Here is a 230686-nt window from a genome sequence, read left to right on the forward strand (position 1 = left end):
TGGATGCCGTCGCGGACATCCTGAGGAATTTTCAGCGCGTCGCCCAGCGCGGAGAGATAGCTGCGTTCCATAAAGTGATCGACGTCGATAGCAGTACAGCTCAGGAAGTAAAGCTCCAGCGCCTCTTCCTCATTTTTCACATCGGCGGCCAGCCACTGCGGGTCCAGCGGGCGGTTCATCGCTTTCTGAATCAGCTGTTCTGCATCCTGGCCGTAACCGGACTGATGAATATTCTGCTCAATGGCTGCCCGCTCCTGATCGTCGATGTGCCCGTCACTTTTAGCGGCAAACACCAGCGCCGTGACCAGACGTTCAGCGCGCTGGTCTATGGGCGTCTGAGCCACGCCAAAATCAGGTTCATTCTGGTGCGCTTCGCTGACCCGCTGCTTATATTTGTTCCACAGCACCGCACCAGCGGCCGCGCCACCACCAATAATCAGCGCTTTGCCGCCATATCTGGTCAGCAGTTTGCGTGAAGACTTACTGGAGACCAGCATGGCGGCCAGACCGCCCAGCGCACCCGGTGCCAGCATGTCACTTAAGCCGCCGCCCGATTTGCCTTCACCGCCCTTCTTTGCCAGTACCGACTGAATCTGTTGCAACCAGTTATTCATCATTCACTCCTTTCAGGATGTCAGCCCGCTATCCTGACCAAAAGCATGTCAGGAAACGTCAGAGCGGGAAAAGTACGGCAAAAAGCAGTGTCAGATGGACGAAAGATGAGAACGCAAACGTTTTCGTTTATACTTGCGCGCGAATTTTGACTGCTTAGGTGAATGTATGACGACTCTCGGAACAGCGCTGCGTCCGGCGGCGACGCGTGTAATGCTATTGGGTTCAGGTGAACTGGGTAAAGAGGTGGCGCTGGAGTGTCAGCGTCTGGGTGTGGAAGTGATTGCGGTGGATCGTTACGCCGATGCCCCGGCGATGCATGTCGCCCATCGCAGCCATGTGATCAATATGCTGGATGGAGCAGCGCTGGCTGCGCTGATTGCCGAAGAGAAGCCTGATTTTGTGGTGCCGGAAATTGAAGCCATCGCCACGGATACGCTGGTTGAGCTGGAGCAGCAGGGCCAGCGCGTGGTTCCGACCGCCCGTGCCGCAAAGCTGACCATGAACCGCGAAGGCATTCGCCGCCTGGCGGCTGAAGAGTTGTCACTGCCCACTTCACGCTATCGCTTTGCCGACAGCAAAGCGCGTTTCGATGAAGCCGCGACCGAAATCGGCTTCCCGTGCATTGTAAAGCCGGTGATGAGTTCATCCGGTAAAGGCCAGAGCTTTATCCGCGACGCCAGCCAGCTGGAGAAAGCCTGGGATTATGCCCAACAGGGTGGCCGCGCCGGTGCCGGTCGCGTCATCGTCGAAGGCGTTGTTAACTTCGATTTTGAGATCACTCTGCTGACCATCAGCGCCGTCGATGGCATTCACTTCTGTGCGCCGATTGGTCACCGACAGGAGGATGGCGACTATCGTGAATCCTGGCAGCCGCAGCAGATGAGTGACCTGGCGCTGCAGCGGGCGCAGGATGTTGCCGCGCAGGTGGTGAAGGCGCTGGGCGGTTATGGCCTGTTTGGCGTTGAGCTGTTTGTCTGCGGTGATGAGGTGGTATTCAGTGAAGTGTCGCCACGTCCCCACGACACTGGGATGGTGACGCTGATTTCACAGGATCTGTCAGAGTTTGCGCTGCACGTGCGGGCGTTCCTGGGTCTGCCGATTGGCGGGATTCGTCAGTATGGTCCATCGGCATCTGCCGTTATCCTGCCGCAACTGACCAGCCAGAATGTGCAGTTTGTGAATGTCGAAGCCGCACTGGGGGCCGGTCTGCAACTTCGGCTGTTCGGCAAGCCGGAGATTAGCGGGCAGCGTCGTCTGGGCGTCGCGCTGGCCAGCGGTGAGAGCACCACGCAGGCGATTGCGCGTGCAGTTGCCAGCGCAGCGGCGGTTACGGTTCAGGGGTAAAGGTGTGCGGTGAGCAGACGCTCACCGCCATTACTTACTTCGCGCCTTCGACAGCTTCGCGAGCCAGGCGGGTGATGCGATCCCAGTCGCCCGCTTCCAGCGCATCGTTAGGCACCAGCCAGGAGCCGCCGATGCACAGCACGCTTTTCAGCGCCAGATAGTCACGGTAGTTGGCCGGAGAGATGCCGCCAGTCGGACAGAAACGCACCTGCGGGAAAGGTCCGCCAATCGCCTGCAGCGCTTTCACGCCGCCATTTGCTTCTGCCGGGAAAAACTTAAACTCGCGCAGACCATAGTCCATACCGGTCATTAACTCAGAAACCGTGCTGATACCCGGAATCAACGGAACCGGCCCTTCAACCGCCGCTTTCAGCAGCGATTCCGTGACGCCAGGGCTGATAACAAACTGTGCACCGGCATCGGTCACTTCCTGTAACTGCTGCGGATTAATCACTGTGCCCGCACCGACAATCGCATCCGGCACTTCTTTGATCATCGCACGCAGTGCATCCATCGCTACGGGCGTGCGCAGCGTGACTTCCAGCACTCTGACACCGCCTGCCACCAGCGCTTTCGCCATCGGCACAGCATGTTCCAGTTTATTCACCACGATGACCGGCACGACAGGTCCGGTGGTCAGAATCTGTTCAGCACTCGTTTTCCAGTTTTTCATCAGTTCCCCTTGCTTGATAACACCGGGATTGTGGCCCGGTCATGGAGCATCGGCTCCTGCCCTGTAGATTGCGTCACTACCATACATGATTCGCTTCCTGAGCGTCTATCCTCCTGCGCCCATTTTGAAACAGCAGTTCAGTTTTATTCGTATCCGCTGGCACGATTTCAAGGCGAAAAAAAAGCCCGCGTGGCGGGCTGTAACTGCAGATGAAACCAGGTTTCGTATTTGCCTGGCCGCAATGTCTTAGTTTAAGGCGCAGGGAACACGGGCAGAGGAGGAAAGCGTCCCGCGCCATGGATGGCGCGGGCCGAGCGGCCAGGGATTGGCTCAAGCGCCTTTACGATCTGACCGTGTTCCCTTCGCAGTCACAGTCTTACAACAGACCGGGCTGACATAATCACCAATCTCACCACCGCGTGGCGGGCTTCATCATCACTTCAGTTATTCAAACTCGTTCCACGAGCGACCATCGCGGGTGATCATCGCCACCGAGGCCACCGGGCCCCAGGTGCCAGCCTGATACGGCTTGGAAGAGTCACCATCTGCCGCCCATGCGTTGATAATCGAATCAACATAGGTCCATGCGGCTTCAACTTCATCGCGACGCACAAACAGCGCCTGGATGCCGCGCATGCTCTCCAGCAGCAGACGCTCGTAAGCATCGGCAAGGTGCGACTGGTTGAACGTCTCGGAGTAGCTCAGATCCAGCTTGGTGGTCTGCAACTTGTGCTTGTGATCGAGGCCTGGCACTTTATTCAGGATCTCGATATCCACGCCCTCGTCCGGCTGCAGACGAATGGTCAGCTTGTTCTGCGGCAGCTCTGAGTAGGAATCTTTGAACAGGTTCATCTCGGGGTTTTTAAAGTAGACCACCACTTCGGAACATTTGGTCGGTAAACGCTTACCGGTACGCAGGTAGAACGGCACGCCTGCCCAGCGCCAGTTGTCGATATCGACACGAATTGCGACGAAAGTCTCCGTAGCGCTCGTTTTATTGGCCCCCTCTTCTTCAAGGTAGCCTGGCACTTTTTTACCCTGCACAAAGCCCGCAGTGTACTGACCGCGTACGGTTTTCTCACGCACGTTGGTCTGGTCGATGCGGCGCAGCGAGCGCAGCACTTTAACTTTTTCGTCACGGATGCTGTCGGCACTGAGATCGGACGGCGGCGACATGGCGATCATGGTCAGAATCTGCAACAGGTGGTTCTGAATCATGTCACGCATCTGACCCGCTTTATCGAAGTAACCCCAGCGGCCTTCAATACCCACCTCTTCGGCCACCGTGATCTGCACGTGGTCGATGGTGCGGTTATCCCAGTTATTCACGAAGATAGAGTTCGCAAAGCGCAGCGCCAACAGATTAAGCACGGTCTCTTTGCCGAGATAGTGGTCGATACGGAATACCTGGCTCTCATCGAAGTATTCACCAACGCTGTCGTTGATCTCCTGCGAGGTTTCCAGTGAGGTACCGAGCGGCTTCTCCATCACCACGCGCGCCGGTTTCGCATTCAGCTTCGCGGTGCCCAGTCCCTGACAGATCGCGCCAAAGGTGCTCGGCGGCATTGCAAAGTAGTTAATGGTGGTGCGGTTTTTCTGGTCCAGCATCTTGCCCAGTTTCGGGAAGTGCGTGGTGTCGTTAACATCGAGGTTGCAGAAGTCGAGACGACTGCTGAGTTTGTCCCACAGCGCTTCGTCAATCTTCTCCTTCATGAAGGTTTCCAGCGCTTCACGTACCACTTTGGTGTATTCCGCTTTGTCCCACTCGGCACGGCCGACACCAATAATGCGGGTTTCCTCGTGGATCTGACCCGCTTTCTCTAACTGGTACAGTGAAGGCAACAGTTTACGGCGTGCAAGATCGCCTTTGGCACCGAAAATCACCAGATCGCATGCCTGGGCTGTTTGTGTTACCGCCATTTTCCTCTCCTCGTTGCAGGATAGTCCGGTGGTGATGCATCCTCTGCCACCGGGTCCAGGTTATTATTTTCTTTCAGCACAATGTACTTTTTTCCCCGCGCCAGGTAAACCGACTCGCCGGGTCAACCGCATTAACTCTGTACCGGATGCGCTGCACGCGTGTGATGACACGTGCGGATTGCCGGTTTTTTCTGTGTCTGCTGGTGTCAGGAAATCTGGCACCGGTCAAAGTATCCCAAAAAAAAGCGCCATCGGCTTGTCCGCCGTTGCGCCTGTCGGCCGCTGACGCGATATAGTCTCTGTTAATCGGCGCTGACGACAGTGATAATTGAAATTGATAAAAGCGATAATGGTCATCGGCTTATGAATATGCTGGAAAAAATTGAGGCGCAGTTCGCTGCGCTGAGCAAAGCGGAACAGAAAGTCGCCCGGCAGATTCTCGCTGCCCCCCAGGCGGCGATGCACTCCAGCATTGCGACGCTGGCAGGCGTTGCCGGCGTGAGTGAACCCACCGTAAATCGCTTCTGCCATCGCCTGGGCGCACGCGGCTTTCCCGACTTTAAACTGCAACTGGCACAGAGTCTGGTGAAAAGCAGCAGCTGGGTCAGCCGGGGTGTGGAGGATAACGACAGTGTGGAGGACTACAGCCACAAGATCTTCGACTCGGCGCTGGCTGGCCTGCAGCGGGTGCGCGATCAGCTGAACAGCACGCAACTGCAACAGGCCGTCACCCTGCTTGCGCAGGCCGACAAACTCGCCTTTTTCGGGCTGGGGGCATCGGCGGTCGTGGCGCATGACGCCTTTACCAAATTTCTGCGCTTTAATCTGCCGGTCATCTGGTCGGACGATATTGTGATCCAGCGCATGAGTTGCATAAATAGTCGAGCCGGTGACGTTTTTGTTCTCATTTCACATACTGGACGCACAAAAAATATGGTAGAACTGGCTCGCCTGGCCCGTGTAAACGGTTCCACCGTTATTGCCATCACCTCTCCCGATTCACCCCTTGCCCATGAAGCAGCGATAGCTTTAGTGCTTGATGTACCGGAAGATACGGATGTCTATTTGCCGATGGTGTCGCGCCTGGCGCAGTTAACCGTGATCGATGTGCTGGCAACCGGTTTTACCCTGGAACGGGGTGCCCCCTTCCGGGAAAACCTGAAACGCGTGAAAGAGGCGTTGAAAGCGTCGCGTTATGAAAAGAACACCCTTCGGGAAGAGAGTGATCAGTAAAAAATTAACATCACATTTACAATGTGAGTCGTATCACAACCCGTCGATCATATAGAATAGATAACCATGCTGTGTCCACAGACCCGGACACGCTTAAATGTTTACGGAGTCCCCGATGTCAAGACGTCTCAGAAGAACCAAAATCGTAACAACCCTCGGCCCGGCCACCGATCGTGATAATAACCTCGAAAAAATCATCGCTGCCGGTGCGAACGTTGTACGACTCAACTTCTCTCACGGCACGCCAGAAGACCATCAGCTACGTGCCGACAAAGTGCGTGAGATTGCCGCAAAACTGGGCCGCCACGTGGCTATTCTCGGTGACCTCCAGGGTCCAAAAATTCGTGTTTCGACCTTCAAAGAAGGTAAAGTTTTCCTGAATATCGGCGACCGTTTTCTGCTGGATGCCAGCCTGGGTAAAGGCGAAGGCGATAAAGAGCGCGTGGGTATCGACTACAAAGGTCTGCCTGAAGATGTGGTGCCGGGCGATATCCTGCTGCTGGATGATGGCCGCGTGCAGCTGAAGGTGCTGGAAGTTCAGGACACGAAAGTCTTCACCGAAGTCACTGTCGGCGGCCCGCTGTCGAACAACAAAGGCATTAACAAGCTGGGCGGCGGCCTGTCAGCTGAAGCGCTGACCGAAAAAGACAAGGCAGACATTATCACCGCCGCTAAGATCCGCGTCGATTATCTGGCCGTCTCCTTCCCACGCTGTGGTGAAGATATGAACCTGGCGCGTCGTCTGGCGCGTGAAGCGGGTTGTGACGCTAAGCTGGTCGCTAAAGTGGAACGTGCCGAAGCGGTTGCCAGCCAGGAAGCGATGGATGACATCATTCTGGCATCAGACGTGGTGATGGTTGCGCGTGGCGACCTGGGCGTTGAGATTGGCGATCCGGAACTGGTCGGCATTCAGAAAGCATTAATTCGTCGTGCCCGTCAGCTAAACCGCACCATCATTACCGCGACGCAGATGATGGAGTCGATGATTACTAACCCGATGCCAACCCGCGCAGAAGTCATGGACGTGGCTAACGCCGTGCTGGATGGCACCGATGCCGTGATGCTCTCTGCAGAAACCGCAGCGGGTCAGTATCCGGCAGAAACCGTCTCAGCGATGGCGAAGGTCTGCCTGGGCGCAGAGAAGATCCCAAGCGTCAACGTCTCCAAGCACCGTCTGGATGTTCAGTTCGACAACGTCGAAGAAGCGATCGCCATGTCGTCCATGTACGCCGCAAACCATTTGCAGGGCGTTACTGCGATCATCACCATGACCGAGTCGGGCCGTACTCCGCTGATGACCTCACGTATCACGTCGGGCCTGCCGATCTTTGCGATGTCCCGCCATGAACGCACGCTGAATCTCACTGCACTCTATCGCGGTGTGACGCCAGTGTTCTTCGACAGCAACAACGATGGTGTCGCGGCCGCACACGACGCGGTTAACCTGCTGCGCGATAAAGGTTTCCTGGTTTCAGGCGATCTGGTTATCGTGACCCAGGGTGATGTGATGGGCGCCACCGGCACCACTAACACGACCCGCGTGCTGCGCGTGGATTAATTGCGCCCGCGTTTACATTGTCGGTGTAGAATCAACGACGCGACTGCCTGGCAGTCGCGTTTTTCTTTTCTGACAAGGAGGCAAGATGCCCCGTTTCCAGCCCATCAGCCAGCTTACCGGCCGAATTTTACTTTTTCCTCTGGCGTTAGTGCTGTTCGAGTTTGCTACCTATATCGCTCACGACATGATCCAGCCCGGCATGCTGATCGTCACCAGCGAGTTCTCCGTTGGCCCGGAATGGGTTTCTACGTCGCTAACCGCTTACCTGATTGGTGGCATGGTGCTGCAATGGCTGCTGGGTCCACTCTCTGATAAGTTTGGCCGGCGACCGGTGATGCTCTCCGGCATCCTGTTTTTTGCCGTCGCCTGCATACTAACCAACTGGGTCAGTTCGATTGAAGAGTTTGTTGGCCTGCGTTTTATTCAGGGTATCAGCCTCTGCTTTATTGGTGCGGTTGGCTATGCCGCCATTCAGGAAGCCTTTGATGAGGCGCTGGCGGTGCGCATGATGGCGCTGATGGCTAATGTGGCGCTGCTGGCCCCGCTGGCAGGTCCGCTTGCCGGTGCAGCCTGGCTCACTGTGGGTAGCTGGCGCAGTATGTTCTGGCTGTTTGCCGCCTGCAGCCTCGTTGCGTTTGTGGTGCTGTGGCGTGTGATGCCCGAAACCGCAGGCGACCGCAGCCACTCCATCGCCCTGCCGAATCTGGCGCGCAACTATGCCCGACTGATGAAAGACCGGCTGGTGATGTTCGGGTCTTTTGCTATCGGGCTGGTGTTTATCCCGATCCTCACCTGGGTTGCCCTGTCACCGGTGATCCTGATGCATGACGAAGGTCTGTCTCGCATGCAGTATGCCCTGCTGCAGCTGCCGGTGTTTCTGGCGATGATTGCCGGTAACCTGACGCTGAGTAAGCTGGCCGGACGGGTGCCGATTGAACAGCCGGTGAAGTTCGCCGCCTGGCCGATTCTGATTGGTCTGAGTCTGGCGCTGGTGGCAAGCCTGCTGAACAGCCACGGTTACCTGCTCATCACGGCTGGCCTGAGCCTCTACGCCTTTGGCGCAGGGATGGTGAATGCCGGACTCTATCGACTGACGCTCTATGCCAGCGATGAAGGCAAAGGCAGCGTGGCGGCCATGCTGGGGATGATCAGTATTCTGACGCTGGCGGTGGGGATTGAGCTGGCAAAAAGTGGCTACTTCAGCGGCGGCACGTTGTGGTTCTGTCTGATTAACTTTATCAGCGGCGTGCTTTGGTTTGGTCTCGTGACCCTGTTTATGCGCGAACGTAAACGTCGCAGCAGGCTGGAGGCGTTATAACAGAGCTGCGTAATCGTCTGCGCTGAGCATGCCACGGATGGCGATTTGCGTCTTTGCGCAGGGGGTATGCTTCCTGAGCCAGCTCTTTCATTCACTCATAAAAGGCTGCGAAAGCGGCCTTTTTATTATCACTTAATCGCTGGATCTGGGTGAATCTGAAAGCGGCAAATAAACTTAAAGCGCAGGGAACACGGGCAGAGGAGGAAAGCGTCCCGCGCCACGGATGGCGCGGGCCGAGCGGCCAGGGATGGCTTAAGCGCCTTTCCGATCTGACCGTGTTCCCTAAGCATTTTCGAACTTACCGCTAACCAAACCCGACGTACCAAAAAGGCCGCTTTTGCGGCCTTTCTGCTATTTGCGCGGATAAAGCTCTTTGCGCGAATAGGGTTCGATGTCACCCTCTTTGCGGGTCTTCAGCAGCTTGAGGATCCACGTGTACTGCTCGGGATGCGGGCGGACAAACACTTCTACCTCTTCATTCATCCGGCGAGCCAGCTGGTGATCGTCGGCCTGCAGCAGATCGTCCATCGGCGGACGCACATAAATCTCAAGCTTATGCGTTTCACTGTTATAGACCGGGAACAGTGGCACCACGCGGGCTCGGCACACCTTCATCAGCCGGCCTACCGCAGGCAATGTCGCTTTATAGGTAGCGAAAAAATCGACAAATTCGCTGTGCTCGGCACCGTGATCCTGATCGGGCAGATAGTAGCCCCAGTAACCCTGACGTACTGAACTGATAAACGGCTTAATCCCGTCGTTGCGGGCATGCATCCGGCCGCCATAGCGACGACGGGCCGTGTTCCAGGCGTAGTCCAGCAGCGGGTCGCTCTGATTGTGGAACATGGCCGCCATCTTCTGGCCTTCTGACGCCAGCAGCATGGCAGGAATATCCACCGCCCAGCCGTGTGGCACCAGGAAAATCACATTCTGCTGCTCAGCTTTCATCTGGTCGATGATTTCACGACCATGCCACTCAACGCGCTGCCGGATGCGAGCAGGATCGCGCAGCACCAGCTCGGTCATCATTGTCATCGCCTGCGGCGCTGTCGCAAACATCTCATCGACCAGCGTGGCACGCTGCTCTTCACTGAGTTCCGGCAGGCAATAATAGAGATTAATCAGCGCGCGGCGACGTGCGCCCTTTGCCAGCTTACCGGCAAACCGGCCTAACCGGCCCAGCAGCGGATCGCGCACTTTCGGCGGTAAATACGCCAGACCCGCCAGCGCACCTATTGCCAGCCAGCTGCCCCAGTACTTAGGTTTGAGAAAAGAACGTTCAAAAACGGGAATAAATTCAATGTTATTTTTTTTACGGGTTTCCATGCACTCGCCTCAAGCAATGACCGGCTTATGATAGTGACGACCTGAAAATTTGCAATCATCCTGCGCCAGATAGCAAAAAACCGACGGAGAAGCCGTCGGTTTTTGCGCGATTTGACGAAATTCTCTTACTTCAGACCCAGCTGAGGCAGCCAGGATTTAACCTGTGCCATGTAGTCGCTGCGATCTTTGCCGGTCAGACCTTCCATGCGCGGCAGCTTCGCCGTTAATGGGTTAACCGCCTGGTTATTGATCCAGATTTCGAAATGCAGATGCGGTCCGGTGGAGCGCCCGGTGTTGCCGGACAGTCCAATACGGTCGCCACGTTTCACTTTCTGACCTGGCTTCACCAGCACTTTCTTCATGTGCATATAGCGTGTCATATACTGACGGCCATGACGGATAGCGACGTAGTTACCGGCGGCACCGCCGTTTTTCGCTACCACGATCTCACCATCACCCACTGCGAGCACCGGCGTACCGATTGGCAGCGCAAAGTCGACGCCTTTGTGCGGCGCAATGCGGCCCGTTACCGGGTTAAGACGACGCGGATTAAAGTTGGAAGAGACACGATACTGCTTAACCGTCGGGAAGCGCATAAAGCCGCGTGCCAGACCGGAGCCGCTGCGATCGTAGAACTTGCCATCTTCCGCGCGGAATGCGTAATAATCTTTACCGCCGCTGCGCAGGCGCACGCCCAGCAACTGACTCTGGGCACTCTTGCCATCCAGCATTTCACGTGACATCAGCACGCTGAACTGGTCGCCAGCACGTAGCTTACGGAAGTCCATCTGCCACTGCATCGCTTTAATCACGGCGCTGGCTTCAGCCCCGCTCAACCCCGCCCGCATGGCGCTGGCGGCGAAACTGCCGCGCACTTCGCCCTGCATCACGCTGTTGCGCCATTCGCCCTTCTGCATCTCCGCATCCATCTTAAAGCCACCGGCTGGGGTGCGCTCATAGGTGCGGGTTTCACGACGGGAAATTTCCCAGCTCAGGGTTTTCAGGCCACCATCATCATCCAGCGTCCAGCTCAGCTGCTGACCGACCTGCAGATTACGCAGCTCGCGATCGCTCACCACCAGCGCATTGATATCACTGATGTCGATGCCATACTGATTCAGGGCACTGCTCAGGGTATCGCCGGATGAAACAGTGTAGTCATGCACCCCTGCCGTTTCGGGCACGTCGGTGTCGACATCATCCGCAGGCAGCTCTTCGTCCGGTTCCGGTGTGCTCTGATCGATCGGCTCACTGGCTTCCGGCAACAGCGTGCGGAGCGTGTTCTTATCCAGTTCAATGTTTTTAACGATGGGCGTCACATCATCCGTCGGATGATAAACGTAAGGCCGCCAGACAGCGACGGCCAGAGTGACTACAGTTAACGATCCCAGCATTACGCGGTGGGGGCGCGGCAAATTATTAAATGCGAGGGCGACAGAGCGGGCTATCTGCTGCACTTTTACCTATTCCTCATGCTCCATTCAGGCAGCTTTCATACTGGCTCGACAGTTGTGAGAGGAATTTCACATAGCTGTCTTTGGCTAAGCTGATGTCCGTGCCCAGGGGATCAAGCGTGCCTTTACGCACCTGTGTTCCGCGGGAGACAGCATCGATGACTGCTGGTCTGAATTGTGGCTCAGCAAAGACGCAGACCGCCTTTTGCTCAACCAACTGTGTTCGTATCTGGTGTAAACGCTGAGCGCCCGGTTGAATTTCAGGATTGACGGTAAAATGCCCGGCGGGCGAGAGACCGTAGTGCTTTTCAAAGTACGTGTAAGCGTCGTGAAAAACGAAATATCCTTTATTTCTGACCGGAGCAAGTTGTGCGCTGACGCGTTTGTCCGTGTCCGCCAAAGCTACCTCAAACTGCTGGAGGTTGGCGTCAAGTTTGGCCTTATCTTGCGGCATAAGTTCCAATAATTTTCCATGGATTGCAACCGCGGTTTTGCGCGCAATCTCTGGCGACAACCACAGGTGCATATTAAACTCGCCGTGATGGTGATGATGCGCTTCAGCATCCTGATCTTCGGATTTTTCCGCTGCGTGTTCATCTTCATCTTCACCACCGCTAATCAATAACGGTTTTACCCCGTCGATGTTCACCATCGCGAGGTTTTTTTGAGCCGGAAGTTCAGCCGCAGACTTCGCCATAAAGGCTTCCATTTCTGGCCCGACCCAGACAACTAAGTCCGCGTTTTTTAAGCGTTTTGCATCAGATGGCCGCAGGGCGTAATCATGTTCGGACGCGCCGTCCGGCAGCAGCACCTCAACCGGTGTAACGCCATCGGCAATAGCAGCAGCAATAAAACCTACCGGTTTGAGTGAAGCCACAACATTCGCCTGGGCAGGAAGGGTTAACAAAGCTGAAACAGATAAAGCAGTCAGGGCGAAAATTGAGCCCTTTTTATTATGTAACATATTGCGTCATTCCATCGTGACCATGAGGTGGAATGTGATATTATAACATTCGAAATTCTGTGCAACCTGTAAATACTATGACCTCACTTGTCACACTCGATAACGTTTCGATAAAGTTTAACCAGCGCAATGTGTTATCAGGCGTCAGCCTGGCATTGCAGCATGGTCGCATTCTCACCCTGCTGGGTCCCAACGGTGCCGGAAAATCAACGCTGGTGCGTGTGGTGCTCGGCCTGCTCGCCCCTACAACCGGTTCGGTTCAGCGTGATCCTGCTCTGCGTATCGGCTACGTGCCGCAGAAGCTGCACATCGATCCCACCCTGCCGGTCACGGTTGAGCGCTTTATGCGTCTGACCCGTGGCAGCAAACACGCGGAGATTATGCCAGCACTGAAACGTGTGCAGGCGGGCCATCTGCTCAACTCCCCGCTGCAAAAGCTCTCCGGCGGTGAAACTCAGCGTGTGTTGCTGGCACGCGCCCTGCTGAATCAGCCTCAGTTGCTGGTGCTGGATGAACCAACGCAGGGAGTGGATGTGAACGGTCAGGTTGCGCTGTATGACCTGATCAATCAGTTACGCGTGGAACTGAACTGCGGCGTGCTGATGGTTTCCCACGATCTGCATCTGGTGATGGCGAAAACCGACGAAGTGTTGTGCCTCAATCACCATATCTGCTGTTCCGGCACGCCGGAAGCCGTCTCGCAGCATCCCGAATTTATCGCGATGTTTGGCCCGCGTGGCGCGCAGGAGCTGGCGATCTACCGTCATCATCATAATCACCGTCACGACCTTCAGGGACGTATCGTTTTACGCAAAGGACAGGGTTCATCATGATTGAGTTGTTATTACCGGGCTGGATAGGCGGTGTGATGTTAGCGCTGGCTGCCGGTCCGCTGGGTTCGTTCGTCGTCTGGCGTAAGATGTCCTATTTCGGCGATACCCTGGCGCACGCGTCTCTGCTCGGCGTAGCCTTTGGCCTGCTGCTGAACGTGAACCCCTACTACGCGGTGATTCTGGTGACGGTCTGCCTGGCGCTGGGACTGGTCTGGCTTGAGCGGCGTCCGCATCTGGCTATCGATACCCTGCTGGGCATTATGGCGCATAGCGCGCTGTCGCTGGGCCTGGTCGTCGTCAGCCTGATGAAGAACGTGCGCGTTGATTTAATGGCGTATCTGTTTGGCGACCTGCTGGCCGTAACGCCTGATGACCTCTGGATGATGGGTGGCGGCGTGATAATTGTGCTGCTGGTGATGGCGTGGCAGTGGCGTTCGCTGCTGTCGATGACCATCAGCCCGGAACTGGCGCAGGTGGATGGCGTGAATATCCAGCGAACCCGGCTGATTCTGATGCTGGTTACGGCGCTGACGATTGGCGTGGCGATGAAGTTTGTGGGTGCGCTGATTATCACTTCACTGCTGATTATTCCGGCTGCCACCGCTCGCCGTTTTGTGCGTTCGCCGGAAGGCATGGCGGCCGTCGCGGTGGTCATCGGCGTGATTGCCGTCACCGGCGGTCTCACCTTCTCTGCGTTCTACGACACGCCTGCCGGTCCGTCCGTGGTGCTCTGCGCCGCCATCCTGTTTATCTTCAGCATGGTGCGCAAACCGGCCATGTAGTCACTCTTCGCGCGTAATGCCGAAGTGACGATAAGCATGCTGCGTGGCCAGACGGCCACGCGGTGTGCGCTGAATAAAACCCTGCTGAATCAGGAAGGGTTCAATCACATCTTCGATGGTCTCACGCTCTTCACCAATCGCAGCAGCCAGGTTATCCAGCCCCACCGGCCCACCCATAAACTTGTCGATAATCGCCAGAAGCAGTTTACGGTCCATATAATCGAACCCTTCACTGTCGACGTTAAGCATATCCAGCGCGCTGCAGGAGACTTCTCCGCTCATATCACCATTAGCCCGCACCTCTGCGAAGTCACGCACGCGGCGCAGCAGGCGGTTGGCGATACGCGGTGTGCCGCGTGCACGACGGGCAATCTCTAACGCCCCTTCGTCACTCAGCGCCAGGCCCAGACAGGCGGCACTGCGTCCTACGATGTGCTGCAGATCTTTAACCTGATAGAACTCCAGACGCTGCACAATGCCAAAGCGATCGCGCAACGGCGAGGTCAGCGAGCCTGCACGGGTGGTGGCACCAATCAGGGTAAACGGCGGCAGATCGAGCTTAATCGAACGCGCCGCCGGGCCTTCACCGATCATGATATCCAGCTGATAGTCTTCCATTGCCGGATAGAGCACCTCTTCCACCACCGGTGACAGGCGATGGATCTCATCGATAAACAGCACGTCATGCGGTTCAAGGTTAGTCAGCATCGCAGCCAGATCGCCTGCCTTCTCCAGCACCGGACCCGAGGTGGTACGCAGGTTCACGCCCATCTCGTTGGCCACGATGTTCGCCAGCGTGGTTTTCCCCAGACCTGGCGGACCGAAGATCAGCAGATGATCCAGCGCATCACCACGCAGCTGTGCGGCTTTGATGAAAATCTCCATCTGCTCACGCACCTGTGGCTGGCCGACATACTCGGTGAGCATCTTCGGGCGAATGGCGCGGTCAATTATCTCTTCTTCGTTAATACTGGCAGCGGAGACCAGGCGGTCGGCTTCTATCATGACTTACCTCAAATGGCGGCGCGGAGCGCTTCGCGGATCAGGGTTTCACAATCCGCATCCGGTCGGCCGACTTTACTGATCATACGGCTCGCTTCCTGCGGTTTATAACCCAGTGATACCAGCGCTGCAACCGCTTCAGATTCCGCATCGTTGGTTTCCGGCTCAGCGCTCGGCGTGGTGAGCGTAAAGGCCGAATCGCCGCCAAACAGGTCGCCGTGCATCCCTTTGAAGCGGTCCTTCATCTCAACAACCAGACGCTCAGCGGTCTTTTTACCCACGCCAGGCAGTTTCACCAGTGACGCGATCTCTTCTTTCTCAACAGCGGTCACAAACTGCTGCGCCGACATGCCGGAGAGGATCGCCAGTGCCAGCTTGGGGCCGACGCCATTCACTTTAATCAGTTCGCGAAATAGTGCGCGCTCCTGCTTGCTGTTAAAACCAAACAGCAGCTGAGCATCTTCACGCACCACGAAGTGGGTAAAAATCACCGCTTCGTGCTGAAGTTCAGGCAATTCATAAAAACAGGTCATGGGCATGTAAATTTCATAGCCGACGCCGTGTGCCTCAAGCAGTACCAGTGGCGGCTGCTTTTCCAGAATGTTGCCCCGTAAACGACCTATCACCTGAATGCTTCCTTAACTAACGAATGTGGCGGATTTTATAACATAAAAAAGGCTGGATGAATATCCAGCCTGAGCGTCTGTTCTGTGCGATGCCCTAACCTGAGCGCAACCGTCCGCGCGTCAGCACCAGCTTGCTGTCACTCATGCGCGCGGCGTTCTGCGCCACGTGACAGTGAGTAATGGCTATCGCCAGCGCATCGGCGGCGTCCGCCTGTGGGTTTGCCGGCAGTTTCAGCAGAGTTCGCACCATATGCTGCACCTGACTTTTCTCGGCGCTGCCGATGCCCACCACCGTCTGTTTCACCTGACGGGCGGCATACTCAAACACAGGCAGATCGTGGTTTACCGCAGCAACGATCGCGGCACCCCGCGCCTGGCCGAGCTTCAGCGCAGAGTCAGCATTCTTCGCCATAAACACCTGCTCGATAGCGAAGAAATCGGGTGAAAACTGCGTGATGATTTCGCACACGCCCGCATAAATCAGCTTCAGGCGGGCGGGCAACTCAGTGGTATTGGTGCGGATACAGCCGCTGCCCAGATAGGTGAGCTGGCGGCCGGTCTGACGAATAACACCATAACCGGTGATGCGTGAGCCGGGATCGATACCCAGGATAATCGACATTACGCCTCTCCGGTTAACGCTGTGACGGTAAACGCCATTACAGCGTTTCCGCCACCTCATCGGAGATCTCACCGTTGTGATAGACCTCCTGCACATCGTCGCAATCTTCCAGCATGTCGATCAGACGCAGCAGTTTAGGTGCGGTTTCCGCATCCATTTCCGCTTTGGTGGTCGGGATCATTGCCACTTCTGCGGTATCCGCTTTCAGGCCAGCGGCTTCCAGTGCATCACGCACGGTGCCCATCTCTTCCCATGCGGTAAAGACATCAATCGCACCGTCGTCATAGGTGACGATGTCTTCGCCGCCCGCTTCCAGTGCGGCTTCCATCACCGCGTCTTCATCCTGACCTGGCGCGAAGGAGATGACGCCTTTCTTGTTGAACAGGTAAGCCACGGAGCCGTCGGTGCCAAGGTTGCCGCCGGTTTTAGTGAAGGCGTGACGCACTTCGCCCACGGTACGGTTACGGTTATCACTCAGGCATTCAATCATGATGGCTGAGCCGCCAGGACCGTAACCTTCATAGATGATGGTTTCCATGTTGGCGTTGTCATCGCCGCCCACACCGCGCGCGATAGCGCGATCCATGGTGTCACGGGTCATGTTGTTCGCCAGCGCTTTATCCATCGCTGCACGCAGACGCGGGTTGGAACCCGGATCGCCACCGCCCAGCTTGGCCGCCGTCACCAGTTCACGAATGATTTTGGTGAAGATTTTGCCGCGCTTGGCATCCTGCGCCGCCTTACGGTGTTTGGTGTTTGCCCACTTACTGTGTCCTGCCATGTTAACTTTTCTCCGATCTTTTACAGGGTGCAGGCTCTCCTGGCTGCGAGCTTATTTACCGTCGGTGCTCAGCCAGGCGAGTCACAACCGGACTGCCCTGAGAGGCGAGCGTTGCGTATCGTCCTCACGTAGCGGTGTACGCAGGCGACGTCGCGCTGACGGTGAACAATTTCGTGGCGAGGATGACGCCTGACTGTTCAATAGGTTGGTGTAGTCCTGTTAAAACTCACCAGATTCATAAAATTTAATCTATCCGCCGCCGGAATACCGGGCGAAGGCGAGCATTCAGATAAATTCTTCAATTGCCTGGCGGTTACTCCATGATCGGGTTAATGCTGCAGCGTCAGCGGGTGCCAGCCAGCGAAACGCCAGATGCTCGGTCAGCGTGATATCCCGTTCTTCCGGCAGTTGCAGGCGAAACCAGTGCTCGTGATTATGGGTGACATCCGGTGCATAGCGATGGCGAAAATGGGGAAAGATTTCAAAGTCAATCTGACGCTGACAATCCTCTATTTCCAGCCGCTCAGCCAGCACGTCAATGCCGACCTCTTCATTCACCTCACGACACGCGGTTGCCAGCGGTGACTCTCCCGCTTCCAGGCTGCCGGTCACCGACTGCCAGAATGCGGGATCGTCACGCCGCTGCAGCATCAGCACCCGGCCAGTATCGCGCGCCGAAATGACGACCAGCACTGAAACCGGGTGTTTATAGCCCATTATTTATTCTCAGGCTTTTCTTTTTTAACGACCTGGATGCCAAGCTCCAGCAGAGAAGCCGGGTTCGCTTCGCTTGGCGCTTCGGTCATCATGCAGGCTGCCGCCGTGGTTTTCGGAAACGCGATAACGTCACGAATGTTGTCGGTGCCGGTCAGCAGCATGGTCAGGCGATCCAGACCAAAGGCCAGGCCCGCATGCGGTGGTGTACCGAACTTCAGCGCATCCAGCAGGAAGCCAAACTTCTCGCGCTGCTCATGCTCTTCAATACCCAGAATGCTGAACACGGTCTGCTGCATTTTGCCGTTGTGGATACGCACTGAACCGCCACCCACTTCATAACCGTTGATCACCATGTCGTAGGCGTTTGCCACGGCACGGGTTGGATCCGCAGCCAGCTCGTCTGCGCTCATCTCTTTCGGCGCAGTGAACGGATGGTGCATGGCGGCCAGACCGCCTTCCTCGTCCTCTTCGAACATCGGGAAGTCGATCACCCACAGCGGGGCCCAGGCTTTCTCATCGGTGATGTTCAGTTCGCGGCCCACTTTCAGGCGCAGCGCACCCAGTGCATCAGCGACCACTTTGGCGCGGTCGGCACCAAAGAAGATGATGTCGCCATCCTGCGCGCCGGTGCGGCTCAGAATGCCTTCAACGATTTCTGCATTCAGGAACTTGGCAACCGGGCTCTGCACGCCTTCCAGACCGTCGGCACGGACGTTAACCTTCATCCACGCCAGCCCTTTCGCGCCGTAAATCTCCACGAACTTGCCATATTCATCAATCTGCTTACGGCTCAGCTGCGCACCGGTCGGCACGCGCAGCGCGGCAACACGGCCTTTTTCATCGTTAGCCGGGCCAGAGAAGACCTGGAACTCCACGTTTTTCAGCAGGTCGCCAACGTCCACCAGCTCCATCGGGTTACGCAGATCCGGCTTATCGGAACCGTAACGATGCATCGCTTCCGCGAAGGTCATCTGCGGGAACTCGCCGAGGTCCACGCCCTGCACGTCCTGCCACAGATTGCGGATTAGACGCTCCATGATGTCTCGCACCTGTGGCGCGGTCATAAAGGAGGTTTCGACGTCGATCTGGGTAAATTCTGGCTGGCGATCGGCACGTAAATCTTCATCGCGGAAGCATTTTACGATCTGATAGTAGCGGTCAAAGCCGGACATCATCAGCAGCTGTTTGAACAGCTGTGGTGACTGCGGCAGCGCATAGAATTTGCCTTTGTGAACCCGGCTTGGCACCAGATAGTCGCGCGCGCCTTCTGGCGTCGCCTTGGTCAGCATCGGGGTTTCGATATCCAGGAAACCTTCGTCATCCATAAAGCGACGGACAAAGCTGGTGATTTTTGCGCGGGTTTTCAGACGCGTTACCATCTCAGGGCGACGCAGATCCAGATAGCGGTATTTCAGGCGCGCTTCTTCGCTGTTGGTCTGATTCGAGTCAAGCGGCAGGGGCTCAGAACGGTTGATAATGGTCAGCGCCTGGGCAAACACCTCAACTTCGCCAGTCGCCATGTCGCTGTTTTTATTCTTCTCATCGCGTGCGCGCACGGTACCGGTGATCTGGATGCAGAATTCGTTACGCAGTTCAGAAGCCAGCTTAAATTCGTCCTGACGATCGGGATCAAAAAACACCTGCACGATGCCTTCACGGTCGCGCATGTCGATAAAAATCAAACTGCCCAGATCGCGACGGCGGTTTACCCAGCCGCAAAGCGTGACTTGCTGACCCACATGAGACAGATTGAGCTGTCCGCAATATTCTGTACGCATAACACTATCCTTTTAACTTCGCCGCTGCAGCTGACAGCATCCGGCCGCGTTACCTGATGCGATGCTGTCGCAAAAATGGCGGCCATTATAATGGAAAAAGCCAGACAGGATAAGCAGATCAGCGCCAAAGCGCCGATTTCCTGTGTGCATTTGCCCCTCAGCCCGACCATAGCGGATAATGCAATCTCTTAACCTGCAGCCAGGAGCGCGCGTGACACTTCGTATTGGCCTGCCCCAGTGGCAGCATTCACACTGGAAACGCTGGGGTATCGAAAGCCTGGCGGACTATGCCCGCTACTTCCACTGCATAGAGGGAAATACCACCCTCTACGCGCTGCCGAATGCGGAAACGGTGATGCGCTGGCGCGACATGACCCACGATGCATTTCGCTTCTGCTTTAAATTTCCCAATACAATCAGCCATCAGGCGGCGTTGCAGCACAGCGACGACCTGCTGACCGATTTTCTGCGCCTGATGGAACCGCTGGCCGACCGCATCGGTCAGTACTGGCTGCAGCTGCCCGCCAGCTTCTCCCCGGCACAGCTCAACGACCTGTGGCGTTTTCTGGACAGTCTGCCGCGCCGCTTTCACTACGGCGTCGAAGTGCGTCATCCGGCTTTCTTCGCCAAGGGCGAGGCGGAACGGTCACTCAATCGGGGCCTGCTTGAGCGCGGCATCAATCGTGTAATGCTCGACAGCCGTCCGGTTCACGCCTCCACCTCGCAAAGCCCGGCGGCGCTGGTCGCGCGTTCGCAGAAGCCGAAAGTGCCGCCTCATGCCCTGCGAACCGGCTCCCAGCCGATGGTGCGCTTTATCGGCAGCGACAGCGTGGACGAGAGCGTGCCGCTGTTTCAGATCTGGCGTCCCAAGCTCGTGGAATGGCAGCAACAGGGCGACGCCATGCTGTTTCTGCACACCCCCGATATGGGCCAGGTTTTTCCGCTGGTGCAGGCACTGTGGCCGCAGTTGCAGGAGATCGATCCGGCTATTGGCAATGGACCGGACTGGCCGCAACAGACGTCACTGTTTTGATGGCGTTACAGGACAGCGGGCTGCACGCCCGTTAGAATAGAACCATTATGGACAGTCGCTGGAGTGGCTATGGTTAGCGCGTTATATGTGGTGATAGGGGCATTGCTGGTAATGAAATTCACGCTGGACGTGGTGCGTTACCGCCGGTTCTACCGGGTGGCGTATGGCGATGGCGGCTATCACGACCTGAAAATGGCGATCCGCATTCATGGCAATGCCATTGAAACCATTCCGCTGGCGCTGTTTCTGCTGGTGATGATGGAGATGAACGGCGCCGATATCTGGATGGTGCATCTCACCGGCCTGCTGTTCTTTATCAGCCGCCTGCTGCATGCATGGGGATTGCGCAGCAGCGCCATGGCAGGCCGTAAATATGGCATGCTCCTGACGCTGTTTTCCCTGTGCGGCATGGTGATTTTCAACCTGATCTACATGCCGTGGGAACTGGTCCTGACGCTCCATTAAGCCAGCCTGGGTTAAGGGGTGCAGCCCGCCCCACTTTCTGCGAGAATAGCGCCCTTTCCGTCGTCTCTTCGGATTTTCGATATGTCTGACCGCGATCAACTCTTCTCAGCGCCCATTGCAAAACTGGGCGACTGGACTTTTGACGAGCGTGTAGCTGAAGTCTTTCCTGACATGATTCAGCGCTCGGTGCCGGGCTACTCCAACATCATTTCGATGATTGGCATGCTGGCAGAACGTTTTGTTACCCCGGACAGCAGGGTCTATGACCTGGGCTGCTCGCTGGGCGCGGCCACCCTCTCGGTGCGCCGCAATATTCATGTGCCAGGTTGCCAGATCATCGCGGTGGATAACTCCCCGGCGATGGTGGAGCGCTGCCGCCGACATCTTGATGCGTTTCGCGCTGACACGCCGGTCACGGTGCTGGAAGCGGATATCCGCGACATTGAGATTGAAGACGCCTCGCTGGTGGTGCTCAACTTCACGCTGCAGTTTCTGGAGCCGCCTGCACGCCTGGCGCTGCTGGAAAAGATCTGGCAGGGACTTAAACCGGGCGGCGCGCTGGTGCTGTCGGAGAAGTTCAGCTTTGAAGACGCCGAGGTCGGTGAGCTGTTATTCAACATGCATCACGACTTCAAACGCGCCAACGGCTACAGCGAACTGGAAATCAGCCAGAAACGCAGCATGCTGGAAAATGTGATGCTGACAGACAGCGTCGAAGCGCATAAAGCCCGCCTGAAACAGGCCGGGTTCTCGCACGCCGAACTCTGGTTCCAGTGCTTTAATTTTGGATCTCTGGTGGCGTTGAAATGATCGACTTTGGCCGTTTTTATCAGCAAATTGCAGTGGGCCCGCTGGCGAAGTGGCTGGAAGTATTACCGGCGCAAATCAGCGAATGGCAGCGTGAAAACCTGCATGGTCACTTTCGTGACTGGTATAAGTCGCTGGAGTATCTGCCGCTGCTGGAGCCGCAAAAGCTCGACCTGCTGCACAGCGTCACCGCCGACCGCGATGACATCAGCGACCGCCATCGTCAGGGGATTGAGAAACTACTGCGTAACCTGATGCCGTGGCGCAAAGGGCCCTACTTCCTCTACGGCACCCACATCAACACTGAATGGCGATCTGACTGGAAGTGGGAACGCGTGCTGCCGCACATCTCCCCGCTGGCGGGCCGGACGGTGCTGGATGTGGGCTGTGGCAGCGGTTACCACATGTGGCGGATGATTGGCGCGGGCGCACATCTGGTCGTCGGCATCGATCCAATGCAGCTGTTCCTGGTGCAGTTCGAAGCAGTGCGTAAGCTGCTGAATGACGATCGTCGGGCGCATATGCTGCCGCTGGGCATTGAGCAGCTACCGGCGTTACAGGCGTTTGATACCGTATTTTCGATGGGTGTGCTCTATCACCGTCGTTCCCCGCTGGATCACCTGTTACAGCTGAAAAATCAGCTGGTGAGCGGAGGCGAGCTGGTGCTGGAAACGCTGGTGATTGAAGGCGATGTGAATCAGGTGCTGGTGCCCGGTGAACGCTATGCCCAGATGCGCAACGTCTTCTTCATTCCTTCAGCGGAAGCACTGAAAAGCTGGCTGGAGAAAAGCGGGTTTGTCGATGTGCGGATTGTCGATTTTGCGCTGACCACCACTGAAGAGCAGCGCCGCACCGGCTGGATGACCAGCGAATCCCTCGCTGAGTTCCTCGACCCCGACGATCCCAGCAAAACGGTTGAAGGCTATCCGGCGCCCCTGCGTGCCGTGCTGGTCGCCACTAAACCCTAATGCTCTAGCGGCGAGACAACGCCAGTTTCGCCGCAAATCCAAGAAACACGCAGCCGGTCAGGCGATCCATCCCCTTCAGCACCTTCGGTTTTCGCAGATGTCCGGAGAAATAGTGGCTGCCGCCAATCAGGACCGCATTCCAGATCAGCCCCAGCAGCATGTGTGCCAGTGCCATCAGCGTGCACCAGAGCGCCACCGACGCCCCCGCCGGGATAAACTGCGGCAGAAAAGTGACGTAAAACACGCCAATTTTTGGATTCAGCAGATTTCCCATTAATCCCCGACTGAAGCAGGCCAGATAGCCCTGCTGTTGTGCGGGCTGTTCAGCTGTCTCTACGGATTGCTGACGCGGCTTAAGCAGCAGCTTTATGCCCAGATAGAGCAGCCAGCCGGCACCGATCCACTTCAGCAGGTTATAGGCGATTTCAGAGGCCATCAGCAGCGCGCCCAGTCCCAGCCCAACTGCGATGCCCCAGAGCAGACAACCCAGCGTCACGCCAAGGGCTGTCGCCCAGGCGCGCTGCCAGCCCTGCGCAATGGCGGTTCGCAGCACCAGCGCGGTATCAAATCCAGGTGTGAGTGTCAGAATGGTTATCGCAAACAGAAATGAAAACAGCGTGGCGCTCATGGTGATTCTCCGTTATCTCTCAGCAAAGAGTGTTCAGGCAGCTTAACAGCCCATGGCGCGGTCATGTACGGGATCGCCTGCCACGCTGAGCGAATTGTGCCAGGCTGGATGGGGTCGAACCATTCATATTAAGGAGATGTGATTATGAGTAAATTTATTTTTTCATCACCCCGTAAATATGTGCAGGGCGCCGGTGTGCTGGATGAGCTGGGCACGTACCTGACTGAGCTGGGCGATCAGGCTTTTCTGGTGGCGGATGAGGTCGTCTGGAAACTGATTGGCGAACGCACCCAACAGACGCTGCAGTCCGCCGGGGTGAAATTCAGCTGGCAGCAGTTTAACGGCGAGGCCTCCAGTAATGAGATCACCCGCCTCAGTGCGCTGGCGAAGAGTCAGGGCTGTAACGTGGTGGTCGGGCTGGGCGGCGGCAAAACGCTGGACACGGTTAAGGCGGTGGCGGACGAACTTAAACAGCCGGTAGCTATTGTGCCGACCATTGCCTCCACCGATGCTCCCTGTAGCGCGCTGTCGGTGATCTACTCTGACAGCGGCGTATTTGAGAGCTATCGTTTCTACAGCAAAAATCCCGATCTGGTGCTGGTGGATACCGCAGTCTGCGCCAGTGCCCCTGCACGGCTCTTTGCCTCCGGCATTGCCGATGGCCTGGCCACCTGGGTTGAAGCGCAGGCAGTGGCCCGGTCCCATGCTAAATCCATGGTCAGCGGCGATCCGACTCTTGCCGGACTGGCGATTGCCCGCGCCTGTGAAGAAACATTGCTTAAGTGGGGGTACAGCGCCTATATCGCCGTTACCGAAAAACGGGTCACGCCCGCAGTGGAAGCCGTGGTTGAGGCGAATACGTTGCTCTCGGGGCTGGGTTTTGAAAACGGCGGGCTGGCAGCCGCCCACGCTATTCACAATGGTTTTACCGCCATCGATGGTGATATCCACCATCTGACCCACGGCGAGAAAGTCGCCTATGGCACACTGACGCAGATGGTGCTGGAGCAGCGGTCGGATGAGGAAATTGCACGCTATATCCGTTTCTATCGCAGCATCAATATGCCGACCACGCTGCGTGAAATGCATCTGGAAAATGAAAGCTGGGAAAATCTGGTGAAAGTCGGGGCACTGGCGAACAGCGAGGGTGATACGCTGAAAAACCTTAATCCTCATCTGTCACCTGAGGATATTGCCAACGCCCTGCTGGGGCTGGATGCCTTTAGTCAGACGGTGAAATAAGCCGCCAACAGGCGATCATTCGATCGCCTGTTACTCTTCTGCCGCAGGCTGGTCCCAGTACTCATATTTGTAGGCGGAGCTGAGATGGCGCTCGATGGTGCCACGCGTGAAGATTTCGGTTTCATGCAGATAGCTCAGGGTACAGTTGCCGACCTCATCCCAGGACTGGCACTCATCAACCGAGCGGATGGTGCTCAGCGGTGTGGTCGCCGTGCCGTTGAGCCGCACTTCGCGCCATTGGGGGTCGTAGGTGTATTCGTCAGTTCCCCGGGCGGAAGTGGTGCGCGTCACCAGACCCTTTGGATTCCAGTGGTAGTGAAACTCGCCGTTAGTCAGCGGATCGCTGCCACGTGCCACACTCTTCTCAAGCTGGCGCTTCCGATCGTAGCGATAGGTGGTGTCGGTAAAGCCGGTTTTGCCCATGCTGGTAAACCTGTCGGAGGCGCTGGTAATATTGCCATGCTGGCCTTTCTGCCAGTTAATCGTTCCCTGCCGGTTATCAACAACGACTTCTTTGCCCTCTTTCAGCACTTTGACCAGATATGCATATTCCGCCACCCAGCCGCCCTGTACCCTGGCGATATGTTGCTCCATGCTGAGGATCACGTTGCGTTCACTTTTGTCGTAGCTGACGTCAGCTACAGTGAGATCGCCACAGGCGTCAAACTGACCCAGCACCCGCTTTTGCGAATTTACATCTTTGCCAAATTCACCTGCAATCACCTGCTTCACTGCGCCTTTCGCATTGCCCCCCAGCAAGATCAGGGTGTTGCTGTTGACCACGGCGGCGTTATCAGCGCGGCATGCGCTGGCCGCAGCGTTGCCGCTGCACAGCACGGTCAGTATCAGGCTTAAAGTGAGAATCTGATTGCGTTTCATAGGGTAAATTCCAGGCGACGTTGCTTTCAGTGTAAACGCTGTGGGGATGAACAACGGAAATCCGGGACGATTTAACTCAACCTCTCATGACAGACATCGGCTGTGGCAGCGTAACGGATAGCATGCAGATTGTGTTGCGGCTTTTGATAAAAGTCCTGGATGACAATTAAAAACGCCTGTACGTGAAGGCTGACAGCCGGCAACAGGACGCAGACGCGGCGCATAGCCGGTCATCCGCTGGCGATAAAAAACCCGCCTGAGCGGGTTTATAACGTTTTCCTCCGGCGATCCTCTCGCCAGATCCGGGTTATTTATTCACTCACCACATCCTGCAAAACGGCCTGTCCGCAATCCTGTGTGAATACCTGCCATTTCACCTGACTGGCATTCAGGGTGAAAATGGCCGTTGCCAGCGTATTCTCTTCGTCGGGATCCTGCGGAGAGAGCCGATAGATAGGTAATACCGCATCATGCTGATCAGACAGAATGGCTTTTGCAGCGTCACCATCAAATGCTGGCTCTTCTTCCAGCCATACATCCAGACGCTGCTGGCGTGAAGCAGAGCTGTCGGTGATCACCTGCTCAGTCGCAGTATGTTGCGGATGGATAAGATGGTTAGCATGTGCAAAGAGGCCGGACAGTTGCGTGACAGAACAACCTGTACCGGTAGCTTCAACGCTGAACAGTCGGCTATCGCCCCGCTGCCCCAGCGTATGATGAAAAGCGCCTGCGCGCGGCGAGGTCGTCAGTAGCGCAATCGCCTCATCGAGCGTGGCTGCATTCAGCGTTGCACGCGCCAGAATCTGGCGCGGCAGCCCAGCCGGGCGATGCACGGCACGAATGTTATTCACCGTGTTCACCACCCCACGGTCATTGACGGCAAACGTATGGCCGCAAATCGAACCCGGATAGGCAAAGCTGGTGAACCCAATGCCCTGATCCGGCAGCACACGAACCACTGCACAGTCACCCCGCAGCTGCGGAAAACCATCTTCATTGTGCGCAATGACCAACGCCCCATCGCGGCGTTGCCCGGCCACCGTGGTGCAGCCGTCTGAGGTAGAACGCACCAGATCGCCCCGGCAGTTCCATGCAAATACGTCATCAATGGGTGCCTGCAAACCGCTGGCCAGCCCTTCCAGCTCAAGCCAGATTTCCGGGAAGTCAGCCTGAACCTGCGCGCGCATGCGCTGACTCTGTTCCGTGTGTTTCATGGCCGTGACCGTTTGCCACAGCGCGATGTGCGTCAGTTTCTGATGCCACGCCTCCCGACCAAATTCGCCGAGCTGCTGACCGATTTCAAACGCCGAACCACTGATTGCAATTTTTTTCATTGTGCTGTCATTCACTTCTTTCAGGAGACGTGTTGCAGGAATTCTTTAAGGCGCGGATTCGTGCTGTCGTTAAGCAGCTTATCAGGTGAGCCATCCTCAGCAATGGTCCCGCCATCAATAAAGATGAGTCTTGAGGCGACATCACGGGCAAAACCAATCTCGTGAGTCACAATCACCATTGTCATGCCCTCTTCGGCGAGCGAGCGCATCACTTTCAGCACCTCGTGGCGCAGTTCGGGATCCAGCGCAGAGGTGGGTTCATCAAACAGCATCATTTTGGGTTTTACCGCCAGCGCGCGCGCAATCGCCACACGCTGCTGCTGTCCACCCGAGAGTTCTGCGGGGTAATGACTGGCGCGTTCACGCAGGCCGACCCTGTCCAGCAAGGCCAGCGCCTGTTCGCGGGCCGAGGCTTTGCTCTGCCTGCGCACGCGAACAGGGCCGAACATCACATTTTCCAGCGCGGTCAGGTGAGGAAACAGGTGAAACTGCTGGAACACCATGCCGGCCTCGCGGCGGATATCGCATTCATTCGCATGCGGATCGGTGATGTGCTTGCCCGCCACCAGCAGCGTTCCGGAAGAGATGTCTTCCAGCTTGTTAATACAGCGCAGCAGCGTTGATTTACCCGATCCCGACGGCCCGATGATCACCACCACTTCGCCCGCCTCAATCTTCAGATTAATATCGTGCAGGACCTGCGTCGCGCCGAAGTTTTTCGACACCGCGCTAAATTCAACCATGCTCATAGGATATGGATCCTTTTTTCCAGTTGCTTCAGCAGAAAACTCAGGCAGAGCGTCACCAGCAGATAAATCATCGCGACGGCGGTCCAGACCTCCAGTGCGCGGAAATTACCGGCAATAATCTCCTGTCCCTGACGGGTTAGCTCCGCGACACCGATAACAATAAATAGCGACGTATCTTTAATACTGATGATCCACTGGTTGCCCAGTGCGGGGATCATACGCCGCAGTGCCAGCGGCATAATCACATGCCACAGGGTGCTGCGCTGCGATAATCCCATGGCAAGACTCGCCTCTTTAAATCCTTTATTGATAGAGAGGATCGCACCGCGCGTAATCTCGGCGATATAGGCACCGGAATTAATCACAATGGTCACAATCGCCGCTGTAATCGGATCAATACGAATAGGAATAACCATCGGCAGGGCAAAGTAGATAAACATCACCTGCACCATAATTGGCGTGCCGCGAATTAACTCAACGAAAATCAGCGACAGCGTTTTAGTTAGTCGCCCACCTAATGCGCGACAGGTTCCGGCCAGCAGACCGATCACGAAACCGCCCAGCAAACCCGATAATGAAATAATCAGCGTCAGCTGCAAACCCTGCAATAATAACGGCAGGGATTCCCAGATATATTTACTGTCAAAATTCATAGTTCGATCCATTAAGGCGAAATGAGGTCGGACTGTGCCGACCCGGCTGAATTATTTCGGCTGTTTCGCAAACCACTTCACATAGATTTTGTCGTAGGTGCCATCCGCACGCAGTGCCTGCAATGCAGCGTTAACTTTCGGCGTCAGGCTGCTGTTCTTTTGCATCGCAAAACCGTACTGTTGCGGCAAAATACTGTCTGTCTCACCCGTGGATTTCACTTTGCCATTACCCGCCGTTTTCACGTAATAGAGTACGTTCGGCGAATCATGCACCACCGCGTCAAGATTACCCGCCTGCAAATCGAGATAAGCGTTATCGATGTTAGGAAACTCAACATAGTCGGCTTTATATTTGCTCTTCATAAAGCTGGCCGCCGCAGTGCCCTGTTTCAGGCCCACTTTCTTACCGGCTAAATCGCTGAATTTTTTGATCGCGGTATCACTGCTTTTTACCGCCATCAGTAAATCCGCATTGTAATAGCCGTCACTGAAATCAACGACCTGTTTCCGCGCATCGGTAATCGTAATACCGGCCATCGCAACATCCAGATTACGGGACTGCAGCCCTGGAATTAAGCCACCAAAATCCATCGGGCGTAATTCATAGCTGATGTTCATCTTTTTAGCGATAGCATTCCATAAGTCAATATCGAAGCCCACATACTTATCGCCTTGTTTAAATTCAAAGGGCACAAATGCGGTATCCACACCTACCATCAGTTTATCCTGAGCAGTAGCAATAAAACTGGCTGAGCAGGCAACTAATACCAATGAGACTTTTAATTTAGAGAATAATCCAGACATATCTAACCCCCGGCGTCGGTGAAATAGCGTACAGTGAATATCATCCGGCGAGGTTATCGCCGGAATGACTGAACAGAATTTATTTGAAATGCAGGGCGTGTCAGGCTGCGCCCGGATTAAACGATGACTTATTCAGGAATAATATGATCCTGCGTATCGGGTACCGGCGTCTGTGCGCCGTTCATGATCATTGAGAGAAAACTGTAATAGCCGTTAATGCCCATCAGATCCACCACGCCCTTCTCGCCCCACAAATCGATGGCCTGCTGCCAGGTAGCGTCGCTGACTTTCTGCTGCTGGTGCAGCTGCTGGCAGAAGTGGTAAATCACCCACTCATCGGGTTCCAGGTCTTCCGGCGGACGCTTTTCATTTATCGCCTGCACGGCGGCCGCAGAAATGCCCTTCCCGCGCGCTATCGGCGCATGGATTGCCCATTCTACTGGCTGGGACCAATGACGGGCGGTCATCAGAATGGCCAGCTCTGATAAACGCTGCCCCAGCGCACTGCGATACCGCAGATATTCCCCCATGCGCTGTGCGTGCGCCATCAGCTCAGGGCTGCGCAGCAATGGCTCAAAGGGTGGCAGCAGCGCGCCGCGTGGCCCGTTAATGATCTCTTCTGCGAGCGGACGTTGCTGATCGTCCCATTCGTGATGCGCCAGCGGCGGCAGACGGTTAATCATAAGCTGGCCGCCTCTTCACGAATCACCTGCTCCAGCGTTTCCACCACAAAATCAAGCTGCGCTGTCGTGATGATAAAGGGTGGCGCAATCAGAATGTGATCGCCGTATTGCCCGTCAATCGTTCCGCCCATGGGATAAACCATCAGACCTCGCGCCATACAATTAGCTTTAATTCTGGCGTGCAGTTTCAGCGCCGGATCGAACGGCGTTTTGCTGGCTTTATCACGCACCAGTTCAACCCCGGCAAACAGACCGCGCCCGCGGGTGTCACCGACCTGTGGCAACTCGCCCAGCCGATCGCGCAGCGCACGTTGCAGGTAATCTCCCTGCTGTTTCACGACCGCTAATAAATTGTCGCGTTCTATGACCTGCTGCACCGCCAGAGCGGCCGATGCCGCGGTGGCATGGCAGATATAGGTATGACCATGCTGGAACAGTCCGCTGCCCGCCTGCAGAGCGGAAACAATTTTTTCGCTCGCCAGTACTGCACCGATCGGCTGGTAGCCACCCCCCAGCCCTTTGGCGATGGTCACCAGGTCTGGCACCACCTCATCCTGCTCAAACGCGTAAAGCGTTCCGGTACGTCCCATGCCGCACATCACTTCATCCGCGATATAGAGCAGGCCGTACTTGTCACACAGGGCGCGCACGCCCTTGAAGTAACCCGGTGTAGGCGGCGTTGCGCCGGTGGTCGCGCCCACGACTGTCTCTGCGCAAAAACCGATGATCGTCTCCGGGCCGGCATCAATAATCGCCTGCTCCAGCTCATCCAGCAGGCGCTGCGTATATTGCTGCTGAGTTTCATCATCACGGCGGTCGCGATATTCATTACAGGCAGAAACCCGGATCACGTCGATTAACAGCGGGGCAAACTGGCGACGACGCCATTCGTTGCCCCCCACCGCCAGCGCACCCAGCGTATTACCGTGGTAACTCTGCTGGCGGGCAATGAACCGCGTGCGGGACGGCTGACCGATTTCAACGAAATATTGCCGGGCCAGCTTCAGCGCCGTTTCTACGGCTTCGGAACCACCCGAAACGAAATAGGCATAATTGAGATCGCCAGGCGCATGGCGGGTCAGATGTTCCGCGAGTTGTTCAACCGTGTCGCTGGTAAAAAAACCGGTATGTGCATAGGCGAGCTGGTCGATCTGACGATGCATCGCAGCCAGCACGTCGGGATGCGCGTGACCCAAACAGGAAACCGCAGCGCCTCCGCAGGCATCCAGATACTGTTTTCCCTGTGCATCAAAGATGTACGCTCCCTGGGCGCCGGTTGCCACGGCGGGCGTGCTGCGCAGACTGCGGTGAATGATATGGCTCATGCTGGGTCCTGCTCCTGAATACGCTGCGATAACTCAGCGCATCTTGCCGGATCCATTTGGATCACGTCAACGCAAGAATGATACATATGCATTCTATTTTCTTATGACGGATACAAATGGATCTTCTTTCAGGGTTTGCCAGGCACCACATAGGCACCTGAATCAATCAGGTAGCGTTCGGCATTTTCGATTTTGCTGACCGCCTCGCGGCCATGACGGGCCACCAGCATCGCCAGCAGACATTCCGCCAGCCCCATACCGGAAACCACAGAAGGAAAGAACGAGGGACTCTCTACCGAGAAGAGCAGCGTACAGTCGGCGGCCTGCGCCAGAGGGGAAACCGGCGAATCCGTAATGGCGACGATTTTCGCGCCTGCCTGCCGGGCAGCCTGTAACACCGCCAGCGATTCGCGTGAATAAGGGGCAAAACTGGTCAGCAGAATCGCGTCCTGCGCCGTCAGTTCGCGGGTAAAGACTTCGATATTACTCGCCAGGCCATCAATCAATGAAACCTGGCGGTTAAATAATCGATAGATATAAAACAGCGACCAGGCGATGGGAAAGCTGGCACGAAATCCACAGATATAGACGTTTTCCGCCGCATCCAGCAGGGTAACCGCCTGATCCATCTTCTGATGATTCTCATGTTGCGTCGCCGCAAGGTTAGCCTGATGCGCCTGAAAGACCTCTTCATAAAGCTGAGGTTGTGTCGGTTTTGCGATCAGCTTTTCAGCTTTGGATACGTAGGTATCATCGCGCAGACCCATATCGTCAATAAAAGCGTCTTTAAGTTCACCCCAGCCCTTATAGCCCAGGCGCTGTGCCAGGCGCAGCAGCGTAGCAGGCTTCACGCCAGCTTCTGTGGCAAAAGCACGCATGGATTGCACCACCAGCTGATTCGTATTCTGGAGTGAGAACTCGGCAGCGCGTTGTAACTCAGGCGACAACGCACTGAACTGGCTGACAATATTTTCCCTGGGATTCATGGCGGCACTTCATCGGCTGGCAGATGCAGGCATCTAATCACATTTAGGATCCAGACTCCACTGTCGGAGGTTCACGCCAGGTGACTGGCCGCGCCGCCAGCAGAAGCCGCGTTTATGTCATGAAAGAGATGAGTAGCGTCGGGAGAGATGGCGGATAAAGGGCATCGGTAAACAGCAGGTTTTACACAAAAAGAACCCCAGCAAGCATACTGGGGTTTGGTACTTGCAAACACCACGTCAATGATCGGCGTGCTGCGCGGCAAAATCTGTTGTGGTTCAGGCAACCCGAACGGTGCTCATCTGCATCACGCTTTTCATCGCCTCAACCACATCGCCGTCTACACAGTAACGGCTGAACTCGTCGGTTTCGGCTTCTGAACACATGGAGACACCCGCTTTGCGGTAACGCATCGGTGACGCCATCAGGCGGCTGGCCGAGCTGTGGACTTCATCAATCCCCATGTCGAGAAACTTTTGCAGGTTGCTGAGACGCACGCCCGCACCCGCCATAATAATAGGACCGGTACTGGTCTCATTTAGTTCCCGAAGTAATGCAATTCCGTTTTCAGCGCTCTGCTGCTGACCGGATGTCAGAATGCGCGCCACCCCCAAATCCGTTAACGCTTCCAGTGCGCGCTTAGGGCTGTGACAGAGATCGAAGGCACGATGGAAGGTCACTGCCAGACCGTCACACAGCGCCATAATCTGTCGCATCTGGCCCTGATGAATATGCGCGTCCTCATCCAGCATCCCAATCACCAGACCGGGAAAACCGAGTTCACGGATTAACGCCACATCCGATTTCATCGTCTCGAATTCACGTGCGGTATAACAAAAATCGCCACCCCGTGGCCGGACAATAGGATGAACCGGAATCGAAACCTCGCGCCGGGCGGCATTCAGCATCCCCGCCGACGGCGTCAGGCCGCCTTCACGCGGTGCGGCACAAAGTTCAACCCGATCAGCGCCCGCCTGTTGTGCGGTCACGGCGCAATCCACGCCATAGCAGCAAATTTCCAGTGTGGTCATTCTCTTCTCCTTTACATGACTCTGGTTCAAGGCAGATTCATCAGTTAGTCTGGCTGCTGGAATGAGTTTACCGGGAAAGTTAACTATGGCATTCAATTTCGACCAACGGATAGACCGTCGTCACAGCGATAGCCTTAAATGGAACAAATATGCGGACCAGGACATTCTGCCGTTGTGGGTGGCAGATACGGATTTCCGATCGCCTGACTGCGTCATCGAGGCAATTAAGACCCGCGCCGCGCATGGGATTTTTGGTTATGGCGATACGCCGGTTGAGTTTATTGACAGTGCGGTAGCGTGGCTCGCCTCACGCTATCAGTGGCACGTTAATCCTGAATGGATTGTGGTGTTGCCTGGCGTGGTTTGCGGACTGAATCTCGCCGTGCGTGCGTTTACCGCACCGGACGAGCTGACGATTGCCCCCACGCCAATCTATCCGCCGTTTCGCGGTTCGGCAAAACTGGCAGAACGGGGTCAGCTCAGTCTGCCGCTGACGCTGCAACTGGGGCGCTGGGTAGTGGATATGGATGCGGCTGAAGATCAGCTCACCGGCAAAGAGCGACTGTTAATGCTGTGCAATCCGCAGAATCCGGGCGGCACCGTTTATCGCCGCGACGAACTGCAGGCACAGCTGGAATTTGCGCAGAAGCACGATCTGATTGTCTGTTCCGACGAGATCCACAGCGATCTGCTGCTGGAACCGGGCGCTGAACACATTCCGTTTGCGTCGCTGAGTGAAGATGCCGCCCAGCGCAGCGTCACTCTGATGTCACCCTCCAAGAGCTTTAATATTGCCGGTCTGGGTGCCTCCATCGCCGTGATCCCCAATGCCGAACTGCGTTCGCGCTTTAACCGGATGCGGCGCGGGATTGTGCCGGATGTGGATATTCTGGCGCTCACTGCGGCAGCAGCGGCATGGCGCGAAGGTGAACCCTGGCTGCAGGCGCAGAATACCTACCTGCGCAGTAACCGTGACTGGCTGGTGTCCCAGGTCAATAAAATGACCGGCCTGTCCGTCGCCGTGCCGGAAGCGACCTACCTGGCCTGGATCGACGCCAGTGTGCTGGGTGTGGCCAGCCCTGCACTCTATTTTGAGAAGCACGGACTGGGTTTATCGGCCGGTCGTGAGTTTGGCAATGACCAGTTTGTCCGGCTCAATTTCGGCTGCACTCGTGCGCTGCTGGATGAGGCCGTTGCGCGCCTGAAGCGCGCAGTAGCCGCCCGGATTTAGTTCTGCTCGCTGGCGACAATCTCTTCCAGTCGCCATGGATGAAACTTGATTGTCGTCTGCCCGTCCGTTACCGCCAGGGTCGGATTGGGCAGACGCTCATTCTCGCCCTTTGGTGAGCTGGTTTTAAATGAAATACCCGGCTGCGTCAGCGCGTCATCGGAGAGCAATGCCATCGCGCGCATGCCCAGCGTCTGATGATCGCCGCGCAATACCACCTCAATATGCTCCCAGCCTTCATGGCGGTAACGCTTTTCACCCGGCCATGGCAGCTCAACCACATCAACCTGCCTGCCCGCTACCAGTAACGGATCATGTAGTTTAAACAGGCAAATCTGTCGTCCGTTGATCATCGCCGCCGAAAACTGCGTGCCAATCTGCTGCAGGCCTTGCTGCCAGCGCATCGCCGTCGTGTCCTGATGACAACGCACCGCAATATGGTCCACATCCAGATCGTTAAGGCGCAAACCCAGTCTCTGCGCAAAAATTTGCAACGATTCTTCAAAACGTCCCAAATCTGTCTTTAAATCATCCAATTCTGACGGAAAAGATCGCTCAGCCACCGGGATTCCTCTCTATTTGTTTAGCATTTATAATCAGTCGGGTTTATTGTGCGCCGCGTGTCCGGCGTCACAAAATGGTAAGATTCATCTTATTTGGACCGGAATTTACCGCAAAACCGTATAATAACATCTTTCATTTCGGATTTATCTCCTGTTTAGGACCATGAGTTCCTTGATGAAAGTAGTCTAATTTATTGATTTAAATCAACTTCTTTAATACAATAAGATAACTCCTATTTGGACAGCAAACAATTGCAGCCCACCCCGCCTTCCTATAAATTTGACCTAACACAACCAAAAGGAATGGCTCTATGTCTATGCTCATCGTTGTCGCTGTCCTGATCGCACTGATGGGGTTTGCAATTTCCCGCCATTGGAAGGTGCGCGAAGATAAAAGCGTAAAGAACCCACGCCGTCATCTGCGACGTCGTTAACGCCTCCGGGAAACATCTTCTTCCGCTCTGTTTCCCCGCTTCATCCAACTGCTGACGCCCACCCACATTTCACGTATACTTTTCCCCTCATTTTTTTCCGTTTTGTCTGCCCCCATCCGTTTCTGTCAATTGGTTACGCGATACGCTCAGGCAAGATGATGACAGCCCGGCTTTTTGATCCGGGCGTTGTTCAGCACATGAAGGTAACTCGGTGAATATTCAGGCACTTCTTTCCGCAAAAGTCAGTCAGGCAATGGTTTTAGCCGGCGCACCCGCCGATTGCGAACCACAGGTTCGCCAGTCTGCCCGGGTTCAGTTTGGAGACTATCAGGCCAACGGCATTATGGCCGTGGCGAAAAAGCTGGGACAGGCACCGCGACAATTAGCGGAAGCGGTGATTCAGCACCTCGACCTGAACGGCATCGCCAGCAAAGTTGAAATTGCCGGACCGGGCTTCATCAATATCTTCCTCGACCACAACTGGCTGGCAAAGCATGCTCGCGAAGCACTAAGTCTGCCGCGTCTTGGTGTGCAGCTGGCCGAACCCCAGACCATTGTGGTCGACTACTCTGCGCCCAACGTTGCGAAAGAGATGCACGTAGGTCACATCCGCTCCACCATCATTGGTGATGCGGCGGTGCGCACGCTGGAGTTTCTCGGCCACAAGGTGATCCGGGCGAACCACGTTGGCGACTGGGGTACGCAGTTCGGCATGCTGATTGCGTTTCTGGAAAAACAGCAGAATGAAAATCACGCTGAGATGGCGCTGGCCGATCTCGAAGGCTTCTACCGTGAAGCCAAGCGCACCTACGATGAAGATCCTGAGTTTGCCGAGCGCGCGCGCGGTTACGTGGTGAAATTACAGGGCGGCGATGAGTACTGCCGCCAGATGTGGAAGAAGCTGGTCGACATCACCATGAGTCAGAACCAGAAAATCTATGACCGCATGAACGTTACGCTGACGCGCAATGACGTCATGGGTGAAAGCCTTTATAACGATATGCTGCCTGGCATTGTTGCCGATCTGAAACAGAAAGGTCTGGCTGTTGAAAGCGAAGGCGCAACCGTGGTGTTCCTGGATGAATTCCAGAACAAAGAAGGTGAGCCGATGGGCGTCATCATCCAGAAAAAGGATGGCGGTTACCTCTACACCACGACTGACATTGCCTGTGCGAAATACCGTTACGAAACGCTGAAAGCCGATCGTGTGCTCTATTACATCGACTCCCGTCAGCATCAGCATCTGGTTCAGGCGTGGACTATCGTGCGTAAGGCGGGTTATGTGCCGGAATCGGTACCGCTGGAGCACCATGCGTTTGGCATGATGCTGGGCAAAGATGGCCGTCCGTTTAAAACCCGCAGCGGCGGCACTATCAAGCTCTCCGATCTGCTGGACGAAGCCTGGCAGCGTGCCTACACGCTGGTGCGTGAGAAGAACCCGGAAATGAGCGAAGCGGAAGTCAAAGCGCTGGCGGAAGTGATGGGCATCAGCGCGGTAAAATACGCTGACCTGTCAAAAAGCCGCACCACCGACTACATCTTCGACTGGGACAACATGCTGGCGTTTGAAGGTAACACGGCGCCTTACATGCAGTACGCCTACACCCGCGTGCTCTCCGTATTCCGCAAGGCAGGCATTGATGCCGATTCGCTGGATGCAGAGATCGTGATTAGCGAAGAGCGCGAAGCACAGCTGGCAACCCGTCTGCTTCAGTTCGAAGAAGTTATCACGCAGGTGGCGCGCGACGGTACGCCACACGTGATGTGTGCTTATCTCTACGATCTGGCCGGTCTGTTCTCTGGCTTCTACGAGCACTGCCCGATTCTCAGCGCAGAATCAGACGCGACGCGTCTGAGCCGACTGCAGTTGGCCGCGCTGACCGCGAAGACGCTGAAGCAGGGTCTGGATACGCTGGGTATCGATACCGTCGAGCGCATGTAATCGCCGGAACGGAGAGGGAATTCCCTCTCCGTTGCTGACTTCATAAACGTCCCCTACACTCCCTCACTCTTTCAGCAGCAGGATGGCGCCATGTCTTTAGCCGCGCATCTCATCAGCAGCCACCTTCCCACCATTAAACAGTTGCAGTGCTTTCTGGCGGTCGCGCACGAGCTTAATTTTCGCCGGGCTGCAGAACGCCTTAGCATGACGCAGCCTCCGCTCACCCGTCAGATTCAGAGTCTGGAAGATCTGCTGGGCCAGCCGCTGTTCAGCCGTACGACGCATGAGGTCACCCTGACAGAGTCTGGCCGGGCGCTGGTCACGAAAGCCGAAGCGATCCTTATGGCACTGAATGCCCTAAAAGAGGATGCGCAGCCTGTTGCAGCACAGCTGCGTATCGGGCTGACCCGCACGCTGAATTTCGAACTCATCGCGCCGCTTAATAAGCAGCTCGCCAGTTTTTATGCCAGCGACGAGATGGAGATGCCCAGCCTCACTTCGGCTCAGCTGCTGCAGTGCCTGGCGAAAAATAGCCTGGATTTGATCCTGACCGGGGAAAAAGGAGCGGAAGCGGAAAATGCTGTCCGGTACGCCTGGGTATACCGTGAGCCACTGTGGGTTGCGATGCCGTCAGCACATCCCGCCAGCCTGTCTGAAAACGTTGCGCTGGAGGCGCTGGCTGACCTTCCACTTTTCTGGTTTCCACGCAGCGCCAATCCGCAGTTTTACGATAAATGCGAGCGCTACTTCGCCACGCTCAGCATCGCGCTGAAACGGGTACGAGAGCCTGAAGATTCCCTGCTGATGCTGGCGCACATCGCCAGAGGCAAAGGGTTTGCGCTGATGCCGCAGTCAAAATGCACCTTCAAGCAGACAGGTCTCTGTTATCGGCCACTGACTGATGATGCAGCTCAACAGCTGTCAATTGACGTTTATGCGGCGATTCGCGCCGATGAAACCAGTGCGGCAGTCGTGAATGCGCAGATCGCCCTCTCGCAGCCTGCTGAACCCGAAACTCCCGCCCATCCGCGCGGCTAAGCCGCTGTGCTATCCGTACCCATATTGCCTGAAGCTCGCTGATACCTTTTCTGCATGACGGAAGGAGCAATTCCGTGCTTTGGCGTACGGTGAAACAATCGCGTCTCACTTACGAGGAGAGACAATGAAAAAGCGAACGTTAACTCAGGGTCTGGAGGTCAGCGCTATCGGTTATGGTGCAATGGGGCTCAGCGAATTTTATGGTCAGACCGATGACCGTCATTCCCTGCAACTGCTCAGCCAGCTGCGCGACCTGGATATCACCTTTATCGATACCGCCGACCTTTACGGGCGCGGCCACAACGAGCAGTTGATAGGCCAGTTTCTTGCCGGGCTGAGCAAAGCCGAACGGCTGAAATTTACCGTCGCCACCAAATGTGGCATTGAGCGTCCGGCGGACGAGGCCTATGCCCGCACCATCAATAATCAGCCCGACTACATCACCCGCAGCTGCCATGCCTCCCTGGAACGGCTGGGCGTTGAGCGTATCGATCTCTTTTATCTGCATCGCATCAGTCCGGCGACACCGATTGAGGAGAGTATGCAGTGTCTCAGCCGTCTGGTGCAGGAGGGGAAGATCGCCCGGATTGGGCTGTGTGAAGCCTCTGCTACAACGCTGAGTCGGGCGCACGCGATCCATCCGCTGGCCGCGCTGCAGACAGAATATTCACTCTGGACGCGTGACAGTGAAGCGGAGATTCTGCCGATGGTGAAAAAGCTTGGCATCGGACTGGTGCCCTACTCACCGCTGGGCAGAGGTTTTCTGACCGGTAAATATCGCAACAACAGTGATTTTACCGAAGACGATTTCCGTAAAAATAATGACCGTTTCCAGCAGGACAATATCGACCACAATCTGCAACTTCTTAACGCGGTAACGCCGCTGGCGGAGAAATATCACGCCACCACCGGGCAGATTGCGCTGGCGTGGTTGCTGGCCCAGTATGAGAAAATTGTGCCGATACCGGGCACTAAACAGATTGCTTATCTCACTGAGAATGCGCAGGCCGCGGATATCAGGCTGGAAGAGGACGACGTGCGGTTGCTGAATACGATTCATCAGCAGATTGAGGTCAAAGGCGACCGCTACTCTGAGGAGGGAATGAAGGGAGTTAACGCCTGAAGACATATTATGCACTTGCGCACTGTGCTGCGGTGCGTTAATTTCTTTTCAGCGTGATACAGGGAGGTAATCAGGTGGCGACGTTAAGAAACATCGAAAGCTTCAGGGATGACTGGCTTGAGAATTATTTTTTATATGGCAAATATTCTAAAAGAATACCCTCAACCCTCTCATCCTCATTGGCGCAAAAGCTCGACATCATCAATGCAGCGATTAGTTTTAAAGACCTGAGGTCGCCGCCAGGCAACCGTTATGAGGAGCTGAACCCGCCCTTAAGGGATACGCTTCGATCAGGGTCAATGAGCAATATCGGCTGATCTTTAAGTGGATAGAAGGTAAGGCCGTTGACCTTTATCTGGACGCGCATAGCTATAAAACGCACAAGTGATGAGCTGCATAAAAAACAGTAATACAGCATGCAACATCATCAACCTCTGTCAGTCAATTAAGAGAGCAAGACTATGAACCAGGCAACCCGCAAACCGACCACTGTCGGCGATGTATTACTTTACGAATATCTGGAGCCAACCGGCCTGAAGATTCTCGATTTAGCGGAGATGCTCAAGGTGCACCGCAACACGGTCAGTGCCCTGGTGAACAACAACCGGAAGCTGACGCCGGATATGGCTTTCAGGCTGGCGGCAGCCTTTGACACCAGCGTTGAGTTCTGGCTTAACCTGCAAAACAGTGTCGATATCTGGGAAGTCATGCATGACGCCAGGGCTCAGGAGGAGATCAGCCGCGTAACGCCCTTAAAGGATTTTCTGGCGCAGAAAGAGAATCAGGTGGCGTGAAAGTTTTATCACGCATAGGGTCATGACAGAGCGTCGGACAGGTGCATCATCTGGCAGGCGTGCCAGGTCAACATCGTTTCACAGCCAGCACCATCATGAAAAAGGGAGCCAGACGGTGTTCGTCTGGCTCCCTTTTCATTAACTCAGCAGCAAGACGCTTACTGGTAATTGACCATGACTTCGCTGCTCACCACCCGCAATCCGGGTGGCAGCGCCCCGCTGCCGGCAAAACCAAACACCATATGCAGGGTTTCACCGGCATTGAGATGTGCCAGCCCGCGCGTGGTGCCGCTGGCACCCTCAAGCGTAGTGCAGCGCTGCTCGCCGCACAGCCGCACTTCCAGACCCGACGGCGCAGATCTGCTCAGCTCATAACGCCAGTTAATGATGCTGACCTCCCCGCCGACATCGGCGGGTGGCGTCAGCGGCTGCGCCCGTTGCCAGCTGCCGCGATTCGCCAGCAGCGGGCCGTTGGCCGTGGCGCTCCAGGCACCACCGGCTGCCTGAGCCAGCGTCGGCAGCATGAAAAGCACCATCAGCAGCCCGCGCATTATTTGCCTCCGATGGTAGCAGTCATACGGATCTGGCGATTGTCGCTCAGCTCCAGATTCGAGAGCACCACCAGCTGAGGCAGATTGCGGCGCAGGAATCGCGCCAGCAGCGCACGCAGCGGATGATTGACCAGCAGCACCGGTGGCGCGCCCAACATCTCCTGACGCTGCAATGCCGCCTGTGCCTGACTTAACAGCCGATCGGCCAGTCCCGGCTCCAGGCCGCCACCGCCCTGCAGTGCCTGTAACAGCAGACGCTCAAGCGTAGAATCAAGGCCGATAACCTGCACCTCATCATTGCCCGGGAACCACTGCTGCGTAATCGCGCGGCCCAGCGCCACACGCACTACGCTAGTCAGCTCCTGCGGATCGCTCTGTACCGGCGCATGTTCCGCCAGCGTTTCAATGATGGTGCGCATATCGCGAATCGAGACCCGCTCCACCAGCAGGTTCTGCAGTACCTTATGCAGCGTGGTCAGTGAGATCACCCCCGGCACCAGATCTTCGGTCAGCTTCGGCATCTCCTGCGTCACGCGATCCAGCAGCTGCTGCGCTTCCTGACGGCCAAACAGCTCGCTGGCGAACTGACCAATCAGATGGTTGAGGTGTGTTGCCACCACGGTACTGGCTTCTACTACGGTAAAGCCCTGAATCTGCGCCTGCTCTTTCAGCGCACTGTCGATCCAGACCGCCGCCAGACCAAAGGCCGGATCGACAGTCGCTTCACCCGGCAGACTGCCGGCAGCCGTGCCCGGGTTAATCGCCATCCAGCGGCCAGGATAGGCATCCCCACTGCCAATCTCCACCCCTTTCATCAGGATGCGATAGCGCGCAGGTGGCAACTCCATGTTGTCACGGATATGCACCACCGGCGGCAGGAAACCGACATCCTGCGCAACTTTCTTACGGATACTGCGGATACGGCCCAGCAGCTCGCCATTTTGCTGATGATCGACCATCGGAATCAGGCGATAGCCCACTTCCATGCCCAGCGTATCTTCCAGCTGTACATCGGTCCAGGAGGCTTCGGTGGCGGCTGGCGTGTCCGCCGCCGCTTTGTTGCTGATGCTGCCAGCAACGTCCACTTTCTTCTTCGGCTGCGTTTCGCGTCCGCGCAGCCACCAGGCCAGACCCAGCAAAGCGGCGGTGAACAGCAGGAAGACGAAGTTAGGCATGCCAGGCACCAGACCCAGCAGGCCAATCACCCCGGCGCTGAGCATCAGCACGCGGGGATCCTTAAACAGCTGGGTAACCATTTGCTCACCGACATCCTGATCGGTGGCGACGCGCGTCACGATAACACCGGCTGCAGTAGAGATAACCAGCGCCGGGATCTGAGCAACCAGACCATCACCGATGGTCAGCAGCGTATAGGTCTCTGCGGCGTGCCCGACATCCATACCGTGCTGCACCACACCCACCAGCAGGCCGCCGATGACGTTGATCACCATGATCATGATACCGGCGACGGCATCACCACGAACGAACTTACTGGCACCGTCCATCGAACCGTAGAAGTCCGCTTCCTGGGTCACTTCAGCACGGCGGCGTTTAGCTTCATCTTCACCGATCAGACCGGCGTTGAGGTCGGCATCGATCGCCATCTGCTTACCGGGCATCCCGTCCAGTACAAAGCGCGCGCCTACTTCGGCGATACGACCTGCACCCTTGGTGATAACCATGAAGTTGATGATGACCAGGATGATAAACACCACGATACCGATGGCGAAGTTACCGCCCACCAGGAAGTGACCGAAGGCTTCAACGACCTGTCCTGCCGCGGCGGCACCGGTGTGCCCATCCATCAGGATGATACGGGTTGAAGCCACGTTCAGTGCCAGACGCAGCAAAGTAGAGAACAGCAGAATGGTCGGGAACGCCGCAAACTCCAGGGTCCGCTGGGTGAACATCGACACCAGCAGGATCATGATCGACAGCGCAATGTTAAAGGTGAACAGCAGATCAAGGATGAACGGCGGTAATGGCAGAACCATCATCGACAGGATCATCAGGATCAGCACCGGACCAGCCAGCACCTGCCACTGCATATCTTTAAAGTTGCCCGGTAAACGTAGTTTTGCGGCCAGGTTATTAGCCATCGTTTTTGCTCTCTCCTGCAAAGTCCATCTCTGCCGGAACCGGCAGGTTTTTTGGTTTGGTTGGGATCAGGCCGCCTTCGCGCTTCCAGCGACGCGACTGCCAGACCCACGCCAGTACTTCGGCCACGGCAGCATAGAGCGCGCCGGGGATGTGCTGACCAATTTCGGTATGTCGGTATAGCGCACGCGCCAGCGGCGGTGCTTCCAGAACCGGGATGCGGTGTTCGGCAGCCAGTTCACGAATTCTCAGGGCGATCTCGCCCGCGCCTTTGGCCACAACCTTCGGCGCGCTCATCTTCTTCTCGTTGTACTGCAATGCCACCGAGTAGTGCGTCGGGTTGGTGACGATGACATCGGCTTTTGGCACATCGGCCATCATTCTGCGTCGCGCGGCGGCGCGCATCTGCTGCCGGATACGCCCTTTAACGTGCGGGTCACCTTCCTGCTGCTTATGCTCGTCGCGGATCTCCTGCATCGACATCTTCAGCTTTTTGAAGTGGCTGTAGAGCTGCCAGAAGACGTCATATCCCACCATCGGGATCAGCCCGAGCATCACCAGTGAACAGCAGACCGCGATCATCTCCATGCCGTGAATCAGCGCGGTGACGGGCGCCTCACTGATCAGCCGCAGCATCGCCGGCCAGTGGCTCCAGATGTACCACCAGCCCACTGCGCCCACCAGAATGGTTTTGAGGATGCCTTTAAACAGTTCGGTCCAGGCCTGCGCGGCGAACATCCGTTTGAACCCCGCCATCGGGCTCATCTTCTTCAGGTCGAACTTGATCGATTTACCGCTGAAAACAAGTCCGCCCAGCAGCATGGGCGCGGCAATCGCCACCAGCACCAGACCGCCCATCAGCGGCAGCAGCGCCATCAGTGCCTGGGTAATCAGGCTGCCGATGTGGCTGACGATAATTTTGTCATCCCTGACCATGCCGTGGTCAAAACGGAGTCCGGTGGCGACCATGGCCGCCAGCCGGTGCGCCATCATGTTGCCGCCCATCCACAGGATCATGATGCCGGCCAGCAGCATCAGCAGTGACGTCAGTTCGCGCGAACGCGGAATCTGGCCCTCTTCACGCGCTTTCTCAAGTCGGTGGGCCGTGGGCGATTCTGTTTTGTCTTCGTCGCTATCTTCAGCCACGACAAACCTCGGTTGGCAGGAATTCTGAGCATAGGATGCCAAATCTGGTTTAAGTTAAAGCGGAGATAAGATGGGGAAAACAGGCGTTCTTTCGGGGATGGGTCTGACAATGCGGAACGGGGCCACCCGAAGGTGACCCTGTTTTATGACGCCGGGAGCCGTTTTGTCCGCCCGCAGGCGGACGAAGCTTAGAACCCTAAGCTGTCCAGCAGGTCATCAACCTGATCCTGGTTCGCCACCACGCCCGGTGCATCGGCGTGGATCTGCGGTCCATTCAGCAGGCTGGTGCCTTCCTGACGCTTCTCAGCGCTGACTTCTGGCATGTTCTCCAGCAGCACCATTAACAGCTGACGCTCAATTTCCTGGATCACATCCATCATGCGCTTGATCACCTGACCGGTCAGGTCCTGGAAATCCTGCGCCATCATGATTTCAAGCAGCTGCTTGTTGGTAAAGGCGGTGTGCTCAGGCACGGCGGTGAGGAATTCGCGCGTATCCGTCACCAACTCCCGCGCATCACCCAGTTCAATCGGGTTCTCAAACCACGCATCCCAACGCCCTTTCAGCTGGGTTGCCCCGGCTTCCATCTTATCCTGATGGGGTTGTGCTGCTTCAACACAGTTCAGCGCACGGTCGGCGGCCTGCGCCGTCATCTGCACCACATAATCAAGACGATCGCGGGCATCAGGAATGGCTTCAGCTGCATCGGCAATGGCTTTATCCAGCCCCAGCTCGCGCAGACTGTCGCGCAGCATGCGCGTCAGTGAGCCAATACGTGAAATGATGTCGTGTGCCGCGGCATCCTCAGTTGGTTTCGGAAAGTCGCTCATCACATCCCCTTACATGCCCAGTTTTTCGAAAATTTTACCCAGCTTCTCTTCCAGGGTTGCCGCAGTGAATGGCTTCACGACATATCCGCTGGCTCCCGCCTGGGCGGCGGCGATAATGTTCTCTTTCTTGGCTTCCGCGGTCACCATCAGCACCGGCAGCGAACTCATCGCCGCGTCGGCACGAATAGTCTGCAGCAGCTGCAGGCCATCCATGTTTGGCATGTTCCAGTCGGAAATCACAAAGTCGAAGCCACCCGCTTTCAGTTTGCCGAGGGCATCCACACCATCTTCCGCTTCTTCTACGTTATTGAAGCCCAGCTCTTTCAGCAGGTTACGCACAATACGACGCATCGTATTGAAGTCGTCTACTACCAAAAAGCGCATGTTTTTATCAGCCATATCTACTCCTGAGTTGTCTCGCCCGGCGGGACGGGCCTGTTAAATACGCAATGCCTGTCCGGCGCTAATTTTCGCCAGCATATGCTGGCTGATGTTGCTTAAATCCACGACTTCGCTCACGCCGCCTGTGGCAATAGCCTCACGCGGCATGCCAAATACCACACAGCTGGCTTCGTTCTGGGCGATAGTCCAGGCACCTGCCCGATGCATTTCCAGCATCCCAGCGGCACCGTCGTTGCCCATGCCGGTGAGGATGACCCCCACCGCATTTCGTCCGGCGTTAATCGCCACCGATTTAAACAGCACATCCACAGAGGGTTTGTGCCGGTTAACCGGGGGTCCTTCATTCAGTTTCACCACATAGTTGGCACCGCTTCGGGCCAGCTCCATGTGCATTGCGCCTGGCGCGATATAGGCGTGCCCCGGCAGAATACGCTCACCGTCTTCGGCCTCTTTCACCGTGATCTGACACAGCTTGTTCAGACGCTCGGCAAAAGAGCGGGTAAAGCCTGGCGGCATATGCTGGGTAATCAGCAACGCCGGGCTGGTCGCCGGTAACGGCTGCAGCACGTGGCGAATCGCCTCGGTGCCGCCGGTAGAGGAGCCAATCGCAATCAGCTTCTCACTACTCAGCAGTGGCCCCGCTTTCAGCGTCGCCGGCACCGGCATCGCAGCACGGTTGTGCAGTCGGGCCCGGGCCGCCGCGCGGATTTTGTCGCCAATCATCTGGCTGTAGGCCAGCATGCCTTCGCGGATGCCGAGCTGGGGTTTGGTGACGAAATCCACCGCCCCCAGTTCCAGCGCCCGCAGGGTGATTTCGGAGCCTTTTCCGGTCAGCGATGAAACCATCACCACCGGCATTGGCCGTAACCGCATCAGTTTTTCCAGGAAATCGAGGCCATCCATGCGCGGCATTTCCACATCCAGCGTCAGCACCTGCGGATTGAACTGCTTGATCAAATCGCGGGCGACCAGTGGATCGGGCGCCGTAGCGACCATCTCCATATCCGGATGGCTGTTGATGATCTCGGTCATCAACTGCCGCATCAGCGCAGAGTCATCTACGCACATCACGGTGATTTTGCTCATCATCTTTCCTTCGTCAGTCCATAGACGGTTTGTCCGCGCAGCCAGAACTCTTTACTGATCTGACTGAAGTTTTCTGAGTGCCCGGCGAACAGGATGCCGCCCGGCTTCAGCAGCGGGACAAACCGACGCAGAATCTTCTCCTGCGTCTCTTTATCGAAATAGATCATCACATTGCGACAGAAAATAGCGTCGAACTGACCCGGCAGCGCCCAGTCGTTGGCCAGCAGGTTAAGCTGTGCATAGGTGACGAGGTTGGTCAGCTCGGGACGCGCCCGTACCATTCCGGCGTGTGGACCGGTGCCGCGCAGGAAGAAACGCTGCATTTGCGCCGGTGACAGCGTGCGCAGTTCCTCCTGGCGATAAACACCCGATACCGCTTTTTCCAGCACCTGCGTGTCGATATCGCTGGCATGGACCTGGAATTTACCTGGCCCGGTACCCAGCGTTTCGGCCAGCGTCATGGCGATGGAATAAGGCTCCTCACCGGTTGACGCTGCGGTACTCCAGACGCTGAAGTTGCCCTGGCGCTTACGTGCATGCTCCGCCAGAATCGGGAAGTGATGCGCTTCGCGGAAGAACGCGGTCAGGTTGGTGGTCAGGGCGTTGATAAACGCCTGCCACTCGGCACTGTTCGGATCGGACTCCAGCAGCGCCAGGTAACGACCGAAATCATCGATATTCAGCGTGCGCAGGCGACGAACCAGACGGTTATAAACCATCTCACGCTTGTGATCGGCCAGTACGATACCGGCACGCTGATAGATCAGCTGGCTGATACGGCGAAAATGCGTATCGGAGAGCGGTAAACGCTGCACCATCTGCGACAGCAGCGTTGTCGTCTCATTTTGATCTAAAATCGTCGATTTTTTCATCTCTGCACCTGGCCCGAACTGAATACATTAACTGTCTGCTGCGATGCCCGGCGGCTCAATGGCGGCCGGGCCACGGGCGATTAAAAGGTTTCCCAGTTGTCGTCGCTGCGTACCGCAGACGAACGACCAACGGCTAACGGTGCATCTGACTGGAGCGTTTTTGTCGCCGTTGTCTTGTTAACGGCCTGCGCGACAAATTCTTTACCAATATTGAACACTGATACCGCTTGTTTTAAGTGACTTGCCTGATCTTCGAGCGCTGCAGCTGCTGCCGCTGACTCTTCAACCAGTGAGGCGTTCTGCTGCGTGACGCGATCCATCTCGGTCACGGCAAGGCCCACCTGGTCAATGCCACGGCTCTGTTCGTCTGATGCAGAAGCGATCTCGCCCATGATGTCGGTGACGCGTGTGACGGCGCTGACAATGTTACTCATGGTGTCACCGGCGCTCTCTACCAGCACCGAGCCGGTATTAACGCGGCTAACGGAATCTTCAATCAGACCCTTGATCTCTTTGGCGGCCTGGGCGCTGCGCTGCGCCAGGCTGCGTACTTCACCCGCCACGACGGCAAAGCCGCGCCCCTGCTCACCGGCGCGTGCGGCTTCAACCGCCGCGTTCAGTGCCAGGATGTTGGTCTGGAAGGCAATGCCGTCAATCACACTGGTAATATCGGCAATCTTCTTGGAGCTGCCCGCAATCTCTTTCATGGTGGTGACCACGCCATCCACCACTTTGCCGCCCTGCTGCGCGGTTTCCGAGGCGGTCAGCGCCAGCTTCGACGCCTGACGGGCGTTTTCGGCATTCTGCTTCACGGTCGCGGTGAGCTGCTCCATGCTGGCAGCGGTCTGCTCCAGCGAGGCAGCCTGCTGTTCGGTACGCGAAGAGAGATCGTTATTGCCGATAGAGATTTCGCTGGCACCGGTATAGATGGCATCCGAGCCGTCACGCACGGTGCGGACAGTGCGTGCCAGCTCCTGCTGCATATGCTGCAGTGACGTCAGTAACTCACCAATTTCGTTGCGCACGGTAATCTCAACCGGCTGGGTCAGATCGCCGCGTGCGATGTGCTGGATATGCTCAATACTCTGACGCAGAGGACGGATCAGCACTGAACGCATCACGTTCCACACCAGGATAATCATCAGCAACGTCACGGCCAGCGTGGCGATAACGATAGTGATGGAGCGACTGTAGGCCTGCTGGTTGGCTTCTACGCCCTGCTGTGACAGGGCTTTGTTGTTCTCAAGCCAGGCGCTGTAATCTTTCTGGAACTTGTCCTGGAAACTCTGCGTTGGCTGATCCACAAACCCTTTAAAGTTGCCGGTGGTGAAGAACACCATCAGCTCTGCCAGCGCATCGTGATAAGCCTTATAGTTCGCCTGCAACGCCACGACGTTTTCAGCCGTTTTGCCCTGTTCTGACAGGTTATCGTTGAAAATCTGATAGTTGACTTCAGCCTGTTTCAGCTCCTCGCCCGCCAGTGCGACCAGCTCTTTTACGCTGGCGCCCGATCCCGACATCTGCGCATCCTGCAGAAAACGGATACCGGCGCGGTTAAGGGTGTTACGCGCCTGAACCAGCGAAACCCATGAGGTGCCCATCGCCTGTTGCAACGTATTCAGACGCTGGTTGTAGGCAAAATTCTCTTTATCTGAACTGACAGTTTTGAAAAACATTCCGCCGGAAAACAGCTGCAGCAGCGCAAATAGCGCCAGCACACACAGCAGGCCGGAAACAACGCGTACTCGACTAAACATAAACACCTCATTGGTTGGCGATTCGTGTTTATTTATCGGCGGCGTCGGGGGGAACTTTATGCGTGGCACCGGCTTTAAACCGCCGCCACGCTGAAAGGCAGAAAATCAGGCGCGGGAAATTTTGAAAACCGAGACGGCCTGGGTGAGGACGCTGGCCTGCTGCTCCAGTGCGGCAGCGGCAGCGGCAGACTCCTCGACCAGCGAGGCGTTCTGCTGGGTCACGCGATCCATTTCGGTGACGGCCAGACCGACCTGCTCAATACCGCGGCTCTGCTCGTCTGATGCAGAGGCGATCTCGCCCATGATGTCGGTCACGCGGGTCACGGCACCCACAATCTCATTCATGGTGCTGCCGGCGCTTTCAACCTGCAGTGAACCGCTGTTGACGCGAGACACCGAGTCCTCAATCAGGCCTTTGATCTCTTTGGCGGCCTGAGCACTGCGCTGTGCCAGGCTGCGCACTTCACCGGCCACTACCGCAAAACCGCGACCCTGTTCACCGGCACGCGCCGCTTCAACCGCGGCATTCAGCGCCAGGATGTTGGTCTGGAAGGCGATACCGTCGATCACACTGATGATGTCTGCGATCTTCTTCGAGCTGCCTGCAATCTCTTTCATGGTCGTCACCACGCCATTCACCACTTTGCCGCCCTGCTGCGCGGTTTCAGAGGCGGTCAGCGCCAGCCGCGAGGCCTGAAGGGCGTTGTCAGCATTCTGTTTCACCGTGGCGGTGAGCTGTTCCATGCTGGCTGCAGTCTGCTCCAGCGAGGCGGCCTGCTCTTCGGTGCGGGCTGACAGGTCGTTATTACCGGCGGCAATTTCGCTGGCACCAGTGAAGATGGCGTCAGAGCCGTCACGCACATTACCGACCGTCATCACCAGCGATTGCTGCATCTCCTGGATGCCGGCTGCCAGCTGGCTCATCTCATTACGGCCCTCAACCATAATCGGCTGGGTCAAATCGCCGGAGGCGATAGCGCGAATCTGCGCCAGCAGCTGTTGCAGCGGCTGAATCAGAACCTGACGCAGGCCAAACCAGCAGGCCAGGATCACCACGATTACCGCGACGCCAATGGTGCCCAGCAGCCACATCATCTGAGTAAAGGCTTTATGGTTCTGTGCGATGCCCTGATCGGAAAGCTCGGTCTGACGTGCACGCCACTCACCGTAGCTGCTCTGCATCGCGACCTGTTTCTGTTCAATATTCTGTTTAAACATCCCTTCCAGATCGCGGGCCTGCAGGCTGGCGACCATGCCTTTCAGCCCTTTTTCATATTGCGCGTAATCCGCTTCGAGTTTGTCGCGCAGCGCCACTTCAAGCCCCGGCGTGGCGGGCAGATCGTAATAGATTTTAAAGTGACGGTCGGCCTCTGCCAGCTGGGCGTTGGCTTTGTTCATCAGATCGTCGAGCTGACCGCCATTCATCTGCGATGCCATGCTGGTCTGTAAGCGCAGCATGGCGCGGTTCAGCGTGGTACGGCTGTTGTTCAGGGCGATATAAGCATCTGTCATCGACGTGACGTTGCGATTAGAAATCTGCGACAGCGCAAACGCCTCTTTATCATTATTCAGCGCCGACCAGAAAAGGCTGCCAGAAATCAGCTGAAGCGCGCCAAAGATAACCAGTACGGCGATTAAACTGGTGACCACTTTTATTTTTTTTAACATCTCGTTCCCCTGCAGGTTGATTAAGGTGCAGCGGCTATATCGGCGGGTTCTGGCGATTAATTAACGCTTTTCGGCGCTTTCAGGCGAGAGCGGGCTTTTGTAATTATTTTTATCAAAAGAGAGGGCGGAGTCTGACGCCAGAAGGCGGGATAGCGGAAAGGGCTGCGCATCCCGCAGGATGCGCAGCGTCAGATCAGAAGGTTTCCCAGTTTGTATCACTGACCGGAGCCGTCAGGGCTTTGCGTGGTGCCAGCGCCTTTGTTGCGGTCGAAGCAATTGGCAGATGCTTTGTCAGCGTCGGCCTGGCTTCACGTTTGATTTTAAAGACCGAAACTGACTGGCTTAACCGGCTGGCCTGATCTTCCAGCGAGGCGGCTGCTGCCGCGGACTCTTCCACCAGCGAGGCGTTCTGCTGGGTGACGCGATCCATCTCGGTGACGGCCTGCCCGACCTGGTCGATACCGCGACTCTGCTCATCCGACGCCGAGGCGATTTCGCCCATGATGTCGGTGACGCGCGTGACCGCACTGACGATATCGCTCATGGTTTCCCCGGCGGTGCCGACCAGCTGCGAACCCACGCTGACGCGGTTGACTGAATCATCAATCAGTCCTTTGATCTCTTTGGCGGCCTGGGCGCTACGCTGTGCCAGACTACGCACCTCGCCCGCGACCACGGCAAAACCGCGCCCCTGTTCACCGGCACGCGCCGCTTCAACGGCGGCGTTAAGCGCCAGAATATTGGTCTGGAACGCGATGCCATCAATCACGCTGGTGATATCGGCAATCTTCTTCGAACTGCCTGCGATTTCACTCATGGTTCTCACCACGCCAGCTACGACGCTGCCGCCTTTTTCTGCGGTTTCAGACGCGCTGAGTGCCAGCTGTGACGCCTGGCGGGCGTTCTCGGCGTTCTGTTTCACGGTGGCGGTGAGCTGCTCCATACTGGCCGCCGTCTGCTCCAGTGACGCCGCCTGCTGTTCTGTGCGGGCGGACAGGTCATTGTTTCCGGCAGAGATTTCACTGGCACCGGTAAAGATCGCATCCGATCCTTCACGGACATTAGTCACGGTGCGGACCAGCGACTGCTGCATTTCATGCAGGCTGGCGGCGAGCTGCGTCATCTCGTTACGCCCTTCCACCGCGATCGGCTGGGTTAAATCACCCTGGGCGATATGCTGAATGTGATTAATGCTGCCATTCAGCGGCGTTAACACGATTTTGCGCAGACCAAACCAGCAAAGCACAATCACCGCGACCACGGCAGCCATGATGGCAGAGAGGATCCACATCATTCGGGTATAGGCACTACTGTTCTCTGCCACGCCCAGTGTGGTCAGGCGACTCTGATCGGCGCGCCATTCGCGGTAAAGCGTCAGAAATGCACTCTGGCTCGGTGCCACCGGGGCTTTTGCGGCTGCGGCCATATCATTGACCTGTAGCGCACTCTGCAGGCTGTTCAGCGCGCCCGCATAATCATTGAAGCGCTGGTCAAGCTGATTGTTAAGCTGCTCATCCTGTCCTGGGGTATCTGGCATCTCTTTGAACGTCTTGTAGAAACCCGCTGCTGCCTGCTGGAAACGCTGACTATCCTCAAACAGCGAGGCGATATCGGCCGTTTTACCTTCCAGTTTACTGGTGGCGATACGCAGCTGAATGCGGGTCAGCAGCACACGGCTCTGGTTGAGACTCATATAGGCGTCATTGAGCGCCTGCGTGTTTTGCATCGCAAGCTGCGACACGGCGAAGCTCTGCTTGTCGTGGCTTAATGCGGAGTAGAAAATTGAACCGGAGAAGGCCTGTAACAGCCCGAACACCAGCAACACCAGTAACAGGCTGGTGACCACACGGATTTTCGTTAACATGAGTAACCCTGAAAAATGTAGGTGATTTAAAAGTGACAGTGTGTTTATCGGCAGGTGACAGCAGGAAATTAGGGGGAGCAGCAATTTTAAGTATATGAATAAAAATAAAAATATTACATAATGTAACAATCACGGGCCAGCCAGAGCCAGCCCGTGAAGAGGCTATTACGCGGTACGCAGGTTATCCACCAGCGCCATCTCGTCGCTGCTCAGCAGCTTCTCAATGTCGACCAGAATCAGCATGCGATCGCCCAGCGCACCCAGACCGGTCAGGTACTCGGTAGACATGGTTACCGCGAATTCCGGTGAAGGGCGGATCTGATCCTGGGTCAGTGACAGCACGTCAGAAACGCCATCGACGACGATACCGACCACACGATTTTCCAGATTCAGCACGATGACCACGGTGTTATCATTGTACTCAACGTCAGGCTGCGCAAACTTAACGCGCAGATCGATAATCGGCACGATTACGCCGCGCAGGTTCGTGACGCCGCGGATGAATTCAGGGGTATTCGCAATACGCGTTACCTGATCGTAACCGCGAATTTCCTGAACTTTGAGGATATCGATGCCGTACTCTTCGTCGCCCAGCGTGAAGACCAGAAACTCCTGACCCACAGTTTCGCCAGCGATTTTTGTCACGGTTGCCATTCCATTCATGTTATTTACCCTTTCGTTATCTGTCAGGCGGCAGCGCCGGCCACACGTTTTTCACGGTTAAGTGACTGCAGTGCTGATACATCAACAATCAGCGCTACGCTACCATCGCCAAGAATGGTCGCGGCGGAGATGCCCGGCACTTTGCGATAGTTACTTTCCAGGTTCTTCACCACCACCTGATGCTGACCAATCAGCTGATCAACCAGCAGCGCGTAACGTTTGCCCGCGCTCTGCAGGATCACCACGATGCCCTGCGTGGCCTCGGTTTTGGCACCCTGCACATCAAAGACGTTCCACAACTCGACCAGTGGCAGATATTCACCACGCACTTCCAGCACGCATTCGCCACCCGCCAGCGGTTTCAGCTCTTCGGCACGCGGTTGCAGTGATTCCATTACCGCATTGAGCGGCAGAATAAAGACTTCATCAGCCACACGAACCGACATGCCATCAAGAATGGCCAGCGTCAGCGGCAGCAGGATACGGATGGTGGTGCCTTTGCCCTGCTTCGAGGCGATTTCAACGTGACCGCCCATCTCCTGAATATTTCGTTTCACCACGTCCATTCCGACGCCGCGTCCTGAAACATCCGTCACCTGCTCCGCGGTAGAGAAGCCCGGTGCGAAGATCAGCATGCCGACCTCTTCGTCGCTCATGTTCTCGTGAACCGGCAGGCCCGATGACAGGGCTTTAGCCAGAATACGTTCACGGTTCAGACCGGCACCATCATCTGACACCTCGATACAGATGTTGCCGCCCTGGTGTTCCGCAGAAAGCGTCAGGTTACCGGTTGCCACTTTACCGGCCACCAGACGTTTCTCTGGCGTTTCGATACCGTGGTCAAGACTGTTACGCACCAGGTGCGTTAACGGGTCGATAATGCGTTCGATCAGGCTCTTATCGAGTTCGGTTGAGCTGCCCAGCAGGGTCAGTTCGACCTCTTTGCCGAGTTTGCTTGCCAGGTCACGCACCAGACGCGGGAAGCGGCTGAAGACATATTCCATTGGCATCATACGAATCGACATCACCGATTCCTGCAGGTCGCGGGCGTTACGCTCCAGCTGACCCATGCTGTTCAGCAGGTCGCCGTGCGCCACTGGGTCGAGTTCACCGGAACGCTGGGCGAGCATCGACTGGGTAATCACCAGTTCACCGACCAGGTTGATCAGCTGATCGACCTTCTCGACCGCAACACGGATGCTGGTCGATTCGCTCGACTTGGCCGGTGCCGCGACGCGCTTACTTTCACGTTTCATCGCTGCCACGGGCAATTCGGTAACGCTGGCGGTGTGAACCTCTTCTGCCACTGGTGCGGCTGCAACAGCAGCAGTGACCGACGTGGCAACGGCTTCGTCAGCGGCCGGGAAGCGGATCTGCGCTTCGTCGATCACGAAGCAGAGCACCGCCACGATGTCATCTTTACCGACGCCATCAATGCAGACGTCCAGCGTGGTGCTGCCCTTCTGCACATTAGTCAGGGTGCCGAGATTGCTCATCTCTTCCAGCATCAGGTCGACTTCTTTCTCTTTGAGGTCGATCAGCTGTACACGCAGACCGCTGGTGCTGGCCGGTTCCGCGCTGGCAGTGGTTACCGTAGCCGGAACATCAACCGGCAAACCTTTGGCCTCGAGCGCCAGCTGGCGCAGCGCTTCACAGATATATTTGAAGCTCTCCGCGTTAGGCTCCTGCGCGGTTTTATAAGCATCGAGCTGTTCCTGCATAATATCTTTGGTTTCCAAAAACAGGTTGATGATGTCGGTGCTGAGCTGCATCTCGCCGCGACGAGCACCATCCAGAATGTTTTCCAGGATATGAGTCGTTTCCTGTAATACCGTAAAACCAAAGGTTCCGGCCCCACCCTTAATGGAGTGAGCGGCACGGAAGATGGCGTTAAGCTGTTCCGAATCTGGCTCCTGCGGGTCAAGGCCCAACAGGTGTTGTTCCATATCCGCTAACAGCTCATCGGCTTCATCAAAAAACGTCTGGTAAAAATCGCTGATGTCCATACTCACGGGAATCACCTCGGCTGTGAGGGGGCTGCTGTATTCACCGCGCTGCCTGGTGTTGCAGGTGCGGTAATCTGTTCAATGGCCGCCGGATCGCTGATCTGGACGGCATCACTTTCTGCGTTCTCTTTTTCTATTGCTGCTTCGGTGTCATGGTTCAACACCAGCAGGCTGATGCGGCGGTTAACTGCGTCATTACCGCCACGATTTTTCAGGCGCATGGTGTCGGCCATACCTAACACCCGTAAAACTTTGCCGCTATCCAGGCCGCCCATCACCAGTTCCCGGCGTGAGGCGTTAGCGCGGTCGGTAGAAAGTTCCCAGTTGCTGTAGCCCTTGTCACCGCCGGCATACTGAAAATCATCGGTATGTCCGGCCAGGCTGATGCGGTTCGGAATGTCGTTAAGGATCGGCGCAATGGCACGCAGAATATCGCGCATATACGGCTCCACCTCGGCCCGACCGGTCTTAAACATCGGGCGATTCTGGCTGTCGATGATCTGAATACGCAGCCCCTCTTCCACCATGTTGATGATCAAATGCGGCCGCAGTGCTTTCAGACGCGGATCTGCTTCGATCAGCTGGTCGAGCTTTTCACGCAGCCGGTTAAGGCGAATCTCATCCAGCTTGCGTTTCTGGGCGTCCATATCGACGACTTTGTTTACTTCGCCAATCTTTTTGGTCGGATCGTCGCCGCCACCCGGGATCGGGCTGTCACTGTCACTGCTGCGCGCGCCGCCGGTAATCGCAACTTTCAGCGGCGTTTTGAAGTAGTCTGCAATCTGCACCAGCTCCTGCGGGTTGGCGATCGACAGCAGCCACATCACCATAAAAAAGGCCATCATCGCCGTCATAAAGTCGGCGTAGGCAATCTTCCACGAACCGTGGCTGCCTTCATGGCCTTTATGTTTGCGCTTTTTGATCAGCACAATGGGGCGATTGCCGTGTTTCATGAAGCCTCGTCAGAAGTCTGTTTAGCCGGGTTCTTGGCGTTACGCACATGCTCTTCCAGTTCGCTGAACGATGGACGCTCGGCGGAATAGAGCGTCTTACGACCAAACTCCACCGCAATCTGCGGCGCGTAACCATTGAGGCTCGAGAGCAATGTCACTTTAATGCACTGCATCATCTTGGTGGTTTCCGCGCATTTCTGACGCAGTACTGACGACAGTGGAGAGACAAACCCGTACGCCAGCAGAATGCCCAGGAAAGTTCCCACCATCGCATGCGCGACCAGCGCACCCAGTTCAGCGGCCGGACGATCGGCCGAAGCCAGCGCATGGACGACGCCCATTACCGCGGCCACGATACCAAATGCCGGAAGACCATCACCCACCGCAGCAATACTTTGCGCTGGTACGTCACACTCGTGTTCGTAGGTCTCAATCTCTTCATCCATCAACGCTTCGATTTCAAAGGCGTTCATGTTGCCGCTGACCATCAGGCGCAAATAGTCAGTAATAAAATCGACTAACTGTTTATCGGCAAGGATGCGGGGATAATTAGCAAAAATTTCACTCTGGCTGGGATCTTCAATATCGCGTTCCAGCGATAACATCCCTTGCTGACGCGACTTCGCCATCAGGCGATAAAGCAGCGCCATCAAATCCATGTAAACCGCTTTGTTGTATTTGGAACCGCGAAATAACTTAGGCAGCGCTTTCAGCGTTTTTTTAATCGATTTGCCATTGTTACCGACTAAAAAAGCACCGGCACCGGCACCGCCGATCATTAATAATTCGGCTGGCTGATAAAGTGCGCCCAGATGGCCACCTACCAGCGCATATCCGCCCAACACGGAGCCTAAAACAATCAGGTAACCTATAATTATCAGCACAAAAAAATCCTTACGTCCGTAACGTGTTGGTGGAAGTTAAGCCAGAGAGCCGCAGAGGTTATTCCTGAACCGCAAGCAAAAAAAAAGCAGCGGTATTAACCGCTGCTGGATGGCTTCCACAGTGCGAACAAACTTAAACGGCGTGTTTAACCTGTTCATCCAGCAGTTGTGGAAACATATCGGCAGGTTCTGCAGAAAGTTTACGTCTTTTTACGGCACGTGATGGTGGCTGGCACAGGCTGCATGTAAAGCTGCCAACCGGCTGATGCGCATGATTAATAAAGCTGCCATTGCAGCATTTGCAATCCGCCAGTTCCAGCATGCCACTTTCAACGAATCGGACCAGGGTCCAGGCGCGGGTCAGCGCCAACAGCGGGCCCTCGTCCGATTGCGGACACTGTTCGAGATATAAACGGTAGGCTTTAATTACGGCATCGACACCGCTGCACAAACCGGTTTTCAGTAAAAATTTCCAGGCGTTGCAAAACATAGAAGCATGGATGTTCTGCTCCCACGTCATAAACCAGTCCGTGGAGAACGGCAGCATGCCTTTTGGCGGCGGACTGCCACGTAACTCTTTATAGAGCTTGATCAGACGACCACGGCTCAGCTGAGTTTCACTCTCTAACATCTGTAAGCGCGCACCTAAAGTGATCAGCTCCATCGCGAGCTGAATATCACGTGCTTCCTGAACAATACTTTTCTCACTCATGACATTGCTCTCTTTTTAGCAGACGCTTCATCTTTAGACGCATTACGCAATAAACGGCTCGATAATAAAATGCCGGTGTGGATTTGTTGTAAATCATCCACGCGTGATTCCTGCGTCAGGCGATTAATGGTGCTGCTATCGGTAAAACGGAACTGGCAAACCAGTTGATTGGTTTCCGCCATTTTTACCATCTCAGGCAATGTTAATTCAGATAATGCGTTCGCCATTTTCTCGTCAATGCCGAGGCGAAACATTGCAGAAGCTTTATCCTGGTTAATTAAACGCTGCGCGAGCAGTAAATAAGACAAATTGAGGTCATAAATATGTTTCAGTACTTCAGAGGTGCCCATTATTTTTCCATCCTGAGAGATGCGACGTAACTGTATCGCAGATTAAAACCTGCGGTTCGAGCTGCTGTTTGTTAAATCAAAAGATGGCAAAAAAACTTCACATAATTTCAATGTCACTGTTTTTCGCCTTCTATTTTCGTGGGTTTCAGACCCACTGAAGGTCGAAAATCCATGCCATTCTATTTTCGAGTTCAGGACATCTTCCGTGACGTCTTCTTACGTTTTTTAGGACTATTCCGAAAACAACGCAAATCTATATCGTCTGATTTCGACATACAACGACAGTCAGATGAAATTTTAGATAAAGTGTGATGCAGATCACACTTTTAACGCAAATTTCTTCAGCAACCCTTTACGATTACTTACCGACTGGTCACTTTTTGAACAAAAAAGTGTGTTTTTAAGTCCAATTTGTCCTGAGAAAGGTTTAATAGGGGGTAAAAGCATCGCTATTCGACGCTTTAAGCAGTCCGGAATGATTATCGGGTGTTAATCGTTTTAACACCCTATTTAGAACCATCTAAAAGAGGGTTGTCAGCATATTATGCTAGAAAGGTGGGGCGTTATTTGCTGTTAAATTAGTTACTTAAGGGGAGTATCGCAGGGTGTGAGTAATGAAATCGTTAAGGTTTCTACGGCAGTAAGAGGGGCTTCTGGCAACCTGGCGTTAACAGTGACAGCAGAATGTTCAGGCTCCGACACCCGATGTAACAAGGGGTTACATAAGAAAGGCGAATGAATTAACGGCAGGTTATACGTTGGCACTATCATTATCGGCAGTCTGAAAAAAAACTTTAGCAAAGTAGTTAAAGAAAGCGGCGGGCAGCGGTATGACTGGGTTTTTGAGGTTCTCTGCATATATCGGGCCACTCTGCGCCGCCACTGAGGATATTGGCACAAAATCGCCGCACAGCGTCTTTAACAGATAGCGGGCGAGTTTTCTGTGAGCTGGGCCGAAAAAAAAGCAGCGATACCAGGGTGGTATCGCTGCTTCCATTATTGCGATAAAGGCTCAGGTCAGGCGAGTTTCGGGAAGGTCGCTACCTTGTTCGCGGTGCTGTGGTCAACGCTGCGTGGGTCAATGCGCTCCAGATCCTTCAGGAAGCTCTCACGCCAGGCAGTAATGTCGTTTTTGCGCAATACCGCCATCATGTCGTTGTAGCGTGAAATCCTTTCGGTTCGCGGCATGGTTATCGCCTTATCCAGCGCAGCAGCGACTTCATCACGGTCATACGGATTCACTATCAGCGCTGAGGTCAGTTCGTTAGCGGCACCGGCAAAGCGCGACAGCACCAGTACACCAGGATCGTCCGGGTCCTGCGCAGCGACATACTCTTTCGCGACCAGATTCATGCCATCACGCAGCGGCGTCACCAGACCTACATCGGTCAGGCGGAAGATTTTCATCAGCAGGCGACGGTCGAAATGCTGGTTAAGGTAGTAAAGCGGGGTCCAGCCCAGCGTACCGTACTTACCGTTAATCCGTCCTGCTTCGGTCTCCAGCTGATGCCGGATATCCTGATAGGCCTGCACATCACCACGTGAGGTCGGTGCAATCTGCGAGTAACGGATTTTGCCGCGATGCTGCGGGAAGTTTTCCAGCAGCGCTTCATAGGCAAGAAAGCGCTCCGGCAGCCCTTTGGAATAGTCGAGACGTTCGCAGGCAATAATGTTGCGTGCATCGCCCAGCTCTTTCTTCATGGCAGCCATTTTCGGCGGCAGTGGCCCTTCGGCCATCTCTTTGATACTGTCTGGCTCAATCCCGATCGGATAGACCTCAGTCATAAAGGTGTTGCCAAAAGCGCGATGCTTTTTGTCGCCTTTATTCTGCAGTTGCGTAAGCTGACTGACGCTGTCCAGGAAGGCCACCCGATCCGATTCAGTCTGGAAGCCAAGCAGGTCATATTCACACAGCATTTCCAGCAGCTCTTTGTGCGGAGGCAGTGCATTGAATATTTCTGGCGTCGGGAACGGAATATGCAGGAAGAAGCCGATGCGGTTATTAATCCCGGCCCGACGCAGCGCGGCAGCAAACGGTAAGAAATGATAATCGTGGATCCAGACAATATCATCCGGTTTGATCAGCGGTTTTAAACGCTGCGCCACCGCGTCATTAACCTCGCAATACCCTTCCCACGCTTCACGCTGGAACTGCACCAGATCGAGGCGATAATGGAAGGCGGGCCAGATAACCGTATTCGAGAACTGGCAATAATAGAGATCGTAATCGTTCTGGCTCAGCGGGAAGGAAGCATACTCAATACCTTCATGTTTCTGCACACTGACGTCTTCAACTTCTTCGCCGGTGAACTCGCTGATTTCACCGTTCCAGCCAAACCATAATCCACCGGTGCTTTTCAGTGCATCGAGAATGCCAACGGCCAGGCCGCCAGCGCTGGTTTTAGACCCATCTGGCATGGCGACACGGTTAGATACAACCACTAAACGACTCATAACCTAAACTCCTTACCGACGTTGTCTTGCTCTAATAGTAATAATGTTCTTTCCAGCCAGCCATAAACGGCATCGACATCATTTAGCCGATAACCGGCCTGGCTTGACCCTTCGCCGACTTTAACTGAGACGCCCTGCCGTTCGTTAACGGCCAGGAAGCCCTTCTCATCCGTCAAATCGTCGCCAATAAAGACTGGCGTGCGTCCGGCAAAAGGGGGCTGCTGCATAAAGTCGCTGATTGCGGCACCTTTATCGATGCCTGCCGGTTTAATCTCAACCACGCATTTCCCTGGCTGAAGCGCCAGTCCCGTGAAACGCTTCACTGACTGTTCAGCCAGTCGCAACACATCCTGCTCATGCTGCATCGCCTGACGGTAGTGAAGTGCAAAGGCCATACCTTTCACCTCAAGCTGAGTGCCAGGCCAGCATGCCATCGCATCCTGCAATTCCTTCCTGAGATTTTTTTCGACCTCAACAGGCAGGCTGATGCGCTGCACATGCCCCTCTGCATCACGACGCTCAGCGCCATGCACGCCCGCCGCCGGGCCGTGCCATGGTGCAGCCAGCGCATCCAGTTGTTCGATGGGTCTGCCGGAGACCAGCGCCAGTGCGCCCTGAGAAAGCGCAGAGAGCTGTTGAAGTTGTGCGATGACCTGCTCAGGAATAAATACCGCTTCGGGACGGGACTGTATCGCTGCCAGCGTACCATCGACATCAAAAAAGAAGGCGTACTGCCCGCTACTTAGTGTCGGGTACCTGGCATGGGTGTCTGCCGCTTGGGTCACGTTACTTCTCCTGAAAATCAAATTTAATAAAACATTGAGTTAAAACAAGAATGTCCTGACGCAGTCAGGTCAGCAAGCGGGAAATTCTGATAAAACGATGATTGAGGGGTAAAACGCGATGATTGGATAGGTCACTCTCCTCAAACTTGCAAGCGCATTGCTGACAATACTGGCTAACTGAGAACATCTTCACATTAAGTGTAGTCATTAACAGGGGTTATGCCAGAAAGATGCACTTTTCATGCCAGCCGCTGCGGTTAAGTCAGCATAAAAGCGCCATTCACACCTGTTCTTTTTTTATAATCGTAGCGGTATCGGTCCGCATCACGCTGGCATGATACCCGTTACACACTCCATACAAATGACATTCTTCAAAGCTTAAGCTTCTTAAGGTATTCCTAATATAGAAAGCGCAATCTCGTGACACTTTTATTACTCTGGTTCCTGCTCACATGGCGTTTACCCTGAAGAGGCCGCTGATTAGCCGCCTTAGCTTGCTGATCCTGGCTGCGGTTTATATCGCGGTTTTCCTTAATATTGCCTACTACCGTCAGGTGCTGGCGGTCATGCCGCTGAACAACCTGCATACCACGCTGGTATTTTTAACGATGCCTGTAGTCGCCTTTAGCGTGATTAACATCGTGATTACGCTGGCCTCGTTTGTCTGGCTGGATCGGCTGCTGGCCGCCCTGTTTATTCTGCTCTCTGCGTCGGCACAGTTTTTTATTCAGACTTATAACATCGTGGTCGATCGCTCGATGATCACCAACATGATGGATACCACCGCTTCTGAATCCTTTGCGCTAGTTACGCCGCAGCTGCTTCTTACCCTGCTCACCTCGGGCGTGCTGATGGCGTTGCTGGTGTTCTGGCCGCGCATAAAACGGCAGCAGTGGCGTGGCGTGCTGGCGCGACTGCTCAGCGTGCTGCTTTCCGCCGCGCTGATCGTGCTGGTCGCCCTGCTCTTCTATAAAGATTACGCTTCGCTGTTCCGCAACAACCGCGAGCTGGTTAAAGCGCTCAGCCCGTCGAACAGCATTGCGGCAACGCTCTCCTGGTATAAGCATGAGCAACTGCAGAATGTGCCGCTGGTGCGCATCGGTGAAGATGCCCATCTGCAGCCCAGCCGCAGCAGCGGTAAGCCAAATCTGACGATTCTGGTGCTGGGAGAGACGTCGCGCGCGCAAAACTTCTCGCTGGGCGGTTACGGTCGTCTGACCAATCCTTTACTGGCGAAAGACGATGTGATCTACTTCCCGCACACCACCTCGTGCGGCACGGCGACGGCGGTTTCGGTGCCCTGCATGTTCTCCAACATGCCGCGCGCGCACTATGATGATGTGCTGGCTGCGCATCAGGAGGGACTGCTGGATATTATTCAGCGCGCTGGCATCAGTGTGTTATGGAATGAAAATGATGGTGGCTGCAAAGGTGCCTGTGACCGGGTGCCGCATCAGGACATGACCAGCCTGAACCTGCCCGGCATGTGTATTAATGGTGAGTGTTATGACGACGTGCTGTTCCACGGGCTGGACGACTACATCAGTCAGCTGAAAGGCAACGGGGTCATTGTCCTGCATACCATTGGCAGTCATGGCCCGACCTACAGCCATCGGTATCCGCCACAGTTCCGTCAGTTTGAACCGACCTGTGATACCAATCAGATTCAGGACTGTTCGCAACAACAGCTGATCAACACCTATGACAACACGCTGGTCAATGTGGATCATATTGTCGATAAAGCAATCAATGTCCTGCGCGCGCATCAGGATCGCTTCACCACCAGCCTGGTCTATCTTTCCGATCACGGTGAATCGCTGGGTGAAAATGGCGCTTACCTGCATGGCCTGCCCTATGCTATTGCCCCGGATACGCAGAAACATGTGCCGATGCTGATCTGGCTTTCCGATGATTATCAGAAACGTTATGCGGTTAATCGCGGCTGTCTGAATAAACTGGCGGCGACAGACGATTTTTCACAGGATAATCTGTTTTCAACCATGCTGGGATTAACCGGCACCGCGACCCACGAATATGTGCCTGCGGATGATATTTTGACGTCGTGTCGGAGCCAACCTTAATGAAGATACTGATTGTTGAAGATGATGCGCTGCTACTGCAAGGCCTGATGCTGGCGCTGGAAGGCGAAGGCTATGTCTGCGATGGCGTGACGCGGGTGCGGGATGCTGAAGCGCATTTCGCCAGCGGTCTCTATAGTCTGGTGGTGCTGGATCTGGGTTTACCGGATGAAGATGGACTGCACTTCCTGATACGCCTGCGGCGGCAGAAGAAGATGACGCCGGTACTAATACTTACCGCACGCGACACCATCAGCGAGCGCATTGCCGGGCTCGACGCGGGTGCTGACGACTATCTGATTAAACCGTTTTCGCTGGATGAGTTGCTGGCGCGGATCCGCGCGTTGATTCGCCGTCACGTCAATCAGGGCGACAGTCATGTCAGAGTGGGTGCGCTGGCGCTGGATATGACCCATCGTCAGATCACCCTCAGCGATGTGCTGCTGGATCTGACACCCAAAGAGTTTGCGATTCTGTCACGACTGATGCTGAAGGCCGGCAATCCGGTTCACCGGGAAATTCTCTATCAGGACATCTATAACTGGGAGACCGAGCCTTCTACTAATACGCTGGAAGTGCATATCCATAATCTGCGCGACAAAATTGGCAAAAGCGCCATTCGTACCGTGCGCGGGTTTGGTTATGCGCTGGTGACGCAGGATGGCGTTCGCGAGGCAACATGATAAAACGTTTCGATCACCGCAGTATGCGCTTTCGCCTGATCCTGACCATTGGTCTGATTCTGCTGGTCTTCCAGGTGATCAGCGTGGTCTGGCTGTGGCATGAGAGTAAAGAGCAGATTCAGTTTCTGGTGGAAGCCCAACTGCAGAAGCGCAACATGGACAGTCACGTGAAGCGCGAAGTGCATGAAGCGGTGGCCAGCCTGGCGGTGCCGAGCCTGGTGATGATTACGCTGACGCTGCTGCTTTGCTATCAGGCGGTGAAATGGATCACCCGGCCGCTCTATCAGCTGCAGCGGGAACTCGAAAGCCGAAGCGAAGAGAATCTCGATCCCGTCGCCTGTCACAGTCAGGTTCATGAGATCGATGCGGTGACTCAGGCGATCAATCAGCTGGTCGCCCGCCTCAACAGCAGTCTGGAGCGCGAACGGCTGTTTACCGCCGACGTGGCGCATGAGTTGCGCACACCGCTGGCGGGATTACGGCTGCATCTGGAGTTAATCGAACGCAACAGCGATGTCAAAGTTCAGCCGCTGGTGCAGCGTCTTGATCAGATGACGCACAGCGTGTCGCAGCTGCTGAATCTGGCGCGCGCCGGACAGTCATTCACTTCGGGCACCTATCAAAACGTCGGGCTGATTGAAGATGTGATCCTGCCGATGGAAGCGGAGCTGAGTATTATGCTGGAGGCGCATCAGCAGACGATGGTGCTGGATCTGCCGCAGGAGCAGTTTGTGCGTGGTGATGCGACCCTGCTGAAGATGTTGCTGCGTAATCTGGTTGAGAACGCCCATCGCTATAGCCCGGATAACAGCACCATAAGCGTGCAGCTGTTGTCTGTGCCACAGCCCATGATGGTAGTGGAAGATGAGGGACCGGGCATTGATGAGAGTAAAAGTGGCGAGCTGAGTAAAGCGTTTATCCGGATGGACAGTCGCTATGGCGGTATCGGACTCGGGCTGAGCATTGTCAGCCGCATCGTCCAGTTACACCGTTTTCAGTTTTTCTTAGAGAACCGTCGCGACCGGAGCGGTTGCCGGGCCGTCATTAAGTTTTAAGCGGTAAACCAGGCAGACAGGAACAGAACAACCGTTGCTGCGGCGATCAGCAGTGCCGCATATTCGCTCATCGGACGTGAAGCAGTGACAGACAGGGTAGCAGGCGCAGTTTTCATAGCATTATCCTCCGTTAAAGCAGGCAGTATCGCGACTGCATATTAAGGAAACCTTAAGCTCGTGAGACTGTCGTTAAAAATGTCTGCACTGCCCTGTTTCCCCGTTGACCTTGCCTTTATGGCTGCTGACCTTTCCGCCGCACCCGCAGTGTGCTCTACACTTAATGGCACCCTTCCGTTAAAGGAGCTACGCCATGAGCCAACGCATGCACAAATATGCTTTTCCGGTCAGCAAAGCCCGCAAATACCTTGAGCCGGGACCGGTTCTGCTGCTCAGCTCGCAGTATCAGGATCAGCATGACATCATGACGCTCGGCTGGCACACGGTGCTGGAGTTCTCGCCGTCCCTGGTCGGCTGCATGATTGCCGGTATGAATCACAGCCACGAGCTGATCCGCAACAGCGGTCAGTGCGTGCTGAATATTCCTTCCGCCTCGCTGATTAATGAAGTGGTGGCTGTCGGCAACAGCCACGGTGACAGTATTGATAAGTTTGAAGCGTTTGGCCTGACGCCGGAGCCGGCTCAGGTAGTGGGTGCGCCGATGATTGCCGAATGTTTTGCCAGCTTTGAATGTCAGCTTTATGACGACGCCATGGTCGCCCGCTACAACCTGTTTATTTTTGAGATCGTCAAAGCGCATGTCGCTGAGCAGCCCGAATATCCCCCGACCCTGCACTACACCGGTGAAGGCCGGTTTAGCGTGATGAGCGACAAAATGCTGGATAAGAGCGGAGATTTTAAACCGGAGATGCTCATCTAGTTGAAAGCGCTCTGCTGCGCCCCCATTCACCTCTTTCGACCTGACAGGAGTAAATTATTATGGCAATCGAATACGCAGTTATCGCTGGCGGCTGTTTCTGGTGTACCGAAGCGGTATTTAAGGATGTGATCGGCGTTGAGTCGGTTGAAAGCGGCTATACCGGCGGTGCCCGTCCTAATCCGACCTATGAGCAGGTCTGCAGCGGCGCAACCGGTCATGCAGAAGCGATCCGCATTGGCTTTGATCCGGAGCAGGTAACTTATGGCGATCTGCTGGATATCAGCTTTGTCACGCATGATCCGACACAGCTGAACCGTCAGGGCAATGATATCGGCACCCAGTATCGCTCTGCCATTTTCCCGGCGAATGCCGAGCAGGAAGCAGAAGCGCGCGCCGCCATTAAACGCGCCCAGGCTGATCATGATGTGCCGGTTGTGACCACGATTGAGCCGCTGAAAGAGTGGTATCCCGCTGAAGCCTATCATCAGGATTACTGGGAAGGTGCCGGTCAGCGCAACGGTTACTGCATGGCAGTCATCCCACCGAAACTGCAGAAGCTGCGTAAGAGCTTCGCTAATCGGGTGAAGAGCTGACTTAGCGTCTGACGGAGCGGCGTCTGGCTGGGATACAGGCCCGGACGCCGCTCCGGGTTATTTCAGTCGTCACGCCGTCCTTAACATGACCCGATCGGCTTCTTTATTACTGTGGAATATGGCGCATAAATGCCCGGTTTTAAGCCGCAGTAAATCGATTCGTTCAGAGCTTAAGCGAATAGATCGAAAGAAAAAAATAGTGCTTGACCCTTTTCAGCCGACTCCCTATAGTACCGCCCCGTTGACCCAGCGCGGTCAGCGAAGTAAATGTGGTGAGGTGTCCGAGTGGCTGAAGGAGCACGCCTGGAAAGTGTGTATACGGCAACGTATCGGGGGTTCGAATCCCCCTCTCACCGCCACATTCTGAAGAAGAGCCTGAACAAACGTTCAGGCTTTTTTTTTTGAATATTGCACAGTAAGAGGGGTGAGAAGCCCCGCCGGAGAACGACCGCATGCGCAGCATGCTGGACAGCGGAGCGTGCGACGCTACCCCACAATAAGAAAACCCGGCCGGAGCCGGGTTTGGGCGCTACACTTCTACTCAATCAAACGCTAGCTATATGCGTGCAGGGTGCGCTGACACAGCGCAGAACGCACACAATCCTCTTTGCCAAAGCGCACAATGCCCACCATCTCGTCCTCTTCAAAACGCGCCAGCGCGTCCGCGAGACCGGAAGGCACCCCAGCGGGCAAGTCGCACTGGGTAATATCGCCGTTAACAATGACCGTGACGTTTTCGCCCAGTCGGGTCAGGAACATTTTCATCTGCGCGGCGGTCACGTTCTGCGCCTCGTCCAGAATCACCACAGCATTTTCAAAGGTGCGGCCTCGCATATAGGCGAAGGGCGCAATCTCTACCTTGGCAATTTCCGGACGCAGACAATATTGCATAAATGATGCGCCAAGACGTTTAACCAGAATGTCATAAACCGGGCGGAAATAAGGGGCGAATTTCTCAGAAATATCACCGGGCAGGAATCCCAAATCCTCATCTGCCTGAAGTACCGGGCGCGTAACAATAATCCTGTCGATATCCTTATTGATCAGGGCCTCAGCTGCTTTCGCAGCACTGATCCAGGTTTTACCACATCCGGCCTCACCGGTTGCAAAGATCAGCTGTTTCGTTCCTATGGCATTAAGATAGTGCGCCTGAGCTTCATTACGGGCTTCAATCGGTAGCCGGTCACGCGTATCGCGCGCCATGCCAATCGCATCCAGTCCGCTCATATGCACCAGCGAAGTGACCGACTCTTCTTCACGCTGACGATGACTCCGTGAGTCATTACGAAGCACTCTTCTCGCTTCACGACGCGCTTTGATCACTGCTTTCTGTCTTCCCATAGTGGCACCTTTCAGTTGGTTTCATTTCCTGCGCGAGGCCGGTGGCCCGTTGCGATTACGTGAACGCTTTAGAGGTTTCAGTTGGCTTCCTTTTGAGCCATGACAGGACAGGATAGTGGGTATGCAGCAGCGCAATAGCGTGGCTGAACACCGGATAAAACAGGCTGTGCTAAGACAAAAGAAATGGTTGAAGGAAGGGAGAAATAACGAGGCAGAATTGCCCTCGCGGTCAGGCGCAATTTATTCAGTGGCAGTAACGTTCCATAAAAAACTCGACCCATGCGCGAACTCCAGTGTGATACATCGACACATCCGATTACGCCTGTTGAATAAAGTGCATCATTTCGTTGGACTTTTGCAATAGTAATTTTACCTGCTGGCAAAGGAATTGCTAATCACACGTAACTATTTCTTTTAAGGCGAGATGTAAAATTCATAGATTACAGTGAATTAGCTTATTTGATATATGCCAGAGCATGGCTTAATCTCAGCGAAAACTCAGTAAGCAAAGTGCTGAAACCGAAAAGGCAGGCGGTCAGGGATGAGCCGCCTGCAATGGTTAAAATTTAATCAGGACTCCAGCAACGGCTGCGCTAAATAATGGCTGGCGTCGGGGACACCGGGCAAAGCAAAAAAGTAACCGCCGCCAAAAGGCCGGATATATTCTTCCAGCGCTTCACCGTTCAGACGTTGCTGCACGGTAAGAAATCCACGTTCCAGATCGTGCTGGTAGCAGACGAACAGCAGCCCCATCTCCAGCTGGCCGGAGGCGGAGATACCCGCCGAGTAACTGTAGCCGCGTCGCAGCATCAGGCTGCTGGCCGTCTCAGGTGTGCGAGGGTTAGCAAGGCGAATATGTGCATCCAGTGCAATCACGTCGCCATCCGGGTCACGGGCATAATCCGGCACGTCACGCTCATGCTTCATTCCCAGCGGCGCACCGCTCAGCTTCTCGCGTCCAAAGATGGTCTGCTGCTCACCCAGCGGCGTGCGGTCCCACATTTCCACGTGAAAGCGGATAAGCCGCACCGCCTGATAGCTGCCGTTGCGTGCCCAGACAGGTTCTTCCTGGTCCGCGGTCACCCAAAGCAGTTGATTCATCAGCGCAGAATCACGGGTATCCGGATTCGCCGTGCCATCTTTAAAGCCCAGCAGATTGATCGGCGTCTCCTGCCCCTGACTGCGTGCCGCGTGGTCGGAGATGAAACCTTCGCGCCGCCAGCGTACACCCAGCAGATCGGGCGTATGCTTGATGATGTCACGCAGGGCATGAATCACCGTATCCTGAGTGTTGGCACAGAGCTGTAACAGCAAATCGCCGTGACACTGGCTGGCATCCAGCGAATCATTGGGGAAGCGCGTCATCGGCTGCAATTTTTTCGGCTTATGCGGCGCCAGACCAAAGCGTTCATCAAACAGCGAATGCCCGACCGACACGGTAATCGTCAGATTATCCGGCGCGATAGTCGCCCCAAGGATACCGGAATCCATCGGAGGCAGTTGCGGATTGGTGACCGCAGGTGCCGGACCGCCCGCAGTGAGAAAGGCGATACGCTCGGTCAGCAGCTGAAACAGACGCTTCAGTTCGGCTTTATCGCTGCTGAGCAGATCAAACGCCACCAGCATCATTGATGCCTGCTGGGGCGTCGTGATTCCCGCCTGATGCTGACCATAAAACGGCTGCGTCTGCTGTCGCGCCTGTGGCGTCACCGTACCCGGCGAAAAGCTGTCAGCGGCAGCGGTATGGAACGGACAGCCGCCGCCGATGGCCGCCGCGCCGCCCAGCAGACCCAGTCCTTTCAGTAAACGACGACGCGCAGGCTGCGCGTCATCTTCCTTACGACTCATGATTAATCCAGACCCAGAGTGCCACGAAGTAATGAAAGATCTTCCGCCAGGGCGGTGATCGGCCCTTTCAGCGCGTTACGGTCGGCGCTGGTCAGCTTCTCATAGGATTCGAAACCGGTTTGGGTGCGGTACTTGCTCAGGATCGCATCCACTTTTTTGAAGTTGGCGTCAACTTTGGCCAGCAGCTGCGGATTCGCTTTGCTCACCAGCGGTCGCAGCAGCTCAACGATTTTCTGTGCACCATCAATATTGGCCTGGAAATCCCACAGGTCGGTGCGGCTGTAGCGATCTTCTTCGCCGGAGATTTTGCTGGAAGCCACTTCTTCAATCAGACCGGCTGCGCCGCCGACGACTTTGGCTGGCGGGAAAGCCAGTTCGCTGATGCGCACCTGCAGATCTTTCACATCTTTATTCAGCTTATCCGCGTAGTCCGCCATGTCTTTGGTGCTGTTATCAGCAAACAGAGCTTTTTCCAGACGGTGGAAACCGGTGAACTTCGGATCGGCTGATTTCTTCTCGTAGTCATCTTCACGGGCATCGATACTGCCGTCGAGATCGGAGAACAGCTCAGCAATCGGCTCAATGCGCTCATAGTACTGACGGGTCGGGGCAAACAGCGCTTTGGCTTTTTCCACATCGCCCGCTTTAACCGCGTCCGTGAACGCCTGAGTGCTGCTCACCAGCTGGTTAACCTGCTCCGTTACATAAGCTTTATATTCGGTGATCGGCCCTTCCAGCTGCATACGTGCGGAAGTGCTGTTTGTCGCTGCGCCCTCACCCTTTACAATCAGCTTGCCTTTTGGATTGCTCAGCAGGCCACAGGTCATCTCATATTCGCCCGCTTCCAGATTAGCGGTCAGCTTCTGACTGAAGCCCGGCGCGATGTTTTCACGCTCTTCCACCACCAGCACGCCTTTGAGGATCTCCCACTCCAGCGCTTTCTGGCTGTTGTTTTTAATCAGGAACTGGGTTTTGCCAGCCTTAACCGTCAGGCTCATCGGCTCACACTGCCTGTCATTGACGCTTACGGTAACCTGAGGAACCGCTGCGGTCGCCGATGCGGAGATTGCCAGCAGAGGAAGCAGCAGTGCCTTGCGGCGGAAACGCATTGTCATCTCGATATTCCCTGTTAAGTTGCAGGCGCGACGGGCGCGCCAAAAAAATTTCTGATTACACCGTGGCCGACGCAGCAGGACGCGCAGGCATAAAGAACAGAATCAGCGCCGGGATCAGGTAGACGAAGTAAATCGTCACTTCACTGACGCTTGGCGTCTCCTGATAACCCAGAATGCCTTCCAGCAGCGTGCCGAACAGCGAATGGGTCGATAAGGTATTGCTGAGATCGAAGGCCACATCCTGAAAGCGATTCCATAAGCCCGCTTCGTGGAAGGCGCGAATCGCACCGGCTGCAAGGCCCGCCGCGACAAACAGGATGAAGACGCTGGTCCAGCGGAAGAAATGCGCCATGTTCAGACGGATACCGCCCCAGTAAAGCAGCATGCCCAGCACCACGGCGGTTGCCAGCCCCAGTACCGCGCCAATCGGTGGCGCATAACCGACATCCTGCGTAAACGCCGCCAGCAGGAAGAACACCGATTCCAGCCCTTCACGTGCCACGGCAAGAAACACCATCAGCACCAGCGCCAGACCGCCCCGCCCTGAACGTTGCAGCGCCTGATCCACCGCCTGCTCAAGCTCGACCCTGATGTTGCGGGCGACTTTACGCATCCAGAAAACCATTGAGGTCAGGATTACCACCGCAATCACCGCCACAATGCCCTCAAACAGCTCCTGTTCTTTTTGCGGGAATTCACCGGTAGTGGCATTGATGAACAGGCCAAGGCCCAGACAGAGCGCAGCGGCGATAAACACGCCCGCCCACATCGCCGGAAACCATTGGGTGCGCTGGGTGCGCTTGAGATAGCTGGCTATCAGGCTGACTATCAGCGCGGCTTCGAGCCCTTCGCGCAGCATGATGAGAAAAGGAACAAACATCGCCAACCTCTTGAATGTTAAGCAGCGTCAATGAACAGTAAAATCAGGTAAAGTGTAAACGATACCGATTATCATTATCGCTGCGAAAAAAACAAGTTACTGGCGGAGATAATTTCATCTTTGGGTGATTTATCTTTGTAACAAAAAAAAGCCCGCTCCTTACGGGGCGGGCTTTCATGACTAACGCTTCGCTTATTTGGTCTGGAACTCCGCTTCTGCAGCAGCAAAGCGCTGCTGCGCTTCGGCGGAAGGTTCACGTCCCATCAGGCTGAAGACCACAATCGCGATGCTGGCGAAGATGAAGCCAGGGATGATTTCATACAGTCCCAGCCAGCCATACTGTTTCCATACCAGTACGGTCAGCGCACCAATGATCATCCCCGCCAGCGCACCGTTGCGGTTCATACGCTTCCAGCAGACGCCAAACAGCACTACCGGACCAAACGCTGCACCAAAGCCCGCCCATGCGTAGCTTACCAGGCCCAGCACACGGTTTTCCGGGTTCGACGCCAGCGCAATCGCAATCAGCGCCACCAGCAGCACCATCAGACGCCCTACCCATACCAGCTCTTTCTGGCTGGCATTTTTGCGCAGGAAGCCTTTATAGAGGTCTTCGGTCAGGGCGCTGGAGCAGACCAGCAGCTGACAGCTCAGCGTGGACATTACAGCTGCCAGAATGGCTGACAGCAGAATACCGGCAATCCACGGGTTAAACAGAATGCGCGCCAGCTCGATAAAGACGCGCTCAGCGTTGTCATTGACGCCCGTTGCCAGGGTCGGGTTGTTCTGGAAGTAGGCAATCCCGAAGAAGCCAACTGCCACCGCGCCCGCCAGACAGAGCACCATCCACGCCATACCGATACGGCGTGCGGTGCGGATAGAACGATGCGAATCTGCCGCCATAAAGCGTGCCAGAATATGGGGTTGCCCGAAGTAGCCCAGACCCCAGCCGAGCAGGGAGATGACCGCAACGAAGTTCAGCCCTTTGAGCATGTCGAGGTTTTCAAGGCTTTTCGCCTCAATCACCGTCAGCGAATCGGACCAGCCGCCTACTGCGATAATGACAAACACCGGCGTCAGGATCAGCGCAAAAATCATCAGGCTTGCCTGAACGGTATCGGTCCAGCTCACCGCTAGGAAACCGCCCACCAGCGTATAGAGGATGGTTGCCGCTGCACCCGCCCACAGAGCCGTCTGGTAATCCATACCAAAGGTGCTTTCAAACAGACGCGCACCGGCCACCACGCCCGAGGCGCAGTAGATGGTGAAGAATACCAGAATCACAATAGCGGAGATGACGCGAAGAATTTTACTGTGGTCTTCAAAGCGGCTGGTAAAGAAGTCCGGCAGGGTCAGGGCATTGTTGTGATGCTCGGTCTGAACACGCAGGCGACCCGCCACGATTTTCCAGTTCAGCCAGGCACCGATGGTCAGGCCAATCGCAATCCAGCTCTCAGAGATGCCGGAAATGAAGATGGCACCCGGTAAGCCCATCAGCAGCCAGCCGCTCATATCGGATGCACCGGCAGAGAGTGCCGTGACCACGCTACCCAGACTGCGGCCACCGAGGATGTAATCATCGAAGTTTTTGGTCGAGCGATAAGCCGCAAAACCGATTAATACCATCCCAAGAATATAAACCACAAAGGTCACCAGCATTGGTGTACTTACACTCATCTGTCTCTCCACTTATTATTTGATATCCCAGAGAAATCGCCAGCTACCCGCCTGCCGGAACGGGGCAAAGCGGGTCGATTTTCTTTGTCAGGGCGTCAGTCATTTCCCAGTGGCGCGGTATCCTGCCGGAAAGGCGTTCCGCGCACAATGGATTTAACACAGGCGTTACAGTGATTTCACTAACCGTTTGTGAAAACGTGCTGATAGGTTGCACTCGCTCACAGTTATCCGGTTGTACCTCTGCATAACCGGCCGTAAACCCGCTTTTTATCGGGCCTGCCGACCTGGCGAGGATCTTGCAGCAATATCCGTGCCGCATTGCGGGATTTAACAATTGCCGATGTAAGAAGGGTGTTAACTGGCTCACATTTAACACGGTTGCACAAAGTTGCAACTTAAGTGATAGTGCAGCCAACGCCTTACCGAACCACTATTAAGGAGCTCTGGAGTCATGGCTACAACCACCATGGGTGTGAAACTGGATGACGCAACACGTGAGCGCATCAAACTGGCTGCGCAGCGTATTGATCGCACGCCACACTGGCTGATTAAACAGGCCATCTTTAACTACCTGGGCCAGCTGGATAGCGGCGATGCCGTGCCGGAGATCCCGCTTTCTGCCCAGGTGGCGGCCGAGTCTGAGGATACCCAGCCAGAGGAGACGCACCAGCCGTTCCTTGACTTTGCAGAGCAGATTTTACCTCAGTCGGTGACGCGTTCAGCAGTGACCGCTGCCTGGCGTCGTCCGGAGACCGATGCGGTACCAATGATGCTGGAGCAGGCGCGCTTACCGGCAGCGCTGGCAGAGAAAACCCATCAGCTGGCTTATCAGCTCGCCGACAAGCTGCGGCACCAGAAAGGCGCAACCGGACGCGCCGGTATGGTGCAAAGCCTGCTCCAGGAGTTCTCTCTTTCTTCACATGAAGGCGTGGCGCTGATGTGCCTTGCAGAGGCGCTGCTGCGTATTCCTGACAAGCCAACGCGTGATGCGCTCATCCGCGACAAGATCAGCAACGGCAACTGGCAATCGCATCTGGGCCGCAGCCCGTCGCTGTTTGTCAACGCCGCGACCTGGGGCCTGCTGTTTACCGGCCGTCTGGTCTCGACCCACAACGAGGCGAATCTTTCCAGCTCGCTCAACCGCATCATCGGTAAGGGCGGCGAGCCCCTGATCCGCAAAGGCGTGGATATGGCGATGCGTCTGATGGGTGAGCAGTTCGTCACCGGTGAAACCATTGCTGAAGCGCTGGCGAACGCCCGCAAGCTGGAAGAGAAAGGCTTCCGTTACTCTTACGATATGCTGGGCGAAGCGGCCCTGACCGCAGGCGATGCCAAAGCCTATCTGCTCTCTTATCAGCAGGCGATTCACGCCATCGGTAAAGCGTCGAATGGTCGTGGCATTTATGAAGGCCCGGGCATCTCCATCAAACTCTCAGCTCTGCATCCCCGCTACAGCCGCGCGCAGTATGAGCGGGTGATGGAAGAGCTCTACCCTATTCTGAAATCACTGACGCTACTGGCCCGCTCCTATGACATCGGCATCAACATCGACGCAGAGGAAGCTGACCGGCTGGAACTGTCGCTGGATATGCTGGAGAAACTCTGTTTCGAGCCAGAGCTGGAAGGCTGGAACGGCATCGGCTTCGTGATTCAGGCTTATATGAAACGCTGTCCGTTTGTGATCGATGAGCTGATCGATCTGGCGCAACGCAGCCGCCGTCGTCTGATGATCCGTCTGGTGAAAGGCGCGTACTGGGACAGCGAAATTAAGCGCGCCCAGATGGAAGGTCTGGAAGGCTACCCGGTTTACACCCGTAAGGTTTACACCGATATCTCTTACCTGGCCTGCGCCCGCAAACTGCTTTCTGTTCCCAGCCTGATCTATCCGCAGTTTGCTACACACAATGCCCACACCCTGGCCGCGATTTATCAGCTGGCAGGCAATAACTACTATCCAGGGCGGTATGAGTTCCAATGTCTGCACGGCATGGGTGAACCACTGTATGAGCAGGTGGTTGGCAAAGTCGCTGACGGCAAGCTGAATCGCCCCTGCCGTATCTATGCGCCGGTCGGCACCCATGAAACCCTGCTGGCCTATCTGGTTCGCCGCCTGCTAGAAAACGGAGCCAATACCTCGTTCGTAAACCGCATTGCCGATACCTCACTGCCGATTGATGAGCTGGTAGCCGATCCGGTGACTGCCGTCGAGAAACTGGGTATCAGCGAAGGCGCCATTGGCCTGCCGCATCCTAAGATCCCCCTGCCGCGTGAGCTGTATGGCGAGAACCGCGTGAACTCAGCGGGTCTGGATATGGCTAACGAGCACCGTCTCGCCTCACTCTCCAGCGCCCTGCTGAGCAGCGCTGCACAGCCCTGCCTGGCCGAGCCGATGATCGACGGTGAAGCGGGTGCGGGTGAGTTGCGCGACATTCTGAACCCGGCTGCACCAAACGATCGGGTAGGTCAGGTACGTGAAGCCACAGAGCAGGAAGTCTCTGTGGCGCTGGATGCCGCCGTGAACAGCGGACCGATCTGGTTTGCCACCCCACCACAGGAGCGTGCGGCGATTCTGGAACGCGCCGCACAGATTATGGAAGGCCAGATGCAGCAGCTGCTTGGCATCCTGGTGCGTGAAGCAGGCAAGACCTACAACAACGCCATCGCGGAAGTGCGCGAAGCGGTGGATTTCCTCTATTACTACGCTGGTATGGTGCGTGACGATTTCGACAACGAAACGCATCGTCCGCTGGGTCCAGTGGTCTGTATCAGCCCATGGAACTTCCCGCTGGCGATCTTTACCGGTCAGATTGCGGCTGCACTGGCAGCAGGCAACAGCGTACTGGCTAAACCGGCTGAGCAGACGCCGCTGATTGCCGCACAGGCAGTTCAGATCCTGCTGGACGCGGGTGTACCGCCGGGCGTGCTGCAACTGCTGCCGGGTCAGGGTGAAACCGTGGGTGCGCAGCTGACCGGGGACAATCGGGTCCGTGGCGTGATGTTTACCGGCTCAACCGCAGTCGCGACCCTGCTGCAGCGGAATCTGGCCGGTCGCCTTGATCAACACGGTCGTCCGGTGCCGCTGATTGCGGAAACCGGCGGGATGAACGCGATGATCGTTGACTCCTCCGCGCTGACTGAGCAGGTGGTGATCGATATCGTCGCGTCGGCCTTCGACAGCGCAGGACAGCGCTGCTCTGCCCTGCGTCTGCTCTGCATTCAGGAAGATGTCGCCGACCATACGCTGAAGATGCTGCGCGGCGCGATGGCGGAGTGCCGCATGGGCAATCCGGAACGCTTCTCTACCGACATTGGCCCGGTGATTGATGCTGAGGCAAAAGCCAATATCGATCGCCATATTCAGGCGATGCGCAACAAGGGCTTTACGGTTTACCAGGCGGTACAGGATAACCCTCAGGATAGCAAAGAGTGGACCAGCGGCACCTTTGTCAAACCGACGCTGATTGAGCTGAATCAGGTCAGCGATCTGGATAAAGAGATTTTTGGCCCGGTGCTGCATGTAGTGCGCTTCACCCGCAACAACCTGCCGAAGCTGGTTGAGCAGATCAACGCCTCCGGCTATGGCCTGACGCTGGGTGTGCATACCCGCATCGACGAGACCATCGCACAGGTTACGGCCAACGCTCGTGTCGGTAACCTCTACGTTAACCGCAACATGGTGGGCGCGGTGGTTGGCGTCCAGCCGTTTGGCGGGGAAGGCTTATCCGGAACCGGTCCGAAAGCCGGCGGTCCGCTCTATCTCTACCGCTTGCTGGCCAGTCGTCCGGATGGCGCGCTGCGCCTGACCTTTGATCGTCAGGATGCCGAGCGTCCGGCAGACAGCACGCTGCGTCAGGCTCTGCTGGCACCGCATCAGGCGCTGAGCAACTGGGCTAAAGACAAGCCTGAACTGGCTGAACTCTGCCAGCACTATGGCGAGCTGGCCCAGGCGGGCGTCGTCCGTCTGCTGCCTGGCCCGACCGGCGAGCGTAACACCTTCTCGCTGCTACCGCGCGATCTGGTGCTTTGTCTGGCGGATAATGAGCAGGATGCGTTAATCCAGCTGGCTGCTGTGACCAGCGTCGGCAGTAAAGCGCTGTGGCAGGATGATGAGCTGCATCGCGCGCTGCGGGCCTCGCTGCCTGATGCCGTGAAAGCGCGTATCACGCTGGCACGTGACCCGTTAGCGGCAGAGTTTGATGCGGTGATCTATCACGGCGATGCCGATCAGCTGCGCACCCTGTGTGAGCAGATCGCAGCGCGTGACGGCGCGATTGTCTCGGTGCAGGGCTTTGCCCGTGGCGAGACCAATCTGCTGCTTGAGCGTCTGCTGATTGAGCGCTCGCTGAGTGTGAATACCGCGGCGGCGGGTGGTAATGCGAGTCTGATGACCATTGGGTAAGAAGCGTTCGCCGGAGAGTGTTCGCTGCGCGAACGGGCTGCTGCGGAGCTGAAGCTGGGGTGGTTCGCTGCGCGAACGGGCGCTGAGAGGGGTTTCGTTCGCCTGAGCAGTTGGGCAGTTTCAGACACGCCTCTGCAGGCGACCGACAAGGGGCGCCAGTCGCCGCGCCCCTTGACCCCCGGCTCCGGCCTGCTTCACCGCCGCTTCGCGGTTCCTTCGCTTCTTCAGGATTTCTTACGGACCGGCAGGACGCGCCATCCCTGGCGCGAACCCGCCTCTTCGCGACATCCCTGTCGCTCGTCCTGAAATCCCTCATCCGCTCAGCGGTTCAGATGGCCTCTCCAACCCCCTCGCTGTTATCTCTTCTTCTTGTGTTGGGTACTTTGTCGCTGTGGTTTTTCAGGATTGCCTCTGGCTTCAGGCTCAGCAGTCAGAAAGGCCTTACACTCTATCCGTGGTAATCACGTCTTCTTCGGGCACTGAGATTGTAGCGGTAAGATTCCGTGATTAGCTTTGGCTTTGGCTTTGGCTTTGGCTTTCAGTCCGGCAGACAACACGCCATCCGAAAAAACAAAGAAGGTATTATAGGCGGGGGTTTGAGAGAGGCATCCGGAGCGCTGAGGAACAACCGGAGGCCAGGATGAGCCGACAGGACGTCGGCGAAAGGACGGTTCGCGCCAGGGATGGCGCGTCCGGACGGTCCGCTGGCCGCAGGGCGTGACGAGGGCACCCCGCAAAGCGGGGCGCGCAGGCTGCCGGACGCCGGGATTGTTAAGGGGCGGGCGTCCGCCCCTTGACGCGTCCGCCTGCACGGAGACCCTGAAACTCCCCATCGCCTGGCGGGCGTAACCTTCTCAGAGCCCGCCCGCTGCACAGCGTCCTCTTCCCGCTGCAAGCGCCCCTCACCCGCCGCCAGGCACCCTCTTCATCAGCGTCGGAAACACAAACAGCGACTGCCCCACCCCGCGATTGGTCAGCGACCAGATCGCCACTGAGCAGAGCGAACAGAGCCCCACGATAGCCACCGGATAAAAGCAGGCCCACAGGAACGAAAACCACGCCTGCTCAAACAGATGATGCCGCTGCGCGAACAGAATGGCCGACATCCCAAAGAACTCGATGAAAATACGGTGGATGACGTAAATCTGCAGCGTATTGCGGCCGACCCAGTTGAGATAGCGCATGCTGAAATGCTGATTCAGCCAGCGGCAGGCGGCGATGCTGAACAACACCGCCAGCACACACAGGAACAGGCTCTTATCCAGACCGAATATCACATGAATCCCGGCGACTGCGGCCAGTAGCGCCCAGGGCATCAGGTTCTCCCGCCGCCATTCACTCAGGCGCAGCATCGTCTGGCTCCAGAACGCTCCTAACAGGAAGAACAGGAAATATTGCGCCAGGCTCTGCGGTCCCCAGAACGGGATCACTTTTTCAACCGCCAGATAATTCAACAGAATCGCCACCGCCACCAGGGCCAGCTTATATTGACGGAAAATTTTGGCGCAGAGGAAATAGAGTCCCAACCCATAGAGATACCACGAGGTACTCATGGCCATAAAGGTTAGCTTGAGAAATTCAAACAGCGAACCGGCATAGGCGGCATTCAGATTCTGCGAAATGCGCTGGCCGGTAATTTCAGTGGAGATGCCGATAATCGACCACCACTGAATAAACCCCCACAGAATATAGAGATAAAAGAGATTGGTGATACGACTGGTAAAGACCTGTTTCCAGGGGCGGTTAATAATGCCATTGGTCGCCAGCAATCCCGACACAAAGAAAAAGGCAGGCATACGCAGCGGCGACAGGACCGTATTAAACTGTATCCATATTTCAGCGGGGATCCACCCGGCAGTGAGGTATTTCATCGTCCCTTCAAAACCCGGTAATACCGTGTGATACAGGACCACCAGCAATATGCAGGTGCCCTTCAGGGTATCTACCCATAATATCTGGTCTGACTTAGTCTGGCTCATTCAATGACTCCTGCTATGTAGGTCAGAATGCTGGAAAGTAAAAGCGAGGAAATCAGTATTGCTTTTATGATTATCCAGCGATTATTCGCCATTGAACCGATGATGGATGTAGCGAAACTCTTAAAAGCCGCCGGATGGCCCTGATGCCACAGTTATTTACTCAGCAGAACCTTTCCTTACACTTATTAATCAGAATGCAAAAAGGCTAATTATCAGCGCCACAGCCACGCTAAAGGGTAATAATGTTTCATATTGCAGCAAATATAAATAAGAGAAAGCGGCATCAGGAAAAACCATTAAATATCCGATGAAAGGAAAAGATTTGTCAGATGTGGCAAAAGGTTTAACGGCTGAATAATAGGTTGTGATATTACGGCGCGCATTATGCTGACAGCCGCCCGTTATCGTTTAAAAGTGAGATTATTAAGGCGGTTAAAACTGCCTTCCAGGGAAGGCAGTGAGGTTACTGACTGAGGAACTTATCGAGAAACTGACGGGTACGCGGCTGCTGAGGATTACTGAACAACGCTTTTGCCTCGCCCTGCTCCACAATGCGTCCCTGATCCATAAAAATAGCGCGGTCAGCGACGTCGCGGGCAAAGCTCATCTCATGCGTGACGATGACCATAGTGCGCTTCTCTTCAGCCAGTGCGCGAATGGTGCTGAGCACCTCTCCTACCAGCTCCGGATCCAGCGCCGAGGTCGGTTCATCAAACAGGATCACTTCCGGCCGCATTGCCAGCGCACGCGCGATCGCCACGCGCTGCTGCTGTCCACCCGACAGACGACGCGGATAGCTCTCTTCCTTGCCGTGCAGCCCGACCTTCTCCAGCAGCGTGCGGGCGCGGGCTACCGCATCCGCTTTCGCTTCGCCCTTAACGATAACCGGCCCTTCAATGATGTTCTCCATCACTGAACGATGGGGAAACAGATTAAAGTTCTGGAAAACAAACCCGACCTGCTGACGCAGACGACGCACCTGCTCCTTTTGCTTACTCTGTGCCAGCGCTGCATCCACGGTAATCTCACCGACGCGGATGGTGCCGCTATCCGGTACTTCCAGCAGGTTGATACTGCGCAGCAGCGTGGTTTTACCCGAGCCGCTGGGGCCGATAATCGCTACCACTTCACCAGCGGCCACATCAAGGTCGATATCGTGCAGCACCCTCTGGCCGTTAAAGGATTTCACCAGCTTTCTGACTTCGATGGCGCTCATTTCGACTCCGAATCCTGACGATTAACATGCTGTTCCAGCCGGTTCTGCAACGCAGACAACACCGTTGCCATCACCCAGTAAATCAGCGAGGCCGCCAGATACATGGTGAAGACTTCCAGCGTGCGCGAGGTGATCAGCTGCGCCTGGCGGAACAGTTCCGGCACCTGAATCGTCGCCGCCAGCGAGGTATCTTTCACCAGGCTGATAAAGCTGTTGCCCAGCGGAGGCAGCGCGGTGCGCGCAGCCTGCGGCAGGATCACCCGGCGCAGGGTCTGCCAGCGGGTCATACCGATACTCGCCGCCGCTTCCCACTGTCCACGCTCGATCGATGCAATTGCGCCACGCAGTGACTCAGAGGCATACGCGGCGGTGTTCAGGGAAAGACCTATCATTGCCGACGGAATCGGATCCAGCTCAATGCCAAACTGCGGCAGGCCGTAGTAGATCATAAACAGCTGGGCGATCAGCGGGGTGCCACGGAAAATCGAGACATAAATCCGCGCCAGCCAGCGAACCGGCCAGAAGCGCGACAGACGCATCAGCGCCAGAATAAAGCCCAGCAACAGTCCGAAGAACATGCCGCCGATGCTGAGCTGCAGCGTAAACAGCGCGCCTTTTAATAAAAAAGGTGCTGAATCCAGCACCAGTTGAAGACTTTCCTGCATTATTTTGTCACGTCCGCGCCAAACCATTTCTGAGACAGCTTGCTCAGCGAGCCATCTTTCTGCATATCAGCAATGGCCTGGTCGATCGCTTTCAGCAGATCGTCGTTGCCTTTACGCACCGCAACACCCGATTCCTGACGGGAGAAGGCATCACCCGCAACTGCCATGGTATCGCCGGTTTTCTTGACCAGATCCAGCGCGGCCAGACGGTCAACCAGAATGGCATTCAGACGGCCTGAGCGCAGATCCTGATATTTTGTGGGGTCATCATCATAAGTACGGATGTCCACGCCCTTCACGTTCTCACGCAGCCACTGCTCGTAGTTGGTGCCGAGGCCCACGCCCACTTTCTTGCCCGCCAGATCGGCCGGTTTAGTGATGGTGCCCGCGTTGGCTTTCATCGTCAGCGCCTGAATGCCGGAAACCGTGTATGGCGTGGAGAAGTCATACTTCTTCTTACGCTCATCAGAGATGGTGACCTGGTTGATCACCACATCGATGCGCTTCGCGTCGAGTGAGGCCAGCATGCCGTCCCATTTGGTCGGTTTCAGGCTCGCCTTAACGCCCATGTGCTGCGCCAGCTGTTCCGCGAATTCCACTTCAAAGCCGGTCAGCTTGCCCTTTTCATCCTGGAAGCTGAATGGCGGATAAGTCCCTTCCAGACCCACCAGCAGCGTGCCGCGCTCTTTAATTTTGTTCAGCAGGTTTTCGGCTGCAAAAGTTTTAACGTTGACGCCTGCGATCAGCGCCACAGCCATGACGCCCATCACCATCTGACGACCTGCACGAGAAAAGGACATATTCACCCCATTATTGACAGTATTGTGTGTGTGTTCTTATAAGGGCAGCACCGCGTGTTGCTGCCAGTCCAGAATGATAAAGCACGGAGTATAAACTGTTTTATTCGCTTGTCTCAGACCGAAGGATGATAAGCAAATAACGCCGGTGCGCCGCCCGTATGAATAAACAGCAGCGGGCCTTCACGGCGGAAACGATTCTGGCTGATGCCATCCAGCAATCCCGCCATCGCCTTGCCGGTATACACCGGGTCAAGCAGGATGCCTTCCAGCTGCGCCAGCAGTTTCACCGCCGCTATGCCTTCATCATTGGGTTCACCGTAGCGTGGCGCAAAATAGTCATCCCACAGCGTGATCGGTGCCGTGGCCTGCACTTCCAGCGTCTCCGCCAGCGACTGACGTAAACGCTCTACCAGCGGCAACTGCGCTTCGACCTGACGTGAAACGGTGACGCCGACCAGCTCAGTTTCCGGCAACAGATGCTCCAGGCCTACCGCCAGTCCGGCATGGGTGCCGGCACTGCCCGAGGCGACAACCACGGCGGCGAAATCGACCACGCCTTCGCTCTGATGGGCGATCTCCTGCGCGCACTCTACATAGCCTAGTGCACCCAGCGCATTTGAGCCGCCGACCGGCACAATGTAAGGGCGGAATCCCTGCGCTTCCAGACGCGTGGCCTCTTCTGCCAGCTGTTCAGTAGGGTTGTGCAGTGCATCAACCATAATCACTTCCGCGTTCATCAGGTCCAGCAACAGACGGTTGCCGTTGCTCAGGTAGTTTTCAGCGTGGGTGCCAATCGGGTTTTCCAGCAGCGCCACACACTTCAGGCCAAGCCGGGCCGCGACGGCCGCCGTCTGACGCACATGGTTAGACTGGATTGCGCCCGCGGTCAACAGCACATCGGCGCCTTCGCGCAGCGCATCAGCTGCCAGGAACTCCAGCTTGCGCAGCTTGTTGCCGCCCATCGCTACCGGCGTGAAGTCATCACGTTTGATGAAAATATCGCGACCCAGATAGTCGGAAAGGCGTGGCAGATGTTCTAACGGTGTGGGTGCGCCAAGCAGTTCAAGACGCGGGAATTGATGTAACAGATGTAAAGACAATGCTGCCTCCGGTCGGGCATGAAAATTATCCTTACAGTGTTGCAGAAGATGCGAAAAGGATCACTCTGATTCAGGTGACAGCAGATGCGGTAGTAAAAAGACGAGAAGAAAGAAGCGCCGTGCTCCCCCTTCCCTTAACCCGGCTGGCGGGTAAGGGATAACGTGCCGGAGGCACGCGGGGGAGCAATCGGTGCAGAACAGGCTTACGCCTGCTGCCAGCCTAAGAACTGATCGTACTTGCGCAGCGCGATACGGTAATTATTATTACCGGCATCGGGCAGATCGCTTTCCAGACACTGATGCCAGCTATTTCCTTTAAGCTTTTCGGCCGGGAAATTTTTGGCTTTCAGCATCTCATCCAGTCGACGCAGACGCACCACATATTCACGAATCGTGCTGGGGCTCATCTCTGTCTGTTCAAACAAATATTGTTTAAACGCCATAATGTCGAAGTAATTAGGATGGGTATTACAAAAAATATCACTACAAAAACGACAAAGCGCGGTCAGTTCGGGCTGAAGTTTCAGCCACAGCTGCTCATCAATCATCTGGTCCATCCGAGCGATGGCCTCTTTATTGATGATCTGGCCACGAAAAACGAGCGCCATTCGATCTAATACCTTGCCACAGTGTGAACAGTTGCTCTGGCTGTGTTTATAGTCTTTAAGATAACGACTTAACGGTCTGGCCTTGGTCTTGGCTCCCATTACTGAGTCCCCGGTTTCTTATAATTTTGAATCGCCAGGAACTGATACTGCTAGCGCGCTCCCGCAAGTCGGGCCCGCAGGCGTTTAATCGCCTGACTGTGCAGCTGGCTGACACGGGATTCACCCACATCAAGTACCGCGCCAATCTCTTTCAGGTTCAGTTCTTCCTGGTAGTACAGTGTCAGCACCATCTTTTCACGATCGGGTAACGCTTCGATCGCTTCAATGACGCGCTCACGCAGACTCCCTTCTAACAGCTGGTGGAGCGGATTGGCCTCTTCATGGCCTTCCGTCACCAGCTCCGCGCTGTCGCCGTGCTCTTCCCGATACTCGTCGTAGGAGAAGAGTTGACTGTTGTTGGTGTCCAGCAGGATCTGCCGGTACTCCTCCATGGAAACATTCAGCTGCTGCGCCACTTCCTGCTCGGAAGCAGAACGCCCCAGCGACTGTTCAACTCTGTGCATTGCGCCCGCCACTTCACGTGCGTTACGACGCACGCTGCGTGGTGCCCAGTCCCGACTACGAAGCTCGTCGAGCATTGCGCCACGAATACGCTGCACGGCGTAGGTGGTGAAAGCTGTGCCCTGGAGCGCGTCGTAACGCTCTACGGCATTTAACAGCCCTATTCCACCTGCCTGCAGCAAGTCGTCAAGCTCAACGCTGGCCGGCAGGCGAACCTGCAGACGCAACGCTTCATGGCGCACCAGCGGCACGTAGCGCTGCCAGAGCGAATGCTTGTCCATCACGCCTTCGGCGGTATAGAAATCGTTCACGTTGACTACCCTGCGTTAATGAAGTTATCGGCATGATTATCCAATTCTGTAGCGTTTTCGATTGGCTGAATAGGCGGGGTAAAACGAGGCTATTTGATTTTTGTTAAGTCAGCGTGCAGTTATTTCTGCACGCTTCCTGGAATTAACGACGGGCGCGCAGCCGTTGCCGCGTGGCGGGCGGCACCGCAGCCCACAAACTGCAGACACGACCCTCCAGCTCCTGATACCAGGGCGCAATGTGCTGCCGCGCCTCCTCGCCGTGATGTACCTGAATCGTTCCTGATTCAGCATCAATGCTAATCAGTCGGTTAATAAATAGCCGCTGCAGATCGCTGCGTAAAAACAGGCCATTATCGATGCTGTTGTCTGCCAGGACACCGTCATCGCCCTCCTGCGTGTCGATATGACAGGCTTCCACCCACGGCCAGTTGTGCCTGTCGGTCAGCTCGGTGCCGGTCATCACGCAGGCACCGTAGCGCGCTTTGACACCGGCGCTGAATTCCGCCTGGCTGGCACGCTGCAGCACCCGTGCTTTGACGCGACGTCCGACTTCAGTGCCTGGCATCACCGCTGCAGGGACTTTGTGCTGCGGCGTACTGAGTACCACGATGAACTGAATACGCTGCGACTGCGGAAAACAGGGGTCCGCCTGCGGATTAAAGAGCTGCCAGTAGATGTCTTCATCATCCTGATGCATCAGTACCAGTTTGTAGCCGCGACTGTTTAACAGATTCTGTGCAGTGGCCGATTGTGGATCGATCATCGCGAAGACCTGACTGCTGCCCATCACTTTCCACAGGTTGTCGCGCTTCTCGTTGTCGCTGCGACGAAAATAGAGGAAAGAGAGATTCTGCTTAAGGTAGTGCTCAAACCGGCGCAGATAATTTTTACGTTCGTTGTCATGGGAGATGAACAGCAGATCCTCGAGCGGACTGTTGCTCTCCTCCCGCGCAAATACCGCACGGATTTTCAGCGTGCGCAGGCCGGTTGACGGACTCAGCAAGGCGCGCGCCGTCAGCTCTTTATCATCAGGGTATTGCAGCGCATAACGCCGGGCGATCTCATCGAAGGTCAGCTGCTCGCCCGGTAAAAGATCATAATTGAAGCGCATAGACACTCCACAAAGTTAAAATCAAAAAGGATGTTGTTCTGTGAGGAGTTATCGGCAGGCTGGGGGGGAACTGTAACGGGATGGGGAGTGTCATGCTCTGCCGGCCAGCAGACAGAAACGCGGACACGCAAAAATCGCAGCGATACCCCAGGATATCGCCCCGATCGATGTTAACGTTCTCTAGCGGTCATCCATACCGGCAGTTCTCCCGGCTGGTAGATCCAGCGGCTGTTGACTTCGTGATAGAGGTTTTCACCCAGACTGCGCATTGAAAGTGGATTGCCGATCATTTTGTTAATCACAAATCGCCACTGAGACGTTTTATTTTTAATGCGTTTAATACTCATTATTTCCTGATAGGCAGCATGATCGCTGGCCAGCACCGGATAGCCGCAGGCACCTAACTGCGCAATCACGCGGTGACCTTCTGCCTGATTAAGCAGGGAATCTGAAAGGGGTGCAAGCGCAAAAGTTAAGTGAAGCGACTGCAACATCTCCGCCACTCTGTTTTGCGGCACTTTACGATGATACTCATGGATATAGGGCTTCCATGTATCTGGGCAGGCACCATAAATAATCCAGCAGACATAGCCGCTCATCTCTTTGATAAGCGGGTCAATAAGCTGCCAGTCTTCAGGCTGCAAATCGGTGAGCACAATACCGACTCTGGGCTTTGCGTCATTTTCGGCTGAACGATAATCAGGCTGAACGAGTCCCTGCCAGTCCGTGCCAAGCTTATCCTCCTGAAGGAGCATGTTTTTGTGGCTGAAAAGTTTCAGCGCAGCGGCATTCCTGACCACCAGCACGTCGGCGCCCTGTATAATCGCATCACGATCATGCTGATGACTGTTCGTGCTAAACGACGCCCGGGTTATGTCAACAATGAAACGGGTGTCAGGGAAAAGATGCCGGTTCTGTAACAGCCGCACCTGTCTGTTGACCATCACATCGCTCAGCACAAGACACTCAGGTTTTAGTCTGTAAAGTTCACCGGCAGATAAACGATGAGTGACCAGAGTATGTAAGCCGTTTGCAGAGTGGGTAATCGCCTGATGACGATCTTTGACACGCTGCATTTCCGCGAAGTCTTCGGGATCAGACAAAAATAACGCATCGGGTTTTAAGCCCAGCCGGGCCGCTATCAACGCGCTATTATTCTCCCGTACAAAACGCTCACCACTCCAGGAGAGGTTAGGATTGATAACAGGATCGCGGGCTAACCGGTCAATCCACTGGGCTGTAAAGAGCGCAGTGCCGGGGATAAGTTCTGCGTCTGACATGATTTCATCGCAACATACCCGCGACTGGGGAACGGCTAACATGACAGATTCTTTTACTGACGCCCTTAACAGCAGATCGCTGACTGCCTCATGGACGGTAGTGAACTGTTCATTAAGCCCTCCTGCCTGATGGCAGGCTGCGGTTCTTAACATGATACATTCGCTGCTGAGCAGTAAATAGTGTTGCGGAACTATCTGTTCCGGGCAGTGCGTCCCGTCTGCTGCCTTGAACTGCTCATAGTGGCAGCGTACCGCCCCATCAATAATGCCCGGGGAGTAGAGGTGGTGACGTTTATCAGTTAAAAATGGCGCGCAGGCGAGGAGTTCAGGCCGCCCGCAATGGTTCAGCAATGCGTTCAGCCAGGCTTTATTGTTAAAATAAACCCCACTGGAAAGATAAAGTGTAAAGTCGCCACTTGCCACTGAGAGAGCATAATTCAACGCGCTGACGGCGCTGATTTTTTCATCGACAAAAAAGACTCTGAAGCTATCCTCATTAATAGCTGACAGTGAGGATAGCCACGGTCTGATGCTCTCGTCATCTGACAGGTTATCGATGAAAATGATTTCATAGGCTGTATCTGTAACGGTATCAACAAAGGTCGACAGCATCCGCTTAACCTGATCAATTTCATTTTCGACGATGATAACGACGGTAAGCTTCTTTATTCCCGCAGCATTATAATTTATAGCAAAAGCATTATTCTCTTTTTCAATCGAAGCATGGCTGTACCCTCTGTGGGCCAGGTGTTCTGCCACCAATGCCTGCTCTGAAGATGGGTGATTATTGCCGGTTGATAACAGCCCAAGCACAGGCAGAGGGATATGCTGAATATCCGCAATCAGTCCCGCATTGGCCAGCTGCAATAAAAAATCCACCTCTACCGTCTGGTGTGAAATATCACGCGATTTAACTATTTCGATGCACAATTCACTTCTGAAGAATGCACCCCGGGCAAAGCGTTCCGGCATCGCTAAAAAGTAGTCCGGATCAAAATCAGGCAGGAATAGCGACGCTATATCCTCCTCCCTGTTCAGGATCATTTTGTCCGTATAAAAGGCCAGCGCTGAACTGATCTTTTCTGTGAAAAGAGGGAGACTGGAGAAAATATCCGGGTAAATCCTGTCACCCGAACGCAGGAACAGGACCCACTCATTCGGGTCTTCAGCAAGCAGGTTGCTCAACCATTTTCTGAGGCTTTGCTGTTGTTGAATATCTTCGCCGCGAACCGCTGTGGGATAAATGGCAACATCCAGCCCCAGGGGAGCCAGTGATGAAAGGGTGGTGTCCAGCGCCTGCTGCGAGTGAGTATCATCCAGAACCACAGCCCTGACGGATAAACGGGTATTCGCTTCAGCCAGAGATTTTTCAGGCACAGGATAATGGGCCAGCCAGTTTCCCGTTGAGACAAACTTCTCTTCACTTTTCTTCTCTGCAGCCGCCTGCGTTTTACTGAAAAAGTGCGTTAACTGCTGTGAGAAATTTGCTTCAAATTTTCGCATGTGGTCGCGAACGTTATGAAGCCCGGCACGCGTGCTCTCCAGTTCCGCGGGATCGTCACTAAAGCAGACACCCGCCCCGCCCATATCGCGAATCGAAGCGTCGGAGATGGCGAGTTTTTCATAACCCGGGGCGACCAGAGAAACCACCGGCACCCCACACAGCGCAGCGAGGTTACAGGTTCCGGACCATTCAAAGGTGTACATCACCGTGGCCGACTTTAAAATCTCTGCCAGCTCTGCCAGAGGACGAGGATTTTTAACCGATATAATCGTGATATCGTCGGGTAAAGCAGTAAAGTCGACTTTCTCTTCGGGTACGCGATTCAGATAAAGAAGTTTTGTCGTTTTTACTCTGCCGTCATCCGAGAACATCTCTAAATCCGGGCCTACCATCGTTAAAAAATCAACGTCAGGTTCTTTCACAATCAGTTGTGAGCTATACCAGAAAAAGAGATCCTCTTCGGTTTCATTAAGACGATTGCCATTGAGCAGTGCTTCATGATTTAACATGTAGCGCACGCAGACGTCAGCCTTAATCGGATTACCCGAATAAATTTCAGGATAAACAGCAATGGGGATCAGCTCCGATTTTTTATGCCGATCATAAATTTCAACATCCAGCTTTGGGGTATTCCAGGCAGGATTGGTGATATCGCTATTTACCATCCACGCATTGCCGCCATGCAGATTGATTTGATGACAGAGTTTGTGCAAAGCCTGAATACCACCGGATGACTCCCGATAATCAGGTGAAAATATATAATAAGGATGTTTAAATTCAGACATTGCAACTCCGCCCTGCCAGGTTGATGAACTCACTTAACCGTTTTGTGCTCTGCGCTGTTTCAGGCCATCTGAAATTTTTATTGGATAGCCTGAAAAGTTAACAGCTGCCGAAAGGAATCAGGGCTGCCATGCCTTTGCCCACAGACGCAGGGTCTCACCGGTCAGCATCCAGTTACGTCGAATCTCAGCCTGCAATTCCATCCCCATTTTTGCGCTGGCATCCGGGTCAGCCAGATGCATCCGGATAGCCTCGCGCCAGTCAATGAACCGGTTATTAACACGGGTAACCGTCAGATTATCGTCCCGATAACAGGCAACGTTACTGCAGATAACCGGCACCCCGCAGGCACCGTATTCAAGTAATCTCAGATTACTTTTACAGGCGTTAAAGATATTGTCTTCCACCGGTGCCAGCGCCAGATCGAGATTGAGCGACGCGAGCGCGGCAGGATAAAGCGTGAGATCAACGCCACTGTGTATTTCGTGCACGTAGGGACGGAGTTTATCCGGACACATACCCATAAAGACCCATTCAACATCCTCTGAAAATTCACGAACGATATCGAAGATCATCTCAAGATCGCCACGATGGCTGACTCCACCAGCCCAGCCCACGCGCGGTTTTTTACCCTGCTGACGCAGGGATTCAAGTTTTCCCCAGGCATTCAGAGGAAGCCGGTTTTTGACCACAACAATGTCAGGATGCATATCACGCATTGCGTCAGCCAGTGGCGCAGTGGAGACGACAAAGCGATCAAAATAGCTGAGACTTTTGCGGATTAATTTTGCTGTCTCCTGCTTATACGCACGACGGCCGTGATGCTTCATAGGCAAATTAATAATGTAATCGTCCAACTCAAACACTTTGAAAACGTTATGAAGCTTGTCAATCCGCTCCATCCAGTTATGGAAGGCGGGTGAATAACGGCGCTGAATGATCAGACTATCGGGTCTGAACTGCCCCATCTCACTTAACGTCAGAAGTGTCATGCCGCTTTTTCCCTGAGCAACACCTTCCGCTATCATCGCCTCGAGCGGTTGAGTAATACGGTAATGTCCGCAACCGTAAATATCGGCATTATGCGCAAGGAAAGTGGGCAGATTTTCTGCTCTGACCGGCAGCCAGTTAATATCGTCATTTCGTAGTTCGAAGTGACGACTTCGCATTGAAAGGTTTGGGTTATACGCAGGATCACTGGCCACAACCGGCATCCACTCAGTATAAATTTTGTCTTCTTCCAGCTGCTTTAATTTACTGGACGCCTGCACGGTTTCATCCGGGAACGGGCTGGTGCGCGCGGCGGGACGATGCAGACGGGCATAGGGTGTCCAGACCGTAAGATAACCTTGTTCGCGTGCCTTCAGGCACAGATCAACATCAGCATATAAGCGCTTGTCCTGATCAAATCCACCCAGTTCGTAGAATACCGATTTGCGCATCAGCACCAGATCACCCGACACGGCACTGTAGTTCTGATCGACATTCATGCGTCCCAGATAATTGGGGGCGTTGTCGTCATTCCCCCTGAAGACTTCACCCACTGCACCGTTTACACCCAGGACGTAACCCGCATGCCTGATTTTATTGTCAGACGAGAGATGCTTTCCTCCAACGGCAAAGACTTCGGGCCGCTGACCATGATTGAGAAGATTGTCGACCCATTCACCGTCAGTGACCGCCATTTCACAATGCATGAAAAGCAGATAATCACCTGTGGCCTGTTCAGCGGCGAGATTCGCCATCAAACTGTGGCTGAATGCGCCGTTAAAGCTTGCCGTTTTTATACGGGCAGGATCAATCTTGGCGATATCTGACAACCATTTGTCCCGCTCAGGCGTACCCTGATTATCAGAGATGATAATCATCTCGTACTGGTGCCAGGTGGTTTTTTCAAGCACGGTCGTGACGCAACTAATCAGCGAGGCGAGATCCCAGTTAGCCAGAATGATGATTGAGACAACCGGCTTATCGGGATGGTTGTATCGTAAACGGTAATTGAAGAATTTATCTAATGCCGCCCGTCCATCCGGGTAGCCGCGGTTATGCAAATGTCGCTCAATGATCGCCACATCTTCAAGGATATCTCTGCTTTTCAGATGACCTGTTAACAACGGCTCAGCGAGGTGACCGATACACTCAAACCCCTGAGATTCAATCAGCTTAACAATGAGATCAAACTCTGCTGAAGCAGGATAATTGGCATCTAGTCCTTCCGCCGCTAACAGCAGCTCTCGCCGGAATAACCAGTGTTGCGCCATCGTTTTGGGCGAACTAAGCAGTAAATCAAGATTAAAATCGGGCCTGAAAGCGGCACCGAGTGGTGCATTATCGATATAAAAAAATTCATCCGCATACAATGCTAAATAATGGTTTTGAACGAGCAGCATTTTGCTCAATGCGACCATACCGGAGGCGTGTAGAACAGTGGTTGCCTCAAGAAACATGACCCAATGCTCTTCACGTTCATGGATGATTTGATTGATGACACTGATTCGGCTCTGCTCTGTTGCGGCATAGCATTCGGTGTCCGTGTCAGGCGTTACGTCGAGGGCAACGATAACCGGTTCAAACCGGATGCCCACTGTCGCTGTCTGGCCGATCGTTTTTAAAAGTGTATCCAGACCGGTGACGGTCTCTTCTGTAACCGTAATCACGACCAGCACGCTGACGGGATGCGTGTGCATCGCGGCAAGCTCCACCAACATATTATGCTGCAATGGATTCAGGGTGCGTGAAGCTCTCCACGTCGCAAGCGTGTCTAAGGTAAAGTTCGTCTGCTGCTCTTCAGAAAGATTTTTAAGGCCAAACAGATCAGGTCGATCCCGAGAAGCAACGCGCGCCAGATATGGCGCATGGTCGACATCATTAAACCAGCTTTCGTTACGGATCTTTTCATATAACGCCTCTCGCCCTTCTCTGAAAATATCGTTACTTTCACGCTGATGAGGCTGAAATTCCACATCTGAAGCACGAATGCTACACAACGGCGTGGCAAACCAGAGAAGGTGGCTGTGCCTCAATAAATGGTGAAAAATAACCAGCGCCGGGACCGCCTGCAATGCCGGCTCTACGGTGGTGAGTAGTGAGTCATCGATAAGGCTGCTGGTGAGATCTTCGCGGTAAAACAGCGCGGCGGTCATTTCTCCCGGAAGACTGTACGCTTTCAGTGTCTGATTACGCAGCAAATCCTGGCCGTTAAAAATGCTGTTTACACTGTACAAAGCCGCTGTTGAGATAAGCTCGGGCAGCACTTCACCCTGTGGGCCTACCCGCTCCCGACTGGAGACCGCCACACGACACTCAGGATGTGCAATCAGGCCTGAGATTAATGTGGAGACGCAGACAGGTTTCAGGAGATCGGCATCTGACAGGAATTTAATATATTTTCCGCGCGCTGCGCTGACGGCAGCCTGATAAACCGGTACCGTCCCGTCATCGATGTTTAAATAGCGGAGAAGATGGCCGTATCGGGCAAGATAACCCTGTAGCTTCTTTTGAATAAAAGGCGCGTTACTGTAATCAGCCACAATGATTTCAATATGCGGATAATCCTGGCTGAGCGCGCTATCGAGTGCGTTTGTAAACCAGGCTGACGCGCCTGCGGTAATGATGATGCTGACAAGATCATGTTGATGCATTTTACTCTCTCTCACTGACTCCTCTGAGTCATGACCGACTGAGAGCAGCGCACATTTTGCTTTAGCATAATCTTTGTGCCTGGGTTCAATCGGAGAAGTAAAACAGCAAAGAGGGCCTAATCTGCCAGAACGGCAACGCAGGACTATTTTTCAGGCATAAAAAAACCCCGCCGAGGCGGGGTTTTCACGTTGATTCCGTGGGAATCGATTAGCCCTGCAGCAGAGACAGAACCTGCTGTGGAACCTGGTTAGCTTTCGCCAACACTGAGTTACCAGCCTGCTGTACGATCTGCGCTTTAGACATGTTTGAAACTTCAGTTGCGTAGTCAGCATCCTGGATACGAGACTGTGCAGCTGACAGGTTAGTCGTGGTGTTGCTCAGGTTAGTCACGGCTGAGTTCAGACGGTTCTGAATCGCACCCAGTGAAGAACGGAACTTATCCACGCTTGCAATCGCTTCATCCAGCTTAGCCAGTGGGTTAGCTGATGCCCCTGAGGTCAGGCTGGACAGACTCATGTTAGTCGTGTCCAGTTTGAACGCTGCAGTGCCAGTAGTGGTTGTGGTATCAGCTGACTGCGGGTCAACAGCAACAAAGAAAGTTTTAGCATTTGCAGCGCCGCTGGCGATATCAAAGCCGTTTGCTTTCAGGTTGTTAGTTTCCGCATCGCTGCCTGAAGTCACGGTGACTTTAGCAAACATTTTGCCGTTGTCATCTTTGTAGACAGTACCGGAGTCTACAGCAACACCAGAGGCAGCTACACCCAGACGGGTAGACAGCTCATCAGCAGTTGATTCTGCAACAGTTGCGCCAGTTACGTTGGTAGTAGAACCGTAAGCCGCTTTGAATTCTGTTGCGCCAGCTGCAGTTGGGGTGCCAGCAGGACCGTTCACGTTGAAGCTATCCAGACCCAGGGTCTTAGAGTCGATTTTTTTCAGGTCGATAGTGATGGTTTCGCCATCGTTAGCGCCAACCTGGATGTTCATTTTGCCGTCTTTAGCCAGCACGTTCACGCCGTTGAACTGAGTCTGACCCGATACGCGGTCAATTTCGTCCAGACGTGATTTGATTTCGTCCTGGATTGAAGATTTGTCAGAATCTGAGTTAGTACCGCTTGAAGCCTGTACAGTCAACTCACGGATACGCTGTAAGTTGTTGTTGATTTCTGACAGCGCGCCTTCAGTAGTCTGCGCAGCAGAGATACCGTCATTGGCGTTACGAGCAGCCTGAGTCAGGCCCTTGATGTTAGAGGTGAAACGGTTGGCAATCGCCTGACCAGCAGCGTCATCTTTCGCGCTGTTGATACGTAAACCAGAAGACAGACGCTCCATTGAAGTAGACAGAGCTGACTGGTTCTTGTTGATGTTGTTCTGAGTGATCAGCGAGAGGCTGTTGGTATTAATGACTTGGGCCATGATAAATTTTCCTGTTAATCAAGTCTTTCGGTTAAGGTGTGGGCTTCAACCCGCCGGCTTCAGCGCCGTCAAAGTTGTTATCGTCTGCCGTTTAACAACCTTTAGAATTTTTTTAGTACCAGGCGAATTTTTCTGCTTCAGCCTGTCACGTTTTAAGTTATCGCCACCCCGCCGAACTTCTTTAGACCTGATTCATTAATTTTCTAGTCGCTGAATTACCCTTCTCTATAGTACTTATTTACCTCATTACCCTAAGGCAAATAACGTTAAACTTTCCTTATTCAAGGCCGATAACCCAGGTAACAATTTCCCTGTCGACCTTATAAAGGAATTAACATGGCTAGTATTTCTAACCTTGGTGTGGGTTCCGGCCTGCCACTCAGTACCATGCTTGACAGCCTGACCACCGCTGAAAAAGCGTCACTGACACCGATTTCAAAACAACAGTCAGCTTATACGGCTAAGCTCAGTGCCTATGCCACCCTGAAAAGTTCACTGACGACCTTTCAGACCGCGAACACTACGCTGAACAGTGCGGACCTGTTTACCGCTACAACTGCCAGCAGTAGTTCTACAGCGTTCAGTGCCACCACTTCTGGCAGCAGCACCGTGGCCGGAAAATATGCAATTAATGTGACGCAGCTGGCCCAGGCGCAGGTCCTGACCTCGGCAGTGCAAAGCAGCAACACTGCCGCACTGGGCGACAGTTCGGTGGCCAGCCGTAGCATCGCGATTACCTTAAAAGATGGCACCAGCAAAAGCGTGACGCTCTCGGCCGATCAGACCTCACTGACCGGTATGCGTGACGCTATTAATGGTGCGAATGCCGGTATTACCGCCAGCATCATTAAAGTTTCCGATGGCAGCTTTCGTCTCTCTATGAGTGCCAACAAAACCGGCAGTGACAATGCGGTAGCAACGATTGCCGTCACCGGCGACGACACGCTGCAGGGAATTGTCGGCTTTGACGCATCCGCCAGCAGCAATGTGATGACTGAAAGCGTTAAAGCACAGAATGCTCAGCTGACGGTAAACAACGTTGCGATTGAGAACAGCAGCAACCAGATCAGTGATGCGCTCGAAGGAATTACTTTAAATCTGACTGCACAGACGGTTGGCAGTCAGACGCTGACCATTACCAAGGACACGTCTAAAGCCTCAAGCGCCGTCAGTGCCTGGGTGGATGCCTACAACACCTTGCTGGATCAGTTCAATACCCTCACTAAATTCACCAAAGTCGATACCAATAGTGACGAACAGGACTCCAGTAATGGTGCCCTGCTGGGTGACAGCACGTTACGCACTATTGAGACTCAGCTGAAAAGCATGCTTACCAACGCGCAAAGCTCATCTTCTTATAAATCACTGGGTCAGATTGGTGTAACCACCGATCCCACTACCGGTTCATTAAAACTGGATTCGACCAAGCTGAGCGCCGCCCTGGATAAAGATGCGGCGGGCGTGAAAGAGATGATCGTGGGTGACGGTAAAACCGGCATTACCGCCAAAATCGACAGCAAACTGACTGACTGGCTGGCAACGAAAGGGATTATTCAGGCGGCTACCGATGGTGTCAGCAAGACGCTGAATAATTTGACCACCCTTTACAACACCACCAGCGATCGCATTGATGCGGATATCGCACGCTACAAAACACAGTTTACCCAGCTGGATCTGGCCATCAGTCAACTTAACTCGACCAGTACGTATCTGACACAACAGTTTGATACCTCAAGTTCTTCAAGTAAATCATAGGAGTGACCATGTACAGCGCTACAGGCACCAAAGCCTATGCAAAAATTGGCGTAGAAAGCGCCGTGATGAGCGCCAGCCAGCAGCAGCTGGTCGTGATGCTGTTCGACGGCGCACTGAGCGCGTTAATTCGCGCCCGTCTGTTTATGCAGGATGGCAATATCGAAGGCAAAGGCAGCTCCATCTCCAAAGCCATCAATATTATCGAAGCGGGTCTGAAAGAGGGCCTGGCTGAAAACCGTGGTGATGAGCTGGCAGACAATCTGCTGGATCTTTACAACTACATGACGCGTCGCCTGTTGCAGGCCAACCTGCACAATGATGTTGCCGCGGTCGAGGAGGTCGAAGGCCTGCTGCGCAACATCGCAGACGCGTGGAAAGAAGTGGTTCAACCTAACCTGATTCAGGACGCCGTTTAATGACTACTGCACCGCATCTGATTGCCGTTTACCAACAGTTACTCGATCTCAGCCAGGGAATGCTGCGTCATGCAGTAAAAGGCGAATGGGATGAATTGATCAGCCGGGAGATGGAGTATGTCAGTGCGGTGCAGAACTTAGCCCAGTCGACAGAGGCGGTATCGCCCTCGTCGCAGACGCAGGAGCAGTTACGTCCGGTACTGCGCCGTATCCTCGACAACGAAAGCGAAGTGAAACGCCTGCTACAGGCGCGGATGGATGAGCTGGCCTCACTGGTCGGTCAGAACAGTCGCCAGAAATCAGTGATGTCCGCTTATGCCAGTCAGGGCGGCATTGTAATGGTGCCGCGCGAAACCCTCTCCTGATCCCCTGCTCTGCTACGCCGCCAGATTTATTTTTCTGCGCGGCGTCTCTTTTCTGCCGCTTACTCCATACTTGATTTTCATCATCCCCCAGGAGTGTGGTACATGCAAAACCCAACGTTATTACAGTTTTTCCATTGGTATTACCCGGATGGCAGCAAACTGTGGCCGGAAGTTGCCGCTCGCGCGGCCTGGCTCAGCGAAATTGGTATCACCATGGCGTGGCTGCCACCGAGCTACAAAGGGGATTCGGGGGGCTATTCTGTCGGTTACGACAGCTACGATCTGTTCGATCTCGGGGAATTTGATCAGAAAGGCGGCGTTGCCACTAAATATGGCGACAAAACGCAGTTACTGGCGGCGACAGAAGCTCTGCGCAGCCACAACGTTGGGGTGCTGCTGGATGTGGTGCTGAACCACAAAATGGGCGCTGACGAGAAAGAGGCGATCAGCGTAAACCGCGTCAACCCGGACAACCGTGATGAAATCTATGACGAGGTCGTTGAATGTGAAGCCTGGACAAAATTCACCTTTCCGGCACGAAAAGGTGAATATTCGAAATTTGTCTGGGACCACAAATGCTTTAGCGGCGTAGATCACATCGAAAACCCGGACGAAAACGGCGTCTTCAAAATCATCAACGATTATACCACCGAAGGCTGGAACGATCAGGTCGATAACGAGCTGGGCAACTTCGACTACCTGATGGGTGCCAACATCGATTTCCGCAACAATGCGGTCAGGGAAGAGCTGAAATACTGGGCGCGCTGGGTGATGGAACAGGTGCCCTGCACCGGCTTCCGTCTGGATGCGGTAAAACATATACCGGCCTGGTTCTATAAAGAGTGGATCGATCATATTCAGGAAGTCGCCGAAGAACCGATGTTTATCGTCGCGGAGTACTGGTCGTTTGAAACCGAGAAGCTGCAGGAGTATGTGCATCAGGTGGAAGGCAAAACCATGCTGTTTGATGCGCCACTGCACATGAACTTCCATCAGGCCTCTACCGCAGGCAGCGCCTACGATATGAGCCAGATTTTTGCTAACTCGCTGGTGGTGGCGGATCCGTGGCATGCCGTGACGATCGTGGCCAACCATGACACCCAGCCGCTGCAGTCGCTGGAAGCGCCGGTAGAGGCCTGGTTCAAACCGCTGGCCTATGCGCTGATCCTGCTGCGTGAGCAGGGCGTGCCGACCATTTTCTATCCTGACCTGTTCGGGGCGACTTACGAAGATGAGGGCGGCGACGGCGAGACGCACAAAATTGAGATGCCGGTCATTCCTGAACTCGAAGGATTAATCCGGGCGCGTCAGCAGTATGGCTGGGGCGTACAGACCGACTATTTTGATCATCCCAACTGCGTGGCGTTCAGCCGCAGCGGTACCGAAACGCAGCCTGGCTGTGTGGTGATCATGTCGAACGGCGATGCGGGCGAGAAAAGTGTGCCGATGGGCGAAGGCTTTGCCGGTAAGGTCTGGCGCGATCATCTGGGCAACCGTGAAGAGACCATTATCGCAGACGAGCACGGTACCGCAGTCTTTGTCTGTAACGGTGGCAGCGTCAGCGTCTGGGTAGTAGCAGAATAATTGACTGAGTAAACGTAAAACCGCCCCGGCAGACGCATGCGCTGCCGGGGCGGTTTTTTTATGGGCGGCGGTTACGACTGCGCGTTATGTTCAGTAATCGGCGTGCGCAGCAGCTGCGGTTCAATATTCTGAATCACTGCGGCTTTCGGCTGTTTAGCCACTTCTTCCAGGGCCTGCTGACACTCTATTGTCGGACGCGCCACCTTGCGCAGGGTCAGCCCGTCATAGTTCAGTTCGCTGTTATCGACGACCAGCGGCATCACGCGAATCCTGCGCGTCACGTTGACATAGTCACCGTTCAGACGGGTCAGTTTGCCTGGCTTCGCAATCACACGCATCCACTGACGGCAATCCAGCGTGCTGCCATCCGCATTGATAATCAGACTGGCCATGGCCTGTCCGCTGATCAGGCTGCTCTGCGGGCCGACGGTTTGCCAGTTCCCCTGCAAATCAGCCGGTGCCGGCGTCTGTACCGCATTTTCATAATCGTTGATTTGCGCACAGCCACTCAGTGCAAGCGCGGCAATCAGCATCCACTTTTTCATGTTTAATCCCTAAGATCGCGTCAATGGCGGCTACGTTATAATTTTTCCACCGCGTAGCGCAAGGTATCTGGCTGTTCAGACACCCGCGAGCGACTGTTTACAGCAGAATTTACCCTTGAGCCAGGAGACCGATCAGCTTTTTGATCGGCAGCTGGCAGTGGGAATGGGCTCTGGCACGCCTGACAAGCGGAAGACAACCCGATACACTGACGCGCTGCATCAGACTTTCAGGAATATAAATATGAAAACGCCAGAAGCCTACTATGCCCAGGCACGTGAAATGTTTTTTACCGCGCATCCCGACTTTCAGTCTGCACTGGATGAGTTGACGGAGAGTGATGCCCGTGCCGCTAATCTGTCGCTGCGACAACTTCGTGAATGGCATGCCGAACGCATCTATGCAGCCTTTTTGCGGCAGAAAAATCTGGATGGGATGATTTTTTCTATTCAGCTCGCTGAGCCGGATAAAGCGGTAGCGGCTGAGGCTATCGAGACCTATCTTAAATCTCATGCTGAGTCGCTGGGGATGAGCTGGGAAGAGTTCTGCATCAAAAACGAGCTGTAATTTTCAATGCACAGGACAGGTGTAAATTACACCTTTCAGCCTGCCGTACAGCATCGGATGAAGCAGTAGAGTACAACGCGATACTTTCACGTCATGCCGCAGGTGATGATTGCCCTTACAGGCAGAGCATCTTCACTGCCTCCGGAGAGGTTGCCGGGCTTTCCTCTCCGGAGGCGTATTGATAAATGGCCCTACTCTCGCTCTTCCGTGGCTTTGCCTTTCACTTCTACATAGCTTGCAACCGCAAGCAGACGATTGATGTGCGTCAGCAGCAGATCAACATCCGACTGCAGAAACTCGGTCGACGATTGCGAAGCGGTAATAATGGCATCCTGCACCGTTTCTGTAATGGTCAGCGAGTTGTCCTGTTTCGCCTGTACCAGTAGCGCTGCAACCAGCAGGGACTGCGCTTCAAGCTGCGCCGTCAACTCTTTTGCGTCGACGTCCATCTTTGCCAGCTTTAGCAGAATATCAATGACCAGTTGTCGCATCGCGGACCTCCTGAAAAGTAAGCCGACATTATGTCGCGATGCGTGCGCATTTTGCTAGTCGAAGATTGAGGTTTGAGCGAGATAAAAATTTACGCAAAATCAGGCGCACTGCCTTGCTACTGTTTTTATTTACAGTATTATATATCAGCGATTTTGCCCTGAATGGATTGCCATCATGTTTGTTGAATTGATTTATGACAAGCGCAACGTTGCCGGTTTACCGGGTGCTCGCGAGATGATTCGTGAGGAGCTGGAAAAGCGGGTACATCGGGTGTTTCCTGACATCGAAGTTAAGGTCAAGCCGATGGAACGTAACGCGATTGATACTGATTTGAGTAAGAACGACAAGGCGACAGTTGCGCGTATTGTTGAAGAGATGTTCGACGAAGCGGAAATGTGGCTGGTGGCCGACTAATCCTTTAGCGGCCACCGCATCAGTCAGCGGGAGATGAATTAGCTCTCCTGCTCACTGTGATTAATTTCAATCTCGATGTCCTGAATGGCGGCATCCAGATCTTCCAGCAGTTTCCCCTGCTTATTCAATAACGCATCGATACGATCGGCGTTCGTCTTGTCTTTATACTCACCCGCATCAAACGCTAACCAATGGCTGGACAGGTTTTCGGTGTTGGTCTGCGCATAGTGGCGCATCTCTTTCAGCTGCGAAGTCACATCGCGCAGATAGTCATTTTTGGTTTTGGTTTCTGTTGAATCGCTCATGCTAAATTTCCTTCTGGTCAGTTATCAAAAGTGTTTAGGCTTAGCGGTTCATCAACCGGCCAATCAGCGGACGTCAGTTCAGATACAAAATGTCGTCCGGAGATTTAAAACTAGTCGATAATAGCGAAGCCGCACTAAGAATAATCGGAAGTTACGGTTTCTCCATGGATTTCGCGGATGGCATCTCCTTCTCAATCACGACTTCTTTCACTTTTGTGATCGTTTTGTCGGCGACGCGCTCCGGTATCACATCAAGCTTATGCTGTAATGCTGCAACCTGACTGGTCAGCAAATCCACCCGGTCATCACGCCGTGCCGCGATAACCCGATAATCTGCCCGAATCTCCTCAACCCGCTTATTTGCCGTGTTACTGACGTAAAGAAAAATAATCGTCATCAGGATGCAAATCATCGAACAGCTCAGCAGAATGCAGCCGAGGATAACTTTGCGCTGGTATGACATAGGTGCCTTAAGCCTGTTAATCGTTGACATCGCTGCGATCCTCCAGAGTTGAGATCAGCCGATCAATCTCATTACGAAATTTATCGTTCTGATCGGTTTCGGTCATTGCCAGTAAAATACCTACGGCATTCTTGATTAACCGCAGATCTGTTTCGAGTGTCGCAATACGTCGCAGATTTCTGTCATGACGTTCACGTAACTCATCGTTCTCCTCCCGTATCAACAGGTTGCTCTCTTTCAGCAATACCACCTGCTCTTTGTAGCTGGTAATAATTTCGCCGCCGGCTCGATTACTGGTTACGATTGACGCAATACCCGCCAATAACGGTTTCCAGAACAGTGCAGCCGCCCCCCCACCCAGAACTAATGCACCCATACTGGTAATCAGACTACTTTCCATGCCACACCCCTTTGTCCGGTAAGGTCTCTGGAACACACTGCGTGCAGAACAGCCACGTCCTCCACCCTGAATTTAAGATTGCTTAAATACCAGAGTTAAGTATACTTAAGTCAATCTCAACTAAAAAGTCAAGCTGATGAAAAACGAAACGCTGGGTGACCGCATCCGACTCCGACGTAAATCACTGCAATTAACGCAGAAGCAACTGGCGCAACAGGTAAAAGTTTCCCATGTAGCTATTTCACAATGGGAAAAAGAGGAGACGCTGCCGCGCGGTGAAAACCTGCTTCGGCTTGCCGAAGCGCTGGGCTGCACGCCGGCTTATCTGATAGATGGGGATGGTCCTGTTTTCAGCGAAAATAGCTGGGCTGGCCTGCACCAGATCCCGCTGCTTTCTCAGCGCGATGTCGCACAATGGCTGAACGACGCCAGCTCTGTGCGGCATGAGCTACTGATGCACAACGATATGGCGCTTTCGCAACAGAGTTTCGCCATCCGGGTAGAAGAACAGGCGATGACGCCCGCGATTCTGCGGGGGGATGTGGTGATCATTGATCCCAGCCTGGCACCTCAGCCCGGCGACTGCGTGCTGGCAATGCAGCAACAGAATGCCCTGCTGCGCACCTGGCGTCAGCGAGGCAGTGAAGAGGGTGTTGCGCAGTTTGAACTGGCTCCGGTCAATATCAACTTTCCCGAGCTGCATTCAAGCCGGGACAGCCTGCAACTGATTGGAACACTGGTTGAATTACGCCGCTATCGGCAGCCATAAAAAAACCCGCCGGGTGCGGGTTAGCTTTTCAGCGAACAACAGTCGCCAGAGTCATAGCCGTGCAACTACAGGGCGTCGACCAGTTGATCCACCACTACCTTGCCCTGCAAATCAGTCTGCATAATGCGATAGTTGACTGGCCATGAGCGGCGGGTGCTGAGTTTGTCGAACAGGGTCACGCCGCCTTTTTTGACACCCTGACGGCTCACAATGATCCACTCCGTCACCTCTTCCTGACCACGATTTCTCAGGCTCAGTGTGCGCTGTTCAATCAGCTGGTCTTCTGCTTCAATCTTTAAATAGTCTCGTAACATAATTTCTATCTCCTGGTAACGCAGGTCACTATATGCCTTTTATTAATCTCTTCAATCGAATTTATTTATCGACATTTTTATCGTCGGGAATGTGACCTGCCGCAGGTGATATGACAGATTTGTCCATTTCTGCATCAAACTTTTCCCGTTAGCATGATTGTGCTGCACACACCCGAACATCGAAAAATGACGTGTTCAGTATGAGAGAAACTCCGATTAGCCCGCCTCTGGCGGGCTTTTTTTGCTCTCCTGAGCCCGATGTAATGCGCGATGTCAGGGCTGGTCTAGACTTAAGGCACTGGAACAAAAGGAGTGAGTTATGTTTAAGCACAATACGAATGAAGAACGTAAGAAAGAAGGTGATGTCAGCAAAAGCCTGCCGGAAGCTGCGCCAAACGCGGGCAATGCCTATGAAGAAGATGATCATCCTGCCACTGATGCGCCGAAAGATCATGGTGAAGTGCCGCGTAAAAACGATGACAGCCAGGATGATAAGAAAGATCCCTACAAAGCAGGTTGATGTGCAGATGGCGCGCCCGGCGGGCGCGCTGGCTACCGTTGCTTAAGTAAACCTCAGGGAAGCGGTACGCCGGTATTCCCAGACCAGGAAAGCTTTGTGTAATATCGTTTCTTATCCCTTCGTTACCTTCCTGTTTTACCAAGGCAAAAATCCCCTGACAGACTGTTCACTAAACCCTGAGGGTATTTTCAGGCAGCCAGTTTTTGTTCATTTTCCGTAAGTTGACCATGCCATTCGGCCTCAGTTAACTAAGAATATCGCGGGTATATACTGTGTTCATGAATTGGTGAAGCTGAGTACTGTACTATTGGTTCAGGCTGAGTTATCACAGGTCCGTGACCATGCCTTAAGGGCGCAGATTAACCGGAAAAATAATAATGAGAGAGGATGCCATGAATAGATTAATAATTGCTCTGGGCGTAAGCCTGCTGAGCGGATGCGTGGATATGGGTCGGGTTGGATTGCACCCGGAAACGAAGACCGCCTGGTTCGACGGTCATCCTTATCAGGTTGAATCCTGCCTTAACGAAATGGCACAGAATCAGCGGGCTTATCTGGAGCAGGATGATCCGCTGCCAGATGGCACGAAGCGATATAACCTCGAAAAGAATAATGAAACCGTTGCCTGGATTGAAATTGCCAGGTTCAGCCATCATCAGACCCGTGCGACGTTTTACTACGATCCCAAAGCGCCAGCTATCAGCGCTCTGGTTTCAGCGATGATGACTAACTGCAAAACCATGCGTTAGCGGCATCACCGGGCTGGTTGCTGGTCAGTCTATTTTGCCGGTTCGCAATCATAGAGTCCCCGTATGCGGATCTGACTCTGACTGGTGCGGACGATTTGCGCCCTTAACATTCCTTTGCCCTCAAGATTCGTCAGCTCCATGTCTACCATTCCCGGCGCTTTGCTGTTTTTAACCAGCAACTTTATCGTGGCGTTGTCGTAATCGCCCTTCTCTTTTGAAAACGTGACCTTCTGGGTCTTCGCGCGTTCCCCGTTGACTGAGAACCAGCCACTTTTATCGGTTTGAAGGTTAAACGGCCCGCACTGTGTGGCGGCAAAGGCTGAAGCCGATAAGCTGATTAACGATGCGATAAGGATGAGTTTTTTTAGCATGAGGAGGCGTCCTGCTGATGGGTAGTGAGATGTTGGATTGACTGTGATGGAAAATAAAATCCTTACTTAACTTTTTATAACAAGGAGTATAGCCAAGGCAGCATGCAATAAAGATAAATGAATGTCGCCAGCAAAAAAGTTCCGCCACTTTGATCACTAAACTTGCCATATCGCCACTATCAGGCCTGAAGAAAACTGAATGATCAGGTAAAATATCGGTGCGCAGAGAAGCTGCGGCCTGATAGGACTATCAGGTCTTAATCTGTCAGTGACTTTGAACAAATTAAATTTTTGCTCCAACGAATAAAAAACCCGCCGAAGCGGGTTTGCATTTTGCTCAGGAGTTCTCTAACTCCTCCTGAACCTCAAAAAACCTTTGCCTGAACTTCAAAGGCTCTCTTATGTATCTTATAGGGGCATGTGCAGCGCCTACATCGCTAATGATTAGCGTTCCATAACCTAACATCCGACCAATGATGCCCTGCTTTACTTGCAGACTGGACACTTTTTTTATTGGAATTTCTACTGTGTCTCGTCGAATCAAGCCAGACTTGGCTATTAGTCGCTTGTTTGTAACACCAGCTTCATTTGATCTGATAATCAGATAACCCAGAGGGATTAACAGGAACCCAACAATAGTTGTCACGCCCAGAATTACCCCCCAAATTAACCATGGCAACCATGCCCACAATGTTACCTGGCCACGATACAGGACAGCTTCATTTCCAACCAAATTTGAATCAATATATGACATTCCGTTATCCCCAAAGCAATGAAGTCAAGAATATTAACACTTTCTAATTATTTTGGAATACTTATGGGAAAATTCCCATTGAGATTAATAAATTTAACTTAATTCTGTTGAGCTATCTGAGCTTTTCAGTTGGTTTATGTTGGTCTGCATTGCCTTAACGTTAATATCTGCCCCATAGGGATCAAAGAATGTAAAGGTGATCAGGTTGAATTGGAGAGCCTGTGGCAGGCTAGTTATGCAACTTAAAGGTAATAATGTAATGAGGAAGAGTATCTTCAGAACTTATTTAGCTTTCTTACCAGTGGGGATGACGAGCGACGTGATGAGAAAAAATATCCTCCCGCGTTAATTTAACCAACAGCCGTCTGAATTTTACTAATGAACAGCATTCATCAGGGCAGATATGAACCGGCGCATTAAAACGCGAAAGCCTTCGTCATCGAAAAGCCCGCCGCACATTCTGATGCTGCATAACCCCTGTAGGTGCAAACCCGGGCATCGTCCCTTCGCAAAGGGGTTATCCCATTGCCCAGAAGAGATACCGGGTTTATTGCACCTGAATGTAAGAGCCATACGACCAGCTCTCACTCATCAACACGAAAATGAGCGATCTTGTGCTACATACGTGCTTCATCAAAGTGGCAGTATTATAAACCTTAACAGCTTCAGACAGTTACCCGCCTAAACCTGCATATTCATAATTTCGCTATACGCCGACACCAGCTTGTTCCTGACCTGAATCCCCATCTGCATGGAGATGGATGATTTCTGCAGATCGACCATCACATCATTCAGCGCGATGCCGGGTTTCCCCATTTCAAAATCCTGCGCCTGGGTGCGTGCGGTGGTCTGCGTTTCGCTGATCTTATCCAGCGCCGCTTTCATGGTCGCACCGAAATCGATCTGATTAGTGGCTTCACTGCTGCGGTTACTGGCCTGCAGTGAGGTCGCCTGAAGCTGCTGCAGTACGCCGTCAATTGCCTGAATGGACATGAACGATACCTTATTAAAGAGGATGACATTTTTGATGTGAGGAAAAGTTAGCACGTTGTCAATGAGACAAAGCCGCTAAATGACAGCAAAAAACCTACCTTATCCAGCCATCGAATTTTGCTTATCACCTAATAATGCCTGGCATTGAAGTGGAAATTTTATCTACGCAGGTCAGGGAGTCTGTTTTGCCATCTCAACTTACCCGGTCAATTACGTCAGGCAGGAATCGGTCATGAATGCGAGCACAGCCGCCACAACAGAACAAGAAAAGAAAGGCTTCGGTGACCTGCTCGCTCGCCTGCGCGCAAATCCGCGTATTCCTTTAATCGTCGCGGCGGCTGCCGTGGTGGCGATCGTGATCGCGATGGTGCTGTGGGCGAAGCAGCCCAGCTATAGCGTCCTTTATAACAACCTCACTGATGAAGATGGCGGCGCCATCGTCACCCAGTTGACGCAGATGAACATTCCCTACCGCTTTGCCGAAAATGGCGGCGCACTGATGGTGCCGGAAGCGAACGTGCATGAGCTGCGTCTGCGTCTGGCTCAGCAGGGTCTGCCAAAAGGCGGCTCGGTGGGCTTTGAGCTGCTGGATAAAGAGAAGTTCGGTATCAGCCAGTTCAGCGAGCAGGTTAACTACCAGCGCGCGCTGGAAGGCGAACTGGCCCGCACCATCGAATCACTGGGTCCGGTCAAAAGCGCCCGCGTTCATCTGGCGATGCCAAAACCAACCTTATTTGTGCGTGAGCAGAAAGCGCCATCCGCCTCTGTCACCTTAACCCTGCAGCCTGGCCGTGCGCTGGATGAAGGCCAGATTCAGGCCATCGCCCACATGGTTTCAAGCAGCGTCGCCGGTTTACCGCCGGGCAACGTCACCGTGGTCGATCAGACCGGTCGCCTGCTGACCCGTTCTGATAACGCCGGTCGCGATCTGAATGACGCGCAGCTGAAGTACTCTTCTGAAGTTGAAGCACGCTACCAGCAACGTATCGAAGCGATTCTGAATCCGATTCTCGGCCAGGGCAATGTGCATGCGCAGGTTACCGCGCAGATTAACTTCGACACCAGCGAGCAGACCGACGAGAAATATCAGCCTAACGCTAACCCGTCGAATACGGCGATCCGTTCGCGTCAGACCAGCACCAGCGATCAGTCAGGCAGCCCTTATCCGGGTGGCGTGCCAGGTGCACTCTCTAACCAGCCTGCGCCAGCCAACACCGCGCCGGTCACGACGCCAAACAACAATGCGGCCAACGGTCAGGCCGCGAATGGTCAGAACAATGCGGCCAACGGTCAGGCCGCGAATGGTCAGAACAATGCGGCAAACAACGCCAGCCAGACCACCAGCACAGCAGCAGCGAGCTCAGCACCCACCAACTCGCGTCGTGACGACACGGTGAACTACGAACTGGATCGCTCCATTCGTCATACCAAAGTTAACGTCGGCGACGTACAGCGTCTGTCGGTTGCGGTCGTCGTGAACTTCCGTGCAGATGATAAAGGCAAAGCGGTTGCGCTGAACGAGCAACAGCTGAAGCAGATTGAAGACCTGACCCGCGAAGCGATGGGTTACTCCCAGACGCGTGGCGACAGCGTCAACGTGGTGAACTCGCAGTTCAACACCACTGAAACAGTGACCGCCGATCTGCCCTTCTGGCAACAGCAGTCCTTCTTTGATCAGCTGATGAACGCCGGTAAGTGGCTGTTGATTGCCCTGGTAGCCTTTATTCTCTACCGCAAACTGGTTCGTCCGCACCTGGTTCGTAAGCAGGCCGCCGAGAAAGCCGCTGCAGAAGCCGTTGCTGCCCGCGCCGCTGCACAACAGCCAGAAGAAGAAGCCTTTAATGTTCAGCTCAGCAAAGATGAGCTGGATCAGGAACGTAAGTCTAACAACCGCATGAGCGCAGAAGTGATGAGTCAACGCATCCGCGACATGTCAGAAAACGATCCGCGCGTTGTTGCGCTGGTGATTCGCGAATGGATGAGTAAAGAACTATGAGTCTGACCGGAACCGAAAAAAGCGCCATCCTGATGATGACCATCGGCGAAGAGCGCGCTGCGGAAGTTTTCAAACACCTGAACCAGCGTGAAGTACAGCACCTCAGCGCGGCGATGGCCAACATGCGTCAGGTGTCACACAAGCAGCTGACTGAAATATTGCGTGAGTTCGAAACCGATGCTGAGCAGTTTGCTGCATTGAGCCTGAACTCCAACGAATACCTGCGTTCGGTGCTGACCCGGGCGCTGGGCGAAGAGCGTGCCTCCAGCCTGCTGGAGGACATTCTCGAAACGCGCGAAACCACCAGCGGGATGGAAACGCTCAACTTTATGGAGCCGCAGGCGGCCGCCGACCTTATCCGCGACGAACATCCACAGATCATCGCCACCATCCTGGTCCACCTCAAGCGTGGTCAGGCCGCCGATATTGTGGCGCTGTTCGACGAACGCCTGCGTCACGACGTGATGCTGCGTATCGCCACCTTTGGTGGTGTGCAGCCAGCCGCGCTGGCCGAACTGACCGAGGTGCTGAATGGCCTGCTGGATGGCACCAACCTCAAGCGCGCGAAGATGGGCGGCGTGAGAACCGCAGCCGAGATCATCAACCTGATGAAAACACAGCAGGAAGAGGCCGTTATCGAAGCGGTACGCGACTTCGATGGCGAACTGGCGCAGAAAATTATCGACGAGATGTTCCTGTTCGAAAATCTGGTGGAAGTAGACGACCGCAGCATCCAGCGCCTGTTGCAGGAAGTGGAGTCCGAGCAGCTGCTGGTTGCACTGAAAGGTTCCGAACAGCCTCTGCGCGAGAAGTTCCTCAAGAACATGTCAGCCCGTGCGGCCGATATCCTGCGCGACGATCTGGCCAACCGCGGTCCGGTGCGTATGTCCGCCGTGGAAAACGAACAGAAAGCGATCCTGCTGGTGGTCCGTCGCCTGGCCGAATCGGGCGAGATGGTGATTGGTGGTGGCGAGGAAACCTATGTCTGATGCATTTTCTGCCCGCCCCTGGCAGCTGTGGCAGCCCACTGATTTAGGCCGTTTTGACGAGCCTGAACCGGAGCTGCAGCCAGAAATTTTCGAAGCTGAAGACGGCGTGGATGAGCAGCAACAGCAGCTCGAACGTCTGCAGCAGCAGATGCGCAAAGAGGCACAGGGCCAGGGTTACAACGAAGGCTATCAGCAGGGTATGACCGAAGGTCAGAAAGCGGGCTACGACGCCGGTTTTCAGCAGGGGCTGGCCGATGCCCACCAGCAGCAGGCGCCGCTTCAGGCGCGGATGCAGCAGCTGGTGACGGAGTTCCAGAACACGCTGGAGTCACTGGACAGCGTGATTGCTGCCCGTCTGATGCAGCTGGCGCTGGAAGCGGCTCGCTCGGTGATTGGGCAGGCCACTACGGTAGATGGCACCGCCCTGCTGCGCCAGATTCAGGGTCTACTGCAGCAGGAACCGATGTTCAGCGGCAAACCGCAGCTGCGTGTTCACCCGGACGACTTACAGCGTATTGAGCAGACTTTAGGTCCGACGCTGGACCTGCACGGCTGGCGGCTGATCGCAGACAGCACCCTGCACCCTGGCGGCTGCAAACTCAGCGCTGAAGATGGCGATCTGGATGCCAGCGTCGCAACGCGCTGGCAGGAACTCTGCCGCCTTGCCGCGCCGGGAGAAATCTGATGACCACCCGTCTGAACCGCTGGCTGGGCTCGCTCGACGCCTTTGAAAAACGCATTACCCAGGTGCAGCCAGTGCGCCGTTATGGCCGCCTGACCCGCGCGACCGGCCTGGTGCTGGAAGCGACCGGTTTACAGCTGCCGCTGGGTGCGACCTGCATCATCGAACGCAACGATGGCAAAACCATCAGCGAAATCGAAAGTGAAGTGGTGGGATTCAACGGTCAGAAACTGCTGATGATGCCACTGGAAGAAGTGGACGGCATTTTACCGGGTGCGCGGGTCTATGCGCGTCAGAACGGCGACAACCCGCAGGCGGGCAAACAGCTGATGCTGGGGCCGGAACTGCTGGGTCGCGTGCTCGACGGTAGCGGCCGACCGCTGGACGGCCTGCCGTCGCCGGATACCGGCTATCGCGCACCGCTGATCACCCCGCCGTTTAACCCGCTGCAACGGACGCCGATTACCGACGTGCTGGATACCGGCGTGCGTGCCATTAATGCCCTGCTGACGGTCGGTCGCGGGCAGCGTATGGGTCTGTTTGCCGGTTCAGGCGTGGGGAAAAGCGTGCTGCTCGGCATGATGGCGCGCTACACCAAAGCGGACGTTATCGTGGTCGGTCTGATTGGCGAACGTGGCCGCGAAGTTAAAGATTTTATCGAAAACATTCTGGGTGCTGAAGGCCGCGCCCGTTCGGTGGTCATTGCTGCCCCGGCGGATGTGTCGCCGCTGCTGCGTATGCAGGGTGCCGCTTACGCCACCCGTATCGCTGAAGATTTTCGCGATCGCGGCAAGCATGTGCTGCTGATTATGGATTCACTGACCCGCTACGCCATGGCGCAGCGTGAGATCGCGCTGGCGATTGGTGAGCCTCCGGCGACCAAAGGCTACCCGCCTTCCGTGTTCGCTAAACTGCCTGCGCTGGTTGAGCGTGCCGGTAACGGCATCGACGGCGGCGGTTCGATCACCGCCTTTTATACCGTCCTGACCGAAGGCGACGATCAGCAGGATCCGATCGCGGACTCCGCGCGCGCCATCCTTGACGGTCACATCGTGCTGTCGCGCCGGCTTGGCGAAGCGGGTCACTATCCGGCTATTGATATCGAAGCCTCGATCAGCCGTGCGATGACCTCGCTGATCGATGAGAACCACTATGCGCAGGTGCGCCAGTTTAAGCAGTTGCTCTCCAGCTTCCAGCGTAACCGCGATCTGGTCAGCGTCGGGGCCTACGCCGCCGGCAGCGATCCGATGCTCGATAAAGCCATCAGGCTCTATCCGCAGATGGAAGCCTTCCTGCAACAGGGCATCTTTGAGCGCAGCGATTATGACGACGCCAGCCTGCATCTGCATGCGCTGTTTGGCTCGTCACAGTAATTAACGCGAGGTAACGGCAATGAAAACTGCAAATGCCATTGATACGCTGCGCGACTTAGCGGAGCAGGATCTCGAACGTGCCGCCATCTATTTAGGCGATATGCGCCGCGGCCAGCACGCTGCTAACGAGCAGCTGACGATGCTGCTTGATTATCAGGATGAGTATCGCAACAAACTTAACGATGACATGTCGTCCGGCATCGCCAGCACCCGCTGGACGAACTATCACCAGTTTATTCAGACGCTGGAAAAAGCGATTGAGCAGCACCGCAACCAGCTGAATACCTGGAATCAGCGACTGGAGCAGGCGCTGATCAACTGGCGCGACAAACAGCAGCGGCTGAACGCCTATCAGACCCTGATAACGCGGGCAGCGGAAAATGCATTACGACAGGAAAACCGTCTCGATCAGAAACGGATGGATGAATTTGCCCAACGGGCCGCATCGAGGAGAGGTGAATGATTACGCTGCCACACATTGGCATAAAAGCGGCGGCTAAAACCGACGCGGAACCATCAGGCACGACGGACCTTGCAGCAGGGGCTGATGCCCTGCCAAAGGACTTTCTGACCACGCTGGGAAATCAACTGGCAGGCCTGGCGAAACAGCAGGGAAAAGCGGCACAATCCCCTGATGTAAAAGCAGAAACTGCAGAAGAAGCCCGACCGAAGGCGCCGCTGAATGCGCTGATGGCGGCGCTGGATAATCCTGCTGAACTGACCGCCCTGTTTAAACCGGAAAATACTAAAGCTGGGTCAAAATCAGCCGATGATAAAGACAAGCCGGAGGCCACACTCTTAAGCGCCAGTGACATGCAGAATGTGCAGGCCCTGTTCGCCATGTTACCGGGTGCGGTGACGCCAACAGCGACATCTTCGACGCCGGTCAGCAGTGAAGCAGGTGAGCTGATTGCCCAGACCGACACCGGCCGGAAAAGTCAGACCTCGCTGACGCAACTGTTGAACAGCGAACAGCAGAGCCCTGCGCCGGGTAAAGATGAGAAGCACGACGTTAAAAGTGCCACACAGAACTCACCTGCCGTGAACAGCACTGCCAGTCAGAGTCAGCCCGCCGCGCAAAGTACGACCAGCAGCGGCCTGACGCTTGACAGCAGTTTCCAGCAGGCGCTGAGCAATATGGTGAAGCAGGATGATCAGAGTGCGATTAAAGCCAGCACCAGCGACAACGCGATCAGCGCCACGCCGTTCGCCAGCGCCAGCAGTCTGCCCGCGCCGGTGACCGCCTCCGCGACCAGCAGCACCCCGTCCACCCCGATGCTGAATTCACAGCTGGGCAGCGACGAGTGGCAGCAGGCGCTGAGTCAGCAGATTGTGATGTTCAGCCGCAACGGCCAGCAGAACGCGGAGTTGCGTTTACATCCGGAAGACCTTGGCGCTATCCAGATCAGCCTGAAGCTGGATAACGACCAGGCGCAAATTAGTCTGGTTTCCAGCCATAGCCACGTCAGATCGGCACTGGAAGCCGCGATACCGCAGCTGCGCAGCGCGCTGGCAGAGAGCGGAATCAACCTGGGCGAGAGTCAGGTGAGCAGTGACAGTTCCGCGCAGGGCCAGCAATTCCAGCAACAACAGGAGGCGCGCCGCGACGGACAGCATGGCCGCTTCTCCCTCACCCAGGACAGTGACACCGACATTACGCCGATTGCCGTTCCCGCTGCCCTTCAGGCTCGCGTTAGCGGCAACAGCGCCGTCGACACTTTCGCCTGACAGCGGCAAACGCTGAAGGTAAGCGTAAAACCCGCGTCTTTTCTACCCATTGGTTTGACTTAAGACGCGGATAATCTGTCCCGTGAGCCGAGAGGCTTGCCCATAATTCACAGGAAGTAACTGCACCATGTCTGATAACGCGAAAGCAAAAGGCAGCAAACGTAAAATCTTAATACCAGTGTTGATCATTCTGACGCTGGCCGCTTGCAGCGTGGCAGGCTATGCAGTCTGGCGAATGATGAATAAACACGAGGGCGATAAGCCTGAGGTGGCGAAAGTTGAACCGCCTCCCGCTCCGGTCTTTTTTGCACTTGATACATTTACGGTTAACCTGGTCAATCCCGACAACGATCCTGACCGCGTGCTTTACGTAGGCTTTACCCTGCGTCTGGCCGATGAGGAGTCCCGGAGTCGGATGAATGACTATCTGCCTGAGGTGCGCAGCCGTCTGCTGCTGCTGCTCTCGCGTCAGAGTGCTGCGGCGCTGGCGACAGAGCAAGGAAAACAGGCGCTTGTTGAACAAATCAAACAGGCGCTGACACCTCCGCTGGTAAAAGGTCAACCTCCGCAGGCCGTAAACGACGTGCTGTTTACTGCCTTCATTTTGAGGTGAATCAATGGGCGATAGCATTCTCTCCCAGGCTGAAATTGACGCCCTTTTAAACGGCGACAGTGGCAGCGCGGAAGAAGAAAAGAAACAAAACGGGCCGGAGGGCGATATTCGCCCTTACGACCCGAATACCCAGCGCCGCGTGGTGCGCGAGCGTTTGCAGGCGCTGGAGATTATTAACGAGCGTTTTGCCCGTAGTTTCCGTATGACGCTGTTTAACCTGCTGCGCCGTAGCCCGGACATCAGCGTCGGGGCGATCAAGATTCAGCCGTATCACGAGTTTGCCCGCAATCTGCCGGTGCCAACCAACCTGAATCTGATCCACCTGAAACCGCTGCGCGGCACGGCGCTGGTGGTGTTCTCACCCAGCCTGGTGTTTATCGCCGTCGACAACCTGTTTGGTGGTGACGGACGTTTTCCGACGAAAGTCGAAGGCCGTGAGTTTACCCATACCGAGCAGCGCGTTATCCGCCGCATGCTGAAGCTGGCGCTGGATGGTTACAGCGACGCATGGAAGGCTATTTATCCACTGGACGTCGAGTATGTACGTTCAGAGATGCAGGTGAAGTTCACCAACATCACCACTTCACCGAACGACATCGTGGTTAACACGCCGTTCCAGGTGGAGATTGGTAACCTGGTGGGTGAGTTTAATATCTGCATCCCGTTTTCAATGATTGAACCGCTGCGCGAGCTGCTGGTGAACCCACCGCTCGAAAACTCCCGTCAGGAAGATAACCACTGGCGCGATAACCTGGTCAAACAGGTGCAGCACTCTGAGCTGGAACTGATTGCTCACTTTGCCGAAACGTCACTGCGTCTGTCACGGATTCTGCAGCTGAAACCCGGTGATGTGCTGCCGATTGAGAAGCCGGAACGCATTATCGCCCATGTCGATAGCGTCCCGGTATTAACCAGCCAATATGGCACGATGAATGGGCAATATGCGCTCCGTGTCGAACACCTGATTAACCCGATTCTGAATTCGCTTAACGAGGAACAGCCCCATGACTGACAGTAATAAACCGTCTGACGATATCTCTGCGGACGATCTGTGGGCTGAAGCGATGAACGAGCAGGTCGGCAGCAGCAGCAGTGCGCCGCAGACCGATGACGTCTTTAAGTCATTCGACAGCGGCAACGTTGCGGGATCGCTGCAGGATATCGATCTGATTATGGATATCCCGGTAAAACTTACCGTCGAACTGGGCCGCACCAAGATGACCATCAAAGAGCTGCTGCGCCTGACGCAGGGTTCTGTAGTCGCACTGGATGGCCTGGCAGGTGAGCCGCTGGATATCCTCATCAACGGTTACCTGATTGCACAGGGTGAAGTGGTGGTTGTGAACGACAAATATGGCGTTCGTATCACTGACATCATCACCCCGTCTGAACGTATGCGTCGCCTGAGTCGCTAAGAGTCACATTATGAATAGCCAGAATCAAACGCTGCAACCGGCTGCACCGCACGCACAGGCGATTTCGACCGGTTCAATGCTGGCCCAGGTCAGCAGCGTGTTAGCAGTGATTATTTTATTGATTCTGGCCTGCGCCTGGCTGGCACGCCGTGCCGGCTTTGCGCCGAAAAAGGTCAGCGGTCAGGAGCTGAAACTCACGGCCAGCGTCTCAGTGGGCCAGCGTGAGCGGGTGGTAATTATCGATACTGCTGACGCGCGTCTGGTGCTGGGCGTCACTGCCCAGCAGATTACTCATCTGCATACGCTGCCGCCGGGTGAGCCGGTCGCTGTGACGCCATCTGACCGTGCGCCACAGGATTTTCGTCAGCTGTTACAGAATCTGGTTAAACGTCCCGGAAAACCACAATGATGCGTCGACTGCTTCCTTTATTGCCACTGCTGCTACTGGCACCGGTTGCCCATGCCCAGCTGCCGGGCCTGGTGAGTCACTCGCTGCCTAACGGCGGTCAGAGCTGGTCACTGCCGGTTCAGACACTGGTCTTTATCACTGCGCTGACCTTTATTCCGGCCGTGCTGCTGATGATGACCAGCTTCACCCGTATCATCATTGTGTTTGGCCTGCTGCGAAATGCCCTGGGCACGCCGTCGGCACCGCCTAACCAGGTGCTGCTCGGTCTGTCGCTGTTTCTGACTTTCTTTATTATGGCGCCGACCTTCGACAAAATTTATCAGGATGCCTATCTGCCGTTCAGCCAGGACAAGATCAGCATGGATGTGGCGATTGATAAAGGTGCCCAGCCGCTGCGCGAGTTTATGCTGCGTCAGACCCGTGAAGCGGATTTAGCCCTGTTTGCCCGTCTGGCAAATACCGCGCCAATTGCCGGTCCTGAAGCGGTGCCCATGCGTATTCTGCTGCCCGCCTATGTGACCAGCGAGCTGAAGACCGCGTTCCAGATTGGCTTTACCGTGTTTATCCCGTTCCTGATCATCGACCTGGTGGTCGCCAGCGTGCTGATGGCGCTGGGGATGATGATGGTTCCGCCAGCGTCCATTGCGCTGCCGTTTAAACTGATGCTGTTTGTTCTGGTCGATGGCTGGCAACTGCTGGTCGGTTCACTGGCGCAAAGCTTCTACTCCTGATCCCCCTTTTCTTACCGGAGCACGACATGACACCCGAATCAGTAATGGTAATGGGACAGGAAGCGATGCGCGTCGCCCTGATGCTGGCCGCCCCGCTGCTGCTGGCAGCCCTGGTCAGCGGTCTGCTGATTAGCCTGATCCAGGCCGCGACCCAGGTCAACGAACAGACCTTATCCTTTATTCCTAAGATCCTGGCGGTTGCGACCACCGGTATCATTGCCGGCCCGTGGATGCTGAATCTGCTGCTGGACTATATCCGCACCGTCTTTACCAACCTGCCTTATATCATCGGCTGATGATTACTCTCGATAGCAGCCAGCTGGTTCAGTGGGTCAGCCAGTTCTTCTGGCCACTGGTGCGTATCATGGCGTTGTTCGCCACCGCACCCATCCTCAATGAACGATCCGTCAGCAAACGTGTCAAAATCGGACTGGCCGTGATGATCACCTGGCTGCTGATGCCGCTGTTACCTGCTGTCAATGTGACACTGTTTTCTCCTGCCGGATTCTGGCTGCTGATCCAGCAGATGCTGATTGGTATCGCACTGGGCTTTACCATGCAGTTTGCGTTTGCGGCTGTGCGCCTTGCCGGGGAAGTCATTGGTTTGCAGATGGGCATTTCGTTCGCCACCTTTTTTGACCCTGGCAGCCGTCTTAACATGCCGGTGCTGGCCCGTTTTCTCGACATGCTGGCCATGCTGCTGTTCCTGACCTTTAACGGACATCTTTGGCTGATCTCACTGCTGGCGGACAGTTTTCATACGCTGCCGATTGGCGGTCACCCGCTAAATGCGAACGCATTTATGGCGCTGGTGAAATCCGGCGGATTAATTTTCCTTAATGGCATGATGTTAGCGCTGCCCTTAATCGTTTTGTTACTCATGGTAAATCTGGTACTGGGTTTGTTAAACCGTGTTTCACCACAGTTATCAATCTTCGCAATTGGCTTCCCGATTACCTTATCAGTCGGAATTTTAACCATCAGCCTGCTGATGCCCCTGCTGGCCCCGTTCTGTGAGCATTTGTTCAGTGAAATATTTGATTTACTCGCCCTGTTTCTGACAGAACTATCCCGCCCCTGAACATTAAGTTTCTAACTACCTTCGCTCAGCGACACTTAAGTATCACAAAACCATCCGTGCATTTTCCGAACCATGTTTTCCAGAATGCAACTAAGGAAATTCTGATAAATGTGCTGAGAGTCTGAAAATAATTCTTATTAAACCGGGCTTCGCGTATTTTAGTTGGGTGGTTCACAGAAGCTGTCAGACTGTGAATGTGCAGGCAAAACCGGCAATGCACTGAATTTACAAGAAAAAAAACTTTAAGTGATTTTTCTTGTTAAAAAATGTTTTTTCCGGCATTGTCATCGCACGCTGAGACATCACACTTTCGTAAAACAAATGTTTTTGAGAATTGTCCTATCAGAAAACTTCCTGTTTTCAGGGATAGTGACACAGGTCTCAAAAAATGCGCTTTACTGAATCTCCGGCACTTCACTGGCATTCCCCGCCATTGCCGGAGAATGTGTGACGTCATGGCAGCACAAATTTTTTGCAGAACGGGTCAGGGATGAAGACTTTTACGGGCGTTTGCCTGTTGCCACACTGCACGAGCAGAATAAAAAAGTACCTAAGAAATCTCTCTCGTACCGCAACGCGTATTCATCGTTGATTTAAACGGATAACAAATTGGTGAGGGTCGCTATTATGCCAACTATTATTATGGATTCCTGCAACTACACACGCCTGGGATTATCAGACTACATGTCTTCAAAAGGAGTTAAGAAGAAAAATATCTCTTCTGTCTCCGATATTGAGCAACTACAGCAAAAATGTGAGCAATTAAATCCTGGTGTCGTCTTTATTAATGAAGATTGTTTCATTCATGAGTCCGATTCCAGCGAACGTATCCGCAGTATTATTACGCAGCATCCTGATACGCTGTTCTTTATATTCATGGCGATTAGCAATATCCATTTTGAGGAATATCTCTACGTTCGTAAGAACCTGATTATTACATCAAAATCGATGAAGACATCGACCCTGGATTCCTTACTCAGCACCTATTTGCAGAAGAAGCTTAATCAGTCTGCGCGCATCTCTTCGGGCATGGATGTTCACCCGCTGACGCTGAGCCAGACTGAGTCAAACATGCTGAAGATGTGGATGTCAGGTCATGACACCATTCAGATCTCAGATAAAATGCAAATTAAGGCCAAAACGGTATCGTCACACAAAGGTAATATTAAACGCAAAATCAAAACCCATAATAAACAGGTTATTTATCATGTGGTGCGTTTAACCGATAATGTGACCTCGGGTATTTACGTTAATATTCGCTGATCGTCAGACCTGAAGAACCGGCCTTAATGGCCGGTTTTTTTTTGCGCTGAATTGGGAGCCAGGTCTCACTCTTGCCGCTAAGCCTTTACGCTCTTTTGCCGATGTTAAGCCTTATAACAACAGCCTCAAGAGAGCAAGGATATGAACACTGCATTAGATAATGATGGACAGAAAAGCGCTGGTATCTGGCAGAATCTCCGCCTGGTACCGCTGTTTAGCCTGATCTTTGGCGGCATTTTGCTGCTGTTCGCACTCTGTATTGGTGTCGCCAGTTACTTTCTGATTTCAAGTAACCACTCCCTCGATGATGCCACGAACGAAATTCAGGTTCGTATGGGCCTCGCTAACAGTTCTAACCATCTGCGTACGGCACGCCTGACCATTATTCAGGCCGGTGCCGCCGCGCGTATTGGTGACATGGACGAATTTCGCGCCAACGTGGCGGCGGCTGAAAAACGTATTCAGCAGGCTAAAGACGGCTTTGCTGTCTATCAGGCACGTGAAGTGAAGACCCCCGCTGACATGGAACTGGATACCACGCTGCAGGCACGCTTCAACGATTACATCAATAAAGGCCTGATACCGATGATCAACGCCGGTAAACAGGGCAGCTTTGAGGGCATTATCGCCCAGGAGACGGACGTTACCCGCAAGCTGGATGATGACTATAACGCGGTGTTACTGAAGGCAATCAAAATCCGTACTGACCGCGCCAGTGCGATTACCGCAGAAGCCGATCGTCAGTCGCGCATCGGTTTTATCTCGATGGCTGTGGCGTTTAGTGCCGCACTGGTGCTGGTCCTGATGACCTTCGTCTTCCTGCGCCGTGTAGTGATTAACCCGCTGCGTCAGTCTGTGCTGCGCATTGAACGCATTGCACAGGGTGATCTGACCTCTGCTCCCCTGCCCTTTGGCCGCAGTGAGATTGGTACATTGATCCACAATCTTCAACTGATGCAGCAGGCGCTGGTGACCACCGTCGGAACAGTTCGTGAGGGTGCCGTCGCGATTTATCAGGGCTCCAGCGAAATCTCCGCCGGTAACACCGATCTCTCTTCACGCACCGAGCAGCAGGCGGCAGCACTGGAACAAACCGCTGCCAGCATGGAACAGCTCACCGCCACGGTTAAACAAAACGCCGAGAATGCCCATCACGCCAGCCAGCTGGCCGCGGATGCCTCTGGCAAAGCGCGCAGCGGGGGTGATCTGGTCAATAGCGTGGTGAAAACCATGACCAACATTTCCGGCAGCTCGAAGAAAATCGCTGAGATTACCAACGTCATTAACAGTATCGCGTTCCAGACCAACATCCTGGCGCTGAACGCAGCGGTTGAAGCTGCGCGTGCCGGAGAACAGGGTCGCGGCTTTGCGGTGGTAGCAAGCGAAGTGCGCAATCTGGCCCAGCGCAGTGCGCAGGCGGCTAAAGAGATTGAATCCCTGATTGCTGAGTCGGTTACGCTGATTAATGACGGGTCGCATCAGGTTGGCGCAGCGGGCAGCACTATGGGTGAGATTGTCGAGGCGGTACGTCGCGTCACCGATATCATGTCGGAGATCGCAGCGGCATCGGACGAACAGAGCCGGGGTATTCAGCAGGTGAGCCAGGCGGTCACTGAGATGGACAACGTCACTCAGCAGAACGCCTCACTGGTGGAAGAAGCCTCTGCGGCAGCGGCCTCGCTGGAAGATCAGGCGGGCAAACTGACACAGGCGGTGGCGGCATTCCGTCTGCAGGATTCGCCTGCCACGAAAAGTGTGGCCGCGCGCGTCACTTCACCAGCCAGAACACCCGCTCTGACACCGCGTCCGGCGCTGGCCACCGGTAGTGATAACTGGGAAACCTTCTGACGCCATGCTGGTAAGCATCAGCGACTGTCATCAACGGCAGCGGCGCTGAATGCAAAAAGCCCCGTTACGCTATACGTAACGGGGCTTTTTTATGCACGTCAGGCTCAGGCGTCGTGGTAAGGCTCGACGAAAATGCCATCCGGCTGCTGCGTTTCATTAAAAAACCAGATGCCGAGTGGATAGTCTTCCAGCGCGACCAGAAACATAGTGCCTTCGTTAAAGGGCTCCATAGCCAGAATGGTGCCAACGCGACGCGGGCCGCCATCGGTTTTGACGCTGACGCGGTCATTTACCTTCATTTCGGTTCTCCTGATTATTAACTGCGTACAGTCTAAACGAAGAACCGGCGCGATGCAGCGCGTTAGCGACGGGCAATGACCCAGACGGCATGAACGATGCCAGGGATATAACCACAGATCGTCAGCAGAATATTCAGCCAGAAAGCACCACCAAAACCGACCTGCATGAATACGCCCAGCGGTGGCAGCAGAATTGCGATAATAATTCTCAAGATGTCCATAACCATTCCTTTAGGTATTGAAAAAAATCAGCTTTATCATCAACTATAGCTGAATCTGCTCTGTTCAGGGGCAAAGTCAGGTAAATCTGAGTAAGGACCATTTTTGCAATTTCTTAACATTTCACCGCAAGACTTCTTACGCGCCTGGCCTTTACACTCCCTCTACTGCACCACCCCCATAGGTGCAGCCACAACCTAAAGTAACAAGGATTTTGCCCGCGCAGCGCGGGCTTTTTTTTGCCTGCGATCTGCCCGATCCCCTCTTTCTGCCCGGCGTTCTATACTGATTATTCTGTTTGCTCTCAGGAGTCAGAAAATGACAGACGAAAAGCAGCACACCGATATGCCGGCGTCCGATCTGAAGGTTGATGTTGAGGGTTTACTGGCGGCGATTCAGGCGAAAACGTCAGGAGAGATACGGGAATATATGGAGCAGGGCCAGTTGCCACGGCTTGAAGTTGAAGGCCAGATTTTTCACTCGTATACCGAACTGGCAGAAGCGTTTGAAATCGACATCTGTGACTATCGCGCCTATGAAGCTAACCGTTGAAATCGATTTCAAAAAAATACCCGGCGGGAAGGCCGGGTAAAAATTCAATTCGTTACACCAGGGAATTCTTAACACCTCTGCAGATTACGCGAACGCGTCACCAAAACAAGTATCAGATATGCACGTTTCTGCAACGAACCGGGTCGTTATGGGGCAATAGTTACCGAAAACACCGCGCCTGCCAGTGACTTAGCGCCCGCACACTTCCTGCATCCCTCGCTTTTCCCCCTTTCTTTTTTAAGATTTATCCTGGATTTTCACTCAGCGTGGCAGGAAAAAAAGTGTGAGCCATATTCAACTATAATATTGAAAAATCGCTGCTTTAGCCGCGAACGTGATGAAAGGAGCCTGTTAATGCCCGATCTTCAACAGCCGTTAATGATTATTACCGATCTCGATGGTTCCCTACTCGACCACCATACCTATCGCTGGGATGCGGCCACGGAGTGGCTTACCTCGCTGAAACAGCACAAGGTTCCGCTGGTGATCTGTTCCAGTAAGACAGCCGCCGAAGTCATTCCGCTGCAAAAAAAACTGGGGATCAGTGGTTCACCCTTTATTGCCGAAAACGGTGCCGTGGTCCAGACGCAGGATCAGCAGCGTATCCGTCTGCCTGATAATACGCTGACTTATGACGCACTCTGCCAGCGGCTGGCCGCATTGAAAACAGCCTACCGTTTTACCGGCTTTCATGACTTCTCCGATCCGGAAGTGGCCTCAATGACCGGACTGAGTGAGGCAGATGCCGCGCTTTCACGCCAGCGCGACGCGTCTGAAGTGATTGTCTGGCGCGACAGTGACGAGGCTTTCGATAGCTTTCAGGCGGCACTGGGTGCTGAAGGGCTGGCGCTGACGCAGGGCGGCCGTTTCTGGCATGTGATGCCAGCAGGCTGCGGCAAAGGTGAAGCGCTGCGCTGGCTGCTGGACCATTCTCCCGGTGAAGCGCGCATCACAATTGGCCTCGGTGACGGGCCGAATGATGCGCCGATGCTGGATGCAGTTGATTATGCCGTAGTGATTAAGGGCTACAGTAAAACACCGGTAACACTCAGCCGGACCGATCAGCAGCAGGTCTATCACACCGCTCACCATGGCCCCGAAGGCTGGCGTGAAGGACTGGACTATTTTTTGACTCAACCTCAATAAGCTGCCCACGGGCATTAAAAGGATGATGCGATGAGTGACTTTTATCAGAATGGCGTAATCACCAACTTCCACAACCTTACCCACCGTAGCGTGGAGTCGCTGGAAAAAGAGATGGTTCGCTTTGCCCGCAAACGCAAAATGGGGCTGATCCTGCCATCGCTGTTTTCTGAACTTGAAGGCCCGGCGCTGACGAAAATCGTCGATGAGCTGGCGAAAGTGCCCTATCTGGATGAGATCGTGATTGGTCTGGATCGGGCCGACCGCGACCAGTTCCTGTTTGCCCGCGAGTTCTTCTCCCGCCTGCCGCAACGGCATCGCATTCTGTGGAACGACGGCCCGCGTCTGAAAGCCATTGATGCAGAACTGGATAAAGAGGGTCTGTCGCCCACTAATCCCGGCAAAGGGCGCAACGTCTGGTTCTGCACCGGCTATACGCTGGCGTCGGACCGCACCAGCTGCGTGGCGCTGCATGACTGCGATATCGTGACCTATGAGCGCGGCATGCTGGCGCGTCTGCTCTACCCGCTGGCTAACCCGGCGTTTCAGTATGAGTTCTGTAAGGGCTTCTATGCGCGCGTCGCGGATGGCAAGCTTAACGGCCGCGTCGGACGTCTGCTGGTCGGGCCGCTGCTGCGCTCATTGCAGAAAGTCTATGGTCATTCGGAATACCTGGATTACCTGACAAGCTTCCGCTATCCGCTCTCCGGCGAGTTCGCTATGCGAACGCATGTGCTGAACGGCATCAAAATTCCCGGTGACTGGGGTCTGGAAATTGGCGTGCTGTCGGAGATTTACCGTAACTACACTACCCGCCAGTCGTGCCAGGTTGAGATTGCCGATAACTACGATCACAAGCATCAGCCGCTGGCCGAAGATGATGGCACCGGCGGCCTGAAGCGCATGAGCAGCGATATCGTCCAGTCCCTGCTGCGTAAGCTCGCGACCATGGGTGTGCCGCTGACCAGCGATTCATTCCGGGTGCTGAAGGCAACCTATTACCGTAATGCGCTGGATATGATGGAGACCTATAACCACGAGGCGGCAATGAACGGACTGAAGTTTGATCAGCACGTCGAAGAGGCCGCGGTGGAGATGTTTACTCAGTCGATTCTGGAAGCGGGACAGGCGTTTATTGAACGTCCTAACGATAAGCCGTTTATACCCAGCTGGAGCCGGGTTCAGTCGGCGTTCCCGGATGTATTGCAGCGCATCTATCAGGCGGTTGAAGAGGATAATGACGGTAACGTCTGAAACAGGGCGGCACAGGGAGTGTGCCGGGCCTCAGGCAGTCAGAAACCGGGCCTGTCGGGTCTCTGACCCTCAGGCCTGAGGCTCTCAGCTTGCCAGTTGTTGCGCAGGATTCAGCGCGCAAAGTTCATCACTGCGAAAAGCCTCACTGCGCACGGCATAGCCGTCATACCAGCGGCATTCCACCATGCCACTGGCGTAGCCGGTCACCACCATCGTATGACCTTCTTCCTTGTGCTGCACTTCTTCACTGATTGCGAAAACCATGGGGCGCTCCTCTCATGCGTGTTATTAACCTGAGTGACTATTTTCTTTATAGCAGGCAAAGCCGACCCTTGCCTGTTAAGGCACGCAAAAAACGGGCAAATTCAGAATTAAGCAGCTGGATATGCGGAAAATAAAAAAAGCGGATAAAACTTATCCGCTTTGATGAAGTGTTGACGCTGACGTCAGATTTTACAGCCTTCGCAATCGGCTTCGTCACCGAGATCATCCGGCACTTCGCTGGCTTTTTTCTCTGCTTTCGCTTCAGCCTGCTCAAGCTGTGCGTCGATATCAAATTCAAACATGTCGTCGTTCATCGTCATTCTCCTGACCGTAAATCACAGTGCGCTTTATACCGATTTTCCGCGCACTCTGGCAATAAGGTTGACCACTAACAGCACGATCGACCCAATGATAAAGCCCAGCACCAGGTTTGCGCCGTTGCTAAGCAGCATCGCGATCCAGCCGCTGAATCCGCCGCTGACTTCCTCAATCAGATGATGCAGCGGCGCAATGCCATGCACCACGATACCGCCGCCGACCAGGAACATCGCCAGGGTGCCGACCACCGAGAGAATCTTCATCAGCCAGGGCGCGGCGGCCAGCAGCACGCTGCCAATACCCTGCGCAACGCGCGACGGTTTCTCACGCAGCCAGAAGCCAAGATCATCAATTTTTACGATGCCCGCTACGATGCCGTAGACGCCAATGGTGACCAGAATGGCGATGCCCGCCAGGATGATCACCTGGTTGAGCAGCGGCGCTTCCGAGACAATCCCTAAGGTAATCGCAACAATTTCTGCCGAGAGGATAAAATCAGTGCGCACCGCACCTTTGATTTTTTTCTTCTCATACTCTGCCGCGTTCTGATTCGCCAGCGAATCAAGGCGCTGCTGACGTGCTTCCGGTGATTTGCTCTGCTTGTCGTGCTGCAGACTGTGCATCACCTTTTCCACGCCTTCATAGCAGAGATAGGCACCGCCCAGCATCAGCAATGGCGTGATCAGCCAGGGCGCAAACGCAGAAATAATCAGCGCCAGCGGCACCAGAATAAGTTTGTTGAGAAACGATCCTTTCGCCACGCCCCACACCACGGGCAACTCACGGTTGGCTTTTACGCCGGTAACCTGCTGTGCATTCAGCGACAAATCATCGCCCAGTACGCCAGCGGTCTTTTTTGCCGCCACTTTTCCCATGACGGAAATATCGTCCAGAAGTGTTGCAATATCATCAAGTAAAGTCAGTAAACTGGTGCCCGCCAAAATCTTATCCTTAGTCTGGTTCGTTATGTTGACAACATGGGCAGCGCTCAATTTCCGTTACGGTCATCTCAGCGATGCCCTCACAATCCCACTCCACCCGCACCGCATCACCTTCTGCGCCTTCAGCATGCAGGTATTTGCTGACCGGGCTCTCGGTCATGCCGGTGATCTCCTCCGTAGCGATAAGCCTGTCGCCGCAATAGACCCGTGCAGTGGCTTTAGTGTTCACCATCCGCTCGTCACGAATCTGGTAAAGGCGTTTAACCGTCAGTTTTATGCTGCTCATGTCAGGCTCCTGGCCACGGAGAAAGCGCAGATCTAACCAATTATGGTCCTGATTAGCAATCCGCGTTGTAATGATGAATGCCCTGATGGTCGATCTCGGCACTCTCCGACATCGCCAGCAACCACTCCTCCAGCCGTTCCAGCAGATCCTGATCCGCCAGGCGCAGTTTGCCACGCAGCGCACATTCCCAGATGATCAGCACTTTCCAGCCGCTTTCCTGCAGCTGGCGCACATAACGCCGGTCACGTTCAACATTGCTGTTGATTTTTCCGGTCCAGAATTCCGTGCGCGTCGCCGGCAGCTTAAACAGATAGCAGTGATGACGATGCCAGAAGCAGCCATGAACAAAAATAATCGCCTGCTGTTCGGTCAGGACAAAATCAGGCCGTCCCGGCAGGTTTTTATCCTGCACGCGAAAGCTGAATCCCCGATCTTTCAGTAACAGCGCAATACGTTGCTCAATGGCCGTATCCTGAGCGCGAATGGCACGCATATTTTTGCTGCGTGTTTCGCTGGAGTGAACATCAGCCATAACTTCTCCTTTTTTGCTGGTTCTGTAACTTTAGCCTGCGCCACGAAAAGCGAAAGCCGCTGCCGGGCGACTTCGGAGATTACGCCGCAAAAACAGAAGTTTCCGGCGGTCTGTCACAGGGCACACCCCGGCAATTTCCTCGCAGCCTCTGGAGTGTTAGCATAGGCTGCTTACTGTTAAGGAAAAACGCATGCATCCCGCCGCCCTCGCTGAACCACTCTCTGCTGCACTTTCATCTGCTGATGCGTCTGAACTCTTTGGACAGGTGCTGGACATCTATTCGGTTCGTGATCTCACGGCCCGACTGCAGCAGGCGGGATTTTCCTGCTGGACACCGGCCCTGCTGAACCGGATCCGTCAGGGTAAAAGCGCCCTGCCGCCACTGTGTGAGGCGGAGCTGTCGCTGTTGCAGAGTCTGCTGCCGACCCGGCCCGCCCACTATGATAATCCTGAGTTTCGTTTTATCGATCTCTTTGCCGGTATTGGCGGCATCCGTAAAGGATTCGAGGCAATCGGCGGCAAGTGTGTGTTCACCAGTGAATGGAATAAAGAGGCGGTTCGCACCTATAAAGCTAACCACTATAGCGATCCGCTGGAGCATCACTTCAATACCGATATCCGGCAGGTGACCCAGCCGGAAGGTCTGACCGACGATGAAGCGATTTACCGCGCGATCGATGCGGCGATCCCCGATCATCAGGTGCTGCTGGCCGGTTTTCCCTGCCAGCCCTTTTCGCTGGCGGGCGTTAGCAAGAAAAATGCGCTGGGCCGCGCCCACGGGTTTGAGTGTCAGGTGCAGGGCACGCTGTTTTTCGATGTTGCGCGCATTCTGGCCGCCAAGAAGCCGCCATTTTTTGTGCTGGAGAATGTGAAAAACCTCAAGAGCCACGATAAGGGCCGTACCTTCGCCATTATCATGGAGACGCTGGATGAGCTGGGCTATGACGTGGCCGATGCCGGAGCCGGCAGCCCGGATGCCAAAGTGATCGATGCGCGTCACTTCCTGCCGCAGCATCGCGAACGCATTGTGCTGGTGGGGATTCGCCGTGACCTGAAAAAGCAGGATTTCACGCTACGCGATATCCGTCGTTTCTATCCGGCGCAGGTGCCCAGCCTGCAGAGCCTGTTAGAGAAGGCGCCAGACGACAAATATATTCTGTCGCCGGTGCTGTGGCGCTACCTCTACCAGTATGCGAAAAAGCATAAAGCAAAAGGTAACGGCTTTGGTTTTGGCCTTAACGATCCGCGCAATCCTGACTGCTGCGTGCGGACGCTGTCAGCACGCTACTACAAAGATGGCTCAGAGATTCTGATCGACCGCGGCTGGGACAGCGCGCTGGGTGAAGCGGAGTTTCAGGATGCGGATAACATGGCACGGCGTCCGCGTCGTCTTTCTCCGCGCGAATGCGCACGCCTGATGGGCTTTGATGTGCCGGGCCGCGAGCCGTTCCGCATTCCGGTTTCAGATACCCAGGCTTACAAGCAGTTTGGTAACTCGGTGGTCGTGCCGGTATTCGCAGCGGTCGCCCAGCTGCTGCTGCCGCATATTCGTCAATTGAAGTCGTAATCCCGTCCAGATTAGCTGTGAGATTGCGCCAGCTCAGGGAACAGGGTCAGATCGGAAAGACGCAAAAACTGTCATCCATGACTGCTCGGCCCGCGCCGTCCATGGCGCGGGACGCTTTCCTCTTCTGACCCTGTTCCCTGCGCGTTGAATTATTGCGTTGCGGACAGATTTAACGGATTTAACCCACGAAGGAATTAAAAAACCCGTCTTACGACGGGTTTCTGTTTTATTTCTTTTTCTTGCTCTGCTTCTTCAGCAGCAGGCGAATCTGTTTCAACTCGCTGGCGCTCAGTCCATCGGTTTTCACGTCAGCGGCACCCGTTTCTTCGGCGCCCTCTTCAGTGATGTCCTGATTATCAATGGCCGGATGCGGATGCGTTTCCAGACTGGCCTGCAAACGCTGCACAATTTCCTGGCTCATTGAAATCTGGTTTTCCAGCGCCAGCTGTTTAATCGTTTCTTTCAGCTCGGGATCAATTTTAATCGTTAAATTAACAGTTTCGGTCATCGGGCAGCTCCTTTTTGTTATTGCTCACACGCTACCGGATGACCGTTTCGATTAACATACTGTCATAAAAATTTAATATTCGGTTTTCAATGGTGTGAAATCCCGCAGTACGCCCTCATCCATCCCCACCAGATTGCCCTGAAGCTCGGCATAAAGCTTCGCCATGTAGCGCACCAGGAAATCGGCGTTATGCTCAGCCAGCATGCGGCCGGTTTCGGTATGCATGGTTTCCGGCAGACGCAGCAGCTTCTTCTGGAAATGGTCCAGCGTCCACTTAACATCATTCAGCTCGCGATCTTTACCCAGCGGATCCTGACTGTCGAATAACGGGCGATTCAGTGCACCGGCTGTGTAAAAGACCCGTGCCAGCCCGATTGCGCCCAGCGACTCCAGCCGGTCTGCATCCTGCACGATTCTGGCTTCAAGCGTCTCTGGCGGAATACCAGCGCTGAAACTGTGGGTTTTAACGGCATGCATTACGGCTTCAATCTTTTCTGCCGGGAAATCGAGAAAATCCTGCTGCAGAATGCGCTGCGTTTCCGTCGCTGCATAAGTAGAAGCGAGATGCCGTTCGGGATGATTCTTGGGAAGATTCACTACATCATGAAAATAGCAGGCGGTGAGCACCACCAGCGGGTCCGCCTTCGTGCCGGTCATGATTCGCTGCGCGCTCATCCAGACGCGTCGCAGATGGGCGATATCGTGCGCGCCGTCGTCGTGGATCCAGTTCGCCTGAAACCAGCTTTCATAGCGGGATTGCCAAAGTGTAAGTGACATAATCTATCTCCCTGTAGTGATCGACAGCCGATTCTCTGTCGTGATCAGTGCGCAAACGGCAAGCCATCATAGCGACTGGCTAATGACACTTTTTTTACAGTGCTGTTGAAAAGAGCGGCGCTGCCAGCGATTTCGGGCAGAAAAATGAGATCTGGATCATCTGTATAGCACCTATGTTACATAAATACCGCAATTTCGGCGGTTTTCAGCCTTTCCTCAGTGAATTGCTGCTAAGAAAATTAGTTTAACAGCAGTAATGTTTGATTCATTCTGAACCCGTTAAACCGGCCGTGCTTAGCCTTTTTTTGTCACGCAATTAATTGTAAAAGTGTTGGCAACAGCAGGTGAAAAAGTCTGAAAAGGTTCCTATTTTTATTGTTATAACGTACTGTATCCGGGCTGTTCGTCGCGTTCTGCTGATTGCGTGATAAGCTTTGGTGCGCTTTTTGCATTTTGCTGGTTTTTAACACCCAACGTGACAATTTTAAAGTGACTGTCAGGCGACAAATTATTAAGCAAAATGATTTAAAGCTTTTATGATAACTCTCAGATGTGAAGCAAATGGACGTTTACAGCAGTAACCGGGTTCTACTAATAAAAAGAGGTAATCCATGAAAGAACGGCCGATTCTTTTTTCCGAACAGCGTGTTCGTGCCCTGTTGGTTGGCCAGCAAACACAAACCCGGCGCATTATGAAAACTCAGGCTTTCGGGCCGGGACAGGATCATCACGAAGGCGTTCATGCTTTCGACGTGAGTGCTAACCATCTGCATGGCTACAAGATGATGTCGATGACCGACATCAGCTATCAGTGTCCCTACGGCAAATCGGGCGACATCCTCTGGGTACGTGAAACCTGGCGCGGCCCGATGGTGCCAGAAAGCGATCTGGCCGAATATGAACGTGACCCGACGCCGTTTCGCCTGCCGGAATATTGCCAGTATCGTGCCGACAGTAATGAGCTGGGTCAGCATGCGATGAGCACCCCGGAAGCCGAGGAGTTTGGCTGGCAGACCGCCATCCACATGCCGCGCTGGGCCAGTCGTATCAACCTGGAAATTACCGGCGTACGTGCGGAAAAGATTCAGGATATCAGTGAAGATGACATTATGGCGGAGGGCGTACAGACCGACTCGCACTTCCTTAATAACTTCTTCACCATGAACGTTAATTCTGAGTCACCTAAAGAGGCGTATCGCAAAGCCTGGGAAAAACAGTACGGCGCGACCAGCTGGGAAGTGAATCCCTGGGTCTGGGTCATTGAATTTCAGCGCGTTGAACGCAGGTAATGCCTCAACCCTGCGCTTTGCGGGTTGAATCACAGACAACGGCCGCGCTAACGGGTTGAATAGACAGCCTTCAGCCCTGAAGTCAGACAGAAGATGCCAGCATTCGATGCTGGCATTTTTATGTCTGCCGCGTCAGGATAATGACATAGCCCGGTTCTGTGCAGGAGTTGCGATGTTTAAATGGCCCTGGAAAACGCATAACGACACCATGCTGGCGGCACTGCCGTGGCAACAGGCGCTTTCACAGCCTGTCTTCAGCCCGCTGGATGAGTCTGAACAGCAGGCGCTGGTGGAGCTGGCAAAGCGCTTTCTGCAACAGAAAAAACTGGTGCCTCTCGGGGGCGTTCAACTGGATGAACTGCGCAGCGTGCGGATCGCCCTGCTCTTCTCTCTGCCGGTGCTAAAGCTGGGTCTGGAGTGGCTGGACGGTTTTCATGAGGTGCTGATCTATCCCGAGCCGTTTGAGGTCGACGATCAGTGGCAGGATGAAGATGGACTGGTTCACAGCGCACCTGCCGTTCACGCCGGACAGAGCTGGACCCAGGGGCCGGTCGTCCTCAACTGGCTTGATATTCAGGACTCTTTCGATCTCTCCGGCTTTAATCTGGTGATCCATGAGGTGGCACACAAACTGGATGCGCGCGGCAGCGGTTATACCAGCGGCGTTCCGGTCATGCCGCTGCGTGACGTAGCCCAGTGGGAAAAGGATTTGCGAGCCGCGATGGCAGAGATTGAAAGTGAAGTGGAACTGGCAGGTGAACAGGCTGCGACTATCGATCCCTACGCGGCCAGCGATCCGGCTGAGTGCTTCGCCGTACTCTCTGAATATTTCTTTACGGCTCCGGTTCTGCTGGCCGAACGCTTTCCCGCCATGTATCAGCATCTGCGCCAGTTTTACCAGCAGGATCCCCTGAGCAGGATGGCTTCTGACGCGGCTCAAACTGCTTAAATCCCGATCGCTTTGTGCTAAAGCTAGCCAGTTGAATGATAATGTATTTTTTGCTGTTGACACCTCAGTGCGACGCCGCTAATATTCGCCTCGTTCAAACGATTCCTCTGTAGTTCAGTCGGTAGAACGGCGGACTGTTAATCCGTATGTCACTGGTTCGAGTCCAGTCAGAGGAGCCAGAATTTAGAAAAGCCCGCTCAGGGAAACCTGAGCGGGCTTTTTGCTTTTCAGTATTGCCAATTTTCTCCTCCTTTCTGATTACCATCTGGACCCGCCTGCAGTTACCCGCACATTCCTGATAAGTCCGGCGGCCATAACTGCAAAAAACCAGCCGGGCAATCCCTGCTCTGGCTGGCTTGTCTCCTCGGCTAACGATTACTCGGGAATAGTCAGTACCTGACCCGGCGCAATATTATCCGGGTTGCTAAGGATGTTTTTATTCGCCTCAAAGATTTTCATATATTTTGATGCGTCATTATAAAACTGCTTAGCGATTGCGCTGAGCGTGTCCCCGGATTTGACCGTATAAGTGCGGACACCTGCTGCTGAGGCATCGGTCTTATTCTCAACATTTTTATCAACGCTATGTAACAACTCATCGCCAATATTTTTAATATTATCCAGAATGCTCATAATTACTCCCCTATCGTTTCCGATACGTTTAGTTTAATTAAAAAAACAGGATTGCCAGACAAATACTACGCGGCGTACGATACACCTGCTTTTATTTCGTGGATTAAACCACTGCTAAACGTGCAGTAATTTATATAAAAAGAAGGATGTTAATTGATGGGTATATTGTCATGGGTTGTATTTGGTTTGCTCGCCGGTATTATCGCCAGATGTATTATGCCAGGTAAAGAACATATGGGCATTTTCATGACCATAATTCTGGGTATTATCGGTGCGCTGATTGGCGGTGTGGCCAGTACGGCTCTGGGCTTTGGCAAGGTCAGTGGTTTCAATATTTACAGCATTGCGATTGCAACCCTTGGTTCAATTATTGTGCTTTTTGTCATTCATAAAATCAGAGCATGTAAACAGTCTTAAGCGCTTACTATTCAGGGGAAATATAATGAGTTTACTGGAAACAGTGCTGGCGATGTGCGGCCTGAATACTCAGACCAGTCAGGAAGTGAAAGGTGTGCTGGAGTGGGTGGAGCAGCAAGGCGGTTTACACACTATCGTAAGTCATCTTCAGAGCGGCGAGTACAGTGAAGTGGTTAACTCCTGGCTGAGCGATCAGCAGAACGTTGCCCTGAGCAGCGATCTGGTGCAGAAGATGATTAACTCTGAGGCCATTGAGCAACTGGCTGCACGGATGGGGATCAACACCAGCGATGCACTGAATCTGCTGGTCAAATATCTGCCACAGCTGGTGGATAAGGCATCTTCAGCGGGCGTGATTGATAAAAAAGCCGATCTCACCGGGCTGGTCAGTCAGTTGATGCACTGAATATGATGCAATTGGAAGATAAAAGCCTGCTACTTAAGTATTGGGCTTTTATCTTTTGGGTTAGTCAGGATTAATTAAGTCAATTTTTGGCAAGCTCTTTTCAACGTTGATAGAAATTATTCAGATGACCCTATAGCAAATATCAAGATTCAACTTTAGGATCACCTGCATTTAGCTTGCCAGATATGACCTGCTCCCCGTTGATTAATACACCGTACTGCCCGTGCTCTCTCTGACCACTCCGCCCGCAAGGCCCGCCGCCAGCGTGCTTATCGTCTAGCGTTGCTCCTAACTTAGGTTCTCGCGCTTAACCGCCGGGTTCATCTGCTGCGCGATACACTCGCCCATCGCCGCGTTCAAGGTTGAAGCAGGTATCTTGCGCGGCCTTCGCTTTCCTATTAGTGTCTGACAGTTAGCGCCTGTGTCACTTCAGGCCGCCTAAACAGTTAAGGAGGCCATAAAGAGTAGAGAACTCTTTCGGTAAGAACTTAAGAATAACGTCATGGACCTGACCGATGGACTTAAAAAATTTGTAATCATTCATGATGAAATTGTGGATTTTCACACAGCCACCGCCTCATTCAACCGACCATTTCTGCCTTAACTGATCGGCGTTACGGATTAAATAGGAATCTATACTCATCTCATAAGAGTAACCCTGGATAATCTATCATTCTGATTAAATTGTAGATGTAGCGTATCCCCCTCTTTTTCATACCTTATCCAACGATCAATATAACCCATAAGTGCATCCATTTTTCCACCACCAGAAACTAAGGGGTGGCCTAGCATTTGAACAGCCTCATACTCCGAACTATCAATTGGTAATGGTAAATCCCCTACATACTCAGAAAACCCCTCATCGCTTTTTGCGTAAAATGTAATTTGATCTATAACTTTATCTTCTAACAAAAATAAAATACCAGACTGTATAAATGAATAGTAGCTCCTGTCACCTAAAACACCCTCATCAATCTTAGGCAACTCATTAAAATAGGTTGAGATATTAATAAAATTACCATCAAATTTTGTGCAGCCTAACAACTTAATAAATTCATCCCACATCAACATTATTTTGTCACTACTGTTTGAGAATTTTTTTTTGATTTATTTTATCGCATCATCAACAAGTTTAGGATCATATCATCGGTCCAGCATATTTTCTATGTGCATCTGTATCGCGACATTCTGCACCACAAGATTTATTGCATCGCCAGCGTATGGCAGGCACATTTTTACAAAGAGGGATGCCGGCCTAATAAAGGTAAGTCGAATCCGCTGCCGCAGCTCACCTTTAAATGCCGTTGGCTGGAAGCACTGTGCTTTACGACTGGGCAAAAGATCGAGTTGATCACCGGGCTGGGACAGCTGATCATCCGTCTGTCGGCTGAAGGATAACTAGCTGGCTTATAAAATAAAATCCCGGCACTAGGGCCGGGATTTAGTGTTTATTCTTTTCTAAGATAAAGTAAAAAGCCATTGGATTTTATTGGCTCAGGATAATCCAGCCTTGTGACAACTGTATGAACAACTGAACTATCATCAAGATCAGCAATAATTTCGGTTTCTACTATAGAAGCATTTTCTTCATCATCTTCACTGATGATTCCATCATAAAAAAATTTTAAAGTAATGTTATCACCTTCCAATAGTGCCGATATTGCTCTGATATTATTAGTTATATTTCCAAGTAAAGCCCGCTGAGCAGACAGCTTAAAATAATCATTACTATTCATAAGAATCCTTCATCACTCTTTAGATGGTCTTGCTGGAACAATATGAACACCATTCTTTCCGTAATGGACTATTCCATTACTCGTTGGAGCCGACACTCCTGTCTGTGGATCGATATAATTACCAATATTCTGACCATAATTAATTCTTTCCTTTGAACCTGGACTCCCCACAGGGAGATTGCCAACTTGCTGCCCTGTTCCTAACTTCGGAAGCAATGACTCCGCGGGAACAGAAAGTATACTCTTATTCAACCCTGCTTCAGATGCAATCTTATATTCATTTGTGCCGGGAATATGCTTATTTTGCTGTCCTTTGTTAACGGATATTTTGCCTAACCCGCCACCTCCGGCCTTCAGTGGATTCCCATCTCCATCAAGCACATTCAGTTTCATCGGGTTGATCGGGATGATTTTTACCGGTAGCTTTCCATGTTCCCGTTGCACCTCCTCCTCATCACTTCCCAGCGCATTATTCTCAACCGCATTTTTCCCTGCAACCGCCCCCTGAATGCCACCCTCAACAGAACCGGATGCTAAACCCGCAGACAACTGTGCGGCTAACTGGCCGAGCGCGCTGACAACCTGCTTCTCTTCCTGCGTCAGTTCGCTGGCCTGCTTACCAGGATACATCGAGCTGAGGATAGCTCTGGCCATCAGCTCGCCACCTGCTGCCCCCGCAGCACCCGCTGTTGCGCTGTTTCCTGCCAGCTGAGCCAGCACTGCACCTGCGACCGCGTGCGCCATGGTGTTAGCCAGGACGTTAGTCTGTTCCTGTCCGTTAACAAATGTGCTGGTAGCATGCTTGATTTTATTGGCGATATACGGTGCCATCCCACCTGCTGCGGCTGCGCCCAGGTCACCTGCGCCAAGGCCACCCAGCACGCCGGTCACGGCTGCCGCCGCCATGGAATAGCTGCCGCCTGTGCCCCATTTCTCTGCAACGGCCTTATAGCCGGGATCATTTACGATTAGAGTATTCAATGCCTCGTTTGAATAACCAGCATATTGCGGGTTCGCCTTCAGCAACCGTTCTCTGGTCTCGTTTTCAGCTGCCTGCATTTGATAGCTGCTGACATCGCCTGCCACACGCTGACCCAGCTCCTGCATTCCCTGAGCGAACTCAAGCTTGTTAGCGACCTTATCTTTATCGAATATCTTGTCGATATGACCGTTGGCGTTGTCAGTATCTCTGCTCAAATCTGCGACGTTCTGTGTCTGAGCCTGACCGCTACGTACCGTGATGGTACCGTCCGCCACGGCTGAACGGGTGGTGCCAGAGGCACTGCCATGGGTATTGGCAGAGGTCGGGATCGCGCCGCCTGACATCTTATTATCTTCGTTACCCCCACCCATGCTGATCGATGAGCTGCTGGCTTTGTAAGAAGCATGGTTGTCGATGTCTGACCAGCCCAGCGTACCGGTGGAGAGCGCATTGTTCGCGGACTGCGCCGTTGAGGCGATCACTGCGCCATTCAGCTGGGTGTGGTTGCCAACATAGATGTCATAGCCACCGTTACCTGCAAACAGGCCGCTCTGATCGCCGACGCTGGCGTACTCACTGTTCACCTTACTCTGGCTCAGACTGAGGCCAGCGGAGCCGGTCATGCTGCCGAACGTGAAACTGAAGCCGCCGCTGGCGCTCTGCTGCTTGCTTTGATAATCATCGGTATCCTGCAGGCTGGTCATCGTCAGATCATGACCAACATCAGCAACAATCCGGTTACCCAGTGCCTGCGCGCCAGACAGCACGGTATCGTTGCCGCTGCTCAGGGTGAGGTCATTACTGGCATTCACCCGGCTGTTGACATAGTTAGTGGTTTTGCCGTTCTCCTTGCCACTGGCCATAAAGCCACTGGCCTGTATGCCAATACCTGTTTCTTTACCTATCGCGACATGAACGCCGCCACTCCAGCCAGACGCTTTATTGCTGCTCTTCTGCTCGGTGTTGTTGGTTGCCGCCGTGAGGTTGAGATCGTGCGCCGCAGCCAGCGTGACATTTTTGCCGGTAATGCCGCTGCCAGCGAGCGTGATATCACCGCTGCTGCCGTTGGCACCGGTCGCCACCACGGCAATGTTGCCGCCGCCATTGAGTGAACTCCCTTTTACGGCATTGGCGTTATATTCCGATGAGGATTTACTCTTACTCGCGCCGACGCTGAGCTCAATTTTAATCCCTGCCTGGTTTATATTGCCGTTGGCCAGAGCCTGGCCAGACTGCATGGCTTTTCCGCCAGACATCGCCCAGCCACTTTCCAGTGCTTTTACCGCACCCAGGGCTTTAAGCCGACCGTCGCCCGCCTCGCTGGCAGACTTTGCCTGTTCTCCAAGGCTTAATAAGGCATCGGTAATTGGGCTGGTAAGCTGAAGGGTTAAGCCGCTTTTTTTCTGTTCATACACCTGACGACGACTGACAAGATCATTGCCTGTATCAACATCAACGGAGCCGCCAACCACGCTGATATCTTTTTTAGCGATGACATCTGAGCCGCTGATGTGGGCATTATTACCGGCGATCAGCGTGACGCTACCGCCAGTGCTGCCTACGGCGCTGGCGCTCTGGCTTTGGATAGTGCCGTCGCGATTAAGCTGCTGACGAGTAGAAGCGCTACCGAAGGTCACGCCTATACTCCCGCCGCTCATCATGCCGCTCTTTTTGGTCTCTTTGAGGCTATAGCTATGCTCCTCTTCAGTGGCCACGGTGATTGCAAGATCACGTCCTGCCTTCATCGCAACGTTGTTATCGCCTACTACGCTGGAACCCGTCACAGTCACATCACGTCCGGCGACGATCGCGACATTGTTTCCACTTAACGCCGAAGACTGTTCAGTTGTGGCTGAGTCTTCATGAACTGTGTGTGTGGTTTTTTTAGAGAAGAGCTTTTTCTTAACTTTTGTATCTTCGTCGTAGTGATAATCGCTTTCGGTTACCGTAGTGATAGCCACGTCGCGTCCTGCCTGAACAGCAAGATCGCCTCGCGCATCCACTCTCGCCGCTTCCGCGACCATATCCCGGCCCGCTTTAACCGCAGTACTGCCGCCGCTGGCAATTTCAGTGCCCTGCTGGCGTAACGTCTCATTAATCTCAACCTTCTTACCGGATTTGTAGCTATTGCCGGAATCCGCTTCAGCTGCCAGCAGATTGACGTCACGCCCTGCCTGTAAGGTGACGTCTTTGTCTGCGGCAAGGCCTGCCGCCTGGCTATTAAGATCGCGTCCGGCCTGAAGGGCTAAATCGCCGCCGCTGGTCAGCGTCGTGCGATCCAGACCGGTTGAATGAGTTTCTCGTTTACCCTGCACATCATTCTGGCTGGTCGTCGCACTGTTGAGATTAAGATCGTTACCGGCTGCCAGCGCTGCGTTTTTACCGGCGTTGATGCTGCTGGCGGTCACAGTCAGATCGTGGCCCGCCTGCATCGCCATGTTGCCGCCTGCAACGATCTGGCTGCCGACCGTATTAACGGTCTTGGTGCTGGTCGCATCAATCTTCTGCCAGCGGCTTCCGAAACCGGACTGCGCGCTTCCCGTAACGTTCTGATTGCCGGTGATAGCAATATCATTCCAGGCGTTCAGCAGCAGATCGCCGCCCGCTTTGAGGTTCGCGCCGGTAACCGCAATATCGTTGCCCGCCTTGAGGCTCAGAGAATCCAGTGACGTGATGCTCGCCGTTGGCCCGCTCAGGGTTTCGGTAAAGGATTCTTGTACGCCTTTGCCGTTGCCTGCATCCAGATGCCAGAGCTGCGACGTGGTCAGGTTGTTGATGTCACCGTTAACACTCTCCAGTGCCACCTTTTTACCGCTGATAGTCGCGCTGACGTTGTTGATATCGTTCAACGCGCTAAGTTGCAGGTCACCACCCGCATGGAGCAGTCCGGCGTTGAGGTTACTGAGCGTATTCTGGCTGTCGATGGTCAGATCGTTTTTGGCCATCACGCTACTGCCGGTGTTGGTAACGTTTCCGCCGTTCAGCGTCACGTTGTTCCCGGCAATCACGCTGCCATCGCGCACTTCCACATCTTTTGTCGACAGATAGAGCTTCGGCACCATCACCGTTTCACCGTTGATGGTGGTGGCTTCCCACCAGACCATGCTCTTGTCTAAAGAGGCGAGTTGCTCAGCAGAGAGTGAAACACCAAACTCCAGTCCCAGCGACTGCTGCGCCGCCGCTGCGTTGTCCATCAGATAGCGCATCTGGGCAAGATCGGATCCCAGGCCATTGATGTAGCGATTGCCGGTCTGGTTCAATACCGCATTGCTGACGTAGCGGGTATCAAATGCCGCATCGCCGAGAAAACGATAATCATAATCTGGCTTCAGGTTCAGGCGATCGAGCATGTATGAGGAGCCGAGGAAAGCCTTCTCATCGGTATACTGAGGACGTGTTTCCTGTAATGGCGTGGTAGCAGGCTGTTTGCTGAGTTTTGCGTTCAGCTCGCCGAACAGGCTCTGATCCAGCTGGCCAAGGCCGTTAAGTTTGGGGTTAACGGTAATCAGATAGCGGCTATTGTTGTTCGACGCGACAAAGTAACCGTTCTCACCTGAAGGTAATGGATAGGCGCTGATATCGACCTCAGCGGCCTTATAGTTATGCAGCGATGCAGGACCCTGAGGAGCATTTGTCAGGTTGACGGCTTTACCCAGTGCGGCGTTGTTTTTACCCGCCGGAGAATATTGCGTGAGCTGTGCACTACCCGGTGAAGCACTCTCCAGCGCCCCTGCGCCATTGACCTGCTGCAACGCATTCTGCAGCTGATCGCGCCATTGCGGCGTATTGATTGCGGCTTTATCGGCATTAGCCAACTGCTGGTGAGACTGCGCGCCAGCAGTGCCTATGGCAGTCAGCCCGCGCAGGGCTGGAGCAGAAAGTGTATTACCACTCCAGCCGGCATTCGCTGTAGTGTTGGTATTGCTGATATCACCGCTGAAGTTAGCAGAGACGTTGCCACCGGCTTGGATAACCGACCGGTAAAGCTCTCCCGGTGTGAAACTCGTCCCCTGATCTGAAAGTGTATATGTTATTGATTTTACCCTTGGTTTATTACGATATCCTGTTGTAGCTTTGATGGTTGTATCACCGTCTTCACTGGTGCTTTTATATAGGGATGAATAATCAAACAGTATTCCCTTATAAACGTAATTAAAATAAGTGCTTTGTGTCCCTGCCTGCCAGGATTGATTATTTAATTGATTTCCTGAGAGAGAGATGTCTCTCTGCGCCAGAATATTACTGGCCTGATTTTCAAACGTACCTGCTCTTACATTAATATTACGTCCTGCGGCTATGCGAGCAGCACCACCATTACTGGTAACATTTATTGTCGTGCTTGATGATGAAAAATTCTTAATCGCGGCTTCTTTTGTTGGCACATAGGAATAAAATGTAGAAGTAGTACAGCGCTCTGCACCTTTTCCCGGTGAATCACATTCTTTGTGCTGAGTTACAAATACTCCATATTCCTCTGGTTTAAATTCAGAGATTGAAACTTTCATCAGGTCTGTGCCTAAACCTGTCTGGTTTGAAGTGCTATGCGTTTCAGAAACACTCAACCCATCCCGTGTATTTAGCAAATGTCCCGTATTAATCGTGATATCGCCGTTCTGCGTTTCGATGGTACCGGAGTTATTAATCACCTCGCCGTTGGCATTCCCCGCGGCATCGCCCTGAAGCCACATACTGCCGCCTGCCAGCATATCGGCACGCTGGTTACGAATGCTGTTAGCAAACAGAGAGAGATTACCGCCCGCATAGAGCAGCGCGGTGTTAACGATACTGCCCGGAGCACTGAGGGTCAGATTGCCCAACGTACCCGTAAAACCATCAACAGTGATGTCACTGCGGCTGTTCAGGCTGATATTACCGCCGCCCTGCAGGCTGCCATTTCCGTTCATGGCGATGCGGTTGCCGCTTAAGGCACTGTCACCCGAACCGGTAGTGAGCTGACCATTATTGGTGAGATCGCCGCCTGCACTCAGCGTCAGCGCCCCGCCCTGCATCGTGCCCTGGTTGTCTATCGCACCATTACTGCTGACGGTGAGTCGCCCGCCCGCCGCCAGCACATCGCGACCGGTAAAGCCATTCGCGATTTCCAGCGTGGCGTTATCCAGCGCCACCACCTGACCGTTCTGGTCAAAGCCGTTGCTGTGAACCAGCAGGTCACCGCCGCTAAACAGACGACCACTACCTTGCTGACCGACCTGAGCGGCCATCACACTTAGCCGGTTGTTACCCAGCAGCGTACCGTTGTTATTTACCTGCTGATAATTAATCTCAAGGTTGCCGCCCTGGGCTGTGCCCTGGTTGCTGAAGCCATTGCCGGTCAGCGTGCCCTGACCGTCGGCCAGCAGTGTGCCGTTGTTGCTGACATTGGTCGCATTGAGAATCAGCTGCGACGCCTGTAACCAGCCGTTGTTATTGAGCTGCGGCGTGTTGAGTGTCTGCGCGCCACCCGAGAGCCACCGGCCATCATTTTGCGTTAAACCGGTTATGGTCGCGACACCGTTGCCACTGCCCTGAATCAGGCCATAGTTGAACAATTCGGGCGCGGTCAGCGTCAGGGCGTTTTGCGTGAGCATGGCGCCGTTGCCACCGTTGGTAATGCGTCCACCCGCATTGACCAGCAGGCTGTTGTCACCCTGTAAGCGCCCGTTGTTATCCACCGCGCCCGTGGTGATCTGCAGGTCGCCGCCCTGCACGCGTCCGGCATTACTGAGCGACGATGACTGAAGCGTCAGCCTGCCTGCGCTGAGCAGCGTTTTATCCTGCTGCTGGGTCAGAGCACCGTTAAGGCCCACCGTCAGCGCCTCGACACCGGTCACGGCGCCGTTATTGTTTAACGTGTCACCGCGCAGCGTCAGGTTTCTGGCAATCCATTCGCCCTGATTGGTCAGCGTCAGTGCCTGTAGCGCCGCCGTACCATTGGCCGAAATCTTGCTGCCCGCGCCCGCATCAAGGCGGTCCGCCAGAATCAGTTGCAGCGCATCCGCACTCTGGATCGCGCCATTATTGGTCAGTTGCCGGGCATTCAGCAGGATCTGCTGACCCTGCCAGCTGCCGTTATTCACAACGTCACCGCCGTTGATGTTCAGCGTGCCCTGCGTCAACAGCGATCCACCCTGATTATTGATCAGCTGACGTGCTGGCGCGGCCAGCGCCCTGAGCAGCATTCGCCCGCTCACCTGTGGCATCGCCGCAAACGTTAATGCCTGGAGACCAATCAGGCTGCCCTGATTAATCACGCTGGCGGGGGTAATGGTCAGGGTTTTACCCTGCACCGATCCGCTGTTATTCAGCGCGGCACCGTTGAGCGTCATTGCCCCTTCACTGAGTAGTGAGCCGCTGTTGTTCAGCGTGCCAGCCGCAACCTGGGCTTTGTCCTGACTCAGCAAAGAGCCGGTGTTATGCAGCTCATTGCTGATGCTGACGTTCAGATCTTTGCTGCCCAGCAGCGATCCCTGATGCAGCCAGTTATCCGCAATAACCGTTGCCTGCTCGCCCTGCAGCAGCCCCTGAGTGTTAATCTGGCCTGCATTGAGCGTCAGTGTTCCGCCGCTCAGCGTTTTGCCGCCGGCTGATTGCGTGATGTTATCGGCCTGAGCAGTCAGCGCCGTATTGCCCTGTAACAGACCGTCGTTGTTCAGGCTGTTGGTCTGTAACCCCAGCCGGTTCGCCATGATTTTGCCGCTGTTGCTCAGCGTGCTGGCATTCAGGTCGCTTTCTCCCTGACTGACCAGCGAGCCACTGTTGATCAGATCGCTGGCGATGTCAGCGCGCAAGGCGCTGATGCCATTGATGCTGCCGCGATTGGTAAGCGAATCCAGCGTGACGTCGAGTTGCTGACCCTGCCAGCTGCCATCATTGGTCGCACTGCCACCCCTGACGATCAGCCGATCGCCGCTCAGTAATTGCCCATTGTTGTGATTGAGGGTCTGAGCAAATCCGAGATCCAGCAGTGCGTTGCCCTGTAGCAGCCCGCCGTTTTCCAGCTTATTGCCGCTGGCGCTGAGTTGCTGTGCCGCAATCTGACCGCTGTTACTGAGGGTTTGTGCGTGCAGATCGGCCTGCTGACCGGTCACGATCTGACCCGTCCCGCTGTTCGTCAGCGTATCGCTAATCTTGAGATCAAGGTTGTCACTCAACAGGCGTCCGCTGTTGTTGAGACGGTTGCCGTTGACCGCAAGTTTACCGTTAACCTGCAGCAACCCATCGTTATCCAGTTGATCTAAGGTCAGCGTCAGCGGTCCTCCGGCGATCAACTGCCCGCCATTGAGGTTATGCAGTTGCTGATGATCCAGCGTTAAGGTGCTGTTGCCCTGCAGCAGACCGGCATTGCTGAGCACTGGCGCATGCAGGCTGAAATTATCCGCCGCCAGTGTGCCCTGATTATCAATCTCTGCTGCCTGCAGATTCATCTGCTGCTGGCTGAGCAGACTGCCACTGTTGGTCAGCGCACCGTTAATCAGAGCGGTGAATGCTTTTCCGCTAAGAACGGTACCGTCGTTCTGCAACGTCCCCGCGTTAAATGTCATCTCCCCGGCCTGCATTGCACCGTGGTTATTTAAAGCAACAAAGTCACCGTCCAGCGTGCCGTCACTGAGCAACTGGCCGCCCTGCTGATTGTCCAGCTGGTTGCCCTGCAACGTAATCTGCTGATTTCCCTGGATCAGGCCGCTGTTGATCATGTCACCGCGCAGCGTCAGCGCCTGTGCAATCAGCCAGCCGCTGTTATCGGTGTGGTCAGATTTCAGCGCGATGCCCTGCTGCCCCAGAATTTTGCCACTATTGACCAGGGTATCGCTCTGCAAATCGGCGTCAGTCTCACTCAGGGCATTGCCGCTGTTCTGCCAGTGGTCAGCCTTCACTGTCAGCTGCTTGCCCTGCATCAGTCCGCTGTTGTCCAGCGTCTGCTGTTTCACACCGAGCTGGCCTGCGCTCAGCAGCGTGCCGTTGTTGGTTAACGCGTTGCCCTGCAACGACAATGCCTTGTCGCCCTGGACCGTCCCGCTGTTAGTGATCTGACTGAAATCACTGTTCAGCGTGCCGGCAGCCATCGTTCCCTGATTGATCAGCGCATCGCCCTGCAACCGGAGCTGATCATCTGCCAGCAATTTACCGCCCTGCTGATTATGTAAGTTTTTGAGTGTGGTGCTCAGGCTGGCAGCGTTGATCTCTCCGCTGTTGTTCATCTGGTCGCCTGTGACAGTCAGGGTTTTGCCGCTGGTGATCAATCCGCTGTTATTGAGCTGCGGCAGCGCGAGTGCAAAGTCGTTGTCAGAGCTGATCGTACCCGCAGCCAGGTTATCCAGCTGCCCGGTATGGAAGGAGAGCAGCTTAGTGCCCTGCAGCAGGCCGCTATTAGTGATTTGCCCGGCGGTGAGAGTCAGATTGGGTGCAGTTAATGAACCTGTATTGCGCAGCTGCGCGCTGTTCAGGATGAGGGCGTTCTGACTACTGATGGCGCCCTGATTTTCCAGCCAGCCACGGGCGGTCAGCTGTGCGTCACCCCGGGCCGTGAGAGAGCCGTTTTGTTGCAGCGTATCGCTGTTAATCACGACATCGCCATGACTCACCATCTCGCCGCTGTTAATCAGTGTCGGGGCATCAATTTGCAGACGCTGACTGATCATATTGCCGCTATTGCTGAAGGTGTCAGCGATATTAAGCGCTGCATTCCCCTGCGCGGAGAGCGTGCCGTCCTGATTCAGACGATTAGCGGTGAGCAGGGCATCGCCGCTGCTGATCATTTTTCCGCTGTTGTCGAGCGTGCCGCTGGTTATATCCAGGCTGTTTCCGCTCAGTTCACCGCTGTTACTTAACCGATCGGCGACTTTAAGCTGCAATCTGCCCTGGGATGAGAGCGTTCCATCCTGCTGCAGGATGCCAGAGGTAATATCTGTCTGCTGACTGCCCAGCAGATTCCCGCTGTTAAGCAGCGATCCACTGTGGATATTCAGACTGCTCCCGCTCACTTCACCGCTGTTGTTCAGCGTGCCGGTAACGTTAAGCTGATTAATGTTGCTGGCTGAAAGGGTGCCGCGCTGCTGCACGCTGTCCGCGCTGATCAGCGCATCGCCAGTGCTTAACAGCCTGCCCCCGTTATTGATTGCCCCACTTTGAATGTTCAGGCTGCTGCCGCTGATCTCACCGTCATTGCTGAGCTGTCCGGCAACGACACTGTTATTACCCTGAGCCAGTAACATACCCTGCTGCTGCAGCGTGCTGGTGCGAACCTGCAGGTCACCCTGACTGATCAGGCTGCCACTGTTGATGATCTGTGCGGCCTGAAGATCAAGTTTCTTTCCAGCTGTCATCTGACCGCTATTCTGTAGCTGCGCGTTGGCAGAGAGCTGCATCGCGTCTGCCGCATTGCCGCTGCTGCTGTTATCAATATCCAGAGCGTGGCCGCTGAGACGGGCAGTCTGGCCTGCCGTCAGGCTGCTGCCTTTAAGCGTTATCTGCCCCTGACTGTTCAGGTCGAGCGCCGCGTCGCTACCCAGTTTTGCGCCCGTTAAAGCAATATCCTGCTGCGCTGTCAGCGCAACATTGCCACCCGCTTTATGTTCTCCCTGCAGGGCGATGCTGCTGCCTTTTGCCGTCAGCGTGCCGCTGGTCAGGCTATTGTTAATGCTTAACCGACCCTGCGCATCCAGCACCATATCGCCCTGCCGGGCATTCATATTACCGAGATTAACGCCGACGCCGTTTTCGCTGGAGACCAGATGGATGCGGTTGGCGTACATGCCACCCAGCGCGCCGGTATCGATGGCGACCGATGGCGCAGCACCCTCGCCGGCAATGGGTGTCACGCTGCCATCTGCGCCAACCCGGTTTGCGCCCAGCGTCACATTGAGATCCCTGGCATGAATGCCCGCGTTGATTTCCGTTGCGCGCGCGATGATCGAAACCGCATCGGCCTGGCTGCCATCCAGCCCTTTACCCTCAATGCTGATGGCACCTTTGGTCACTTCCAGCGACTGCAGATTGCCCTGTGCATCAAGCTGAGGTTTACCCGTGGTCAGCGTCACATTTGGCGTATTAATAAAGCCGCAGCCGTTACAGGTGATGCCATAAGGGTTAGCGACCATAACGTTGGCCGCTTTACCCCCCACTTCGGTGTAGCCCTGAAGCTGCGAACGATTGGCCCCAACCACTTCGTTGATGATTGCCCGGGCTTCCTGCCCCGCTTTCAGATTCGGGTTGTTCTGGATGAGTCCACCGAGTTGCGTCTGCGTTAACCGGTCGGTCGCGTTATTCAGGATCAGCCCTTCCTGGCCGACGTTGTAATTCTGATACTGGTTGTGCGACAGACCTGACGCATTTGGCGTCGCGATGTTGATAACCGGCACGCCATTACCGGCAGCATCGACCTGGGTACCCGGTGTAGCAGGCGTAATCGCGGCCGAAAAAGCAGGCAGCAGGGGCTGAAAAGCGATCAGTGAGCAGATGAGATAGCTCAGCAGACGCCGCGGCAGTGAAAGCGTTAATTGATCATCCATAATCGGGGCCTTTATTTAAAAAACGAGTCCAATACGCGCATAAACACTGAGGCGATCAGGCGCAAGGTAATCGGGATAGCTGACAGGAATGCCCAGCGACAGCTGAGTGGAGACGTGCGCATTTCGGGTACCCAGTCCGAGCGAGCTGCCCCACAAGGTGCCAGCGGCGTAGCGATCCTGTTTGTCGCTCTGAAGCCATCCACCATCCAGCGCCAGCGTGGTACTGACCTCGCCAATGGCGGGCAGGGTAAACAGCGTGTAGTTGAGTTCGTTGCGCAGGTAGCCGCCAACATCGCCGGAAAGATATTGTTCTTTGTAACCGCGAACCGAGTTCTCACCACCTATCGTCAGACGTTCGCTGCCATAAAGCCGATCGGGCGACCACTGGGCGTACAGACTACTCAGCCACCACATTTTCTGCGTCACCGGCCGCTGATAGCTGCTGCTGACACTCCATTTGCGGAATTGCGCTTTGGGGAGATCGTCATTTTTACCGCTGTCGCTTTCGGCATCAAACCAGGGCATCCCGCGACTCAGCATCGGGTTAAGCGTGGCCACCCCGCCCGCGACTTTTTGTGTATGGTTAAAGCCGATCTGCAGACTGGTTAGTTTGCGGCTGCTGCTTTGCAACAGCGTCTGGTTCAGCCAGTTATGGCTGACATAATGGTTCAGCCCGAGCTGAACGCCGGTTTTGATTTGCCCGTTGCGGAACAGCACCCATGAGCCGCTCAGGCGGTTAGAGATGTTATCGCCGTTGCTATACCAGTCGAAATTATTGGCGTTAAAGCGGCTGTGATAATTGCTCCAGCTATAACTGTAATCCAGCAGCCCATAGCCATAAGGCACGCTGACGCCCGCCTGGAAATTTTGCGCGTCACGCCAGTCGCTGAACGCACTGCTGCGACCACCGCTGACAAACCAGCGATCGGCAATGCCCAGCAGGTCATTACCCACCAGCGAGGCGGAAAGCTGACCAGTGCCGGTCGTTCGCTGGCCGCTGTTGTCCATATTCAGCCCCAGCGTCAACGGGAATTCAGGTGTGCTGGTCAGATTGACAATGGAATATCCTGGCTTAGTGGATGGAAGGATTTCAATCTGAACCGGCGTGGTACGCAGCCGGTTTATCTGCTCCATACCCTGTTCAATGTCGCGTAAATTTAAAATGCGACCGGCACCGGTCGGGAATGCCATTTTCAACTGACGTGAACGGGCACCCTGCAACCGAATTTCTTCCAGCCTGCCTTCCAGCACCGTAATCGTTAAAATTCCGTGAGACAGGTTCTGTTCTGTCAGGAAGGCCCGGCTGGTGATATAGCCGCGCTGGACGTACCATTCTGATATTTCGCGTACCAGCTGATTAATGCGCGCCAGACTCAGACACTGATTGATATAAGGCGCGACGAGTTTCGCCTGCTTATCTGGCGTAATTAACGTCGCCTGTTGCAGGATAATCTGGCGGATATCGAAACAGGGACCACTGGCTGGAGCTGGCACGGTTTTTTGCAGCTCAACCTGATGCGCCTGGGTTAACGCGTCGCGCTGCTGCTGATCCTGTTGCAGACGCTGCTGCTGCTGATTCTGAATAAGGTCAAGATCACCGGGCGTAACCGGCGCAGCCATGAGATTACTGATAAACAAACTGGCTCCGAAAACCAGCCACTTCCCTGTATGAGGCATTTTCATCGAAGTATTAACGGCACTTATTGTAAGTTTTGTGTAAGGACAGGCGTGCAGACTACCACCTTAACAATCAGAAGTTCCTTATTGACTTGAAAAAAAGATGTAATTTCGGAAAAAGTGAAATTATCCGTAAATAATTAATCCTTAAATCAAATTCACAGCTGTCTTGCAACTTTCGCAGGATGCCGCTCTTTTTGATTGTTAAGGGAATGAAAGTATTGTCCTGCATGCATAAATATTTATACGCGCGGGATTGTTGTTACTTATAGCAGTACGCAGGTATTAACAGGTTTAAAAGCAGTGATGGCGATATCTTCGTGATCAGAGATGAGGTTTCAAATGACACTCTGCCCTGAATGCAAAAAGGCCCGCAAAGTAGCGGGCCTTTAACCGGATAAAACACAACAACCGTTATTTTTCATGGTAGCGATGCACTGCCGGATAATATTCCAGTCCATACAGCTGGCTCAGTGGCAGCAGCAGTTCGACGTTAATATCATGTACACGCTCACTCGCCACAGGGCCGCTCAGCAGCTGTTCAAACCAGGCTATCAGTTTCTGTTTCATCTCAGGTTCTCCGCATCAGTTGATGCCCTGAGTAAAACCGCTTATGCGCCCGATCAGAACCAAAAATTTCTGCGCTGCTTATGCCGAAAATGGCATAACACGCCTTGCCTGGCCCATCATCAGCCGCCGCGAGACACTGGCCGGTTACTGCGTAATCAGTGTCACCCAGTTCGCACCTTTACCGGCTGGCGCTTCAGCGACGCGTTTAAGTTCGCCGCTGGCGGGATCGATGGCGTAGCTGCCAATCACCGCACTCTTCTCTCCGCTGACGATCAGCCATTTACCCTGAGCATCAATCGCGATACTGCGCGGCTGTTTTTCCACCGGCCAGCTGCCGACGAGTGTTAACTCACCCGACTGTTTATCCACCCGGTAACCGCTGACGGTGCTGGAGGTGCGCTCGGTCACATAGATAAATTGCCCATCCGGCGTGATTTTAATGTCTGCCGCCCAGATGCGCGGCGTCGGATCGCTGTAGCCCGCCGGACGTTGCTCGCCATGCTGCAGGTTATATTTCTTCGCCACCGCGTTGGGCCAGGTTTTTAATGGCGTCAGCGTGCCATCGGCCGCACGCCTGAACTGCGTTATAGTGCCGCTCATCTCCGCGAGGTTGTAGAGGAAGCGATTGTCCGGCGAAATCACGGAATGCCGTGCGCCGCTGTTCTTCTCACCCTGCACAAATCCCGTACCCAGCGGCGTGATCGCCCCGTCACTGGCGAAGGCATATTGCAGCACCCGATCCGCGCCAAGGTTGCCAACGTAGAGCGAATGATTACTGACGTCGGTGATCACCGAATGGGCATGCGGCCCGGTTTTCACTTCGCCCGTGATCTGAGTCGTCACAATGCCTTTGTCATCAATCCGGTTACTGGTGACGATATCGCTGTCATAGGAGGCGGCCAGCAGGTAGCGCCCGCGCTTATCGGTAGTGATCCAGGGAAAGCTGGCCGTAACCGGCGTCACCGCCAGTTTCTGCAGATCACCGTGTGGACGGGTGACGCGCCAGCTGATGATTGCGTAAGGCGGCGAGCGCAGCGCACCATAGAGATGTTTACCATCCGGGCTGGCCGCCAGCGGCATAATCTTTTTCCCGGCGGGGGTATTGCCCCGCCATTGCAGGCTGCCATTCGCCTCGCTGAGCTGATAGCGGGATACCGTGCCGGATTCGGCATTCGACACATAAACAAAGGTTGTCGCCCACAGCGGGGGGCTACACAGCAGCGGCAGAAGTGCCAGCGCCGTTTTCAGACGGATCATAGGGTCACCTTGATAAGTAGTGTCTGCGTCAATGCGCAGCAGGAATTACGCTAACCCTGTCTGATAAGACTGGCTTTGTGCAACTGACTGAAATTATACCTGAAAGCCTGGAGATGTGACGGAGATGTTATTTTAAAAGGCGGGGTCTGAGAGGTGACACCTTCCCCCGGTGAAAGGAGAAGGCATATACATGCTGCTACCCGGTTTTCGCGATCATTTTATAGTAGCGGTTAAGCCACTTGCCGCTGTTAAGTCGCCACCAGAAGAAGATGCCACGCACCGTCCAGTCAAGGAACATCCCCAGCCAGACGCCGGTGACGCCCATGCCAAGCTGGATGCCCAGCAGATAACCGACCACCACGCGCGCGCACCACATGCTGAACATCGACACATACATGGTGTAACGCGCATCGCGTGCGCCTTTAAGGCCCGCAGGCAGCACCCATGATGCGGCCCAGAGCGGCATAAACAGCGCATTCAGCCAGAGCAGATGTTTCGTTACGTTGATGACTTCCGGGTCGCTGGTATAGAACCGCGCCAGCAACCCGGCCAGCGGCACCGTCAGCAGCGCTATCGCGCTCAGGCAGGCCGTTGCCAGCCAGAAAACATGCCGCACCTGACGCTCCGCCTGGAAGACCTGATTTTTGCCCAGACGGGTACCGGTAATGATGGTTGATGCGGAACCCAGCGCGTTGCCCGGCAGGTTGATCAGCGACGCGACCGAGAAGGCGATAAAGTTACCCGCAATCTCACTGGTGCCCATGCCTGCCACAAACACCTGCGTCAGCAATTTACCGCCATTGAACAACACCGACTCGATACTGGCAGGCACGCCTATACCTAAAACTTCCATCAGAATGCTGCTGTTCCAGCGCCGGAAATAGCTCGACAGCGTGATCTTCAGCGAGGCGTTAAAGCCGATCATCAGCACGTAAATCACCGCGATCGCCCCGATATAACGGGTGATGGTCAACCCGAGTCCGGCACCGATAAACCCTAAACCGTCCCACGAGAAGCAGCCATAGATCAGCACGCTACTGATGATGATGTTGAGGATGTTCATGCCGCCGTTAATCAGCATCGGGATTTTGGTGTTACCCGCGCCACGCAGCGCCCCGCTGCCGATCAGCGTGATGGCCGCTGCCGGGTAGCTCCAGGCAGAGGTCTGCAGATAGCTCAGTGCCAGCGCTTTAACTTTGGGGTCGGCGGCACCGGCGATGGCATCGACGATGAGATGGCCCCAGAACTCAATGGCGATCACCAGCACAAAGGCAAGTATTGTCATCATCGCCAGTGACTGACGCGTGGCGGCTCGGGCGCGCTTGCCGTTGCGTTTTGCCAGACTGAATGCCACCACCACCGTGGTACCTAGATCGATAGCCGCAAAGAACGAGATGATCACCATGTTGAAGCTGTCGGCCAGGCCAACGCCCGCCATCGCCTCTTTGCCCAGCCAGCTGACCAGGAAGGTGCTCAGTACGCCCATCAACAGCACACAGGCGTTCTCGAAGAAGATAGGCACTGCTAATGGCGATATTTCACGCCAGTAGAGCGTGCGATAAGAGCGGCGTTTCGGGTACCACGCCGTGCGCTTAATCGCCTGCATCACTGCTACGCCGGGATTTTGCAAAGGATTACCAAATCAGAAGAGACTGACGAGATCTAATGATGATAGTGGGCAGAGAAATATGCAAAGTCTTTCCGGGACAAATTGATCATGGTTACAAACTTTTTCGTTCAGATTCGGCAGATTCTGCCCCACCAGGCTGACCGCTGTAGCAAACCTGATTATTTCCGGGACGTTACGATCGCCTGTCATCACGATGCCGCTAGCTGCATTGTCGCTCCCTTGTCATTTGCAGCGCAACAGACACGGCGACACCGCCTGTTTCGATCATAAAGATTTTCTTACCGAATTTTAATGATGTGTGTTCCGGCTCAATGCCGCACTGGTCAGATTACGCGCGTCGTTAGCGCAAAAAAAAGGCGATCACAGATTCTTCACCAATCTCTGCAACAAACCCGCTAAGCTTGGGGCAAATTGCGGAAAAAAATGGAAGGAGAAACCATGCCGACACTACGGAAAAACCTGACCAGCCAGCAGGCGCTGGATGAACTCGAACGCCTTTACGATGGTGCCGTTGATGCGCTGCGTGCGGCAATTAAAGTGTTTACCGAAAACGGAACGCTGCCCGATGCCGCGGAACGGGAAAAGGGACTCTTTGTTTACCCGGAGCTGCGCATCACCTGGCACGGTGAAGGTCCGCAGCAGAACCGCACGCGTGCCTGGGGCCGCTTTACCCATACCGGCAGTTACAGCACCACCGTTACCCGTCCGGCGTTACTGCGCCACTATATTTCGGAACAGCTGGCAATGCTGGAGAAGGAGTATCAGCTGGAGATCGACGTGGTGCCGTCCAGCCAGGAGATCCCCTATCCTTACGTGATCGACGGTTCCGATCTGTCGCTGGATCGCACCATGAGCGCCGGTATTGCGCGCCACTTCCCAACTACCGAGCTGTCACAGATTGGCGATGAGACCACCGACGGTCTGTTCCACGCCGACGCCAAATTTCCGCTGTCGCACTTCGACGCGCTGCGCACCGACTTTTCGCTGGCCCGCCTGCGTCACTACACCGGCACCAGCGTAGAGCACTTCCAGCCGTTTGTGCTGTTCACCAACTACACCCGTTATGTGGATGAGTTCGTGCGCTGGGCGATTGAGCAGGTGCGCGATCCCAACACCCCTTACGACAGCCTGGCCTGTGCGGGTGACGTGGTGCTGACGGCCGACACCGCCAACAGCGAGTCGATGCTTTCTGATCTGGCGTGGAAGAAGCATCAGATGCCTGCCTGGCATCTCACCTCACCTAATCGTCGCGGCATCACGCTGATTAATATCGGTGTCGGCCCATCGAATGCCAAAACCATCTGCGATCATCTAGCGGTGATGCGTCCGCACGCCTGGCTGATGATTGGTCACTGCGGCGGTCTGCGCGAGAGCCAGCGCATCGGCGATTATGTGCTGGCCCACGCCTATCTGCGTGACGATCACGTACTCGACAGCGTGCTTCCGCCAGACATCCCGGTGCCAAGCATTGCCGAAGTGCAGCGCGCACTGTATGACGCCACCAAATCGGTAAGCGGCATGCCAGGCGAAGAGGTGAAACAGCGCCTGCGTACCGGCACCGTGGTGACCACCGACGATCGCAACTGGGAGCTGCGCTACTCCGCGTCGGCCCTGCGCTTTAACCTGAGCCGCGCGGTAGCGGTCGATATGGAGAGCGCCACCATTGCCGCGCAGGGTTATCGTTTCCGTGTGCCGTACGGCACACTGCTGTGCGTCTCCGATAAGCCGCTTCACGGCGAGATAAAGTTGCCCGGTCAGGCAAATCGCTTCTATGAAGGGGCGATTTCAGAGCATCTGCAGATTGGTATCCATGCGGTTGAGCTGTTGCGCGCCGAAGGCGATAAGCTGCATTCGCGTAAGTTGCGGACGTTTAATGAGCCGCCTTTCCGGTAGGTGTATCGCCGCTGGCTCGGGGAGGTTTGTTCGCTGCGCGAACGGGCTGGCAGAAGAGCTGATGCTGGGATGTTCGCTGCGCGAACGGGCTCTGAGAGGGGTTTCGTTCGCCTGAGCAGTTGGGCAGTTTCAGTATCGCCTCTGCAGGCGACCGACAAGGGGCGCCAGTCGCCGCGCCCCTTGCCCCCCGGCTCCGGCCTGCTTTACCGCCGCTTCGCGGTCCCTTCGCTTCTTCCGGATTTCTCCCGGACCGGCAGGACGCGCCATCCCTGGCGTGCTCCCGCCTCTTCGCGACATCCCTGTCGCTCGTCCTGAAATCCCTCATCCGCTCAGCGGTTCAGATGGCCCCCCTGCCCCCTCGCTGTTATCTCTTCTTTCTGTGTTGGCACGTTATCGCTTTACGTTTCCGGGATTGGCTTTGGCTTTGGCTTTGGCTTTGGCTTTGGCTTTGGCTTTGGCTTTGGCTTTGGCTTTGGCTTTTCAGGTCAGCAGACAACGCAGCACCAGAGAAAAAAAAGAAATCACAGGCGGGGTTTGGGAGAGGCATCCGGAGCGCTGAGGAACAACCGGAGGCCAGGATGAGCCGACAGGACGTCGGCGAGAGGACGGTTCGCGCCAGGGATGGCGCGTCCGGACGGTCCGTCGGCCGCAGGGCGTAACGAAGGCACCCCGCACAGCGGGGCGCGCAGGCTGCCGGACGCCGGGATTGTTAAGGGGCGGGCGTCCGCCCCTTGACGCGTCCGCCTGCACGGGCAACCTGAAACTCCCCCTCGCCTGGCGGGCGAAACCTTCTCAGTGCCAGCCCGCTGCAAAGCGAAACGCACCCACCGGCAGGTGTTCACCAGAGGCATCCGAAGCGCTGAGGAACAACCGGAGGCCAGGATGAGCCGACAGGACGTCGGCGAGAGGACGGTTCGCGCCAGGGATGGCGCGTCCGGACGGTCCGTCGGCCGCAGGGCGTGACGAAGGCACCCCGCACAGCGGGGCGCGCAGGCTGCCGGACGCCGGGATTGTTAAGGGGCGGGCGTCCGCCCCTTGACGCGTCCGCCTGCATGGGCAACCTGAAACTCCCCATCGCCTGGCGGGCGAAACCTGCTCAAAGCCAGCCCGCTGCAAAGCGAAGCCCGCTACAAAGCGTAACCTACTCATAGGCAGCCTGCCGAACAGTGTACCTTTCAGGTCTCAATCCGCTTTCAGCGGCTTCCCCCCGGACCCGGGCAAGAGTTCCACCGGCAGGGGTTTTGGAAAGGCATCCGAAGCGCTGAGGAACAACCGGAGGCCAGGATGAGCCGACAGGACGTCGGCGAAAGGACGGTTCGCGCCAGGGATGGCGCGTCCGGACGGTCCGTCGGCCGCAGGGCGTGACTAAGGCACCCCGCACAGCGGGGCGCGCAGGCTGCCGGACGCCGGGATTGTTAAGGGGCGGGCGTCCGCCCCTTGACGCGTCCGCCTGCATGGGCAACCTGAAACTCCCCCTCGCCTGGCGGGCGAAACCTGCTCAAAGCCAGCCCGCTGCAACGCGTACCCCGCTCATACCTGCCCGCCGCAAGGCGAAACTCGCCCCGCCGCCAGGCACCCATCAGGCACTTAACCACCCAAGCTTAATCACAAACAGAATCGACAGAATCACCAGCGCCGCATTCACCTCTTTCGCGCGACCGCTCAGCAGCTTCACCAGCGTCCAGGTAATGAAACCAAACGCGATGCCGTTAGCAATAGAATAGGTCAACGGCATGGTCAGCGCAGTCACGGTAACCGGCGCGGCCGTGGTGATATCTTTCCAGTCGATATCCGCCAGTCCCGATGCCATCAATACCGCCACAAACAGCAGCGCAGGCGCAGTGGCGTAAACCGGCACGCTGGAGGCCAGCGGCGAGAAGAACAGTGCCAGCAGGAACAGCACACCCACCACGATCGCTGTCAGTCCGGTACGGCCACCGGCACTCACGCCCGCCGCCGATTCCACATAACTGGTGGTGGTCGAGGTGCCGAGCAGTGAGCCAAACAGTGCAGCCGCACTGTCGGCAATCAGCGCACGCCCCATCTTGGGCACATTGCCCTGCTCATCCGCCAGACCGGCACGTTTAGTCACGCCCAGCAGCGTGCCGGTGTTATCAAACACATCGACAAACAGGAAGGCAAAGATCACGCTGATCAGGCCGACGTTAAATGCCCCGGCGATATCCAGCTGCAGGAAGGTCGGTGCGATGGATGGCGGCGCAGAGAAGACGCCCGCGAACGGCGACAGACCGATGCCCATCGAGATAAAGGTCACCAGCAGGATGCCGATCAGCACCGCACCGGTCACGCGACGCGCTTCCAGTACCACGATCACCACAAAGCCAAGCATCGCCAGCAGCGGACCCGGTTTGGTCAGATCGCCAATGCCCACCAGCGTCGCCGGGTTATCGACCACAATGCCCGCCCCTTCCAGCGCAATAATCGCCAGGAACAGCCCGATACCTGCACCAATCCCGGCGCGCAGCGGCAACGGGATACTGGCAATAATCCACTCGCGGATTTTAAACAGCGACATCGCGAAGAAAATCACCGCCGAGAGAAACACCGCGCCCAGCGCAACCTGCCACGTGTAGCCCATGTGCAGCACCACGGTATAGGTGAAGAAGGCGTTCAGTCCCATGCCGGGTGCCAGCGCGATCGGGTAGTTAGCGATCAGCCCCATCAGCACGCAGCCAATCGCCGCCGCCAGACAGGTCGCGACAAACACTGCGCCCTTATCCATGCCGGTTGCGCCCAGAATGCTCGGGTTCACAAACAGAATATAGGCCATCGCCAGGAAGGTAGTGATCCCGGCGATAATCTCGGTACGAACCGTGGTGTTATGCGCTTTGAGTTTGAATAGTTTTTCTAACATCATCATCTCTCGATACAGGAGACAGCCGTCTCTCTTGCCAAAGGGGTTTGTATGCTGATTATTCTGTTTCCGGGATATGGATGCTGGCCGCTGCATACTTGCGTGCCAGAACCGCCTGAAATCCCTGCGTTACCCACTGCCCAAAGCAATTGCCATGCCATCTGCCGACGCAATCGATTACCTGGCAGAGCCAGACACGCCTAAGAAGATTCCGAATCAAAACAGGGCGCGATTATGGTGCAATGCACCGATCCCGCGCAATCGTTTTCCTGCGGCAAATCAGCAATCGCCAAAAACTCTGCGCCAGCGCACGCTTCCGTACTCTCACAGGCGAAGCTGGTCACGTTTCAGTACGCTGCCTCAGCAACCTTCTCTGGCCTGTGTAGACTCCAGAATTAACTCTTTCGTAACATTGAGGCCGCGCCATGAAGCCAGCGATTTTGGTGGTGGATGATGATCCTGCTGTCTGCGACGTCCTGCAGGATGCGTTAAGTGAACATCTGTTAACGGTCTACCGCTGTCATCAGGGACGCGAGGCGCTATCGATGCTCAGCGAGCACCCGGAGATATCGCTGGTGATGCTGGATATGATGCTGCCCGATACCAACGGGCTGCTGGTGTTGCAGCAGCTCCAGCGTCAGCGACCCGAAGTGCTGGTGATTATGCTGACCGGTATGGGGTCCGAAGCGGAGATGGTGGTGGGTCTGGAGATGGGCGCAGACGACTACATCGCCAAGCCTTTTAATCCCCGCGTGGTGGTGGCCCGCGCCCGTGCCGCTTTGCGCCGCAGCGGGCGTATTGTACAGGCCGATTCAGAACAGGCGGGCTGGCGGTTCGGCGGCTGGCAACTGGACGATGGCCGCTGCCAGCTGTTTAATCCGCAGCGCGAACTGGTGCCGCTGACCCAGGGAGAATACAGCCTGCTGCGCGCGCTGGTGCGTCACGCCCGTAAGGTGCTGACCCGCGATCAGCTGCTGGAGCTGACCCACAGTGAAAGTCTCGATGTGTTTGACCGCACCATCGACGTGCTGATCATGCGACTGCGCCGCAAAATTGAAACCAACCCGCATCAGCCTGACCTGATCCGCACCATCCGCGGGCTGGGTTACGTCTTTTCCGCTGACGTAATGAAACCGGAAATCGCGCCGCGCGCCAGCCAGATCGCCTGAGTCAATCTGAGCGGCCTGCCAGTGACAGGCGTAATCACCTCAGTCGTCACACGTTCCGCCCCAGGCACGCGGCACCAGATCCCCCTTCGCCTCTCCGCTTTCGACCATTGCCAGAATTTTTTCCGCCACGCGCTCAGGCGCGTGCGCGAATGCGGCGCTCTGCTCAGCCTGCGCAATCGCGGCTTCCTGTCCCGACTTCACCGACTGATAAAATTCTGAGCGGGTCATAAACGGATACACCGTGGAAACCGTAATCCCGGCCTCAGCCAGTTCCAGCCGCGCCACGCCGGAGAGCATATTCAGCCCCGCTTTGGAGCTGGTATAGGCCGCCGACCCTGGATACGTTGCCAGCGTCGCCCCGGAGCTGACGTTGATAATGCGCCCTGCGCCCTGCCGCCGCATTGGTGGGATCACCGCATGCATCATCATCAGCGGGGTAATCAGGTTCAGCTCAAGCAGCGCCCTGAAATCCGCCGCCTCTATTTCCTCAACCGCCGCGTACAGCCCCTGACCAGCATTATTGATGAGCACATCAATATGGCCAAAGCGTGCCAGCCCCTGTCTGACTGCGTTTGCAATCTGGCCAGGCTGAGTCACATCGCAGGCTACTGCCAGCGCTTTGCCTGATCCATCCGCGAGAGCATCCAGTCGGTCTTTGCGTCGTGCCAGTAAGATAACCCGCGCACCCGCCTGCAGCGCCGCACGCGCCGTGGCTTGACCAATCCCCGATGATGCGCCGGTAATCATGATTACTGCTTCTTCAATTTTCATTTCATACCATCCTGCTCAAAGACCAGAGAGCGAGAATAGTCCTCAGCCAGTTGCGCGGCGGCTGCAATCCTGCCTAAAATTTGCCCATTCCTGCTTTTCTCCTGTCAGGCGCTGAATCCGCCGGAGTCACGCAATATGAAAGGCCTTGAAGCGTTAAGAGATGAGGTGCTGGCGTGCGCGGCAGACGACCTCACTGCGACGACGATTCCGCGCGTGGATCTCTATCGCGTCAGCCAGCCGATGGCTCTGCCGCCAGAAATCTATCTACCGTTCGTCAGCCTGATCCTGCAGGGAGAAAAAAGGCTGCAGGTAGGTGCACAATCCATCCGCTATTCCGCAGGTGAGATGTTTACCGCGTCGTTCGATCTGCCCGCCACTGGCGACATCACTGAAGCCAGCGAAGCCTCGCCCTATCTCGCCGTACGTCTGACGCTCGATTTCGCCGCCATCAGCGATCTGCTGCATCAGATGCCTGTGACCGCTCTTCCCGCTACGAACAAAGGCATTTCGGTTAACAGGGTGGATGATGCGCTGGCGGATGCCTGGCTGCGGATGCTGCGCCTGCTGGCAAAACCGGAGGAGATCGCGGTGATGGCGCCGCTGGTGGAGCGCGAGATCCTATATCGGCTGTTGCAGGGTACGCAGGGCGGCGTGCTGCGTCAGGCAGCAGAGGTAAACGGGCATTTTGCGAAGATCAGAAAGGCGCTGGTCTGGCTGCGCACACACTATGCCACCGCGTTTCGCATTGAGACGCTGGCAGCAATGGCGGGCATGAGTCTGTCGGCCTTCCATCGTGGCTTTCGGGCCAGCACCGGGCTTTCGCCGCTGCAGTATCAAAAACATCTCCGGCTCTATGAGGCGCGCAAAGCGCTGGTGCTGCGGCCCGGCAATGTCGCCGCCGTCGCGGCAGATGTGGGCTACGAGAGTCTGACGCAGTTTACCCGGGAATATGCGCGCCTGTTCGGTGAACCGCCCGCACGCAGCATCAGAAAACTCAGGCTGACCGGCACTGAAACATGATAGGTAAGCGAACTTGATGCGCCCTGCCATTCTGCGCTCAGTGGAGGGCAACTCACAGAAAGCCGTTCGCATAGTCATTACACAGCAGCCAGCGCGGCGCTTCATCTTCATTCAGCGGGTTGAAACGGGCCAGCGGCGTCAGAAATACATTGTCATTTTCGTCATCGTTGGGCATCGATACCTCACCCACCAGCACGTCGCCGAAGCCATTTTCACCCCAGAAACTGTGCCAGACGCCCGCCTCCAGCGTCACGCTTTCACCCGGAGAGAGTCGCAGCTGTGTTCCGGCAACATGGATCTGGCGCAGGCCATCCAGCGACACCGCCACTGGCGAGTCTGCCAGCCCGTCGCCGTCGCGGTTATGCAGTTCGACAATCAGGTTGCCGCCGCCGCGATTGATAATGTCTTCCATCTTGCGCGGATGATAGTGCATCGGCGTCAGCTGCCCTTCGCGCACGTGCATGATCTTCTCGGCGTAGGATTTATGCCACGGCTGTCCGCCTGGCGAGCCGTTACGCAGCGTAAACAGCGTCAGACCAGTCTGCATAAAATCTGCCGCGTCAAAGCTGGTGAGATCCCAGCCCAGCCGTAGCGCCAGAATCTCCTGTATCACGTCGCGATCCTGCGCACGCCACTGGCTGACGCTGTAATCGGCCCACGGCGGCAGATGCACATCCTGCTGGCGGAAGAACTCGCGGGTATGCTGCAGGTAGTCATTAACCTCTGAACGTTGCATGGTGGTCTCCTGAGAGCGGCACCCGGAGGTGCCGCATTAAAGCCTATTTCACCGTCCAGCCCTGATAGCTGCCGATATTATTACGATCGATCAGTTTCACCGGGATCAGCACCGGTTTATCCGGCGCGGGTTTGCCCTGCAGAATGTCATAGCCAATCTCGACCGCTTTGGCCGCCATGACCTGCGGATCCTGGGCTGGGGTGGCGACAAACAGCGAGTTTTTACGCTTCAGCGCCTCTTCCCCGTCCGGCGATCCATCGACGCCCACGATGAAGAATTCGCTGCGCTGCGCCTGTTTCGCGGCTAAGTCCGCGCCAATCGCTGTCGGGTCGTTGATGGCAAACACGGCGTCAATTTTAGGGTTAGCCGAGAGCAGACCGGTCATCACTTCCAGTCCGCCTTCACGACTGCCTTTGGCGTTCTGGTTGTAGGAGAGCAGTTTGATGTCCGGATGGGTTTTCAGCTCGTTCATGCAGCCTTCAACACGGTTCTGTACGGCTGAAACCGGCGGTCCGTTGATGATAACCACGTTGCCTTTGTTCTTCAGGCGGTCAGAAATATATTTACAGGCCATTGCGCCCGCCTCGGTGTTATCGGAGGTGATGGTCGCATTGGCGCCATCGGCGGCCACGTCAACCGCCACCACCACGATACCGGCGTCACGCGCCCGCTTCACCGCCGGGGCGATCCCTTTGGAGTCCGCGGCGTTGAGGATAATCATGTCGACTTTGGCCGCAATAAAGTTATCAATCTGGCCGACCTGCTGACCGAGGTCGTAGCCGCTGGAGACCAGCGTGACATTGACCTTATCGCCCGCCAGCTGACGCGCCTTCATCTCTGCGCCTTTAGTGATCTGCACGAAGAAGGGGTTAGCCAGGTCGCCGACCGTGACGCCGATAGATTTGAGTTCTTTTGCCTGAGCCAGGCCGGTGCTGAACAGCGTTGCCGCCAGCAGCCCGGTTACAATCGGATTAAAACGCATAGACCTTCTCCTGCTGTTTTCAAGGTGCCAACCGCTTAATGGCGTTTTTGGGTGGCGGCGGCGACACGGCGCCTCCGCCCTTTTAAGCCTCAGCTCACATGATGACGGGTGCGGTATTTGTCGATCAGGACCGCGATGATGATCACCGCGCCCTTGATCACCAGCTGCCAGAAATAGGAGACGCCCATCAGCGTCATGCCGTTATTCAGCGTGGCGATAATCAGTGCGCCAATCAGGGTGCCGGTGATGGTGCCGATACCGCCGACAAAGCTGGTGCCGCCGAGGATCACCGCCGCAATCGCATCCAGCTCATAGCCGACACCAAGATTGCCATTGGCGCTGTAGAGCCGCGAGGCGCTCATTAAGCCGCCCAGCCCCGACAGCAGGCCGCTCATGCCGTAGACAAACAGCAGCACCACGCCAACCTTGATGCCGGTAAGACGCGCCGCCTGGATGTTGCCGCCGACCGCGTAGATATGAACGCCCAGCGTGGTGCGGCGCAGGATGAACCAGCAGATGGCGATCACCGCAAAGGCAATCACAATCAGCCACGGCACTGGCCCGAGATAGCCGTTACCAATCCACTCAAAGTTAATATCGGAGTTAATCACCGTGGTGCCGTTCGCCAGCAGATAAGCCGCCCCGCGCAGCGCGGTGTAGGTGCCGAGCGTGACGATAAAGGGAGGCAATCCGGCCCAGGCGACCAGGATACCGTTGAACAGCCCCATCACCAGACCCGCGCCCAGCGCCATCGGAATGGTCAGCGAGGCAAGCATCGGATCCAGCGACGCCACCAGCGCGACCACTGCCGTGGTGCCCAGCATTGACCCTACCGACAGGTCGATACCGCCGGTCAGAATGACAAAGGTCATGCCCGCCGCCAGCACGATATTGATCGACGCCTGGCGGGTGATATTCAGCAGGTTCGCTTCGGTAAAGAAGTTCGGCGTAACGAAACCAAACACCGCCACGATCAGGATCAGAATCGGCAGGATACCTACCGTTTGCAGCAGATCACCCATCAGGGCGCGTTTCAGCGTCGGCGCGTTAGTGCGGGCCAGTTGTGACATGGTGGTCTCCTCAGATTTCGCCTGCTGACGTGCTGTGCGCACCGGTTGCCAGCGTCATAATATTTTCCTGACTGATGTGGCTGCCCTCCAGTTCACCGACGATGGTGCCTTCGTGCATCACGTAAACGCGGTCGCTCATGCCGACCACTTCCGGCAGTTCGCTGGAGATCATTAAAATCGCCACGCCCTGCCGCGCCATCTCCTGCATCATGCGGTAAATCTCGCTTTTCGCGCCGACATCGACGCCGCGCGTCGGCTCATCAAGGATCAGAATGCGCGGACCAATCGCCACCCAGCGCGAGATCAGCAGCTTCTGCTGGTTGCCACCTGACAGGCCGCCCGCCCGGACCTGAGCGTGCGGTACACGAATATTGAGGGAGGCGATCGCCTCCGTAGCGATGGTCTGCCCTTTGCGGCGGTTGAGCATCCCGTAACTGGCGTCGCGCTCCAGCGTCGCCATCACGATGTTCTCCTGCGCCGCCATCTCCAGAAACAGCCCCTGCTCTTTGCGGTTCTCGGTGAGGAAACCGATGCCGCGCGCAATCGCATCGCGCGGGGAATGAATGGTGACCTTCTCGCCGTCGATCCAGATCTCACCCTCTTTCGGCTTATGCACGCCGAAGATCAGCTGCGCCAGTTCGCTGCGCCCCGCACCCACCAGCCCGGCCAGGCCGACAATTTCCCCTGCCCGCACAGCCAGACTGCTGGGATGCACTTTGCCGCCGTCGGTCAGATGATTCACCGCCAGCCGGATGTCGCCCAGCGGGATAGCGCGGTTTTTGTTAAACAGGTCGCTGAGCGGCCGCCCGACCATCATCCGCACCAGTTCGCTGGCGTTGAGCTGGTCACGCGTCAGGCTGCCGACATACTCCCCGTCACGCAGCACGCTGACGCGGTCGGACAGCTCATAGACCTCCGCCATGCGGTGACTGATGTAGATGATCGCCATCCCTTCGCTGCGCAGCCGTTTAATCAGCGCGAAGAGCTGTTCAGTTTCACGGTTTGAGAGCGCGGCGGTCGGCTCATCCATCACCAGGATGCGGCTGTTGCGCTGCAGTGCGCGGGCGATCTCGACCTGCTGTTGCTCGGCGATGCTCAGACGACTGACAAGATCCCAGGCGCTGAACTGCGCGCCGAGCCGGTCAATCACCCGCTGCGCCTCTTCGGCCATCTGCCGCCGCTTCACCAGCCCGCCGGGCGCGATTTCACTACCCAGAAAAATGTTCTCCGCCACCGTCAGGTTGGGTGCCAGGTTGATCTCCTGATAAATCAGGGTGATCCCGGCAGCCAGCGCCTCTTTCGGCCCTTTAAGGGCGTACGGCTTGCCTTCAATGAGAATTTCCCCGCTGCTGGCGGTATAGGCACCGGCCAGAATCTTCATCAGTGTGCTTTTACCCGCGCCGTTCTCTCCCATCAGCGCATGAACCTCGCCCGGATAAACCGTGAGATCGACGCCCTTCAGGGCATAAAAATTGCCGAAGCGTCGGGTAATGCCCCGCATTTCCAGTATCGGTGTGGCTGTCATCGCCCTGCTCCTGCGGACTGTGGATAGCCGCCAGTTAAGCAACGCCAGATAAACGGAAAATGTCAGCGGCCATTCATATTTGTCATAAATGCCCGACGCCGCGCTCCTATACTCGGCCCACGGTTGCCGTGAAGAAGAGGTCGTGGGATGCAGCACAGTTATCCGTGGCAGGCCGGGGCGCGTGGCCGCCTGTTGATGTTCAATCTGCTGGTGGTGTTGGTCACGCTGATGGTGAGCGTGGTGGCGATCGTCGGCTTTCGTCATGCCGGGGCGATTCAGGAGCAGGCACAGGCGCAGACGCTGGCAGATATGAACGGCAGCCTGGCGCTGGCACGCGACACCGCTAACGTGGCGACGGCGGCCGTGCGGCTGTCGCAGGTGGTCGGGGCGCTGGAGTATCAGAGCGAATCACAGCGGCTGCAGCAGAATCAGCAGGCGTTACAGCAGTCGCTGAGCCTGCTGGCGAGTGCGCCGCTGGCGGCCCGTCAGCCGGAACGCATCGCCCGGATCCGCGCCCGCAGCCTGATGCTGGAGCAGACAATTAACAGTCTGCTGCTGAACAGCCATCAGCGGCATCTGCAGCGCAACAACATGCTGAGCGATCTGTGGCAGACGCAGATTCTGCTCAGTCATATCGACCAGCGGGTGCAGCGGGAACAGCGGACGCGGCCGGATGCCGCACTGCGCGAGCAGACCGAACGGCTGATCACCATCGCCATCCGTACGCCCTCGCCCATCGCCGTGATTGAGCAGCTTCAGCAGATCATGACGCAGTGGCACACGGTGCCGCTGACGGGTGTCACCGGCGAGCAGGTACAGCGGCTGCTGGCCACTCAGCAGCGCCTGCTGCCGCTGGCGGAGGCGCTGGAGCAGAGTGACCTGGCGATCGCCTACGCCACCTACCGGATTAAAGCGCTGGTGGCGATGCTGAACGACGATATCAATGCGTCGGTGCAGCAGGTTGCGTTGCAGAGCGAGGCGCGCACCCAGGCCACCCACCACGAACTCGACTCTATCATCGGCTTTATCGCCCTGTTTGTGCTGCTGGCGCTGGCGATCACTGGCTATGCCGGGATCTATATTTACCGCAATCTTGGGTCGAGCCTGACGGCGATTGCCGGGGCGATGACGCGGCTGGCGCAGGGCGAGCAGAACGTCAGCGTGCCGGGACTGCAACGGCGCGACGAGCTGGGCGAGCTGGCGCGGGCGTTTAACGTCTTTGCCCGCAATACCGCCTCGCTGGCCCACACTTCGCGGCTGCTGAAAGAGAAAAGCAACCAGCTGGAGTCCACGTTCCTGGCGATGCGCGACGGCTTTGCCCTGTTCGACAATAACGGTCAGCTGGTGGTGTGGAACGCCCAGTATGCCGAGCTGCTCGGCATTGCGCCGCGTGAGCTGCATCGCGGCGTCCACTATCAGCAGTTGCTGGCCCCGCTGGCGGTCGATCTGCACGATCCCGGTGAACCCCAGGAGATCCGGCTGACCGATGGCCGGACGCTGGAGCTGCGCTTCAGCCCAATCCCGCGGCGCGGCATGGTCAATACCGTGCTGGACCGTACCTCGCGTAAAACGCTGGAGGAGGCGCTACAGCACAGTCAGAAGATGAAGGCAGTCGGCCAGCTGACCGGCGGCCTGGCGCACGACTTCAACAATCTGCTGGCGGTGATTATTGGCAGTCTGGCGCTGACCGAAGGTCAGCTGATGCCCGGTCCGCTGGCGACCCGCATTGAGCGGGCGAGGCAGGCCGCCGACCGTGCGGCCCAGCTGACGCAGCGGCTGCTGGCGTTCTCACGTAAGCAGGCGCTCTATCCGCGCGCGGTGTCGGTGGTCACGCTGGTGGATAACCTGCAGGGGCTGCTGCAGCACTCGCTGCTCCCGGGACAGCAGCTGATTATTGATGCGCAGCGTCCCGGCTGGCTGGCCTGGATTGATGCCAGCCAGCTGGAGAATGCGCTGATGAACCTGGTGGTGAACGCGCGCGATGCGATGCATCAGCAAAGCGGTGAAATCCGGCTGCGCATCTGGAATCAGCGCCAGCCGCAAGGGAATGAAAAACGTGACCGGGTCACAATTGAGGTGATTGATCGCGGCTGCGGCATGTCCGCCGACGTTCGCGAGCAGGTTTTCGAGCCCTTCTTCACCACCAAAGCCACCGGCAGCGGCAGCGGACTGGGGCTGTCGATGGTTTACGGCTTTGTGCGGCAGTCAGGTGGGCAGATCGAACTGGACACTGCGCCGGGCCAGGGGACCACGGTGCGGCTGCTGTTGCCGCGCGCAGCGGAAGCCGCTGCTACTGCCATCATCGCCCCGCCACCGCCAAAGCCCGCCGAGGCAGAGGCAGCGAACAACCGGCTGATACTGGTGCTGGATGATGAACCGGCGGTGCGCCAGACGCTGTGTGAGCATCTGCACCAGTTGGGGTATCTGACGCTGGAGTGTGGCGACGGTGAAGCGGCGCTGGCGCTGCTGCGCCAGACGCCCGATATCGACCTGCTGATCAGCGACCTGATGCTGCCCGGCGAGATAAATGGCGCGGAAGTGATCCGCCAGGCGCAGCAGAACTGGCCGCAGCTGGCGACGCTGCTGATCAGCGGTCAGGATCTGCGCCACCAGCCGGTGACGCTGCCGCTGTGTGAGCGACTGGCAAAACCCTGGCAGCAGGCTCAGCTGGTGCAGGCGCTCCAGCGCGCCTGGCAGCGCAGTGAACGGCTTAATCGCGCGCAGCAGGCTGCCACAGCGGCACCGGCTTGCCGCTGATGTAGCGCCTACGCAGGCGGCTGGAGATCACATCCATCACCATGACCACCACCACCAGGATCAGCGTCAGGAACATCACCACGTCCCAGTTCCACAGCCGCATGTTCTCGGCGTAGACCAGGCCGACGCCACCCGCACCGACAAAGCCCAGCACCGCCGCAGAGCGGGTATTGGACTCAATCTGGTAAAGGCTCAGTGCCAGGAACTGCGGGAATGACTGGGTGAAGATGCCGAACCGGTGTTTCTGCAGGCTGTTGGCGCCGACCGCACCCAGCCCGCGACTGGGTGAGCGCTCCACCGCTTCGTGCCCTTCGGCATAAAGCTTACCGAGAAGCCCCACATCCTGCAGGATAATTGCCAGCACCCCGGCCAGCGGCCCCATCCCCACCGCACGCACGAATATCAGTCCCCAGATCGCCATATCGATACCGCGCAGCACATCGAACAGACGCCGCACAAGGAACGCCAGCGGCTTCGCAGCGCGATCGTGCATCACATTGCGCGCCGCCAGAAACGACAGCGGCAGCGCCAGCAGCGAGGCCGTCAGCGTCCCGGCAAAGACAATCCCTAAAGTGATCCCCACCTGTGAAAAATAGTAGCCAAACGGCCAGTTCAGGAAGTCGTGCCAGACAAACATCCGCAGGAAATAGCGCCCCAGTTGCTGGCAGCCCATCAGCAGGCGCGACCACTCCAGGCCAAAGACCGAGAAGAAAAAGAGGTAATAGAGCAGCACCGCCAGCGCCATCAGCCCGATGCGGCGCAGATAGCGCGGCTGCGCGGCGAACAGTTCACGATGCTGCTGCTTCAGCAGTGCGACATCCGGTACGTGGCTTATCATGTCCGATCTCCTGTGATACGGCGGCGAAGCTGGCCGGATAGCGTGTCCAGCAGCGACACCACGATCAGAATCAGCAGCAGCGTAATACTCACCTGATCGTAGCGGTCCAGTTTGATGTTGGTCATCAGCTCCTGGCCGATTCCGCCCGCGCCGACCAGTCCGAGGATGGTGGAGGAGCGAAAGTTAATCTCCAGCCGCATAAAGCTGTAGGAGAGAAAAATCGGTTTCACCTGCGGCCAGAAGGCGAAGCGCATCCGCTGCAGCTTACTGGCACCGCAGGCGGCCAGGCCACGCACCGGCTTATCCGACGCCGACTCAATCGCCTCGTAAAACAGCTTGGTCAGGCTGCCCACGGTGTGCAGCGCCAGCGCCAGAAAGCCGGGGATCGCGCCAATGCCAAACGCCATGACAAACATCACCGCCCACGCCAGTTCCGGCATGGTGCGCAGAAAGGCAACAAAGGCGCGAATCGTCATCCGCACGCTGACCGGCGTCTGGGTATTGTCGGCGGCAAAAAAGGCCAGTACCGCTGCCAGGGCGACGGCCACCAGCGTCGAAGCCAGCGCCAGCTGCAGCGTTTCCCAGATCAGCGGCAGCTGAATCGGCAGACGGTAGCCCCAGTAAGCCAGCGAGCCTTCGGTCTTACCGTCGGCAAACAGCAGCGGCAGATGCAGCACCGGCAGGATTTCGTGCAGATAGTCGAAGAAGTGCGGCAGTGACTGCCAGACGGTGAGCAGATTAAATTCTGCCACTCTCCCGGCCGCCAGATAGAGCGCCACCAGCAGCAGTGACCAGAGCAGCGTGTCACGTTTCTGCTGGCGGCGGATGCGTTGGTAATAGTGTTCGAAGTCGGTCAAAGGGGGGTTCTCCGGCGCTAAAGCAGCGGGACGCAGGCGGGGTTGCCGCGTCCCGCCTTCCCCGTCTGGGCGGGGAAAGTCAGGGCGTCGTCGGCTTAGCCGCGGCTGCCTTTCATCAGGTCACGCTTCATATCGATAATGCTTTTATAGTCAGCAACGGTCGCCTCACCGATATGCTGCTGGCCACCCACCGCTTTCACGAAGCAGGCGTGATCTTCCTTATCCAGCTTTTTAATTGCCGACACCACTTTCGCTTTGAAGTCAGCGGGCAGCTTGTTGCTGACCAGCACCGGCCCGTTGGGGATCAGTGGCGACTGCCAGATGATGCGGATCTGCTTCATCAGGTCCGGGTGATCCATGCGGATCAGGCGGCCAAACGCGCCAGAGGTGTAGCCGCTGTTGTAGTCACCGACCAGTGAAGTCCAGGTGACCGCGCCATCAAACTGGTTGTTCAGCACGCCCAGAATGTCCTGCTCATGGCCGCCGGAGAAGGTCACGCTGGAGAAGGTGTTGTTATATTTGTCATCCACCGAGCCGCCGAACATCTTCTTAAACGCCTGGTTGGGCATCAGGAAGCCGGACGTCGAGTCGGGATCGGCCATCCCGAACGATTTGCCCTTCAGGTCTTCCAGTTTTTTGTACGGGCTGTCGGCTTTAACGATGACGACAGAGTGGTAGCCGCGTGACTGATCTTTGTCATCGACTACGATGCCGACCACATCCACCGCTTTCGGGTCCTGAAGGTAGACCGAGGCAAACGAGGCCGGTGACATGCTCAGCACCATATCGATCTTGCCGCCCAGCAGGCCCTGGATCACGCCCGAATAGTCTGAGGCGTTGCGCATCTGGGTATCCACACCCAGCTCTTTATCAAAGAAGGTCTTCACACACTGATTATCGCCAATCTGCTGGGTGGCATTCTGCCCACCCAGAATCCCCAGATTAAGCTGTTTCGGCGCATCCGCTGCGCTTACACCCAACGCCATGACACTGGTCAGAAGTGCTAAAGAAGTCAGTTTCATTCGGAATTATTCTCTTGCTGTGGACGTTAATGGATTTGGTTAAGTTCATCGCCGTACAGCTGGTGAAGCAGGCTGTCGGTGAGTCGGGAAGGATGTCCGTCAAACAGCACCACGCCGCGCTGAATGCCAATCACCCGGGTGCAGTAGCTTTTCACCAGCTCAATCGAGTGCAGGTTGACCATCACGCTGATCCCCTGCTCGCTGACCTGACGCAACACATCCATGATGCGCTTGGTATTTTTAGGGTCGAGTGACGCCACCGGCTCATCGGCCAGCAGAATTTTCGGGTTCTGCATCAGGGCGCGGCAGATCGCCACGCGCTGCATCTGCCCGCCTGAGAGGTTTTCCGCCCGCTGCAGCGCCTGCGGCAGCATGTTCATCCACTGCAGCAGTTCGATGGCGTGCGCCCGGTCCTCGTCAGAGAAGATTTTAAAGAAGGACTTCAGCGTCCCGGTCTGGCTCAGACGGCCCAGCAGCACGTTGGTCAGCACGTCGAGTCGCGGCACCAGACAGAAATCCTGAAAGATCATGCCGCACTGGCTGCGCCATTCGCGCATCTGGCGGCTGCTGAGCGTGACCACGTTACGATCGGCTTCGCCTTCATGCAGGCTGATAATCGCGCCGGACGTGGCATTAATCGTGCCGTTGAGCATATGCAGCAGGGTTGATTTACCCGCGCCCGAGCGGCCAATCACCGCCACCAGCTCACCGGCGTGCAGGTCGAAACTGACCTGATCCAGCACCTGGGTGTCGCCATAGGCTTTGCTCAGTTTCTGCACCGACAACACTTTTTGTCCGCTGAGGCTGGCCGGTGGTGCATCGTTATCGACCACCGTTTTCAGAAGTGCCTGTGCCATGCTGTTCTCCGTCATCGCTGATTGCGTCTGCCGGTTATTAAGGCGTGACGCGATGAACGCGGGATGACAGCGAGATGATCAAACCGTGACAGGCCAGTGCGCACCGCACAGCAGCGTCTGGCCATCCCGGGCTGGCTGCACACCCTCAGGCAACGGATTTTCTGCTAACCAGTTATCCATCTCATGACTGAGATGGGTCAGCCAGGTCTGACGCGGCTGAAGCAGCGCCGCAATCGCCAGCGCCCGGGTCACATCATTGTGGTTGCCCGCCTCTGCACGCGGCGGGTCGTTGCAGTCAATCACCAGCTGATCCAGCGGCTGGCCGCGCAGGAAATCGGCGGTGTCGGGCGGCAGTCCGCAGGTGTCGCACAGCCAGGCGAGCCGGGTGTCGTGCCAGTCGAACAGATAGCCGTGTGTCAGCTTCGAGTGCTGCAGCAGCAGCGGCGTGACCTGCAGTTCACCAAAGGCGTGCGCCACAAACGGCGTTAAGGCGGGACGGAAATCGAGCAGGCCGGGGTGTTTGTAGAGGTCGTCACAGCCGCGTGGATCGGGCGGCCCCCAGACCGGAATCGGTGTGCCCTTTCCCCAGCGCAGCGCAAACAGGCCCTGCACATGATCTATGTGGTAATGGGTCAGCAGAATGCGCGTCAGCGTGCCGGGCGGAAAGCGCGACGCCAGCAGCGGCAGACCGGCATCCAGCAGGATGCGCTCGTGGCCGAACGCGATCAGCGCGCTGCAGGGCGCACGCGCATGGGTGCTGTTGCGCTGCGCCCGCTGACAGGCGCGGCAGTCGCAGCCCGGCAGTGGCGCGGCCGTCACCCCGCCGGTGCCGAGAAAAGTGAGTTTCATGGATGCGTCTCCGGTTACGGATGTCGCTGCCGGACGGTTTCCGCGGGTGCCAGCTGTCATTGATACGCCTCCAGTATCTGGCGTAGCTGGCAGACAGTTTCCGCCAGCGCACCGTCATTGTTAAGAATCAGGCAGCCATCGGGCTGTGGCTGGGCAGCGCGCGCCAGCCGCCGGGCGATCTCCGCCTCATCTTCGCGCCCGCGCTGACGCAGCCGCGCCGCCAGCACCGCGGGCGTCACCTGCAGACAGACCGGCAGCAGCTGCGATCCAAACCGCGCCTGCGCCTGGGCCAGGTGCAGCCGCGACCCGTTCACCACCACATTCTGCCCGCGCAGCAGCCACTGTTCCGTCTCGCAGCCAATGCCGTAGCGGAAGCCGTGCGCCTCCCAGCTCACCGCGAACAGACCGAGTGCGGCGCGACGGTCAAACTCCGTTTCAGTCAGCGCCACATGATTTTCACCGCCCGCATCGGCGGCGCGGGTGATGTAGCGATGGGCGATCAGCAGCCGGGGCGGCGGTGCCGCCCGCAGCGCATCCAGCAGGCTGTCCTTGCCGGAGCCGGAGGGACCGGTAAGCCAGATCAGCCGTGCCATCAGTACACCTGCCGGCCTTTACTCCAGACGTGCCGCACGTGCGGATAGCCGTGGGCGGTGTGCGCCAGCACCAGGTCGGCGCGGCAGCCCTCGGCGATGACGCCGCGATCGAATAAACCTAATGCGCGGGCCGGGTTACAGGTCACCAGCGCGATGGCCTGCGCCATGCCGAGGCTGTTGCGCTCGTCAGCCGCCAGCCGGAACGCCGCATCCAGCAGGCTGGCCGGGTAATAGTCGGAGGAGAGAATATTCAGCAGGCCGTGTGACGCCAGTTCCCAGGCGGCAACGTTGCCGGAGTGCGAACCGCCGCGCACGATGTTGGGCGCGCCCATCAGCACCTGCATGTTGCGATAGCGCGAGGCACGCGCCGCCTCCAGCGTGGTTGGAAACTCCGCAATGCGGCTGCCTGCCGCGTGAGACTCCTCCACGTGCGCCGCGGTAGCGTCATCGTGGCTGGCGATGGCGATGCCATGCTCCCGGCACAGTCCGGCAATCGCCTGACGATTGGGCTGCGACCACTCCGCCGCCAGAGTGAGCTGGTCATGCTCGAACTGGTCCATCTCGGCGTCGTTGAGCTGATATTTGCCCTGATAATATTCGCGATATTTGATCAGCGAGGCGTACTGACGCTGGCCCGGCGAATGGTCCATCAGCGACACCAGCGCCAGCTCCGGCGTGCCCATCAGCGCTTCAAACAGCGGCGCGGTGGTGGGATGCGGCAGTTCACAGCGCAGATGCAGCAGATGCTCGGCGCGGTTCAGTCCTTTGCGGTTGCTGTCGCGGATGGCGTCGATCATCTTGCTGAGGTTATCCAGCCGGTGCCCACCGTCGCGCACATCACCCACGCCAATCGCGTCCAGCACGGTGGTAATCCCACTTGAGACCATCAGTGCATCGTGGCTGCTCATCGCCGAGTGCGCGGGCCAGTCCACTTTCGGGCGTGGGGTGAAAAACTTGTCGAGGTTATCGGTGTGCAGTTCCACCAGCCCCGGCAGCAGCCAGGCCCCTTCGCCGTCCAGCGCACCGGGCTGCTGGCTGGTGGTTTCGCTGAAGCTGCTGATGCGCTCGTCGCGAAACTCCAGCGATCCGGTCACCACCTCATTTTCCAGCACCAGTCTGACGTTATTGATAATCATGCCTGCACTCCTGTGTCGATCGGATGCATCAGGTGCAGCCGGTCGGCTACCCGCTCGCGTACCGCCCGATCGTGAAAAATACCGACGATGGCGGCACCCCGGGCGCGCGCCTGTTCAATCAAGTCCACGACCGCCGCGCTGTTGACGCTGTCGAGCGAGGCGGTGGGTTCATCCAGCAGCAGCACCGGATAGTCGGCGATAAAGCCGCGTGCGATATTCACCCGCTGCTGTTCACCGCCGGAAAAGGTGGACGGGGCCAGCGACCAGAGACGCTGCGGCACATTCAGCCGGGTCAGCAGTTCGGCGGCCCGCGCTTCGCAGATTTCGCGATCCACGCCGCGCTCCAGCAGCGGCTGCATCACAATTTCCAGCGTCGGCACGCGCGGGATCACCCGCAGAAACTGGCTCACCCAGCCCAGCGTGTCGCGGCGCAGGGCGATAATCTGGCGCGCTGATGCCTGCGCCATATCGATCCACTCGCCCTGATGGGCAACCCGGATGTGGCCGCTGTCGGGCTGATAGTTGCCATAAAGCGCGCGCAGCAGCGTGGATTTGCCGCTGCCGGAGTGACCGTGCAGCACCACGCATTCGCCCTCGCCTACCGTCAGGCTGGCGTTGTGCAGCACCGGCAGCGCCGCGCCGTTCTGGTTGTGCAGCACAAAGGTTTTACACAGATTCTCTACCCGCAGGCGCGGAGTGTGATTCGTCATTTAATTAAGCACCGAAGAGACCAGCAGTTGAGTGTAAGGATGATGAGGATCGTCCAGCACGCGGTCGGTCAGTCCGCTCTCCACCACCCGCCCCTGTTTCATCACCAGCAGGCGATGCGCCAGCAGTCGTGCCACGCCGAGATCGTGGGTGACAATCACCACCGCCAGATTCAGGTCGCGCACCAGCGTTCGCAGCAGATCCAGCAGACGCGCCTGCACCGACACATCCAGCCCGCCGGTCGGCTCATCCATAAACATCAGCTGCGGCTGCGTCACCAGGTTGCGGGCAATCTGCAGACGCTGCTGCATCCCGCCGGAAAAGGTGGTCGGCAGATCGTCGATGCGCCCCGCGTCTATCTCTACCGCCTGTAACCAGCGGCTCGCCTCAGCGCGGATGTCGCCATAGTGGCGCTGCCCGGTTGCCATCAGCCGTTCGCCGATGTTGCCGCCCGCGCTGACCTGCGAACGCAGCCCGTCCATCGGATGCTGATGCACCACGCCCCACTCGGTGCGCAGCAGACGACGGCGGTCGCTTTCACTCATCTGATAAAGGTCGCGATTCTGATAATGAATGCTGCCCTGCTGCGGTGTCAGACGCGCCGACAGGCTCTGCAGCAGCGTGGTTTTACCGGAGCCGGACTCGCCGACAATCCCCAGCACCTCGCCGGGCCAGAGATCAAAACTGACCTGCTCAAACCCTTTGCCCGGCGCATAAAGATGGGTGAGCTGGTTCACCGCAAGCAGCGGCTGTTCACTGTGCATGTTGCTGTTCCTGCTGCTGATGGCAAAAGTCGGTGTCGGAGCAGACAAACATCCGCGTTCCCTGATCGTCCATCACCACCTCATCGAGATAGCTGTGGCGCGAGCCACACAGCGCGCAGGGTTCTTCCCACTGCTGCACGGTGAAGGGGTGATCGTCGAAGTCGAGACTCTCCACGCGGGTGTAAGGCGGCAAGGCGTAGATGCGCTTTTCACGCCCGGCACCAAACAGCTGCAGCGCGGGCATCATGTGCATCTTCGGGTTGTCGAATTTGGGGATGGGCGACGGATCCATCACGTAGCGATCGTTGACCCGCACCGGATAGGCGTAGGTGGTGGCGATATGACCGTAGCGGGCAATGTCTTCATACAGCTTCACCTGCATGATGCCGTACTCCTCCAGCGCATGCATGGTGCGGGTCTCGGTTTCGCGCGGTTCAATAAAACGCAGCGGCTCCGGGATCGGTACCTGGAAAATCAGGATCTGATCCTCTTCCAGCGGCGTTTCAGGAATGCGGTGCCGGGTCTGGATCAGCGTGGCATCGGCGGTGCGTTCGGTGGTCGCCGCACCGCTGACCCGCTTAAAGAACTGGCGGATCGACACCGCATTGGTGGTGTCATCTGCGCCCTGATCGATCACCTTAAGCACATCCTGATCGCCAATGACGCTGGCGGTGATCTGAATGCCGCCGGTGCCCCAGCCGTAAGGCATCGGCATCTCGCGTCCGGCGAACGGCACCTGATAGCCGGGGATCGCCACCGCTTTGAGGATGGCGCGACGGATGGTGCGTTTGGTCTGCTCGTCGAGATAGCCGTTGTTATAGCCCGTGAGTTCAGCCATGGTTGCGCTCCTGATAATCGTGCTGCAGCTGTTTCAGCAACTCCAGCTCGGCCTGAAAATCGACGTAGTGCGGCAGCTTGAGGTGCGAGACAAAGCCTGCGGCTTCGACGTTGTCGGCATGTGACAGCACAAACTCTTCGTCCTGCGCCGGGCTGGTCACGCGCTCATTCTGCTCGCGGCTTTGCAGCGCCCGGTCCACCAGCGCCATCGCCATCGCTTTGCGCTCGGCGCGGCCAAACACCAGCCCGTAGCCACGGGTAAACTGCGGCGCAGCGTCATCGCTGTGGGCGACGCCGTTGACCATTTCACACTCCGTCAGCAGCAGTTCCCCGATCTCCAGCTCAAAACCCAGCTCTTCGGGACAGATGCTGACGCTGAGATATCCGGTGCGGATCTCGCCAGCAAACGGATGGGTACGGCCATAGCCGCGCTGGGTTGAATAGCCCAGCGCCAGCAGAAAACCTTCGTCGCCGCGTACCAGCTGTTGCAGCCGCGCGGCGCGTGAGGCGGGAAAGCTCACTGGCTCACGGGTGATATCAACCGGCTCGCTGCCGTCATCCACCTCGCCAGCGGCCAGCCCTTCCTCGCTCATCATGCTGAACATGTGCGGGCACTGGTCAGGCACCAATCGATCGTCACGCGGCGCAGCGGGCGTTTCACTGTTAGCCAGCAGGGTGAAGTCGAGCAGCCGGTGGCTGTAGTCATAGGTTGGACCCAGCACCTGCCCGCCCGGCAGATCTTTGTAGACTGCCGAGATGCGGCGTTCGATACGCATCGCACCGGTCGCCAGCGGCGTGCTCTCCGCCAGGCGTGGCAATGTGGTGCGATAGGCGCGCAGCAGAAAGATCGCCTCGACCAGATCGCCGCTGGCCTGCTTGATCGCCAGCGCCGCCAGTTCCGGATCGTATATTCCGCCTTCGGTCATCACCCGATCCACCGCCAGTCCCAGCTGCTGCGCCACCTGATCGCAGCCAAGTTCGGCCACTGCCCTGTCGCCGCGTCGCAGATCGGCCTGCAACTGATGGGCATTTGAGATGGCTTTTTTGCCCCCTTTCACCGCGACATACATCAGCACACCTCCACAACGGTGGTGCGCGGCACGGCCATGATCGCTTCGCCACAGGTGAAGATCAGATCCACGCCCTGCGGGAAGGGATGCGGACGGGTGCGCAAATAGTGCAGTACGCTTTCCGGTAGCTGTGGCGCAATGGCGCGGGTTTCCCGCAGGCCGGGACCGGAGAGACGCAGCGTTAATCCGCCATTCAGCGACGGCACTTCGATGATCAGCGTGGTGCTTTTTTCCGGCGACAGGTTGTCACCCGCCGCGAACTGCGTGGGATCCGGCTGCGCCGCCGCATGGCTCAGCGCGAACGGGGCATCCTGCTGCGTGGTGATGGGCGCGCCGGTATGGAAGCGCAGATTGTTGCGCAGCTGTTCGTTGTCGATTTGCGCATCCAGCCAGACCGGGCTTTCCTGGTCGACCAGCGTCAGCAGCAGCGCTGTGGCCGCCGGTGACAGTGCGCCCCAGCCCTGCTGCAGCGGCAGCGAGACCATCACGCCCGGCTCGCTCATCGCTTTCAGAATGCGGCGAAACGCGCGCTGTGCATCCGCGACCGGATGGTTAAAACTTGCCAGTAATGTCATCAGTTATCTCCGCGAACCAGCGTAAAGAAATCCACTTTGCTGCTGGCGATTTCACGGGCGCGCAGCTGTCGCTGCTCATCGCGCCACGCCGCCAGCGGGGTAATAATCTTCTCTTCCAGCAGGGGCCGGGTTTCCGGCTGCTGCAGCAATGCATCCAACAGGGCGCAGCGTTCTGCATGGGCTTTGTCTCGCCCCAGCAGATAGCTGTAACCCAGGGTGCCGTCGCCCAGCTGCACCACCGCGCGCGTCACCGTGGCATCGCCCATCACAAAGCGTTTGCCGGTAGCCCCCATCCGCGCCTGTAACCGCGTCAGCCCGATCTCTGCCGGACGAATCAGGGTGAATTCGGGCTGGAGGTTAAGCGCCTGCCAGTGCTGTTCAAGCAGGGCGGCGCTGCTGTGCGCCAGCACCGAAAGCCAGCGCTGACGATCCGTTTGCTGTTCCATTAGTGCTCCAGAGTCAGTTCGATCATGTCGCCGCGCGTCAGGCTGACGGAGTATTCCGCCAGTGCGCCATCACTGGTTTTGTTCAGGGTCCGCACGCAGAGCAGTGGCGCATGCAGCGCGATATCCAGCTGACGGCACTCTTTGGCCTGCGCCCGGCGGGTGCTGATACGCGTCTGGGTGCGCACCAGCTGCTTGCCGGTGTGCTCGACTAAGAAGTCGTGTAGCGATCCACTGTTAAATTGCTGCAGCTGTGGCCACCAGCTAAGGTCGGCGAGGAAATGGTTGATCAGGCAGAGCGGCACGCCGTTGGCGCGGCGCAGGGTGCGCAGATGAATGACGTTGTCGCCCTCTTTTACGCCTAACGCATTGGCAACGTCGTTGCTGGCCGGACGCAGCACCGCCAGCAGCCGTTCGCTGGTTGGGTGACTGCCCTGCTCCATCAGGTTCTGACTGAAGCGCGCCTGGGCATGCAGCGGATAGTCATACGGGCGCATCAGCACCAGAATGCCAACGCCATGACGGCGCTGCAGCAGCCCTTTGTGCACCAGCTCATCGACAGCCCGACGCAGCGTATGGCGGTTCACCTCATAGTGATCGGCCAGTTGTTGTTCGGAAGGAAGATAGTCGCCGCAGCGGTAGCGCTCTTTCAGCGCCTGCTCCAGTTGTGCGGCGACAGCCTGATAGACAGTGGTCGGATGTCTGGATAACTCCATCACGATGAAATCCTCACGGGTTACAGAGTGGGAACGCAGTGATAAGACGCTGCGGGATGGGGTTAGCCTGAGGGAAGCAGATGACAGAACGGTGACGCGGGGGTGAAGGAGAGGTGAATGTGAGAGTCAGGATAGAGGGACGTTAAGGCTCAGAGGTTTATGAAAATAGTGTTCAGCATGAAGCAATCGGCCCTGCTCTCCCGATAACGTAGTCAGAGTGCAGCACAATGGCTTCACACCTGATGCCGGGATTCAAACCAGGGCGTAATAAGCATATGTGGAATTGCCAGTGCGGCTAGCGCAGTAAAGAGTGACTGAATACCCGCTTTGTCCGTGGGATGCATTAGCACAATGGTGCCCGCCGCCAACAGGATTGCTGCTGTCAGTATCGGCCATGTCGCTTGCAGGTAGCGGATGGTACTGTTGCACCCCAGCCGATCGCGCCGCTGCCGGGTTTGTGGGAGCGCATGCAAAATCAGAAAGCCCATTGAAAAACCGACGAAAGGCGGAAGGAGTAATAACGCCAGTGTACCGGCCAGAAGACGCCTGTCCCGGCGGAGTAAGCCCACAAAAATAAGGCCTGCTGCACAGAGTCCCCCTGTGAGGGCAATACCCATAGCAAAAGAGTGTGGCATCGAAAATCCCAGCCCCGCCTCATGCAGAATTGTGCTGAACGCCTGCAAATGGAGTGTTGCTGGCGTCGCTATCATGCTTATTCCCCGCGCCAGGCGTTCAATGCTGCATCCATGAGGGGCATCCTCAAGTGCAAAGTGTATAGCAGAGGCCAGGAGAAAAACGGGCAGCGCCAGTGCCGGCGCACCGTGCCACCAGAACAGACAAATCACAATGACCAGCCCATAGGCGGCAAGGAACGGGAACTGACGTTCGCGTTTAACGACGTCAAGGTCGCTGGCACCGTGCGCCATGCCGATAAGGCCAATGGCGACGATCGCAAACAGTACCTGCCCGGCAAGAGGGCTGAAAGAGGCAGCCAGCGCTGCCCCCCAGAGTCCTGCCCAGCCGAACCGCCCCTGGCCTGTCATCTCCGTACTGCACCAACAGGCACGGCATGAGAAAGGGCTTTCTTCATGTTAGCCGCGGCGTAAAAGGCATAGAAAACTTTTGCGATAATATCCAGAATCAGGAATGCCCAGACTGATGTCGCATCAGTAATGATTCTGAGTCCTTCCGGACCGACCAGAAAAACGATCGGATAGATAAACCATACGATGGTCAGCAAAGCCACGTTTTTGTTATAGGCACCTGCCAGCGCACTACCTCGCGTAGCGGCTATAGCACGCAGCGGTCCCCAGAGCAGATAAACAACGCCCAGAAATGCCGCGCATGACCAGAGATACCAGACCCATTTAGCGACAGTATTTTCCGCCAGCGAAGAGACCAGACCGGTGACGATCATCATCACATCCAGCACAATAATGGCCGTCAGAAAACCGCCCATTTCACCCGGCTTACCCTGTTCATGGAAAGCCAGCATGACCAGCCCGGCCAGTAAGAGAGGCGTGGTGACAGACCAGTCAGCATAACGTGCCAGATAAACAACTGTGCCACTATCCAGCGTGAGGTTGCCAAACCCAAACGCCATGGCCAGATAGGCCGTGGCCGCAATGAACGGGACGGATGCGTGCACCAGTGTATGGTGACCAAAAGGATATTTTTTGTCGCCCGTCGCGTAGATAATCAGTGATGCGATGGCCATGACCGAAAACCCGATCATGAATGCGGTTTGATCCATTTTTCTCTCTCCTGTGCTAAGACGCCGGTCTCGCGCCAGCAATGCAGCGATAAATTATCGTTAAAAACCATTTATATTCATTCAACGAATATGCTGAAAGTATATGGCGATATTCGTCATCTGCTCATTGCAAAAAACCCACACTTCCTGATTTAAGATTTTTTGTTTAAAATCACGCCTTTTATTAGCTTTCTGAGAGTCAGATAAAAAAAGCAATGTAAAGTTATGTTTCTCAGCGTTTCGCTTTCCTACCAGTTTTTTGACATATGAAAAACACATTAACGTCTAACCCACTGATTTAGCTGTCAACAGTCATCGTGATATTTAGCAACCCCCGCCTTTGCATAAATTGACAAAAGAGCAAAATTTTTATTTTTGAGTGGTAAATTTTAAGGCAGGCGCTATGAGAATGGCGTGGTGAGAGGTTCATTTCATTTAAACGGCACAAATAAAAACCGAATGCTGACTGTCTGTGGATAATCAAAAGAAAATAATAATTCAGTAAGTTTTATACCCAAGCGTCTTTAAAAGAGGAAGCCCTGAACCAGCTGTCTTTTCACAGACAGAATAATGTTTTGAAGAAGGCAATCCTGATCGTTATGCGGAATGTTTTGCCGGCCAATTTTACAATACGTGGGCATTTGTTGCCTCTATCCGGCTCGTTAACGTCTGCCCGGCCCGGTAAAGTCACAAACGCGCAGGATCACTTTCAGACTTCGAGAGAAAAACGGCAGCCATGAGTTAACGTACAGGCTCACGTAAACTGCCGTTTCTGTTTCACTAAAGATCTTTTACTCCAGCCCCGCTATCCCAACCTTATCCCCCCCACTCTCCGTCAGCGACGCTCTCATCTGTGGCAGGCTTTCCGGGTAATTCTGCTGAATAAACTCGATCATTTTTTCACGCACATAACAGCGTAAATCAAAGGCGATCGGCGAGTTCTGGGCAGTCATCAGCATCCTGATGGTCATGGTTTTCTCGGTGGTGTCGGTTACCTGAAGCACTGAGGTTTCCTGATCCCAGAGTTTGGTTTCACTCAACACCTTCTCGAAATGCTTGCGCAGTGGCTCCAGCGGCATCGAGTAATCCACGTAGAGAAACACTGAGCCTAAAATCTGGGCGTTGTTACGCGTCCAGTTCTGAAACGGATTCTCGGTGAAGTAGGTAATCGGCAGCACCAGACGACGCAGATCCCAGATGCGCACCACCACATAGGTCAGGTTGATCTCTTCAATCCAGCCCCACTCCTTTTCCACTACCACCGCATCATCAATCTTGATGGGCTGGGTAAAGGCAATCTGAATACCGGCAAACAGGTTAACCAGCGACTTCTGTAAGGCAAAACCGATAATGATACCGGCGACACCGGCACCGGCCAGAATGGTAGTGCCGAATTTACGCACGCCGGGGAAACTCAGCAGAATCAGCGAAACGCAGAACAGCACCAGGATGACAATAACAACTTTCTTAACATAGATGATCTGGGTACGGATTTTTCGCGCGCGCAGGTTATTGGAAATATTAATGTCATAGCGGATATAAAGCATATCCTGCGCCACGTTGGTCAGCCGGATTAAGACCGAGCAGAATGACATGATAATAAAGACGTTGATGATATTGGTGATGAGATCGAGTGATTCAGGATGAAAATCAATGTAGTTAATCCCGACATTGATCATTAATAACGGCACGAAAAAGAACATCGAACCGCTGAGGTGCTTTTCCAGGGATTTGAATAGTTTTCTGTCACGGCCCTGCCAGTAGCGAATAAACGCGAGCAGGATTAGGCGAGCCAGAAAACCCAGCACAAATGAAAGCGAGACGAGTAATACAACAGGCACCCATGACGGGAAACCAGATAACTCACCGAATAACAATGGCATTATTTTCCCTTTTTGTTAGCTGACAGGCTAAAGCTGTCAGATAAGTGACCCACTCAGTAACCGTTGTCTGCACGGTTATCCGTCTGTAACACAATCAGCGCTCATGAGTATGAACCATAGCAGCGAAGTTGGCAGGAAATGCGCGGTGATGGGATTGCTGAGGCCTTCAGCCTTACCGCATCAGGTCAGGATGTACAATCCTGACCTGAATGCCAATGGCATGACTGCCATCCTCATTAAAATAACTGATAAAACGCGCTCACTTTCTTTTCCTGACTGTCAGCGTTCCCCGGCCACCCGTTAACAGAAAAACGCTCGCCTGTTCACTATCCATCACGCTTTTCATGGACGATCAGTTGCTATCTGCTAATTTTTAAGCTGTTGCCCTGGTGCAGAGAAAAACAACAATATGATTAACACCCTTAAACTTTCCTCTGATTTTCGGCGCAGTTTCTTGCGTGAAGTGCTGGTGCCGCTGGTGGCTATCCTTGTGCTGACATTTGCCGGTGCAGGTACGGCACTGTTTATTGGCACATCACTGACCAATACTGAGGCCCGGCATCAGCAACAGCGGATGATTGAGGCCTCTTTTTCGCAAAGTCTGAATGAGCATCTGCGCCAGTTGCATAGCCTGTCACGCTGGCGTCCCTTTGAGGAGCATCTGGCAGAGAGCAACAGCGACAGGTGGCTGGATGAGAACATCGGGCAGTGGCTCTATGAGATGTTCGGTCATCAGCTGATTATGGTGCTGGATGCGCAAAACCAGATCGTCAGAGTGTGGCGTGAAGGCCAGACCGTCTCCGCAGCAGAGAGTGATCCGCTGATTGGTGATGTGCTGCAAAACACGCTGATCCAGGATCCCAGGCGCCAGGATAACGCCGATTATGCCCGTATCACCCAGCGTGCTGCGGCACTTGCCGTGGGTAACATCCAGCGGGATAGCGATGACCTGCCGCGCTTCCGGCTGGTGAGCCTGAAATTTCTCGATGACGGTTATCTGGCTAGCCTGGCGGAGCGCAATCAGCTGGAGGGACTGCACTTCTCCGACGGTTCGTCTCAGTCCGGCACCAGCGCGCGCTATCTGCTGATCGCCCAGGCGGGCGAGCCGGTCGGCTATCTCAACTGGATCCCCTCCCGTCCGGGCGCGCAGATGCTGCGTACTATCGGGCCGTCTACCGGGCTGGCGGTGCTGGCGATATCGCTGCTCTGCCTGTATATGGTGCGGCGACTCTGGAACTCATCGGTTAACCTCTCGCAATCGATGCTCCGGCTTGGCGCGTCAGAAGCGCAGGCGCAGCATCTGGCATATCATGATGTGCTGACCGGACTGCCGAACCGCGCGCTGGTGGAAGACCGGCTGACCCAGGCGCTGGCGCTGGCGACGCGCAACGATCTGCGGGTAGCGCTGCTGCTGATCGATCTCGACCGCTTTAAGGCTGTCAACGATACCCACGGTCATCATGCTGGCGATGAGCTGATCATCGCGGTGGCGCAGCGCCTGAACCGTATCGTGCGTGCCAGCGATACCGTGGGACGCATCGGCGGCGATGAATTTATCGTGGTGATGCCGGAGGTCGATAACATCGGTCAGGTGAACAGCCTGGCGCAGCGCATGATCGACGAGCTGGCTCAGCCGTTTACCCTGTTCGGCAGCGATGTCTGGAGCGGGGCCAGTATCGGACTGGCGCTGGCACCTAAAGACGGCATCGATCGGCTGGAGCTGATGCGCAAAGCCGATATTGCGCTGTATGAAGCCAAAAGTGGCGGACGTGGCCGGTTTCGTCAGTTTGAACGGGCGATGGATGAGTCAGTGCAGACGCGGCAGACCATTGCCGCCGATCTGCGTACGGCACTGCAAACCCGACAGGGACTGGAAGTGTGGTATCAGCCCCTGATGGACGTTGGCGGTCAGCAGATGGTCGGCATCGAGGCGCTGCTGCGCTGGCATCACCCGACACGCGGCCTGATCGCACCCGGTGAATTTATCGCGATTGCCGAAGAGACCGGCCTGATTATCCCGCTGGGCGAATGGGTGCTGGCTGAAGCCTGTGCCACTCAGCAGCGCTTTCCCGATTTGCTGGTGGCGGTCAATGTCTCGCCCGTACAGTTCCGCTCTACCGGCTTTGTTGACCATGTGATGACGATTGTCAGCCAGCACGGCGGTGACCCAAAGCGGCTGGAGCTGGAAATCACCGAAGGCGTGTTAATCGAGGATGAACGCGAAGCACGCGAGATTATTGTGTCGCTGCGTGAGGCGGGCTTCCGCATCGCGCTGGATGACTTCGGTACCGGCTACTCCAGCCTCAACTACCTCAGCACCTTCCCGGTGGACAAAATCAAAATCGACCGCTCGTTCACCCAGTCGCTGGGCGTGGCGGAAAATTCCGTGGCGATTGTCGAGTCCGTGGTGAAACTGGGTCACGCCATGGGCCTGATGGTGACGGCAGAAGGTGTGGAGACCGCAGGGCAGATGTCTGCACTGGCAGATGCAGGCTGTAATCAGTTACAGGGCTATCTGTTCAGTCAGGCAGTGCCCGCCGATCAGCTTGCGGCACTGATGAGATTACCTGCCCCAGAGGAGACGCAGCGGGAATAGTGCTGCGCATAGCCTGAGCGGATAATGGCGATCAGGCTATGCAGAATCGCCCTGAGAATCAGGGCAGCACCCCTTGCTGTGTGATGCATAATGCTACACGCCCAGGCTATCCAGCAGCGCGGCCGACGTAGCGACCGCGCCAAAGATGCCGCCCTGCATATGGATCATGCTCAGCGCCGCCTCATGATGACGCCGCTCGGTTGCGGCACAGCAATCGGCGAGCACCAGACACTCAAAGCCGCGATCGTTGGCTTCGCGCAGCGTGGTGTGGACGCAGACATCGGTGGTAATGCCTGTGAGGATCAGGTTACGGATACCGCGACTGCGCAGAACCAGCTCCAGATCGGTGGCGTAAAACGAACCCTTCCCTGGTTTATCAATGACCACTTCATCCGGCAACGGTGCCAGCTCCGGGATAATCTCCCAGCCCGGTTCACCGCGCACCAGAATACGGCCACAGGGTCCCACATCGCCGATCCCGGCGTTCATCCGTCGCGAGCGCCAGCGTTTGTTAGCGGGCAGATCGCTGAGGTCGGGCCGGTGCCCTTCGCGGGTATGAATAATCGGAAACTGCCGGACGCGCATCGCCGCCAGCACCTGTTGCAGTGGGGCGATGGGCGCGCGGGTCAGGCTCACGTCATAGCCCATGCTGTCGACATAGCCGCCAACGCCACAGAAATCGGTCTGCATATCAATCACGATCAGCGCCGTTTCAGCCGGGGTAAAGCTGCCGTCAAACGGCCAGGCGTAGGGGGTCGAATTAACGCTGTAATCGGGCATTGCTGTTCTCCATTACCGGGCGCGGCATGCGCATTTTAGTGATCACGCTGTAGCTGATGGCGGCGGTCACCAGACCGATTACCGCTTCGCCAAACTGCGGGAAAGCCACATGGGCGATGACCGCACACAGGCTGCCAATCGCCCAGGCGGCAAACGCGGTGCCACGGAAACGCTGCGCCGGACGCTGCTCGCTGATGCGCGCCATGAAAATCAAATCCACAATCATCACCGCACCAAACGGCGGCACCACAATCCCCAGCAGGCTGAGCCACGCCAGGAAGTAAGACCAGACGCCCGCCAGCGCCAGCACGCCGCCAATGGCTCCCAGAATCAGCGTCCAGAGCCGCATTTTGCTGCTGAACAGATGACTGAAACCCACCGCGCCGTTGTAGAGACAGTGTGTGCAGACCGACCCCAGATTGATAAAGACAAACAGACAGGCCACTATCGACAGGAAGGCGCTGTGCCCCATCAGCATCGGCAGGAAGTTCCCGCCATTGGTCAGCGGATCAACCGCCGCGCCCACCGCCACAATCACCACGCCGAACAGATAGGAGATCACATTGGCGACCGGGAACGCCGAGAACGCGGCGATCACCGCCGAGCGGCCATTCTTCGACCAGCGGGTAAAGTCAGCGGTCATGGTGCCGGAGTCGGCAAAGCCGGCCACCACCATAGTGACAGCGGTGCCCATGCTCATCGCACCGGCGGCGCTGGCGCTGCCCTTCCACTGCGTCACGATGGAGAAGTCGTGCTGTTTGCCGATCAGCCATAGCGCTACTATCCCCAGCACCACAAACAGCGGCGCGGCAATCATCCCCAGCACCGACAGTGCCCGCACGCCCAGGAACGTGATACCGGTATAGAGGATCATGGCAAAAGCCGTCACCGCCAGCGCATTCCAGCCAAAGGTCTGGTTAATGACCGTACCGGTAAGACCCGTCTGGAAAGCATACCAGCCGATCACCACCGTCGAGAGAAAACCCGAGACCAGAATGTAGCCTTTGCTGCCAAAGGTGCGTCTGGCCTGTAAAGCAAAGTTCATCCCGGTGTTACCGGCGAACCAGCTCAGCGCACCGACATAGGCGAACAGCACCAGGTTGCCCAGCAGAATAGCAATCAGCGCGGGCCAGAAGCCCAGGTGCCAGGTGATAATGCCGCCAAACAGCGCGTTGGTGAGGATCATCGGGAATCCAAACCAGACCGCCGAGACGGAGCGGGTGGAATGACGATGCGACAGCGGCACCGGCTCATGTTCAAACTCCTGCTCCAGCGCAGGTGTATCAGATGTTTTCATTGGGCGATTCCGGGTTGAAGGTGATTCCACGGCTGAATGCGCTCGAAAGCGGCACTGGCAGCCAGCACTAACGCATCATCAAGATGACGTCCGACAATCTGCATCCCGACGGGCAGGCCGCTGGCGGTAAAACCGGCGGGCACGGACGCGGCGGGCTGTCCGGTGAAGTTGAACGGGTAACAGAACGAGAGCCAGTGATCGTTGCGGACCATACGGCCATCGATGATCTCCGGTCCCTGCATCCCCAGCGGAAATGGCGGCACTGCCAGCGTCGGCGTGATCAACAGATCAAAGCGCTGCATAAAGCGCCACAGGCTGTTGCTGACCGCTTTGCGGGTGGCGATGGCATCGGTAAAGTTTTCCGCCCGCCAGTCGCGCTGCAGCATGGCGACCAGATGCGGCGACATCGCGCTGCCCTGCTCCGCCATCATCTGGCGCATGCCGTTAAGATCGCTCTCCATCGCCACCAGCGCGCCAAAGGCGGCAGCCTGATCCGGGAAACCGGGATCGGCCAGTTCCAGCTCCGCACCGATTTCAGCGGCAAAGCGTTGCACCGCCGCGCTGACCACCGCCCGCACTTCCGGGTCAACCGCCACATAACCAAAGTCCGCGCTGAAGGCGATACGCAGTTTGCCGGGCAGCTGTTCTGGTGCACCCAGCCAGTCAACGTCGCTGCAGGGGATCGAGTGGCGGTCACGCATATCCGGCCCCGCCATCAGTGACATCATCAGGGCGGCATCGCGCACGCTGCGCGTCATCGGCCCGATGTGTTCCAGCGACTCCCAGCTCGACACGCCGGGATAGCGCTCATCGCGGCAGCCGGGCCACAACGGCACCCTGCCCATTGACGCCTTAAAGCCAAAAATGCCGCAGTGCGCCGCCGGAATGCGTACCGAGCCGCCGCCGTCGCTGCCCAGTGCAATCGGGCAGAGTCGCGCCGCTACCGCCGCGCCGGAGCCGGCACTGGAACCGCCTGGCGTCATCCCCAGATTCCAGGGATTGCGCGGCGACGGAAACAGCGGATTGTGTCCGACACCGCTGTAACCAAACTCAGGCGCGGTGGTTTTGCCCAGCAGGATGGCGTCGGCGGCCAGCAATCGCTCCACCGTGATGTCGTCATCTTCCGGTACGAAATCTTTGTACGCCGCCGAACCGGAGGTGGTTCGGACATTAGCGGTGCAGATTAAATCTTTCACCGCCAGCGGCACGCCTGCCAGCGCGCCCAGCGTTTCTCCACGCGCCCGTCGGGCATCCACTTCTCTGGCCTGTGCCAGCGCCAGTTCGGGGGTCGGCGTACAAAAGGCCTGTATCACCAATTCCCGCCGTTCCATCCGCGCGAGTGCTGCCCCGATCAGCTCGCAGGCCGAGACTTCCCCGCTGCGGATCAGTGCGGCCATCGTGGTGGCATCTTCGTCTAATAAGGAGTCAAACATGAGTAACCTCGCCAGAATTGTACCTGTCAGCTAGTGCATGAAGCGTGCCAGATAGCGGTGATGCGAGCGGTCTGAGACAGGGATGCCAGATGGAATACGGCCTGGGATACAAGATCGAATTCTTATGATGTCGGGGGTGGGTGGCTGTTTATTTTTTAAGCTCGATGATGGCGCAGGGCTGCGCGATAAGGGGGCGTGATAGGTGAATGGTTTGCGGTCTGGCTTACAAAACGATGTTGTTAATCAGCAAGAGCAGATGAAATGCTGGAATGCATAACCACACTTTTAATATGGATATTCGACGGATCTCAGCAGTAACTGAAAAATCGATTTTCAGGGATTTATACATTACGGCAGGGATGAGAAGTGCACATTGAAGAAAATATTTATCTCAAAACTACGAAATCAGGCGAAAAAGATTCATTTATGATCGCCAGATTTATCACAGCTACGTTTTTGTTGTCGGTAGCGAAACTTACACTGTCATCGTTGGCGACCGGATAGATGAACAGACCTTTATCCGCATCGGATATCGGATGCCAACAGGTATCTCCTTTCCGGTTAATGGCCTGGCTGAGGTTTGTTTTGACGTGTTCGATGGTCTGGATTGCCTGGGCGATTTTCGCCACATCAGCATTCCCGGATTAGGTAGTGCAGTCGTTTTAAAAAGCGTAGTACTTGCGTTAATGGCACACCATGAAAGCTTCTCTATCGGCGGTTTTATTTTCCAGCCTGCGTCGGGAGAGATCGCTGAACGCAATCGTCCGACTCCCCTGGAAGAGATTTATGACGCCATGCTTGGGTTAAAAAATGAACTACGCTACAATCGCCGAACAGGGTTGCCAAAGAAAGCGCCGCAACCTTTAATCCCGGACTGTTTCCAGGCTTATAAAGTAGTGACTACAGGGAGAGCTTGCTATGTCGTTTTATGATACACACGATGAAACAACCCCTTTGGCTCCGGTTGAAACCCGATATAAGGAGTTAAGGGCACTTTTGATTGCTGAGTGGCTGGCCCGGCCCGATCTGCCCGCCATTAAAGCCCAGTTAGCTCAGGCGAGAAAACGTTCCTCATCTGCCCTGTTGCGCCGTAAGCTGAAAGAGCTGAATGCGCGTGAAACGCAGGAAGCTAAGGCACTCGATTAGCGCTTAAAGGCCCGATAAACGGGCCTTTCGTATTTTAACGGCTTCCCGCCACCCACAGAGCACTCACCTCTATTCCGGAAAATCCGTCTCCACTGACGTCTGTTTCCACGCTTCGATCTCAGCCAGGCGCTCTTTGAGCTTGCTGGTCACGGCGTCATGGCCCCAGGCCCCCATCACCAGATGGCGTGGCGGGTTGTCATGTTCGGTGATGGCGATCATCGCCGCGGCGGCCCGTGCCGGATCACCTTTCTGAGTACCGCTGTATTCGGACGTCGCTTTCATCCGCGCAGCCGCGGTCTCTGCATATTCCGGCAATTTACTCGGCGTCTGGTGCAGGGAGCGTCCGGCCCAGTCGGTGCGGAACGGGCCGGGCTCGACGCAGGTGACGTGAATGCCCAGCGGCCCCGCTTCCAGCGCCAGTGAATCGGACCAGCCTTCCACCGCATGTTTGCTGGCAGAGTAGTAGCCTGAGCTGGCAAAGCCAATCAGGCCTGCCACGGAGGTAATGTTGATGACATGACCGCTGCGCGCCTTGCGCATCGCAGGCAGCACAGCGCGCGTCAGGGCGAACAGGCCAAAAACGTTGGCATCAAACTGGGCGCGGATTTCACTTTCCACACCCTCTTCCACCGAGCTCTGATAGCCGTAACCGGCATTGTTAACCAGTACATCAATGGTGCCGAACGCGTCCAGTGCCGCGCTGACGGCCTGGTCGATGCTCGCCTGACGGGTCACATCCAGCGCCACCGCCAGTGCGTTGTCGTGTCCTTCAACCAGATCGGCAATCGACGACGTATCACGCGCCGTCACGACGACCTTAAAACCACGCGCGATGGTCTGCTGCGCCAGTTCACGACCAAAACCGGTCGAACATCCCGAGATTAACCAGACAGGGCTGGAATGAGCAGTCATAACAAGACTCCCGTTGAGTATGAAGAAGGGGTTTAAGACCCGGACGCGAGTGCATCCGGGGATCAAGGTTAGCGAGGCGCGACCGCCTCACTTAGCCCTTAATGCTTTTTATGAAACAGCTGACTGGCGGTGTCGCTGATGATCTGCGCGGCCCCGCGATCGCCCTTCACCATCGACGCCATAAAGGCTTTTGCCTGCTTAAGGGTGATGTGCGGCGGTAACGGCGCGACCTCCGGATCGGTTTTCACCTCCAGCAAGACCGGGCGATCGGCACTGAGCGCACGCTGCCAGGCACCGGCCAGATCGTCCGGGTTATCGACAAAAATGCCGACCATCCCCAGCGACTGCGCAAACTCGGCATACTTCACGTCCGGCAGCTGCTGCGAGGCGTCGAAGCGCGGATTACCCTCCATCACGCGCTGCTCCCAGGTGACCTGATTAAGATCCTGGTTGTTGAACACGCAGACGATCAGGCGCGGATCGGCCCACTGCTGCCAGTATTTCTGGATGGTGATCAGCTCAGCCATGTTGTTCATCTGCATCGCGCCATCACCCACCAGCGCCACCACCGGTTTCTCCGGGTGAGCAAATTTCGCTGCAATCGCGTAAGGCACCGCCGCGCCCATACAGGCCAGGCCGCCGGAGAGCGAGGCACGCTGACCCTGTTTCACCCGATAGTCGCGGGCGAACCAGTTGGCGCAGGAGCCGGAATCCGACGTGACAATCGCGTTGTCCGGCAACTGAGGTGACATCTCCCACACCACCCGCTGCGGATTGACCGGATTAGCGGGTGCCATGGCGCGCTCTTCCATCAGCGTCCACCAGTCACGTACCTGAACCGCGATATCCTCCTGCCAGCTGCGATCCTCTTTGTGGGTGAGCAGCGGCAGTAGCGCACGCAGGGTTTCAGCCGCATCGCCATGCAGATTGACTTCGCTGGGATAGCGCAGGCCAAGCATAGCGGGATCGATGTCTATCTGAACCGCACGCGCCTTGCCCTCTTCCGGCAGAAATTCCGTCCACGGGAAGCCGCTGCCGATCATCAGCAGCGTGTCACAGTTCTGCATTAAATCGGATGAAGGTTTGGTACCGAGCAGGCCAATCGAGCCGGTAACAAAAGGCGCATCGTCCGGCAGCACATCTTTGCCAAGCAGCGCTTTCGCCACGCCTGCACCCAGCACATTGGCGACCTGCACCACCTCAACGGCGGCGTCGCGTGCGCCTGCGCCAATCAGAATCGCCACTTTTTTACCGGCGTTAAGCACCTCGGCGGCGCGTTGCAGGTCCGCTTCGTAAGGAATGACTTTAGGACGCTGATAGCCGCTGCCGGAATGGGTAAAGCCATGCAGATGCTGCGGCGGCTGCCACTCTTCATCCTGAATATCTTTAGGAATGATGATCACCGCCACGCCGTTTTGCGCCTTGGCGATGCGCACGCCGCGATCCAGCAGATGGCGCACCTGCGTCGTGGTCGAGGCTTCCTGAACGAAGTTGGCGACGTCCGAGAAGATGCGATCCAGGTTCATCTCCTGCTGGTAGCTGGCACCCCGCGCGGTCGCTTCTGCCTGTCCGGCAATTGCCAGCACCGGGGCATGGTCCATTTTGGCGTCATAGAGTCCGGTCAGCAGGTGGGTTGCACCCGGTCCGCCAGTCGACAGGCAGACGCCCAGCTCGCCGGTAAATTTCGCGTGTCCGGCCGCCATAAAGGCCGCCATCTCTTCATGGCGCACCTGAATAAATTCGATGCCGTCGCCTTTGGCATTCGCACGCTGAATCGCCCCCAGCACGCCGTTAATCCCGTCTCCCGGGTAGCCGTAAATGCGTGTGACGCCCCACTCTTTCAGTCGCTGGACAAAAAAATCACTGGTTTTCATGCTCATCGTCGCGTTTCCCCTCGTTGTCCTTACAGACTTAAAGCGTAGTAGACGATGAGCCATCGCCGTCAACTGTTCGCCATTGCCGGGTATCGCTGACGCAAATCACTGAATATTTGATTCATATCCGCCGTTTCGCCTCTTTCCTCCACCACCCGGAATACCTGGGTTTTCAGGAAGTGACGCCAGCTCACCGGCGCGCTGGCCAGAAAGGCGGTCAGCAACTGATAACGCTGTGGCGTCCAGAGCGTTTCGAAGCGCTGGCGTGCTTCGCCGTGCTCAAAATGATGCACTGGATGCTGTGGCATGTCAGCGCGCAGGCGTTCTGTGGCTTCACGATCCACGCGGTTATCTGTCACCACCACGCCATACTGCGCTCTGGCCGCCGCCACGCTGAGATAGCCACAGCGCACATCCTGCATGACTGCCTCACTATCGCGCTGCGATGGCAGGCCGTAACCGCCCGCGCCGGGGCCGCGTACGTCGACCACGTCACCCGGCTGACAGTGGATGACATCGGTATTACCGTGATTAATAACTTCACCGTTGCGCCGGGTACGGAAGATCGACAGCGCGCCGCTCTGCCCGCCCACTACACCCGCCGAGGCAAACACCGACCGGTTACGGTTGCGCGCGGTAATGATGGTGTTGGGCGAGAAAATCTCTAACGCCATTTCGGTGGCTAAGCCGCCGCGATAGCGACCGGCGCCGGCGCTGTCCTGCGCCAGTCCGTAGCGATGGAAGCGAATCGGCACTTCCGCTTCGTTGATCTCAATCGGGGTATTTTTCAGGAAAGCAGACAGGCCGCCGGAACCGTCGGGTCCGTCATGACGCGGCGTGCCGCCCGCGCCACCGCCCACCGGCCCCAGTGAGGCGACCACGCTGCGGTTGTGCGTCTGGGTACGGATGTTCATGATCGAGTTGCCGCCCGGTGAATTCGCAGGCAGGCGGTCCGGCATCGCCAGCGAGAAGACGCCAATCGTCGCAATCTGCGACAGCGCACAGGTCAGCGAGCGCATCCCTACCGCTGCGGGCGCTTCGCAGTTCATCACCGTGCCAGGCGGCAGAATCGCCCGGGTCGGCCGCAGCGTTCCGGCGTTGAGCAGCAGTGAACGATCCAATGTAGAAAGCACATAGGTAACGCCCACCAGCGCCAGCGGATGCCGCTCGCGCCCGCCGGTCGGCATGTTCAGCGACGACGCCAGCTGCGGGTCGCTGCCGGTGTAGTCCAGCTCCAGCCGATCGCCCTGCACCCGCAGCGTAATGGCGATGCGACAGGGATAGCCGCCCTCGCCATCTTCATCGGCGTAGTCGGCATAAAAGTATTCACCGTCGGGAATGGTACTGATAATCGTGCGCGCCTGCGCTTCAGCATAATCGAGAATGCCCTCAATGCCCTGCAAAAAATCATCAATGCCAAAGCGGGCAATGATGTCGTGGATTTTGCGCTCTCCGACGTTCACCGAGGCCAGCTGCGCCTTGAAATCGCCCCAGTTCTGGTCCGGCACCCGCACGTTGAGCCGCATAATGCTGGCGATCTCTTCATTAAGCTGCCCCTGTTGCATGATCTTCAGCGGCGGGATGCGGATCCCCTCCTGCACGATATCGGTCAGCGAGCGCGACAGCGAGGCAGGCACGGCGCCGCCGACGTCAGTGTTATGAATGTGGCCCACCACGAAACAGACGATTTCGCCCTGATGGAACACCGGCTTCCAGATGTGGATATCGGGCGAGTGAGTCGCCACGTTGCCAGCGTAGGCGTCGTTGGTGATGCAGATATCGCCCTCGACGTACTCTTCTATCAACGCCAGCACCGGCGCATAGTCGATGCCGCTGTACCAGGGCGCGCCAAAGCTGCGCGGCGAGGCAAACGCCAGCCCGCTGCGGCTGACAATCTGACAGGAGAAATCTTCCGTCTCTTTCACAAAGGTGGAGTGCGCGGTGCGCATCAGTGTAAAGGCCATCGCATCGGCCGCAGCAGCGCAGTAGTTCGCCAGGATCTGTAAGTTACGTCCGTCAATCGCCATGTTATGCCTCGTTCGCCGTGATCAGCAGGTTACCGAATGAATCGACCGTGACGCCCATGCCGGGCGGCACGCAGGTAGTGCAATCGTCCTGGGCGATGATGACCGGCCCACTGAGCTGATGTCCGGCGCGCAGCATCGAACGCAGCACTAAATCGACCTGATGCCAGCCGCCGTCGATCCAGGCTCGGGTCTGTTTCAGCACCGGTACGGGTGCTGTGGCGGGGGGAAGTGTGTTGATCACCGGTTTCGGCGTCGGCGAGGCGATGACCAGCCGCAGGTTGATCAACTGCACCGGTGCCTGCGGGTCACAATGACCAAACAGCTGTTGATGCTGGCGATCAAAGGCATCATGCAGCGCAGCGAAGTCCGCCTGCGTCAGCCAGCTCGCCTCCAGCGGCACGTCGATCTCAAACGACTGACCGCGATAGCGCATATCCGCGCTGAACTGCAGGCTGTATGACATGTCGCTGCCGTGCTCCTGCGCCAGCCAGCCGCAGGCGCGCTGCTGCAAGGCTTCGGCTTCACTGGCTAAGGTGTCGGCCAGCGCAGGCGTCAGATCGCCGTAGAGCGTACGGATAAAGTCGTTGCGGATGTCCGCCACCAGCCCGCCCAGCGCGGAGAGCACGCCCGGCGTCGGCGGCACGATCACCCCTTTCATGTTCAGTTCGCGGGCGAGAAAACAGCCCATCATCGGCCCCGCGCCGCCAAAGGCAAGGAACCAGAATTCACGGGGATCGAGGCCAAAGCGCGACAGCAGGCCGCTGGTGTCGCTGTACATGCTGGAGATGGCCAGCTGGATAGCGGTTTCGGCGGTTTCTTCGACCGAAATAGCCAGCGCATCCGCCAGCGGCTGCCAGGCAGCACAGGCGGCGGCGACATCCACCGTCACCGCGTCATAACCCAGCGCACCGTGGCCCATCATGCCGCAGGCGGCAAAGGCATCGGTGGCGGTCGGCTGCGTGCCGCCGCGCTGGAAGCAGACCGGACCCGGCAGCGAACCGGCGCTGTCCGGCCCCATCTGCAATACGCCCTGCCCATCAAGCCACGCCAGCGAGCCGCCGCCCTGACCCACCGAGGTCACAGCGACGGAAGGAATAAAGATTGGAAAATCCCCGATGACTTCGCCGTTGCCCTGCGCCACCTTGCCGTCGATGATCACCGCCACGTCGGCGCTGGTGCCGCCGATATCCAGACTGAGAATTTTGTCAAAACCGCAGGCGCTAGCGAGATAGCTGGCGCCAATCACCCCGGAGGCGGTGCCGGAGAGCACCATCTGTACGCATTCGCGCTTCGCCTGGTCAACGCCCATTACCCCGCCGTTGGATTTGGTAATGCGCGGCGGCGGCTTCACGCCGAGCCGTTTCAGCGCCTGCTCAAAGGATTCCAGATAGTGGATTACCATCGGCTGCACGTAGGCGTTGATGGTGGCGGTAATGGTGCGTTCATATTCGCGGATGATCGGCCAGATGTCGGCGGAACAGGAGGTCAGTAGTTCAGGCGCCACCTCATCGATAATCGCTTTTACCGCCGCTTCATTGTGCCGGTTTCGATAGCTGTGCAGCAGCGAGACCACGATGCCCTGACAGCCGGCGGCGCGTGCCTGTCCGATAGCGTCGAGCACGCTCTGGCGATCCACCGGTTGCAGTATGTTGCCCTGCGCGTCGCTGCGTTCGCGGATGGCAAATACCCTGTCGCGGGTAATCAGCGGTGCGGCACGCCGTGAGAAAAGGTCGTGGATATGCGGGATTTTCAGCCGGGCCAGCTCCAGCACATCGCAGAAGCCCTCGGTGGCAAACAGCGCCAGCCGCACCCCGCGCCGCTGGATCACCGCGTTGATGCCTACCGTGGTGCCGTGAGTGAAGTAGCCAATTTCAGCGGGATCAATGCCCTGCTGCTGCTGAAACTGCGCCAGTCCGGTTAAGATTTCGCTGCCAGGCTTGTCCGGTCGCGACAGGACCTTCAGGGTGTGGATCTGGTTCGTTTGTTGATCGAGCACGGCGAAATCGGTAAAGGAACCACCAATATCCACGCCAACGCGGTATCGCATATCGGGTTAACTCCAGTGTCAGGAAGGGGGAAATTCCATCAGCGTCTCGGGATGTTGCACCACACGCCAGCCGAGCCGCTGGTAGACATGATGCGCGTCCTGGGTCGAGAGCATCCAGCGATGCACCGTTTGCAGCTCCGGGTGTTCCCGGACGCAGGTCGCCAGCCAGCTGCCCAGCCCGTGACCACGCCAGCTTTCATCAATCATCACGTCGCACAGCCAGCCAAAGCGGGTGTAGTCGGTGATCAGTCGGGCAAAACCAATCTGTGCCTGCTGGTGATAGAGGCCAAACGGCAGCGAACCGGCAATCGCCCGCCGGGTTTTCGCTTCCGGCTGGCCTTTAGCCCAGTAGGACTTCTCCGCCAGCTGAATATGGATCCAGGGCAGGTCGAGCCGCTGGCGATCGGTAGAGACAGTGAACGCATCGCGCTGCCACTGCTGGTCAGCAATCTGTAATGAGTCCATGACAACTCCTTGTATCGGTTGAATTCAGTGTAAAAGGGTTCGCTCAACGATTGAGGCCGTAGCACGCGACAAAACCGGACAGAGCGACTGAATTTTGGACAGGGAAAAAATTTTATGCTGAGGGAAAAATCGCAAAGGTTAAAGGGGCAGGAAGCCGGTCTGTGAGCAAAGGCGGGTGTGGTGAACAGCAGACAGAGACAATGCGTGTGGCCGCCCTCTCCACCGGGGAGGTGGCGAGGTGCGGCCAGCCGTTATACGCCGAATTCGACTGAGTTATGTTTACCGATGAGCGATCGTAACGGCACGCTGCTTTTCATGATGGGAGATTTGATGACGATATAGCTGAAGTACTTATCGATGCCGATCTGCGCGTCGAGCATCTTCTCAATCACTTCCTGGTAATGTTCAATGCTGCGGGTAATAAAGCGCAGCAGATAGTCATAGCCGCCGGTGATCAGATGGCACTCCATCAGTTCATCGACGTCGCGCATCGCACTTTCAAATTTCATAAAGTCTTCGCGGCGATGGCCGGACAGGGTGACTTCGGTGAAGACGGTCACTGAATCGGTGATGCGGGTGAGATTAATGTGCGCTTCATAACCGGTGATAAAACCGGCCTGTTCCAGACGTTTGACCCGTTGCAGACAGGGGCTGGGCGAGAGGCCTACGGCGTCGGCGAGGTTAACGTTGCTGATACGGCCATCTTTCTGGAGTTGCACCAGGATGTTGATGTCGATGCGGTCGAGTTTCATTAAGCCGTTCATAGCACCCCCCTCATTGTCAGAGCCTGTTGGGCCAGGCGCTCAATCAAATGTTCAGAACCTCCCGAAGATATAACATGCTTTACCGTAAACGCGCCAGCGCTTCGCAGTGGTTATACCAGCGGGAGATTTTCAAATTACTCTAACAAAATCAATGAGGAATGCGGCTTAACCCAGCCGACCGGTGGCACGGGCCAGCGCAATATCGAAAATATGCAGCGCCTCTTCCAGCTGTGAGTCGGTGGTGACCAGCGGTGCCAGGAAACGGATGGTGTTGCGATGCAGGCCGCACTTGATCAGCAGCAGGCCTTCCTGACAGGCGCTGTCGAGGATCTTCTGAGTCAGTGACGCATCGGGACGACCGGTTTCGAAATCGAGAATCTCCACCGCCTGCATAAAGCCCACGCCGCGCACGTCACCGATGCAGGCATATTTATCCGCCAGCTGTCGCAGACGGGCATTGAGCTGTTCGCCGAGCTGACAGGAGCGCTGCAGCAGGTTCTCCTGTTCAAACAGATCCAGCACCGCCAGCGCTGCCGCACAGCCCAGCGCATTGCCGCCGTAGGTGCCGCCTAAGCCGCCAGGCGTGGGCGCATCCATGATCGCCGCCCGTCCCACCACGCCGGAAATCGGCAGACCGCCGCCCAGACTTTTCGCCAGGGTGATTAAATCCGGTTTGATACCCAGCTGCTGGAAAGCGAACATCGTGCCGGTACGTCCGAAGCCGGACTGCACTTCATCACAAATCAGCAGAATGCCGTGCTGGCTGGTAATGCGACGCAGCGCCTGCATAAAGGCTGGTCCGGCGGGCAGGAAGCCGCCATCGCCCTGAACCGGCTCGATGATAATCGCCGCCACACGCTCCGGCAGGATCTGCACCGTGAACAGTTGATCCAGCGCCTTCAGGCAGTCCGCTTCCGTCACGCCGTGCAGTGGATTCGGGAAGGGCAGACGATAGATGTCGCCAGGGAACGGGCCAAAGTTCTGTTTGTATGGCGCGGACATGCCGGTCAGGGTAACGCCCAGCAGGGTGCGGCCATGAAACGCGCCATCAAACGCGATAATGCCGGGGCGCTGGGTGTGAGAGCGGGCAATCTTCACCGCATTTTCCACCGCTTCCGCGCCGCTGGTGAAGAAGACACTTTTGTACGCCTCATCGCCGCCCACCAGTTTGTTCAGCCGCTGCGCCAGCTCAATGTAGCCCGGATAGGCCACCACCTGAAAACAGGCGTGTGACACCAGACCAAGCTGGCGGGTCACCGCATTGACTACCGCCGGGTGATTGTGGCCGACATTCAGCACGCCGATGCCGCCAACAAAGTCGAGATAGCGATTGCCCTCAACGTCCCACACTTCACTGCCTCTGGCGCGTTCAATCACCAGCGGATGGGCGGTCACTACACCGCGCGGCACGTTCTGCTCGCGTGCATCCAGTAACAGGCTGTTATCGGAGTATGCTTGCTGCTCTGCCATGACATTCTGCATTTTAAACCCTCATCCACGTAACGTTCGGTTGGCTCAAGTATCGCAACCCGCTGGTTTCTCACGCTGCCGTAATTCCCCAGGCAGCGGCATTTCCTGTCAAAATCCCGCTGCATTCAGCAGGGAAATTTCTCTGCCAGCGCCTGACGCACCAGCGCGACAAAAACGTTAACGCCATACGGGATCAGCGCATCGTTGAAGTCATATGCGGCATGGTGCAATGGCTTACAGGGTGCCGATCCCAGCCACAGATAGGCTCCGGGACGCGCCTGTAGCATAAAAGCGAAATCTTCCGAGGTGAGCGCGGGTCTGGCCGCGGTGTCAGCCGGGATGCCTGCCTGCTTCAACGCCGCAAGGCAAAACTGCGCTTCCGTCGCGCTGTTAATCGTTGCCGGGTAGTAACGCTGATAGCTCACTTCTGTGTGCAACCCATGAGCCGCCGTGACGTGCTCCGCCATCTGGCGCAGTCGCGCTTCAATCGTATCCTGCGCCGCCGGGCTGAAGGTACGCACCGTGCCGGTGATACTCGCCTCGGCCGGGATCATGTTGTGTGAAAAGCCGCCCTGCATCCGTGTGACGGTAAGCAGCGCGGTTTCGCACGGATCCAAAGCGCGTGAAACCAGCGTATTGAGCTGTACCACCAGTTCACTGGTCGCCAGCAAAGTGTCACGCGTCAGGTGAGGCTGCGCGGCGTGACCGCCGCCGCCCAGCACCCGGATATCAAAGCGGTCGGCTGCTGCCATAATCGGGCCAGGGCGGGTCTCTACCTGACCGAGCGGCAGTTCCGGCCAGTTGTGAATGGCGTAGACCGCCTCACAGGGAAAGCGGCTGAACAGACCGTCGTCGATCATCGCTTTTGCACCCGCCAGTCCCTCTTCGGCTGGCTGGAAGATAAAGCAGACGCTGCCGTCAAAGCTGACGTCCCGCGCCAGTTTTTCAGCGGCACCCAGCAGCATCACCATATGGCCGTCGTGGCCACAGGCATGACTCACCTGCTCTGCCTGACTTTGCCATTCCGTGCCGCTCTGGTCCTGCATCGGCAGCGCATCCATGTCGGCGCGCAGGCCAATCATGCGTTCACTGCTGCCCTTCTTCAGTATCCCGACCACGCCGGTTTTACCGATGCCGCGATGCACCTCAATGCCCAGCTGGTGCAGGAAGTTCGCCACGATGTCGCTGGTGCGCTGCTCCTGAAAACCCAGTTCCGGGTGCGCATGCAGGTCGCGGCGCAGTGCGACTAAATGTTCCATCTTAATATCCTCGCGAACGGTCAATCTCACCGTGCAGCGGCTCGCCACGCTGGTAGCGCCGCAGGTTCTCCAGCAGGGCCGCAATGGCGCTCTCATTCTGCGTCTGGCTGGCAATGTGCGGCGTCAGCCAGATGGCGGGATGGTGCCAGAAGGGATGGCCCGGCGGTAACGGCTCCGGATCGGTGACGTCAACGACGGCGGCACGCAGCTGACCGCTCTCCAGTGCCATCAGCAGATCATCATCATTCAGCTGCGGGCCGCGCCCGGCCTGCACCAGCGCCGCGCCGTGCGGTAGCTGGCTGAACAGCGACTGATTCAGTAAACCCTGGGTGGTGTCGGTCAGCGGAAGCAGGCAGACCAGAATCTCGCTGTGTGCCAGGAAGTCAGCGAGTTGATCATTGCCGTACCAGCAGCGCACGCCGGGGCACTCGCGCGGTGTGCGGCTCCAGCCTGCGCAGTCAAAGCCCAGCGCCACCAGCTGCGCTAACGCGGCCTGCCCCAGTTCGCCCAGCCCCATCACGCCGACCCGACGCTGCCCGGCAGGTATGGCTGCATGAGGCTGCCACTGCTGCTGCCGTTGCTGATAGAAATAGCGCGGCATGTCGCGATGCAGACCGAGCACCGCGAAGGTGACATATTCCACCATGCCCTGCGTCAGGCCCGGCTCGATCATTCTTATCACAGGCAGGTCTGGCGGCAGCGCGCTGAAGTCAAACTGGTCGGCACCCGCCCCCACCGAGAACAGCAGTTTCAGCCGGGGAAACAGCGCCGGAATGTCTTCGGGTGGCTGCCAGGCGACCAGCGCTTCAACCTGCTCCGGATCACCGGTCTCCGGCCAGAGATGCAGCTGAATGTCAGGCGCATGCTCGGCCAGCCAGCGCTGCCAGATCCGGCCTCGTTCCGGCTCCGATTTATAGACGATATGCATCAGGCCATCGCCTGCGTCATCAGTCCAAATGCCTGCATACTCTGCGGCGTCCAGGGCGTGCCGCGCACCATGGTGGTGGGCGCATCGACCTGAGGAATATCAAGACTCTCAAGCCAGGCCGCCATCGGCAGCGCGGCGTCGGTGTCGATGCGCAGAAATTCACCCTGCAGCGACTGCATCAGTGAGGCGACCAGTGCCTGAGCCATCGGGAAATCCGCGGCTATCACCGGGCCAATCGCCCAGCCGTGACCAAAGCGGCGCAGGCTGGCGAAACCCTGAATCTGCTGCTGCGCATCCTCTAAAATCACTGTCTGGCAGTCGCGCAGCAGATGCTCAATCAGCGCCGGGCGATGCATGCCGTGTGCCTGCTGATCCCGCGTCACCAGCGTGTCATGATCGCCAGCCGTCGCCGGGCGCAGTTTCAGCCCCGCGGGGATCACCACCTCTGGCAGCGTGGTCACGGCACGCGTCTGGTGCTGGCGGATCTCACCACAGCTGACAAAGCCGAGCTTTTCATACAGCCCTTTGCCCATTTCGGTGGCGTGCAGACGCACGTTAACGTCGGGCACTTTTTCCAGCTGCGCCAGCATCAGCTGCTTGCCCAGGCCGCGTCCCTGCTGCTGGTTATCGATAATCACCAGTCCCACCGTGGCGGCATGGTCACCCCAGCGCCAGAGTACTGCGCTGCCAATCAGTTTGCCCTGCTCTTCTATTACCGTGCCCTCGCCCAGCTGCAGCGCCAGCTGCCAGTCTTCACGGCGATGGGGCCATTTCAGCACCTGGGTTAAGGTGAAACACGTTTCAATATCATCTGGCGTCATTGCGCGTATTGTCAGGCTCATTCGCGTTCTCCTTACATCATGCCTGGCGTTTCAAGTCCGCTGCCGTCAACCAGACGGCTGTAGCGGTACGGCTGAGGATCAACGATGGGTGTGGCGTCGGTCGCCAGGTCGGCAGCCAGTCGTCCGGCACCGGGTCCGATACCGAAGCCGTGGGCGCTGTAACCCGCTGAGAGCACCAGCCCCGGCAGTTTCGCCACGGTTGAGATCACCGGAATCGCGTCCGGGGTGCTGTCAATCATGCCGCCCCACGACTGCGCCAGCCGGAGATTCGCCAGCGCCGGATATTCACGCCGCATTGCCGCCAGGCCCTCTTCCACGATTTTTGCATCCGCTGCCGGATCGAGAATGCGCATCCGCTCAAACGGCGACTCGCGGTCGAATGACCAGCCCCCCATCGCTTCAGGGCCATTGAAGAACGGTGACAGGCCGAGATTCAGGGTCAGATTCTTGCGGCGGCTTTTAAAGGTCGGATAGAACTGACGGGCATAGCGCAGCCCCTGAGCGCCCGGCTCAAGACGTCCGCGGCCTGAGACTGAGACGGTATAGCTGCCATCCATTTGTGGGCGACAGGCAAAGCCCGGTGTGTAGAGCGGCATGGCGATCGCCTGCTCAATAGGCTGCGTGCGGAAGGCAGTGCCAATCACGTTGCCCAGCGGCAGGTCGATGCCGTGACGACGGCAGAACATGGAGGTCCAGGCCCCGGCGGCACAGATAACCCGGCTGGTTTTGATCAAACCGCGCTCGGTCCAGACGCCGCTGACCCGTCCGGCGGCAATATCCAGCCCGCGGACTGCGCACTGCTGAAACAGCAGTGCACCCTTTTTCTGCGCGCCCGCCACCAGCCCCGGTGCGGCCAGGCGCGGCTCGGCGTGACCATCGGTCGGCGACGAGAGACCGCCCAGCCAGTTTGTGGTGCTGCCGGGCGTCATTGCTTTAGCCTGCTCTGCGGTGAGAATCGAACTGCGCATGCCATAGCCTTTCGCCATCTGGTTCCACTTATCCCAGGCCGCGATATCCGACTCTTCCTGGGTGGCGTAGACCAGCCCGCTGCGGCGGAAACCCAGCTCTTCACCGGTTTCTTCACTTAGCTCACCCCAGCGTTGCAGCGCATAGATAATCAGCGGCAATTCACGCTCATCGCGGTTTTGCTGGCGGCACCAGCCCCAGTTGCGGCTCGACTGCTCAGCGCCAACCAGCCCTTTTTCAATCAGCACCACCTTCACTCCCTGCTTCGCCAGCTCCCAGGTGGCGGCGGCACCGGCGATACCGGCGCCAATCACCACCACATCGGCGGAATCGGGAAAGTCAGCACTGTCCTGTACATAACGAATCGGTGCGGGCATAACAAGATGACCTCTGTTGTCAGTATCGGGTCTGGCGCACGGCGACATCGCCGCTGTACGCTGACCCACGCCGCCTGCCTTGCACATCAGTACTGCGCAGACGGATAAATTCAGTTGCCCGTAAGGCTCAGCGGCCACTCACTCCGCTTTTAAAATCTCTTCATGTTCATCCAGCCAGCCCTGCCGCAGCTCCGGCACCGCGCGTTTCAGCCGCTCGAAATACAACTCGCTGGTCGGCTTGTCGTAGTCATTGCGTGCCAGCTGGGTGACGATGCGACCGCTTTTCATCACCACAATTTCGTCGCACACCGCGCGCACCGCATGCATATCGTGGCTGATGAAGATCACCGAGAGCCCCAGCTCACGGCGCAGTTCGCTGATTAAGTCGAGGACGGCGGCGGCGACCACAGTATCCAGCGCCGAGGTCACTTCATCGCACAAAATCAGATCCGGCTCCGCTGCCAGCGCACGCGCCAGATTGACGCGCTGCTTCTGACCGCCGGAGAGCGCCCAGGGACGCCGCCACAGCACGCTGCGCGGCAGTTGCACCAGATCCAGCAGCTGATAAAGTCGCTGCTGCCGGGCTGCCCCGCTCAGGCCATAAAACAGCGTCAGCGGTCGCGACAGGATGCGCTCAACGCTATGGGCCGGATTCAGCGCGGTATCTGCCATCTGGAATACATACTGAATGCGCCGCAGCTCATTGTCAGGACGTTTCTGCATATCGCCGGCAATATAGTGGCCGTTAAACAGGATATGCCCGTGGCTTGGCGCGTTGAGACCGGCAATCGCATGAGCCAGCGTCGTTTTGCCGGAGCCTGACTCGCCGATGATGCCAATCGCCTGCCCTTTCCACAGCTTAAGGTTAATCTCCTCAAGAATGCGTATTTTCGGCTGGCCGTCGCTGTCACGCGGGCCGTAACCGGCATTGAGATCGCGCACTTCCAGCAGCGGCTGAATATCGGCGGCGGCCGGACACCAGTTGCTGGGCCGCTCTTTCTGCCGTGCCGCTTCCATCAGCAGTCGCGTGTATTCCGCCTGCGGCGCGCCAATCAGGTGCGCAGTACTGCCATACTCCGCCATTTTACCGCGCAGCAGCACCAGAATCCGGTCAGCCATCTGTGCCACCACGGCCAGATCGTGACTGACGTAAATCGCGGTGACGCCGCGCTGCACCACCACGCGGCGAAACGCCTTCAACACTTCCACCTGCGTGGTGACATCCAGCGCGGTCGTGGGCTCATCCAGGATCACGACGTCGGGATCGCCAATCAGCGCCATCGCCGTCATCAGGCGCTGTAACTGACCGCCCGATACCTGGTGCGGGAACCGGTCGCCAATGGTCTCGGGATTGGGCAGCGCCAGCTCACGGAACAGGCCAATCGCTTTGGCTTTCGCGTCTTTGCGGGTCATCGTGCCGTGAATAACCACCGGCTCAATCACCTGGTCGAGGATCTTCATCCCCGGATTAAATGACGCCGCGGCGCTCTGGGCGATATAGGCGACCTTGTTGCCGCGAAACGCGCGCAGCTGGCCCGGTGACAGACTGTTCACATCGGTGCCGGCAACGTGAATATTGCCCTCAGCGATGCGGCAGCCGTTGCGGGCATAGCCCATCAGTGCCATGGCGATGGTGGTTTTTCCGGAGCCGGATTCGCCAATCAGCGCCAGCACCTCGCCCTTCTGCACCGTGAAGTGAATGTCCGACACAAGGTCGAGCTCTTCACCGCGATCGGTCTGCGCGGTGACGCGCAGTTTATCTACCGAAATCACCGGCATAGCGGTATGTGGTGTCACGTTCATGCTCCCTCCTTCGCCAGCGTCATCGGACGCATCGCCTGCAGGCTGTCAATAAACAGGTTGGCACCAATGGTCAGGCTGGCAATCGCCAGTGCGGGCATCAGTACCGCGGGCGAGCCATCAAACAGCCCCTGCATATTTTCACGTACCAGCGTGCCCCAGTCGGCGTACGGCGGCTGTACCCCCAGGCCGAGGAAGCTCAGGCCGCTCAGCAGCAGCACGATGTAGACAAAGCGCAGGCCAAAGTCCGTCAGCATCGGGTGCACCATGTTAGGCAGGATATCGTGAATGGCGATATACCAGCGGCTTTCGCCCCGCAGCCGTGACGCCCGGACGTAGTCCATGCTGCGCAGCGAGCTGGCCATGGCAAAAGCAATGCGGAATGCGCCCGGCCAGTAGGTGAACACCGCCGTCAGGATCAGCATGGGCAGCGAGGAGCCAAACACCGCGACAATCATCAGCGACAGTACCTTGCCCGGCAGCACCAGCAGGGCATCGTTGACGCGGCCCAGCAGCTCCTCCAGCCAGCGTCCCGTTACCGCCGCCAGCAGGGCCAGCAGCGTGCCGATCAGGCTGGCCAGCAGCGCCGCACTCAGCGCCAGGCCGATGGAGAACTTCGCGCCGTAGAGGATACGGCTCAGCATGTCGCGCCCCAGGTAGTCGGTCCCCAGCAGGTTATCGGCCGTCATGCCGCCCATCAGCGGGCCGCCGCCGATGTCATCAATGCTGTGCGGGGCCAGTGGCGTGCCAAACACCGCCATCAGCAGCCAGAACAGCGACATGATCAGACCCAGCCGGCCCGACCAGGAGAGCGACTGTAAGAAACGCCAGGGCAACAAGAGTGTATTCATGCGCTTCTCCATTTCGGGTTAAAGGCGATAGTCAGAATGTCGGCCGCCAGCAGCAGAACCAGGTAGCAGGCGGCGAACAGCATCACGCAGAGCTGCACCACCGGCAGGTCGCGGTTGCTGACCGCATCCACCAGCTGGCTGGCCAGACCGGGATAGCTGAAGATGGTTTCGATGATGATCACCCCGCCAAACAGGTAGGAGAGACTGAGAGAGATCGCATTGGCGATGGGTCCGACCGCGTTGGGCAGCGCGTGACGCAGCACGGCGCGGAGCGGCGACACCCCTTTAAGCAGCGCCATCTCCAGGTAGGGGCTGTCGAGCTGGTTGATAATGGCGGCCCGCGTCATGCGGGCCATCTGCGCCACCAGCACGCAGCAGAGCGTCAGCACCGGCAGCGCATAGGCTTTGAGGTAGCTCAGCAGGTCGCTGTCCGGACTGCCGAACGACATCGCCGACACCCAGTGCAGTTTGACGGCGAAAATCAGCACCGCCACGGTCGCGACCAGGAACTCCGGCACGGCCACCGTCGCCATGGTGCCGATAACCAGCGCCCGATCGAGCCTTGAACCGCGGTTCATCGCCGCGATAATGCCGATAATCAGCGCCAGCGGCACGCAGATCAGCGTGGTGATGCCCGCCAGTTCGAAGGTGGCGGGTATGCGCTGCGCCACCAGCTGCGAGACCGGCAGATGGCTGGCAAACGAGATGCCAAAGTCACCCTGCACCATACCCGTCAGCCAGTGGAGATAGCGGACCAGTAGAGGCTGATCGAGACCCAGCTGCTGCCGTAACGCCGCCACCGTTTCCGGCGTGGCGTTCTGGCCGAGGATCATCTGCGCCGCGTCACCCGGCAACAGGCTGGTGATGAAAAACACCACCGCCGAGACGATAAGCAACGTCAGGATGCCGGCGCCAATGCGCCGGGCAATCAGGAACAGCATGTATCGGTTCATCGGCGAACTCCTTATGAATAGCCTGATGGGACAGGCTGAGATCAGGCGGTCAGCCAGGCAAACTCATGGAAGCGGTAGCCCATCATCATGCCTGACGGCCAGGCTTCGACCCCTTTGACCTTTTTGTTGTAGCCATCGGTGGAGCTGATAAAGGTCGGGATGATCGTGCCGCAGTGGTCATAAATCAGCGTCTGCATGTCGCCATACATCTGCTTGCGCTTTGCCTGATCGCGTTCTCCGCGCGCGGCGACCACCAGTTGATCAAACTGCGGATTTTTCCAGCCCGACTCGTTATTCGGTGCGGTAGAGAGATAAAACTGTGAGAAGAGCATGTCGAGCGTCGGACGCGGATTTATCGAGCCATATCCCACCGGATCTTTCATCCAGTGCGAAGACCAGTAACCGTCATACGGCACGCGTCGCACTTTTATGTTCAGCCCCGCCCCGCGCGCCAGCTGCTGGATCATCTGCCCGCCTTCATTCGCCCCTTCAATGTTGGGCGTCGTGATGATCTCTACCGTAGCGCCCGCCATGCCCGCTTTTTTAATGTGGAACTTCGCTTTTTCGATGTCGAGCGGACGCGGTTTGAGATCGGCGTTGTAAAGCGGATGCCACGGCGGTACCGGGGTGTCATTACTGACGTCGCCGTAACCCTGCAGTACCGTTTTCACCAGCATTTCGCGCGGCTGCAGATATTTCATCGCCAGCACGAAATCTTCGTTGTTACCCGGCTTCACATCGGTGCGGATAATCAGGTTGGTGTACATGCCTGATTTGCTTTCCAGTATGCCAAACTCGCTGCTGGCTTTGATGCGTTTGCAGTCCGCGGCGCTCAGAGTGGAGACCATCTGCAGATCGCCCGACATCAGGGCATTGACACGCGCCGCGTTGTCAGTGACGCCAATCAGCTCCACCTCATCCAGATGCGGCAGACCGGGCTTGTAGTAGTTGGGATTTTTGGTACCAATGGTGCGCGTGCCTGGCATAAAGGTTTTGCAGACAAACGGACCGGTGCCGATGCCTTTACTGAAGTCGGTGGTGCCGTCTTTGACAATCAAAAACGGCGGCGTCGCCAGCATGTAAGGAACGTCAAAGTTGGCGTTGTTCAGCTCCAGCTGCACCTCATTATCATTGACCGCGCTGAAGGTTTTAAACTGATCGGCCAGCTTAAAGGCGATTGAGGCGATGGCCGGATCTTTGTGTCGGCTGAGCGAGAAGATCACATCTTTAGCGGTCAGCGGTTTGCCATCATGGAAGGTGACGCCCTTCCGCAGTTTAATATGCCAGGTGATGCCGTCGCTGGATTCCACTGATTCGGCCAGCGCCGGTTGCGCCATCAGGTTTTTGTCCAGTTCGGTCAGGCCGCTGTAGAACATGAACTGACGGGTGTAGTCCGCGCTGTTATTACTTTTCGCCGGATCGAGCGTATCGGTGGCGGAGGCATTCGACATTGCCGCCCGCAGTTTACCGCCTTTGACCGGCTTGTCGTCCGCCAGTGCCGCCCCGGAGAAGCCCACCAGCCCGCTGCTCATCACCGCACCGGCGGAAAGAATCTTCATCAGGCTGCGGCGTGACAGCGAGCCTTCGGTGATCATGCGCGTCAGTGCCGGATTTACCGCATCAGCGTCGTTATTATCAAATTTACTCATCTCTCTACCCTCAATAGTCAGGCGAACCGGGATCATGTTCTGGCGGTGCTGGCAACCTGGCGGCCAGCACCCGACGGGACGTTAAGAAAGGCGATCCTTTGCTTTGTAATAGAGTCCTGCGAGCGGTAAAAACCATGGCTTGCCGTGATAACCGGGCAGCGCGGGCCATGCGTCGCGCTGCCAGGGATTTTCAGTGCGCTTTTCGGCCAGCAGATCGGCCATTACCCGTCCCATCCACACCGACATCTGCGTGCCGTGGCCGCTGTAGCCCAGCGAATAGAAGAGGCCATCCTGTTCACCCGCATGCGGCAGACGGTCGGCGGTCATATCGACCATGCCGCCCCAGCAGTAATCCAGCGCTGCCTGGCCGAGTTGCGGCAGCATCTGCGTCATCGCGTGGCGCAGGATCTCGCCGCTGCGCGAATCAGAGGTCGGATTGCTGACCGCAAACCGCGCCCGGCCGCCAAACACCAGCCGGCTGTCGGCAGTGGTGCGGAAGTAGTTGCCGATATTCAGCGACGTCACGTAGGTCCGATTATTGGGCAGCACCTGGCGCAGCAGCGCCGGGTCGAGTGCTTCGGTCACCACGATAAAGCTGCCGACCGGCACGATGCGGCGCTGAAACCAGGGAAAAGGGCCGACGTTGGAGCAGCCGGTCGCCATCAGCACCTTATCCGCCAGAAGGGTGCCGTTTGCAGTGTGAATCCGGTGCTGATAGCCCTTCAGTCGCTCTAACTTCGTCACGGCATGATGCGGATAAATCTTCGCCCCGCTGCGCGCGGCGGCTTCAGCCAGCCCGATGCCAAATTTGCCCATGTGCATCTGACCGCCACGCTTCTGCAGCAGGCCGCCGTGGAACTTGTCGCTGGCGATCTCGTCGCGCACTGCCGTTTTGTCGAGCAGTTCGATATCCGGGTCCACGGTGCGGCGCATCAGTTCATACGCCTCCCGCAGCCCGGCGACATGCGAGGCTTTGCTGGCGAGCTTGAGTTTGCCGCACAGCCGGAAGTCGCAGTCGATCGCTTCATCCTGAATCAGTTGCTGGACGTAGCTCACGGCGTCATCAAATGCCCGGTAGAAGCGGCTGGCCTGTTCCAGACCCTGACTCGCTACCAGCGAGGCGAAGTTCTGCGCCACACCGGTATTGCAGTGACCGCCGTTGCGCGCCGATGCCTGGCTCATGACGTCGCCACTCTCCAGCAGCACCACGCTGATGCCGCTGCGCGCCAGGTTAAGGGCTGCCGAGACACCGGTGAAGCCGCCGCCAATTACCACCACCTCCGCCTGGGCGGGCAACGGTTCGCGGGCAGCACCGGCAAAGGCCGGAGCCGTAGCCTGCCAGAACGATTCCAGTTTCATGGGGGGTTCCTCAGAGTCCGACGACGCCAGGCAGGCCGCCGATATCTTTGATTTCGGTGTACTGGTAGTACGGGTTCGCCGGTTCATGACCGCGATTGACCCAGACTTTGTTTTTGATGCCGAGATCGTAGGCGGTCATCAGGTCATAGCGGAAGCTGGAGGAGACGTGCAGGATCTCTTCCGGGCCGCAGTCAAGCTTATCCAGCATGTACTCGAAGCCCTTCATCTGCGGTTTGTAGGCACCCGCTTCTTCCGCCGTGATGGTCATGTGGATCGGTGCGCCCAGACGCGGTATATGGTGCGGGATCAGGTCTTTCATGGAGTTAGTCAGCAGCACCAGCGGAAACTCTTTTGCGACTTTCGCCAGCCCGGCCGGCACGTCGGGATGCGGACCCCAGCTGGCGCAATCGGTGTAAATGAAGTCGCTGTCGGCTTTATCCCATTCAACGCCCCACTTTTTGCAGGTGCGCTGGATGGCATTGCTAACCACGTCGTAATAAGGTTTCCATGCGCCGAGCACCTCATCCAGCCGGTAACTGGCAAAATCAGCGGTGAAGGCGTGCATGGCCTCAGGGTCGACGCGGTCGCTGAAACAGCGTTCTGCCGCACCGGCCATATCGAAGCGAATCAGCGTGCCGTAACAGTCAAACGTGATGAATTTCGGTTTAAACAGTGCCATGTAACACCCTCGTCTTGTCAGTTGCGCTTAGAAATCGATGAGTACGCTCTTCTGGCGCTGGCAGGCCTGAAACGCCTGACGCCCTAAATCTTTGCCAATGCCGGAGCCGAGAAAACCGCCGGTAGGAATGATGAAGTCGCCGGAGCGGCCATAGCGGTTAATCCAGACGGTGCCTGCGTCAATCGCCCGCATCGCCCGCAGCGCGCGCGGCAGGCTCAGGGTGTGGACACCGGCGCAGAGGCCGTAGGTGTCGTGGGCGGCCATCGCCAGTCCCTGCTCTTCATCATCAAACGTCTGTACCGTCAGCACCGGACCAAAAATCTCCTGCTGAACCGCCGGGTTATCCTGCGCCACATGGCTCAGCAGCGTCGGCTGCCAGAACCAGCCGTTGTCCGTGTCGGCAAAGCGCTCTCCGCCCACCAGCACCTCTGCGCCCTGCGCTTTTGCGGCTTCAATGACCGAGCAGACTTTGTTGCCCTGGCGTTCATCGATCAGCGGCGCGTAGCGGCTGCCCTCCTGCCAGGTGACGCCCGGTTTCACTTCCCGGCAAAGCTGGGCCAGCCGCTCAACCAGCGGATCGGCAATGTTGCGCTGCACAATAAGACGGGTGCCCGCCACGCACGCCTGACCGCCGTTGGCAGTGAAGCCGCGCAGAATGCGCTGAGCCAGCACCTCAAGGTCACCCGCATCATCAAATACCAGCTGCGGGCTTTTGCCGCCCAGCTCCAGCGTCACCGGTTTCATGCCGTGCTGCGCGGCATCGCTCATGATGCGCGCGCCGGTCAGGGTCGAGCCGGTAAACGAGACTTTGCGCACCAGTGGATGTTTCACCAGCGCACTGCCGGTCACCGCGCCACTGCCCTGCACAATGTTCAGCACGCCCGCTGGCAGGCCCGCCTGAATCGCCAGTTCAGCCATGCGCACCGTCGAAAACGGGGTCAGTTCAGAGGGTTTCAGCACCACCGCATTGCCTGCTGCCAGCGCGGGTCCGCATTTCCACGACGCCATCGACAGCGGGAAATTCCACGGGGTAATCGCGGCGATGACGCCATAGGGTTCCGCAATCAGCATGCCGAGGCTGCTGTCGCGGGTGGGAAAGAGATCGCCGCTGTATTTGTCTGCGCATTCGGCGTAAAAGCGAATCGCCTCGGCGGTAAACGGAATTTCGTGCAGCACCACGTCGCTGATGGGCCGGGTTGAGCCCAGCGCTTCCAGCTGAGCCAGCAGCGCGTCCTGCTCTATCAGGTCAGCCCAGCGGCGTAACACGCGACCGCGTTCACGCGGCGGACAGCCAGACCAGCCGCTGGTTTTCAGCGCCTGATGCGCCACGGTGACGGCACGATCAACATCCTGCGGCGTGGCGTCCTGCAGCGTGGCATAGCCCCTGCCATCAGAGGGACGTTTAACCTCAAAGGCTGCGCCCTGACTCTGGCAGTGCTGGCCGCCAATATAATGGCCAGCCGGAAGAGAAACTTTTTCAGGGTCGAAACTTAACATGGAAGAATTCCTTATTTGTAACACCCATCAGTTGCTGGCTTAATAGCGTTTTTAACTGGCGATTTCTGCGCTGTTAATAAGCTAATGCAGAAAGTATGCCAGCCGGGCAAAAAATAAAAATGCGTTTAAAACAGCGCAAAAAAATTTTCTGCCGTATTGCCGGGGTAATTTTTGCGGATTTGCCGAACAATTAAACAGATGATTTACTTCACAAAATTTATGCGCCCTGCTGGTGCAACCTGCACGGAAATTGCACCAAAGCGGATATTCCGGTTCAGGCTGCTCACTTCTGCACTCATGACACACCGATTTACCGACCGGCCTCACATCCCTGATAAATTCTTTACTTTTTAAAGAGAATTATTTGACGCCGTGGAAATAATTCTGTGCGTCAGGCATAAAAAAACGCCAGCCGGATCGTCCGGCTGGCGTTTTGGTCATATTTAATTACAGACTGCCAATGTGAAAAGTTTTCTGTTCCAGATATTCATCAATTCCGTAGCGGGATCCTTCCCGGCCAATACCGGAAAGTTTCACGCCTCCAAAGGGGGCAACTTCAAGAGAAATCGCGCCGGTATTAAAGCCGACCATGCCAAACTCCAATGCTTCCGCCACCCGCCAGGCACGCCGGATATTTTCGGTAAAGAAGTAGGCGCCCAGTCCGTAGGGCGTGTCATTCGCCATTGCGATGGCCTCATCCTCATCATCAAAGATAAACAGCGGCGCGACCGGACCGAATGTCTCCTCATGAGCAATGCGCATGCTGGACGTGACCTCGCCGAGCACCGTGGGCTCAACAAAAGTACCGTTGCCCTGGCTGATGCCGCCGGTCAGTAGCGTGGCACCCTGGCTGAGCGCATCATCGATGTGACCATTCACCTTTTCTACCGCGCGGGGGGTAATCAGCGGACCCATGGTGCTGTCGGGCGCAAAGCCATCACCCACTTTCAGGGTGGCGACCGCCTCCAGCAGTCGCGCGGTGAAGCGCGTATAGATGTTACGCTGCACCAGAATTCTGTTGGCGCAGACGCAGGTCTGCCCGGCGTTGCGGAACTTGCTGAGCATGACGCCCGCGACCGCAATCTCAATGTCGGCATCATCAAACACGATCAGCGGCGCGTTGCCGCCCAGCTCCAGGCTCAGACGTTTGATGCTGTCAGCGCTTTGCTGCATTAATAACTGCCCAATGCGGGTCGAGCCGGTGAAGGAAATTTTACGCACCGTACGGCTACCAGTCAGTGCCGCACCGATCTCCGTGGGCAGGCCGGTCAGCACCTGTAATACGCCTGACGGGAAACCGGCGCGCTCTGCCAGCACCGCGAGGGCCAGCGCGGAGAGCGGCGTTAACTCCGAAGGTTTAACGATAATCGGACATCCGGCGGCCAGCGCGGGGGCCACCTTACGAGTGATCATCGCAATCGGGAAGTTCCAGGGAGTGATGGCGGCGGCAACGCCTACCGGCTGTTTCAGCACCAGAATGCGCCGGTCGTCACTGGGCGCGGGAATGGTGTCGCCATAGACACGGCGCGCCTCTTCCGCGAACCATTTCACAAAGCTGGCCCCGTAGAGCACTTCGCCTCTGGCTTCCGCCAGCGGTTTGCCCTGCTCTGCGGTCATGATGATCGCCAGGTCGTCAGCATGTTCAATAATCAGTTGATGCCATTTTTCCAGCAGCGCGGCACGGCTGGCGTTAGTGGTTTTTCCCCAGCTGATGCGAACCGTTTCCGCACAGGCTATCGCCTGCTCTGTTTCCGCACGGCCCAGCGCCGGTATGGTCGCCAGCGTTTCGCCCGTGGCGGGATCGGTAACCGGCAGCGTGGCACCCTGATGTGCATCCTGCCAGCGTCCGGCAAATAACGCCTGCTGGCGCAGCAGATCGCTGTCTTTAAGTTGTAATCGCGACATAACATCCCCTTGTGGTCAGCTGATTCCACTTTATCGCGCCGGGTCAGCGCAGGATGTTGTTGTGCGGGGTCAGAAAGGTCGCTAAACGAGTTTTTCGCAGGGATTTGAAATTTTATGCTGTGCGGAAATGGGTGCGCATCCGGCGGGATGCGCACGCGCTTTAAATCTGGAAGTCGATGACCGGTTCGTCGTCATTACTGTAGGAGAGTGCCTGGCGTTTGATCTCCTCCAGCGACAGATTAGCGTTACAGAGTTCCAGGAACTGCCAGACATAATTGCGCTGCAGCTGTCCCCGCTTGAGGCCGAGCCAGACGGTGCTGGCATCAAACAGATGCGTGGCGTCGATGCGTACCAGCTCTTCACTCTCTTCCGTTTCACACGCCTGATCGGCCAGTATCCCGACGCCCAGACCAAGTTTAACGTAGGTTTTCACCACGTCGGAGTCCTGGGCGCTGAGCACGATGTCCGGTTTTAAACCCGCCGACTGGAAGGCACGGTCAACCCGCGAACGACCGGTGATACCCTGGCGGTAAGTAATGAGGGGATAACGGCTGAGGGTGCTCAGTGAAACCGGTTGATTCTGTACCAGCTCATGATCTTTCGGCACCAGCAACGCATGATGCCAGCTGAACCAGGGGAATGCCGCCAGGCTGCTGTTATTGACCAGCATTTCACTGGCGATGCCGATGTCCGCTTCACCCGCCAGCAGCATGGTGACAATTTCCTGCGGCGATCCCTGGTTGAGTTCCAGACGAACGTTGGGATAGAGCTGACGAAACGCTTTAATGATTTTCGGCAGACTGTAGCGCGCCTGAGTATGGGTCGTTGCAATGGTCAGAATGCCGCTGGTTTCATTAGTAAAGACATCGGCCAGACGTCGTACCTTCCCTGCTTCATCGAGGATGCGTTCGGCGATGGTCAGCAGCGCTTTACCCGGTTCGGTCATTCCCAGCAGGCGCTTACCGCGACGAATAAAGATCTCAACACCCAGTTCATCTTCCAGGTCACGAATGTGCCGACTGACACCTGACTGGGAGGTAAACAGCGTGTTAGCGACTTCCGTTAAGTTAAACTCACAGCGGGCCGCCTCGCGGATGATTTTAAGCTGCTGGAAATTCACGACATTTACCTCCCTTTACATAATCTGATTCCCTGATGTTAAGAACTATTATTGATAACAGGAAATACTAAAAAATTTGGCTTTATGACTTTAGGGAATAAAGGGGGAGGTTACGCGGATGCGCTGAGGTGTTCGCTGCGCGAACGGGGCTGGGAAGGTTTCGTTCGCTTTGCAGCGGGCTGACGCTGAGAAGGTTTCGTTCGCCTGGTGAGCCGGGCAGTTTCAGTTACGCCTCTGCAGGCGACCAACAAGGGGGCGCCAGTCGCCGCGCCCCCTTGACCCCGGGCTCCGGCCTGCTTCACCGCCGCTTCGCGGTCCCTTCGCCTCTTCCGGATTTCTCAGGGACCGCCGGGACGCGCCATCCCTGGCGCGAACCCGCCTCTTCGCGACATCCCTGTCGCTCGTCCTGAAATCCCTCATCCGCTCAGCGGCTCTGACGGCCTCCCTCCCCCGCTTTTATCTCCTCTCTTCAAAGTTGAGTACTTTATCGCTTTTTGTTTTTGGAAGGGTCTCTGGCCAGAAGACAACACTGCACCAAAACAACATAAAAATTTTGCAGGCGAGGTTTGAGAGAGGCATCCGGAGCGCTGAGGAACAACCGGAGGCGAGGATGAGCCGACAGGACGTCGGCGAAAGGACGGTTCGCGCCAGGGATGGCGCGTCCGGACGGTCCGCGGGCCGCAGGGCGTGACGAAGGGACCCCGCGAAGTGGGGCGCGCAGGCAGCCGGACGCCGGGATTGTTAAGGGGCGGGCGTACGCCCCTTGACGCGTCCGCCTGCACGGAGGACCTGAAACTCTCCACCGCCTGGCGGGCGTAACCTGCTCAGACTCAGACCGCTGCAAAGCCTGACCTTAGCCCGCTGCAAAGCGCGCTCTCTACCCCACTAACATCAACTCCCGCTCCTCACTCAGCGGCTTATTCAGCAGCGACAGCAGGATATTTTTCACGGCCTGTGCAGAAGGCGACAGCGGCAACCGGGCTGAGATGTTCAGCGACAGCGGCAAACTCAGTGACGGGCTGTTGATACGGGACATCCAGGCATCAGTTGAACCTACCAGCGCACGGGCGGCCGATTCAGGTAATACGGTGACACCCATGCCGCTGGAAATGGCTGCGGTCAGGGTTGAAATCGATTCGATCTCACCAATGATGCGCGCACTCAGGCGACGCAGTGAAAATGCCTCATCAACCCGTTTGCGCACTGCGCTGTAGTCGCGTGGTAAAAACAGGCTCATCTGCGCCACATCGGCCAGATCGACGCTGGCACCTGGGTAGTCGGTAGCGCCGACCAGGAAGAGATCTTCTTTCATCAGCGGCATGCTGTTGATGCCGGCAGTCGGAGCGCGATCGTACAGTACCGCCATATCCAGCTGACCGTTCATCACTTTCTCATTCAGCACGCTGCCGCTATTTTCATGCAGGTAGACCAGTACTTCAGGAAACTGATCGCGAACGGTTTGCAGCAGCGGCATGGTCAGCGAGGAGGCTGCTGTGCCGGGTGCCAGACCAATTGATACCTGGCCGCTCAGCACCTGACCGGCATTAATGACCGCCGTCTGGGCCTGCTCGCACTGGCGCAGAATAGTACGCGCATGACCATAGAGAATCTTTCCGGCTTCCGTTGGCGTGACGCCGCGCTTGGTGCGGATCAGGAGCTGCTGATCCAGTTCATTCTCCAGCGTTGCCACCTGCTGACTGAGTGCAGGCTGCGCGATATGCAGCACTTCCGCTGCCTGCGTCAGACTGCCGATATCGACGATTTTCACAAAGTATTTCAGTCGTCTTAAATTCATCTTGCCTCCGTCACTTACCCTGAATAGCGAAAGGTGTCTGGCCCATCGCTCTGATGACAGAGATTTTGCAAGATGCAGGCCAGGTTTAAATCCTGCGCCTCGCCCGTCAGCCAGATTTTTCCTAACGGCCCGGAAAATAAGCGTTTCTGATTACCTCTTAAGGGTTAATAAGGATCAGGAATGCGTAATAGCAACAGAGGAGTCGAGCGGGCGCACTGTGGCAGTGCAGATGCTGCGAGTCAGACGTGCAGAAAAGTGATGACGGGCTGTACAGTTTTAGTGCAGTGGAAACGTATTGCACCGGATGAAGGCTTGCCGGGCTTACAGGAAAGCATTAACCAACAGACTGAGAATGTAACCGCTATCAGCGGGATTTCTTATCGCTGACGCTTCCTGAAGACAAAAAAACAACCGTTGCCCTCTCCCGTTGCGGAAGAAGGCAACGCCTGCTGATTAACGTTTTTTACGGTTACGATGCATGTCGATAGAGACCGCAGCGACGATGATCACCCCTTTGATGATGTCCTGAATATAGGCATCGACACCCACGAAGGTGAATCCGCTTTTAATCAGGCCAAGAATAACGGCACCGATTAATGTGCCGGTGATACGGCCGACACCGCCCATCAGGCTGCTGCCGCCGATAACGGCTGCGGCAATCGCATCCAGCTCGTAGGACATCCCCATACTCGACTGGCCGCTGCTGACGCGCGCCGCCAGTACCACACCCGCCAGGCCAGAGAGCGCGCCGGCAATGGTGTAGACGATGATCAGATACTTATTAACGTTGATACCGGAGACTTTTGCCGAGGTCATGTTGCCGCCGATGGCGTAAACATATTTACCGTAGCGGGTATGTTTCAGGGCGATGTGAAACAGCAGTGCCACCACCAGGAAAATCACGACCGGCATGGCACCCTGACCGATTGAGGTAAAGCCATCGGAAAGGAAGCTGATGGGATTACCCTGAGTGTAATACTGCGCCAGACCGCGTGCCGACACCATCATGCCCAGCGTGGCAATGAAGGGCGGAATGCCGGTGCGGGTAATCAGTACACCATTGACCGCACCCGCCAGCAGACCAACACCGATACCGGCCGCGATAGGGATTACCGCGGGCATATTAACCAGCGACGGATACATCGGCGACAGGCTGTCAGAGGTCTGCGCCAGACTGGCGGCGACCACCGCCGCCAGGGCGATGACGGAACCGGACGAGAGATCGATACCGGTGGTGATAATGACCTGGGTCACGCCAACGGCGATAATCCCGATAATCGCCACCTGCAGGACAATCAGGATCAGACGGTTGGTGTTGAGCAGGAAAGACTGGTCACGCACGTACCAGCCAAACATTTCAAAAATCAATGCAATCCCCACCATCACCACAAAAATGCCGGTATCTTTCGGCAGTTTATGGCGCAGGCTGGCAAAAAAAGAGGGTTGCTGCGGGGCTGCCGGGGTAGCAGTAGCTTTCATATTGCTCATAGTGGTCTCGCGCCTCACTCGGATGCCAACGACAGAATGGTTTCCTGATCGGCTTCTTCTTTATCGAGGATGCCGGTTATACGCCCGCCGTGCATCACCATCACCCGGTCGCTCATGCCAAGGATTTCCGGCAGTTCAGAGGAGACCATGATGATAGCCACGCCACGGTTGGCGAGTTCACTGATTAAGCGGTAAATCTCCGCTTTTGCACCGACGTCTATACCGCGCGTCGGTTCGTCCAGAATCAGAATCTTCGGTTGTGCCAGCAGCCAGCGGGCAATCAGAACCTTCTGCTGATTACCGCCGCTGAGGTTATTGATGATCTGATCCATGGTCGGCGTTTTGATGTTGAGCCGACGGATTTGCTCCATGCAGTCCTGCGCCATCTTCACATGACTGACAAAACCGCTTTTGCCGCTGTACTCCGGCATGTTGACGATGCTCATGTTCTCCATCACCGACAGCACCAGAAACAGGCCGGACTTTTTACGGTCCTCGGTCAGGAATGCCATGCCCTTTTCAATCGCGGTTGAGGGTGAGTCGATCGTCACCGGTACGCCATCAATCAGGATCTCACCGCTATCGAAACTCTCCATGCCGAACAGGCTCTCCATCACCTCGCTGCGACCGGCCCCCACCAGTCCGGCGACGCCGAGGATTTCACCCCGGCGCACGCTGAAACTGACATCGGTGAAACGATCTTTGCAGGTGAGATTACGCACCGTCAGCACCTCTTCCCCGATGGCACTGTTGAATTTCGGGAACAACTGCGTCAGCTCGCGTCCTACCATCTGTGTAATCAGCGACTGGCGGGTATATTTCGCCGTCTGATCGCTGGCGATCCAGCTGCCGTCGCGGAAAATACTGACTTCATCGGTGATGTTGAAAATCTCATCCATCTTGTGGCTGATGTAGATGATGGCTTTACCCTGCTCCCGCAGATCGCGAATGATGGTAAACAGATGCGCGACTTCAGTTTCCGTCAGCGCGGAGGTTGGCTCATCCATAATGACGATGTCTGAATCCCAGGAGACCGCTTTGGCAATCTCAACCATCTGCTGCGACGCAATGCTCAGTTCACCCACCATCCGATCGGCTTTCAGACGGATATTCAGGCGGTTGAGCAGTTCCTGCGTCTTCTGATTAAGTCGGGCGTGATCGACAAAGCCAAACTTTATCGGCTCACGACCCAGCCAGATATTCTCAGCGACGGTCATGTAAGGCACCAGGTTGAGTTCCTGGTGGATCATTGAAATGCCGGAACGCAACGCGTCCATGGTGTCCTGAAACTGCACCGGCTCCCCTTTAATTTTGATGGTGCCCTTATCGGGACGATACATCCCGATAAGGCACTTCATTAAAGTGGATTTGCCCGCGCCATTTTCGCCCATCAAGGCATGTACCGTTCCCGGACGCACCCGCAACGATACGTTGTCGAGGGCTTTGACGCCGGGGAAGAACTTGCTGATGCCTTCGGCTTCAAGCGCAAACGCGTTCATACATCACCTCCGTACAGCTGGGTCGGGAACGATTATTTCAGGTTACGCTGGGTAAACTGTTCCATATTTTCTTTGGTAATCAGCTGGTAAGGGATGTTGATAATTTTCTGGACTTGTTCGCCTTTCACCAGTTTTATCGCCGTCTGAACTGCGCCTTCACCCTGGCCCTGCGCATCCTGGAATACGGTGGCGACCATCTTGCCCTGCTTCAGCATCTGCAGCGCATCAGGAGTACCATCAACGCCAGCAATCAGGATTTTGTTCGGGTTTTTACCCAGTGCCTGCAGCGCACCGATTGCCATTTCATCGTTGTTCGACGCGATAGCATTGATTTCATCACCGGCCGTCATCCAGTTACTGACCACATCCACCGCGTCGTTACGGGTAAATTTGGCGGTCTGCTTCTGAACAATTTTGATGCCAGGATATTTAGCGGCCACTTCTTCCACACCTTTGGTACGGTCGCGGGTTGATTCATTCGCCAGGTCACCCATCAGAATGGCGACGTTGCCTTTGCCGTTCATTGCTTTAGCCAGCGCTTCCATCTGTAACCGCCCGGCCAGTTCTGAATCGGAACCCACATAGGCCATTTTGCCGGTGAGTTCCGCCCCTGGACGGCGGTTAACAAAGACAAGCGGAATGCCCGCTTTGCTCGCCTGATCCATAATCGGTTTCACCGCGTTGGTGTCGACCGGGTTAACGATCAGGGCATCAACACCCTGGCCGATGAAGTTCTGAACCTGCTGAAGCTGTTGTGAAACGTCACCCTTTGCATCCTCAACCTGGCCTTTAACACCATCCTTCTGCATCTCCTTCTGCATTGAAGTACGCAGAATCGTCAGGAAGTTGTCATCAAACAGAGCCATCGAGACGCCCACTGAGATATCTTTTGCCATAACCGCGGCAGGTAACATGCAGGCTAACAGTGAGGCGACAATCGTTTTTTTAATGTTCATAGGGACCCTTCTTATTTGTTAACTTGCTCAGCGGCTGTACCCGCGAATGAAAAATATCTTTTACATTCACCCAGCCTGTCTGGCGTCTGTTTCAGGAAATTTGAGGTAAGACTTCAGGTTATGGCTATTTTTGTGATCGACCACTCCTTTTCACAATCACTTGATCTGCAAACAGTTAGTTTAAAAATGCCGTTTCATTTCCGGATGATAATCACGACCGTGATGATAAGCAGTTTATTTGTTCCATATAATGTCTTTTTGAAATTTTTATCATAAAAGCACTGAAACGGTTGTTTTAACATCGGCAAACAACAAAACTTTGACATGCCTCTAACATCTGCCGAGAAATGCCCGCAAAGTGAGATCCTGTTGGCAGTTTGAAAAGCCAGCGGATTTGCGTAAAAACCGCCAATCCGCTGCTTTTACGAGCATCTGAACGCAATTCAGTAAACAGGGCTTTGACAAGCGGGATCAGCGCCGTTAATATTCGCCCCGTTCAAGCGATTCCTCTGTAGTTCAGTCGGTAGAACGGCGGACTGTTAATCCGTATGTCACTGGTTCGAGTCCAGTCAGAGGAGCCAGAATTAGAAAAGCCCGCTCAGGGAAACCTGAGCGGGCTTTTTGCATTGATGTTTTTAATCACGGCGGCATGGTTTTCACGCCAGAGGCTTACACCACGAACCCGAAGTGGGAACCATCCGGCAGCTCCACCACCAGCCGCAGTTTCCCCCCCGCCGCATCGACGTAGCGTTTGAGCGTGGAAAGCTTCAGGTCACGCCCCGGCTTTTCCATGCCCGCCACGGTCGGCTGTGTGATGCCCAGCGCCTGCGCCATTTCCACCTGCGTTTTCTGCACTTTCTCACGCAGTTCGGCAAGGTGAATGTTGAGCAGGATTTCGGTCGCCATGGCCTGAGCATCGGCAACGACGTCCGGTTTTTCATCCGCAATAAGCTGTTCCAGCGTTCTGCCCATCACGTTACTCCTTATGGTTAAAGCTTTTTAGCCAGTGTGTGAATTACCGATCGGCAACCGGAAGCATCTCCCGATAAAATCGCTTTTCATTGCCCGCCTTATTACCGGCACACAGCACAATTGCCGTGCGGTTCGGGTCAAAAGCAAAGAAAGCCCTTACTGGGTCGCCGCGGCTATGGATACGTAACTCCTTCATGTTGCTATAAGCGGAACCTTTAATCGTATCCGCATAGGGTCGGCTTAATCCCGGCCCCTTTTTCCGCAACACCAGTAATGCAGCCAGCATACAGCCGCGATCGCTGTCATTAAGCAACGTAAACCAGCGATCAAACCGCTCTGTCGTTTTAATCATCCACAAGGGATCTCCTTATCAATATAGGTCAGATGCTATATAGGTGTAAAGCGATAACCGAGTGTGATGTAGCGGAATAGGATCAGCAGCGATCTTTAATGAAATGCCAGAGAGGTATTCAGCTACGAGAGTGAAGACTGCACAAGATTTGCACAGAGTGGCGAGCTCTATCTGATCTTCTGCGGGTGTGGTGGTCTCATTGCTGTCAGGACGAAAGCCCACTCAGGCTTTCCAGAGCGGGCTTCAGGAAGGTCAGCGGCTGAACGCTAAGAGAAAACGCCTGGCGTACGTTTATGGCAACACGATACGGGCAATCTCATCAGTGCCTTTAGTGGAGGAGTCTTTGTTAAATTCCGCTTTAAGGGTGACATAGAGCGTATTGCTATCTGGTCCAATTAACAGGCTGTTTGGATTTTTGTCAAAGGACCAACTGTTTTTCACCGCGTAAGACGTGGCATCCAGTTGCAGCACTTTCTTCGACTCACGCTGCGTGATGTAAAGCTCATTGCGCTTCGCGCTAAACTTGATACTTAAAGCATCACCTTCAATGCGCTTGATCACTTTACCCGTGCGTTCATCAAAGATCAGCGTGGCTTTGCCTTTAGAATCGTCAGTAACAAATAAGCGACCGGTTGCCGGATCTTCCGCCATGTTCAGGAACAGATACGCTTTGCCATCGCCTGCCGTCCAGCGTTTCTCGATTTTATGGCTGCGTGGATTGATTACCAGAATTTCACCGGAGCCGTTTGCCGCATAAATACGCTCAGTCAGCGGTGAGTAAATAAGACCCGTCACCCATTTACCGGCGTTTTTAATTTCCGTTTTAAGCTTAAAGGTGCGGGTATCCACCACGGAGATATAGCCCGGATCGGCTACGCGGCCTACATACAGTTCATTGCCGTACCACAGAACTTCACGTGCACCTGCCGGATAGCCCTCTTTACTGATTTTGCCCCGGAAGACCAGACGCTGCAGCACTTTGCCACTCTGCGCATCCACTTTGGAGATTGCGCCATCCAGCGAGTTGGTGGTGTAGAACACCTCACCCGCTTCATCGATAGCGGTACCGAAATTTTTCATGTCGGTATGCGTTTCACCCTGAGTGGTCAGCGTAGCGGGATCGAGGCGATAGATGATGCCGCCATTTACATCCTTAAACGCCTGCGCACTGGCAACAAATAACGCTTTTACTGCAGGAGAATAAGCCATTTCATACAGACCCTCCCCCAGGGCGCGCTGCGTTACCGCGCTGTCGACTGGTTTAGAGGCTTCTGTAGCAGGCGCATCAACTTTTTTAGCAGGTGCCTGACACGCTGTCAGGCTAATGGCAGCGGCGGCAGCCATGGCAACAGCGGCTTTGCGCGGGCTTAACGATTTCATGCAGAACTCCATCAGGGAATAAAGGGTGCCGGGCCATTCTGATCGGCCTGAATAAAGAATGAGAATCATACTCATTAACAATCACTAAGCAAGTAACAGCTCAAATTCCTTTAGCCCTTCAGTGCGTTATCACGGCATAAACGTTCAATTTCCGCTTTTTTTTGAGTTCTATTCGCCCTTTTTCAGTGCTAAAAACAGGAAAACGTCAGCAATTACAGGGCTTTTATCGCGCTTATTTAATTGATTTATATCAAATTAATATAATGTTACATCTTGATTTGAATCTTGAAGAGAATTTATAAAGCAAATGATTATCATTGGCATTCTCACAATGAATTCGACATCTGTCTTCCTGTGATGGGCTGAGAAAAATAACAATCAAACGTAATGGCTTAACGCATTACCAACATTTAATGGGAAATTTATGGCTTGTAGTGGCAGGGAATCAGAAAGTAAAAACGTTTTCAGCCTCTCGTTGCTGGCACTGGCGGTACACGCTCTTCTCAACCCCGCTCTGGCGGCAGCGGAAACATCGCAGGATATGGTCGTCAGCGCGAGCCCCGCCGATAGCGGTGAAAGCGATAAAGAGAATTACGCAGTCCAGACCACCCGCGCGGGCACTAAATTGATGCTGACACCACGAGATGTACCGCAATCCCTTAGCGTGGTGACACAGCAGCGGATGCAGGATCAGGATCTGCAATCCGTTAATGATGTGCTGACCAATGCCACCGGTATCTCCACCAATCTAATCGACAGTGAACGCTCCGAATACTATTCACGTGGCTTTAAGGTCAGCAACTTCACCTTCGATGGCATTCCGACGTCGGTCAACGATACGTGGAACTATGGCGATGCGGCGTCCGACACGGCTATCTATGACCGCATTGAGATCGTGCGCGGTGCAACCGGGCTGATGACCGGCGCGGGCAGCCCTTCGGCCTCAATCAACATGGTGCGTAAACATGCCGACAGCAAAACCGCCACCGGCACGCTGAGTGCCAGCTACGGCAGCTGGAATAAACAGCGGTATGTAGCAGATCTCTCCTCTCCGCTGAACGGCGACGGCAGTCTGCGCGGTCGTGTGGTGACCGGCTATACCGACCAGCAGAGCTGGCTTGACCGCTATCAGAAGACCAAAAAATTCATTTACGGTGTGATTGATGCCGATCTCACTGAAAGGACAACAGTATCATTGGGTTACGACTATGAAGATGACAATACCGGAAATCCCACCTGGGGTGGCCTGCCAATGTTTTACAGCAATAATGCCACCACGCATTACGACCGGAGCCTGAATTCGTCAGCCAACTGGGCACGTTACAACACCAACTCGCGTAAAGTCTTTGCGGACATTGAGCATAATTTTGATAACGGCTGGAATATTCATATCAACGGCACGCACGCCGAAAACACCTTCAGCGATAAGCTGCTCTATGTGATGGGCAATCCCGACCAGGAGAGCGGTGAAGGGACCACCGGTTACGGCAGCATGGATCGCGGCAAGCGTAAAATGGATTCCATAGATGGTTTTGCCAGCGGACCCTTTGAACTGCTGGGCCGTCAGCACCTGTTAATGGCGGGTGCGAGCTACAGTCGCCAGCACAATGCCGCCTACAGTCAGGATGGATTCAGTGATGTGGCGGCGCGTGAAATCTCCACTGCCGATATGGGTATTTTCAATAATCACTGGAACGGTAACGTAGCAGAACCTGAATGGCAGGGCTGGTATCTCAATGATGATGATACGGTTCGTCAGAAATCGGTGTATAGCGCTGCACGTCTGTCGCTGGCCGATCCGCTGTCACTCATCGTTGGCGCACGCTATACCCAGTGGAGTACGAACGGCAGCAGCGGAGAGATGACCAATAACAACACCACGCCTTATGCCGGTCTGGTCTATGACATCAATGATACCTGGTCCGCTTATGGCAGTTATACCGCTATTTTCCTTCCGCAGACATATCGTGATACCCATGGCAGTTACCTCTCGCCTGTCACCGGCAAAAGCTATGAAACCGGTCTTAAATCGGCCTGGAACGATGGGCTGCTGACGGCCAGCGTGGCGATTTTCCGCCTCGAGCAGGACAACGTCGGTCAGGCACTGGATGGCGTCTACCTGAGCGGCAGTGAGCAGGCCTATGCCGCAGCGAAAGGTGCCGTGAGTAAAGGTGCCGAGTTCGAACTGAATGGTGCGCTGACTGATAATCTGCAACTGACCTTTGGTGCAACCCGCTATGTGGCACGTGACCAAAGTGGCCGCTTTAACAGCTATCAGCCACAAACCTCATTTAAGCTTTTTACCCGTTATCAGCTGGCCGCAATCCCCGACCTGACTGTCGGTGGCGGCGTCAACTGGCAGAACCGGGTGTTTAAAGATGTCACCAATGCCAGCGGCGACAGCGTAAGAGTTTATCAGGGCAGTTATCCCCTGGCCTCACTGTTTGCCCGCTATCAGGTGAATAAGCAGGTCGCGGTGCAGGCCAACGTCGATAACCTTTTTGACCGCGAGTACTACAGTTATATGAACAGTTACGTATACGGTGAGCCGCGCAACGTGAACGTCAGCGTTTCGTATCAGTTCTGATACATTCTGTCGCTGAGAAAGCAGACAGCCCGCAATTGCGGGCTGTCTGGTAGACTGATTTAACCGGACAGAAGAGAGTCAGGGTTGCCCTTCCATATTCCAGCGCGCCGATCCCATTACGTCAAAAACATGCTGATCGGTAAACGCCGGGAATCTGGCGCGTTTTGCTGCCTCGGCTAATGCCTGGCAGTAATCTTTATCGCCCCTTTTAATAATAAAGTTCTCCAGAGTGCCATCCTTTTTAAAATCCAGATGCACATTACAGCGTTTCCCATTCCAGGCGTGCGGCGCTGACAGCGCGTCATCCAGTGATTTTTTAATACCCGATGCCTGCTGGCCATAGATATCTTTGTCGCTGACTTTTCCTGAGCGTTTATAACTACAACTATCAAGTGCGCTTTTTTTAATACATTCATGTGGTGTAAGAGGCGCACAACCAGCTGACAGAATGCAGCAGAAAATAACGATGACCGTTTTCATGGATAAATCCTTTTAAGTGAAGAGGCGACGGAATCTGTGCCCTGGTGAAGCGGGAAATCAGAATAGCTAAATCCTGATTCTCTGTGTCAGAATAGCCCTACTTTCCTGCTCTTTTACGCCAGAAGAGAAAAGTAGCTACGGCTGTCAGCACGCCAATCAGCGGCATGGTCGCTGCGCCCGCCAGGAAGTTGTGCTGGTCAATACGCTGGTTCCTGCGGATATCCGCGAAGCGTGCCAGCGCCTCTGTTTCATCTGATGCACGCACTTCCTCAAACTCTTTTTTATACCCCTGCTCTGTCAGATCTGAAGCCCGGTTTACATCTGATCTTTTCAATGCAACGGTGTGTTTGCCTCTGGAATAGAACCTGTAGTCTGACATTCAGTACGCTCGCGGTCAGAAGAGTGAATGTCTGTTATATCGGGCAGGCAGTGATTTGCAAAACGGTTTTGGTAAAGCGTGAGGCACGATACAGATTTCGTGCTGGTTAAACTAACCGCACGTCATCTTCTGGCAGACTCCGTGCGGTACAGGCGACAACATTCCACGCGATGAGAGTGAGCCCGGCTGTTAAATCACGTCCAGCCCCAGATTCTGACGCAGCGTGGCAAACTCATACTCCTCACGAAACAGCCCGCGACGGCGCAATTCCGGGATCACCCGTTCCACAAACAGATCGAGCTGTTCCGGCATGATGGCGGGCATGATGTTGAAGCCATCCGCACCGCCCTGCTCCAGCCACAGCTGGAAATCATCGGCGATATCTTCAGCCGTACCGACAATCACGCGGTGTCCGCGGGAACCGGCGGCGACGGCGGCCAGTTCGCGCAGCGTCAGGTTTTCGCGTTTTGCCATATCGGTCATCAGCTTAACGCGGCTCTGGTTCCCTTCGCCCAGCGGCACCTCCGGCACCGGGCCATCCAGCGGATACTGACTGAGATCCATGCTGAACCGCAGTGAGAGCTGACGCAGCCCATTCTCAATATCCACCAGCGTATTCAGCGCTTTCCACAGCGCCTTAGCGTCTTCGCGCGTGCGGCCAATAATCGGCATGACGCCAGGCATGATCACCACCTGATCCGGGTTACGTCCGGCAGCCACCACCTGCGCCTTCTGCGCACGATAGAAGGATTGCGCTTCCTCCAGACTGGCAGAGGCGGTAAAGATCACTTCCGCCGTCTCCGCCGCCAGCTTCTGACCATCTGCCGATGAACCCGCTTCGATAATCACCGGACGGCCCTGCGGCGAACGGGTGATATTCAGTGGACCCTGCACCTGAAAATGTTCACCCTGATGATTAATCGGCTGGATCTTCTCATCAACAAAATAGTTTCCGGTCGCTTTATCCGGCTGCACGGCGCCCTCTTCCCAGCCCGCCCACAGTTTACAGGCTACCTCAAGGAATTCACGCGCACGGGCGTAGCGTGAAGCATGATCGGGCATGTCGCTGCGGCTGAAGTTACGCGCAACGTCTGTGGAAAACGAGGTCACGACGTTCCACGCGGCACGGCCCCGGCTGATGTGATCCAGCGAAGAGAAGCTGCGCGCCAGCGTAAAGGGATCGCTGAAGGTGGTGGAGGCGGTCGCGGCCAGGCCAATGCGCCGGGTATTAACTGCCAGCGCCGCCAGCATCGTCAGAGGTTCAAGACGGGCCATGGTGGACGGCAGACGATACATGCTGGTTGCCAGGGCATCACCCACAAAGAAGAGGTCGAACTTACCCGCTTCGGCTTTTTTCGCCAGAGCGATCAGCCAGTCAATATCGGTGGGATCGCCCAGTTGTTCGGTCAGACGCCAGCCACTGACGTGCTGACCCACAGGTTGAACAAACAGGCCGAGCCGCAGGCGACGTGGTGAAGTTGCAGAGTTCATAAAAGATTCCTGGTCTGAAAGATGAAAAAGCGCGCCGCAGCACGCTTAAAGAAGGGTGTCGGTCGCCAGCAGGGCCTGTTCCAGCGTGTTGGCAGAGACGGTAAACGGCAGGCGTTCTGCGCAGGCTTTGGGAAATTTAATTTGCTGTGCGATGTGACGCAGCGCCGTATCACGATCGCCCGGCAATGCAGGAAGCTTTAGTGGCATGCCGTAATAGCGCAGCAGCGCCAGCAGTTCTGCATCCGGCTCCCCGCCATGCTCAATCAGCGACTGCACCAGCAGGCTGAAGCCCACTTTTTCGCCGTGCAGCCAGTGATGGAGTTCCGGCTGGTGGGTCAGACGATTATGGATGGCATGCGCCAGCCCTGCCGTCGGCAGCACGTCGCGCACGCTGTTCGCCAGCCCGGCCAGCACGATACTGGCATCGATGACTTTGACCAGTTCGGGTGTGACCCGCTGCTGCTGGCAGGCGGCTATCGCGGCCTCGCCATATTGCTGAAACACATCTGCCGCCTGCCGCGCAGTCATCACCTTTAAATCCAGCGCCAGATCGTCGGGGTTATGCCGCTGGTAAGGGCGGAATTCGTAATATTTTGCCAGCGCATCCACAATGCCCGCTTTCAGAAAGCGCACGTCGCTCCGGGCAATGACCTCACTGTCCACCAGCAACAGTTCCGGCATTTTGCCCAGCGGCTGGCTGCGCAGATGCCCGCCCGCTTCGTTATAGATGATGGCAATCGGTGACCAGGCGGCACAGGTCGCTGCCTGAGTAGCAAAGTTAACCAGCGTAAGTGCCGGTAACTGGCTGGCGGCGGCTTTAGCGGCATCCAGCACCCGTCCACCGCCAATCGCCAGCAGCAACTCTGCGCCCTGCTGTTCGGTTTGCTGTTTTACGCGGGCAATTGCCTCTTCAGTACATTCACCCGCTAAATAGTCCAGCTGCCAGTGAATGCCCGATGCCTCAAGACTCTGGCTTAATTCCGGATTAACCGCCTGCCACGCGTGCGGCGAGGTCAATATCCGGATATGGCTGGCGTAGGGTTTAATAAACTCACCGACGCGTGCACGCAGGCCCGCCTCATGTGCATAGGCTCGCGGAGAAGTAATCGCTAACACAGCGGCATCCTGATTATAAGAATTAGGCCAAAAAGGCTTTAATTACATTTAGTTATTAACGAGTGGGTAGTGTTATTTCTTTTTTAAATACTACGACAACCAGCAATTTAAGCAATTGAAAACCGGCCATTTTTTATTCACAAATCTGCATGAGGTTAGTTATTTTTCACATATAGCGACCCGGCTTTTTACTGTTAATCTGCCCCTCTGGCTGAATTAATTAACTGCTTATCAGGCAGTGTTCCGGGAAAGAATATGCAACTCGATTTTCGTCAGGTCAGAGAAGATGAAACAGATGTTTATCTGGCGCTGATGCATGCGGCCTATGCGCCGGTGAAAGCGCTGGGCATTAAGTTTGATGCCGCCACCGCAGACCGTGCTATGGCTCTGCGCCACCTGCAGAGCCATGGGGTGTATGCGCTCTATGCTGATGAGAAGATGGTCTCGTCAGTGACCGTCCGCTATCCCTGGGGGCCGCTGCCCGGCCCGTTTGGTCTGCCGCATATTGGCTGGTTCGGCGCGCACCCTGACTATCCCGGCCAGCAGTTTGGTCGTCAGGTGCTGGAACGGGTCAAACAGGCGATTCTGATCGGTCAGCTGCGTGCTCCTGCGGTCTCGCTGGGAACCGCCACCAGTCACCCCTGGCTGCAGGCGATGTATCTGAAGCGCGGCTTTCAGCCAATGCATACCCGCGACCTCGGCAAGGGTCATATCACCCTCTATATGATGAAAGTACTGGACCCGGTGGCACACGATGCCTGGCTGAGCCGCCAGACAGCAGCACAAGGAAACCCACAATGAGCATCACTATCCCCCCGACATTAGGCGAACCGCTGATCGCCTTCCGTCAAGAACTGCACCAGTTCCCGGAGCTGTCGAATCAGGAGTTTGAGACCACGCGCCGACTGCGCGATCAGCTGGAACAGCATCAGATACGCATTCTCGATCTGCCGCTGAAAACCGGCCTGGTGGCGGAAATCGGGGCGTCAGCGGGGCCGCTGATTGTACTGCGGGCCGATATCGACGCGCTGCCGATTGAAGAGCAGTCTGGCGTCAGCTATCGCTCGCAGCGTCCGGGTGTGATGCACGCCTGCGGTCATGATTTTCACAGCGCAGCGGCACTGGGCGCGGCGATCCTGCTCAGGCAGCAGGAAGCGAACCTGCCAGGCCGGGTACGGATTCTGTTTCAGGCCGCAGAAGAGACCGGCCAGGGCGCGCCGGAGGTGATTGCCAGCGGCGCATTGACTGACGCGCTGGCGATTTTCGGTATCCACAACGATCCTTCACTGCCTGCTGGCGTCATCGGTTCCAGAGCCGGGCCGCTCACTGCCGCCGTCGACCGTTTTGACATTGCGATTACCGGTATCGGCAGCCATGCCGCAAAACCCGATCAGGGCAACGATCCGATTGTCATCGCGGCACAGATTGTCTCGGCGGCGCAGACGCTGATCAGCCGCAATGCTCCTTCTGCCGATAACGCGGTGGTCTCTATCACCCAGATCCACAGCGGCAGCACATGGAACGTCATCCCGGACAGCGCATGGCTGGAGGGCACGGTGCGCTCGTTTTCATCATCCACCCGCCAGCGTCTTGAGCAGCGCTTTCGGGCAATTGTGGCGGGCATCGCGGCAGCCTTTGATGCGCAGGTGAGCTTTACCTGGCACGCCGGGCCGCCATCGGTAGTAAATGATGCGCACTGGGCGGACTTTGCTTTGCAGCAGGCTGAGAACAGCGGACTGGAAGCACGCGTGGTCGAGGCGAGTCCGATTGGTGAAGATTTTGCCTTCTATCAGCAACAGTTGCCCGGTGCCTTTATGATGGTGGGCACCGGTGAACCCTATGCACTGCATCACCCTGCTTTTCGCATCAATGATGAGGTGCTGCTGCCAACGGCGCACTATCTGGCCGACCTTGCACGGGCGGCACTTCTTTCTCCGGAGCAGCCATAATGAGCCTGACTGCCGCCCTGGCGGATGCGATTCTCAGCGGCCAGCCGGATGCCGCAGCACATGAGCACGCGCGCGAAGG

General features: G+C 55.9%; 208 protein-coding genes, 3 tRNA genes and 2 pseudogenes (2 of these 213 only partly in view). 72 read left to right on the top strand and 141 right to left on the bottom strand.

Annotated elements, in window-relative coordinates; all coding sequences use genetic code 11:
- A protein-coding gene (locus BY447_RS02955) for a tellurite resistance TerB family protein (RefSeq protein ID WP_033783313.1) crosses the window boundary here: on the bottom strand, window positions 1–614 show its 5' portion. Its footprint begins 43 nt before the window's first position; the window shows 614 of its 657 coding nt (coding positions 1–614); its start codon is at window positions 612–614; the stop codon falls past the left edge of the window.
- 166 nt (window positions 615–780) lie between these two features.
- On the opposite strand from BY447_RS02955, the gene purT reads away from it, so the two are divergent.
- Window positions 781–1959: a formate-dependent phosphoribosylglycinamide formyltransferase gene (purT, locus tag BY447_RS02960; protein ID WP_110330479.1), complete on the top strand. Its 1179-nt coding sequence runs from the start codon at window positions 781–783 to the stop codon at window positions 1957–1959.
- Window positions 1960–1993: 34 nt separating this feature from the next.
- Here the strand turns inward: purT and BY447_RS02965 are convergent, their stop codons facing one another.
- Together BY447_RS02965 and zwf are read right to left on the bottom strand one after the other, a co-directional pair.
- Window positions 1994–2632 (bottom strand): bifunctional 4-hydroxy-2-oxoglutarate aldolase/2-dehydro-3-deoxy-phosphogluconate aldolase, encoded by a 639-nt coding sequence (locus BY447_RS02965; RefSeq protein WP_010258674.1) that lies wholly within the window; start codon window positions 2630–2632, stop codon window positions 1994–1996.
- 444 nt (window positions 2633–3076) lie between these two features.
- Window positions 3077–4552: a glucose-6-phosphate dehydrogenase gene (gene zwf / locus BY447_RS02970; protein ID WP_110330480.1), complete on the bottom strand. Its 1476-nt coding sequence runs from the start codon at window positions 4550–4552 to the stop codon at window positions 3077–3079.
- A 363-nt stretch (window positions 4553–4915) separates the two neighbouring features.
- Between zwf and BY447_RS02975 the strand changes: the two genes are divergently transcribed.
- The 3 genes from BY447_RS02975 (at window position 4916) to BY447_RS02985 (ending at window position 8661) form a co-directional block, all read left to right on the top strand.
- Window positions 4916–5785, top strand: a complete 870-nt coding sequence (locus BY447_RS02975; protein ID WP_199226917.1) for a MurR/RpiR family transcriptional regulator — start codon at window positions 4916–4918, stop codon at window positions 5783–5785.
- Window positions 5786–5900: 115 nt separating this feature from the next.
- The gene (gene pyk / locus BY447_RS02980) at window positions 5901–7343 is read left to right on the top strand and encodes a pyruvate kinase (RefSeq protein ID WP_013358162.1); all 1443 of its coding nucleotides are present in this window, start codon (window positions 5901–5903) and stop codon (window positions 7341–7343) included.
- Between the two features lie 85 nt (window positions 7344–7428).
- On the top strand, window positions 7429–8661 hold the full coding sequence (locus tag BY447_RS02985) for an MFS transporter (protein WP_110330481.1): 1233 nt from the start codon (window positions 7429–7431) through the stop codon (window positions 8659–8661).
- 351 nt (window positions 8662–9012) lie between these two features.
- Here BY447_RS02985 and lpxM read toward each other — a convergent pair whose 3' ends face one another.
- The 3 genes from lpxM to znuA all read right to left on the bottom strand — a co-directional run bounded on the left by lpxM (window position 9013) and on the right by znuA (window position 12405).
- Entirely contained in the window at window positions 9013–9987 is a 975-nt protein-coding gene (lpxM, locus tag BY447_RS02990) for a lauroyl-Kdo(2)-lipid IV(A) myristoyltransferase (protein WP_110330482.1), read from the bottom strand.
- Window positions 9988–10112: 125 nt separating this feature from the next.
- On the bottom strand, window positions 10113–11444 hold the full coding sequence (gene mepM, locus BY447_RS02995; protein ID WP_110330483.1) for a murein DD-endopeptidase MepM: 1332 nt from the start codon (window positions 11442–11444) through the stop codon (window positions 10113–10115).
- 13 nt (window positions 11445–11457) lie between these two features.
- A complete protein-coding gene (gene znuA, locus BY447_RS03000; RefSeq protein ID WP_107319826.1) occupies window positions 11458–12405 on the bottom strand; it encodes a zinc ABC transporter substrate-binding protein ZnuA in 948 nt (315 codons plus the stop codon).
- 77 nt (window positions 12406–12482) lie between these two features.
- Here znuA and znuC point away from each other — a divergent pair, with 77 nt between their 5' ends.
- The gene (znuC, locus tag BY447_RS03005; RefSeq protein WP_110330484.1) at window positions 12483–13238 is read left to right on the top strand and encodes a zinc ABC transporter ATP-binding protein ZnuC; all 756 of its coding nucleotides are present in this window, start codon (window positions 12483–12485) and stop codon (window positions 13236–13238) included.
- Window positions 13235–14020 carry a zinc ABC transporter permease subunit ZnuB gene (znuB, locus tag BY447_RS03010; RefSeq protein WP_013358169.1) on the top strand — a complete coding sequence of 262 codons (786 nt, stop codon included), beginning with the start codon at window positions 13235–13237 and terminating at the stop codon, window positions 14018–14020. Before znuC ends, znuB begins: the two co-directional genes overlap by 4 nt.
- Here znuB and ruvB read toward each other — a convergent pair whose 3' ends face one another.
- The 6 genes from ruvB to aspS form a co-directional block, all read right to left on the bottom strand.
- On the bottom strand, window positions 14021–15025 hold the full coding sequence (gene ruvB, locus BY447_RS03015; RefSeq protein WP_013358170.1) for a Holliday junction branch migration DNA helicase RuvB: 1005 nt from the start codon (window positions 15023–15025) through the stop codon (window positions 14021–14023).
- An 8-nt stretch (window positions 15026–15033) separates the two neighbouring features.
- Window positions 15034–15648, bottom strand: a complete 615-nt coding sequence (ruvA, locus tag BY447_RS03020) for a Holliday junction branch migration protein RuvA (protein ID WP_003849207.1) — start codon at window positions 15646–15648, stop codon at window positions 15034–15036.
- A 94-nt stretch (window positions 15649–15742) separates the two neighbouring features.
- On the bottom strand, window positions 15743–16270 hold the full coding sequence (gene ruvC / locus BY447_RS03025) for a crossover junction endodeoxyribonuclease RuvC (protein ID WP_003849205.1): 528 nt from the start codon (window positions 16268–16270) through the stop codon (window positions 15743–15745).
- 37 nt (window positions 16271–16307) lie between these two features.
- The gene (locus BY447_RS03030) at window positions 16308–17051 is read right to left on the bottom strand and encodes a YebC/PmpR family DNA-binding transcriptional regulator (RefSeq protein ID WP_033732924.1); all 744 of its coding nucleotides are present in this window, start codon (window positions 17049–17051) and stop codon (window positions 16308–16310) included.
- A gap of 285 nt (window positions 17052–17336) precedes the next feature.
- Window positions 17337–17768 (bottom strand): dihydroneopterin triphosphate diphosphatase, encoded by a 432-nt coding sequence (gene nudB / locus BY447_RS03035; RefSeq protein ID WP_033732925.1) that lies wholly within the window; start codon window positions 17766–17768, stop codon window positions 17337–17339.
- Entirely contained in the window at window positions 17768–19546 is a 1779-nt protein-coding gene (aspS, locus tag BY447_RS03040; RefSeq protein WP_110330485.1) for an aspartate--tRNA ligase, read from the bottom strand. The genes nudB and aspS overlap by 1 nt, the downstream gene beginning before the upstream one ends.
- A 211-nt stretch (window positions 19547–19757) precedes the next feature.
- Here aspS and BY447_RS03045 point away from each other — a divergent pair, with 211 nt between their 5' ends.
- The 4 genes from BY447_RS03045 to cmoB all read left to right on the top strand — a co-directional run bounded on the left by BY447_RS03045 (window position 19758) and on the right by cmoB (window position 22819).
- Window positions 19758–20579 (top strand): DUF72 domain-containing protein, encoded by an 822-nt coding sequence (locus BY447_RS03045; RefSeq protein ID WP_110330486.1) that lies wholly within the window; start codon window positions 19758–19760, stop codon window positions 20577–20579.
- A 69-nt stretch (window positions 20580–20648) separates the two neighbouring features.
- Window positions 20649–21044, top strand: a complete 396-nt coding sequence (locus tag BY447_RS03050; RefSeq protein WP_013358179.1) for an MAPEG family protein — start codon at window positions 20649–20651, stop codon at window positions 21042–21044.
- Window positions 21045–21125: 81 nt separating this feature from the next.
- Complete coding sequence (gene cmoA, locus BY447_RS03055) at window positions 21126–21854, top strand: carboxy-S-adenosyl-L-methionine synthase CmoA (RefSeq protein ID WP_033732927.1); 729 nt, start codon at window positions 21126–21128, stop codon at window positions 21852–21854.
- Entirely contained in the window at window positions 21851–22819 is a 969-nt protein-coding gene (cmoB, locus tag BY447_RS03060) for a tRNA 5-methoxyuridine(34)/uridine 5-oxyacetic acid(34) synthase CmoB (protein ID WP_110330487.1), read from the top strand. Before cmoA ends, cmoB begins: the two co-directional genes overlap by 4 nt.
- Before the next feature lie 4 nt (window positions 22820–22823).
- Here the strand turns inward: cmoB and BY447_RS03065 are convergent, their stop codons facing one another.
- Window positions 22824–23447, bottom strand: a complete 624-nt coding sequence (locus BY447_RS03065) for a LysE family translocator (RefSeq protein ID WP_110330488.1) — start codon at window positions 23445–23447, stop codon at window positions 22824–22826.
- Between the two features lie 144 nt (window positions 23448–23591).
- On the opposite strand from BY447_RS03065, the gene BY447_RS03070 reads away from it, so the two are divergent.
- Window positions 23592–24689, top strand: a complete 1098-nt coding sequence (locus BY447_RS03070) for a glycerol dehydrogenase (RefSeq protein ID WP_107319830.1) — start codon at window positions 23592–23594, stop codon at window positions 24687–24689.
- A gap of 30 nt (window positions 24690–24719) precedes the next feature.
- On the opposite strand, the gene BY447_RS03075 is transcribed toward BY447_RS03070, so the two are convergent.
- From BY447_RS03075 to cutC, 9 genes are all read right to left on the bottom strand, one after another.
- Window positions 24720–25568, bottom strand: a complete 849-nt coding sequence (locus BY447_RS03075; protein ID WP_110330489.1) for a hypothetical protein — start codon at window positions 25566–25568, stop codon at window positions 24720–24722.
- A gap of 311 nt (window positions 25569–25879) precedes the next feature.
- Window positions 25880–26902 (bottom strand): C45 family autoproteolytic acyltransferase/hydolase, encoded by a 1023-nt coding sequence (locus BY447_RS03080; protein ID WP_110330490.1) that lies wholly within the window; start codon window positions 26900–26902, stop codon window positions 25880–25882.
- Window positions 26903–26922: 20 nt separating this feature from the next.
- Entirely contained in the window at window positions 26923–27645 is a 723-nt protein-coding gene (gene glnQ / locus BY447_RS03085) for a glutamine ABC transporter ATP-binding protein GlnQ (protein WP_107320189.1), read from the bottom strand.
- A 2-nt stretch (window positions 27646–27647) separates the two neighbouring features.
- Complete coding sequence (glnP, locus tag BY447_RS03090; RefSeq protein WP_110330491.1) at window positions 27648–28304, bottom strand: glutamine ABC transporter permease GlnP; 657 nt, start codon at window positions 28302–28304, stop codon at window positions 27648–27650.
- Between the two features lie 51 nt (window positions 28305–28355).
- Window positions 28356–29108 carry a glutamine ABC transporter substrate-binding protein GlnH gene (glnH, locus tag BY447_RS03095; RefSeq protein ID WP_110330492.1) on the bottom strand — a complete coding sequence of 251 codons (753 nt, stop codon included), beginning with the start codon at window positions 29106–29108 and terminating at the stop codon, window positions 28356–28358.
- Between the two features lie 128 nt (window positions 29109–29236).
- Window positions 29237–29791 (bottom strand): carboxymuconolactone decarboxylase family protein, encoded by a 555-nt coding sequence (locus tag BY447_RS03100; protein ID WP_199226918.1) that lies wholly within the window; start codon window positions 29789–29791, stop codon window positions 29237–29239.
- On the bottom strand, window positions 29788–31116 hold the full coding sequence (locus tag BY447_RS03105; RefSeq protein ID WP_110330493.1) for an aspartate aminotransferase family protein: 1329 nt from the start codon (window positions 31114–31116) through the stop codon (window positions 29788–29790). Before BY447_RS03105 ends, BY447_RS03100 begins: the two co-directional genes overlap by 4 nt.
- A gap of 128 nt (window positions 31117–31244) precedes the next feature.
- Window positions 31245–32102: a MurR/RpiR family transcriptional regulator gene (locus tag BY447_RS03110; protein ID WP_110330494.1), complete on the bottom strand. Its 858-nt coding sequence runs from the start codon at window positions 32100–32102 to the stop codon at window positions 31245–31247.
- A 276-nt stretch (window positions 32103–32378) separates the two neighbouring features.
- Window positions 32379–33131 (bottom strand): copper homeostasis protein CutC, encoded by a 753-nt coding sequence (cutC, locus tag BY447_RS03115; protein ID WP_110330495.1) that lies wholly within the window; start codon window positions 33129–33131, stop codon window positions 32379–32381.
- An 85-nt stretch (window positions 33132–33216) separates the two neighbouring features.
- Between cutC and BY447_RS03120 the strand changes: the two genes are divergently transcribed.
- Window positions 33217–34362, top strand: a complete 1146-nt coding sequence (locus BY447_RS03120) for a MalY/PatB family protein (protein WP_110330496.1) — start codon at window positions 33217–33219, stop codon at window positions 34360–34362.
- Here the strand turns inward: BY447_RS03120 and BY447_RS03125 are convergent.
- A complete protein-coding gene (locus BY447_RS03125) occupies window positions 34359–34922 on the bottom strand; it encodes a VOC family protein (protein ID WP_110330497.1) in 564 nt (187 codons plus the stop codon). The two genes, BY447_RS03120 and BY447_RS03125, sit on opposite strands and share 4 nt — an antisense overlap.
- A gap of 311 nt (window positions 34923–35233) precedes the next feature.
- Here BY447_RS03125 and BY447_RS23470 point away from each other — a divergent pair, with 311 nt between their 5' ends.
- From BY447_RS23470 to BY447_RS03150, 6 genes and pseudogenes are all read left to right on the top strand, one after another.
- Entirely contained in the window at window positions 35234–35356 is a 123-nt protein-coding gene (locus BY447_RS23470; RefSeq protein ID WP_009089698.1) for a hypothetical protein, read from the top strand.
- 211 nt (window positions 35357–35567) lie between these two features.
- On the top strand, window positions 35568–37298 hold the full coding sequence (gene argS, locus BY447_RS03130) for an arginine--tRNA ligase (RefSeq protein ID WP_110330498.1): 1731 nt from the start codon (window positions 35568–35570) through the stop codon (window positions 37296–37298).
- Between the two features lie 90 nt (window positions 37299–37388).
- Window positions 37389–38336, top strand: a complete 948-nt coding sequence (locus tag BY447_RS03135) for a LysR family transcriptional regulator (RefSeq protein WP_110330499.1) — start codon at window positions 37389–37391, stop codon at window positions 38334–38336.
- Window positions 38337–38460: 124 nt separating this feature from the next.
- Window positions 38461–39459, top strand: a complete 999-nt coding sequence (locus BY447_RS03140) for an aldo/keto reductase (protein WP_110330500.1) — start codon at window positions 38461–38463, stop codon at window positions 39457–39459.
- A gap of 74 nt (window positions 39460–39533) precedes the next feature.
- Window positions 39534–39847 (top strand): annotated as a pseudogene (locus tag BY447_RS03145) (type II toxin-antitoxin system RelE/ParE family toxin).
- A gap of 73 nt (window positions 39848–39920) precedes the next feature.
- Window positions 39921–40253, top strand: a complete 333-nt coding sequence (locus BY447_RS03150; RefSeq protein WP_033783335.1) for a HigA family addiction module antitoxin — start codon at window positions 39921–39923, stop codon at window positions 40251–40253.
- A 158-nt stretch (window positions 40254–40411) separates the two neighbouring features.
- Here BY447_RS03150 and flhE read toward each other — a convergent pair whose 3' ends face one another.
- The 18 genes from flhE to otsB all read right to left on the bottom strand — a co-directional run bounded on the left by flhE (window position 40412) and on the right by otsB (window position 61333).
- Window positions 40412–40804, bottom strand: a complete 393-nt coding sequence (flhE, locus tag BY447_RS03155) for a flagellar protein FlhE (protein ID WP_033783336.1) — start codon at window positions 40802–40804, stop codon at window positions 40412–40414.
- On the bottom strand, window positions 40804–42903 hold the full coding sequence (gene flhA, locus BY447_RS03160; RefSeq protein ID WP_013358222.1) for a flagellar biosynthesis protein FlhA: 2100 nt from the start codon (window positions 42901–42903) through the stop codon (window positions 40804–40806). The genes flhE and flhA overlap by 1 nt, the downstream gene beginning before the upstream one ends.
- Window positions 42896–44047: a flagellar biosynthesis protein FlhB gene (flhB, locus tag BY447_RS03165; RefSeq protein ID WP_110330501.1), complete on the bottom strand. Its 1152-nt coding sequence runs from the start codon at window positions 44045–44047 to the stop codon at window positions 42896–42898. Before flhB ends, flhA begins: the two co-directional genes overlap by 8 nt.
- Before the next feature lie 188 nt (window positions 44048–44235).
- Entirely contained in the window at window positions 44236–44877 is a 642-nt protein-coding gene (gene cheZ / locus BY447_RS03170; RefSeq protein WP_013358224.1) for a protein phosphatase CheZ, read from the bottom strand.
- Between the two features lie 9 nt (window positions 44878–44886).
- Complete coding sequence (gene cheY, locus BY447_RS03175) at window positions 44887–45276, bottom strand: chemotaxis response regulator CheY (protein ID WP_010258559.1); 390 nt, start codon at window positions 45274–45276, stop codon at window positions 44887–44889.
- 39 nt (window positions 45277–45315) lie between these two features.
- Window positions 45316–46365, bottom strand: coding sequence for a protein-glutamate methylesterase/protein-glutamine glutaminase (locus BY447_RS03180; RefSeq protein ID WP_013358225.1), 1050 nt, complete (start codon window positions 46363–46365; stop codon window positions 45316–45318).
- A complete protein-coding gene (cheR, locus tag BY447_RS03185) occupies window positions 46365–47237 on the bottom strand; it encodes a protein-glutamate O-methyltransferase CheR (protein WP_013358226.1) in 873 nt (290 codons plus the stop codon). Before cheR ends, BY447_RS03180 begins: the two co-directional genes overlap by 1 nt.
- A gap of 80 nt (window positions 47238–47317) precedes the next feature.
- Window positions 47318–48994, bottom strand: a complete 1677-nt coding sequence (locus tag BY447_RS03190; protein WP_033732948.1) for a methyl-accepting chemotaxis protein — start codon at window positions 48992–48994, stop codon at window positions 47318–47320.
- A gap of 105 nt (window positions 48995–49099) precedes the next feature.
- Window positions 49100–50662 carry a methyl-accepting chemotaxis protein gene (locus BY447_RS03195; RefSeq protein WP_110330502.1) on the bottom strand — a complete coding sequence of 521 codons (1563 nt, stop codon included), beginning with the start codon at window positions 50660–50662 and terminating at the stop codon, window positions 49100–49102.
- A gap of 193 nt (window positions 50663–50855) precedes the next feature.
- Window positions 50856–52526: a methyl-accepting chemotaxis protein gene (locus BY447_RS03200; protein ID WP_110330503.1), complete on the bottom strand. Its 1671-nt coding sequence runs from the start codon at window positions 52524–52526 to the stop codon at window positions 50856–50858.
- A 165-nt stretch (window positions 52527–52691) separates the two neighbouring features.
- Window positions 52692–53189, bottom strand: coding sequence for a chemotaxis protein CheW (cheW, locus tag BY447_RS03205; protein WP_013358230.1), 498 nt, complete (start codon window positions 53187–53189; stop codon window positions 52692–52694).
- A 23-nt stretch (window positions 53190–53212) separates the two neighbouring features.
- Window positions 53213–55195 (bottom strand): chemotaxis protein CheA, encoded by a 1983-nt coding sequence (cheA, locus tag BY447_RS03210; RefSeq protein WP_199226946.1) that lies wholly within the window; start codon window positions 55193–55195, stop codon window positions 53213–53215.
- 11 nt (window positions 55196–55206) lie between these two features.
- Window positions 55207–56148 (bottom strand): flagellar motor protein MotB, encoded by a 942-nt coding sequence (motB, locus tag BY447_RS03215; protein ID WP_033783344.1) that lies wholly within the window; start codon window positions 56146–56148, stop codon window positions 55207–55209.
- On the bottom strand, window positions 56145–57032 hold the full coding sequence (motA, locus tag BY447_RS03220) for a flagellar motor stator protein MotA (protein WP_003849139.1): 888 nt from the start codon (window positions 57030–57032) through the stop codon (window positions 56145–56147). Before motA ends, motB begins: the two co-directional genes overlap by 4 nt.
- Window positions 57033–57165: 133 nt before the next feature.
- On the bottom strand, window positions 57166–57744 hold the full coding sequence (gene flhC, locus BY447_RS03225) for a flagellar transcriptional regulator FlhC (RefSeq protein ID WP_013358233.1): 579 nt from the start codon (window positions 57742–57744) through the stop codon (window positions 57166–57168).
- On the bottom strand, window positions 57741–58094 hold the full coding sequence (gene flhD, locus BY447_RS03230) for a flagellar transcriptional regulator FlhD (RefSeq protein WP_033783345.1): 354 nt from the start codon (window positions 58092–58094) through the stop codon (window positions 57741–57743). The genes flhC and flhD overlap by 4 nt, the downstream gene beginning before the upstream one ends.
- 1017 nt (window positions 58095–59111) lie before the next feature.
- Complete coding sequence (gene otsA, locus BY447_RS03240) at window positions 59112–60548, bottom strand: alpha,alpha-trehalose-phosphate synthase (protein ID WP_110330505.1); 1437 nt, start codon at window positions 60546–60548, stop codon at window positions 59112–59114.
- Window positions 60545–61333 carry a trehalose-phosphatase gene (otsB, locus tag BY447_RS03245; protein WP_110330506.1) on the bottom strand — a complete coding sequence of 263 codons (789 nt, stop codon included), beginning with the start codon at window positions 61331–61333 and terminating at the stop codon, window positions 60545–60547. The genes otsA and otsB overlap by 4 nt, the downstream gene beginning before the upstream one ends.
- A gap of 452 nt (window positions 61334–61785) precedes the next feature.
- On the opposite strand from otsB, the gene eptA reads away from it, so the two are divergent.
- From eptA to BY447_RS03275, 6 genes are all read left to right on the top strand, one after another.
- Entirely contained in the window at window positions 61786–63414 is a 1629-nt protein-coding gene (eptA, locus tag BY447_RS03250) for a phosphoethanolamine transferase EptA (protein WP_110330507.1), read from the top strand.
- Entirely contained in the window at window positions 63414–64094 is a 681-nt protein-coding gene (gene pmrA / locus BY447_RS03255; protein ID WP_010670822.1) for a two-component system response regulator PmrA, read from the top strand. Before eptA ends, pmrA begins: the two co-directional genes overlap by 1 nt.
- On the top strand, window positions 64091–65149 hold the full coding sequence (gene pmrB, locus BY447_RS03260; RefSeq protein WP_110330508.1) for a two-component system sensor histidine kinase PmrB: 1059 nt from the start codon (window positions 64091–64093) through the stop codon (window positions 65147–65149). Before pmrA ends, pmrB begins: the two co-directional genes overlap by 4 nt.
- Before the next feature lie 310 nt (window positions 65150–65459).
- Complete coding sequence (locus tag BY447_RS03265; protein WP_033783350.1) at window positions 65460–66026, top strand: flavin reductase family protein; 567 nt, start codon at window positions 65460–65462, stop codon at window positions 66024–66026.
- 59 nt (window positions 66027–66085) lie between these two features.
- Window positions 66086–66619 (top strand): peptide-methionine (S)-S-oxide reductase MsrA, encoded by a 534-nt coding sequence (msrA, locus tag BY447_RS03270; protein ID WP_110330509.1) that lies wholly within the window; start codon window positions 66086–66088, stop codon window positions 66617–66619.
- Between the two features lie 271 nt (window positions 66620–66890).
- Window positions 66891–66978 (top strand) — tRNA-Ser (locus tag BY447_RS03275).
- 193 nt (window positions 66979–67171) lie between these two features.
- On the opposite strand, the gene phoH is transcribed toward BY447_RS03275, so the two are convergent.
- The 5 genes from phoH to putP form a co-directional block, all read right to left on the bottom strand.
- Window positions 67172–67960, bottom strand: coding sequence for a phosphate starvation-inducible protein PhoH (gene phoH / locus BY447_RS03280; RefSeq protein WP_033732961.1), 789 nt, complete (start codon window positions 67958–67960; stop codon window positions 67172–67174).
- Window positions 67961–68530: 570 nt separating this feature from the next.
- Window positions 68531–69808 carry an iron uptake transporter deferrochelatase/peroxidase subunit gene (gene efeB, locus BY447_RS03290; RefSeq protein WP_110330511.1) on the bottom strand — a complete coding sequence of 426 codons (1278 nt, stop codon included), beginning with the start codon at window positions 69806–69808 and terminating at the stop codon, window positions 68531–68533.
- A gap of 2 nt (window positions 69809–69810) precedes the next feature.
- Window positions 69811–70923, bottom strand: a complete 1113-nt coding sequence (efeO, locus tag BY447_RS03295) for an iron uptake system protein EfeO (protein ID WP_033783355.1) — start codon at window positions 70921–70923, stop codon at window positions 69811–69813.
- 55 nt (window positions 70924–70978) lie between these two features.
- Window positions 70979–71803, bottom strand: a complete 825-nt coding sequence (efeU, locus tag BY447_RS03300) for an iron uptake transporter permease EfeU (RefSeq protein ID WP_033783356.1) — start codon at window positions 71801–71803, stop codon at window positions 70979–70981.
- Window positions 71804–71995: 192 nt separating this feature from the next.
- The gene (putP, locus tag BY447_RS03305) at window positions 71996–73480 is read right to left on the bottom strand and encodes a sodium/proline symporter PutP (RefSeq protein WP_033732967.1); all 1485 of its coding nucleotides are present in this window, start codon (window positions 73478–73480) and stop codon (window positions 71996–71998) included.
- A 451-nt stretch (window positions 73481–73931) separates the two neighbouring features.
- Here putP and putA point away from each other — a divergent pair, with 451 nt between their 5' ends.
- Window positions 73932–77879 (top strand): trifunctional transcriptional regulator/proline dehydrogenase/L-glutamate gamma-semialdehyde dehydrogenase, encoded by a 3948-nt coding sequence (gene putA / locus BY447_RS03310; RefSeq protein WP_110330512.1) that lies wholly within the window; start codon window positions 73932–73934, stop codon window positions 77877–77879.
- A gap of 902 nt (window positions 77880–78781) precedes the next feature.
- Here putA and BY447_RS03315 read toward each other — a convergent pair.
- The 11 genes from BY447_RS03315 to BY447_RS03365 all read right to left on the bottom strand — a co-directional run bounded on the left by BY447_RS03315 (window position 78782) and on the right by BY447_RS03365 (window position 94852).
- On the bottom strand, window positions 78782–79858 hold the full coding sequence (locus tag BY447_RS03315) for an acyltransferase family protein (protein ID WP_110330513.1): 1077 nt from the start codon (window positions 79856–79858) through the stop codon (window positions 78782–78784).
- Window positions 79859–80321: 463 nt separating this feature from the next.
- Window positions 80322–81074 carry an L-cystine ABC transporter ATP-binding protein TcyN gene (tcyN, locus tag BY447_RS03320; protein WP_013358250.1) on the bottom strand — a complete coding sequence of 251 codons (753 nt, stop codon included), beginning with the start codon at window positions 81072–81074 and terminating at the stop codon, window positions 80322–80324.
- Complete coding sequence (gene tcyL / locus BY447_RS03325) at window positions 81071–81739, bottom strand: cystine ABC transporter permease (RefSeq protein WP_013358251.1); 669 nt, start codon at window positions 81737–81739, stop codon at window positions 81071–81073. The genes tcyN and tcyL overlap by 4 nt, the downstream gene beginning before the upstream one ends.
- Window positions 81739–82539, bottom strand: a complete 801-nt coding sequence (gene tcyJ, locus BY447_RS03330) for a cystine ABC transporter substrate-binding protein (protein WP_013358252.1) — start codon at window positions 82537–82539, stop codon at window positions 81739–81741. Before tcyJ ends, tcyL begins: the two co-directional genes overlap by 1 nt.
- Before the next feature lie 113 nt (window positions 82540–82652).
- Window positions 82653–83639, bottom strand: coding sequence for a D-cysteine desulfhydrase (locus BY447_RS03335; protein WP_110330514.1), 987 nt, complete (start codon window positions 83637–83639; stop codon window positions 82653–82655).
- A 203-nt stretch (window positions 83640–83842) separates the two neighbouring features.
- Complete coding sequence (gene fliZ / locus BY447_RS03340) at window positions 83843–84346, bottom strand: flagella biosynthesis regulatory protein FliZ (protein ID WP_008926851.1); 504 nt, start codon at window positions 84344–84346, stop codon at window positions 83843–83845.
- 50 nt (window positions 84347–84396) lie between these two features.
- Window positions 84397–85119, bottom strand: coding sequence for an RNA polymerase sigma factor FliA (locus BY447_RS03345; RefSeq protein WP_003854529.1), 723 nt, complete (start codon window positions 85117–85119; stop codon window positions 84397–84399).
- A 142-nt stretch (window positions 85120–85261) separates the two neighbouring features.
- Window positions 85262–86230, bottom strand: a complete 969-nt coding sequence (locus tag BY447_RS03350; RefSeq protein ID WP_110330515.1) for an HNH endonuclease signature motif containing protein — start codon at window positions 86228–86230, stop codon at window positions 85262–85264.
- 170 nt (window positions 86231–86400) lie between these two features.
- A complete protein-coding gene (locus BY447_RS03355; protein ID WP_110330516.1) occupies window positions 86401–89799 on the bottom strand; it encodes a glycosyltransferase family 2 protein in 3399 nt (1132 codons plus the stop codon).
- 117 nt (window positions 89800–89916) lie between these two features.
- Window positions 89917–93438, bottom strand: a complete 3522-nt coding sequence (locus BY447_RS03360) for a glycosyltransferase (protein ID WP_110330517.1) — start codon at window positions 93436–93438, stop codon at window positions 89917–89919.
- Between the two features lie 208 nt (window positions 93439–93646).
- Window positions 93647–94852 (bottom strand): FliC/FljB family flagellin, encoded by a 1206-nt coding sequence (locus tag BY447_RS03365; protein WP_110330518.1) that lies wholly within the window; start codon window positions 94850–94852, stop codon window positions 93647–93649.
- A 336-nt stretch (window positions 94853–95188) separates the two neighbouring features.
- Here BY447_RS03365 and fliD point away from each other — a divergent pair, with 336 nt between their 5' ends.
- The 4 genes from fliD (at window position 95189) to amyA (ending at window position 98972) form a co-directional block, all read left to right on the top strand.
- The gene (fliD, locus tag BY447_RS03370) at window positions 95189–96607 is read left to right on the top strand and encodes a flagellar filament capping protein FliD (RefSeq protein WP_110330519.1); all 1419 of its coding nucleotides are present in this window, start codon (window positions 95189–95191) and stop codon (window positions 96605–96607) included.
- An 8-nt stretch (window positions 96608–96615) separates the two neighbouring features.
- Window positions 96616–97023, top strand: coding sequence for a flagellar export chaperone FliS (gene fliS / locus BY447_RS03375; RefSeq protein ID WP_110330520.1), 408 nt, complete (start codon window positions 96616–96618; stop codon window positions 97021–97023).
- The gene (gene fliT / locus BY447_RS03380) at window positions 97023–97388 is read left to right on the top strand and encodes a flagella biosynthesis regulatory protein FliT (RefSeq protein ID WP_033783364.1); all 366 of its coding nucleotides are present in this window, start codon (window positions 97023–97025) and stop codon (window positions 97386–97388) included. Before fliS ends, fliT begins: the two co-directional genes overlap by 1 nt.
- A gap of 102 nt (window positions 97389–97490) precedes the next feature.
- Window positions 97491–98972, top strand: a complete 1482-nt coding sequence (gene amyA / locus BY447_RS03385; RefSeq protein WP_110330521.1) for an alpha-amylase — start codon at window positions 97491–97493, stop codon at window positions 98970–98972.
- A 71-nt stretch (window positions 98973–99043) separates the two neighbouring features.
- Here the strand turns inward: amyA and yedD are convergent, their stop codons facing one another.
- Window positions 99044–99517 (bottom strand): lipoprotein YedD, encoded by a 474-nt coding sequence (gene yedD / locus BY447_RS03390; RefSeq protein ID WP_110330522.1) that lies wholly within the window; start codon window positions 99515–99517, stop codon window positions 99044–99046.
- A 241-nt stretch (window positions 99518–99758) separates the two neighbouring features.
- Here yedD and BY447_RS03395 point away from each other — a divergent pair, with 241 nt between their 5' ends.
- Window positions 99759–100082: a DUF6388 family protein gene (locus BY447_RS03395; protein ID WP_008926858.1), complete on the top strand. Its 324-nt coding sequence runs from the start codon at window positions 99759–99761 to the stop codon at window positions 100080–100082.
- A gap of 191 nt (window positions 100083–100273) precedes the next feature.
- On the opposite strand, the gene iraP is transcribed toward BY447_RS03395, so the two are convergent.
- Window positions 100274–100573, bottom strand: coding sequence for an anti-adapter protein IraP (gene iraP, locus BY447_RS03400; protein WP_013358264.1), 300 nt, complete (start codon window positions 100571–100573; stop codon window positions 100274–100276).
- A gap of 175 nt (window positions 100574–100748) precedes the next feature.
- Here iraP and BY447_RS03405 point away from each other — a divergent pair, with 175 nt between their 5' ends.
- Window positions 100749–100988 carry a DinI-like family protein gene (locus tag BY447_RS03405; RefSeq protein WP_003854508.1) on the top strand — a complete coding sequence of 80 codons (240 nt, stop codon included), beginning with the start codon at window positions 100749–100751 and terminating at the stop codon, window positions 100986–100988.
- Between the two features lie 38 nt (window positions 100989–101026).
- Here the strand turns inward: BY447_RS03405 and BY447_RS03410 are convergent, their stop codons facing one another.
- The 3 genes from BY447_RS03410 to BY447_RS03420 form a co-directional block, all read right to left on the bottom strand.
- On the bottom strand, window positions 101027–101293 hold the full coding sequence (locus BY447_RS03410; protein WP_110330523.1) for a hypothetical protein: 267 nt from the start codon (window positions 101291–101293) through the stop codon (window positions 101027–101029).
- A 151-nt stretch (window positions 101294–101444) separates the two neighbouring features.
- Window positions 101445–101786, bottom strand: coding sequence for a DUF3618 domain-containing protein (locus BY447_RS03415; RefSeq protein WP_033783370.1), 342 nt, complete (start codon window positions 101784–101786; stop codon window positions 101445–101447).
- Window positions 101773–102156 carry a hypothetical protein gene (locus BY447_RS03420; protein ID WP_033783371.1) on the bottom strand — a complete coding sequence of 128 codons (384 nt, stop codon included), beginning with the start codon at window positions 102154–102156 and terminating at the stop codon, window positions 101773–101775. The genes BY447_RS03415 and BY447_RS03420 overlap by 14 nt, the downstream gene beginning before the upstream one ends.
- A gap of 136 nt (window positions 102157–102292) precedes the next feature.
- Here BY447_RS03420 and BY447_RS03425 point away from each other — a divergent pair, with 136 nt between their 5' ends.
- Entirely contained in the window at window positions 102293–102925 is a 633-nt protein-coding gene (locus tag BY447_RS03425; protein WP_013358268.1) for a helix-turn-helix domain-containing protein, read from the top strand.
- 65 nt (window positions 102926–102990) lie between these two features.
- On the opposite strand, the gene BY447_RS03430 is transcribed toward BY447_RS03425, so the two are convergent.
- Window positions 102991–103239 (bottom strand): hypothetical protein, encoded by a 249-nt coding sequence (locus tag BY447_RS03430; RefSeq protein WP_013358269.1) that lies wholly within the window; start codon window positions 103237–103239, stop codon window positions 102991–102993.
- A gap of 319 nt (window positions 103240–103558) precedes the next feature.
- Between BY447_RS03430 and BY447_RS03435 the strand changes: the two genes are divergently transcribed.
- Both BY447_RS03435 and BY447_RS03440 read left to right on the top strand, forming a co-directional pair.
- Window positions 103559–103759: a hypothetical protein gene (locus BY447_RS03435; protein WP_095707010.1), complete on the top strand. Its 201-nt coding sequence runs from the start codon at window positions 103559–103561 to the stop codon at window positions 103757–103759.
- 392 nt (window positions 103760–104151) lie between these two features.
- A complete protein-coding gene (locus BY447_RS03440) occupies window positions 104152–104508 on the top strand; it encodes a hypothetical protein (protein WP_110330524.1) in 357 nt (118 codons plus the stop codon).
- Between the two features lie 29 nt (window positions 104509–104537).
- Here the strand turns inward: BY447_RS03440 and BY447_RS03445 are convergent, their stop codons facing one another.
- The 3 genes from BY447_RS03445 to fliE all read right to left on the bottom strand — a co-directional run bounded on the left by BY447_RS03445 (window position 104538) and on the right by fliE (window position 106626).
- Window positions 104538–104879 (bottom strand): hypothetical protein, encoded by a 342-nt coding sequence (locus BY447_RS03445; RefSeq protein WP_110330525.1) that lies wholly within the window; start codon window positions 104877–104879, stop codon window positions 104538–104540.
- Window positions 104880–105216: 337 nt separating this feature from the next.
- A complete protein-coding gene (locus tag BY447_RS03450; protein ID WP_033733050.1) occupies window positions 105217–105633 on the bottom strand; it encodes a PH domain-containing protein in 417 nt (138 codons plus the stop codon).
- Between the two features lie 681 nt (window positions 105634–106314).
- The gene (gene fliE, locus BY447_RS03455; RefSeq protein WP_013358280.1) at window positions 106315–106626 is read right to left on the bottom strand and encodes a flagellar hook-basal body complex protein FliE; all 312 of its coding nucleotides are present in this window, start codon (window positions 106624–106626) and stop codon (window positions 106315–106317) included.
- A gap of 232 nt (window positions 106627–106858) precedes the next feature.
- Between fliE and fliF the strand changes: the two genes are divergently transcribed.
- From fliF to BY447_RS03530, 15 genes are all read left to right on the top strand, one after another.
- Window positions 106859–108622, top strand: coding sequence for a flagellar basal-body MS-ring/collar protein FliF (fliF, locus tag BY447_RS03460; RefSeq protein WP_110330526.1), 1764 nt, complete (start codon window positions 106859–106861; stop codon window positions 108620–108622).
- Window positions 108619–109611, top strand: a complete 993-nt coding sequence (fliG, locus tag BY447_RS03465; protein ID WP_013358282.1) for a flagellar motor switch protein FliG — start codon at window positions 108619–108621, stop codon at window positions 109609–109611. Before fliF ends, fliG begins: the two co-directional genes overlap by 4 nt.
- Window positions 109604–110296 carry a flagellar assembly protein FliH gene (gene fliH / locus BY447_RS03470; RefSeq protein WP_110330527.1) on the top strand — a complete coding sequence of 231 codons (693 nt, stop codon included), beginning with the start codon at window positions 109604–109606 and terminating at the stop codon, window positions 110294–110296. Before fliG ends, fliH begins: the two co-directional genes overlap by 8 nt.
- Window positions 110296–111666 carry a flagellar protein export ATPase FliI gene (gene fliI, locus BY447_RS03475; RefSeq protein WP_013358284.1) on the top strand — a complete coding sequence of 457 codons (1371 nt, stop codon included), beginning with the start codon at window positions 110296–110298 and terminating at the stop codon, window positions 111664–111666. The genes fliH and fliI overlap by 1 nt, the downstream gene beginning before the upstream one ends.
- 19 nt (window positions 111667–111685) lie before the next feature.
- Window positions 111686–112129: a flagellar export protein FliJ gene (fliJ, locus tag BY447_RS03480; RefSeq protein WP_110330528.1), complete on the top strand. Its 444-nt coding sequence runs from the start codon at window positions 111686–111688 to the stop codon at window positions 112127–112129.
- Window positions 112126–113394: a flagellar hook-length control protein FliK gene (locus tag BY447_RS03485; RefSeq protein ID WP_110330529.1), complete on the top strand. Its 1269-nt coding sequence runs from the start codon at window positions 112126–112128 to the stop codon at window positions 113392–113394. The genes fliJ and BY447_RS03485 overlap by 4 nt, the downstream gene beginning before the upstream one ends.
- A gap of 127 nt (window positions 113395–113521) precedes the next feature.
- A complete protein-coding gene (gene fliL, locus BY447_RS03490) occupies window positions 113522–114007 on the top strand; it encodes a flagellar basal body-associated protein FliL (RefSeq protein ID WP_013358286.1) in 486 nt (161 codons plus the stop codon).
- Between the two features lie 4 nt (window positions 114008–114011).
- A complete protein-coding gene (gene fliM, locus BY447_RS03495) occupies window positions 114012–115019 on the top strand; it encodes a flagellar motor switch protein FliM (RefSeq protein WP_013358287.1) in 1008 nt (335 codons plus the stop codon).
- Window positions 115012–115422, top strand: coding sequence for a flagellar motor switch protein FliN (gene fliN, locus BY447_RS03500; protein WP_033783392.1), 411 nt, complete (start codon window positions 115012–115014; stop codon window positions 115420–115422). The genes fliM and fliN overlap by 8 nt, the downstream gene beginning before the upstream one ends.
- Window positions 115423–115432: 10 nt before the next feature.
- On the top strand, window positions 115433–115831 hold the full coding sequence (fliO, locus tag BY447_RS03505; RefSeq protein WP_013358289.1) for a flagellar biosynthetic protein FliO: 399 nt from the start codon (window positions 115433–115435) through the stop codon (window positions 115829–115831).
- Window positions 115831–116562 carry a flagellar type III secretion system pore protein FliP gene (gene fliP, locus BY447_RS03510; RefSeq protein WP_031593200.1) on the top strand — a complete coding sequence of 244 codons (732 nt, stop codon included), beginning with the start codon at window positions 115831–115833 and terminating at the stop codon, window positions 116560–116562. The genes fliO and fliP overlap by 1 nt, the downstream gene beginning before the upstream one ends.
- 26 nt (window positions 116563–116588) lie before the next feature.
- Window positions 116589–116858 (top strand): flagellar biosynthesis protein FliQ, encoded by a 270-nt coding sequence (gene fliQ, locus BY447_RS03515; RefSeq protein ID WP_003854466.1) that lies wholly within the window; start codon window positions 116589–116591, stop codon window positions 116856–116858.
- Window positions 116858–117643 (top strand): flagellar biosynthetic protein FliR, encoded by a 786-nt coding sequence (gene fliR / locus BY447_RS03520; protein WP_013358290.1) that lies wholly within the window; start codon window positions 116858–116860, stop codon window positions 117641–117643. The genes fliQ and fliR overlap by 1 nt, the downstream gene beginning before the upstream one ends.
- A 627-nt stretch (window positions 117644–118270) precedes the next feature.
- Complete coding sequence (gene rcsA / locus BY447_RS03525; RefSeq protein ID WP_013358291.1) at window positions 118271–118906, top strand: transcriptional regulator RcsA; 636 nt, start codon at window positions 118271–118273, stop codon at window positions 118904–118906.
- Between the two features lie 141 nt (window positions 118907–119047).
- The gene (locus BY447_RS03530) at window positions 119048–120754 is read left to right on the top strand and encodes a methyl-accepting chemotaxis protein (protein WP_013358292.1); all 1707 of its coding nucleotides are present in this window, start codon (window positions 119048–119050) and stop codon (window positions 120752–120754) included.
- A 104-nt stretch (window positions 120755–120858) separates the two neighbouring features.
- Here BY447_RS03530 and dsrB read toward each other — a convergent pair whose 3' ends face one another.
- Both dsrB and BY447_RS03540 read right to left on the bottom strand, forming a co-directional pair.
- Window positions 120859–121053 carry a protein DsrB gene (dsrB, locus tag BY447_RS23345; protein WP_013358293.1) on the bottom strand — a complete coding sequence of 65 codons (195 nt, stop codon included), beginning with the start codon at window positions 121051–121053 and terminating at the stop codon, window positions 120859–120861.
- Window positions 121054–121115: 62 nt separating this feature from the next.
- Window positions 121116–121274, bottom strand: a complete 159-nt coding sequence (locus tag BY447_RS03540; RefSeq protein WP_013358294.1) for a YqaE/Pmp3 family membrane protein — start codon at window positions 121272–121274, stop codon at window positions 121116–121118.
- A 316-nt stretch (window positions 121275–121590) separates the two neighbouring features.
- On the opposite strand from BY447_RS03540, the gene BY447_RS03545 reads away from it, so the two are divergent.
- The 3 genes from BY447_RS03545 to BY447_RS03555 all read left to right on the top strand — a co-directional run bounded on the left by BY447_RS03545 (window position 121591) and on the right by BY447_RS03555 (window position 124221).
- Window positions 121591–121824 carry a DUF2525 domain-containing protein gene (locus BY447_RS03545; protein ID WP_110330531.1) on the top strand — a complete coding sequence of 78 codons (234 nt, stop codon included), beginning with the start codon at window positions 121591–121593 and terminating at the stop codon, window positions 121822–121824.
- Window positions 121825–122178: 354 nt separating this feature from the next.
- The gene (locus BY447_RS03550; protein ID WP_110330532.1) at window positions 122179–122970 is read left to right on the top strand and encodes a mannosyl-3-phosphoglycerate phosphatase-related protein; all 792 of its coding nucleotides are present in this window, start codon (window positions 122179–122181) and stop codon (window positions 122968–122970) included.
- 30 nt (window positions 122971–123000) lie between these two features.
- On the top strand, window positions 123001–124221 hold the full coding sequence (locus tag BY447_RS03555) for a glycosyl transferase (RefSeq protein WP_013358297.1): 1221 nt from the start codon (window positions 123001–123003) through the stop codon (window positions 124219–124221).
- An 84-nt stretch (window positions 124222–124305) separates the two neighbouring features.
- Here BY447_RS03555 and BY447_RS03560 read toward each other — a convergent pair whose 3' ends face one another.
- The 5 genes from BY447_RS03560 to BY447_RS03575 form a co-directional block, all read right to left on the bottom strand.
- The gene (locus BY447_RS03560) at window positions 124306–124485 is read right to left on the bottom strand and encodes a YodC family protein (RefSeq protein WP_013358298.1); all 180 of its coding nucleotides are present in this window, start codon (window positions 124483–124485) and stop codon (window positions 124306–124308) included.
- Between the two features lie 182 nt (window positions 124486–124667).
- Window positions 124668–124799 (bottom strand): hypothetical protein, encoded by a 132-nt coding sequence (locus BY447_RS23475; protein ID WP_003854444.1) that lies wholly within the window; start codon window positions 124797–124799, stop codon window positions 124668–124670.
- Window positions 124800–124832: 33 nt separating this feature from the next.
- Window positions 124833–125744, bottom strand: a complete 912-nt coding sequence (locus BY447_RS03565; protein ID WP_013358299.1) for a DUF808 domain-containing protein — start codon at window positions 125742–125744, stop codon at window positions 124833–124835.
- A 10-nt stretch (window positions 125745–125754) separates the two neighbouring features.
- The gene (locus tag BY447_RS03570) at window positions 125755–126030 is read right to left on the bottom strand and encodes a hypothetical protein (RefSeq protein WP_033733066.1); all 276 of its coding nucleotides are present in this window, start codon (window positions 126028–126030) and stop codon (window positions 125755–125757) included.
- Window positions 126031–126082: 52 nt separating this feature from the next.
- Window positions 126083–126562, bottom strand: coding sequence for a very short patch repair endonuclease (locus BY447_RS03575; RefSeq protein WP_013358301.1), 480 nt, complete (start codon window positions 126560–126562; stop codon window positions 126083–126085).
- A 190-nt stretch (window positions 126563–126752) separates the two neighbouring features.
- Here BY447_RS03575 and dcm point away from each other — a divergent pair, with 190 nt between their 5' ends.
- A complete protein-coding gene (gene dcm / locus BY447_RS03580) occupies window positions 126753–128129 on the top strand; it encodes a DNA (cytosine-5-)-methyltransferase (RefSeq protein ID WP_110330533.1) in 1377 nt (458 codons plus the stop codon).
- A 226-nt stretch (window positions 128130–128355) separates the two neighbouring features.
- On the opposite strand, the gene BY447_RS03585 is transcribed toward dcm, so the two are convergent.
- Both BY447_RS03585 and BY447_RS03590 read right to left on the bottom strand, forming a co-directional pair.
- Window positions 128356–128637 carry an Arc family DNA-binding protein gene (locus BY447_RS03585; protein ID WP_033783405.1) on the bottom strand — a complete coding sequence of 94 codons (282 nt, stop codon included), beginning with the start codon at window positions 128635–128637 and terminating at the stop codon, window positions 128356–128358.
- A 72-nt stretch (window positions 128638–128709) separates the two neighbouring features.
- Window positions 128710–129414, bottom strand: coding sequence for a phosphohydrolase (locus BY447_RS03590; protein ID WP_013358304.1), 705 nt, complete (start codon window positions 129412–129414; stop codon window positions 128710–128712).
- Window positions 129415–130025: 611 nt separating this feature from the next.
- Here BY447_RS03590 and BY447_RS03595 point away from each other — a divergent pair.
- The 3 genes from BY447_RS03595 (at window position 130026) to BY447_RS03605 (ending at window position 131831) form a co-directional block, all read left to right on the top strand.
- A complete protein-coding gene (locus BY447_RS03595) occupies window positions 130026–130703 on the top strand; it encodes a hypothetical protein (RefSeq protein WP_033783409.1) in 678 nt (225 codons plus the stop codon).
- A gap of 172 nt (window positions 130704–130875) precedes the next feature.
- Entirely contained in the window at window positions 130876–131652 is a 777-nt protein-coding gene (gene mtfA, locus BY447_RS03600; RefSeq protein ID WP_110330534.1) for a DgsA anti-repressor MtfA, read from the top strand.
- Window positions 131653–131755: 103 nt separating this feature from the next.
- Window positions 131756–131831 (top strand) — tRNA-Asn (locus BY447_RS03605).
- Between the two features lie 196 nt (window positions 131832–132027).
- On the opposite strand, the pseudogene BY447_RS03610 reads toward BY447_RS03605, so the two are convergent.
- Window positions 132028–132288, bottom strand: a pseudogene (locus BY447_RS03610) (LysM peptidoglycan-binding domain-containing protein); the annotation flags it as partial.
- 153 nt (window positions 132289–132441) lie between these two features.
- Here BY447_RS03610 and BY447_RS03615 point away from each other — a divergent pair.
- Both BY447_RS03615 and BY447_RS03620 read left to right on the top strand, forming a co-directional pair.
- Complete coding sequence (locus tag BY447_RS03615) at window positions 132442–132702, top strand: GlsB/YeaQ/YmgE family stress response membrane protein (protein WP_110330536.1); 261 nt, start codon at window positions 132442–132444, stop codon at window positions 132700–132702.
- Between the two features lie 25 nt (window positions 132703–132727).
- The gene (locus BY447_RS03620; protein WP_033783414.1) at window positions 132728–133108 is read left to right on the top strand and encodes a YidB family protein; all 381 of its coding nucleotides are present in this window, start codon (window positions 132728–132730) and stop codon (window positions 133106–133108) included.
- A 204-nt stretch (window positions 133109–133312) separates the two neighbouring features.
- On the opposite strand, the gene BY447_RS23625 is transcribed toward BY447_RS03620, so the two are convergent.
- The gene (locus tag BY447_RS23625) at window positions 133313–133381 is read right to left on the bottom strand and encodes a VENN motif pre-toxin domain-containing protein (protein WP_110331906.1); all 69 of its coding nucleotides are present in this window, start codon (window positions 133379–133381) and stop codon (window positions 133313–133315) included.
- A 366-nt stretch (window positions 133382–133747) separates the two neighbouring features.
- Complete coding sequence (locus tag BY447_RS03630) at window positions 133748–134179, bottom strand: hypothetical protein (RefSeq protein WP_110330537.1); 432 nt, start codon at window positions 134177–134179, stop codon at window positions 133748–133750.
- Between the two features lie 96 nt (window positions 134180–134275).
- Between BY447_RS03630 and BY447_RS03635 the strand changes: the two genes are divergently transcribed.
- Window positions 134276–134506 carry a SymE family type I addiction module toxin gene (locus tag BY447_RS03635; RefSeq protein WP_416376685.1) on the top strand — a complete coding sequence of 77 codons (231 nt, stop codon included), beginning with the start codon at window positions 134276–134278 and terminating at the stop codon, window positions 134504–134506.
- 50 nt (window positions 134507–134556) lie between these two features.
- Here the strand turns inward: BY447_RS03635 and BY447_RS03640 are convergent, their stop codons facing one another.
- The 6 genes from BY447_RS03640 to BY447_RS03660 all read right to left on the bottom strand — a co-directional run bounded on the left by BY447_RS03640 (window position 134557) and on the right by BY447_RS03660 (window position 151444).
- Window positions 134557–134844 (bottom strand): hypothetical protein, encoded by a 288-nt coding sequence (locus BY447_RS03640; protein WP_110330538.1) that lies wholly within the window; start codon window positions 134842–134844, stop codon window positions 134557–134559.
- A gap of 12 nt (window positions 134845–134856) precedes the next feature.
- The gene (locus BY447_RS03645; protein WP_110330539.1) at window positions 134857–146334 is read right to left on the bottom strand and encodes a hemagglutinin repeat-containing protein; all 11478 of its coding nucleotides are present in this window, start codon (window positions 146332–146334) and stop codon (window positions 134857–134859) included.
- Between the two features lie 15 nt (window positions 146335–146349).
- Window positions 146350–148017, bottom strand: a complete 1668-nt coding sequence (locus BY447_RS03650) for a ShlB/FhaC/HecB family hemolysin secretion/activation protein (protein ID WP_033783420.1) — start codon at window positions 148015–148017, stop codon at window positions 146350–146352.
- A gap of 408 nt (window positions 148018–148425) precedes the next feature.
- Window positions 148426–148581, bottom strand: coding sequence for a hypothetical protein (locus tag BY447_RS23350; RefSeq protein WP_010670871.1), 156 nt, complete (start codon window positions 148579–148581; stop codon window positions 148426–148428).
- A 144-nt stretch (window positions 148582–148725) separates the two neighbouring features.
- Window positions 148726–149838 carry a lactonase family protein gene (locus BY447_RS03655; protein ID WP_110330540.1) on the bottom strand — a complete coding sequence of 371 codons (1113 nt, stop codon included), beginning with the start codon at window positions 149836–149838 and terminating at the stop codon, window positions 148726–148728.
- Between the two features lie 196 nt (window positions 149839–150034).
- On the bottom strand, window positions 150035–151444 hold the full coding sequence (locus BY447_RS03660; RefSeq protein WP_013358314.1) for an EmmdR/YeeO family multidrug/toxin efflux MATE transporter: 1410 nt from the start codon (window positions 151442–151444) through the stop codon (window positions 150035–150037).
- A 462-nt stretch (window positions 151445–151906) separates the two neighbouring features.
- Here BY447_RS03660 and BY447_RS03665 point away from each other — a divergent pair, with 462 nt between their 5' ends.
- Window positions 151907–153361 carry an AMP nucleosidase gene (locus BY447_RS03665; protein ID WP_033783426.1) on the top strand — a complete coding sequence of 485 codons (1455 nt, stop codon included), beginning with the start codon at window positions 151907–151909 and terminating at the stop codon, window positions 153359–153361.
- A 418-nt stretch (window positions 153362–153779) separates the two neighbouring features.
- Window positions 153780–153920 (top strand): hypothetical protein, encoded by a 141-nt coding sequence (locus BY447_RS23480; RefSeq protein ID WP_158280073.1) that lies wholly within the window; start codon window positions 153780–153782, stop codon window positions 153918–153920.
- Between the two features lie 1020 nt (window positions 153921–154940).
- Here BY447_RS23480 and BY447_RS03670 read toward each other — a convergent pair.
- On the bottom strand, window positions 154941–156239 hold the full coding sequence (locus tag BY447_RS03670; protein WP_197042348.1) for an NCS2 family permease: 1299 nt from the start codon (window positions 156237–156239) through the stop codon (window positions 154941–154943).
- A gap of 422 nt (window positions 156240–156661) precedes the next feature.
- On the opposite strand from BY447_RS03670, the gene BY447_RS03675 reads away from it, so the two are divergent.
- Window positions 156662–157405, top strand: coding sequence for a response regulator (locus BY447_RS03675; protein ID WP_033783428.1), 744 nt, complete (start codon window positions 156662–156664; stop codon window positions 157403–157405).
- 39 nt (window positions 157406–157444) lie between these two features.
- Here BY447_RS03675 and BY447_RS03680 read toward each other — a convergent pair whose 3' ends face one another.
- Window positions 157445–158176 (bottom strand): SDR family oxidoreductase, encoded by a 732-nt coding sequence (locus tag BY447_RS03680; protein WP_110330541.1) that lies wholly within the window; start codon window positions 158174–158176, stop codon window positions 157445–157447.
- 135 nt (window positions 158177–158311) lie between these two features.
- Between BY447_RS03680 and BY447_RS03685 the strand changes: the two genes are divergently transcribed.
- A complete protein-coding gene (locus tag BY447_RS03685; protein WP_072008964.1) occupies window positions 158312–159196 on the top strand; it encodes an AraC family transcriptional regulator in 885 nt (294 codons plus the stop codon).
- A gap of 52 nt (window positions 159197–159248) precedes the next feature.
- On the opposite strand, the gene BY447_RS03690 is transcribed toward BY447_RS03685, so the two are convergent.
- From BY447_RS03690 to BY447_RS03705, 4 genes are all read right to left on the bottom strand, one after another.
- A complete protein-coding gene (locus BY447_RS03690; protein WP_033783431.1) occupies window positions 159249–159932 on the bottom strand; it encodes a D-lyxose/D-mannose family sugar isomerase in 684 nt (227 codons plus the stop codon).
- 43 nt (window positions 159933–159975) lie between these two features.
- A complete protein-coding gene (locus BY447_RS03695) occupies window positions 159976–160914 on the bottom strand; it encodes an ABC transporter substrate-binding protein (RefSeq protein WP_013358324.1) in 939 nt (312 codons plus the stop codon).
- An 89-nt stretch (window positions 160915–161003) separates the two neighbouring features.
- On the bottom strand, window positions 161004–161984 hold the full coding sequence (locus BY447_RS03700; protein WP_013358325.1) for an ABC transporter permease subunit: 981 nt from the start codon (window positions 161982–161984) through the stop codon (window positions 161004–161006).
- Window positions 161985–161994: 10 nt separating this feature from the next.
- Entirely contained in the window at window positions 161995–163509 is a 1515-nt protein-coding gene (locus BY447_RS03705; protein WP_110330542.1) for a sugar ABC transporter ATP-binding protein, read from the bottom strand.
- Between the two features lie 147 nt (window positions 163510–163656).
- Here BY447_RS03705 and BY447_RS03710 point away from each other — a divergent pair, with 147 nt between their 5' ends.
- Window positions 163657–166266: an ATP-binding protein gene (locus BY447_RS03710; protein WP_110330543.1), complete on the top strand. Its 2610-nt coding sequence runs from the start codon at window positions 163657–163659 to the stop codon at window positions 166264–166266.
- Here the strand turns inward: BY447_RS03710 and phnE (BY447_RS03715) are convergent.
- From phnE (BY447_RS03715) to BY447_RS03795, 17 genes are all read right to left on the bottom strand, one after another.
- The gene (gene phnE, locus BY447_RS03715) at window positions 166220–167104 is read right to left on the bottom strand and encodes a phosphonate ABC transporter, permease protein PhnE (RefSeq protein ID WP_110330544.1); all 885 of its coding nucleotides are present in this window, start codon (window positions 167102–167104) and stop codon (window positions 166220–166222) included. The two genes, BY447_RS03710 and phnE (BY447_RS03715), sit on opposite strands and share 47 nt — an antisense overlap.
- Entirely contained in the window at window positions 167101–167961 is an 861-nt protein-coding gene (gene phnE / locus BY447_RS03720; protein ID WP_110330545.1) for a phosphonate ABC transporter, permease protein PhnE, read from the bottom strand. Before phnE (BY447_RS03720) ends, phnE (BY447_RS03715) begins: the two co-directional genes overlap by 4 nt.
- 95 nt (window positions 167962–168056) lie before the next feature.
- Window positions 168057–168983, bottom strand: coding sequence for a phosphonate ABC transporter substrate-binding protein (gene phnD / locus BY447_RS03725; RefSeq protein ID WP_033783438.1), 927 nt, complete (start codon window positions 168981–168983; stop codon window positions 168057–168059).
- Window positions 168984–169009: 26 nt separating this feature from the next.
- Window positions 169010–169840, bottom strand: coding sequence for a phosphonate ABC transporter ATP-binding protein (phnC, locus tag BY447_RS03730; RefSeq protein ID WP_013358331.1), 831 nt, complete (start codon window positions 169838–169840; stop codon window positions 169010–169012).
- 78 nt (window positions 169841–169918) lie between these two features.
- Window positions 169919–170689 carry a phosphonate metabolism protein PhnP gene (phnP, locus tag BY447_RS03735; protein ID WP_110330546.1) on the bottom strand — a complete coding sequence of 257 codons (771 nt, stop codon included), beginning with the start codon at window positions 170687–170689 and terminating at the stop codon, window positions 169919–169921.
- A gap of 56 nt (window positions 170690–170745) precedes the next feature.
- A complete protein-coding gene (gene phnN, locus BY447_RS03740) occupies window positions 170746–171282 on the bottom strand; it encodes a ribose 1,5-bisphosphokinase (protein WP_110330547.1) in 537 nt (178 codons plus the stop codon).
- Window positions 171282–172418: an alpha-D-ribose 1-methylphosphonate 5-triphosphate diphosphatase gene (phnM, locus tag BY447_RS03745; RefSeq protein WP_110330548.1), complete on the bottom strand. Its 1137-nt coding sequence runs from the start codon at window positions 172416–172418 to the stop codon at window positions 171282–171284. Before phnM ends, phnN begins: the two co-directional genes overlap by 1 nt.
- On the bottom strand, window positions 172415–173128 hold the full coding sequence (gene phnL, locus BY447_RS03750) for a phosphonate C-P lyase system protein PhnL (protein ID WP_110330549.1): 714 nt from the start codon (window positions 173126–173128) through the stop codon (window positions 172415–172417). The genes phnM and phnL overlap by 4 nt, the downstream gene beginning before the upstream one ends.
- Window positions 173129–173890 (bottom strand): phosphonate C-P lyase system protein PhnK, encoded by a 762-nt coding sequence (gene phnK, locus BY447_RS03755; RefSeq protein ID WP_110330550.1) that lies wholly within the window; start codon window positions 173888–173890, stop codon window positions 173129–173131.
- Complete coding sequence (locus tag BY447_RS03760; RefSeq protein WP_110330551.1) at window positions 173880–174728, bottom strand: alpha-D-ribose 1-methylphosphonate 5-phosphate C-P-lyase PhnJ; 849 nt, start codon at window positions 174726–174728, stop codon at window positions 173880–173882. Before BY447_RS03760 ends, phnK begins: the two co-directional genes overlap by 11 nt.
- Window positions 174721–175797: a carbon-phosphorus lyase complex subunit PhnI gene (locus BY447_RS03765; RefSeq protein WP_110330552.1), complete on the bottom strand. Its 1077-nt coding sequence runs from the start codon at window positions 175795–175797 to the stop codon at window positions 174721–174723. Before BY447_RS03765 ends, BY447_RS03760 begins: the two co-directional genes overlap by 8 nt.
- A complete protein-coding gene (gene phnH / locus BY447_RS03770) occupies window positions 175797–176372 on the bottom strand; it encodes a phosphonate C-P lyase system protein PhnH (RefSeq protein WP_013358339.1) in 576 nt (191 codons plus the stop codon). Before phnH ends, BY447_RS03765 begins: the two co-directional genes overlap by 1 nt.
- Complete coding sequence (gene phnG / locus BY447_RS03775) at window positions 176372–176818, bottom strand: phosphonate C-P lyase system protein PhnG (RefSeq protein WP_013358340.1); 447 nt, start codon at window positions 176816–176818, stop codon at window positions 176372–176374. The genes phnH and phnG overlap by 1 nt, the downstream gene beginning before the upstream one ends.
- The gene (gene phnF / locus BY447_RS03780; protein WP_013358341.1) at window positions 176818–177531 is read right to left on the bottom strand and encodes a phosphonate metabolism transcriptional regulator PhnF; all 714 of its coding nucleotides are present in this window, start codon (window positions 177529–177531) and stop codon (window positions 176818–176820) included. Before phnF ends, phnG begins: the two co-directional genes overlap by 1 nt.
- Before the next feature lie 233 nt (window positions 177532–177764).
- Window positions 177765–178574, bottom strand: a complete 810-nt coding sequence (locus tag BY447_RS03785; protein ID WP_110330553.1) for a Brp/Blh family beta-carotene 15,15'-dioxygenase — start codon at window positions 178572–178574, stop codon at window positions 177765–177767.
- Window positions 178571–179284 (bottom strand): bacteriorhodopsin, encoded by a 714-nt coding sequence (locus BY447_RS03790; protein ID WP_033783451.1) that lies wholly within the window; start codon window positions 179282–179284, stop codon window positions 178571–178573. Before BY447_RS03790 ends, BY447_RS03785 begins: the two co-directional genes overlap by 4 nt.
- 791 nt (window positions 179285–180075) lie before the next feature.
- Window positions 180076–181167 (bottom strand): mechanosensitive ion channel family protein, encoded by a 1092-nt coding sequence (locus tag BY447_RS03795; protein WP_110330554.1) that lies wholly within the window; start codon window positions 181165–181167, stop codon window positions 180076–180078.
- A gap of 409 nt (window positions 181168–181576) precedes the next feature.
- Here BY447_RS03795 and BY447_RS03800 point away from each other — a divergent pair, with 409 nt between their 5' ends.
- Entirely contained in the window at window positions 181577–183763 is a 2187-nt protein-coding gene (locus tag BY447_RS03800; RefSeq protein WP_110330555.1) for a putative bifunctional diguanylate cyclase/phosphodiesterase, read from the top strand.
- 93 nt (window positions 183764–183856) lie between these two features.
- Here BY447_RS03800 and BY447_RS03805 read toward each other — a convergent pair whose 3' ends face one another.
- From BY447_RS03805 to BY447_RS03815, 3 genes are read right to left on the bottom strand one after another with little or no spacing between them, the layout of a single operon-like run.
- Complete coding sequence (locus BY447_RS03805; RefSeq protein ID WP_110330556.1) at window positions 183857–184543, bottom strand: cysteine hydrolase family protein; 687 nt, start codon at window positions 184541–184543, stop codon at window positions 183857–183859.
- Window positions 184524–185840, bottom strand: coding sequence for a purine-cytosine permease family protein (locus BY447_RS03810; RefSeq protein ID WP_110330557.1), 1317 nt, complete (start codon window positions 185838–185840; stop codon window positions 184524–184526). Before BY447_RS03810 ends, BY447_RS03805 begins: the two co-directional genes overlap by 20 nt.
- Window positions 185837–187273: an amidase gene (locus BY447_RS03815; RefSeq protein WP_110330558.1), complete on the bottom strand. Its 1437-nt coding sequence runs from the start codon at window positions 187271–187273 to the stop codon at window positions 185837–185839. The genes BY447_RS03810 and BY447_RS03815 overlap by 4 nt, the downstream gene beginning before the upstream one ends.
- Before the next feature lie 536 nt (window positions 187274–187809).
- Here BY447_RS03815 and BY447_RS03820 point away from each other — a divergent pair.
- Together BY447_RS03820 and BY447_RS03825 are read left to right on the top strand one after the other, a co-directional pair.
- Window positions 187810–188205: a hypothetical protein gene (locus BY447_RS03820; RefSeq protein ID WP_323859480.1), complete on the top strand. Its 396-nt coding sequence runs from the start codon at window positions 187810–187812 to the stop codon at window positions 188203–188205.
- Entirely contained in the window at window positions 188192–188419 is a 228-nt protein-coding gene (locus BY447_RS03825; RefSeq protein ID WP_013358359.1) for a hypothetical protein, read from the top strand. Before BY447_RS03820 ends, BY447_RS03825 begins: the two co-directional genes overlap by 14 nt.
- A 69-nt stretch (window positions 188420–188488) precedes the next feature.
- Here BY447_RS03825 and BY447_RS03830 read toward each other — a convergent pair whose 3' ends face one another.
- From BY447_RS03830 to BY447_RS03945, 24 genes are all read right to left on the bottom strand, one after another.
- Window positions 188489–189331, bottom strand: coding sequence for an oxidoreductase (locus BY447_RS03830; protein ID WP_110330559.1), 843 nt, complete (start codon window positions 189329–189331; stop codon window positions 188489–188491).
- 98 nt (window positions 189332–189429) lie between these two features.
- A complete protein-coding gene (locus tag BY447_RS03835) occupies window positions 189430–191211 on the bottom strand; it encodes a thiamine pyrophosphate-requiring protein (RefSeq protein ID WP_013358361.1) in 1782 nt (593 codons plus the stop codon).
- A 62-nt stretch (window positions 191212–191273) separates the two neighbouring features.
- Window positions 191274–193232, bottom strand: coding sequence for a hydantoinase B/oxoprolinase family protein (locus BY447_RS03840; RefSeq protein WP_110330560.1), 1959 nt, complete (start codon window positions 193230–193232; stop codon window positions 191274–191276).
- Between the two features lies 1 nt (window position 193233).
- Complete coding sequence (locus BY447_RS03845) at window positions 193234–195279, bottom strand: hydantoinase/oxoprolinase family protein (protein ID WP_110330561.1); 2046 nt, start codon at window positions 195277–195279, stop codon at window positions 193234–193236.
- An 18-nt stretch (window positions 195280–195297) separates the two neighbouring features.
- Complete coding sequence (locus BY447_RS03850; RefSeq protein WP_110330562.1) at window positions 195298–195744, bottom strand: GNAT family N-acetyltransferase; 447 nt, start codon at window positions 195742–195744, stop codon at window positions 195298–195300.
- Between the two features lie 251 nt (window positions 195745–195995).
- The gene (locus tag BY447_RS03855) at window positions 195996–196508 is read right to left on the bottom strand and encodes an Lrp/AsnC family transcriptional regulator (RefSeq protein WP_010247853.1); all 513 of its coding nucleotides are present in this window, start codon (window positions 196506–196508) and stop codon (window positions 195996–195998) included.
- Between the two features lie 165 nt (window positions 196509–196673).
- A complete protein-coding gene (gene gabT, locus BY447_RS03860) occupies window positions 196674–197990 on the bottom strand; it encodes a 4-aminobutyrate--2-oxoglutarate transaminase (protein WP_110330563.1) in 1317 nt (438 codons plus the stop codon).
- A gap of 113 nt (window positions 197991–198103) precedes the next feature.
- Window positions 198104–199237 carry a M20 aminoacylase family protein gene (locus BY447_RS03865; RefSeq protein ID WP_110330564.1) on the bottom strand — a complete coding sequence of 378 codons (1134 nt, stop codon included), beginning with the start codon at window positions 199235–199237 and terminating at the stop codon, window positions 198104–198106.
- Between the two features lies 1 nt (window position 199238).
- Window positions 199239–200165, bottom strand: a complete 927-nt coding sequence (locus tag BY447_RS03870; RefSeq protein ID WP_110330565.1) for a 2-hydroxyacid dehydrogenase — start codon at window positions 200163–200165, stop codon at window positions 199239–199241.
- Window positions 200165–201007, bottom strand: coding sequence for a GNAT family N-acetyltransferase (locus tag BY447_RS03875; RefSeq protein WP_110330566.1), 843 nt, complete (start codon window positions 201005–201007; stop codon window positions 200165–200167). Before BY447_RS03875 ends, BY447_RS03870 begins: the two co-directional genes overlap by 1 nt.
- A gap of 11 nt (window positions 201008–201018) precedes the next feature.
- The gene (locus BY447_RS03880; RefSeq protein WP_110330567.1) at window positions 201019–202350 is read right to left on the bottom strand and encodes an NAD(P)/FAD-dependent oxidoreductase; all 1332 of its coding nucleotides are present in this window, start codon (window positions 202348–202350) and stop codon (window positions 201019–201021) included.
- Between the two features lie 138 nt (window positions 202351–202488).
- Complete coding sequence (locus BY447_RS03885; protein ID WP_110330568.1) at window positions 202489–204153, bottom strand: ABC transporter ATP-binding protein; 1665 nt, start codon at window positions 204151–204153, stop codon at window positions 202489–202491.
- Entirely contained in the window at window positions 204150–205001 is an 852-nt protein-coding gene (locus BY447_RS03890; protein WP_013358371.1) for an ABC transporter permease, read from the bottom strand. The genes BY447_RS03885 and BY447_RS03890 overlap by 4 nt, the downstream gene beginning before the upstream one ends.
- Window positions 204998–205954, bottom strand: a complete 957-nt coding sequence (locus tag BY447_RS03895) for an ABC transporter permease (RefSeq protein WP_013358372.1) — start codon at window positions 205952–205954, stop codon at window positions 204998–205000. Before BY447_RS03895 ends, BY447_RS03890 begins: the two co-directional genes overlap by 4 nt.
- Window positions 205955–205995: 41 nt before the next feature.
- A complete protein-coding gene (locus BY447_RS03900; RefSeq protein ID WP_107319886.1) occupies window positions 205996–207603 on the bottom strand; it encodes an ABC transporter substrate-binding protein in 1608 nt (535 codons plus the stop codon).
- A gap of 81 nt (window positions 207604–207684) precedes the next feature.
- Window positions 207685–208962, bottom strand: a complete 1278-nt coding sequence (locus BY447_RS03905) for an NAD(P)/FAD-dependent oxidoreductase (RefSeq protein WP_110330569.1) — start codon at window positions 208960–208962, stop codon at window positions 207685–207687.
- Between the two features lie 10 nt (window positions 208963–208972).
- Complete coding sequence (locus BY447_RS03910; RefSeq protein ID WP_013358375.1) at window positions 208973–209641, bottom strand: haloacid dehalogenase type II; 669 nt, start codon at window positions 209639–209641, stop codon at window positions 208973–208975.
- A 27-nt stretch (window positions 209642–209668) separates the two neighbouring features.
- Entirely contained in the window at window positions 209669–211138 is a 1470-nt protein-coding gene (locus BY447_RS03915; protein WP_013358376.1) for an aldehyde dehydrogenase family protein, read from the bottom strand.
- 447 nt (window positions 211139–211585) lie between these two features.
- Window positions 211586–213043, bottom strand: a complete 1458-nt coding sequence (locus tag BY447_RS03920; RefSeq protein ID WP_110330570.1) for an NAD-dependent succinate-semialdehyde dehydrogenase — start codon at window positions 213041–213043, stop codon at window positions 211586–211588.
- 160 nt (window positions 213044–213203) lie between these two features.
- Entirely contained in the window at window positions 213204–214163 is a 960-nt protein-coding gene (gene cbl / locus BY447_RS03925) for an HTH-type transcriptional regulator Cbl (protein ID WP_013358380.1), read from the bottom strand.
- 877 nt (window positions 214164–215040) lie between these two features.
- The gene (gene nac, locus BY447_RS03930; protein WP_033783480.1) at window positions 215041–215958 is read right to left on the bottom strand and encodes a nitrogen assimilation transcriptional regulator NAC; all 918 of its coding nucleotides are present in this window, start codon (window positions 215956–215958) and stop codon (window positions 215041–215043) included.
- 453 nt (window positions 215959–216411) lie between these two features.
- Window positions 216412–217437, bottom strand: coding sequence for an ABC transporter permease (locus BY447_RS03935; RefSeq protein ID WP_179291192.1), 1026 nt, complete (start codon window positions 217435–217437; stop codon window positions 216412–216414).
- A gap of 23 nt (window positions 217438–217460) precedes the next feature.
- On the bottom strand, window positions 217461–218945 hold the full coding sequence (locus BY447_RS03940) for a sugar ABC transporter ATP-binding protein (protein WP_110330571.1): 1485 nt from the start codon (window positions 218943–218945) through the stop codon (window positions 217461–217463).
- A 32-nt stretch (window positions 218946–218977) separates the two neighbouring features.
- On the bottom strand, window positions 218978–219901 hold the full coding sequence (locus BY447_RS03945; RefSeq protein WP_033783482.1) for a sugar ABC transporter substrate-binding protein: 924 nt from the start codon (window positions 219899–219901) through the stop codon (window positions 218978–218980).
- Window positions 219902–220406: 505 nt separating this feature from the next.
- Here BY447_RS03945 and BY447_RS03950 point away from each other — a divergent pair.
- A tRNA-Asn gene (locus tag BY447_RS03950) sits at window positions 220407–220482 on the top strand.
- An 88-nt stretch (window positions 220483–220570) separates the two neighbouring features.
- Here BY447_RS03950 and BY447_RS03955 read toward each other — a convergent pair.
- The 3 genes from BY447_RS03955 to BY447_RS03965 form a co-directional block, all read right to left on the bottom strand.
- The gene (locus BY447_RS03955) at window positions 220571–220873 is read right to left on the bottom strand and encodes a helix-turn-helix domain-containing protein (protein WP_110330572.1); all 303 of its coding nucleotides are present in this window, start codon (window positions 220871–220873) and stop codon (window positions 220571–220573) included.
- A 43-nt stretch (window positions 220874–220916) separates the two neighbouring features.
- Window positions 220917–221231: a type II toxin-antitoxin system RelE/ParE family toxin gene (locus BY447_RS03960; RefSeq protein ID WP_110330573.1), complete on the bottom strand. Its 315-nt coding sequence runs from the start codon at window positions 221229–221231 to the stop codon at window positions 220917–220919.
- A 285-nt stretch (window positions 221232–221516) separates the two neighbouring features.
- Window positions 221517–222605, bottom strand: coding sequence for a YncE family protein (locus BY447_RS03965; RefSeq protein WP_107320194.1), 1089 nt, complete (start codon window positions 222603–222605; stop codon window positions 221517–221519).
- A gap of 424 nt (window positions 222606–223029) precedes the next feature.
- On the opposite strand from BY447_RS03965, the gene fhuE reads away from it, so the two are divergent.
- On the top strand, window positions 223030–225192 hold the full coding sequence (gene fhuE / locus BY447_RS03970) for a ferric-rhodotorulic acid/ferric-coprogen receptor FhuE (RefSeq protein WP_110330574.1): 2163 nt from the start codon (window positions 223030–223032) through the stop codon (window positions 225190–225192).
- A gap of 78 nt (window positions 225193–225270) precedes the next feature.
- On the opposite strand, the gene BY447_RS03975 is transcribed toward fhuE, so the two are convergent.
- The 4 genes from BY447_RS03975 to BY447_RS03990 form a co-directional block, all read right to left on the bottom strand.
- On the bottom strand, window positions 225271–225672 hold the full coding sequence (locus tag BY447_RS03975; RefSeq protein ID WP_110330575.1) for a cell envelope integrity TolA C-terminal domain-containing protein: 402 nt from the start codon (window positions 225670–225672) through the stop codon (window positions 225271–225273).
- 97 nt (window positions 225673–225769) lie between these two features.
- Window positions 225770–225937, bottom strand: coding sequence for a hypothetical protein (locus tag BY447_RS23630; RefSeq protein WP_376747949.1), 168 nt, complete (start codon window positions 225935–225937; stop codon window positions 225770–225772).
- 303 nt (window positions 225938–226240) lie between these two features.
- Window positions 226241–227542 (bottom strand): LLM class flavin-dependent oxidoreductase, encoded by a 1302-nt coding sequence (locus BY447_RS03985; protein WP_033783590.1) that lies wholly within the window; start codon window positions 227540–227542, stop codon window positions 226241–226243.
- 45 nt (window positions 227543–227587) lie between these two features.
- Window positions 227588–228658 carry an iron-containing alcohol dehydrogenase family protein gene (locus tag BY447_RS03990; RefSeq protein WP_110330577.1) on the bottom strand — a complete coding sequence of 357 codons (1071 nt, stop codon included), beginning with the start codon at window positions 228656–228658 and terminating at the stop codon, window positions 227588–227590.
- 255 nt (window positions 228659–228913) lie between these two features.
- Between BY447_RS03990 and BY447_RS03995 the strand changes: the two genes are divergently transcribed.
- The 3 genes in view from BY447_RS03995 to BY447_RS04005 are tightly spaced (each overlapping or abutting the next) and all read left to right on the top strand, a layout consistent with a single transcriptional unit that may run on beyond the window.
- Window positions 228914–229459 (top strand): GNAT family N-acetyltransferase, encoded by a 546-nt coding sequence (locus BY447_RS03995; RefSeq protein ID WP_110330578.1) that lies wholly within the window; start codon window positions 228914–228916, stop codon window positions 229457–229459.
- A complete protein-coding gene (locus BY447_RS04000) occupies window positions 229456–230607 on the top strand; it encodes an amidohydrolase (protein ID WP_110330579.1) in 1152 nt (383 codons plus the stop codon). The genes BY447_RS03995 and BY447_RS04000 overlap by 4 nt, the downstream gene beginning before the upstream one ends.
- Window positions 230607–230686, top strand: partial view of an MmgE/PrpD family protein gene (locus BY447_RS04005; protein ID WP_110330580.1) — the 5' portion only. Its footprint extends 1225 nt past the window's final position; the window shows 80 of its 1305 coding nt (coding positions 1–80); it begins with the start codon at window positions 230607–230609; its stop codon lies off the right edge, out of view. Before BY447_RS04000 ends, BY447_RS04005 begins: the two co-directional genes overlap by 1 nt.

The sequence above is a fragment of the Pantoea sp. JKS000250 genome (assembly GCF_003201065.1).
Lineage (GTDB): Bacteria > Pseudomonadota > Gammaproteobacteria > Enterobacterales > Enterobacteriaceae > Pantoea > Pantoea vagans.

Excerpts from the sequence above, each read along its gene's own strand:
- purT (WP_110330479.1), top strand. The coding sequence starts at position 781 with ATGACGACTCTCGGAACAGCGCTGCGTCCGGCGGCGACGCGTGTAATG.
- BY447_RS02965 (WP_010258674.1), bottom strand. The coding sequence starts at position 2,632 with ATGAAAAACTGGAAAACGAGTGCTGAACAGATTCTGACCACCGGACCT.
- zwf (WP_110330480.1), bottom strand. The coding sequence starts at position 4,552 with ATGGCGGTAACACAAACAGCCCAGGCATGCGATCTGGTGATTTTCGGT.
- BY447_RS02975 (WP_199226917.1), top strand. The coding sequence starts at position 4,916 with ATGAATATGCTGGAAAAAATTGAGGCGCAGTTCGCTGCGCTGAGCAAA.
- pyk (WP_013358162.1), top strand. The coding sequence starts at position 5,901 with ATGTCAAGACGTCTCAGAAGAACCAAAATCGTAACAACCCTCGGCCCG.
- BY447_RS02985 (WP_110330481.1), top strand. The coding sequence starts at position 7,429 with ATGCCCCGTTTCCAGCCCATCAGCCAGCTTACCGGCCGAATTTTACTT.
- lpxM (WP_110330482.1), bottom strand. The coding sequence starts at position 9,987 with ATGGAAACCCGTAAAAAAAATAACATTGAATTTATTCCCGTTTTTGAA.
- znuA (WP_107319826.1), bottom strand. The coding sequence starts at position 12,405 with ATGTTACATAATAAAAAGGGCTCAATTTTCGCCCTGACTGCTTTATCT.
- znuC (WP_110330484.1), top strand. The coding sequence starts at position 12,483 with ATGACCTCACTTGTCACACTCGATAACGTTTCGATAAAGTTTAACCAG.
- znuB (WP_013358169.1), top strand. The coding sequence starts at position 13,235 with ATGATTGAGTTGTTATTACCGGGCTGGATAGGCGGTGTGATGTTAGCG.
- ruvB (WP_013358170.1), bottom strand. The coding sequence starts at position 15,025 with ATGATAGAAGCCGACCGCCTGGTCTCCGCTGCCAGTATTAACGAAGAA.
- ruvC (WP_003849205.1), bottom strand. The coding sequence starts at position 16,270 with ATGTCGATTATCCTGGGTATCGATCCCGGCTCACGCATCACCGGTTAT.
- BY447_RS03030 (WP_033732924.1), bottom strand. The coding sequence starts at position 17,051 with ATGGCAGGACACAGTAAGTGGGCAAACACCAAACACCGTAAGGCGGCG.
- nudB (WP_033732925.1), bottom strand. The coding sequence starts at position 17,768 with ATGGGCTATAAACACCCGGTTTCAGTGCTGGTCGTCATTTCGGCGCGC.
- aspS (WP_110330485.1), bottom strand. The coding sequence starts at position 19,546 with ATGCGTACAGAATATTGCGGACAGCTCAATCTGTCTCATGTGGGTCAG.
- BY447_RS03050 (WP_013358179.1), top strand. The coding sequence starts at position 20,649 with ATGGTTAGCGCGTTATATGTGGTGATAGGGGCATTGCTGGTAATGAAA.
- cmoA (WP_033732927.1), top strand. The coding sequence starts at position 21,126 with ATGTCTGACCGCGATCAACTCTTCTCAGCGCCCATTGCAAAACTGGGC.
- cmoB (WP_110330487.1), top strand. The coding sequence starts at position 21,851 with ATGATCGACTTTGGCCGTTTTTATCAGCAAATTGCAGTGGGCCCGCTG.
- BY447_RS03065 (WP_110330488.1), bottom strand. The coding sequence starts at position 23,447 with ATGAGCGCCACGCTGTTTTCATTTCTGTTTGCGATAACCATTCTGACA.
- BY447_RS03070 (WP_107319830.1), top strand. The coding sequence starts at position 23,592 with ATGAGTAAATTTATTTTTTCATCACCCCGTAAATATGTGCAGGGCGCC.
- BY447_RS03075 (WP_110330489.1), bottom strand. The coding sequence starts at position 25,568 with ATGAAACGCAATCAGATTCTCACTTTAAGCCTGATACTGACCGTGCTG.
- BY447_RS03080 (WP_110330490.1), bottom strand. The coding sequence starts at position 26,902 with ATGAAAAAAATTGCAATCAGTGGTTCGGCGTTTGAAATCGGTCAGCAG.
- glnQ (WP_107320189.1), bottom strand. The coding sequence starts at position 27,645 with ATGGTTGAATTTAGCGCGGTGTCGAAAAACTTCGGCGCGACGCAGGTC.
- glnP (WP_110330491.1), bottom strand. The coding sequence starts at position 28,304 with ATGAATTTTGACAGTAAATATATCTGGGAATCCCTGCCGTTATTATTG.
- glnH (WP_110330492.1), bottom strand. The coding sequence starts at position 29,108 with ATGTCTGGATTATTCTCTAAATTAAAAGTCTCATTGGTATTAGTTGCC.
- BY447_RS03100 (WP_199226918.1), bottom strand. The coding sequence starts at position 29,791 with ATGATTAACCGTCTGCCGCCGCTGGCGCATCACGAATGGGACGATCAG.
- BY447_RS03105 (WP_110330493.1), bottom strand. The coding sequence starts at position 31,116 with ATGAGCCATATCATTCACCGCAGTCTGCGCAGCACGCCCGCCGTGGCA.
- BY447_RS03110 (WP_110330494.1), bottom strand. The coding sequence starts at position 32,102 with ATGAATCCCAGGGAAAATATTGTCAGCCAGTTCAGTGCGTTGTCGCCT.
- cutC (WP_110330495.1), bottom strand. The coding sequence starts at position 33,131 with ATGACCACACTGGAAATTTGCTGCTATGGCGTGGATTGCGCCGTGACC.
- BY447_RS03120 (WP_110330496.1), top strand. The coding sequence starts at position 33,217 with ATGGCATTCAATTTCGACCAACGGATAGACCGTCGTCACAGCGATAGC.
- BY447_RS23470 (WP_009089698.1), top strand. The coding sequence starts at position 35,234 with ATGTCTATGCTCATCGTTGTCGCTGTCCTGATCGCACTGATGGGGTTT.
- BY447_RS03135 (WP_110330499.1), top strand. The coding sequence starts at position 37,389 with ATGTCTTTAGCCGCGCATCTCATCAGCAGCCACCTTCCCACCATTAAA.
- BY447_RS03140 (WP_110330500.1), top strand. The coding sequence starts at position 38,461 with ATGAAAAAGCGAACGTTAACTCAGGGTCTGGAGGTCAGCGCTATCGGT.
- BY447_RS03150 (WP_033783335.1), top strand. The coding sequence starts at position 39,921 with ATGAACCAGGCAACCCGCAAACCGACCACTGTCGGCGATGTATTACTT.
- flhE (WP_033783336.1), bottom strand. The coding sequence starts at position 40,804 with ATGCGCGGGCTGCTGATGGTGCTTTTCATGCTGCCGACGCTGGCTCAG.
- flhA (WP_013358222.1), bottom strand. The coding sequence starts at position 42,903 with ATGGCTAATAACCTGGCCGCAAAACTACGTTTACCGGGCAACTTTAAA.
- cheZ (WP_013358224.1), bottom strand. The coding sequence starts at position 44,877 with ATGAGCGACTTTCCGAAACCAACTGAGGATGCCGCGGCACACGACATC.
- cheY (WP_010258559.1), bottom strand. The coding sequence starts at position 45,276 with ATGGCTGATAAAAACATGCGCTTTTTGGTAGTAGACGACTTCAATACG.
- BY447_RS03180 (WP_013358225.1), bottom strand. The coding sequence starts at position 46,365 with ATGAGCAAAATCACCGTGATGTGCGTAGATGACTCTGCGCTGATGCGG.
- cheR (WP_013358226.1), bottom strand. The coding sequence starts at position 47,237 with ATGAAAAAATCGACGATTTTAGATCAAAATGAGACGACAACGCTGCTG.
- BY447_RS03190 (WP_033732948.1), bottom strand. The coding sequence starts at position 48,994 with ATGTTTAGTCGAGTACGCGTTGTTTCCGGCCTGCTGTGTGTGCTGGCG.
- BY447_RS03195 (WP_110330502.1), bottom strand. The coding sequence starts at position 50,662 with ATGTTAAAAAAAATAAAAGTGGTCACCAGTTTAATCGCCGTACTGGTT.
- BY447_RS03200 (WP_110330503.1), bottom strand. The coding sequence starts at position 52,526 with ATGTTAACGAAAATCCGTGTGGTCACCAGCCTGTTACTGGTGTTGCTG.
- cheW (WP_013358230.1), bottom strand. The coding sequence starts at position 53,189 with ATGAATGGAATGGCAACCGTGACAAAAATCGCTGGCGAAACTGTGGGT.
- cheA (WP_199226946.1), bottom strand. The coding sequence starts at position 55,195 with ATGGACATCAGCGATTTTTACCAGACGTTTTTTGATGAAGCCGATGAG.
- motB (WP_033783344.1), bottom strand. The coding sequence starts at position 56,148 with ATGAAACACGGCAATCGCCCCATTGTGCTGATCAAAAAGCGCAAACAT.
- flhC (WP_013358233.1), bottom strand. The coding sequence starts at position 57,744 with ATGAGTGAGAAAAGTATTGTTCAGGAAGCACGTGATATTCAGCTCGCG.
- flhD (WP_033783345.1), bottom strand. The coding sequence starts at position 58,094 with ATGGGCACCTCTGAAGTACTGAAACATATTTATGACCTCAATTTGTCT.
- otsA (WP_110330505.1), bottom strand. The coding sequence starts at position 60,548 with ATGAGTCGTTTAGTGGTTGTATCTAACCGTGTCGCCATGCCAGATGGG.
- eptA (WP_110330507.1), top strand. The coding sequence starts at position 61,786 with ATGGCGTTTACCCTGAAGAGGCCGCTGATTAGCCGCCTTAGCTTGCTG.
- pmrA (WP_010670822.1), top strand. The coding sequence starts at position 63,414 with ATGAAGATACTGATTGTTGAAGATGATGCGCTGCTACTGCAAGGCCTG.
- pmrB (WP_110330508.1), top strand. The coding sequence starts at position 64,091 with ATGATAAAACGTTTCGATCACCGCAGTATGCGCTTTCGCCTGATCCTG.
- BY447_RS03265 (WP_033783350.1), top strand. The coding sequence starts at position 65,460 with ATGAGCCAACGCATGCACAAATATGCTTTTCCGGTCAGCAAAGCCCGC.
- msrA (WP_110330509.1), top strand. The coding sequence starts at position 66,086 with ATGGCAATCGAATACGCAGTTATCGCTGGCGGCTGTTTCTGGTGTACC.
- phoH (WP_033732961.1), bottom strand. The coding sequence starts at position 67,960 with ATGGGAAGACAGAAAGCAGTGATCAAAGCGCGTCGTGAAGCGAGAAGA.
- efeB (WP_110330511.1), bottom strand. The coding sequence starts at position 69,808 with ATGAGTCGTAAGGAAGATGACGCGCAGCCTGCGCGTCGTCGTTTACTG.
- efeO (WP_033783355.1), bottom strand. The coding sequence starts at position 70,923 with ATGACAATGCGTTTCCGCCGCAAGGCACTGCTGCTTCCTCTGCTGGCA.
- efeU (WP_033783356.1), bottom strand. The coding sequence starts at position 71,803 with ATGTTTGTTCCTTTTCTCATCATGCTGCGCGAAGGGCTCGAAGCCGCG.
- putP (WP_033732967.1), bottom strand. The coding sequence starts at position 73,480 with ATGAGTGTAAGTACACCAATGCTGGTGACCTTTGTGGTTTATATTCTT.
- putA (WP_110330512.1), top strand. The coding sequence starts at position 73,932 with ATGGCTACAACCACCATGGGTGTGAAACTGGATGACGCAACACGTGAG.
- BY447_RS03315 (WP_110330513.1), bottom strand. The coding sequence starts at position 79,858 with ATGAGCCAGACTAAGTCAGACCAGATATTATGGGTAGATACCCTGAAG.
- tcyN (WP_013358250.1), bottom strand. The coding sequence starts at position 81,074 with ATGAGCGCCATCGAAGTCAGAAAGCTGGTGAAATCCTTTAACGGCCAG.
- tcyL (WP_013358251.1), bottom strand. The coding sequence starts at position 81,739 with ATGCAGGAAAGTCTTCAACTGGTGCTGGATTCAGCACCTTTTTTATTA.
- tcyJ (WP_013358252.1), bottom strand. The coding sequence starts at position 82,539 with ATGTCCTTTTCTCGTGCAGGTCGTCAGATGGTGATGGGCGTCATGGCT.
- fliZ (WP_008926851.1), bottom strand. The coding sequence starts at position 84,346 with ATGGGAGCCAAGACCAAGGCCAGACCGTTAAGTCGTTATCTTAAAGAC.
- BY447_RS03350 (WP_110330515.1), bottom strand. The coding sequence starts at position 86,230 with ATGCGCTTCAATTATGATCTTTTACCGGGCGAGCAGCTGACCTTCGAT.
- BY447_RS03355 (WP_110330516.1), bottom strand. The coding sequence starts at position 89,799 with ATGTCTGAATTTAAACATCCTTATTATATATTTTCACCTGATTATCGG.
- BY447_RS03360 (WP_110330517.1), bottom strand. The coding sequence starts at position 93,438 with ATGCATCAACATGATCTTGTCAGCATCATCATTACCGCAGGCGCGTCA.
- BY447_RS03365 (WP_110330518.1), bottom strand. The coding sequence starts at position 94,852 with ATGGCCCAAGTCATTAATACCAACAGCCTCTCGCTGATCACTCAGAAC.
- fliD (WP_110330519.1), top strand. The coding sequence starts at position 95,189 with ATGGCTAGTATTTCTAACCTTGGTGTGGGTTCCGGCCTGCCACTCAGT.
- fliS (WP_110330520.1), top strand. The coding sequence starts at position 96,616 with ATGTACAGCGCTACAGGCACCAAAGCCTATGCAAAAATTGGCGTAGAA.
- fliT (WP_033783364.1), top strand. The coding sequence starts at position 97,023 with ATGACTACTGCACCGCATCTGATTGCCGTTTACCAACAGTTACTCGAT.
- amyA (WP_110330521.1), top strand. The coding sequence starts at position 97,491 with ATGCAAAACCCAACGTTATTACAGTTTTTCCATTGGTATTACCCGGAT.
- yedD (WP_110330522.1), bottom strand. The coding sequence starts at position 99,517 with ATGAAAAAGTGGATGCTGATTGCCGCGCTTGCACTGAGTGGCTGTGCG.
- BY447_RS03395 (WP_008926858.1), top strand. The coding sequence starts at position 99,759 with ATGAAAACGCCAGAAGCCTACTATGCCCAGGCACGTGAAATGTTTTTT.
- iraP (WP_013358264.1), bottom strand. The coding sequence starts at position 100,573 with ATGCGACAACTGGTCATTGATATTCTGCTAAAGCTGGCAAAGATGGAC.
- BY447_RS03405 (WP_003854508.1), top strand. The coding sequence starts at position 100,749 with ATGTTTGTTGAATTGATTTATGACAAGCGCAACGTTGCCGGTTTACCG.
- BY447_RS03410 (WP_110330523.1), bottom strand. The coding sequence starts at position 101,293 with ATGAGCGATTCAACAGAAACCAAAACCAAAAATGACTATCTGCGCGAT.
- BY447_RS03415 (WP_033783370.1), bottom strand. The coding sequence starts at position 101,786 with ATGTCAACGATTAACAGGCTTAAGGCACCTATGTCATACCAGCGCAAA.
- BY447_RS03420 (WP_033783371.1), bottom strand. The coding sequence starts at position 102,156 with ATGGAAAGTAGTCTGATTACCAGTATGGGTGCATTAGTTCTGGGTGGG.
- BY447_RS03425 (WP_013358268.1), top strand. The coding sequence starts at position 102,293 with ATGAAAAACGAAACGCTGGGTGACCGCATCCGACTCCGACGTAAATCA.
- BY447_RS03430 (WP_013358269.1), bottom strand. The coding sequence starts at position 103,239 with ATGTTACGAGACTATTTAAAGATTGAAGCAGAAGACCAGCTGATTGAA.
- BY447_RS03435 (WP_095707010.1), top strand. The coding sequence starts at position 103,559 with ATGTTTAAGCACAATACGAATGAAGAACGTAAGAAAGAAGGTGATGTC.
- BY447_RS03440 (WP_110330524.1), top strand. The coding sequence starts at position 104,152 with ATGAATAGATTAATAATTGCTCTGGGCGTAAGCCTGCTGAGCGGATGC.
- BY447_RS03445 (WP_110330525.1), bottom strand. The coding sequence starts at position 104,879 with ATGCTAAAAAAACTCATCCTTATCGCATCGTTAATCAGCTTATCGGCT.
- BY447_RS03450 (WP_033733050.1), bottom strand. The coding sequence starts at position 105,633 with ATGTCATATATTGATTCAAATTTGGTTGGAAATGAAGCTGTCCTGTAT.
- fliE (WP_013358280.1), bottom strand. The coding sequence starts at position 106,626 with ATGTCCATTCAGGCAATTGACGGCGTACTGCAGCAGCTTCAGGCGACC.
- fliF (WP_110330526.1), top strand. The coding sequence starts at position 106,859 with ATGAATGCGAGCACAGCCGCCACAACAGAACAAGAAAAGAAAGGCTTC.
- fliG (WP_013358282.1), top strand. The coding sequence starts at position 108,619 with ATGAGTCTGACCGGAACCGAAAAAAGCGCCATCCTGATGATGACCATC.
- fliH (WP_110330527.1), top strand. The coding sequence starts at position 109,604 with ATGTCTGATGCATTTTCTGCCCGCCCCTGGCAGCTGTGGCAGCCCACT.
- fliI (WP_013358284.1), top strand. The coding sequence starts at position 110,296 with ATGACCACCCGTCTGAACCGCTGGCTGGGCTCGCTCGACGCCTTTGAA.
- fliJ (WP_110330528.1), top strand. The coding sequence starts at position 111,686 with ATGAAAACTGCAAATGCCATTGATACGCTGCGCGACTTAGCGGAGCAG.
- BY447_RS03485 (WP_110330529.1), top strand. The coding sequence starts at position 112,126 with ATGATTACGCTGCCACACATTGGCATAAAAGCGGCGGCTAAAACCGAC.
- fliL (WP_013358286.1), top strand. The coding sequence starts at position 113,522 with ATGTCTGATAACGCGAAAGCAAAAGGCAGCAAACGTAAAATCTTAATA.
- fliM (WP_013358287.1), top strand. The coding sequence starts at position 114,012 with ATGGGCGATAGCATTCTCTCCCAGGCTGAAATTGACGCCCTTTTAAAC.
- fliN (WP_033783392.1), top strand. The coding sequence starts at position 115,012 with ATGACTGACAGTAATAAACCGTCTGACGATATCTCTGCGGACGATCTG.
- fliO (WP_013358289.1), top strand. The coding sequence starts at position 115,433 with ATGAATAGCCAGAATCAAACGCTGCAACCGGCTGCACCGCACGCACAG.
- fliP (WP_031593200.1), top strand. The coding sequence starts at position 115,831 with ATGCGTCGACTGCTTCCTTTATTGCCACTGCTGCTACTGGCACCGGTT.
- fliQ (WP_003854466.1), top strand. The coding sequence starts at position 116,589 with ATGACACCCGAATCAGTAATGGTAATGGGACAGGAAGCGATGCGCGTC.
- fliR (WP_013358290.1), top strand. The coding sequence starts at position 116,858 with ATGATTACTCTCGATAGCAGCCAGCTGGTTCAGTGGGTCAGCCAGTTC.
- rcsA (WP_013358291.1), top strand. The coding sequence starts at position 118,271 with ATGCCAACTATTATTATGGATTCCTGCAACTACACACGCCTGGGATTA.
- BY447_RS03530 (WP_013358292.1), top strand. The coding sequence starts at position 119,048 with ATGAACACTGCATTAGATAATGATGGACAGAAAAGCGCTGGTATCTGG.
- dsrB (WP_013358293.1), bottom strand. The coding sequence starts at position 121,053 with ATGAAGGTAAATGACCGCGTCAGCGTCAAAACCGATGGCGGCCCGCGT.
- BY447_RS03540 (WP_013358294.1), bottom strand. The coding sequence starts at position 121,274 with ATGGACATCTTGAGAATTATTATCGCAATTCTGCTGCCACCGCTGGGC.
- BY447_RS03545 (WP_110330531.1), top strand. The coding sequence starts at position 121,591 with ATGACAGACGAAAAGCAGCACACCGATATGCCGGCGTCCGATCTGAAG.
- BY447_RS03550 (WP_110330532.1), top strand. The coding sequence starts at position 122,179 with ATGCCCGATCTTCAACAGCCGTTAATGATTATTACCGATCTCGATGGT.
- BY447_RS03555 (WP_013358297.1), top strand. The coding sequence starts at position 123,001 with ATGAGTGACTTTTATCAGAATGGCGTAATCACCAACTTCCACAACCTT.
- BY447_RS03560 (WP_013358298.1), bottom strand. The coding sequence starts at position 124,485 with ATGGTTTTCGCAATCAGTGAAGAAGTGCAGCACAAGGAAGAAGGTCAT.
- BY447_RS23475 (WP_003854444.1), bottom strand. The coding sequence starts at position 124,799 with ATGAACGACGACATGTTTGAATTTGATATCGACGCACAGCTTGAGCAG.
- BY447_RS03570 (WP_033733066.1), bottom strand. The coding sequence starts at position 126,030 with ATGAGCAGCATAAAACTGACGGTTAAACGCCTTTACCAGATTCGTGAC.
- BY447_RS03575 (WP_013358301.1), bottom strand. The coding sequence starts at position 126,562 with ATGGCTGATGTTCACTCCAGCGAAACACGCAGCAAAAATATGCGTGCC.
- dcm (WP_110330533.1), top strand. The coding sequence starts at position 126,753 with ATGCATCCCGCCGCCCTCGCTGAACCACTCTCTGCTGCACTTTCATCT.
- BY447_RS03585 (WP_033783405.1), bottom strand. The coding sequence starts at position 128,637 with ATGACCGAAACTGTTAATTTAACGATTAAAATTGATCCCGAGCTGAAA.
- BY447_RS03590 (WP_013358304.1), bottom strand. The coding sequence starts at position 129,414 with ATGTCACTTACACTTTGGCAATCCCGCTATGAAAGCTGGTTTCAGGCG.
- BY447_RS03595 (WP_033783409.1), top strand. The coding sequence starts at position 130,026 with ATGAAAGAACGGCCGATTCTTTTTTCCGAACAGCGTGTTCGTGCCCTG.
- mtfA (WP_110330534.1), top strand. The coding sequence starts at position 130,876 with ATGTTTAAATGGCCCTGGAAAACGCATAACGACACCATGCTGGCGGCA.
- BY447_RS03615 (WP_110330536.1), top strand. The coding sequence starts at position 132,442 with ATGGGTATATTGTCATGGGTTGTATTTGGTTTGCTCGCCGGTATTATC.
- BY447_RS03620 (WP_033783414.1), top strand. The coding sequence starts at position 132,728 with ATGAGTTTACTGGAAACAGTGCTGGCGATGTGCGGCCTGAATACTCAG.
- BY447_RS03630 (WP_110330537.1), bottom strand. The coding sequence starts at position 134,179 with ATGTTGATGTGGGATGAATTTATTAAGTTGTTAGGCTGCACAAAATTT.
- BY447_RS03640 (WP_110330538.1), bottom strand. The coding sequence starts at position 134,844 with ATGAATAGTAATGATTATTTTAAGCTGTCTGCTCAGCGGGCTTTACTT.
- BY447_RS03645 (WP_110330539.1), bottom strand. The coding sequence starts at position 146,334 with ATGGATGATCAATTAACGCTTTCACTGCCGCGGCGTCTGCTGAGCTAT.
- BY447_RS03650 (WP_033783420.1), bottom strand. The coding sequence starts at position 148,017 with ATGAAAATGCCTCATACAGGGAAGTGGCTGGTTTTCGGAGCCAGTTTG.
- BY447_RS23350 (WP_010670871.1), bottom strand. The coding sequence starts at position 148,581 with ATGAAACAGAAACTGATAGCCTGGTTTGAACAGCTGCTGAGCGGCCCT.
- BY447_RS03655 (WP_110330540.1), bottom strand. The coding sequence starts at position 149,838 with ATGATCCGTCTGAAAACGGCGCTGGCACTTCTGCCGCTGCTGTGTAGC.
- BY447_RS03660 (WP_013358314.1), bottom strand. The coding sequence starts at position 151,444 with ATGCAGGCGATTAAGCGCACGGCGTGGTACCCGAAACGCCGCTCTTAT.
- BY447_RS03665 (WP_033783426.1), top strand. The coding sequence starts at position 151,907 with ATGCCGACACTACGGAAAAACCTGACCAGCCAGCAGGCGCTGGATGAA.
- BY447_RS03670 (WP_197042348.1), bottom strand. The coding sequence starts at position 156,239 with ATGATGTTAGAAAAACTATTCAAACTCAAAGCGCATAACACCACGGTT.
- BY447_RS03675 (WP_033783428.1), top strand. The coding sequence starts at position 156,662 with ATGAAGCCAGCGATTTTGGTGGTGGATGATGATCCTGCTGTCTGCGAC.
- BY447_RS03680 (WP_110330541.1), bottom strand. The coding sequence starts at position 158,176 with ATGAAAATTGAAGAAGCAGTAATCATGATTACCGGCGCATCATCGGGG.
- BY447_RS03685 (WP_072008964.1), top strand. The coding sequence starts at position 158,312 with ATGAAAGGCCTTGAAGCGTTAAGAGATGAGGTGCTGGCGTGCGCGGCA.
- BY447_RS03690 (WP_033783431.1), bottom strand. The coding sequence starts at position 159,932 with ATGCAACGTTCAGAGGTTAATGACTACCTGCAGCATACCCGCGAGTTC.
- BY447_RS03695 (WP_013358324.1), bottom strand. The coding sequence starts at position 160,914 with ATGCGTTTTAATCCGATTGTAACCGGGCTGCTGGCGGCAACGCTGTTC.
- BY447_RS03700 (WP_013358325.1), bottom strand. The coding sequence starts at position 161,984 with ATGTCACAACTGGCCCGCACTAACGCGCCGACGCTGAAACGCGCCCTG.
- BY447_RS03705 (WP_110330542.1), bottom strand. The coding sequence starts at position 163,509 with ATGACAGCCACACCGATACTGGAAATGCGGGGCATTACCCGACGCTTC.
- BY447_RS03710 (WP_110330543.1), top strand. The coding sequence starts at position 163,657 with ATGCAGCACAGTTATCCGTGGCAGGCCGGGGCGCGTGGCCGCCTGTTG.
- phnE (WP_110330544.1), bottom strand. The coding sequence starts at position 167,104 with ATGATAAGCCACGTACCGGATGTCGCACTGCTGAAGCAGCAGCATCGT.
- phnD (WP_033783438.1), bottom strand. The coding sequence starts at position 168,983 with ATGAAACTGACTTCTTTAGCACTTCTGACCAGTGTCATGGCGTTGGGT.
- phnC (WP_013358331.1), bottom strand. The coding sequence starts at position 169,840 with ATGGCACAGGCACTTCTGAAAACGGTGGTCGATAACGATGCACCACCG.
- phnP (WP_110330546.1), bottom strand. The coding sequence starts at position 170,689 with ATGAAACTCACTTTTCTCGGCACCGGCGGGGTGACGGCCGCGCCACTG.
- phnN (WP_110330547.1), bottom strand. The coding sequence starts at position 171,282 with ATGGCACGGCTGATCTGGCTTACCGGTCCCTCCGGCTCCGGCAAGGAC.
- phnM (WP_110330548.1), bottom strand. The coding sequence starts at position 172,418 with ATGATTATCAATAACGTCAGACTGGTGCTGGAAAATGAGGTGGTGACC.
- phnL (WP_110330549.1), bottom strand. The coding sequence starts at position 173,128 with ATGACGAATCACACTCCGCGCCTGCGGGTAGAGAATCTGTGTAAAACC.
- phnK (WP_110330550.1), bottom strand. The coding sequence starts at position 173,890 with ATGCACAGTGAACAGCCGCTGCTTGCGGTGAACCAGCTCACCCATCTT.
- BY447_RS03760 (WP_110330551.1), bottom strand. The coding sequence starts at position 174,728 with ATGGCTGAACTCACGGGCTATAACAACGGCTATCTCGACGAGCAGACC.
- BY447_RS03765 (WP_110330552.1), bottom strand. The coding sequence starts at position 175,797 with ATGTATGTCGCGGTGAAAGGGGGCAAAAAAGCCATCTCAAATGCCCAT.
- phnH (WP_013358339.1), bottom strand. The coding sequence starts at position 176,372 with ATGACATTACTGGCAAGTTTTAACCATCCGGTCGCGGATGCACAGCGC.
- phnG (WP_013358340.1), bottom strand. The coding sequence starts at position 176,818 with ATGGAACAGCAAACGGATCGTCAGCGCTGGCTTTCGGTGCTGGCGCAC.
- phnF (WP_013358341.1), bottom strand. The coding sequence starts at position 177,531 with ATGGAGTTATCCAGACATCCGACCACTGTCTATCAGGCTGTCGCCGCA.
- BY447_RS03785 (WP_110330553.1), bottom strand. The coding sequence starts at position 178,574 with ATGACAGGCCAGGGGCGGTTCGGCTGGGCAGGACTCTGGGGGGCAGCG.
- BY447_RS03790 (WP_033783451.1), bottom strand. The coding sequence starts at position 179,284 with ATGGATCAAACCGCATTCATGATCGGGTTTTCGGTCATGGCCATCGCA.
- BY447_RS03795 (WP_110330554.1), bottom strand. The coding sequence starts at position 181,167 with ATGCCATTGTTATTCGGTGAGTTATCTGGTTTCCCGTCATGGGTGCCT.
- BY447_RS03800 (WP_110330555.1), top strand. The coding sequence starts at position 181,577 with ATGATTAACACCCTTAAACTTTCCTCTGATTTTCGGCGCAGTTTCTTG.
- BY447_RS03805 (WP_110330556.1), bottom strand. The coding sequence starts at position 184,543 with ATGCCCGATTACAGCGTTAATTCGACCCCCTACGCCTGGCCGTTTGAC.
- BY447_RS03810 (WP_110330557.1), bottom strand. The coding sequence starts at position 185,840 with ATGAAAACATCTGATACACCTGCGCTGGAGCAGGAGTTTGAACATGAG.
- BY447_RS03815 (WP_110330558.1), bottom strand. The coding sequence starts at position 187,273 with ATGTTTGACTCCTTATTAGACGAAGATGCCACCACGATGGCCGCACTG.
- BY447_RS03820 (WP_323859480.1), top strand. The coding sequence starts at position 187,810 with ATGCCAACAGGTATCTCCTTTCCGGTTAATGGCCTGGCTGAGGTTTGT.
- BY447_RS03825 (WP_013358359.1), top strand. The coding sequence starts at position 188,192 with ATGTCGTTTTATGATACACACGATGAAACAACCCCTTTGGCTCCGGTT.
- BY447_RS03830 (WP_110330559.1), bottom strand. The coding sequence starts at position 189,331 with ATGACTGCTCATTCCAGCCCTGTCTGGTTAATCTCGGGATGTTCGACC.
- BY447_RS03835 (WP_013358361.1), bottom strand. The coding sequence starts at position 191,211 with ATGAGCATGAAAACCAGTGATTTTTTTGTCCAGCGACTGAAAGAGTGG.
- BY447_RS03840 (WP_110330560.1), bottom strand. The coding sequence starts at position 193,232 with ATGGCGATTGACGGACGTAACTTACAGATCCTGGCGAACTACTGCGCT.
- BY447_RS03845 (WP_110330561.1), bottom strand. The coding sequence starts at position 195,279 with ATGCGATACCGCGTTGGCGTGGATATTGGTGGTTCCTTTACCGATTTC.
- BY447_RS03850 (WP_110330562.1), bottom strand. The coding sequence starts at position 195,744 with ATGGACTCATTACAGATTGCTGACCAGCAGTGGCAGCGCGATGCGTTC.
- BY447_RS03855 (WP_010247853.1), bottom strand. The coding sequence starts at position 196,508 with ATGAACGGCTTAATGAAACTCGACCGCATCGACATCAACATCCTGGTG.
- gabT (WP_110330563.1), bottom strand. The coding sequence starts at position 197,990 with ATGCAGAATGTCATGGCAGAGCAGCAAGCATACTCCGATAACAGCCTG.
- BY447_RS03865 (WP_110330564.1), bottom strand. The coding sequence starts at position 199,237 with ATGGAACATTTAGTCGCACTGCGCCGCGACCTGCATGCGCACCCGGAA.
- BY447_RS03870 (WP_110330565.1), bottom strand. The coding sequence starts at position 200,165 with ATGCATATCGTCTATAAATCGGAGCCGGAACGAGGCCGGATCTGGCAG.
- BY447_RS03875 (WP_110330566.1), bottom strand. The coding sequence starts at position 201,007 with ATGAGCCTGACAATACGCGCAATGACGCCAGATGATATTGAAACGTGT.
- BY447_RS03880 (WP_110330567.1), bottom strand. The coding sequence starts at position 202,350 with ATGCCCGCACCGATTCGTTATGTACAGGACAGTGCTGACTTTCCCGAT.
- BY447_RS03885 (WP_110330568.1), bottom strand. The coding sequence starts at position 204,153 with ATGAACGTGACACCACATACCGCTATGCCGGTGATTTCGGTAGATAAA.
- BY447_RS03890 (WP_013358371.1), bottom strand. The coding sequence starts at position 205,001 with ATGAATACACTCTTGTTGCCCTGGCGTTTCTTACAGTCGCTCTCCTGG.
- BY447_RS03895 (WP_013358372.1), bottom strand. The coding sequence starts at position 205,954 with ATGAACCGATACATGCTGTTCCTGATTGCCCGGCGCATTGGCGCCGGC.
- BY447_RS03900 (WP_107319886.1), bottom strand. The coding sequence starts at position 207,603 with ATGAGTAAATTTGATAATAACGACGCTGATGCGGTAAATCCGGCACTG.
- BY447_RS03905 (WP_110330569.1), bottom strand. The coding sequence starts at position 208,962 with ATGAAACTGGAATCGTTCTGGCAGGCTACGGCTCCGGCCTTTGCCGGT.
- BY447_RS03910 (WP_013358375.1), bottom strand. The coding sequence starts at position 209,641 with ATGGCACTGTTTAAACCGAAATTCATCACGTTTGACTGTTACGGCACG.
- BY447_RS03915 (WP_013358376.1), bottom strand. The coding sequence starts at position 211,138 with ATGTTAAGTTTCGACCCTGAAAAAGTTTCTCTTCCGGCTGGCCATTAT.
- BY447_RS03920 (WP_110330570.1), bottom strand. The coding sequence starts at position 213,043 with ATGTCGCGATTACAACTTAAAGACAGCGATCTGCTGCGCCAGCAGGCG.
- nac (WP_033783480.1), bottom strand. The coding sequence starts at position 215,958 with ATGAATTTAAGACGACTGAAATACTTTGTGAAAATCGTCGATATCGGC.
- BY447_RS03935 (WP_179291192.1), bottom strand. The coding sequence starts at position 217,437 with ATGAAAGCTACTGCTACCCCGGCAGCCCCGCAGCAACCCTCTTTTTTT.
- BY447_RS03940 (WP_110330571.1), bottom strand. The coding sequence starts at position 218,945 with ATGAACGCGTTTGCGCTTGAAGCCGAAGGCATCAGCAAGTTCTTCCCC.
- BY447_RS03945 (WP_033783482.1), bottom strand. The coding sequence starts at position 219,901 with ATGAACATTAAAAAAACGATTGTCGCCTCACTGTTAGCCTGCATGTTA.
- BY447_RS03955 (WP_110330572.1), bottom strand. The coding sequence starts at position 220,873 with ATGGGCAGAACGCTGGAACAGCTTATTGCGGATGAAAAACCGGACGTC.
- BY447_RS03965 (WP_107320194.1), bottom strand. The coding sequence starts at position 222,605 with ATGAAATCGTTAAGCCCGCGCAAAGCCGCTGTTGCCATGGCTGCCGCC.
- fhuE (WP_110330574.1), top strand. The coding sequence starts at position 223,030 with ATGGCTTGTAGTGGCAGGGAATCAGAAAGTAAAAACGTTTTCAGCCTC.
- BY447_RS03975 (WP_110330575.1), bottom strand. The coding sequence starts at position 225,672 with ATGAAAACGGTCATCGTTATTTTCTGCTGCATTCTGTCAGCTGGTTGT.
- BY447_RS03985 (WP_033783590.1), bottom strand. The coding sequence starts at position 227,542 with ATGAACTCTGCAACTTCACCACGTCGCCTGCGGCTCGGCCTGTTTGTT.
- BY447_RS03995 (WP_110330578.1), top strand. The coding sequence starts at position 228,914 with ATGCAACTCGATTTTCGTCAGGTCAGAGAAGATGAAACAGATGTTTAT.
- BY447_RS04000 (WP_110330579.1), top strand. The coding sequence starts at position 229,456 with ATGAGCATCACTATCCCCCCGACATTAGGCGAACCGCTGATCGCCTTC.